The sequence below is a fragment of the Pseudarthrobacter defluvii genome (assembly GCF_030816725.1).
GTDB lineage: Bacteria > Actinomycetota > Actinomycetes > Actinomycetales > Micrococcaceae > Arthrobacter > Arthrobacter defluvii_A.
In genome coordinates this window covers 2,969,900-3,197,657 of sequence record NZ_JAUSYG010000001.1, presented here as the reverse complement: position 1 = coordinate 3,197,657, position 227,758 = coordinate 2,969,900, and the positions used below count along the sequence as shown (strand labels likewise).

The window sequence follows — 227,758 nt, the reverse complement described above, 5'->3', positions numbered from 1 at the left end:
GGGCATTGTTGACGGCTTTTTGAGCGAGGACGAGGTTCAGGGTGTTCTCGATGATCAGGTTCTCCAAAATCACCGTTCCGGAACTCCCGGACCAGCGACTGACGAATACTTGAATCATCTGCTGGAAGGGGGCCTTCTGCATCGCGTGCCAAGTGTGATGCAGGCGCGCTACCGAACTCGGCTTGCTGAAGGCCTCCGACTGTTTCGGCGGCTTCGTCAATTGTGGGTGCCGAACGCCAAGGATGCCGTCGGGTGGTGGCGTTCACGATCCCTGCTAGTTGCAGACTACCGCCTGCGTGTCGCGCCCCGACTCTATCCACGGCGAGACACCTCGGTGTCTCAGGCGATCGATCGACTCCAACACCTTCCGGGGTGGGACGCCGTTCAAGAGGCAGTTGCCGAGAACGTCATAGACGAGCGGAAGTTGGCCCGCTTTCAGGTTGATGCTTCGGTTAGTGTGATTGAGGCCCTCCACGTTGGACGTACTGTCGGTCGGATAATCACCGCAGGGACCGGTTCTGGAAAGACCCTGTCGTTCTATCTACCGGCCTTACTCCACCTTGCCTTGAATCGGTCATCATCCGGCCAAACTCCACAGGCGCTCGCCTTGTACCCCCGAAACGAACTGCTTCGGGATCAGGCGCGCGAAGCACTCATTCAGTGCCGAAGAGCCAACGATGCGCTTCCGAAGGGTGCGCGTCCTATTAAGATCGGCCTTCTGTACTCTGCCACTCCGTATGACGCTAATGCCTTCCGTGGAAGCTATCTTCCGCGTGGCTGGCGGCAGACGGCCTCGAAGGACGGCTGGATCGCTCCTTATTTCCCTTGCCCCACAGATGGGTGCATGGGTGATCTCGTGTGGACAGAGCAGGACCGCTCTCGTCAGGTGGAACGCCTCAATTGCAGTGCCTGCGGGTCAGCAATCGACCATGCCGAGATTGCACTCACTCGCAAGTCGATGGCTGCCTCGCCACCAGACATTTTGTTCAGCACGACCGAGATGCTTAGCCGAAACTCCACTAGCGCCGCACTTGGCCGGCTGCTTGGGTGGCGAGGAAACAGTTCCATAAGGCTGGTTCTGCTCGATGAGGCACACACCTATGCTGGTCTGCACGGCGCGCAGGTCGCGCTCATGTTGCGGCGGTGGCGCCACGCAAATGGGCAGTTCGGGTCGCCCGCCCCTACTTTTGTCGGTCTGTCAGCGACCCTCAAGGACGCGGGAGAGTATTTCGCCACCTTAATCGGCACGAACAGGTCTGACATTGAGGTCATTGGCCCCAGCGTGAGCGAGCTGGTTGCCACGGGCCGGGAATACGGTCTCGTCCTTCGTGGAGACCCGGCCTCAGGTACATCACTGCTATCAACTACGATCCAGTCGATTATGCTGGGGGCTCGACTGCTCGACCACGAGCCGGGGATTTTTGGTTCCTCTACCTTCGTATTTACTGATGACCTTGACGTTACGAACCGTCTATTTGACGACTTCCGGGATGCTGAGGGCTACTTCAACAATCGGTCTAACGCGAAACCACGCCTAGCCGATCTTCGCGTTTCTTCAGACCCGCAGGCGACGGCGCGCTACGAAGAGGGGCAGTCATGGGACGTTGCAGAGCAATTAGGCCGCCTTCCCGGAGGGCTGCGGATTGGCAGAACATCCTCGCAGGACAAGGGCGTTGATGCTGCTGCCGACGTTATCGTGGCGACGGCATCGCTCGAGGTCGGGTTCAACGACCCACGTGTCGGTCTTGTGGTGCAGCATAAGGCGCCTCGCGACATGGCATCGTTCGTGCAGCGGCGGGGCCGGGCTGGTCGATCTCTGGACATGCGGCCAATCACGGTAGTTGTGTTGTCGGATTATGGCCGTGATCGTGTCCTTTACCAGTCCTACGAGCGGTTGCTTGTTCCGGAAATTGACGCACGGTCCCTTCCGACGCGAAATCGCTTTGTGTCCAAGATCCAAGCCACACACGCGATGCTGGACTGGCTGCATCGCAAACTCGGTCTTGACGTTCGGTCGCTGCTCGTTGCCCCGACGGATAGGGCAAAAGTTGCAGAAACATCCGCGCTGCTCATTCGGGCACTGGATGCGCTGCTTAAGAATGATGCGGACCAGGCCTCCCTTCGGGAGTTCATCCAACGGGCTCTTCATGTTAGCTCTGAAGATTCGGCAGCGATCCTCTGGGATGAGCCGCGATCGTTGCTGCTCGCAGCGGTGCCCACGGCACTGAAGGGCCTGGAATCAGAGTGGACGAGTGCAGATGGGGAACGCATTCGGCCCGGAGGTTCGCCACTGCCGGACTTTATGACGGCCGCGCTCTTCGACGCGCTGAACAGCCCAGACGTTGGGTTCGATCTTCCACCCGAGATGGAGCCCGATGAAGACCCTTCCATGCCGATCCGTCAGGCACTGAGCGAGGCAGCGCCAGGAAGGGTCAGCCGTAGGTTCGGTTACAGACACGCTTCCCACAGGTCCTGGATGGCTATTCCGATAGAGGGGAATGACCTTCCCCTCTATGACGTCGTCTCAGCGGGCCACAACTTAGGCGAGTGGACAACTTCCGACGGATCCACTTACCTAGTCGTTCGTCCGATCCGACTCCGGCTGACAACGCCCCCGAAGGAGATTCGCGATTCTTCCAGCGCTACGCCGATATGGCGGAGTGCATTTGTTTTCCCAGAAAGTGCCACTTCCGAAGCCGATTTCCCCGCGAACTCGCCGTGGGCGCCGCTGGCTAATTCTGCCGAATTTACACTTCATTTAGCAGGGAACCCGTTGACGGTGCGGCGACTCTCAATCGGTTCAGAGGGGGAAATTCTCTACAACGACGGCACGCGGAAACCACATTCAATACGCTACAGCCATAATGAGACGCCTGCTGCGCTGGGGTTCGAACTCGAAGTTGACGCGTTCATTGTGCGGGGCGACCTCGGAGTGGCTCGCAGCCTCGACCTGGCAGAGTTTGCGGCCAGCCCCGAATGGCGCACCCTAGCCTTCAGGACCCGCATCGAGGAAGACAAACGTCTTGATGGCTGGACCAACTACTTTGTGAGGCAGTCGCTTGCTGAGTTGTACTTGATGGCCTACGCACGGAACGCTATCGACGAAGGTGAACGTCACATAGCGCTGCGGAAGACCGCGAACGGCGGTTGGTATAAGCCCGTTGACGACTTCTTCCAGGCGATCTACAGATCAGATGAGGGCGCTCCAGAAGCGGCGATGAAACGAGTTAAAGAACTCGAGCAGTTGGCCCACACAGCCGAAGTCAACGATGTTCTGGACGAACACGCTCGCCTCCTAGCCGATTCGGACGTTGCCCTCGTGACGGAGGACCTGCTTACGCGCTCTGTGCTGGACACGTTTGCATCCGCGCTTTTGGCTGCAGTACGTCAACGGGTCCCAGGCGCAGAGGATTCGGACCTCGTTGTTGATGTTGTATTGGACGAGGCTCAAGATGAATTCCGGATCATCGTCTCTGAGACAGAATTGGGTGGCCTCGGCCTACTCGAGGAGTTCCAACGCGACTATGCCTCTGACCCACGTCGCTTTTGGGAGGTCGTTGCGAATGTGTGTGGCCCGAGTGAATACGAGGCCGTCGATGCCTCTATGCGCTGGGCCGTGAATGAACTGGCTCGGCAAGACTCGAGGCTTGCGGGTGCCGTCTCTCGGTATCGGGCTGCTTCCTCCTCAGCAGAACTTGACGATGCGATTGATGAAATTAGAGCGGTCTTAGATGAGAACGACGGTCCGCCGTCCCATCTCCTTATGTCGACAATCGCCACCCGCATGTTACGCCCCGGCTCATCGCGGGCGGCCGACACGGCAACAGCCTTCCTGGCTAGTCGCTGGCGTGAGCTCGAGTCAGAACTTGGAGTCGAACTAGATGCGCGCCTCGTCGCGTTTCATGGTGCCAGCGGAAGCCTCGGCCAGAGCATCAAACCGCTCAATGCCGATTCGGCGTTCGCTACGCTTTGGCAGCGCGGATCTGTTGCGCGAAACGTGGCCCTGGACGACTGGCAGCCATTTGCTACAAACCGGTTGCGTGAGCGACTCGTTCTGAGCACCATAGTCGCCGACGAGTCGCTGATCGTGGATGTGTCATCGGACGATTGGGAGACGCTGTATCTCGCAGCCATTTCTCGTGATGGTGTCGTTCGCCTGTCAGTGACGGTCTCGCAACGGGAGAAACTCTCAGATGCACTAAGAACGGTGATGGCCATACCCGTCGATGTCGGCGCCCTTCGCGTTTACGGCCAACTCAGAAAAGTCGATCGCCAAGGCAGAAATCTAATTGCCTACATCGCACTTGTGGAGGGGAGTCAATGAGACGAAGCAGGGCAATCCGCACGCGTCCCCGCAACGGCATTGCCATCACCGAAGTTCTAAGCACGGTTTTGGCGTCCGAACTAATACAGCCAAGTAGGGAAATATGGCTCGTGTCGGGGTGGGTAAGCGACATAGTCGTCATCAGAAACGAAATGGGTGCATTCGATGACATCCTCGTTGATTCTGGAGGTGGCGCACTGACACTAAGTGATGTGTTGGCTCGGCTCAGTAGGCTCGGCGCCCGGATCAATGTGGCAGTGCGCGACGATAAGCATAATGAGCAGTTTCTCGAAGTCCTACGACGCCGATGCGCACCTGGGAACTTTCGCATCTATAAGAGCCCAGACCTTCACGAAAAGATCCTCACAGGCGACAACTGGCTGCTAAAGGGGTCTATGAACTTCACTTGGAACGGCCTCAATGTGCACGAGGAAAGCATGGAGTTTATTGCGGATGCTGCCGAAGCCGCAAAGCATCGACTCGAACTCAGCGTGCGGTGGGAAGGAACGACTCATGAAGTTTTCCGACACTGATTTTCTGGAAGCGGTCTTCGCTGAGCCGAACACCGTGTGGCCCAACCGGGATCCTCGGCATCCCTCCGCTGCCTATTTGGAGCGGTTTCTTCGCGCTCTCTCCCAGAAGAGCGAGGTGCCACTGGTGCTTCCTCGCAAGGACGCAGATTGCCCGGTGTCCAACACCTACGTGATTTGTTGGTCGCGCAGTCATGCAGGACGCATCAGAATGCTTCTCAACGCCGGGGTCGAATATAATTGGTGTCATTTTGACGGCCGCGTAGCTCAATTGCATGAAGACGACCCGTTCGAGGCGGCGATACTCAGCTTGGCGGGCCCTGGCACAACGTACCGGCTCCGACCACCGAACACGCGGGCCCATCGAGGGCTATTTCGATCACTGAGCCGAATGGTCGACACAATTGAGCAAAGGCCCTCTCGCGTTAGTCCGATGCCACGACCGGTCGGTCGGTTGCTCCGTGACTTTGAAACCTCCCTCGCGTCCGGTCAGGCTCTAACATCGCTTGAACTCCTTGAAAGCATTGAGCATAGCGGTGGACTGTCGCATGAGAATGTTGCATTTCTCCGACTTCGGCGGCTCGGTCAACTCGGCGCGGACCAAGAAGTGCTAAGCAGTCCTTCCTTGAGCAGTGTCGTGGCAGTTGAGCCGCCGCGCCTAGTCCGGGAAGCTATTCTCGGCGCCTGGTTCCGTAAGTCGGGCAAAGACTGGCGTGGCCTTGCACAGTCCCTGAGTGACGAGATGAATGAGCTTGGTGTTGACATTGCCCTGCTCGTCGATGAAACGCTTGCCCATACAACTGACGCGGACGCGTGGACAGCAAGCGCAGTTGTTGCCCTAGCCAGGGGCGACGTTGAACTCGCCCACAGACTAGTTGACTCAGAAGGGAATGGGGCCGCGGACCTTCGCCAAGAGTTGAAGACTGTCCTGCAAGCTCACTTTGAGCCAGTCACTGAAAGGCCTGGCCAAAAGTTCGAGATGGTGCCCGAGCCAGAAGTTGGACCGGAACACGGGCAAGACGACGAACGAAACTCAGACCTCGACCGGGAACCGGACGTTGAAGTTCCGCGGCCAAACGCTACACCCGGTTCATGGGGCGAATGGCTCGCTTCTATTGCTGCCGGCGATGAGGCGCCCCTAACCTCGGAGGTAACGGAAGGATGGGCCTCACCTGGTGCATCCGACGAGCAACTCGCCGCCGCCATCCAAGAACTCCATATGTCCCTAACCGACCGGTTGTTCACCGGACTCGGCGCCTTCATCGATGCCGATGATCCCGCGAGACCCGCACGAAGGGCGTCGGCAGAACTCATTTTGCGGCACCTACTCGGCGACCGTCTCACCCAGAGTGACTTGGGCGCCATAAGCGCCTTGCTTGGCATCTTTCTTCGTGGTGCACCGGATGTCCGCGCCTACGGGGAGTTGCTCCAGGATCTTGCTGGGTTCAAAGGCCGCTGGTCGTCAATTGACACCGCGGCTGCGGCCATCGACATCGCTGACCTAGTTGTCTGCGCACCCTCGGCGAGTAGCGATGCCCGTCAGGGGTTCGTCGCGAGTGCGTTGGAGCCTCTACACGCGTTGCGTCACCGGCTTTCCAAATCGCTCCGCACGGTGGCCGCTCTCGTGACTGACGACCTCGCCTTGGGCTGGAACTGGACTGTCCCGAACGTAGCGCCCATCGACGCCGAAGTCTCATCATCCGTCCTGCCGTCTTCGATTCTTCTTTACAGCCTTGACAAGGGTGTCCTTGCTCGAGTGAAGACCGCAGTCGCTGAACTTCACCCCTCGATCACGCTTCACGTGTCCGATGCGAAGGTCGGCAGCGATGCATTGCGAACCCACGCCCGCAACGCTGAATTGGTGGTTCTCGCTACCCGCAAGGCAACGCATGCGGCCACGCTTTTTATTCAGGGTCATGTCTCTCAAAGTGCTCGAGTCACATACGCCGATGGTTGTGGCTCGGGTTCCATGATGCGTGCCGTTGAGGAAGGCATCATTGCCTTCGGCGCATAGTGACCCTTAAACCAACCTAGCGGTGAAGCGTCAGTTGCTGGTTTGTTCTTGCATGATGGCGCGATCTAAGGTTGTTGGGGCCATTTCGGTCATGGGGGTACACCTTTTCGCTGCATCTGCGTGTCACGGCGCCCTCGCGAAATCTAGGAGACACCATGACATCCACGACTATCCGTTCAGCGGGAACTCTGGGCATCCGGGCGGTCGGTGCGGGGGTTGCTGCCGGCTTGGGCCTGCTGGCATGCATTCTCACCGCAAACTACGTGACTACTCATTTCGGGTTCATCCCTGTGGGGTTTGGCTTGATGGCCACCGCCGGAACGTATTTCGCCGGGCTGACTTTCGTTCTTCGTGACTCACTCCAGGACGCATTCGGGAAGAAGTGGGTCCTCGGTTTGATCGTCGGAGGCGCGGGCCTATCGTTTCTGGTGGCGGATCCGTTCATCGCCGTAGCGTCCGCTGTGGCGTTCTTGCTATCTGAGATAGCCGACTTCGCGGTCTACACACCTTTGAGGGCCCGTGGCTACATTCGTGCTGCGGTGGCTTCGAACGTCGTTGGCTCCGTAATTGACACGGTCGTCTTCCTGAACATCGCAGGTTTCCCACTGGAAGAGGCCTTCGCGGGTCAAATGCTTGGAAAACTTATGCTGACGGGAGTAGTTGTCGTTTTGGTGCTCAGTTTTCGCGCCTGGCGCGCAGGTCGTAAAAGGCTAGGGTAGTGCCCGCACTGCGCTACGCCGGTGGCGGCCTGTTTAGTAGGTGACGGCGCTGCAGGGCGCGCTTAAGGGGGACCCGTTCCAGACTCATTGGATGAAGCCAGTGTTCTCAAATAGCATCCAGGCATGAGCAAGCCAGAGAATCTTTTACCGATGGGGACGGCCGCCGGCGGTGTTTGCTGCCCGGATCCTCGGCTGTGGACTCTCCCTGAGATGGAGCTCCTGGTGGCCAGCGAGGCCAAACCATCACTCGCTTTTGATTTCGACGACGCCCTTAGGAGTCGTGACGAGCAGAGGTTCTTTGACTGGTGTATCGGCATCTTGGAAGACGCCGGCGTAGTTGGCATCGTAAGAAACGACTACATTTATCAAGCTTCCACTTTGCACGCAGAAATCCATCCACAGTCTGGTAGTCCATATTTCCTAATGCTGGCCCGAAAGTCAGTCGAATTTTATATCCAGGAGAGCAAGGATGGTTGGGTCCCCAGATAGAAGTCCAGTGTTTGTGTGAGTTTCGTGTCCGAGAATGGACGCAGGAGGAAATTCACGAATCATGGCACGCAGACACACCCCTGAGCAGGTCATCGCCAAGGTCCGGCAGGGCCAGAAGATGCTCAATGACGGGCGCCCGATGGTCGAGGTAATCAAGGAGCTCCAGGTTACCGAGGCGACCTGGTATCGGTGGTTGAACCAGTACGGGTCCGAGAAGAACGCCGAGGCGTCCAAACGGACCAAGGAGCTGGAGAAAGAGAACGCCCGGCTTAAGCGGCTGCTGGCGGAGAAGGAACTGGCCATCGACATCCTGAACGAGGTGGCCAAGGGAAAATTCTGAGCCCCGAACCCCGCCGTCGTGCCGTGCGCATGGCGGTGGAGAAGTTCGGGGCGTCCGAGCGTTTCGCGTGCGCGGTGCTGGGGCAGAACCGGTCCGCGTTCCGCAAGAAGAAGCCCGATATGGGCTTTGAGGAAGCCCGGCTCCGTGCAGCCTTGCGCGCCGTCGCCGGGCAGCACCCCGCGTGGGGCTGGCGGAAGGTGCGCTGGCACCTGCTGGCTCAGCCTGAGTGGGACGGCGTGGTGCTGAACAGGAAGCGGGTGCGACGGCTCTGGCGCGATGAAGGCCTGGTCTGTAAACCCCGGGCGAGGAAGAAGCGCCGGACCGGGCCCGGCGCCGGTGAACAGAAGCGCCTAACTGCCCAGTACCCGATGCATGTGGTCAGTTTCGACTTCCAGTCCGATGTGACCTCTTGCGGACGGCACATCCGGTTCTTTAACGTCATCGACGAATACACCCGCACGGCGCTGGCGGTCATTCCGCGCCGGTCGTTCAAGGCCGCCGACGTGGTCGCTGTGTTGGAGAACATCATCGCCGAGACCGGCACCGCCCCGACCTACGTGAGGTGTGACAACGGGCCCGAATTCACCGCCGCCGCACTGATTGAGTGGTGCAACACCGCCGGCGTGGATACCGCCTTCATTGACCCGGGATCACCCTGGCAGAACGGCTTCATCGAGTCCTTCAACGCCCAGTTCAGAAGGGAACAACTCTCCGGAGAAATCATGGACACCATGGCCGAAGCCAAGTATTTGGCCGACGAATGGAAAGCTATCTACAATCATGAACGGCCCCATGGATCCCTGAACGGCATGACGCCGAAGCGCTACTGGGAAAACTGGACGCAAGAAAACCAATTAGCTATCGCATAGGCGCTGGACTGCTAACGGGGGTCCAACCAAGGACGCTCCCCTTTTATTCGACCCGGCCGTAATCGAAACCGACGGAAATGTGATCGAGGCAAATGAGCTTCGCTCCGCCTTCGACATGATTCGCCGGCAAGCCGCGCTGGTACGGGCATGGATGGACTCGACCTCACTAGCCAGTAATGAAAACGTTGTTTTCAAAAATTTCCGGATCGCCGCCGGCGGTTCGGAACTAGCCATGGATGTCGAGGTGCCCCAAGCAGGCTTCTCCATTGTGGTCCGAAAATTGCCAACTCCGGGAAAATTTACGTACTCACTGTCAGGTTTGGACAACCCCTTCGTGCATAGCCCGCGGGTGGTCGACGCGCTCCTGAGCGACGCTGCAGAAGACGCTGGAGGTGTACCTGACCCGGCTACGCCAATTATGGCGATGATAGCTACTGCTTGGTTGGCTCAGAGGGACCCGGAATGGCAGGTGAGTATTTGAAGGCTTGGAGGCCAGTCGATCTTGCCTTTGGGGGCCAGTGATATTGCCGGTGGGGGCCAGCGGCCGCGGGGATGGGGGCCACCGGCTCCCACCGACGTTTTCTTATTGCGTCATGGTGGCGTGTTCACGCATGTTGTGGTTGCCAGTATCGACCCAGATGGTGTTGTGCACGATGCGGTCCATGATCGCATCGGCGTGGACCCCGGAGCCGAGCCGCTGGTGCCAGTCCTTCTTGGCGTATTGCGTGCAGAACACGGTCGAAGCTGTGTCGTACCTGCGCTCGAGCAGTTCCAGCAGCATGCTGCGCATGCCCTCGTCGGGGTGGTCGAGGAGCCACTCGTCGATCACCAGCAAAGTGAAGGCCGCGTACTTCTTCAGGAACTTCGTGGCACCCAAGGGCTTGTCCTTCGCCAGCGCCCAGGCTTCCTCGAGGTCGGGCATTCGAACGTAGTGGGCCCGGATCCGGTGCAGACAGGCCTGCTTGGCCAGAGCGCACCCGAGGTAGGACTTCCCGGACCCGGTGAATCCCTGAAACACGACGTTCTGCTGCCGTTCAATGAACGAGCACGTGCCGAGCTGGGCGATCAGGCTCCGGTCGAGGCCGCGTTCGTCCACGAGGTCGAGCCGGCGCAGGTCCGCGCCCGGGTAGCGTAGCCCGGCCCGTCGGATCAGCCCCTCGACCTTGGCGTGATTGAACCCGGAGTGGGCCTCGTCCACGACCAGGCGGAGCCGTTCCTCGAAGGCCATGCCGAGTACGAGTGCCTCGTCCTGGGCCTCGAGCGCTTCGAGCATCGGGACGGCACCCATCTCACGGAGCTTGCGCTTGGTTTCAGTATCGATCCCGCTCATTTGGCGCCACCTGCGTAGTACTCGGCGCCGCGCACGTAACCGCCGTGTTCGACTCCTTCATCCCGTGGAGGCCTGAGCCCGGCGGCTTTGTCCTGCTCCGTGGCAAGGATCGGCTGAAGATGGGCATACCGCGGGGACCGCACCCTGCCTGCCAACGCAAGCCGGCAGGCCGCCTCCACCCGTTCGGCCGAATAACGCCGGCAGAGCCGCAACACGGCCAATGCCGCGTCCAAGCCCTGCTCGTCGACCGGGACGGACTCGAAGATCCGGTTGACCACGGTCACCGCTGCCGGGCCGATCCGTCCGGCCCATTCCCGCGCCCGGGCCGGGTCCCACTGCCGGTATTTCTCGCCGGCGGGAAGGTCCGCGTCATTGGTGCGATACTCGTTGGTCGCGCCCTCGGGCAGCAACAGATGGCTGGTCAGCCGTTCGCTGCCCCGGTAGGCCTGAAGCACCCGATCGGTGATCCTCAGGTCCACCGACGTGCCAACATGGGCGAACGGCACGGAGTAGTAGTTCCTTTCCCAGACCACGTGCCCGTTCCGGCCCACCCGGCGCCCGTAGGCCCACCTGCTGATCTCGTAGGCGGCCGCCGGCAACCCCGTGAGCAGCGGCTGCTCTTCAGCTGCGAACACGCTGGTCCTGGACCCTGGCCGTTTCTGGAACGGCTCCGCGTTATAGGCCGCTACCCGGTCGGTGATGGCGGCGCGAAGCTCCAGCAACGAGGTGAATTGCTGCTGGCGCAGCCCGGCGATGACCCAGGTAGCCACGTGGGCGACCGTGTTCTCCACGCTCGCCTTGTCCTTCGGTGCCCGGATGCGCCCCGGCAGCACCGCCGCTGAATAGTGCGCCGCCATCTCCCGGTAAGCGTCGTTGAGCACGACTTCGCCTTCGCGGGGATGCTTGATCACGCCGGTCTTCAGATTGTCCGGCACGATCCGCGGCACCGAACCGCTAAAGGCCTCGAACATCGCCACATGGGCCCGCAACCAGGTGTCCTGTTTCATGTCCAGGGCGGGTTCAACGAACGCGTACCGGCTAAACGGCAGGCAAGCCACAAACAAATACACCGTCCTCGACTTGCCCGTCACCGGATCTGTCAGCTGCATCGTCGGGCCCGACCAGTCCACCTCCACCGTCTGCGCCGCCTTGTGCCCGACCCGGGACGCCACCCCAGTGACCAGCACATGCCGCTGATAGGTCCTGCAGAACCGGTCATAACCCATCACCGGCTCACCGGCAGCCGCGCGTGAATCCGCGTACTCGCCATGCAGCAGCTTTAGCGTCACCCCGACCCGGGCCATCTCCCTATGCACCTGATCCCAGTCCGGCTGCGCGAACACACTCTGATGCTCACCCCGCCCAGGAAACAGCCGGGCATAGACCTCGCCCTCTGAACTGTCGGCGATATCGTCCCACGCCACACCGGCCGCGTCAGCAGCCTCCAGCACCGCCGTGATGCTCTTACGGGACATGCCCTGCGACGCAGCGATCGCCCGGCCTGACAGGCCCTCGGCGCGCAGCTGCAACACGAGCTTCGCTCTGATCTTCCGTACCATTGATGATTACTCCTTCTGCCGTGCGCCCTATACACACGACGGAAGGAGCCTAAATCGGGGTGGCCCCCAAACACGCCACTACCGGCACCCAGGACCGCTACTGCGCGCTCTGGCCGTTGGCCCCCGAACACACGACGGATGGACCCCAAAAGCGCGGATATTCAGCAGGCTGCTAACACCGCGAGAAGCGTCCGGCGTGCCTAATCCTTGGCACTGTTCGTGCGGTGCCTGTCCGTAAGCCCGTCTCCCGGGGGATGCCCGTTCATCGGATGCGCTGACACTGACAAGATGTGGACGAAACGGTTACGGCGTTTTCCTAGTAGTCCTGCAGCGCCGCCAGCGCCGGCTGCGAGGAGGGGTCGCCGACGGCATCCGCACCCACGGCGTTGGCAACAGACAGCGCCGCGGCGTAATCGAGTCCTGACCCAAGCGCCAGGACCAGGGCGGCGCAGAACGCGTCGCCCGCGCCCACGGTGTTCGCCACCGTCACCGCCACGGAGGGAGCCTCGGCCACTTTCCGGCCGTGCTCGAACATTGCCGAGCCGTCCTTGCCGTACGTCACCGCCACCAGCTTCGCCTCCGCGAGGGCAGGGATCAGTGCGTACTCGCTCTCATTGACGATCACCAGGTCGCAGCGCTCCAGCAGCTCCGCCGGCAGATCCATCGCCGGCGCCGCATTCAGCGCAAAGAACCCCCGCGCCTTCCGGGCAGCCTCCAGCACCACCGGCAGGCCCACCTCCAGCTGGCACAGCACCGTCTCGCCGGGGCCGAACTTCACACCGTCCAGCGACAGGTGCGAGTTGGCGCCCGGGCACACCACAATCTGGTTTTCGCCGTCGCGGTCCACCACGATCAGCGCGGTACCGGTCGGCTCCGGCAGGACGGCCACGGCGGAAGTGTCCACGCCGGCAGCCGCCAGCGCGTCCAGCATCCGCTGCCCGGACGCATCCTTGCCCACGGCGCCGACCATCCGGGCGGAACCGCCCAGCCGGGCAGCGGCCGCGGCCTGATTGGCGCCCTTGCCCCCGGGCTGCTCGGACAGCACCGCGCCGCCGATGGTTTCGCCCGCCGTGGGAAGCCGCTCGGCGGTGGCGATCGGGTCCAGGTTGATGCTGCCGACCACGGTGACGGCAGGAAGTGCATTGCTCGTGGAAGTCTCTCTCGCGGGGTGCCGGCAAAGCGGCCTGTTGAGGAAAAAGTGTGACGGATGGTTGTACTCGCTCGTCGTACGAGGTTGTATAACAACGCGAGCCGCTACCCCGGAAAGCGGCCCACCCTCCCAAACCTGCTCGAACAAAGGAGTTTGATGTGAACACCCCAACCCCCGCGGAAGCCGCACCGCCCGCGGACTGCGCTGCCGCCGTCGTGCTTCCCGACGACGCAGCCAGGCTCTCCGGCCGCCGCGCCCCCCTGCTGATCTCCTCGCTGTTGCTGGGCGTGCTGTCCTTCCAGCTCAACGCCAGCATGGTCACCCCGGCGCTGCCGCAGATCGCCGCCGACTTCGGCAAGGGCGCCGACGCCGCCGCCCCCGTCCAGTCCATGTTCTTCCTGGCTGGTGCCATCGCCGGGCCCGTGATCGGCCGCTGGAGCGACTTCATCGGCCGCCGGGCCGCGCTGCTGCTGGTCCTGGGCATCATGGGCGCCGGCACCATCCTCTGCATCACCGCGCCCACGCTGGAACTGCTGGTCACCGGCCGGTTCCTGCAGGGCGTCTCCAGCGCCGTCTTCGCGCTCGCCTACATCGTCCTCAGCGAAAACCTGCAGGCCAAAGTCTTCGGCACGTCCGTGGGCATCAGCGGCGGCATCGGGGGAGTGGACGGCTGGGTGGGCAGGCTCATGGCCGAGACCCTGGGCTTCCGCTCCATCTTCGTGGTGGTGCTGGTCCTGACCGTGATGGCCGCCCTGTGCATCCTCCGCCTCGTTCCTGCCGGCCGGCCTTCCGGCATCCGCGGCGCGATGGACTGGTGGGGCGCCGGCTCGCTCTCGCTGTTCCTGGTGTTCCTGACCTACTTCGTGTCCGACGGCTCTTCCGCGGGCTGGGCGTCGCCGACCGCCCTGGCCCTGCTGGCCGGCACTCTTGCCTCCTTCGCCGCATTCTGGCTGATCGAGAAGCGCCGCAGCCACCCGCTCATCGCCGTGCACCACCTGCGCTCCCGCCAGGTGAGGCCGCTCATCGCCGTGCACCACCTGCGCTCCCGCCAGGTGAGGCCGGTCATCGCCACCACCGTCCTCACGCTGGCCGGCATCTTCGCCATCATCAACTTCACCGTGGTGCTGCTCAGCCAGGATCGCGACGCCGGGTTCGGGCTTTCCGCGTCCGTTTCGGCGCTGCTGTTCCTCACCCCCGCCGCACTGATCGGCGTGTTCGCCGCACCGTTGGCCGGGTGGCTCGCCGACCGGCCGGGGTGGATCCGGATCCTCCGTTTCGGGACCGGGCTGAGCCTGGTGTGCGCTGTGGTTGCCGCCCTGTTCTCCACGTCGCCGGTGGCCATCCTGGTTGCTGTTGCCTGCCTGGGCATCTTCTACAACTGCCTGTTCCTTACCGCCATCAACGGGCTTTCGGTGCTGCTCTCGCCCAAGGAGGCCCCGGCGGCGCTGCCCGGCATCAACGGCGCGTCCTTCGGTATCGGGGCGAGCCTCGGCGTCGTGCTCGTGGCGCCCTTCGCCGCCCAGGCCACGGCCGCCGGGTACGCCACCGCCCTCTGGATCTCCGTGGGCATCACCGCCGCCGCGTTCATCGTCAGCCTCTTCGTCGCCGCCCCCAGGGCGAGACCCTCTAACCCCTCATCCCCTTCAAGGAGACACCATGACCACCCGCCACCCGATCTACCTGGACTGCGACACCGGGATCGACGACGCCCTCGCCCTGGCCTACCTGCTCGCCCACCCCTTGCTTCCGTGGTCGGGATCGGGGCGGTGAGCGGGAACGTCAGTGCCGCCGTCGGCGCCCGGAACACCCTGGACCTGCTGGACCTCGCCGGTGCTGCAGATATTCCGGTGGCGCTGGGGGCGCACGATCCGCTGGCCGCTTCCTTCCACGGTGGGGCGCCGTGGGTGCACGGGTCGAACGGGGTGGGCGAGGTTGAGCTGCCGCCTTCCGAGGCTTCGCTGGCCGCCGAGTCCGCGGCCGAGATGCTGGTGCGGCTGGCGCGGGCCTATCCGGGGGAGTTGCGGGTGGTGGCGATCGGGCCGCTGACCAACCTGGCCGAGGCGTTGACGTTGGACCCCTCGCTGCCCTCGCTGGTGCAGTCTGTGACGGTGATGGGCGGGGCCGCGCTGGCGCCGGGGAACATCACGCCCGTGGCAGAGGCCAACATCTGGCACGACCCCGAGGCCGCCGCCCTGGTGCTCGCCGCCGACTGGGACGTGACCCTGGTGCCGCTGGACGTGACCATGGCCTCTGTGCTGGAGGAAACCCACCGGCAAGAGTTGCTTGCCTCTGCTGCGCCGGTGCCGCGGGCGCTGGGGGAGATGCTGGGCTACTACTTCCGGTTCTACGAAGGCATCTACGGCCGGCCCTGCCCCGCGATGCACGATCCCCTCGCCGCGGCGCTCGCCGTCGGTGCCGTGACGCCGGCGCTGGCACCCGTCGTGCGTGCCGCCGTCGACACCTCCGACGGACCCGGCCGCGGGCAGACCGTGTGCGACATGCGCGGCCTGTACGCCGGATACCCGGAGGTGAAGGGCGCGCGGTGCCGCGTGGTGCTCACCCTCGAGGAGGACTTTGCCCCGCACCTGGTGGAGACGCTGCTGGGGCACTTCTCGGTGGTTGAGCCTGTCGATACCACGACGGTGGCACTCGCCGAAGCAGGTTCACTCGCCTGATCCGGATGGCGGGACCATGGCCTCTACACCCACGGACCACCCTTCGCGAGACTGGCGGGAGGACCAAGGGAAGCAGGGAGGTGGCGGGCCGTGGATGGCTGGGACTTGGGAATCGCCGGACTGGGACTGCTCGCGGCCATGTCATTGGCCTTCGGCCTGGTGGCTCACTGGATCGTGGGCAGGCGTGTGTCGCGCTGGCTGTGGCTCTATGCGGCGGCCGGGTACTTCGTGGCGGGCATTCTGGTCAGTGAAGTCTGGTTCGGCTGGGCAACGGGGGAGGAGCTCCAGCCGAACATCGACGGCCTGTCCTTCGACGAAGTGCAGCTGGTGACCGTCGCCGGCCTCATCGCAGCCGTAACAGCCAGGATCGTGCTGCGGAAGAGGGCACACACCAAAGGCGTGCGGCAGGCCCCACCGCCGGGCACCGCACACTGACCCAGCTGCAGCAAATAAGGAGCTTGCGGCCTTTGCCACGGGCACTGGGTCTACAGGCTCTGGGACCGGACGCCAGCCGTTGCCCCTCGGGCCGTCCCTCGGCGGAGGCCCAGTGCCGGCGCAGCGCCTCCGCCAGCCGCCCGGGCTCCGTCCGGTGCGGCGGGTCGAAGTGGTGGCGCCCGGGGAAGACTTCCAGGTGGAAGTCGGGAAAGAAGACCCGCGCCAGCCGGGCCGCAACCTCGCCAAAATCATCCGGATGGCTGAGGCCGCCGAGGGCGAAGAACACCGGCTTGCTGAAGGCGGCAAGCCGGGACCTGTCCAGGTGGTAGTCCTTGAAGGTCTGCATGAAGGCCCTGATCCCGGCCGGCCGCTTCGCCATCCACGGCGGTGGGGGACCCGCCTCCGGCGGCGGGAGGACGACGTCGGGCCTTACCTGCAGCCGCATGAACGCCGGCATGTACTGCTCCGGCGGGAGGCCGTCCAGCTCCCCGAACTTCCTCCAATGCTCCGCGTAGACGGGGCTCCAATCCCAGTTCCCTGCCCACGCCGGCTCCAGCAAGGCCAGGCTCTGCAGCCGTTCCGGGTGCTTGGCAGCCAACGCCAGGGCCGCCGCGCCGCCGCCGGAATAGCCCACAAGGTGGAAAGTCTCCCAGCCCAGGGCGTCAGCTTTCCTCAGGACTCCGTCCACCTCGGTATCCAGGCTCCACCCTTGGGGCACGTCATCGCCCTTGTACAGCTCCAGCTCCTTGGCAACGGCATGCACGCCCGGGCCCAGCGCCTCAATCAGGCGCCCATAGGCAAGCCCCGCGGGGAGCACTGAACCAGGAAGCAGGATGACCCGAATCGGTTCCATGCAAAAACCATGCGCCGGTGCGGGCGGGCAAGCTGCTGGGCCACGTTGAAGGGACACTCGCTTGAACACGTTTACTTGCCCAACGCTCGCAAAGCAAAGTTCCTGACGTTCCCTATCCAGTTGTTACTGATGGGGCGCTGGCCAGGGCCCGCGAGGACTTCCTCGAAGGGGCGGATGCGTTCGATGCCGGTGCGGGGGAGGCTGTCCGAGACGAAGCGTCGGGTGCCGCGGCCTGCCCTGATCAGCCCGTCCTCCTCGAGGAGCATGAGGGCTTCGCGGACCACGGTGCGGCTGACTTTCATGTCGGCGCCGAGTTCGGTTTCGGTGGGGATCATGGAGCTGGGGGTGAGGAGGCCGTTGCGGATGACCTCGGCGATGCGCGAGTACACCGCTACGCTCATTCCGCCCTACCCACCCGCCGCCGCGTCCTCCCGCAGCCCCTTCTCCAAACGAAAAGCGACCAGCGAGGCCGCCGCCCCGGCTGCGGCGGCCGCCGCGGCGAGGGTCCAGCCAACGGCCGGCGGAAACTGGGAGAACACGACCCCGAACAGCAACGGCCCCAGCGTCCCGCCGATGTACGTTCCGCTCTGCGTGATCCCCGTGGCCTGGACCGTAAACGGATGCGACGTACGCGAAACCACGTAATGGGCCAGGCCATTCCATCCCCAGCCCAGCCCGAACGCCACCACGGCCCCAGCCGCGTACGCAACCGTGGATCCGGACGCCATGCCCAGCAGCCCCAGGCTCCCGGCCCCCATCATCATCGCCACCGTGGCCATCGAACCGCCGATCCCCCGGTCCGCCGCGATCCCCAGCAGCGGGCGGGCTAGGATCCCGGCCACACTCGCGGCGCCCAGCAGCAGGCCCGCGCCGGCGGCGTCGAACCCCGCCTGCACAGCCATGGACACAGTGAACGCCCCCACCACATTGGCCTGCCCGGCCCCCAGCGCGCTGGCCACCGCCGTCGCGAACAGGAACTGCTTAAGCCGCCGGGGGAGCGGCTCCCTGGCGGCTTTACCCGAGCGGTGGCGGACAGGGGCGCCGCGCGGGAGGGTGCGCAGGAGCACCGGGACCAGGAACGCCGCCAGCAACGCCGCCAGCGCAAACGTCCAGGCCCACCCCACGGTGAGCGCGAACACCGGAACCGACAGTCCGGCGGTGAGCGTCGCCGTCGGAATCGCCGCCTGCTTGAGGCCAAACGAAAAGGCGCGGTTACGCACCGCCACCTGGTCCACGATCAGGCCGTTGGACAGCGGATGGATCAGCGCGTTCGCCGCGCCGGCGACACCCAACCAGACGATCAGCCACGCCCAGTGCGGCGTGACAAACGCGATGCCCGCCAGCGCCACAAACCCCAGCCCAACGGCGAGCGGCACCCCGCGGCGGAGCCCCAGCCCGCCCGCCACAAACCCCGCCGGCGCGGACAGCAGTGCCGACACCGCCCAGAACGCGGCCACCGCGGCACCCAGCGCGGACGGCGTCATGCCCAGGTCCTGCTCGAGCTGGACCGCCAGCCCGCCCACCAGGAAGACCGGCAGCACCGCCACCACAGTGGTCAATGCAGCGATGGCCGTGGCCCGCTGCCCCGGCCGGCGCGCAGGGTTCCGGACAGGTTCGACGGCGGCCCGCCTCACCGGGCGGAGCGGCCCGGCGCCGCCACGCCCGCCGCGTCGTCCTGCACGACGGCGTCACCCGCCAGCATCGACCGGCCGCCTGTCCGCACCTGGGCCAGCAGCCCGCCGGCAGTGAGGACGGCACGCTCGGCAGGCGAGAAGTCGAGCCCCAGCACCAGCTCCTTGTCACCGTCCACCTGGGCGGCGACGGAAGTTGCGCCGGACGCCAAGGCGTCAGCAAGCCCTTCGATCACCCACCGCTGCCCCGTTGAACCCTGCGCATCGGCGGGGAGGACCAGCGGCACGATCCCGGCCGCGATCAGGTTGCGGCGGTGGATCCGGGCGTAGCTGCGGGCAGCGACCACCCGGACGCCCAGGTACAGCGGGATCAACGCGGCATGCTCCCGCGACGACCCCTGCCCGTAGTTTTCCCCGCCCACGATGATCCCGCCGCTCCATTCGATCGCGCGGTCGTGGAAGCCGGGGTCCAGGCGGCGGAACATGAACCGTGCGCAGACGGCGATGTTGGACCACACCGACATGGCGATCGCACCGTCCGGAGCCATGTCACCGGTGGAGATGTCATCCCCGACGGCGATCAGCACCCGGGCGTCCAGGTCAGCCGGCATCGGGGTGGGCTGCGGAGGCGGAACCAGGTTGCTGCCCCGCTCAATCCCGATAGCGCGGCGCGTCTCCAACGGCAGGACGCCGGCGATGTGCAGGTCGTGGACTTCCGGGTGCGGAGGGGTGGCAGGGCGGAGCTCGCCGCGGCTGACCGTGGAGGCGTCCACGATTGCGCCTTCCAGCGCGCTGGCGGCCGCGGTCGACGGCGAACACAGGTACACCGCGTCCTCTGCCGTGCCGCTGCGGCCGGGGAAGTTGCGGTTGAACGTGCGCAGCGACGGCGCACCCGCGGTGGGTGCCTGGCCGATGCCCACGCATGGGCCGCACACCGGCTCAAGCATCCGCGCCCCGGCCTGCATCAGGTCCTCATAGACCCCGGAGGCGATGATCGTCTGCAGGATCTGCCGCGATCCCGGCGTCACCGTGAGCTGGACGGACGGATGGACGGTGTGCCCCTTGAGGATGGCCGCCACGGTCGCCAGGTCCTCGTAGGAACTGTTCACGGAGGAACCGACGCAGACCTGCACCACCTCGGTGCGCGGCAGCTCGGAGACCGGACGGACGTTGCCCGGCGAATGCGGAAGCGCCACGAGCGGAACGAGGGCCGAGAGATCAAGCCGCTCGTCATCGTCGTACATTGCTCCGGCGTCCGCGGCCAGGGGGACGAACTGGTCCCCGCGACGCTGGGCCCTGAGCCAGGCGAGGGTCTGGTCATCGGAGGGGAAGATGGCCGTGGCGGCACCGGTTTCGATGATCATGTTGCAGATGGTGGCGCGCGCGGAGACGGACAGGGACGCCACGCCCTCGCCGTAAAACTCGAACACCTTCCCCCGGCCGCCGCGCACGCCGTGGCGGCGCAGCAGCTCCAGCACCACGTCCTTGGCCTCGGCATTGGGCCCCAGCGTGCCCGTCAGTTCAACGCCCACGACGGCGGGGCACACAAAGTCGAAGCCGTAGCCCGCCATCGCCACGGCCACCTCCAGCCCGCCGGCGCCGAGGGCAAACATGCCCAGGGCACCCGCCGTCGAGGTGTGGGAATCCGCGCCCACCAAAACCTGCCCCGGACGGGAGAAGTGCTCCAGATGGATGTAGTGGGAAATGCCGTGGCCGGCGGGGGAGTAGCGCAGCCCGTAGCGGGCGGAGAAGGTGCGCAGGTAGTGGTGGTCCTGCATGTTCTTGTCGTCGATCTGCAGGACGTTGTGGTCCACATACATGACCGCCAGCGGCACCGCGATGGAATCCGCGCCGAGCATCTCGAACTGCATGGCGGTCATGGTTCCGGTGGCGTCCTCAATGAGGATCTGGTCCACAGCGATGGTGATGTCGGCGCCGGGGGTCAACTCGCCGGCGGCAAGGTGGCTGGCCAGGATCTTGTGAGTCAGTGTCTCGGGCATCGCGCGTGGTCTCCTCAATGCGCTCTAACGGACGCAGGCACGCCATCCGGTGCGGATGGCGTGCCTGGCAGTTGGGGCTACTTTACGAAGTCGTTGGTGTAGGTGTCCCCAAGCTTGATGTCCTTGTCCCCGACCTCCGGGTTGGCCACCCGCTGGGTCTCCAGTACGGCCTTGACGCCGTCCTCGGTAAAGGATCCGTCCTTGCTGAGAGTCTTCTTCAGGTCCTCAATGACCTTGGCGTAGAGTTCCTTGTCCCCGCCGGCGAACTTCTCCGGCATTTCGGCGGCGATCTCCTGGCCGGAATGGCTGTTGATGAACTCCAGCGTGCGCTTGATCGCCTTGGCAAGCTTGCCCGCGGTGTCCTTGTTCTGGTCCAGCCAGTCGGTCTTGGCGTAGAGGGAGGCGGACGGCCATGCGTCGGTGTCGAAGACTTCCTTCAGGCCTTCCTCGGTCCGGACGTCTTCCAGGATGACCGGGGCGTGGCCGATCCGCTTGGCGAGCACCGAGATGTCCGGCTCAAGCATTACCGCGGCGTCCACCTGGTTCTGCTCCATGGCCGCCACTGCGGAGGATCCGGCGCCGATGGCCGATACTGCGGCATCGGTCTGCTGCATGCCGTTCTTCGCCAGCAGGAACTTGATGAACATGTCAGTGGACGACCCCGGTGAGGTCACGCCGACGTTCTTGCCCTTGAGGTCCGCGATGGACTTGATCTGGCCCTCGTTCTTGGGCGCCACCAGGAGGGCGAGTCCCGAGGACCGGCCCATGTCCACGAACGCCTTGATGGGCTGGTTCTTTGCCTGCATCTGGATGGTGTGTTCGTAGTAGCCGCTGGTGACCTGCGTGCTGCCGCCGATCATCGCGGTGAGCGCCTTCGAGCCGCCCTGCAGGTCCTGCAGTTCGACGTTCACGCCCTCATCTTTGTAGTAGCCCAGTTCCTGGGCCAGCGTGGTGGGAAGGTAGGTCAGGAGTGTCTGGCCCCCGACGCCGATGATCACCTTGGAGCCGTCCCCGCCGCCGGCGGCACCGGTGCCGCCCTGGCCGGGCGGTGCCGACGCGGGGGCGCCGCAGGCGGAGAGGGCGAGGGTGAGGGAGGCGAGGACGGTCAGCGGGCGGAAGAGGCCCCGGCGCCGGTGCCGGGTTTCGTTCGAAGTCATGGGGATTCCCTTTCAGGAGATGTGTTGGGTTACGAGGAGCGGACCGGGCGCCACCTGAGGAGGTGACGTTCGAGGCGGTTGACGAGGAGGTCGATGATGAGGACCACGAACATCAGGATGAACATGCCGGCAAAGACGCCCTTGGTATCGAAGACACCCTGGGCCTGGGCGATCGCGTAGCCCACGCCCGCGGAAGCTCCGAGGTATTCACCCACCACCGCGCCGGTGATGGCGAAACCCACACTGATGTGCAGGCTGGAGAAGATCCAGGTCAGGGCGCTGGGGATGAACACGTGGCGGAGGAGCTGCTTCTCGTTGGCTCCGAGCATTTTGGCGTTGTCCACGAGGACCCGGTCCACGCTCTTCACGCCCTCAAGGGTGTTGAAAAAGACGATAAAGAACACCAGGGTGAAGCCGAAGGCCACCTTGGACCAGATGCCCAGGCCGAACCACAGCAGGAAGATCGGTGCCAGCACCACGCGGGGAAGGGCGTTGAACATCTGCAGGAACGGGTCCAGGAGCCGCTCCAGGAAACGGACCCTCGCCAGGAGGAAGCCCAGCACCAGGCCGGCCGCGGCGCCCGTGAGGAAGGCGAGGACCGATTCCTGCAGGGTGATCCACAGGTGCGGGAAGACGAAGCCGCTGGAGATCCACAGCCATACCGTCATCAGGATGTCGGAGGGGAGGGGGAAGAAGAACGGGTCGATGACGCCGACGCGTCCCAGCAGCTCCCATGCGCCAAGGACGACGGCGGCGAGGGCCAGCTGCCCCATCCGGATGGAGAAGTTCGAGGCTTCGGGCCGCTTGCGCTTGGGCCGCTGGGCCACCGCCGGATCCCGGTCCTTCCGGAGGGGAAAGCGTTGTGTGTTCTTGGAAGCTGGTGCCACTGTCATGCTGCGTCGCTCTCTTCCTCTTCCCGAGCTGATTCATAGGTTTTGGATACCTCGACTTTGAGGCGTCCCCAGATTTCCCTGTGGAGCTCGACGAACTTGGGATCGTCCCGGATGTCCAGAAGGTCGCGGGGGCGGGGGATGTCGATCTCGTAGCTGCCGACGACGGTGCTGCCGGGTCCGGCACCGAGGATGACCACCTCGTCGGACAGGGCAATGGCCTCGTCCAGGTCGTGGGTAATGAAGACGACGGCCTTGTCCGACTCCTGCCAGAGCTGGAGGAGTTCGTTCTCCATGATCTGCCGGGTCTGGACGTCCAGCGCGGAGAACGGCTCGTCCATCAGCAGGATGTCCGGATTTACGATCCAGGCCTGGGCGACGGCCGTGCGCTTGCGCATGCCGCCGGAGAGTTGGTGCGGGTAGCGGTCAGCGAAGTTCTTCAACCCCACCTTTTCCAGCCAGCGGCGGGACTCGTCGTAGGCCTCGGCCTTGGAAACCCCGGCCATGGTGAGCCCGAGGCTGACGTTGTCGATCACCGACTTCCAGGGCAGCAGGGCGTCCTGCTGGAACATGTAGGAGGCGCGGCGGTTCACCCCCTGGACGGGATCGCCGAAGCTGTGGACGGTTCCTTCGGACGGATTCAGGAGTCCGGCTGCCATGTTGAGGATGGTGGACTTGCCTGATCCCGTCGGCCCGACGATGGAGACAAAGCGCCCGGGCTCCACTTTGAGGTCGATGTCCCGCACAGCGAAGTACGAGCCACCACCGGGCGTTGCAAACTCCTTGGTGCATCTGTTGAGCTCGACCGCGTAATCCGAAGACTTAGGCTGAAAGGGGTGCGTCATTGCTGTTCTCCCGCTAACCACATTGTGAGTCGTTGGTCATATAGTGGGCACAAGGCTAACAGTAACGTCTGTCACACTACAAGGGGTGGCCAATAGGGGCCCTCCCGTTTCGCGAGAAGAAGGAATCCGGAATCAATCCATGAGCGCAACCGAAAATGCGGCCCCGCTGCTGGTGCTGAAGAAGATCACGGCCATCCTGGACGCCTTCTCGCTGGCGCGGCCTGAGATGAGCCTCGCCGAAATGCGGGCCGAGACGGGGTTGCCGCACTCCACGGTGCAGCGGCTTGTCACCAACCTGGTGCATGAGGGAATGCTGGACCGGCGCGGTGACCACTTCCGGATCGGGTTGCGGATGACCCACTGGGCGGCCCCCGCCCGGCAGGGCCTCGACTTCCTCGAACTGCTCACGCCCGTCATTCGGCGGCTGCGCGATGAATTGGGCGAAACAGTCTGCATCTTTCGGGAGTCCCGGGGCAGCAGGGTCTGCATCGCGGTGGCCGAGACCCGGCGGGTCCTTCGCCGGGCGGTGGAGGTGGGCGACATCATGCCGCTCCACGCCGGCTCCGCGGGCCGGGTACTGCTCGCCTGGAATACGGACCTGGCGGAGAAAGTGTACGGCTCGGGCCTGCAGTCCATGACGGACCGCACCATCACCGACGCGGCAAACCTCGATGCCGCGGTGGCCAAGACCCGGGCGGACGGTTTTGCCATCACTACCGGGGAGCGGGTATCCGGGGCCAGTGGCCTGTCCGCTCCGATCTTCGGACCCCAGGCTGAGCTCTACGGTGCACTCACTGTCATGGGGCCCACCATGCGGATGCCCTACGACGTGTGCGCTTCCTGGATCGAGCCTGTCATCGCCGCAGCCGCCGAAGGCACCCGGCTGATCGGCGGAAGCCTTCCTTCCGAAGAAATGTCCGTATCGTGATTTTCTGTTCACAATATGACGAGGTGCAGGCATACTGGTTCCTGTAGGACGGTGCTCGACCGACCCTCCGGGCGTGTTCGGCGCCCACGGGTCCGCATCAGGAATCAGGAGTTGAGATTTGATGAAGGTTTTCGAAACCGGCACAGCTGAACGGGACAAGGGCGCCGCCAACGGGGACCGGCCCGGGACCGTCGCCGACACGTCGTCGGCCCCTGCAGGCGCGACCCAGGCTGCCGGCGATGCTGCCGGACCCCTGTCCGGGGTGCGCGTCCTCGAACTTGGATCCCTGATCGCCGGGCCGTTCGCAGGACGGCAGATGGCGGACTTCGGCGCCGAAGTCATCAAGGTCGAAAGCCCGAACCGGCCGGATCCCATGCGCGAGTGGGGCCGGGCACGGGTTAACGACCACACGCTGTGGTGGTCGGTCCAGTCCCGCGGCAAGAAGTGCGTCACCATGGACCTGAAGGCTCCCCGCGGCCGGGAGCTCTTCCTTGAGCTCTGCAAGGAAACCGACGTCATCCTTGAGAACTTCCGCCCGGGCACCATGGAAAAACTTGGCCTCGGCCCGGAAGAGCTGTGGAAGGTCAATCCCGGCCTCATCATTGCCCGGGTCTCCGGGTACGGACAAACCGGTCCGGAAGCGTCAAAGCCCGGCTATGCCTCCGTTGCGGAGGCGCGGAGCGGACTGCGGCACCTTAACGGCTACCCCGACCAGCCACCACCCCGCACCGGTATCTCCCTGGGGGACAGCCTCGGCTCGCTGTATGCCCTGCAGGGGATCCTGCTGGCACTGTACTGGCGGGACGCGCGCGGGGGGACCGGCCAAGTGGTCGACGTGTCACTTGTTGAGGCGTGCTTTTCACTGCTCGAGAGCGCCGTGCCGGACTATGCCGCTACTGGCATTGTCCCGGGACCCAGCGGTTCGGGACTGAAGGGGATCGCGCCGTCGAACATCTTCCGGTCCAGCGACGGCAAGTGGGTGGTCATCGCGGCCAACCAGGACTCGGTCTTCGTTCGCCTGGGCAACGCGATGGGCATGCCCGGTCTGGCGGCGGATCCGAAATACCGCGACCATGCGCAGCGGGGCCACAACCAGGAGGAACTCGAAGGCCTCATCGCCGACTGGGCGGGGCACTACACCGCCGGGGAGCTGGTCAGCCTGCTCGACGGACACGGTGTTCCAAACAGCACCGTGAGCACTGTGGAAGACATCTTCGAGGACCCGCAGCTCAAGGCCCGGGACATGCTCGTGGAAGTGCCGGACGACGAGTTGGGAGCCGTGGTCCAGCCGGGAATCGTCCCCAAGCTCACGCGCTCCGCCGGCCGGATCGGCTGGAACGGGCCGCTGGTGCACGGCTCCCACAACGCCGATGTGTACCAGGGCCTCCTGAACCTCACCGATGAAGACGTGCAGAAAGCGCACAGCGAAGGAGCAATCTGATGGCGTTTGCCCAGGAAACCAGGCCGGTCTCGATCGTGGACGTCAGCCCGCGGGACGGCCTGCAAAACGAGAAAACCCCCGTCAGCACCGAAGACAAGGTCCGGCTGATCGAAGAGCTGATCACGATGGGAGCCAAGCGGATCGAAGCCGTCAGCTTCGTGAATCCCAAGGCAGTTCCTCAGATGGCCGACGCCGACGCTGTGATGGCGGCCGTCCCGCGCACCGACGCGGTCAGCTACATCGGCCTGGTGCTGAACACCCGTGGCGCCCACCGGGCCGTCGACGCGGGGGTGGACGAGATGAACTATGTGCTCCCGGTGACCGACGCGTTCGCCACCGCCAACCAGAACACCACCGTAGCCGCGGCGCTCGCTGCCCTTGAGGAGGTGTCGGCGATCGCTGCTTCGGCATCCATCCCGCTCAGCGTCACCGCCGCCGTCGCTTTCGGCTGCCCCTACCAGGGCGACGTCCCGCTCGAACAGACCCTCGACGTCGTCCGCAGTGCAATCAGTCGCGCGAACCTTGCGGAGGTGGCGTTGGCGGATACGATCGGCTGCGCGGTGCCGTGGCAGGTGGGCGAGGCTTTCGCCAGGCTGCGCGGGGAGACCGGCCTCCAGTTGAGGGCACACCTTCACGAGACCCGGCACACCGCGCTGGCCAACACCTATGCGGCGATGGCGGCGGGCGTCGATGTGTTCGACAGCAGCGTCGGGGGCCTCGGCGGATGCCCATTTGCTCCGGGGGCAGCGGGAAACATCTCCACTGAGGACCTTGCGTGGATGCTGGGGCGTGCCGGATTCGACACCGGCATCGACCTGCAGAAGGCAACGGAACTGGGCCGCTGGATTTGCGGCAAGGTCGGGACGGCTCCGCGTTCGGGGCTGGCAGGGGCAGGTGCGTTTCCCGCGGCGGCGTAACGCCGCCCGGGCCCGCCGCCGTCGACCCTCTGACCCTTAGGCTGGCAGTATGCGTAGTGATTTCAGCCCCTCGACTGCGTCCGCCCGTGATTTCTACCGGCTGCTGACCGCGTTGGTGGTGCCCAGGCCCATCGCCTGGGTTTCCAGTGTTTCGCCGGACGGTGTGGACAACCTCGCGCCGCACTCGTTCTTCACGGTCGCGTCCACGAATCCGCCCATTGTGCAGTTCACGTCGGTGGGGGAGAAGGATTCGCTCCGCAACATCACGGCGACCGGGGAGTTCGTGGTCAACCTCGCCCCGGCCCGCCTTCTCGAAGAGATCAACGCGACCGGCACCAATTTCCCGCCCGACGTCAGCGAGTTCGACGCCGCCGGGCTGACCCGCGAGCCCAGCGCCACCGTGCGCGCGCCCAGGGTCAAGGAATCACCCGCGGTGCTCGAGTGCCGGCTTCATTCGGTGCTGCTGATCGGGGATTCCACCCTGGTGTTTGGCGAGGTGACCCATGCTGCCGTAAGCAGTGCGGTGCTGGACGGCAGCCACCCGCGCATTGACATGCTGGAGCCGCTTGCCCGGCTGGGCCTTGACGAGTGGGGCACCTTAGGCGACATCCAGGACCTTGACCGGATCCGGCTCAAGGACTGGCCCGGCCATTTCCGGCCGGGAAGCTAGGCGCGCCAGCCCCAGCGTCAAGATGGACCAACCGATCCGGGTCCCGTCCTAGGACTGGAACTGCTGCATCACCGAGAGGTGTCCGGCGCGCGCGGAGATGAGGCACTTGGCCAGGTAAAAGGGCCGGTTGGCGTGCCGGACGTACTGGGTGAGGACCAGCACCGGATCGGACGGGCGCAGGTCCAGCAACTTCGCGCGGCTGCTGCCCACCTGGCTGAAGCTGATTTGGCACTCGCCTGGGCCGGCCAACCTGCCCAGCTGGTTGTTGAGGGTGGCTAGCAAGGTAGCGCCGCCGTCGTCCTGTATCTCCAGGGGTGCTGCGGCGCCCTTGCCGAATCTGACCGGCTGGGCGGTGACGTTCTCCTGCAGGTGCGCGATAGCCTCACCGTCCCGAATGAGGACGGATTCCCAGAGCCAGCAGTCCGTGCCGGGCTCGACGCCGATGCCGGGGGCGACGAACTCGGACGCGGCCTGGCAGACCACCTGCGTGCGTTTGACCTCGAGCGTCTGGCCGGGGCCGGCGAGGACTTCCTCGAACGGGCGGATGCGCTCGATGCCGATGCGGGGGAGGGTGTCCGAGACGAAGCGTCCGACGCCGCGGCGCGCCCTGATGAGGCCGTCCTCCTCGAGCAGCATGAGCGCTTCGCGGACCACGGTGCGGCTGACTTTCATGTCCATGCCGAGTTCGGTTTCGGTGGGGATCATGGAGCTGGGGGTGAGCAGGCCGTTGCGGATGGCTTCGGCGATACGCGAGTACACGGCTACGCGGAGGGGCGCGCCGGGCTGGGCGGCCACCGGCTGGGACAGGAACCGGGCGGCGTCCTGGTGCACGTTTAGCCTCGCTCTTAGGTTGGTTTCTCCGGGGATTTCAGCCTAGAACACGTTGCACCTGTTTGTTGGACAAGTGGAATGGGTGGCGCCACCGTCCTTCCCCTTCCTTCGGGCCGGAGCGCGGTTGTAGTGTCATGGCGTGATCGTGCCCGATATTTCCCAGGACGCCGTGGCGGTGGCGGATCACTATGATGATCTCGATCCCATCTATCGCCGCGTCTGGGGCGATCATGTCCATCACGGGCTGTGGGTCACGGGTCGGGAGACTCCCAGCGAAGCCGTCGAGGCCTTGGTTGACACCGTCGGCGACCGGCTGGGTCTCATGCCCGGCCAGGAGTGCGCGGACATTGGCTGTGGCTACGGCTCCACGGCAAGGCGGCTCGCCAGGACTCACGGGGTCCACGTCGCTGGCTTCACGCTTTCCACTGAGCAGGCCCGCTATGCAGCCGAACGTCCGGTACCAGGCGTGGACATCCGGGTCCGCGACTGGCTGGTCAACGGCCTGGCCGATGCGTCGGTTGATGCGGCATGGGCCATTGAGTCGAGCGAGCACATGGTGGACAAGCCCAGGTTCTTTGCTGAGGCGCACCGCGTGCTCACGCCCGGCGGACGTTTGGTCGTGTGTGCTTGGCTTGCCGGGACCGGTGCCAGCGGCTGGAAGGTCCGTCACCTGCTCGAACCGATCTGCCGCGAAGGCCGCCTGCCCTCGATGGGCACGCGCGAGGAGTACGAGGCGATGGCCAAGGCGGCGGGCTTTGCGGTCGCCGGTTATGAGGATGTAAGCCGGCAAGTTCCCCGGACATGGATGATCTGCGCCGGCCGGCTGCTGAAGGCCGTGCTCGTCGATCCGGAGATCCGCCGCCTCGCCCTTGGCGCAGGCAATCGCGGCGCCATTTTCAGCATTCCCCGCCTGATCCTGGCCTACCGCACCGGTGCGATGCACTACGGGATCTTCACGCTGGCGAAGGCTGCAGAGACCGCCGGCGCTCACCCACGCTGATGGAGGACGACGGCGGCAGGCCGTCATGCCGTCGTCGTTCCTTCCGGGGCTCCTCCTTCGCCGCGCTGCTCCCGCGTGAAGCGGCGTACCGGTCCCCACCGGACATGGCAACTGGTGGTGTGAACGCCACCTTCCGGGCCCGGCCTGGCGAATAGACGTACGTCACCACCAGGTGCAAGGGTGGTCGGATGGATTCCGACATCAATTTCTACTTTGACCCCGTCTGCCCCTTCGCCTGGATGACCAGCAAATGGGTGCGGCAGGTGCAGGCGCAGCGCGACTACACGGTGGACTGGCGGTTCATCTCGCTGCGGCTGATCAACTCCAATGTGGACTACGACGCGCAGTTCCCGCCGGAGTACGAGGCCGGGCACACCGCCGGGCTCCGGCTTCTGCGGGTGGCGGCCCGGGCGCGCGCGGAGCACGGCCGCGAGTCGATAGCCAGGCTCTATGAGGCGTTCGGCAAACACATCTTCGAAACCGCACCGGACTCGGCCGAACAGCGCACCGAGGGCGAAGTCCGTGAGCGGCGGGGGACACGTGAGTTCGTGGAGCCCATCCTCGCCGACGCAGGCTTGCCCCTGGCGCTGGCGGACGCTCTCGACGACGAGTCCTGGGACCGCGAGATCCGCCAGGAGACGGATGAGGCACTGGCACTGACGGGCAAGGATGTCGGCACGCCCATCATCCACTTTGAGCCGCCCGCGGGTGTGGCCTTTTTCGGTCCGGTGATCAGCCGTCTCCCGGACGATGATTCGGCCGCCGAACTGTGGGACCACGTGGTGGGGTTGGCACGCTTCCCCGGTTTTGCCGAACTCAAGCGGAGCCTGCGCGAGCAGCCACAGCTTGCTGCCTTCGGAGTCGAGGCCGATATGGTCGGTCAGCAGGAGGACTGGCACGGCGGCAGCCGGCGGCAGAAGAAATGACGTCAGTAGAGGATGGATCGATGAAGACAAGCACCCGCAAACACCTGGAATCCGTCACAGTCCAGGCTTCAGTGGAGAAGCTCTACGACTTGGTCTCTGACATCACCCGCACCGGCGAATGGAGCCCGGTCTGCACGTCGTGTTGGTGGGATGACGAGGCCACCGTCGGCGGCCAGCCCGGCGCCTGGTTCACAGGCCGCAATGAGCTCCCGCACCGGACCTGGGAGACCCGGTCGCAGGTGGTGGCTGCCGAGCGCGGCCGCGAGTTCGCCTGGGTGGTGGGTGGCCGCTTTGTCCGGTGGGGCTTCATCCTGACCCCGGCAGATAACGGGACGACGCTGACCGAGACATGGGAATTCCTGCCGGAAGGGATCGCCATGTTCGGCGAGAAGTACGGCGATGAGGCAGACGCCCAGATCGCCGAGCGCACCCAGCAGGCCCTCGACGGCATCCCGAAGACGCTCGCAGCGATCAAGCGGATCGCCGAATCTGTCGATGCCAACGGGGACGTGGGAGCCTAGACGAGCAGCCGCCGTCGTCCCCGCAAGCCCCGGCCGCAGCCTTCTCCCCTGCGGGACCTTCTGCCCTGCCCGGAATATGGTGCACCTGCATAGACTGCCGGGTACCCAACACGGGAGGTGGCGATGATTGATGGTGCGGGTGCGCGGCTTCGGGGCTATCCCGTCGAGAGTGGCGTCGCATCGAACCAGCGCGACCGCCGACGAGGCGGCTGACCTCCCGGGGGACGAAATTATTCCGCAACCCACCACAATCTGGAATCGCGGGATCACCATCGAGGCGACTCCATCGGAGATCTGGCCATGGCTTGTACAGATGGGATACGGGCGGGCCGGGTTCTATGTGCCGGAGTGGGTCGACCGGCTGTTCTGGCGGGTCCCAGCGGCAAACAGCAGCATGGTTCTGCCTCAATTCCAGCACGTTGGCGTCGGCGATGTCATAGCCGACGGGCCTGGCTTCATGGCCTACTGGCGGGTGAAGATCGTTGATCCCGGGCAGGCGCTGGTCTACTGGACGCGGCGACACCCGTGGCGGGGCGTGCCGGTGGACCCGACTGACGCCGCTGCGCTGCAGAAAAGGGAGGACTCCCTCGAAGCTGGCGGGACTTATGCCGAGTGCTCGTGGGGTTTCTACCTGAGCCCGCAAGGACCTCATCGCACCCGCCTGCTTATCAGAACCAGGGCGGTCAGCTCGCCTGCCTGGTTGCGCCGGATGCCGTACGGGCTGGTCGACGCCTATCTGAGCCACGCCGAACTGAAGAACATCAAACGGCGTGTCGAACAGACTGGGGGACCCGCCAGCTTTACCCCTGCGCCTGGACAAGCCGGCACTTTGATGAACGCGGAACAACCATCTCCCGGCGGCCCCAGAACTCTCCGGGTTGCAGCCATCCAGACACCTGCCGCCGAGAGCGTCCGGGCCGGGCTGGAGCACGCTGCCCCCTGGGTGGAGCAGGCAGCGGCTCAAGGCGCCCAACTCGTCCTGCTGCCTGAATTGATGGCGACGCACTATCTCTTCACTTCCGAAATGTGGGATTCGGCCGAGCCGGCCCAGGGCCAGACCGTCCAATGGCTCCGCCACAATGCCCGCCGCTTCGGAATCTGGCTGGGGACAAGCTACCTGGAGGCCTCGGGCGAGGACTTCTTCAACACTTTCGTGCTCGCCAGTCCGGACGGAGGCGAGGCCGGCCGCGTCCGCAAACAGACCCCTGCAATGTACGAGCCCTGCTTCTTCCGTGGTGAACCGGGTCCCCATGTCATCAGCACTGACATGGGCAGGATCGGAGTGGGAGTCTGCAATGACAACCACCGCTCATACCTGCCGTCCTTGCTCCAGCGTGGCGGCGCGGACCTGGTGCTGATGCCGCACTGCTGGCCCTTGCCGGTCCGACCCAAGGGAGTGGTGAGCGATCGAAACCTTCGCCGCTGGCACCAGATCCAGACTGGTCTGGCGCCTCTTTACGCAAGGCTGCTGGGGGTTCCGGTGGTCTTCGTCAACAAAGTCGGTTTCTACGCCTCACCAGCACCTGTCCGCTGGCTGCCCGCCGCCACCGGCATGGCCTTCCCGGGCCATGGGACCATAGCGGACTCAGACGGCAGCATCGTGGCACAGGCCTCCAATGAGGAAGGGGTCATTTCTGCGACAGTTACGTTGGACCCCAGCCGCAAGCGGACTGCAAAGCCGGGCACCTTCGGCCGGTTTGTCTACCCGGCCGGTCCGGCCGGCGCCCTCACCCTCCTTCCCGCATGGCTGTTCGGGCGGGTGTACGCGCACAGTAAAGAGCGACGCCAGCGGGCGCACACGATATCAGCTGGGAGCCACTCATGACACCCGTGACCACCCGCACCCACATCGCAGCGGCGACCGCCGCCGTCGTGGGCTCCGCCGCATGGGCCGCCCGGGGATACCGGCGGGACGCCACGGTTGCCCAGAACCGCTTGTCGGCGGTTCCACGCCACTACGCCGGCACCCCCTTCGGGACCGTGGAGTACGCCGAGTCCGGTGCCGGCGACCCGATCCTCGTCAGCCACGGGATCTTCCACGGCTGCGACGGCGGCCTGCTCTCCGTCCGCTCGATCCTGCACGGCCGCCGGATCATCGCGCCGTCACGCTTCGGCTATCTCGGCTCCGAACTTCCGGCCGGCGCGACTCCACGGGACCAGGCCGACGCCTTCGCCGCACTGCTTGACCACCTCAGTCTCTCCCAGGTGGACATCATCGGTATCTCCGCCGGTACCACCGCTGCGCTTGAGTTCGCCCTGCGCTATCCGGACCGGACGAAGCACCTGATCGTTCTGTCCGGCAGTTTCCCCGGCGACCCGACGGCGGCCGCCCCACCGGCGTGGGCGAAGCTGTTCTACCGAGACCTGCCGCTGTGGGTGATGAAGAAGGCCGCGCCAGCACGGTTCGCCCACCTGATGGGGGTTCCCGCGGGATTCCCGAAGACGCCCGAGCAGGCGCAGGAGATGGACGAGATGATGGAGAGCATCTTCCCGGTGGGCCCGCGAACCCCAGGTGCCGTTTTCGACGCCTACGTTTCGAACCCCGCTGTCAACGGCCTGCCCATCGACAAGATCACCGTCCCGACGATCATCGTCCATGCCAAGGACGATCCGATGTGCGCGTTCGCCCCTGCCGAGGAGGCAGCCCACCGCATCCCCGGATGCGTCCTGGTGGCACAGGAGTCCGGCGGCCACCTGGGCCTCGGGCAGGCTGCTTTTACCCGCGCCGCGCTCGACGACTTCCTCCACGCGCCTGGTGGACCAAGGAACTGACCGGGCGACGAAGTCCACGTTCCCATGCGTCCGGGGACCGTAGTCAGCCAGCGGCCGCCGGATCGGCAGGTTTGGCGCGGCCCTGACTTTTGACCCTAGTTTCCGTCTGTCTGCAGGGCCATTACTGATCGGAGGAGCGGAATCTGCCGCCCCATTGATGCCCTGAGGGAGAAAGACCATGTTCGCCAGAATCAGCACCTACAAGACCGGCCCCGAGACCCGCAGGGACAACCCCAGCAACGACGTCGTGAACAGCGTGCTCCAGCTCCCGGGCTGCAGAGGCGTCTACTACCTGAACGGGAAGGAGACGGACCAAGCCCTGTCCATCACGCTCTGGGACACGGAGGACGCGATGGTGGCCAGCCGCCAAGCAGCCAGCAGGATCCGGGAGGAGAGCAGCCAGGCGGACAGGACCCAGATCGTCTCGGTCGAGGAATTCGAAGTCACCGCCAGCAGCCTTAAGGATTGAGCCGCCGTTTTCCGCGCTTGGGTCGACCCGCCGGGCAGGCGCGGGCCCAGGGAAACGGCATGCAACAATGGCGCCATGACTCACGAGCAGCTGCAATCCCTTGCGCCGGAACTGGACAGCGCCGACCTTCCCGCCTTCGAAGCCGCCTATCAGGCCGCGCAAAAGGGCCTGGCCGAAGGGGGCATCCCCATCGGCGCTGCTTTGGCGCGGGGCGGAGTGGTGATTGCGAGCGGACACAACGAACGTGTCCAGAACGCGGATCCCATTGCGCACGGGGAAATGTCCGCACTGCGCAGCGCCGGACGGCAGAGGAGCTACCGGAACACCACGCTCTACACCACCCTCGCCCCGTGTGCCATGTGCGCCGGAACCATCATCCAGTTCAAGATCCCCCGCGTGGTTGTGGGGGAGGCTAGGACCTTCGACGGCGAACTGGAGCTTCTGCGGTCACGCGGGGTTGAGGTGGTGGTGCTGGATGATCAGCGTTGCGTGGACATGATGCACACGTTTCAGACTGACAAGCCGGAGCTGTGGGCGGAGGACATCGCCGAGTAACCGCCGCGGCGAGCTCCGCGCCCGACTCTTCGTCCGCCGTCGGCATCCATCGCAGGGGACCGGCCAGATGACCTAAGCCGTTGGGTGACCTGCCGGTGCTGCTCAAACTGCCCCTGATACATTCGGGTCATGGAGACTGCGCTCAAGGACGCCACCGCGCTGGCCTCCGCAGTCCGCAGCGGTAAAGCCTCCGCCGAGGGCGTCATAGCGGAGTCCAGGTCACGGGCCGATGCAGCCCCCGCTCTGTGTGCTTTCATCCAGGAGGACTGGGACGGGGCTGCTGTTGCTGCGAAGGAGGTGGACCGCCGTCGCACCCGCGGGGAGGATCCCGGGCCGCTGGCCGGTGTTCCGCTCAGCGTCAAGGACGTCATCGCCGTGGCGGGTCTGCAGCTGACCGGCGGCAGCGCCGCGTACGCCGGAAACATCGCCTCCTTCACGGCACCGGCTGTGCACCGCCTGCAGGACGCCGGCGCCGTGGTAATCGGTAAAACAAACTGCCCGGAGTTCGCGTTCGGTGCTGTCACGGAGAGCGCCGTCGCGGGCCGGACGCTCAACCCACGCTTTCCCGGCGCGACGGCAGGAGGCTCCAGCGGGGGAGAAGCTGCCGCCCTCGCTGCCGGAATCTCGGCACTCGGGCTGGGCACCGACTACGGCGGGTCACTGCGGTGGCCGGCGCAGTGCGTGGGTATCACCGCCCTGCGGCCCACCCCGCACACAGTTCCGGACCTGGGCATCGTTCCGGGCGCGGGCGGCTGGTTCGGAGGCGGCAACCCGGCCCCGCCCGCTGCCCGCCTTCAGGCCGCCACTCAAGTCATTGGGCCGCTCGCACGTTCAGTGCGGGACCTGCGGATGGCGCTCGCAGTGCTTACGGTGACACCTCCCCGCGGTCTGGCCTCGCTCGACGGGGCGGTCCCGCACAACGTTGCCGTGGCCTGGAGTGACGGCTCGGCATTGGGGCCGGTGCGGCGTGAAGTGTCAGCGATGATGTCCCTGCTCGGGGAGCAGATCGCGCCGGAAGTCCGGACCTTGACGCACGTGCCCGATCTGTTTGCAGGATCTCTGGCCGCCTACAACCGGCTCCGGCCACTTGATCCGATGATTGACCATGCCGCAGCTGTCGCGGGTCGTGAGCACCTCGTCCTCCCTGCGAACCTCGACGCCATTCATCGCTCTATGCGAAGCGACACCCGGAACCTCGAAGCGGCTGCTGCCGAATCCGGACAGGCGCGAATACGGGACCTGGCGGTCTTCGATGCCGCCGACATCGTCCTGCTGCCCGTGGCCGGAGGTCCTGCTTGCGACGTATACGGAAAGCTGGACATAGACGGCCGGTCCATCTTCGGCTGGGACATCATGGGGCAATGCAGGGCCGTGACCATGGTGGGCGCACCGGTTGTTTCCCTGCCCGTCGCGTTGTCATCCGAGGGCCTGCCCCTGTCCGTCCAGGTTGTCGCACGCCCGGGGGCGGACGGGCTGGCGCTGGACTTTGCCGAATGGCTGGAGGGCTTCACCCTGTAAGGCAGGTACGACGACGGCGGCGGGCAAGTCCCGCCGTCGTCGTTCCAGCTGGGACTTACGGGTGCACGGGCGTTGCCGCTTCTTTTCCCAGCACCGTTGTCCATGGACGGGCGGTCCACGACGTCACGACGCCGGCCGCGACGTAGGGGTCTGCGGCTGCAAAGGCTTTGGCGGCCTCGAGTGGGTTCTCGCCCGTGAAGATCAGCAGCCCTTTGAAGGGCGGTTCGCCGACAGCACCGCCGAGCAGGAGCTCGCCGCGATCGACGGCTTCCCACCCCAGCCGGAGGTGGTCTGCGCGGTACTGCTCACGGCTTTCGAGGTAGTTGTCCGCGTAGGTGTATTCGAGCACGGCGTGCATGCGCGTCTCCATTCAAGTTGGTGGGTTTCATACGTTGTAGAAGCAGCATACCCACCGGGAGTCAGCCATCAACCGCCGCCACCTCAGCCTGTACCACGGCGTCTGGTCAGGTGCCCGGTGCGACTGTTTTGAGTCCGGCTTGAATTGCTGCCTTCATAAGCGCCTTGTCGAACGCGACCAAAGCATGCGTTTCGAGCCTGATGGCAGCGGCAAGGTGGATCGCATCGGCGCTGCGCAACTTGCCTGGGAGGGCGGCCGCGTACAAGAGGTCTGAACGCGTCAGATCCACAAGGTTGATTGCGCCCAGCACAGCGTTGACGAGCTCCGGTGGCAGGCACGGCGGTTGGCGGCACAGTGCAGTTCCGTATGAAGGAGCATCGAAGCCACAAGGGGGTCACCCCGCTGTTGGGCCGAAGAGAGAAACTCCGCGGTGGGTCCGGACTCCGGTTCCTCGACCACCAGCTTCAAGGCAGCCGATGTGTCCACATAAATGATCACCGGTCGCCGCGAAGGTCGTCGATCAGCTCCGCTGTGCCGGCATCGGAAGCCACGCGCTGGAGCAACCGGAAGTCGACCGGGCTTTCCGAGGCCGGCCGGACGCCGCCGGACAGGAGCAGGCGCTCGAAGGGGGAGGCTGCAGGCGGGATCAGCGTGGCGGCAACTTCACCGTTGTTCGTGACGTCGATCGTTTCGCCGTTCTTGACCCGCTCGAGTATTTTGCTGCTCTGGTTGCGCAGCTCCCGGTGGGGGATGGTTGTCATGAAGCACCTCCGTAGCAATCGTAGCAATCGGAGTCCGGCGGGCCTAGGAAGTTTTATCAATCCCAGGCGGGCAGCAGAGGAAAACCTCCTCAACCAGCGACAGCCGCCACCTCAACCTGTGCCCCCGCATCCCGGAACTTCTGCACCTGGGCGGGGTCGGCGCCGTCGTCCGTCACCAGAGTCCAGGGCAGCGCCAGGCGGGCCCACGGGTGGAACGGCCGCTCCAGCGCCGCCTCGGCCAGCGGCCCCACGAAACTCTGTGAGACGCCGCGGAGCCGGCCGCCCAGGCAGTCCACCTCGATGCCCTCCGAATCGGCCAGCTCCTGCAAAGTGTTGATGCCCGTCGTCGTCACGGACAACCGATCAAACCCGCGCAGTTCGTGCGCCAGGGCACCTGCGGTGGATCCCGCGTGGTTGATGGCGCACACCCCGATCTCCGGGTTGGGGATGCCCGGCGGACCAGCGACTCATGCCCGCACCGGATCCACCAGGTCCGGGTTGATCTTGCGGATCGCATCCATCAGCCCGATGTGCTGGTCACGTGGATCACCCGGATCTTGGGGCGTTGACAGCATCATGGACACTTCCTCCGTGCCCGTCAGCGAAGCCAGCAGCTCCGCGTGCCCCGTTGCATTCGCTGAACAAGGAGGCGCTGCACGCCGCCGGGCACATCTTCCCCGGTAGGGCGCTGGCATAGTCGAGCTTGGAGAGGTGTCGGAAGGACTTCCCCGGGACAGGATGAACCGGATCCTGATCGCGCCGCGGATGCTTCTCGTGCTGCGACCCTCCGCCCGGGGATTGGTGTGCTCGTAGCGTTCCCTTCCCGGTGGGCGACCACCCCACTATCGACAGGGGCTGTTGGAGTCGCTCTCTTTCATCCGCCTGCAGAGGCTGATGACGTCGGCGTTACAGGTGCATTGCGAAGGTCCACGAACAGCGATGAGAAGCGGTCACCTGCCCGGCTGGGAATAGGGGTGGGCGCTACCTGACTGCACTCGGCCGTTTGTGGCGGTGCACCATCTTTGCCGGGAGTACCGGATGCTGCGGGGGTTGGGCAAGGGGCTGCTCCAGAGGCGCTGGAGGCCGGCGAGGGCGTTGAAGTCGTCAATTGATTGGGATCGGTGAGGATTGCATGAGCGCAGAGAAACGGGAAGTTATCCTTCTCAACCTCCACATTAACTTCCGAAGTCACCGTTCCAGTCGCATCGGCTGATCCCGACTGTCCCCAGTAAAGGACGCGCGCGCCGGTTGAAACTTCCACCAGGGTATCCCCGCATGACTGACTTACTTGATCTGCGTGCTTCTCGTCAAAAGCAATGATGCGGAGGTACATGTGTTCGGTTGTTCGTAGAGCGTGGGCTGACGCGGTCACAGTGACCTTCTCCATCGCACCGTCGCCCGTAGACACAATCCTGATTGAAGGTTGCTCCTTATCGCCAAAGCTCGATACCCCGTTTGATGTTCCAACGATCGCGCCCCAGATCAGAACAACAACACCCAGAAATCCGAAGATGGCACCTATCGCATCACTCACCCTCATTCTTGGTTCCGATTCACCGGCCCATTTTCGCGTCGCGCCGACAATCAGAAGACCGGCGATTGGTAAGCCAATTCCCACCATCGCCATCGTCAAGGCTAGTGAGAGTTCCGACGCGTGGTTGCGAAGCAATCGTGCGAGCAGATCATCCTTGATTCCCAGTGCAGCCAGAATACTTAGGATGACGCCCACCCCAAGTGGCAATCCTATTTTTCCAAGCCATTCAGTAGGACTACTTGAATTCTGCTCATCGTCGCCTGGAGGTTTATAGCCGTCACTCATTGGTTGTCCTGTTCCTTTCTTGCCCGATCTCAGCAGCTCCGTCGTTACCGACGCGTTACTGCGGACAACTAAACGACCTCGGAACAACCCAGTGGCGCCGAATTTTTCACCACTGATCGGCTTCCTCGGCTGGACCTTCGTTCCTACCTCCCGCTTGAGCACGGAATCTGGCACGCTTTCCCCGCCACAGTTCGGCTACCCGCGGGCCATGTCCTTGTCAGGAACCCCGCCTGAGGGAAAACCAGGCCTACAGAGGGGCGTGGCAGGACGGGCAGCCATGGATCGGCCTGGTGCCAGGCATGAGTTCATCGTCGTCAGTGGGGAGGCAGCGGGGAACAGGCTTGTGATTCCGCGCGGCGAGGTCACCGTGGGCAGCCAGGACGGCTCCCTGCTCCGCCTGCCCGTCTACGCCAAAACTCGCCGAAATCCTGCTCGCAGACTGCTGTGGGACCAGGCCGGTGCAAGACGTTGACCGATTGCGTCCGTGAGCGCATGCTTTACGTTACGGACAATGATGTCCTACTCATCAGGGGGGGTGGGTGCTTGTGGATGAGACCGGACGTGCCCTTGTCACCGCGGTGCTTCCACCGCTCACTACAGCAATTCTCGCCGCACTCAGCCTGTGGTTTTCGGAGCTTCGCAAGGAACGCAATGCGGCCCAGCGCCGACGGCAAGTGATAGCGGAAGAAACCGGTCGCGTCAGGTATTTGAAAGCGTGGCTGGAGACCGAGGTCCTAGCGGGCGGTTCCAAGGGGGGAGAGGCCAGCAAACTGCGGGCGGAAGTGCGGAAGCAGCTTGTTGCTTCGCATGCCCGGCTTTGGAACGTTGAGATGCAGAAGCCGGAAGCCCGTCCTCCCGTCATGTTGAGGGCACTAAAGACGGCGGCTCTTATCCCGCTCTCGTTTCCTGCAGCCCGAGTTGTGCGTGCGGTCTATTGGTTTGTTCTCGTCCTCGGCATTTGCGTTTGGTCCTTCGTCATCACGAGGGACTTCACCCCTGTCCGCGCAATCAACGTTGGCCTTAGTGACGTTTTCTTTTTCTCATTGATGGTGCTGCTGCAGTTCCTGAGCGTCGCGGTACTTTTGGCGCACTGGGCGCGGGCTCTTGAAAGCGGGCGAAACCGGCAGGCTACAGATGCGTCAAACGGCGCTTTGCCCCCGAAAGCATCGCGTTCGGGTTCGGGAGCGCACGAAGCCCGACTTGCGCTAGGCATCGGCCTGACCGCCCCGCCAAGGCGCCGAGTACCTATCGATCCAGGCCGACTCGGCCGATAGAGGTGCGTACCAGGGATTTGGTTCAAAGTAGGTTGTTTATGACGGTTCCTGGTGCTGTGGCTACAGCATTGTTGCTACGGGATGCGCAGGGAGGACGAGGCAGTGGACCAGCACGGCCTTCGGTTACTGCATACCCACCGCCGCCACCTCAACCCGTACCCCCGCCTCCCGGAACTTCTGCACCTGGGCGGGGTCGGCGCCGTCGTCCGTCACCAGGGTCCACGGCAGGGCCAGGCGGGCCCACGCGTGGAACGGCCGCAGCCCGAGCTTCGACGAGTCCGCCAAAACGTAAACCAAACGCCCGCGCCGGGCCATGAGCTCCTTGAGCCGGGTCTGGGCGTGGTCGGCCTCGCAGATGCCGTCCTCGGCGGTGACGGCGTCGGCGCCCAGGAACACCCGGTCGAAGCTCATCCGCTCGAGCGCCGCCTCGGCCAGCGGCCCCACGAAACTCTGCGACACACCCCGCAGCCGGCCGCCCAGGCAGTCCACCTCGATGCCCTCCGAATCCGCCAGCTCCTGCAAGGTATTCAGACCAGGCGTCGTCACGGACAACCGATCGAACCCGCGCAGCTCATGCGCCAGGGCACCCGCCGTGGAGCCAGCGTCGAGCAGGATGTTCTCCCCGGGCTGGATCACCGACGCCGCCCACCGGGCGATCGCGTGCTTCTGCTCGAACGCCTCGCCCGTGCGCTGCCGCAGCGACGCCTCCGGGTGCGCTCCCATGGCCATCGCCCCGCCGTACGTGCGGGCCAGCCGGCCCTGCGAATTCAGCAGAGCCAGATCGCGGCGGATGGTGGACGCCGTCACCTCGAACCGGGCGGAGAGTTCTTCCACGGAGGCCAGACCCGTGGTCACGGCAAGGTGGTAGATCTCCTCGCGCCGCGCGTTTGCGCTGAGCATTCCCGGTCTCCTTCCCGTGGGCGTGGCGGTGGCAGTGCTACCCATGCTAGTTCTGGCCCCCTAAATAAACGGCAACGGCCGGCCAGCTGCGCTGACCGGCCGTACCAACAGGACTGTGAGTTACGCAGCTTCGTCGCGTGCCGGCGCCAGGTCAACCGCCTGCCGCAGCGCCTCGAGCAGCGACTCGTGGTCTGCAATGTTCTTGCCGGCGATGTCGAAGGCGGTGCCGTGGTCAACGGACGTCCGCACCACGGGCAGGCCTACGGTGATGTTGACGCCGTTCTCCAGGCCCAGGACCTTCACCGGGCCGTGGCCCTGGTCGTGGTACTGGGCCACCACCAGGTCGAAGTCGCCGCGGCCAGCCAGGAAGAACAGGGTGTCCGCCGGGAGCGGGCCGAAGGCGTTGATGCCCTCCGCCTGCGCCTTTTCGATGCCCGGCTGGATCTTCTCCGCCTCCTCGCCGTAGCCAAACAGGCCGTTCTCACCGGCGTGCGGGTTGATGGCGCACACCGCGATCCGCGGGTTCTCGATCCCCGAGGTGCGCAGCAACTCGTATCCGCGCTTGATGGTCCGGTAGACCAGGTCGCCGTTGATCTTCGCGATCGCGTCAATAAGGCCGATGTGGGTCGTTACATGGATGACCCGCATCTTCGGCGCGGTCAGCATCATGGACACTTCCTCGGTGCCGGTCAGCTCGGCGAGGAGCTCCGTGTGGCCGGGGAACTTGTGGCCGGCAGCGTGCAGGGCTGCCTTGTTCAGCGGCCCGGTGCAGATGGCATCCACCTGGCGGTCCATCGCCAGGGCGACGGCCTTCTCGATGAAGAGGTAGGAACCGTGGCCCGCAGCGGCGGACAGCTCACCCCAGGCGAGGTCCTCCGGGATGCAGTCGATATCGAGAACGTCGATGGTGCCCTCTTCGAACAGGGCCTCCGACGGCGCCGTCACCTTACGCAGTGCCAGCGGGCTGGACACGATGTCCGCGGCCAGCTGCAGCCGGCGAAGATCGCCGATGACCAGCATCCGGGCCTTTGACCGGAGCTCCCCGTCGGCCAGGGCCTTGACGATGATTTCCGGGCCGATGCCGGCGGCATCGCCCATGGTGATCGCAACAATCGGGCGTCCCATTATTTGCTACTCATTTCAGTCGTTGTGCCAGTAAGAAATTCTGTGGTCCGGGCCAGGGTGCCAGGGTCCCCGAACGCGCCGGCCTTGGTGACCAGCAGAGGGAGGGGTTCAGGCAGCAGGCTCATGACGACGCCGGGTTCAACCTCGCCGAGGACCGTGAAGCTGCCCACGCCGAGGGCTTTCAAAACCGCCGTTGCTGTCTCGCCGCCCGTCATGACCAGGGCGTCGCAGTGGCCGATGCCCGCAGCGGTGGCGCGGGCCAGGGCCTCGGCCACGACCAGCGCCTGCGACTTGTCCACGGCACCCATCGGGTCCGGCGTCAGCACCACGTTCGTCCGGGCCATCGCGTCGGCCACCTGGCGGGGGACCGCGGTGTCATCCAGCGAGTGGTCCAGCGTCACGTGCTCCACGCCGGCCTCCACAAGCGCCTCGGTCTGCTGCCGGGCAAGGCTGGAGTAGCTGCCGATCACGGTCAAGGTCCGGCTGATGTGCCGCGCCAGAACGTCCCGGGCCTGCTGCGCTTCAGGTTCCCCGGCGATGTGCCCGGCCAGTCCACCCGAGCCCACCAGGAGCGTGGGGAAGTCCAGCAGTTCTGCAGCGGCCGCGATGTCCTTCAGGTCCTGGTCCGACCCGGCGTCCAGTACGACGGCGGCAATCCCGCGTTCCTGGACGTCGCGCAGGTGCGCCGCCAGTTCCTCCGGCGTGCGTCCCGTGGGTCCGTTCACCGCCTCGGCGGCCAGGCCGCCGTCGGCAAGTGCGTTGGTGACGTCACCACCGAAAGGGCCATCAGTGTTTTGAACGCCGTTGACGTGGACCATGCCACCGCGGGTGGTCCTGCCGGTGGCGGGAAACGCCGGAGCCACGATGGCGAGTGCCCGGACGCTTCCCTGCGCGATCTGCGCAAGAGTTGCCGCTACTTCCACACCCAGGTTGCCCCGCAGCAGCGAGTCGATCTTCTTGAACACCCGGCGGTGCTGCCCGAGCGCCCGCTGCGCGGCGGAGCTGACAGCCGAGGCGGCATCGGCCGGAGCCAGGTAGCGGCTCTCGGTGTTGATCGACAGGATCTGGGCTTCCGGCCAGGCGCACCCGAGGTCCAGGATCACTGAACTGGCGTGGGTGGGGCCGTAGGCTGCGGCTGCGTCGGCGGCGCCGGTCAGGTCATCGGCGATGATCGCCCAGCGCGTGGTGGCGTTGGTGTTCATACTGCTGGGGACACCTCGGGTGTTTCCACGGTCTGCTTGGCTTTCAGGCGCTTAGCGTACCAAGCGACCATGAGCGGGCAGCCGATGGCAGTGACCACCACGGACGCGGCCACCAGGACGGTGGCGGGTCCGGCTGCGGGAGCGTAGGCGGGGTTGGCTGCGGCCACCAGCATGGGAACCGTGGCAGCGTTGCCCGCGGTGGTGGCAGCTGCAAGGCCCGCGATGCCTGAGCCTCCGGTCAGCTTGTCAGCGAAGAACAGGACGGCGCCGCCGGCGATCAGCACGAACAGGCCCAGTGCCACTCCGAGCAGCCCGGCGTTGAGCACCTGGCCCAGGTTCAGGCCGAAGCCGAGGGCCAAGGCTGAAGAAGGGGATCAGGACAGGGGCTGCGGAGGAGAGGAACTTCCGCATGGCCGGGTCAAGGGCACCCAGGATCGCGCCGAGGAGGAGGGGGATGATGGCGCCCACCAGGGCCTGCCACGGGAAGGCTGACAGACCGGCGACGCCGAGGGTCACCATGGTCAGGAAGGGGCCGGATTCCAGCGTCATGACGGAGTAGGCCGCCACATCCTTGGGCTTGCCGTACTGGCCCATGAGGGCCATGTACATGCCGCCGTTGGTGTCATTAAGGGCCGCCAGGATGGCCAGGACCGACAGTCCGGACAGGATGCCGCCGTCGATGGGAAGTTCACCCAGGAACCTGCCGGCCACGACGCCGATGATGATGGCAAACAAGACCTTGCTGCCGAACAGGACGCCGCCCTTTTTCAGGATGTACGGCGTGGCCTTAATGTCGATGCTGGCACCCATGCAGACGTAGAACACGGCCAGGATGGTGGTGCCGCCGGTGAAGAGCGCGCCGGTGAAAGACCCGAAGAACTTGGCGGAATCGGGAGCGAAGGTGCCAAGGATGGCGCCGATGAGCAGGGGAATCAACATCATGCCGCCAGGAACCTTTTCCATGGTGGCCTTGATTGGGACAGACATAAAGCAACCTCATTGTTGTCTGGGGGAGGGGGAGGCCGAGCAGTCAGCTCGAAGCATGAGGTAGATCATAGCCAGTGCTGCGCGTTTAGCGCAAGACAAATTGCGCGAAACGCGCAGTAGCGCCGTTCCGACGCAACCGGACCGGCCGCCCGCGTTATTGTCACGGGCGCTGCGTCGGCTATTACCCAGACCGCGGCAACGGCTTACGCCCGGCAGATCCTGACAAGCGCCAGCGTTACATGTAACGTTGGCATCATGAGCGTCAGGGATCGCGTCGCGAGGCACAGGGTGGCCATGCGCGAGCGGGGGTTTCGCCAAATTCAAATGTGGGTGCCTGATGCGCGAACCGATGAGTTCAAGCGTGAAGCAGAACGCCAGGCGCTCGCTGTGGCCGCCTCTGACCGCGCATCAGATGACCAGGACTTCGTGGAGGAAATCTCAGAAGATTGGCCGGAGTGAACCGTGGCGAGCTGTGGACGGTGTCCGGCGGTACCTATGCCCAAAAGCCGCGTCCGGCACTCATCGTTCAGGATGACCTGTTCTCTGCATCGGAATCAGTCACGTTACTTCCGCTGACCTCGCACCCCTCAGATGCTCCTTTGCTCAGGCTGACCGTTGAGCCGGCCCCGTTGAACGGCCTTGACCGCGTCAGCCAAATCATGGTCGATAAGCTCACCACCGTGCGTCGAACCAATCTTGGGCAAAGGGTGGGCCGCCTAGATTCCGAAACGATGGTGGCGGTGGAGCAGTCGCTCGCCGTCTTTCTAGGCCTTGCGCGCTGACGGTATCACTTGAAGGCGCGTCAGGGCCCAGTCCCAGGTGATCAGTTCCTGCTCCAGGCGGACATGCGGGCCAAACGTGTCATTGCCAAGTGCCTCATAGAGAGCGGCTTCGGCCGCGGTCAGCCGCGTCAGGGCTGACCGCGACGGCGATGACTCCTGCCCACAAAATTCGCGGTGTGCCTGCAGCGTCTCTTCGTCCATCAGGACGCTTTCCACGTGCGGGTGCACCGCGCGGAGCTGGTCCAGGATCCGGAATCCGTGTGTGTCGATGTCGCCCCAGTAGAGGACCCGGCAGTCCTGCAGCCACGCCGCGTCCCGCAAGGAAGAGAAGCCATAGCCCCCGCCGTACAGTGCCAGCGTCCCGGGTAGGTCGGGGAGTGCGAGGAAGTTCACCTGGTTCTCCGTGGCGATCACGGTGTGGACCGGCAGCTGCAGCTGCAGCCTACTGAATGCCTCGGCGGTCACGGTGATGTCCCGTGCGCCGCCGAGCATGTCAGCCTCCGGATCAAGCAACCGGAACCGGACCAGCTCCGGCGGGTGCAGGAATCCATGCCGTCGGGCGAAGCGTGCAGCGGCCGTTCGACCGGCACCGTCTTCCAGCGCCGCGTCCTGCCCGGCGGATTCCATGGCGTCCACGTCTTCAGTTTCCGCGGCTGGCCCGACGGCGGTCAGCAGCTGGTCGATGATCTGCCGGTTACGCTCGATGAACTTCGTATGCACGCCGGACAGGCCCAGTTGCCGGACGTAGATGCCAGGCACCGGATTATCGTTCAGCCACAGCGCCACCCGAGCGGCAGCGAGGGCGTCGGCACCCAGCTCCAGGAGCTTCAGCGGCCGCCGCGAGGCCCATTCCACAAACCGCGGATCCACCTCACCCAACCTGCCGGCAAGGGACTGAAAGAGCCCAGCCTCCCGCGCCTTGCCGACAAAAGCGATCTCGTCCTCCACGGTGGCAAACACCGCCGCGGCCGGAACCTGGTTGGTCCCGACAGTCCGGCGCCCCACCTCGGCAGTCTCCAACGAATACCCACCCGCCCCGGCAGAAAGCTCAGCCGCCCACGCACGGACCGCAGCGTAATCATTCAACAGCTCCGCCGCCGTCGGCCGCTTCAACGGGCGCCGCCGCGGATAGACCTCGGACGGGGATATAAGCTCGCGCAGCAGCGCACCGCTGTTCCACGCCTTCAACGACTGCGCCCGCAACCCAGCCAATGATGTCCAGGGCTTAGCGGGCATGCCGGTCCTTGTCCGCGCGGTATTCCTGGATGGTCATGTTCCGCAGCTGGGAATTATCCCCGGTGGTGTTGGCCACGAAACCCACATGCGAGACGAACGGCTCGATCACGTGGATCTTCTGCAGCGGCGTTACGATCAGCAGCTGCAGCTTCATCCGCTGGAACAGCTCCAGCCCGTACCGCGCCGACTCGTCAGAGCCACGGCCAAAGGCCTCGTCGATCACCACGAACCGGAAGCTCCGGCCGCTGCCCGCGGCACGACCAGCGCCTTTGCCGGAGCCCAGCCCGAACTGGAACGCCAGCGCCGCCGCGAGGATGGTGTACGCCAGCTTCTCCTTCTGCCCGCCGGATTTGCCACCCGAGTCCGTGAAGTGCTCGTACTCCTCGCCGGTCTCCGTCCACTTTTCCGACGCTGAAAACGTGAACCAGTTCCGCACGTCCGTGACCTTCGCCGTCCACCGCCGGTCCAGCTCAGTGAGCCCGTCCCGGCCACGGAACCGTTCGATCAGCCGCTCCACCTGCAGGTACTTCTGCTCCGAGTACTGGTCCTCGTCGCCGATGGTCCCCTCCGAGCACGCCCGCAGGTCGCTGCCGAACTCGCGCACATCCTGGTCCGACGTCGCCTGGTGCTCCAGCTGGATGTGCCGTCCCGTGTTGTAGGGGATACCGGCAAGCGACTGGTTGATCTCGCCGATCCGGTTCACGATGTCCTGACGCCTGCTGTCCAGGAACGCGTTGAAGGCCACCACCTCGTGGATGGTGTTCTGGTTCAGCGACTCCTTGAACTTTGCCTCGAACCGCGGCAGGTCGTTGTCCTCCAGTTGGGCCAGCAGTCGGTTGTAGTCCGCCGCGGCCTCCAGCGAGGCGTCAATGTCAGTGGTTTCGTTCGGGTATTTATTGCGGAAGTCCGCCATTTGCCGCACGGTGCCCTCCGCCGCCCGGGCAATCCGCTTGGCCAGCGCGTCGATGCTGTCCGTCAACCCTGCCCGCACTGTGCTTTCCACGGTGCCGGTGTTCCGGTAGGTGAGCGCCTTGTCGCCGAGCGCGCCCTGGGTGAGGCGTCCGACGGCGGCCAGCACCACGGCGTCGTCCGTCACCGGCGTCCCGGCCAGGACGGCGTGGCACTCCTCGATCGCCTCGGCGATGTCCTTTGCGTCCTTCTCGTTCGCGCCGAGCCGCTGCTGCAGCTTGCCGGCCTTGTCCTCGAGCCGTTCCAGCTGGGCAGCCACGTCGGCTTGCTTGGCCATCAGCTGCTGCAGGACGTCGCTGGTGGTCTCGAGCTCCCGCTTCTCCGCCTTGAGGTCCTCGATCCGGCGGGCGGTGAGCTGCCAGCTGATCTCGCCGAAGTCCTGCACTGACCCGAGAATGCCCAGCTGCCGGTTCTGCCGGCCCGCCGAACCGAGCTGGTCGTTGACCTTGCCAAGCTCGGTGGCCAGCACCTTCAGCCGGCCCTGGACCTCGTCCTGTTCGGCGCGGAAGCGGGCGATTTTGTCGTGGTTGTCCCAGCCCAGCACGTAGTTCCGCCGGTCCGCCAGGTCCTTGCGGTCGTCCTTCTCGTGCCGGCCCCGGCCGCCCTTGAGCTGGCCGTTGGCGGTCAGCGCCTTAGGGTAGCGGCGGAAATCCGCCAGGTTCTCGCAGCAGAAGTAGTCGAACCTGCTGCTGAGCTCGTCCTGGAGGAAGTCGCGGAACGGCGTGCCCTGCTTGATGGCGATCTTGGCGGCAAGCGTCCCGGCCTCGGCAGGCTTGGGGGCGTAAGAATCACCTACCCGCAGATACACCAGCCGGCCGCGCAAGTTGTTCGAATCCACCCAGGCGCTGACGGCGGCGTAGTGTTCGCCCGGCACCAGGAGCGAGAGTGCGAACCCGTGGAGGGTGCGTTCCGCGGCACCCTCCCAGGCGGCTTCGCCGTCCCGGACCCGCAGCAACTCACCCACGTACGGCAGTTCGGTGTCCTTGATGCCGGTCCCTTCACAGAGCCGGCGGCGGATGTCCAGTTGGGGGAGCGGGATCAGGTTGCGCCGTGCCTGGAGGCTGGTGAGCTCGGCTGCGATATCCCCGGCCTGGTTGGTCAGGACGGTCCGGGTCATGCTCAGCTCGGTGCGCCGATCCTGCAGCTGGTCCGATGCCCTGGCCAGCTCCGCCTCCACCTCCGTGAGCCGGGCCCGGTTGGCATCAAACAGCACCCGGTCCTCAGGCGCCTGCAGCCCCAGGTCCGCCGCGGCGCTGGAGTAGGTCTCAAACCGCTGCCGCTGCGCTGCGGACTCGGCCGCGAGCCGGGACAGGTCGGCGTCGATGGCCGCCAGCCGGCCACCGCCGTTGGTGCGGATGTCCTCCTCCACGCCGGCCAGATCCCGGCGCAGCTGCTTAGTCTCGCTGTTAAGCCGGGCAGCGTCCTCCTGCAGGCGAATGCCGGTCCGCTCCAGTTCGGCCTGGTGCTCCAGGCTCAGTTCCAGCTTCCGGTGGGTGAACCACGGGTGCAGCTGGTCGCGCTGTTTCCGGGCCAGCTCGTCCTCGGCACTCAGCCTGGCATGCTGCGCTGCGCCGTCCTTGATGGGCGTCAGCAGGGCGATCTGGTCCTTGGCGCGCAGGACGGCGTCGTGGGCCTTCTTGAGATCGTCGAAGTGGTGGATCAGGTTGGTGATCCGGGTGGCGACGTCGTCCTCCTCCAGCATGTTGCTACGCACGAACGAGGTGATGTTTTCCACCTGCTTCATGGACACCGTCCGGTGGAACAGCTCCATGGCCTGGTTCCCGCTGATGCCGAACTGCCGCTTGAACGCAGCCGAGTACGGGTCGAACGAGTCGTGCACCGACGCCCCTGCGGTGCGAAGCTTCTTTTTGAGCTTCAGCGGATCCTGGCCGAAGTTGCTGAAGTCCGCCGCGATGGACTGTTCGGCCTCGGCCAGGGAGTAGAACCGGTTGGGCTGGCCCGCCTCCTGGGTGGCCCACAACGTGATGCCGAGCGTAACCCACTTGCCGAGCACTGCGTTGTGGAAGACGCCCAGCACCACCGTCAGCTGGCCCGTGCCGCGCAGAGCGACCGGTTTGGAGTACTCCCCGCCGGTGCTGCGGGCGCTCTTGTGGAAGCCCCGGACGTAGGACATCAGGGAGCGTTCCTTCTTCTGCGCCCCCGCGGCCTTGTTGTACTCGATCTTGTTGGCGGGCAGCAGCAGCGTGGTGACCGCATCCACCACCGTGGACTTGCCGGAGCCGATATCGCCCGTCAGCAGGCTGTTCGCCCCGTCCAGCCGGAACGTTCGCACGCCCTGGTGGAACGTGCCCCAGTTGAGCAGCTCCAGGCGGTGCAGCCGGAAGCCCGGGGGAGTGCCGCCGTCGGCCGCCGTGCCCTCCAGGCTGAACAGGCTCTCCTGCAGGTCGCTGCCGAGCTGCGCCGTCACTTGCCCTCCTCCGTTGCCGATGCTCCGGCCAAGGGCTCGCCGGCCAGTGTGGCGCGGTAGTCAGCCAGCCGCGCGTCGAACTCCTCCAGCCACTGCGCGTCCACGTACGCCTTCAGGACCCGGGCCACCTCATACGTGTCGGCCTGCCCCTTGAGCTTGCGCAGGAAGCCGAGTTCCACCACCTTCTTGATGTCCGCGCCGAGCCGGTCCAGGATCTTCGCCTCGTTGCTGGACTCGGGCAGGAAGACCGAGACCATGTCCGCGATCTCCTGTTCAGTCATGATGAGCCGCAGCTCGCTGCTGTTCGTGTCGAACTCCAGCATCCGGCCCCGCAGCAGCGCCAGCAGCAGGCTGACGTTGAAGGTAAGGGTGCGGCGCGCGATGAGCCGGGGGAGGGTGTTGTCCGGGTCCTCGCGCGAGCGCAGGAACGCGTAACCTTCCGATTCGTCCAGGATCAGGTCCAGGCCAAGCACGGAGACGTAGTCACGCACCTGCGAGGTCAGCCCCAGGAGGGACTGCCAGATCTTCTCGTCGTTCTCCACGTAGAGCACGCCTTTGAAGAGTCTGGTGACGACGGCGGGCAGCTCCTCCGGCGTCCGGGTCTCGGTTTCGCTGGGGGTCATGCCGGCCTTCCGAAGATGATATGTTCAATGGTGGCTTCGCGGGTGCTGCCGTCCGGCAGCCGCCAGGAGAGCCGCTGTTCCTGTTCCGGGTTGATGGTGGCCCAGTCCGATTCCGTGGCCAGCTGGTAGTACGCCACCAGCTCAGCAAGACCCTGCGACAACGGATACGCGGCCGTCACGTCGCCGAGCGTTGCCTGCTCGGCGTCGGCCAGGACTGCGTCGATGTTGCCCCGCAGCCGTTCCTTGTCCACGAAGAACTGGCTGAACAGGGCGTCCGCGTCCACGTCCAGGTCGTCGGCGGTGAGGACGGCGTCGTCCACCATCACCTTGCGGCTGGGCTCATACAGCGGCCGTTCGAATGGCAGCACCACGTCCACGGACGGCGCGTCGATCTCCATGAAAAGGCCCGACGGCGGCGCCTCCCGGGTGCCGAGCGCGCCGGATTCGACGCTGCGGATCAGCTGCATGATGCGCTTGTTCTCGAGGAAGACCTTGTCGTCGAGGAGGCGGCGCATCTGCTGGGAGAGCTGGCGGACGGTGGCCTGGGTCTGTTCGACGGCGGGCAGCCAGTCCTGGTGGAGGTTGGCGACGGCGTGCAGGCTGTCCGTGTGCGCGAGCGCCTCGATCCGGGTGGCCCTGTGCAGCAGGTCCTGCAGTTCGGTGCGCAGCTGCGGGGACATAAGGTAGTCCCAAAAGCCCTGGAAGGTGCGGCCCTGGAGCGAGCTGCTGATGTCCTGCTGGTTGCCGAAGATGGATTCGAGCAGCTCGCCCTGCGTTCCGTCCCAGGTGGCGATCTGCTCCCGCACCTGCCGGTCCAGCTTGCGGAAGTTCTGCTCGACCTCGCGGAAATCGGACAGCAGGTCCTTGGCCAGTGTGGTGAGCTGCTGGAGGTGGTCCAGGGCCTCGGGGCCGGTCATGACGCGGATGTTGCCGTCGCGGATCCGCTGCATCTCGTCGTCGATTCCGTCCCGCTGGCGCCGCAGCTCGGCAAGCCGGACCTCCGGGTCGGTCTCCGACTGCTGGACCAACTGCTTGAGGACGGCGAAGATGCTGGTGAGGCGCGACTGGGTGGCGACGAACTCGCGGCCGCGCAGGCTCTCCACCCACCTGATGACGTCCTCCGCTGCCGCGCTGAGGTCATAATGCGGCTCGTCTTCCCCCGGTACGTAGTACTTGCGGAGCCATTTCCGCTCGTCCGAGGCCCAGTCATCCAGGTATTCGACTGCCCGTCGCGGGAAGCGTTCTTCCCCTTCCGCATCCCGGAGGCCGAACAAGACGTCGTCCAGGACATCGATCAGCTGCTGCCGCCCCAGGTTGCGCTGGTTGGGCCCAGTGAACGCGGCCATGAAGAACGCCAGGGCAAGGGGTGCATTCTGGGCGCGGAGGAGTGACCAGCCTGCGTGGTTTTCGCGCAGCGAATTGATGGCGTAGAAGTCCATGCGGGTTCCGTGTCTTCAGGGCTCTTTGGTGTGAACCTACATTAGGTGACGGCTGTGACATTCTCCCATCAGGCAAGGCGGCGTGCGCAGGTGCGGGTCAGTCCCGCGCCAGCGAGGGGCTCTCCGAGGACGTTGCCGCTTCCGCCAGTGAACGGCGGTGGGCGGCGTGGCCTGCCACGGTGACTGCGGTGGCGATGACGGCAGCCACTGACAGTGCAAGTGCCAGGTGCACATGCAGCGCTGCCGCCCCGGCCAGGGCCCCAAGCATGATCAGGCCGATGGCCAGTGCCCGCCGCTGCCAGAATGTTCCCTTGCCGCCTGCCAGCCGGGAGTCGGAGGCAAGTCCGGTGATGGTCGAGGTGACCACCACGGTGGTGATCTCCGCGACCTTCAGGCGTTTCGCCGTGGCGGCCTGGGTCCCCATGAGCAGGGCGAGCGCGCTGGTGACGATGCTCCCGAGGGTGGGGTCAGACTGCACCGGAGCCAGGAGCACGAAGACCGTGAGGAGCCACAGACCCAGCGATACGGCGGACAGGGCGCCGGAGGTCTGCGCCGACCAGCCTTCGCCGCTGCGCCGAAGGGCCCGCCCTGCCAGGGCCGCCCCCAGCATGAAGAAGGCCAGCGCCAGCGCCGGCCGCAGCACAGGAAGGCTTGTTCCGCCGGCCATTGCCATGCCCAGCAGCACCACGTTGCCGGTCATGTTTCCGGTGAAGACGCGGTCCAGGCCGAGGTAGCCCATCGCATCCACCACGCCCGTGGAGAACGTCAGGGCCAACATGAGCACCAGGTGCAGGCGGTCAGCCGACCCGAAAAAGTGTGTCTTCACGGTTTATTCTCCGATTTTTCCTTGAAACAAACGTATACCAAGGTTATCTTCAATAAGCGATTGTATTCAATCCACCCGATGTGACCGATCCAAGGACTTGTATGAGACTCCCGTTCCGCCACCGGACGCTTCCGGGCGGCACTCCAGCAAGGCGAAAAACGCCGCCATCGCCGGCGGCGCTGCGGCCTTCGCGCTGGCGATGACTGCCTGCGCCCCCATCCAGCCCATCCCGGAAGCGGTGGCGCACAACGACGTGACCTCGGTGCCCATCGGCAACCAGAAAGTGGTGGAGGGCGGGGATCTGGTGATGGCCCTCTCCGCCGAACCGGACCGCCTGGACCCCACCACGTCGTCGTCCCTCTACACCCGCTACGTCATGCAGACGATGTGCCAGAAGCTCTACGACATTGATGCCAAGGGGCAGATCGTGCCGCAGCTCGCCACCAAGCTGCCCGAGGTGAGCAACAACGGCCAGACGGTGACCATCCAGGTCCGGGACGATGCCGTCTTTGCGGACGGCACCAAGTTCGACGCAGAGGCTGTCCGCGCCACCCTGGACAGGGACCTCACCATGAGAGGGTCCGCCCGCAAGAGCGAGCTGGGGCCCATCAGCGGCATCGCGGCCCTGAACCCCACCACGGTCCAGATCACCTACAAGAAGCCCTTTGCCCCCCTCACCGCAGCGCTCGCTGACCGGGCCGGGATGATCCTCTCGCCCACAGCCGTTGCCGCGGCAGGGGACTCCTTCGGGGACCACCCGGTGTGTGTGGGTCCGTTCAAGTTCAAGCAGCGCGTCCCGCAGACTTCCATCCAGGTGGAACGGGATCCGCTGTACTACGACGCCAAGAACGTCCACTTGGACACGGTCACCTACCGGATCATGACTGACTCCAACATCCGGACCGCGAACCTGCGCTCCGGCGACGTCCAGGTGGCGGACTCCATCGCACCCCAGGACGTGGACGCGCTGGCCAAGGAACGCGGAGTGGGCGTGCTCCAGGTGGGATCGCTGGGCTACCAGGGCCTGACCGTAAACCTCGGCAACACCAACGGCGTGGGCAAGCCGGTGGGGGACATCAACACCCCGCTGGCTAAGAACGCCGCCGTCCGGACCGCCCTGTCGATGTCCATCGACCGCGCCGCCCTGGTGAGCACGCTTTTCAACAACTGGTACGAGCCCGCGTGCTCGCCGGTCGCGCCGTCCAGCCCCTTCTCCTCGGACGCCAGCCAAGGCTGCCCCGCCTATGATCCGGCCAAGGCCAAGCAGATGCTGAAGGATGCCGGGGTCCCGGTGCCCTTCCCCATCAAAGTCCAGGTCACCAACTCACCGGACTCGCTGCGGTACGCCCAGGCCCTGCAGGCGGCAGTGGCCGACGGCGGATTCGCACTGACCATCGCACCCGTTGAGTACTCAACGCTGCTGGACGTCCAGAGCCACGGCAGCTTCGAGGCGCTGCTGCTGGGCTGGTCCGGCCGCGTGGACCCGCACGGCAACATGTACAACTTCCTGGCAACCGGCGGCGGCAACAACTACTCCGGCTACAACAACCCCGCCGTGGACAAGCTCCTCACCGACGCCTCCACCACCACCGACCAGGCAGCCCGGGCGGCCCTGTACGGGAAGGCCGTCCAGCAGGTGCAGGCGGACAACCCGATCATCTACCTCTACCGGATCCACAGCCTCACGGCCTACTCCAACAAAGTGGCCGGAATCGAAACGTTCGCCGACGGTGTGGTCCACCTCAGCAACGCGGCCTTCGTGAAGAAATAAGGGACTCCCACCATGATCCGATACCTGTCCACCCGCCTCTGGCACTCGGCCATCACCCTGGTCCTTGCCTCCGTGGTCATCTTCATTGGCATCCGCCAGCTCCCGGGCGACCCCGCCATCGCCATGGCAGGGGAGGAAGCCAGCCCTGAACAGCTGGAGGCCATCCGGGCCAAGCTTGGCCTGGACCAGCCCCTTCCCGTCCAATACTTCTCCTTCATCACCCGGCTGCTGCAGGGGGACCTTGGAAAATCCACCCGCACCGGAACCCCCGTCACCGACCTGCTCGGAAGCACCCTGCCCGTGACGCTGTGGCTGGCCGCCTACGCCATCGTGGTGGCCGTCGTCGCGGGCGTCCTGCTCGGCGTGGTGGCGGAGCGGTTCCGCGGCCGCTGGCCGGAGTGGCTATCCAACGGCTTCGCCCTGATCGGGCTCTCCGTCCCCAGCTTCTGGCTCGGCCTGCTCGCCATCCTGTACCTGGCCGTCAACCTTGGCTGGTTCCCGGCGTCCGGCTATGTCGACGTCGGAACGAACCCCGTGCGCGGCCTGTACTACCTGACGCTCCCGGCGCTGATCCTGGGCACCGGACTGGCCGCTGTCATCCTCCGGCAGACCCGGGCCTCCATGATCGAAACCATGAGCACGGACTACGTCCGCACCGCCCGCGCCAAGGGCCTGGGCGGCGGCCGGATCCTGTTCCGCTACGGGCTCCGCAACTCGCTGATCGTGGTGGTGACCATCGTGGGCCTGCAGCTCGGCGGACTGATCTCCGGTGCCGTGGTCACGGAGCGCATCTTCGCGCTTCCCGGCTTCGGCAAGCTCACCCTCGACTCCGTCTTCACCCGGGACTACCCCGTGATCCAGGCCGTGGTGCTGGTCATCACCGTTGGGTACATCCTTATCAACCTTGCGGTGGACATCCTGTACTCCGTGATCAACCCGCGAATCCGAGTAGGAAGCAACTGATGGCCGTCACCGACATCCGCCCCGCGGCGCCAAGCTCAGCGGGCCTGGGCTCCGGCCGCGGGCGCATCTGGAAATCACTGCGGAGCAACCCCCTGGGCCTGGCCGGCGGCATCCTGCTGGCCCTCGTGGTCCTGGTCGCCCTGCTGGCACCCCTCCTCGCCCCCTACGATCCGGCGCAGGTCCACTTCGCCACCCCGTTCCAGAAACCCGGCACCGTCGGCTTCCTGCTGGGCACCGACGACCTGGGCCGCGACATCTTCTCCCGGCTGGTCTTCGGAATCCGCTCCTCCCTTGAGGTGGGGGTCCTGGCGGTCCTGCTCTCCGTGATCATCGGAACCCCGCTGGGCCTGCTGGCCGGCTACTGGAAGTGGCTGGACGCCATCATCTCCAGGCTCAACGACGTCACCCTTGCCTTCCCCTTCCTGATCATCGCGGTAGGGCTCGTGGCCATCACCGGTCCCAGCCTCGGCAACGCCGCACTCGCCATCGGCATCGCCCATATCCCCGCGATGATCCGCATCATCCGCGGTGAAACCCTGCGGATCAAGGAAAGCGACTTCGTGGTGGGAGCCAAGACCATGGACGCCTCCGGCGGGCGGATCATCTTCCAGCACATCCTGCCCAACACCGCCTCCTCACTAATTGTGCAGGCCACCGTGATCATGCCCGCAGCGGTGATCGGTGAGGCCGTGCTGTCCTTCCTGGGCCTGGGCATCCAGCCGCCCGCACCCAGCCTGGGCATCATGCTCTCCGACGCCCAGCAGTACCTCTTCCGCTCACCCACAGCGGCCATCGTCCCCGGCCTTGGCATCGCCGCCATCTGCCTGGCCTTCAACCTGTTCGGTGACGCCCTGCGCGACGCCCTGGACCCTGCCGCCACCAGCCGAAAGAAATAACCATGACTTACACCCCTGCTGACAGCTTCACCACCCGCCCCACCCTCCAGGGCACGTTCGGCATGACTGCCTCCACCCACTGGCTCGCGACGGCGTCCGCGCAAGCGGTGCTGGAACGCGGCGGCAACGCCTTCGACGCCGCCGTCGCCGGCGCCTTTGTCCTGCACGTCGTCGAACCCCACCTGAACGGCCCCGGCGGGGACATGACCGGCGTGTTTGCGACGGCGGAAAACCCCGCCGAACCCGTCGTGCTCATGGGCCAGGGCCCTGCCCCCGCCGCCGCAACACGGGAACACTACCTGGCCGAAGGATTGGAACTGGTGCCCGGGGCAGGCGCGCTGGCCGCCGCCGTGCCGGCCGCCGTCGACGCCTGGCTGCTGCTCCTCAAGGACCACGGCACCTGGGAGCTGGCGGACGTGCTGGCCTTCGCCATCGGCTATGCCCGCAACGGGCACCCGATCGTGGGCCGCGTGGGGACCACCATCGAAACCGTGGCCGAGCTCTTCACCGAGCACTGGCCGACGTCGGCCGCCCTTTGGATGCCGGACGGGAAAATCCCCGCGGCCGGAGACATCGTCAAGAACCCGGCCTACGCGGACGTCCTGGACCGGCTCATCGCCGCCGCGGAAGCGGAAGAAGCAGCCCCGCGCGAAGCACGGATCGACGCCGCCCGCCGGGAATGGCGCGAAGGCTTCGTGGCCAAAGCCGCCGTCAAGTTCCTCGCCACGCCCCACCGCCACTCTTCCGGCATGGACCATGCAGGCGTCATGACGGAAGCCGACTTCGCCGGGTTCTCCGCCGGCTACGAACCCGCCACCACCCTCGAGTTCCGCGGCCACACCATCGCCAAGACCGGGCCCTGGGGGCAGGGCCCGGCGCTGCTGCAGACCCTCGCCATCCTGGAAGGGTTCGACGACGACCGGCTGGACCCGTCCACGGCCATCGGCGCGCACACCATCCTCGAGGCACAGAAGCTGGCCATCGCCGACCGCGAGGCGTACTACGGCGACGCCGCTGTGCCGATGGACTATCTCCTCAGCCCCGAGTACGCGGCGGAGCGCCGCCAGCTGATCGGCGAAAAGGCTTCGCACGAGTTCCGGCCCGGCAACGTCCCGGGCCACGAACCCTTCGTCCCGCCGCTGCGCACGGAGTACCTCCCGCCGTCGCTCGCGGAAAACGGCGAACTTGCCTTCGCCGGCGTGGGCGAACCCACCGTCATGCCCACCGGGGAAACCCGCGGCGATACCTGCCACATCGACGTCGTGGACCAATGGGGAAACATGGTCTCAGCAACGCCCTCCGGCGGCTGGCTCCAGTCGTCCCCGGCCATCCCGGAACTCGGGTTCTGCCTAGGTTCGCGGCTCCAGATGACCTGGCTGGAGGACGGCGCTCCATCCACCCTTGCCCCCGGCAAGCGTCCCCGCACCACCCTGACACCCACGCTGGTTCTGAAGGACGGCAAGGCGGTGTCGGCCCTGGGTTCCCCCGGCGGGGACCAGCAGGACCAGTGGCAGCTGCTCTACCTGCTCCGCACCATCGTGGGCGGCTACGAACCCCAGCAGGCGGTTGACGCACCCTCCCTCCACACCACCTCCATTCCGGGATCCTTCTGGCCCCGTACCTGGACGCCGGGCGGCGCCGTCGTTGAAGACCGCCTTGGCGACGACGTGATCAATGAACTCGAAGAACGCGGCCACGTGGTCACCCGCGCCGGCGACTGGGCCCTCGGCCGCCTGTCGTCGGTGGTGAGCGACCCGGAAACGGGCGTCCTCAAGGCCGCCGCCAACCCGAGGGGAGCCCAGGGCTATGCAGCAGGACGTTAAGCAACACGAAGACACGCTGCTGTCCGTCCGGGACCTGGAGGTCAGCTACGGCGGCACCCCGGTCCTGCACAAGGTCTCCTTCGACCTGAAAAAGGGCGAGCGGGTGGCGATCGTCGGCCAGTCAGGGTCCGGCAAATCCACCGTGGTGGCCGCCATCCTGGGGCTGCTGTCCGGCGCCGGCCGGGTTTCCGGGGGCTCCATTCTGCTCAACGGGGAAGACCTCGCGGACGCCTCCGAGAAGGACCTGCGCGGCATCCGGGGAAAGAAGATCGGGCTTGTCCCGCAGGACCCGATGTCCAACCTGAACCCCTCCATGAAGGTGGGCGCCCAGATCGCCGATGCGCTGGCAAGCAACGGCATGCGCGGCCGGGACGCCATCAAGCAGCGCGCCGTGGAACTCATGACCGAAGCCGGGATCCGGGACGCTGAACGCCGCTACAGCCAGTACCCGCACGAGTTCTCCGGCGGCATGCGCCAACGCGTGCTCATCGCCATTTCCCTGGCGGGCGAGCCGGACCTGCTGATCGCCGACGAGCCGACGTCCGCCCTGGACGTCACCGTCCAGCGGCAGATCCTCGACCACCTCCAGACGCTGGTGGACGCCCGCGGCACCTCCCTGCTGTTCGTCACCCACGACCTGGGGCTGGCGGGGGACCGGACGGACCGGATCATCGTCATGGCCGAAGGGCGGATCGTGGAAACGGGCACCCCCTGGGAGGTGCTGCTGAATCCGCAGGAGGAGTACACGCGGCGCCTCGTCGCCGCGGCGCCGTCGGCCAGCCTTGCCGCCGACCCGACGTCGGCTCCTGTGACGGAGCGCCAGGGCCCGGAACCGGTGCTGTCGGTCAGGAACCTCGCCAAGGAGTTCAAGCTGCGCGGCCAGCGCGGCCGCCGCATCCAGGCCGTGGACGACGTCTCCTTCGACGTTCAGCGCGCTACCACCACGGCAATCGTAGGCGAATCCGGATCGGGCAAGTCCACTGTTGCGCGCATCATCCTGGGCCTGGAGACACCCACCGCAGGCGTGGCCCTCATCAAGGGGGAGAGCATCTCCACCAGCAATCCACGCACCCGCAGTGCCCTGCGCCGCATCGCGCAGCCTGTCTTCCAGGACCCGTACGGATCCCTGGACCCCACCTTCAGCATTGAGCGGCTGATCGATGAGCCGCTGCGGATCTTCAAGGTGGGGACGCGGGAAAGCAGGCGGGAACGGGTTGCCGAACTGCTGGACCAGGTGGCGCTGCCGCGGACAGTGGCCCAGCGGCGGCCGCACGAACTCTCGGGCGGCCAGCGCCAGCGGGTGGCGATCGCCCGGGCGCTGGCACTGGAGCCGGAACTGCTGATCCTGGACGAGGCCGTCTCGGCCCTGGATGTCCTGGTCCAGGAGCAGATCCTCGACCTGCTGGGGGACCTGCAGGATAGGCTGGGCCTGACCTACCTCTTCATCACGCACGACCTGGCCGTTGTCCGCCAGATCGCGCACAACGTGGTGGTCATGAAAACAGGAAAAGTGGTTGAGGCAGGCAGTGTGGACCAGGTCTTCCTGGCGCCCTCGGCCGACTACACCAGAGAACTACTTGGAGCGATACCCGGTGCAGCCTTCGCTAGTTAACGGTGATTCGACCCCCCGGGCCCGCGTGCAGGACGAGATCCGGCGCGACATCATCTTCGGGACGCTGCCCGCCGGGACCAGGATCACGGAGGCCGCACTGGCCGCGAAATACGGGATATCCCGGGTTCCGGTCCGGGAAGCACTGCGTGCCCTTGAGGTGGAGGGCTTCGTTGAGTCGAAGCCCTTCGCCGGGTCCACGGTGTCAGAAATCCCGGTTGACGACGCCGATGACCTGTTCGCGGTGCGCGAGGCCCTGGAAGCAGCAACAGCGCGCCGGGCCGCCCGGCGGGCCGCAGCCCATTTCTCCACGGGAGGTCCGGATTCACACTGGTGGGAGACGCGGCGGGAACTGGCGGCAATCCTGGACGAGGGCGATGAAGCGGTGGCCAGCGGCAAGGTGGAGTTGCTGCCTGAACTCAACATCCGCTTCCACCTGGGGATCGCCGAACTCAGCCGCAGCTCCTCCCTGACGGCGCTGCTCCGCCAGATCGCGGGCAAGATCGAGTGGCTTTACGCCGCAGACGTGGGCTCCCGTGGCATCCGGTCCTGGGCCGAACACCGGGGCATCATGGCCGCGATCGACGCCGGGAACGCGCAGGCTGCCGAGCAGGAGATGGGCGCGCACGTCCACGGATCCCGGCTGGGGTACCTGAGCCGCTTCACAGAAAAGGACGGCTGAGCGTCCGCCGGTTGCCTCGGCTCTCCCACCAGCGCGGGTTCCGTGCTGCATTTGCACGTTCGTGCACGTACCAGTGAGCGGGCGGATCCCGGCGTGTGCAGCAGGAAACCCTACTCACCAGTAACAACGCCTTCCTCCACCGCTTTGCGGTGAAGGAGAACGCCCCGCTTAAGGGCCCGTTTCGCCGCACGTTCGTGCAGTTCCGCTGCGGAGGACCAGCAGCACTGTAAGCATGGAAACCCCGGCCGGAACCGATGGGCACCCCCAAGACCATCAGGTTTGGCCGCCCCGAAGACAGACGAACAAAGAGGTTTCCATGTCATTCCTTACCCGTGCCCTGTCCGTTGCCGCCGCCGCAGTCCTGGCCTCATCCCTGGTGGCCGCGCCCGCCCAGGCCGTCGACGTTTCCCCGCCCGGCGCCAACGACTGGTCCTGCAAACCGTCCGCCGCGCACCCCTATCCGGTGGTCCTGGTCCCGGGCACGTTCGAGAGCATGGCGAAGAACTGGTCCACCCTGTCGCCATACCTCAAGGCGCAGGGGTACTGCGTCTTCGCCCTCAACTACGGCGAAACCAACGGTGTCTATGCCACGGCGCCGGTCAAGGATTCCGCCAAGGAACTCGCTCCGTTCGTGGACGCCGTCCGCTCCGCCACCGGCGCCAGGCAGGTGGACCTGGTGGGCCACAGCCAGGGCGGCATGATGCCCCGGTACTACATGGGCTTCCTGGGCGGCGCCAAGTACGTCCACCAGCTCGTCGGCATCGTACCGTCCAACCACGGCACCAAAGGCGTGATCCTGCCGCCGCCGGATCTGGTGCCCACGCCCGACTACACCGCAGCCGGCTGCGCTGCCTGCGCGGACCAGCAGGCTGGATCCCCCTTCATGCAGGAACTCAACTCGGTCGGCGACACCGTCGCCGGCCCTGCCTACACCGTCATCTCCACCATCCACGACGAGGTGGTCATCCCGTACAACAGCCAGTTCCTCAACGGCTCCGCGCGCCAGGTCACCAACATCACCATCCAGGACAAGTGCCCGGCTGACATCTTCGAGCACGACCAGGCGCCGAACGATCCTGTGGTGCACCAACTGGTGGGCAACGCTTTGGCCCAGCCGTCCGGTCCGGCGGACCCGGCGTACCAGCCCGTCTGCCTCTAACCCGACGGAGAACAACAGGCAGTCCGACGGCGGGAGGCCGGCCCACAAAGCCGGCCTCCCGCCGTCGTACTTCTACAGCGTCTCGGGCACCGGCCGCCCGGGAAACAGCGTGGCGTACTGCTTCCGGTACATCCGCCGGCCCACCAGCCGGTAAGCCAGCCGGACCGGGGGAGGGATCTCCCTGAACAGTTCCTTCCGGTCCGCAGGGGGATTCGTGGCCAGCACCATCCCGAGGTAGCCCACCAGGAATTTCCTGTCGAGTTCCTTGATCCCGTGCTGCCCGGTCGCGTTCATCTCCTTCTCCGTCATCACCCGGTCCGCCACGGGCATCATCTCGGTGACCTCGCGGCGCAGGTGCACGTTGAGGACACGCGAGAGGTCCTCGTATCGCGCGGCCAGTTCCGACGCCGACTCCTCGTCCGCGGTCCCCATCCAGCGCAGGCGCACCGGCTCAGTCGCCTTAAGCCGTTCCGTCACCTGCCGGTGCTGCTCGAGCATCTGCCCGATATGCAGCGCGCACGCCGGTGCCCGCTCCTTCAGTTGCGGATACATCAGCAGGTCCTCGCCGTCGTGGTGGATGTGCAGCACCTTGTCGAAATTGCCCAGCACTTCCCCCACATACGCGGCACGGGCCACATCGGCCGCCGCGACTGAACGCACCAGCCCGGGGGCCTCGCCATAGGCCCAGAGGAAAAAGCGGTGGATGCGCCGCATGCCGGCTGTCCCCGCGCACAGGACCGGTCCCGCCGGGAGGGGAGGCGCTGTCTCGCCGGGCTGCATGGTGAAAAAGTCGGTCATGTGCGTGGCCCTTTCCAGTCTCGCGAGACAAAGGACCTCTCCCCGGGAGCATCGTAGCCCCGGCCCCCACACCGCACAACGGCTTTTTAGGACGTACGACGGCGGCACCGGGCGAGGTGCGCGACGTCGTCCTGGCCAGGGGAGCCGGGAGCCGGACGGCATCAGGGCGGTCTTCGCGCACCCGCTCAATCCATTCGGCGAGGAAGGCCTCGACGAGCGCGGGCTGCTCGTGCAGCAGGGCGTGGCCGGCGCGGTCCAGCACGGCAAAGGTGCCGCGCGGGTAGTCCCGCGCCAGTGCCCACCCATCCACGTACCCGGCGGTGGCGTCCTGCCGCCCCGCCAGAACCAGCACCGGATGGAGATATTGCGCTGCCGATCCCGGACGGTCCCGCAGCTCCCAGCGCGAAAAAATCCGGGCCAACCCCGGCTCGTCAACCAGGGATGCTGCAGGAGCCACGAACTGCTGGAACCGGTTCAGCGTGTCGTCCGTCTGGACCACGAAATAGCTGCGGAAAGAGGCCTGGGTTTCCGCGTCGAGGCCGGCAACATGGACCGACGACATGAGGACCTCATGCTTGGGAAGGTTCCCTGCGTGTGCGCCGATAGGGCAGATCAAGGCCAGCCCGGCGGACCGGGGCCTGAGGTGGGCAACCGCGCGGGCCAGGTATCCGCCATACGACTGGCCGATGAGAAGGAACGGTTCATCACCGATGGCGCTGTCGATGAAGCGGAGCAGCAGATCCAGCACGTCGTCATTGCTGTTGAGCGACCCATGAGCCGGGGTGCGGCCCATCCCGGGCAGGTCCGGATACAGGCGGCGGAATCCGGGGAGGCTGCGGAACATCGGCTCCAGGCCGCCGGCGATCTCCCGGTGGTCCACTCCGGCGCCGTGCAGCGCAAGGACGGGTGTTCCACTGCCATGCTCAACGAAATGGACGGGCACACCGCCGACCACGGCTTCCATCCCGCAAGTGTAGATTCGGCCGGGGCTGCGGGACCAGGGCTCCCGCTGGCGGGAATCGCTGTGCCCAGGAGCGTTGAGTACGGTGCATCGGGGCACTTTGGGGCCTCCTGCCCCTACCGGGTCCGGGCATCCGGGGCAAAGATGGCCCGCATGAGAAAACTCTTCACCGCCGGGCTCGCGGCAGCCCTCATGATGCTCGGCCCTGTCCCGCTTGCCCTTCCCGCCAACGCGGCGGCCGTTGCCCCAGCGTCATCAGCACACATCCTCGTCAAGTTATACGACGACGGTGCTGCCGCCGGCACCCTGCGCCGGCATGGCCTGGAGAACGGCGCCGACGTCGGAAGCACCGGCGCCAGGCTGGTCAGCGTGCCCGCCGGCAGCCAAGGCCGGCTCATCGACGCGCTCAGCCGGGATCCCGCCGTCGACTACGCCGAAGCGGACCAGCCCGTGGGGGCCACGTCCTCCGACCAGTACTTCCCGCGCCAGTACGCCCTCCAAAACAACGGCCAGCCCTTCACCAACACCGCCGGTGACCTCACGATCCCTGCCGGTACGCCGGACGCGGATGTGGACGCGGTCGAAGCCTGGAACACCACCACCGGCAACGGGATCAAAGTCGCAGTGCTTGATTCCGGCGTCGCCAGCGACAACCCGGACATCGCGCCAAAGGTGGTGGCCCGCGCCAACTTCAGCGGCTCGGCCACCAAAGCCGGCGACCCCGTGGCCGAGGACTACTACGGCCACGGCACCCACGTTGCCGGCAATGTCGCTGCCACGGTGAACAACACCGTCGGGGTGGCCGGGGTCTGCCCGGGCTGCACGATTTTGGCGGGCAAGGTCCTGGACGACAACGGCGTCGGCTCCAGCTCCGCCCTTGCCAACGGCATCAACTGGGCGGTCAGCAACGGCGCCAAGGTGATCAACATGAGCCTGGGCGTGCGGGCGTCGCGGACTCTGGAAACCGCCGTCAACAACGCCTGGAACAAGGGCGTGGTGCTGGTGGCCGCTGCGGGCAACGGCGGCAACCAGACCAAGATCTACCCCGGCGCCTACACCCACGTCATCGCCGTCGGGGCCACCGACAACAACGACGCCAAGGCCCCGTTCTCCACCTACGGCGCCAGCTGGGTGGACATCGCGGCGCCCGGCGTCAATGTCTACTCCACCTTCCCCAACCATTCGTTCGTCCTGGCCACCCAGAACAAGCGCTCGCAGGGGTATGACGTGGGCAATGGGAGCTCCATGTCCTCAGCTATCGTCGCCGCTGCCGCCGCGCTCGCCTGGAGCTCGCATCCCGGCGCCACGAACAGCGACATCAGGTCAGACGTGGAAACCACGGCGGACGAGGTTGCCGGCACCGGGACGTACTGGGCGTACGGGCGGGTGAACGCCGACAGGGCTGTCCGGTAGGCGCTTCTGCAGGTACTACTTAAGTAGTAGAGTTGATCCATGGAAGGCGAAGATGCCAAGATGCCGGAGCTCGAGGGCGTCACCCACCGGTGGCTCGACGTCCGCGGGATCAGAATGCACATAGCCGAGGCGGGCAGCGGGGAACCCCTGATTCTCCTCCACGGCTTCCCGCAGAACTGGTGGGAGTGGCACGGAGTTATTCCCCGCCTGGCGGAGCATTACTGGGTGATCGCCCCGGACCACCGCGGCTTCGGTTGGAGCGATGCCCCGGCCAGGGGGTATACGGCAGGCTCCCTGGTGGCGGACATTCTTGAACTCATGGCGAAGCTCGGCATCACCCGGGCGCGCTTCCTCACCCACGACTGGGGCGCCATCGTGGGCCAGCTTCTCGCCATCCAGCGGCCTGGCTCAGTGGAGGCGCTGGTCATCACGGGCGCCCCGGATGTGCACATCAGGCCCAATGCCAAGTTGGTCCCCGTCTTCCCAAAACTCTGGCATGCCTTCGCTCTCGCCGCCCCGGTCATCGGCCCACGGATCCAGCACAACAGGAAGGTGGTGCGGCACCTGTTCACCGCCTTCGAGCCCGACGGGGGAGTGTCCGAGGAGGATATGAAGCTCTACAACTCCCTTGCGGCACAGCCCCGAAGGTCTCACGCCGGGTCCGCCCTTTACCGCGGAACCATCCTCCCGGCCTTCATGGGGATCATCTTCGGAAGGTACGCCAGGCGAGACTTCCCGGTGCCCACCCTTGCACTGATTGGGGCCAAAGAACCCTCGGCCACCTTGCAGCAGATGGGCCACCGCCGGGGCCGTGGCGGCAACATCACCACGGAGATCGTCCAGGGCGAAGGGCACTTCATTGCCGACCATCAGCCCGAACTCGTAGCAGGCAAAACCCTGGAGTTCTTCAGGACTCCGCGCGCCGCTTGATCCCGCGAAGTACGCCCACCTCCATGTAGTGGTGCAGCGGGTCGCCGATGAAAAGGTCGACGCCGCGTGCCAGCGTCACCGCGCCCGGCACCTTTTGAAGGGTGAAGGCCAGGGCCCGGGTTACTGCCGGAGCGTCCGGACCGGCGCCGCGGACGGCGGCACTGAGGTAGCCCGGGCCACGGTACCCTGCCCGGTAGATCCCCATCTGCGCAGCATGGCGGGGCGCCACAGGAGATAGGCCATTATCTGCGCGCAGAGCGACACCGCCAGGAGCTGCCACCGCCTCCGGCGCACCGCTTGCCTGAAAAGTAGCCGTCCGGACATGCCGCCAAAGTGCCACGGGACCGCCGGCACCAAAAGTGCCGAAGGTCCCGCCGGGCCAGCATCGACGCGTCTGCGTAACTTTCGGCTTCAGGGGGAATGCAGAACCCCGCAAACTCAGGGGGGACTGCATCGGCCACCGCCGATAAATGACGCAAACGCGTTAGGCACCAAGGTCAGGCGCGCACCTGAAGCCCCGGGACGCCGTCGTGGATTTCGAAGGAGGCCTTGGTGGAAACGGGCGCGCCCGGCGTCGTGACATGGTCCAGCACCCGGAAGTCGGCCGTCATGGCGTCCCTGGTGATGCGCGTGTTCACGTACCCGCGGTTGTCGTTGTAGAACTTCAGGTGCGGGTTCCAGGCCATGGTGGCGTCCGTGGTGGAGCCCGTGCCGTCGCCGGTGGACGTGATCGAGGTGCACACCAGCTCGGAGCCCACCACGGGGGAGGCCGCGTCCTTGTAGTCCACCTTCACGTCGTTGGCCCAGTGCCGGTGCACATCACCGGTGAGCACGACGGCGTTCCGCACGTTCGCGTCCACCCAGCCTTGGGTGATGCGGCGGCGGGAGGCCGCGTAGCCGTCCCAGCCGTCCATGGAAACATCGTCGATGTCCGGCGCCTTATTGCGGTCGCGCTCGGCGAAGAAGACCTGCTGGCCCAGGATGTCCCACCGCTGGCTGGAGTTGCGGAAGCCGTCCAGCAGCCACTTTTCCTGCTCGGCGCCGGTGATGGTGCGGTCCTCCGCCAGGCGCCCGGCCACGTTCTTCTTCCAGCCGTCGCCGGCGAGCTGGTCGTCGCGGTACTGCCGCGTATCCATCATGTGGAAGTTGGCCAGTTGGCCCCACTGGATCTTCCGGTAGATCTTCATGTCAGGCCCGGCCGGCAAGGAGGACGGGCGCAGCGGCATGTTCTCGTAGTACGCCTGGAACGCGGCGGCGCGGCGCTGCCGGAAGTGCTCAACACTGTCGTTCAGCTGGCTGGCGTCGCTGTTCTCCGGAACCTCGTCCGCCCAGTTGTTGTCCACCTCGTGGTCATCCCACACCACGGCCCAGGGTGCCATCGCGTGCGCGGCCTGGAGGTCGGCGTCGGCCTTGTACTGGGCGTGCCGCTGCCGGTAGGTCTGCAGCGTGACGGTCTCCAGGCCCTCGTGGTCGCGCGGGTTCCCGCCGCCGATCACATAGCTGTCCTTCTTGTATTCGTACAGGTAGTCGCCCAGGTGCAGCACCAGATCCGGGTGGTCCTCCGCCAGGCGCCGGTACGCGGTGAAGTAGCCGTGCTCATACTGGGCGCAGCTGGCGAACGCCATCGCCAGCGCGGCGGGCGTCTCGTGCAGGGCCGGACTGGTGAGCGTGCGCCCCACCGGGCTCAGGTGCCTGCCGGCGCGGAACCGGTAGAAGTACTCCCGGCCCGCCCTCAGGCCGCGCAGCTCCACGTGCACCGAGTGCGCGGTCTCGGCCCGGGCCTGTTCCACGCCGCGGGCCACCACCTTCCGCATGCCTTCGTCCTCGGCCACCTCCCACTGCACGGCCACGGGGCGGGACGGCATCCCGCCCAGCCCGTCCTCCGCCACCGGGTCCAGGGCCAGGCGGGTCCAGAGGACGAAGCCGTCCGGCCAGGGCTCGCCCGATGCGATGCCGAGCATAAAGGGATCGGTGCCGAGGCCGGCGTCGTCCGCTGTTGAAACGGCGACGGCGGCACTGGGCAGTGCGGCGACCAGGCCGGCCCCGATGCCGGCGGAGATGAGGGTTCTGCGGGAGATGTTGTCCATGGCTTTCACGCTATTTCCAGCCGTTGTACAGGTTCCGAGGGAGACATGAATGGTTGGTTAACGGCGTGACAAGGTTCGTCGAATAGAGGGCCTGCCCCGGGTCTTTGGACTCTGGCCACGTACCGTGCGGAGGGGAAGAGTTGGCGCCGGACCTGTTCAACAACCAGAAGAAGGCATCATGCCCCGCACCTCCGTCATCACCGGCGCCGCCTCCGGCATCGGCAAGGCAACCAAGGAGCTCCTCGAACAGCGGGGTGAGCGCGTGGTCGGCGTGGACCTCCGCGATGCCGAGGTGATTGCCGACCTCTCCAGCGCGGACGGACGCGAGGCCTTGGTTGACGCTGTTCGGAAGGTCAGCGGCGGCCGGATCGATGCCATATATGCCGTGGCGGGGCTCGCCCTCCCGGCTCCTGCCACGGTGGCCGTCAACTTCTTCGGCGCCGTTGCTTCCGTGGAGGGGCTGCGGCCGCTGCTGAAGGAATCGGACGCCCCGCGCGCAGTCGTGGTCTCGTCCATGGCGGCCCTGATGGCCACCGACGGTGAACTTGTAGCGTTGCTGGCGGCAGGCGACGAACCGGGAGCCTTGGACCGGGCAAAGGTCCTGGCCAAGGAACCCGCCACCACCGGCGGCCTCATCTATGCCTCCACGAAGCTGGCACTCTCGCGATGGGTGCGCCGCCAGGCAGCCACCGCGGAGTGGGCCGGGGCCGGAATCCCGCTGAACGCAGTGGCACCCGGCGTCATCGCCACCCCGATGACGGCCGACCTGATCGACACGGAACAGGAGCGGGAGTCGCTGCTCAAAGTTGTCCCCATGCCCCTGAACGGCATCGCGGAGCCGATTGTGGTGGCCCGCCTGCTGGCCTGGCTCAACAGCGTGGAGAACACCCACCTGTGCGGGCAAATTGTCTATGTTGACGGTGGCAGCGACGCGGTGCTGCGCGGCGACACTGTCTGGTGACCACCCGGGTTCAGGCCCTGATGGACGCCCGGAACGCCACGTACCGCGGATCGCCGCGGCCCACCAGCCGTCCCAGCGCGTCGACCGCCCGCGAGTCGCCGGACCCCATATCCGTGGAAAGCCACCGCACCAGCAGTGGGGCGTCCCCACAGACCCGCACCGCCGATGCAACGGCCGTGTCCAGCTGGTCCCGGAGCAACTGGACGGCCAGCGTGCCGGACCGGCTGAGCAGGGGAGCCCGGTATGCCTCCAGCGCTTCAGCAACCCGGCCCTCACGCAGCAGCCGCAGCACCTGTCCCGCATCGGAGCGTGCGGCCAGCCCTGGAGCAAACCGGTACGGATTGGACTCCACGGCAGCGCCCAGCATGGACCGCACCCGGAACATCTCGGTCCGGATGGCCTGCGGCGTTCCCGCATCGCCATGAAGTTCGTACGCCAACTCCTCGGCTGACCAGCCCTGGGACCGGGAGTCCAGCAGCGCCAGAATCTCCGCCCGGCGCAGCGTCAGGGGAGTGCGGCCTCCGTTGGCAAACACGGCCGCCGGTTTCTCGCCGAGCAGTTCCAGTCGCTCCACGGCGGCAGCCGGACGCCCAGCAGGAGGTGCCGCCTGCCGGGACCCGCGGACGGAAGGCGAAGCACCTACAGAACTGCCGCCGTCGGACGTTCCCAGCAAAGCCTCCGCCACCCGCACGGCGCAGCGGACCATGCGCAAAGTGTCCGCGCTGAGGGTGTCGAGCGGCCCGGACACGTCAAGCACCCCGAGCACGCGGCCGGTGGCCGGGTCCGTGATGGGCGCTGCCGTGCAGGCCCACTCGTGGTGCGTGCGGACCAGGTGCTCGGCGGAGAACAGCTGCACGGGAGCGCCGGTGACCAAAACCTCGCTGATGGCGTTGGTGCCGATCCCGGCCTCGGACCAGTCGGCACCCTCCAGGAACTCCAACTGGTCGGCCCGGCGGAGGACGGCGCGGCTGCCCACCCGCCAGAGGATCTCGCCGCTGGCATCGGTGAGTACCAGCAGGTGGCGGCCTGTCCGGGAATCGTCCGCCAAAAGATCGTTGAGCGCGGGCATCACCTGCTGCAGCCGGTGCTCTTGCCGCAGTTCCAGTACCTCGGACACCTCGTGCAGGTGCCGGGGGCTGTGCTGGTCCGGGCTGATGCCCAAAGCCATGGAACGGTGCCACGAATCCACCAGGCGGGTGGGAATTTCTGGCCTCGGAATTCCGGAAATCACCAGCTCATGCGCGCGGCGCAGAGTCCGCGCATACGTTGCCGGGTCCGAAAACCTCAGGCCGTGGTCCACTGTTCCTCCTCGCAGCCGGCGCCGTTGCCGGATCCGTGTAACGCCCCTGTTACCCCCGCCGGGTTCAACTGGTGATGCAGCTCACGCCCGCCCCAGCATATCGGGCAGGCGGAGCCCAAGGAACAGCACAAAGGAGTGGAGATGACCCAAACACCCACCGCTGCCGCCCAGGCCTGGCTTTCCGGCTTGGATCAGGCGCTGCAGCGGCGCGACGTGGATGCCGCGCTGGAACTCTTCGAGGACGGCGCCTTCTGGCGGGACTTCGTGGCGTTCACCTGGAACCTCAAAACCCTCGAAGGCGCGGCGGACATCCGCCGCATGCTTGAGGCCACCCTGTACCGGATCCAGCCCGCCAACTGGGCACTCTCGGAGGACGCCACCGGGGACGCGGAGAACGTGGAAGCCTGGATCACGTTCGAGACCGGCGCCGCCCGTGGCTACGGCCACCTCCGGCTCCGCAACGGCAAGTGCTGGACGCTGCTGACCACCATGCAGGAACTCAAAGGCTTCGAGGAGAAGAAAGGCCCGCGCCGGGAGCAGGGCGTGGCGCATGAGATCGTCCGCGGCCGCCGGTCCTGGAAGGAGCTCAAGGAGGAGCAGGAAGCCCGTCTTGGCTACGAGGAGCAGCCCTACTGCGTGATCATCGGCGGCGGGCAGGGCGGGATTGGCCTGGCTGCGCGGCTGAAGCGGCTGGGCGTGCCCACCATCATCGTCGAAAAGAACCAGAACCCCGGCGACTCCTGGCGCAACCGCTACAAGTCCCTGCACCTGCATGACCCCGTCTGGTACGACCACCTGCCCTACCTCAAGTTCCCGGACGACTGGCCGGTCTTCGCCGCCAAGGACAAGATCGGCGACTGGCTGGAGCACTACACCCGCATCATGGAGCTGAACTACTGGTCCGGCACCGAGTGCGTCAAGGCAGCGTACGACGACGGCACGCAGGAATGGGAGGTCAGCGTCCTTCGCAACGGCGAACCGGTGACGCTCCGGCCCAAGCAGCTCATCTTCGCCCTGGGCGTCTCCGGCTACCCGAACATCCCCACGTTCGACGGCGCCGAGAGCTTCCTGGGCGAGCAGCGGCACTCCTCCCAGCACCCGGGCGACGGGGACTGGACGGGCAAGAAGGCGGTGGTAATCGGTTCCAACAACTCGGCGCACGACATCTGCGCGGACCTTTGGGAGCACGGCGCCGACGTCACCATGGTCCAGCGCTCCTCCACCCACATTGCCCGCAGCGAATCCCTGATGGACCTGGCGCTGGGCGACCTGTACTCGGAGCGGGCACTCGCAGCGGGCGTCACCACGGAGAAGGCGGACCTGCTGTTCGCCTCGCTGCCCATGCGCATCCTGCCGGAAGCCCAGGTGCCGGTGTACCAGGAGATGGCCAAGCGGGATGCGGAGTTCTATTCCCAGCTGGAGGCCGCGGGGTTCGACCTGGACTTCGGCGTGGACGGGTCCGGCCTGTTCGTGAAGTATTTGCGGCGCGGCTCCGGCTACTACATCGACGTAGGTGCCTCCCAGCTGATCATCGACGGCCGCGTGAAGCTGAAGTCGGGGCAGGTTGCCAAGATCACCGGCAACGCCGTGGTGATGGACGACGGCACCGAACTGGAGGCAGACCTCATTGTCTATGCCACCGGCTACGGTTCCATGAACGGCTGGCTGGCGGACCTGGTCTCGCCCGAAATCGCGGACCGGGTGGGCAAATGCTGGGGATACGGCTCAGACACGCCAAAAGACCCTGGTCCGTGGGAGGGGGAGCTGCGCAATATGTGGAAGCCCACCAACGTGCCCAACCTCTGGATCCATGGCGGAAACCTGCACCAGAGCCGGCACTACTCCGCCTACCTGGCACTGCAGCTGAAGGCCCGGATGGAAGGACTCGAGACCCCGGTCTACGAACTGCAGCCCAGCCACCACACCCGCTAGCCGCGTTTACAGCATGGAGGAATCATGAAGGCAGCACGTTTCCACGCCCGCAAGGACATCAGGATCGAGGACATCCCGGAGCCGGAGCTGCGGGCGGGGGCGGTGAAGATCGACGTCGCGTGGTGCGGCATCTGCGGCACGGACCTGCACGAGTTCCTGGAGGGGCCGATCTTCTGTCCCGCGCCCGGGCATCCGCACCCGCTGTCCCACGAGGAATCCCCGGTGACCCTGGGGCACGAATTCTCCGGGACTGTCTCTGAAATCGGCGAAGGGGTCGAGGGGCTGGCAGTGGGTGACAACGTCGTCGTCGAGCCGTATTTCGTGGACGGTGACTGCGACATGTGCCAAGCGGGCAGCTACCACCTGTGCCGGCAGATGGGGTTCATCGGGCTCGCCGGCGGCGGGGGAGGGCTGAGCGAGAAGATCGTGGTGGACCGGCGGTGGGTGCACCCCATCGGCAACATTCCCTTGGATGAGGCCGCCCTGATCGAGCCGCTCTCCGTGGCCCACCACGCGGTGGCCCGCAGCGGCGCCAAGGAGGGCGACGTTGCCCTGGTGGGCGGGTCCGGGCCCATCGGCCTGCTTACCGCCGCCGTTCTCAAGGGCATGGGCGTCACCACGATCATCAGCGAGCTCACCCAGGCCCGCAAGGAAAAAGCCACCTCCAGCGGCGTGGCCGACCACGTCCTGGATCCCAGCAAGGAGGACGTCCCCGCCCGGGTCCGGGAACTGACCGGCGGCACGGGTGCGGACGTCGCCTTCGAATGCGCGGGCGTGAACGCGGTGCTGGACACCATGCTCGACGCCGTCAGGCCCGGGGCGGTGGTGGTCAACGTGTCCATCTGGGGCGCGCCGGCCACCGTGGACATGCAGAAGCTGGTGCTCAAGGAGATCGACCTGCGCGGCACCATCGCCTACGTCCGGGACCACCCGGCCGTGATCAAGATGGTGCAGGAGGGCAAGGTGGACCTCAAGCCGTTCATTACGGGCCGGATCGCGCTGGAGGACCTGGTGGAGCACGGCTTTGACACCCTCATCAACCACAAGGACACGGCGGTAAAGGTGCTGGTGCATCCGTAAATCGATTGCGTGGACTTAAGTCCCTGTCCCCGCAGCAACCCTCAGGCGTAGCTTGAATGTGGGTCCCGCAACCGCGGGGCCCGCATTCAAGGGGGGGCATCATGACCAGGCCCAGGCTTACGGCACTCAGCGTTCTCGGGCTCAGCGGCCTGATGCTCATTACGGGCTGCTTCGGCCCGCCCAGTCCGTCCCCGACCAGCAGTTCAGCTGCACCGTCCGCGAGCGCCACCAGCAGCGCCAGCGCCACCAGCAGCGCCAGTCCAAGCACGACGGCGGGCGGCACCACAACGGCGACGCCGACTTCGCCGCCCAGTACGTCAGCCGTGCCCACCAGCCCGGCTGCCCCGCCGCCGTCGTCCGCTCCCGCCAGCCCGGTAACGCAGGAACCGCAGCCCACGCAGGAACCCCAGCCCACCGGACTCCCGGAGCAGGTGGCCCCGCTGACCATCTACTACGTGGCGGTGGATGACAACGGAGTGTCCGGCCCCCGGATCGGCTGCGGCGACAGCCTGGTGGCCACCACCACGGCGCCGGTCAAGTTCACCGACCAGGTGCGGCCGAGCGTGGAGACCCTGCTCGCCAACAAGAAGCGCGACGTGGGCCTGTCCGGACTGATCAACGTGCTGTACCAGTCCAACCTGACGTACCTGGGCGGGGAGCTGAACGGAAGCACCATCAGCATCTGGCTTTCCGGGCAGTTCATGCTCGGCGGTGTCTGCGATATACCCAGGGCGAAGGCGCAGCTGGAGTACACCGCCATGGCCGCTTCCGGTGCCACCAGCGCGCAGGTGTTCGTGAACGGCCGGCCAATTGACGAGGTGCTGAGCCTTAAGTAGTAGTGGAGCATGGAGTCCGGACAGCAGCGCCAGGGAGGTAACCGGATGGACCGGCTGCAGCACCCGTTGTTCGCCCGCGCCTTCGCCAAGGGAGTGGCCGGCATGGACCGCCGCGGGGCAGCTGACCACCGGCGCAGGATCCTCGCCGGACTGCACGGATCCGTCATTGAAATAGGAGCGGGCGCGGGATCGTCCTTCGCGCTCTACCCGCCGGCCGTCAGCCACGTGCTGGCCCTGGAACCCGATGACTATCTGCGCGGCGTGGCGCAGATGGCGGCTGCTTCCGCCAGCGTACCGGTGACTGTTGTTGATGCGGCCGCGGAGCAGATCCCCGCGGAAAACGGCAGCGCCGACGCCGTGGTGGCCAGCCTTGTCCTTTGCAGCGTCAAGGACCAGGCTGCCGTGCTCGCGGAGATCCGCCGCGTCCTGCGCCCCGGCGGGACCTTGGCCTTTTACGAGCACGTCCGCTCCGCCCACCCGTTCCTGGGCAGAACGGAGGACGTGCTGACCCCGGTGTGGGGCCGGTTCATGGGCGGATGCCACCTCAACCGGGACACCCTGGCCGCGATCACCGCGGCAGGTTTCACGGTCCAGGACCACGAGCGGTTCGGCTTCGCCGTCCAGCGGTTCAACCCTCCCATCGCCCACATCCTGGGCCACGCCACCAGCCCCGGGCCGGCCAACTCGACGCCAAAACCGGTCGGCTCAGGCTCCGCGACATGAAAACCCTGGCCCTGACCGGAGCAGACGGCGTGCACATCAGCCTCCAGGAGTCCGGCGATCCCGGCGCACCTCCCGTGGTGCTGCTTCATGCCCTGGGCGACACCGCGGGGGACTGGAGAACAATTGCCGGTGCCCTCGCAGCCGACTACCGGGTGCTCGCCGTCGACCTTCGGGGCCACGGGGGCAGCGGCCGGCCTGGGAAGTATTCCTTTGAACTCATGCGTGACGACGTTGCGATTGTCCTCGAGGCCCTGGACCTCCGTAACGTGATCCTGGTTGGGCATTCCATGGGCGGAGTGGTGGCCTATCTCGTCGCACTTGCGCAACCCGGCCGACTGGCCCGCCTGGTCATTGAGGATGCACCGCCGCCTTATCCGCGGACGCGGGCGCTGCCCGAGCAGCCCCCGGGCGAGCTGCCCTTCGACTGGGCCGTTGTCCCCGCAATCGCCGGGCAGGTCAACGACCCTTCGCGCCGCTGGTGGCCCAGGCTGCCCGAAATTACGGTGCCCACGCTGCTGGTCGGCGGCGGGAACGGCAGCCACATTCCTCAGGAGCTGCTGGCCGAGGCCGCGGAACTGATCCCGGACTGCGCCCTGGTCACCCTGGAGGCAGGGCACAATGTGCATGCCGCCGCACCGCACCAGTTCCTCAACGCTGTCACGGGGTGGCTGGGGGAGCGGGCACCGTGAGGCTGGGTGTCGCGAAGGGCGGGATTTGTACGGGCGACTGTCAGAGACGAGTCGTACCCTAGTGCGGTAAAGGCAAATTCCCCGTCCAACGTGTCCGAACGGATCCGGCATGACAGACCTGAACGTCCGGGAGCGCGGCTCGCTCCAGCTGCCGATCACCGACGCCGCGAGCCTCAAGGCGGAACAGACGCTGGCGCGCCTGGGCTCCGGTCCGGGCGGCCTCAGCGAGGAGGAAGCGGGCCGCCGCCTGGAGCAGCTGGGGCCCAATGCCGTCCGGACGCACCGCGCCAACGCCTGGGCCGTGCTGGGCCGGCAGTTAGCCAGCCCCATCCTCATTCTCCTGATCGTCACGGCCGGCCTGTCACTGTTCCTCGGCGACGCCACCAACTCGATCGTGATCGGCGTGATCCTGCTGGTCAGCGTGGGCCTCGGCTTCGCCAATGAATACCGCGCTGAACTCGCCTCCGAGGCCCTGCACTCCCGTGTCACCCACAAGGCTGCCGTCCAGCGCGGCGGGACCACCCGGGAAGTGGACGTCACCGCCCTGGTGCCCGGCGACGTCGTCCATCTTTCCCTGGGTGCAATTGTCCCGGCGGATATCCGGCTCCTCACCACGAACAACCTGCTCTGCGACGAAAGCATCCTTACGGGCGAGTCCCAGGCGGCCGCCAAGGATCCTGCCCCCGTTCCCGGCGGCGCCTCCCTTGCCGACCTCGCCTCCTGCGTGTTCATGGGCACCGTGATCCAGTCCGGCGGCTGCAGCGGCGTGGTGGTGGCCACCGGCGGCCGCGCCGAGTTCGGCCGGATCGCGCTGGGCCTGGGCGAACGGCAGCCGCAGACCGAGTTCCAGCTGGGCCTCAAACGGTTCTCGTTCCTGCTGCTGCAGGTGGCCGTGGTGCTCACGTCGCTGATCTTCGTCGCCAACCTGCTGCTGCAGCGGCCCCTGCTGGAATCGCTGCTCTTCTCACTGGCCATCGCGGTGGGCATCACACCGCAGCTGCTGCCCGCCGTCGTCAGCACCAGCCTGGCCACCGGCACCCGCCAGCTGGCCAAGCGGAAGGTCCTGGTCAAGCGGCTGGTGTGCATCGAGGACCTGGGGGACATGGACATCCTGGTCACGGACAAAACCGGGACCCTCACCGAGGGGAAGATCAGCTTCACCCGTGCCCTCCCGGCCAGTGACACAATGTCCGACGCCGGCCTGCTCACCCTGGGCCTGCTGGCTACCGAGGCGAACTACGCCGGCGCGAAGGTCTCCTCCGCCGGCCAGAACCCGCTGGATGCCGCGCTGTGGGAGAGCCCCGGCGCGGCGGCCTTCGACCCCGCACGGTTCGAGCGGCTGGACCTGATTGGCTTCGACCACCAGCGCCGCCGGACCACGGCGCTGGTCAGTGAAGCCGGCGGCCCCGCCCTGCTGGTCACCAAGGGTGCCCCCGAAGATGTCCTGGCCCTGTGCGCGCCCATCACCCTGGCAGCGCAGGCGCTGCTGGATGAACAGTTCGACGCCGGCTCCCGGGTGGTTGCCGTCGCCACCCGCCCTGCGGCGGGGCTCAGCCGGCTGACTCGTGCCGATGAGCAGGACCTCACCCTTGCCGGCTTCCTGGTGTTCCTGGACCGGCCCAAGGCCAACGCCCGGCAGTCGCTGGACCGGCTTGAGGCGCTGGGCATCTCGGTGAAACTCGCCACCGGGGACAACGCCAAAGTGGCGGAGCGGGCGTGCGCGGACCTGGACGTGATCTCCGGCGGCACGCTGACAGGCGCCGAGGTTGAGGGAATGTCCGACGCCGACCTTGCCGCCGCCGCGCGCACGGCCACCATCTTCGCCCGCGTCTCCCCCGAACAAAAGGCACGCATCATCACTTTGCTTCGGGAAAGCGGCGGGGCGGTGGGCTTCATGGGCGACGGCGTCAACGATGCGCTGGCACTGCACAAGGCGGACATCGGCATTTCCGTCGATACCGCAACGGACGTGGCCAAGGACGCGGCCGACGTCGTCCTCTTGGACAAGGACCTCGGCGTCCTGGCGGACGGCGTGATGGAGGGCCGGCGGATCTTCGCCAACACCATCAAGTACGTGCTGATGGGAACGTCCAGTAACTTCGGCAACATGTTCAGCGCGGCCACGGCCTCCGTGGTGCTCAGCTTCCTGCCCATGCTGCCCGGCCAGATCCTGCTCAATAATCTGCTCTACGACTCCGGGCAGCTGGCCATCCCGGGCGACCGCGTGGACAAGGAACAACTCCGTGCCCCCTCGCACTGGAACATCGCCTTCATCCGCCGGTTCATGCTGCTCTTCGGGCCCATCAGTTCACTGTTCGACTTCGCCACCTTCGCCCTGATGCTGTTCGTCTTCACCGCGGCGCCGGGGGAGTTCAGGGCCGGCTGGTTCATCGAATCCATCGCCACCCAGACGCTGATCATCTTCGCCATCCGCACCCGGCGCGTGCCGTTCCTGCGCAGCCGGCCATCCGCTGGCCTGCTCGCAGCGTCCCTGGGCGTGGTGGCGCTGGGGGTATTCCTGCCGCTTTCACCCCTGGCAAGCGTGCTGGGCTTCGACCCGTTGCCGGTGCCGTTCTTCCTGGCTTTGCTGGGCATGGTGGTGGTGTACCTGGTGCTGGTGGAGCTGGCCAAGCAGTGGTTCTTTGCCCGTGATGCACAGCAGTTGGCGGCTCCGCCGCCGCCCGTGCAGCGCCGGCACGCCACGCACCACATCTCCCGGCGGGCGTTCCGGTTCAGCATTCCCGTCCGGGTGCCTCCGCTGCCAGCGCCTGCCGTGAGGGCACGCAGGGCACGGCGGAATAGGCCCGTTCGTAATCTCTAGCGCCAGCAGGGCTGTGGGTTGTTAGCATGGTTTATAGAGGCGCTGGGGCTCGTCTTTATGTGTTCGAAGGTGATGCAGACCGCCGTGAATGCGTTCGATTTGGAGCAATATTCATGTGGCGTGAACCCATCAGACGACGAACCCGGGAACTCCTGCGGGAGTTCGTGGAGCGGGCCGACGATTTAGTCAGGGCACAGGAACATGTTGAGGGCCTGCTCGGTGCCGTGGTCTCCATGACCGAGGACCTCACCCTGGAAGCAGTACTGGACAGGCTGGTGCAGTCAGCGTGCGAACTCGTGGGGGCACGCTACGGAGCGTTGGGCGTCATCGGGGATGACCAGCAGCTCAGCCACTTCATTACGGTCGGCATTGACGACGAAGGTGCCCGGGTCATCGGCGACCTGCCCACCGACCACGGCGTGCTTGGCCAGTTGATCCGCGAACCCAAGCCTTTGCACCTCCACGACCTGGGCGAGCACCCCATAGCGGTGGGTTTCCCGGCCAACGATCCGCCCATGAACTCCTTCCTGGGCGTCCCGGTGCGGGTCCGTAACGAGGTTTTCGGGAACCTGTACCTGACGGAGAAAAACGGCGGCCAGGAGTTTACGGGTGAGGATGAGGATCTTGCCGTTGCCCTCGCGGCAGCCGCCGGTGTGGCCATCCAGAACGCCAAATTGTTCGATGACAGTACGCGGCGCCAGCGGTGGCTGGAAGCAGGAATGGAAGTCAGCGACCGGTTGAAGGACCAGCCGCGGTCCGACACGGAAAACCTGGACATGATCGCGGAGCGGGCCCTGAACGCCTCCGGCTCGGTACTGTCCCTGATCGCGTCGGCATGTCCGGACGGAACCATCAGGTGCAGAACGTCCCTGGGTGCCCAGTCCGTTCTCCGTGGTCAGGACCTGCCCGATTCGTCCGTCGTGTCCACGGTGCTGGAGACCGGGGAGTCCAAGGCCCTGGGCGACCCCCTCCAGGTCTTCGACCCGGCGTCGGCCGAAAAACTTGGGCCGGTGCTCGTAGCGGCGCTGGGGAGCAACAGCGACGGCCACCGGGACAGTGTCCTGATTCTGGCCCGAGGCTCCGGGGGAAACCGCTACACGGACGTGGACGTTGAGCAGAGCGCGGTGTTTGCGTCACGGATAGGCCTCACGCTTGACCTGCTCAAGGCCAACCAGCTGCGGGAAGAGCACGCGCTGTTCATAGACCGGGAACGGATCGCGGCAGATTTGCACGACCTGGTGATCCAACGGCTCTTCGCGGCTGGGCTGAGCATCCAGGGCCTTCGCCGCTACACCTCGGATCCCGCTGCACACGAGCGCCGCATCGCGGCCGTCACCGGGGAGCTGGACGACTGCATCCATCAGCTTCGCGACACCATCTACTCACTGCAGGCGAGGGAACCCGACAAGGAGCTTCTCAGTGGGCGCGTGCTCCGTGCAGTCCAGGAAGCCGCCAACGCCGCAGGGTTCCTCCCCAGGATCCAGCTGTCCGGGCCGGTGGACGATGCCGTGGGCGGCGAGGTTGCCGAACAACTCCTCCGGGTCCTCCAGGAGAGCGTCAGCAACGCCGTCAGGCATTCGGGGTCGGAGGACATCTCCATCCTTCTGGCCACGCAGGAAGATGAAGTGGTCCTGACAGTGAGCGACAACGGCCGCGGGTTCAAGGATCCGCAACGGGTCAGCGGGTTGAACAACATGAGGAACCGGGCGGAGCGCCTTGGCGGCAGCTGCGTGATCGACAGCACCCCCGGCAAAGGCACCAGCGTGACGTGGACGGCGCCCGCCGCCGGCTGAAGGGGTTTTGCGCGACGGTCGAGGGCCTTGTTGTCAGTGCAGCAGGTCCCACGCGCCGGGGATCAACTGGCCCCGCCGCCGGAACCCCAGCTTTTGAAGTACGGCGGATACGTAGCTGGCAACGGTGGCGTCGGGCAGCATCATGTCCTGCGCGATCTGCCGGTTGGTGTATCCGCGTGCCATGTGGGCAAGCACCTTCCGCTCCGTTTGCGTCATGCCTCTCAGCCACGGCGCGGAAGCCGTTGCGTAAAGGCTTTCGGCTACCCTCTCCCTGACGCCGGGCCAAATCGCCGGAACACCGGCGGCGGTGCTGCGGATGCACTTGACCAGGGCCTCGCTATCTCCAATGCGTTTGATGACGTATCCCGACGCCCCAGCCAGAACCGCAGCCCGGACCGCATGCTGTTCGTCCAGGCTGGTCAGGATCAGGCATCGAACCCCGGGGGCGGTTGAGCGTATTTCCCGGCACACCTCAATGCCGGTGCCGTCCGGCAGTCTGTCGTCCAGCACCGCTATGTCCGGTTCCAGGACATGGATCAGGCGGACGGATTCCGCTGCCGAGCCGCTGTCGCCAACCACCTCGAAGCCCTCGTGCTCCAGCAGGTCACTAAGTCCTTGCCGGACCATCTTGTGGTCATTCAGGATGAAGACCCGGATGGGCAGGGAAGGAGGCGGGGCCTCATATGGTGTTGCTGCTGCTGTATCCATGAAGACGCTCTCGTAGGACCTTTGTCCTTCCCGGCCGCCCTTTCCGTGCAGCCGCCCCTCCGAAAGGAACGTCAGTACATCGTCCGGCACTAGGGCCACTCAATTCCCAGCGCCGTACCGGCCGAAGCCGGAATGTCACGGGTGGTGCCGCAGACCGAACACGTGGTGCTGTGGTCCGGTCCGTTCACCCACCGGTGGGATTCCTCCAAACGGTACTCATACCGGCCGCCAAGCTCCTGGAGCCGGTTCAACGCGACGCTGGCAGTTTCCCATGAACTCCAGCGGCCCACCACCCCGCCGTTGTCCTTGGAGATGACATTACATCCGCCATCGCCGAGCTCACGGTCGCTGTCCTGGCCGCCTGGCGGTTCCCCGCCGCCGTGGACTGCCCTGTACTCCTCTGCCGTTGCCATGGTCCCCATCTCCGGCTCAAGCAGCCTTCTGCTGCGGGCAGGTGAGGAAGGCTTCCAGGGCTTCGAGGGTGGTGACGGCGTCATGGAAGGCCGGGTTGCGGTGTGGGTGCAGGCGGTGCAGCAGCCCGCCGTTGTACTGGAGCCGGCGCCGGGCAGCACTGACCGTGCGGCTGGCGAAGCCCAGGTCGCCGGGATGGCGCGGCAGGGCCCGGGTCATGCACTGGATCGAGGCCAGCGCGACGGCGAGGACGTTGGCGTCCATCTGCTGCCCCGCCGCCCGGTACGCGCGCAGCTGCGAAGCGAACCCGTCCCAGATTTCCCGGGCCACCGTCTGCGCCACCTCTGTCCGTGCCTCGCCGGCAGCCAGCCCACACTCCATGAGCTTCTCGTGGAGGCAGCTGAACCTGTTGGCAAGCTTCTCCACTACCTTCGCAGTTTCCCCCGTTTCCAGGGCAGGTGAAGGTGCCGGGGTGAAGTTCGATGGATGCAGGAGCATCGCCCTTCTGCGCGCCGCTTCCGCCTGCGATATTGGGGCGGGGCGAAGCGTGAGGATGTCAGCGGACATGCCGGTCCTTTCAAAATCCAGTTAGTCTGCAGGGGGCGCCTGCAGGCCGGCGTCGTCCTTGGCCGTGCCGGCTGAAACACTGGGGGTCATGGGGAATGCCGCTCCAGCCTCGCAACGTGAGGACCTGGACGGCGCCTTTATCAGAATGCCAAGCGCCCCGGGTCCGGCTATAGGGCTGAAGGTCCCGTCCTGCGCCAGAGCTTCGACGGCCGAAATGCTGCCCGTGCCGGATGACGCCGTGGCCCGGTTGGCGCCGGTGACCCGGGGAACCGGCCGCCCGGATAATGCCGATGCCCGGCGGAAGGCGGGGGCTTTGGGCCCTGTTTCCGGTTTCGGCCCCGTCCTAGCCTGAAGTAAGGAGCGCGGCGTACGGCCGCGTGCCGGATCCGGGAGGCACACGGTGAAATCGGCAAACGCAAGCGTCGTCGCGGGCATCGTCCTCATTGCGCTGGGTGTGCTGCTGCTGCTGGACAGGCTCGGCGTCATGGACACCGCAGCCTTCGTGGCACCGCTGATCTTCGCCGCCGTCGGGGTCTTGTTCCTGTCCCTGTTCGTCAGGCGCAGGGAGAACTGGTGGGCAGCGATCCCCGGGTCCGTGTTCCTGGGCCTGGCCGCGGTCATTACCACCACCCAACTTACCGGCGGCGCCTGGGGAGCAGCCTTCCTGTTCCTCTTCATGGGCGCCGGGTTCGCCGCCGTCTTCCTGCGGGAACCGGGCAACTGGTGGGCCCTGATTCCGTCCGGTGTCATGCTGACGCTGGCGGTCATCGTGGCCCTCCCGCAGGAACTGCAGGGCACGCCCACCGCAGCCGTCCTTTTCCTGGGCCTGGCCGCCACCTTCGGGGTGCTGTCCCTGATCCCGGTCCGCGTTGATGACACCAGCAGCCACACCGAGCGCATGAAGTGGCCGTTGATTCCGGCCGGGATCCTCACGGTGATGGGGCTGATCTTCGTCCTCCAGGCCACGGCCCTGCTGATCCCCACGGACTTCGCCTTCCCCGCGGTCATGATCGTGGCCGGCGCCGCACTGGTGGTGTACGCCTACCTCGCCCACCGCGACGGCCGGCAAAAGGCCCAGGGCCCCGGTCCCCGCGCAGGCTGAGCCCTCCCGCGAGATGGCATTACGCGGCAGTCCCGGGCACGGGCATTGCCCTTAAGTGCCATCTCGGGTGAGGGGCCGCGCGAGCAGCGTGGTCCACAGGTGCCAGAGCATGGCCGCGAGCGTGGCCAGGAATGCGGCAACCGCCAGCCACAGTTCCGCCCTGCCGATGGCGGCCACCAGGGGCAGCCCGTCGGCGCGGCCAAGGTAGATCCCGGCCACGGCATACATGCCCAGCGGAAAGATGACGCTCCACAGCCCCGGCTCGTAGGACAACGGCACCCTGTGGACCACGTGCCGCCACCAGCCCGCTGCCAGCAGTACAGGAAAGAGCCACGACGCGAAGGACCAGAACACCACGGAGGCGCCTCCCACCAGCCCGCGCGTTGCATCGACCATCGGTGCCCCGGCCATTTCCACGATCCGGGCCCCTGCCAGGACGCTGATGGCCATGGCGCCCATGGCCACAAAGTAGTGCGGGCGCAGGTCCTGCGGCCGGATGGGATAGGTCATCAGTCGAAGCGAGACGAAGATCCCCACCGCGGCGTACAGGATGAGCCCCACAGACCAGGCCACGACGGCGACGAGCGCCAGGGCCGCGCGCCAGTCCGGTGCGGCGAGGGGTTCGATGGACGCTGCCGCCACTGCCACGGATTGGCTGGCGACGCACCAGATGAACCACGAGCCGTTGGCATCCTTGACCACCGGCCGCTCGGACCTGCCCAGGACCGCCGTCCATGGCACGACATAGCCGAGCACCACCCAGGCGAGCGCCGCAACCGCCAGCAGTGCCGCCGTCGTACCCTGCCACCCCGCCATGCCAAGCCGCGTCCCCAGGACGTTTGTTCCGGCAATGAAGGTGAAGAAGCCGAACGCCCGGCCCGGGTCCAGAAAATCGCCGCGCATATCCGCCGCGAACCAGGCCAGGCGGAACAGGCTGAGCGCCAGGATCACGAGGTAGGAGAGCCCGCACACCACCAGCAGGATCAGCGAGAGGGCGTGGAATCCTTCGAGCTCAAGCCCTACGGAGATGATCCCGCTGGCCATGGTGAGGGCGAAGTAGCCGGGAGTGAGGGTCCGCACCGCCTGCCGGGCGCGGGAGCCGAAGGAGTGCCGGGCGTCGGTGGCGGTGTCCATGCCCCAAGCTTAGGGCCGGGGTTCCGCCGCGAGATGGCACTTCACGGCAGTCGAGGGCAGGAGGACTGACGGGAAGTGCCAACTCGCGGAGTGCCTCACCGGGCTTGTAGCCCACGGGAAGCCGCTAGGAAAGCGGCTCCGCCCGGGCCCAATGCGCACGCAGCAGCGCGGCCACCCGCTCCGGTTCCGCCCGGTGCGGCGGGTCGAAATGGTGGCGTTCGGGAAACACCTCCAGCCGGAAATCAGGGAAGACGCGGGACAGCCGGTCCGCGTTGTCCCCCTGTTCGTCCGGGCTGCTCATGCCGCCCAGCACAAACAGCACCGGGTTGGTGAAGGCGGCCAGCTTTTCCCGGTCCAGGTCGTACGTGGTGAACGCCTGGAGGAAGGCGCTGATCCCGGCCGGACGCTTGGCCATCCACGACGGCGGCGGGCCGGGCGGCGGAGGCGGCAGGACGGCGTCGGGCTTCACCTGCAGCCTCGTGAAGGCGGACATGAACTCCTCCGGCGGCAGGTCATGCAGTTCCCCGTAGTGCTGCCACAGTGCCGTGTGCGCCGGGCTCCAGTCCCAGTTCCCCGCCCACGCCGGCTCAAGCAAAGCCAGGCTGCGAAGCCGTTGCGGATGCTTGGCTGCCAGTGCCAGGGCGCATGCGCCCCCGCCGGAGTAGCCCAGCAGGTGGAAGGTGTCCCAGCCGCGGGAGCCGGCCTCGCGGAGCACCCCGTCCGCCTCCGTGTCCAAGCTCCAGTCAGGCGGTGGAGCGTCCCCGTTGTAGAGCTCCAGCTCCTTGGCGACGGCCTCCACGGAGGGTCCCAAAATCTCCAGCAGCCTGCCGTACGCCGGGCCAGCGCGAAGGACACTGCCGGGAAGCAGGATCACACGGAACGGTTCCATGGCACCACCTTCCGCAGACGCCGGCCGGCTACCCCGCCGCCCGCGGGGACGTGCGCTGCTTGGGCTCCTTCGGCGGCAGGGTGGCAACGTAATCCAGCGCCTTCACGGCCCACGCCCGCGCCCGGGTCTCATCGCCGTCGCCCTCTTCATTCCACACTTCCGGCAGCCCGGTGTACCCGCCCATCGGCCGGTCCGCCGGTCCGAACGGCACGGTCCGCTCGGAGGACTCCAGGAGTTCCTTGTCCTCCCGGGAGAGCTTCACCCCGATCGTGGAGCCGAACAGCCCGGCGAACATGTTCCCGTTGACGAACGCGCCAAGGTTGCCGAACATCGGCTTCACCACCACCCCGGGATGGGCGGGGACGACGCGCCGAAACCGTTCTTTGTCTTCCTCGGTTGCTTTGGGCATCTCCATGGCTTCATCTCCCGGTGGCAGGGTCTCGGCAGGATCTGGATGCAGGATATGCCTGTTCGCCAGTGTGGTCGAGAGGCCGGCGACGCCACAGGGCAGCCCGGAAATAATGCCCTTCTGAGCAGGTCAAACTTCCCGGGGGAGTGCTATATATAGCTCAAGGCAACTAATTTTGGCTGCCTTTCCACGTGGCACGATCCGGGATGTTACCGGGGGGCTGGAGGCGACGGTGCTGTACACGCCAGCCTGGGCCCCGGCTGCACAGCCCCGGACCCCGGCCGCCGGCAGGCCCATGTTTTTGGCCCTCGCCGTCCTCAGCCTCGCGTTCCTCACCGCCTGCAGCGGCGGCATCAGCCAGTCCGTGTCCACGGCCGTGAAGGACAGCTCCTCTGCGGTCGCCACCGCCAGGATCGCCCTGCGCCAGGACATGGACGGCAAGCTGACCCGGGCCGCGGCCTCCACCACCCTTGACGATGAGCTCAAGGAAATCCAGACCAGCCGCGGCAGCATCCTGAAACTCTCGCCCGCCACCGGGCAGGACCGCGAAACGCAGAAACAGGCACTGGACGTGCTGGACCAGTGCGCGGCCGGCTTCGCCACGGCGCGCGCCGCGCTGGCAGCGGACAACGGCGGCACCCCCTCGCTCGCCGACGGTGACAAGGCGCTCGCGGCCGTTCAGAACGCCCTCAAGCAGCTCGATGGCAAGGTGGGGGACAAGTGAAGCGGCTCCTCGGCGTCGCACTTGGGATCCTCACCGCCATCGGCGGTTTCGTGGACATCGGGGACCTGGTGACCAACGCCGTCGTCGGCTCCCGCTTTGGCCTGTCCCTCGTGTGGGTGGTGGTGATCGGCGTGGTGGGGATCGTCCTGTTCGCCAACATGTCCGGCCGGGTGGCTGCGGTCTCCGGAAGGGCCACGTTTGAGGTGATCCGCGAACGGCTGGGGCCGCGGGCCGGGCTGGCCAACCTCTCGGCGTCGTTCCTGATCAACCTGATGACCGTCACCGCGGAGATCGGCGGCGTTGCCCTGGCCCTGCAACTGGCCAGCAGCGTCTACTACCTGCTGTGGATTCCCGTGGCTGCGCTGGCGGTGTGGCTGGTGATCTGGCGGGTCCGGTTCTCCATCATGGAAAACGTCACCGGCCTGCTGGGGCTGACCCTGGTCATCTTCGCGGTGGCGCTGTTCCTGTTGAAGCCGGACTGGGGCTCGCTGGCCGGGCAGCTGGCACCCGTCGTGCCCCAGCAGGAAACCGTCTGGAGCTACAGCTACTACGCCATCGCCCTGTTCGGCGCGGCCATGACCCCCTACGAGGTGTTCTTCTTCTCCTCCGGCGCTGTGGAGGAAGGGTGGACCGTGAAGGACCTGGCCCAGTCGCGGATCAACGTCCTGGTCGGGTTCCCGCTGGGCGGCCTGCTGTCCGTCTCGATCGCCGCATGCGCCGCAGTCGTCCTCCTGCCGGCGGGCATCTCGGTGACCTCGCTGTCCCAGGTGATCCTGCCCGTGGCCGAGGGCGCCGGGAAGCTCGGGCTGGCCTTCGTCCTGGTGGGCATCGTGGCCGCAACCTTCGGTGCCGCCCTGGAAACCACACTCTCCAGCGGATACACCCTGGCGCAGTTCTTCGGCTGGTCCTGGGGCAAATTCCGCCGCCCCGCCCAGGCCGCCCGCTTCCACCTCTCCATGATCGTCTGCCTGCTGGTGGGCATCGCGGTGCTGGCCACCGGCGTCGACCCGGTCCTGGTGACCGAATATTCAGTGGTGTTCTCCGCCATCGCCCTGCCGCTGACCTACCTGCCCATCCTCATCGTCGCCAACGATCCCCAATACATGCGCGAGCACGTGAATGGCCGGGCGGTGAACGTGCTGGGCATGATCTACCTGGTGATCATCCTGGTCGCCTCCATCACCGCCATCCCGCTCATGATCGTCACAGGAGCAGGCTCATGAGCTCACCGTCCGCCCCGCTGCCCAAAGTCCCGCACGTGGCCGGGCGTATCCTGGATGCCCAGCTGCACCTGATGGACCGGCAGGTTTTGGATCACGACGGCGTCCCGGTCACCACCGTGGACGACCTTGAGGTGAGCGGGCCTGCCTTGGACGAGCAGATCGCCCCGGGCACCCCCGCGCCGGTGATCACCGCGCTGTTGACCGGGTCGGTCCTGGGGACGCGCATCTTTGGCGGCAGGCCGCCGTCGTCCCGGCTGATCCGCATCCCCTGGAAGGACGTGGCGGAGGTGGGCGTGGTGGTGCGGCTCGGAGTCAAGGGTGGGCCACTGGACGCCAGCTGGGTGGAGCGGTGGGTCCGGGACAAGATCATCGCGCGCATCCCGGGAGGCCGCCATGATCCTCGGTGACCTGCTGGGCACCCCGGTGCTGGATGCCGACGGCGGGCGGCTGGGCCGCGTGGCCGACGTCCGGTTCGTGCTGGACGGGGCGCCCCGCCAGCTGATGGCCGAACCGCGGCTGTTGGGGATGATCGTCGGGCCCCACAGCGCCTCCTCGTTCCTGGGGTACGAGAGAAACGGCCTCACCCGGCCCCGCATGATTGCCCGGATCCTGCAGTGGCGGCACCGCGGGTCGTTCCTGGTTCTGTGGGAGGACATCGCAATGGTGGCCACCCACTCTGTCAGGCTCCGCCCCGGGTACACCCGCTACAGCGCGGCCTTGGAGGACCACGGGCAGGCGTAAAACCCGGGGGCGGGAAGGAATCAATCTAGTGGGTCTGCAGCATGTTCCACAGGATCAGGTCGTGGGCATGCTTGGCTTTGTCGTCGCCACGGAAGTCGGCCTCTTTGATGCTTCCCCCTGTATCGATACCGATACTTGAGGTTGAGGCGAAACGCCCCATCATCGATTTATTCGACAGCATTGAGACTGACCGGATGTTCTTGTACGGAACGGACACGATGGCGAGCTTGTTGCCCACGAAGCTCTTGTCCTGCAAGATAACCCGCATGTTCGTGATGCCGACGAAACCGGTCCCGACGCCTATGCAGTCGTAGACGGCGTAAACCTGTTCGCCTTGCAAAAGACCCGCCTGGATTTGTGCGAGCTGTTCTGGTTTGTCGTGAATAATCGCGTTCATGGTGGTCCTTAGCCGGTCTGTTCAGTTAGTCGCGCAGGGGAAGGTTCTTGGCATCGTGTCGGAAAGAGGCGGCGCCGGCCAGGATCATGATCCCCTCGACCAAGCCCCAAAGCGCAAGGAAACCAAGTCCCAGGCTGCTTAGAACGATGGTCACGACGATCTGGATAATCCCGATAAGCGTGTAACCCAAGTAGAAGCGGTGGATGCCGAGGCCTCCCAAGAAGATTCCGAGCAGCCCGGCAACCAACTTTGATTTCTGCTGCGGATAGTTCTGCCCCTGGTTAGGCGCTGGTGGTTGCTGGGACATCTGCGGGTACGACGCCTGGTACTGACCTTGACCGGGATAAGGCGTCTGGTACTGCGGGGGCTGTGGTTGGCCGGGCTGGGGTGCTTGGTACTGCGGGGGCTGGGGTTGTCCCGGATGCGGCGCGGGCGGTGTCACGTTCTCAGGCTGCTGGGGTTGCTGGTCAGTCATGTGGTTCCTCCACTACGAAAAGGTCCGCTTGTGTGCGAAGTCCCTCCTCGAAGGGCAGCTTCCCCACAAGCCGCGTATAGCCCTATTGTGACTGCACGTTGTCGTGTTTGGGTGGATTGGGTCGTGTCCCGGATGGCTTCCCAAGGAAAGCTACAAGAGCGCCGCCACATGCTCCCTCGGTGAGGACAGCGCGGCGCTGGAGGACCACGGGCAGGCGTAATACGGGCGTGAACAGGCGCGCAATTAGGTATGGGCGCAATCTCCTGTAGTGTTGAACCTGTTGTTGTGTTTATGCAGTTGGTAGTTCAGGCAGTACGCACGGTCGAAAGTCCGTGTTCTTCTGAAGTAGCGGTTTTTGAACACCCCACGCCGGAGGGCCCGAAAGTCGGGACTTTCCCTCCACCTTCACGAAGGACAAAAATAATGGCTACTGGTACCGTCAAATGGTTTAACGCTGAAAAGGGCTTCGGCTTCATCTCCCCGGACGACTCCTCGCAGGACGTTTTCGCGCACTACTCCGCGATCAACTCCTCCGGCTTCCGCTCCCTCGAAGAGAACCAGAAGGTTTCCTTCGACACCGAGCAGGGCCCCAAGGGTCCCCAGGCCACCAACATCCAGGCTCTCTAATTTCCTAGGGACTGGAACCGTTAGGTTTCTCTAAAGCAGGGCTTGCCGTTCATCGGTAGGCCCTGCTTTTTGTTAACCCGCTTGCGCCAGTTCCATAACCGGCCCTCGACCTCACAACCGGTGTTGGGCACCAACGCTTATGCGGGGCAGCACCGGTCAAGCGGGGCAGGGCCGGTTATGGGGCGCAGCGGGGGCTGCCCAAACGGCTAGCGCAGCCCCATCGCCTCACGGACCTCATCGAGGATGTGGTGCATGGCCTGTTCCGCCGCCGCAGTGTCCCCGCCAGCCACAGCGGTGGCCACGTCCTCGTGCGCCTCAAGCGCTTCGCCCCTCGGCTTGAACGGCATAAGGCCCTGTTTGGTGCGGCTGGTCAGCACCTCCGCGATCATTCCCTCGAGTGCACGGAACATCTCGTTGCCGCAGCTCCGCAGAAGCAGCTGATGGAACGCGATGTCGGCGGCCAGGAAGGCCTGCAGGTCGCCGGCTTCGCCCAGCCTGCGGAGGTCGGCCGCCAGGGATACCAGCTGGGCACGCTCGGCCGCGCTGGCCCGGCGGGCCGCGCCGGCAGCGGCAATGGGTTCGACGGCGATGCGCAGCTCGGTCAGGCTGCCGTACTGCAGGTCCCGGCGGTCCGAGGCCAGGCGCCACCGCACCAGCTTCGGATCAAATACGTTCCACAGTGACGGCTCCTGCACCACGATGCCCACGCGCCGCCGCGAATAGACCAGGTTCATGGATTCCAGGACCTTCATGGTGTCGCGGGCAACGGTCCTGGAAATTCCGTACTCCCGCTGCAGGCCCTCGAGGGTGAGCCGGCTGCCCGGGGCGAGGTTTCCGGAGGCGATCGCCACCCCTACTGCCTCAATGACCCGGCCCTGCGCGGCAGGGGAGGCCCCGCCGTCGTGCATTTCATCGCCGTCCTGGATTGTCGCCGTCGACATTCTTTCCCCGTTCGCTTCCGCGCCATTGCGCCCTCCAAGGATACCCATGCGGAGACCAAAGGTATGACTTGTGACACGCAAAGATAGTATCTATACCGCCAAAAGGTGATACCTTATCGCATAGCCCGTTTTGCAGCGGCCTGACAGCGAGCTTCTTCCAAAGCCAAAGACGTCTTCTCCGGAGGTATGACATGCAGTATCCAGCCACGCATCTTGTGGTCATGGGCGTTGCCGGATCCGGCAAATCCACCCTGGCAGCAGCGCTCTCCCGGCAACTCGGCTGGGCCTGCGCCGAGGCGGACGAATTCCACCCCGAAGCAAACATCGCCAAGATGACGCAGGGCATTCCCCTCCAGGATGAGGACCGCTGGCCCTGGCTGCAGGAAATCCGCGACTGGATATCCGCCCAGGCCGCCGCCGGCAAGAGCACGGTCCTGACCTGCTCGGCGCTCAAACACAGCTACCGCGCCCTGCTGTCCCAGGCCGGAGGCCGGGTTGTCTTCCTCCACCTCGACGGCGGCGCGGACCTGATCAGCCAGCGGATGCAGGGCCGGGAAGGGCATTTCATGCCACCCACCCTCCTGCCCAGCCAGCTGGCCACTCTTGAGCCACTCACCCAGGAAGAGCGCGACGCCGGCAGTCTCCGCCTCGACATCGCCCGCTCACCCGAGGAGCTGGTCGCCGCCGTCGTCAACGCCCTCAAGCTCCCCACCGGCCAGGCGCCCCAGGCGTCCTGACCCCATAGTCCCCAACCCTGTTTCAAAGGAGAACCATGACCATCGAAGGATGGACCCAGACGATGGGCGCAGGTCCGCTGCTGCTCGTCGCCGCGGCAGCGATTCTTGTGCTGCTGTTCCTGATCATCCGGCTGCGGATGCACGCCCTGATCGCCCTGATCCTCATCAGCCTGGCCACGGCCTTCGCCACCGGGATCCCCGCCAACAAGGTGGTTCCGGTCCTGGTGGACGGCTTCGGCACCACCCTGGGGACGGTGGCGCTGCTGGTGGGCCTGGGCGCGATGCTGGGCAGGATCGTGGAAACCAGCGGCGGGGCAAAGGTCCTGGCGGACTACCTGATCGGCGTGTTCGGTGAAAAGCGCGCCCCGTTCGCACTGGGCCTGGCCTCGCTGATCTTCGGCTTCCCCATCTTCTTCGACGCCGGCCTGGTGGTCATGCTTCCGGTGGTCTTCGCTGTTGCCCACCGCCTGGGCGGGGGAGTGCTCCGCTACGGCCTTCCCGCCGCCGGCGCCTTCTCGGTGATGCACATTTTCCTGCCGCCGCACCCGGGCCCGGTGTCCGCCGCGGCCTTCTTCGACGCCAACATCGGCCTGGTGCTGATCGCCGGCCTCATCACCGCCATCCCCACCTGGTACGTCACCGCCTACCTCTACGGCCTGTACACGGGCAGGAAACTGGTTCTTCCCGTCCCCGAGATCCTGGGCCACGCGAGTGCAGAAGCCGAGGCCCACCCGCCGAGGTTCCGCACCATCATCGGCCTGCTGCTCCTGCCGCTGGTGCTGATCTTCCTCAACACCGGCCTGAACACCCTCGCTTCTTCCGGCGTGCTGGACGAGTCCGTCAAGAAGGAACAGTGGTTCCAGGTCCTGCGGACCATTGGTGAGACGCCCGTGGCGCTGCTGATCGCTGTGCTGGTGGCACTGTTCGTGCTGGGCACCCGCCGCGGCCGCGACGGTGCAGCCATGGAGCGTCTGCTCGAGTCCTCCCTTGGCCCGGTCTGCTCCGTCATCCTGATCACCGGCGCCGGCGGCATGTTCGGCGGCGTCCTGCGGACCTCCGGCATCGGCAAGGCACTGGCCGACGTCCTGGGCAACGTTGGCATTCCGCTGATCCTGGCAGGCTTCCTGATCTCCGCCATCCTCCGCATCGCGCAGGGCTCGGCGACGGTTGCCCTGACCACCACCGCCGGCCTGATCGCCCCCGCCGTGGCGGCGGGCGGGCTCAACGGCATGCAGATTGCCGCCATGGTCATCGCCGTGGCTGCCGGCTCCGTGGTGGTGTCGCACGTCAACGACTCCGGCTTCTGGCTGGTGGGCCGCTTCTTCGGCATGGACGTCAAGACCACCCTGAAAACCTGGACCGTGATGGAAACCCTGATCGGCGTGATGGGCTTCGCCATCGCCGCAGTCATCTTCCTGGTGGCCGGCGCGGTGGGCTGACCCCTCCAAAGCAGTGCGGCGGCGGGGCGGCTGGTGGGAACACCGGCCGCCCCGCCGTCGTTATGCCACTTGGTGCGCCACGCCGGTGCGCCGCCCGCCGAACCAAAGGACACCCCTTGACTCCTCGCACCATCGTGATCACCGGCGCCAGCGACGGCATCGGAGCGGCAGCCGCACGGACGCTGGCCAAGGCAGGGGAGCAGGTGGTGGTCGTCGGCCGTTCCGCCGAAAAGACCAGCGCCCTGGCCGGGGACATCGGCGCGGACCACTATCTGGCCGACTTCGCCGACCTGGCACAGGTCCGCGACCTCGCCGCGAAACTGAAGGCCAACTACCCGCGCATCGATGTCCTGGCCAACAACGCCGGCGGCATCATGGGCAAGCGGACGCTCACCGTTGACGGCAACGAATCCACCTTCCAGGTCAACCACCTGGCGCCGTTCCTGCTCACCACCCTCCTCATGGACACTCTCACCGCCGGCAACGCCAAGGTCATCAACACCTCCAGCGCGGCGAACAACTTCGGCAAGCTGGACCTCTTCGACCTCACCGCCGAACACGGGTACAGCACCAACCGCGCCTACGGCACAGGCAAGCTGGCCAACATCCTGTTCACCTCCGAGCTGCACCGCCGGTTCCACGACCAGGGGATCACGACGGCGGCATTCCACCCGGGGGTGGTCCGCACCAACTTCGCGGCGGAGTCTTCAAGCCCGTTCCGGCACGCCTACACCACCCTGCTGAACCGCTTTATGCTCAGCCCGGACCAAGGTGCCGACACCATGCTCTGGCTCATCGACGGCACCGCCGGCACGGACTGGATCTCCGGGGCCTACTACGCCAAGCGCGCCCTGGCCAAGGCCAACCCGCAGGCGTACGACGCCGTACTGGCGCGCGGGCTGTGGGAGAAGAGCGAAGAACTGGTCAAGGCGTTCGTGTAGTCCTACCGTTCGCAGCGGACCTATTCGCAGCCCACGCCGTCGTGGTCCCTGTCCAGCCCGTAGATATCCCGGCCCATGACCTGGACCGGGCCGCGGACGTAGGCCGGCCCGTTGCCGCTTCCGCCCGCGCAGTCCACGTCGGAGGCGACCGGGACGCAGCCTGAATAGTTCGGGTCGCAGCCCGGGTTGGTCCCCGGAACGGCAGGTGCCACGGGAGCCGGAGGGGCCGCGGCCTTCGCCGCCGCCTCCGCTGCTGCCTTTGCCGCCGCGTCCTGGGCCGCCCTGGCCTCGGCGGCCTGGTGTGCGGCTGCGGCGTCGGCTGCGGCTTTGTCTGCCGCGGCCTTGTCGGCGGCCGCTTTGTCCGCCGCGGCCTTATCCGCTGCTGCCTTGTCTGCCGCCGCCTTTGCTGCCTCCGCGGCTGCGATCTTGTCGCTGACGCGCTTGGACTGGGCGGCTTCAAGCCACACCAGCCTGCCGGACTCGTCTTTGGTGCACACGTAGCTGACTCCCGCGGACACCTGCTGCGCGTTGACGGTCGTGCACGGTGTATCGGCAACAGGGGTGCTGGTGGTCCTCGGTGCAGCGGGAGCTGCAGAGGCAGCGTCGCTGGCGGGTCCCGCGGCGGCAGTCAGCGATGCTTGGGGTGCGCCGCAGCCAGCCAGGAGAAGCACGACGGCGGCCGCGGCCCCAGTGACGAGCGCTTTGGTTGAGCGTTCATGGCGGTTCGCTGCTGCCGTGTGTGGGTTTTGCTGACGACGGAGATGCGGCAGCGGAAAGTTGTGGAAGCCGGGCATGGTTGTCCCCCAAGGGCGTGTGCTGGATGCGGATGCACGGTCAGCGTAGCGCCGCCCGCAGGGGCAGAACGGTTTAAGCGCAAATCTTGATTTACTCCTCGGACAACCCTGGTAACCGCTGCGTCACTTGCCGTCCGGGGGCCTCTTCCCGTCATTTGCCGCGTCCCGGGATTTCCTGCCGTTCTGGGATATCTTCCCGTCGTGCGTCCCGTCCTGGGTGGGATCAAGGCTGTGCCCGTGTTTCTTCCCGTTCTGGCTGTAGGGAGCCATCCGCGGCGGCGGAAGCTCCTTGATGAGTTCGTTGACTGCATGCGCCAGGAGGTCCCGTTCATGGACCGGCAGTTCCAGGGAACCGTTCAAGTAGGCATCCACTTCGTACTCTCCGGCGGCACCGGTGAAGCTGAAGTAGCGCATCCAGACGGCGCTGAGGGTTATTCCGGCCTCCTCCATGGCCTGTCGGGTCGCTTGCGCCTGGTCCAGGGGTTTCGCGAATTCGTCCACAGGGGGCTCCTATTCGCCGACCGGGCCATCAACAATTTCACTTGCTACCTCCTGCAGTGGTTTTCCCTCTTTGCGGGAGGCGGCAAGCATCACATCCAGCGCCTCGCGCGGCTTGATGTGCAATCTTTCGGCCAAGACTCCCTCGGCACGGGAAATCATGTCCCTGCTGGTCAATGCCTCCACCAGCTGGGAGTTGAGCCGCTTGGTTGCCTCACGGTCGCGGGCGTTGCCCAGCAAGGCTGCGGCCGGGCTGGCCAGCCGTTCGATCAGGAAGACTGAATGGTCGTCGAACACCAGGGGTTCGGGTGAATACACCTTGATTGCCCCGATTCGCCTTCCCTCGGTGGTCAGCGGAGCGCTGAGGACCGACCGCAGCGGCAGGTCGGCGATAGCTTCCGTCCACCGGGGCCAGCGGGTTTCCTGCGTTGTGTCCTGGATGATGATGGCCCGCTGTTCGGCCCAGGCACTGAGGCACGGTCCCTGGCCCAGCTCGTACTGCAGCTTGTCCGCCCGGAGCACCACGGGATCCGTGGCGCCGGCGCTCTCCCGGCGGCCGCGCGCGTTGATGATGGAGGCGCCCGCTCCTGCCGAGTGCGGGATGGAGTCGCGCAGGACGTAGGCCAGGGACTGCACGGCTTTGGACGCATTCTCCTCTGTGAGGAAGCCGCTGGACGCCTGTCCCATCAGCCTGGCCAGCTCATTCGCGAGCGGTTGGGAATTGTCCATGATCGTCACCTTTTCATGCCCGGTAGCGGGGCTGCTGGATTCTGTTGCCGCTCGTTCCCCAAAGGGCTAGAGCGAGTCGAAATGGGTGGTGGGGGTGCTGCCGTCAAACCGGGCGAGCACGGAGAGCGCCACGTCCCTGAGCTTTTCGTTGCGATTGCTCGACGCCGTGATCATGATGTCCACCGCCTCCTGCTGGCTGCAGTTGGTCTGCGCCATGATCACGCCGGCTGCGAGGTCGATGGCCGTTCGGGACTGCATCGCGGCTGCCAGGTCGGCCGCGAGGTCAATCTGCGTCTGGTGTTTCACGCTTAGGCTAAGGGCACGCGCCGCCATCTCCGTGAAATCCAGCAACATGTCCCTGATCTGGACGGGAACATGGCGGGGGTGTGGGCTGTAGCAGTTGAGCGCTGCAGATGCGTCCGGCGTATGGAGCGCGATGGGGACAGCCAGAACGGAACGCATGGGACTTTCAGCCATTGCGGCGACATACCTGGGCCACCTGGTTTCAGTCCGGAAGTCCAGCACCTCGACAGGACGGCCGGTCTTGGCCACTTCCATGCACGGGCCCTGGTTGGAGGCGTACTGTAACTCGTCCATGGCCGCTGCCTCGGGTCCGCTGCTGGCAATGGTGAAGGGCCGGCGCTTCCTCCACACGGTCACGCTGCAGTGGCCCTCGCCCGCTTCCCGGCTGAGTTCGGCATCCGAGATCTGCGCCAGGCGCTGCAGGAAGACAGTCAGGTCAGGGCTGTCCAGGAGCATATCCATCAGGACGTCGGTTCCTGGCTTTGTCAGTTCGTCGTTCACCGTTTCCTCCTGATCAGCTGCCGGCCACCCTTCATCCCCCGTACCCCAGAAAGTCCGGGGCTTGCCATAGGGCAGGAAGAGTGTGGCGTGGATTTCCCCGGATCCCTTTACTAAAACAGTAGTCCCTTCCCCCAAAGGTGCACCTTCCGCGGAGGCGGCCGGCTAAATGTTTTGTGCCAATGCCTCGCCGATGATCCTGGCCCCTTCGGGGTAGGCGCCCGGGTTCGGGCCCGAATAGTTGAGCCGGATGAAGGCGCCTGCGGGTTCGGCCGGGAACCACTCCGTGCCAGCGGCAATGATCACGCCGGCATCCTCACAGTCCCGCACCAGCCGCGGAAGGTCTGTGCTGTCCGGGAGGCGCAGCCACAGGTTCAGCCCGCCCTTGGGCAGGTTGTCGATGTGCGCCTGCGGCACGTGCTCGCGAACGCTGGTGGCCAGCAGGTCCCGTCGTGATTGGAGTTGCCGGCGGAGGTTGCGGAGGTGTGTTTGCCAGCCGGGTTGGGTCACCACATCCAAAGCCGCGGCCTGCAGAAGTCCGCTCACGTACATCGACTCGGCGGCCCGGTGGCCCAGAATGCGTTCCCGCGCCGGTCCGCGCGCGATCACGGCGGCAACGCGGATGGCGGTGGACACACTCTTGGTCAGGGACCTGATGTAGACCACGTGGCCGGAGTCATCCCTGGCGGACAGCGGCATGGGGTCAGAGGTGATGCCGAAGTCGTGCGCCCAGTCGTCCTCCACAAGGAACGCGCCATGCCGGCGGGCCACGTCCAGGATTTCGTCGCCCCGGCCGGGCCCCCACTGCGTCCCGGCCGGATTCGAATAGTTGGGCTGCACGTAAAACGCGCGCGCCCCGGTCTCGGCGAAGGCGCGGTCCACGTCCGCCGGGTCCGGCCCCTCCGGTCCGGCGGGCACCGGGACCAGGCGCACCCCGGTTTGGGCGGCGGCCAGGAGGGCTCCCCAGTAGGACGGTGATTCGATCAGCAGCGGCTGCCCGGCACCCACCAGCGCACGGAAGATGGAACTGAGGCCGCTTTGGCTTCCCGGCAGCACGATGACGTCGTTCGGGGTTGGAGGAGTGATGCCCACCGGGGTTGCCCCGCCGAGTTCCTGGGCGAACCATTGCTGCAGCTCGGGCAGGCCCGCGGCAGGAGGCCGGGCCAGTGCGGCGTCACCCCTGGCGGCCCGGGCCAGGGCCGCCCGGACCAGCCGTTCCGGCAGCAGTTCCCGGTCCGGGTAGCCGGAGTGGAACCAGATGGCGTCGCCCGGAACACTGCGCATGGTGCTCGACGACGACGGCAGCGGGGAGGAGGGCGGCCGCAGCGCAGCGCTCTGCCAGCCATAGTCCGACGGACGTGCTGTGCGGACAGCCCGCACGAACGTCCCCACGCCCGGCCGGCTTTCGATCAATCCCTGCCCCGCCAGTGCCTGCAGCGCCTTCTGCACGGTCACCGGGCTTGCCTGGTACTCGGCTACCAGCTGCCGCGTGGACGGCAGCTGCGCACCAGGAGCCGCGCGCGAGATCCATGCGTGGAGTGCCCCGACAATACGCGAACTGCTATCGTTGGTCATGAGAGAACATAGTAGCGCTACTGTCCTTGCGGGCCCAGTGATACTGCCCCGCAAGCCCGCCGGAACCTGGTGGGCCCTGCTCGGGGTCGCGGCTTTCTCCTTCACCGTTCCCTTCACCCGGGTGGCCGTGGCGGGGATTCCGCCGCTGTTGATTGGTTCCGGCCGTGCCGTGGTGGCAGCAGTCCTCGCGGCTGCGGCCCTCGCCATCACCCGCCAGCGGCTGCCGCAACCCCGCACCTGGCCGCGGCTCGCACTCGTGGCCGCGGGCGTCGTCGTCGGCTTTCCGCTGCTGACCTCCTACGCACTCACTGCCGTGCCGGCCGGGCACGGCTCGGTGGTCATCGCCCTCCTGCCCGCCGCCACTGCAACCGCCGCCATCCTGCGGACCCGTGAACGGGCTCGTCCCGCCTTCTGGGCGGTGATGCTCCTCGGCTCGCTGGCGGCGATCGGCTTTGCGTTCCTGCAGTCCGGCGGTGTGGGGCACCTGCAATGGGCGGACCTCCTGCTGCTCGGTGCCGTGGCCTGCGCAGCGCTGGGTTACGCGGAAGGAGGCTTGCTGGCACGCGAGCTGGGCCCGTGGCAGACCATCGCCTGGGCGCTGGTCCTCGCCTCGCCGGCCATGCTGGTCCTGGCGGTGGCCTCAGTCCTGGACCAGCCCCCGTCCGCCACCCCCACCCAGTGGGCCGCCTTCGGCTACCTCGCAGTAGTGAGCATGTTCCTCGGCTTCTTCGCCTGGTACCGCGGCTTGTCTATCGGCCCCATGGCGCAGGTGAGCCAGATCCAGCTCCTCCAGCCCGTAATGAGTATCGGCTGGGCGGCTCTCCTGCTCGGCGAGACGCTCACCTGGACCACCGTGATCGGCGGCGTTGCCGTCATCCTTTGCGCCGCCGCGGCCGTCCGGGTCCGGCTCAAACCAACCTCCTGACCCCTCGAAAGGACCCCACATGTACACTCCCGCACACTTCGCTGCCCGCCCCGACGCCATCCAGAACCTCCTGGCCGGCTCCGGCGCTGCCAACCTGGTGACCATGACGCACCAGGGCCTGCTGGCCACGCTGCTGCCCTTCACCTTCAATCCCGCAGTGGGGGCCCACGGGGCGCTGCAGGCCCACATGGCGCGGAACAACCCCCAATGGCAAAACACCCCAGCCGGCGAGGCGCTCGCCATCATCCAGGGGCCGGACGACTACATCTCCCCGTCCTGGTACGCCTCCAAGGCCGAGCACGGCCGCGTGGTTCCGACCTGGAACTACAGCACCGTCCACGTGTACGGCGAGCTGGTGGTCCATGACGACGCCGGCTGGCTGGCTCGGCACGTCCGGCAGCTGACCGGGCTGCATGAGAGCGGGCGGGAGCAGCCCTGGGCCGTGGATGACGCGCCGGAGAAGTTCATTGCCGGGCAGCTCCGGGCCATCGTGGGGGTGGAGCTGGTGGTCACCCGGATCGACGCGAAGGAGAAACTGAGCCAGAACCGCTCGGCCGCCGACGCTGAAGGCGTGGCCGACGGGCTCCGGACGCTCGGACGGGAAGCCAGCGCGGCCGCCGTCGAACGCGTCCGTTCCTGAACCCTTGGCTCCTGCTCAGGCTGAACGCTCCAGCAGCACCATCACCTCGTAATGCGTGGTCTGCGGAAACATGTCCAGGACCCGGGCCCGCCGTGCCGTGAAGGAGGGGAGGGCTGCCAGGTCGCGTGCCAGCGACTGGGCGTTGCAGCTGGAGTAGACCACATGCTGCACGTCCGATGATTCCAGCCAGCCGCAGAGCTCCTGGCCGATGCCGCGCCGGGGCGGGTTTACGATCACCAGCTCCGGCGACTGCTCCGCGGCGAGGGCAAACGCGGTGGCATCGCCGGCCCGGAACTCCATCCCCTCCAGCCCTGCCTCATCGCTGCTGAGCTGTGCGGAGACAATCGCTTCGCTGCTGGCTTCGATGCCCGTGACCGTGCGGGACGGGGCGGCGCTGTGCAGGGCGAACCCGCCGACGCCGCAGTACAGGTCCCAGACCGAGACCGGTGCCAGTTCGTTGACCCATTCGCGCCCCTGCCGGTAGAGCGCCCCGGCCATCTCCGTGTTGGTCTGGAAGAAGCTTTGCGGGCGCAGGTGCAGGTTGATGCCGTTGACCCGCATGTTCAGGGTGGACTGCTCCGTCAGCAGGATCTCCCGCTCGCCCTCCAGCACTGCCTTGTGTTCGGGGAGCAGGTTGACCGAGACCACCTTCACCTGCGGCAAGGATGCCAGGAGGTCCGGGAGGTGCTTCCGGATACGCGGCAGCACCTGCTCGGAGCGCAGGACGAGGCGGAGCATGACCTCGCCGTCCGGGGATTCGGTGAGGATGACGTGCTTGAGCTCGCCGGTGCGCTTCGGGACGTCGTAGGGCGTGAGGCGCAGGCGGCGGATGAAGTCGGCCAGGACCGGGAAGACGGCCCGCAGGCCGGGGGAGCAGACGCCGCATTGGCGCAGGTCCACGCCGTGGCCGTCGGCGTCCAGGATCCCGATGGTGGGGTTCTGCGCCGTCCCGCCGATCACCATTTTGGCTTTGTTGCGGAAGCCGGACTCCTGGCTGGCCACGGGCGGGAGCCACTCGAGGTCCGCATGGTCGGAGAGGAGGGTCTGGCAGTGCAGCTGCTTGCCGGCCAGCTGTTCGCCGTAGGGCCTGCCCATCTGGGTGCAGGAGCGGCAGGTGCCGGCATCAAAGTAGGAACAGTGCATGACTGGTCCATTTTACGCGCCCCGCGCTGAAGGCATGGCCGCGGCACCCGGGTGAGTGCCGCCGTCGCGCCTTCCTTCCGGGAACACCACCGTCTCCCCGGGTGTTAAATCCATTGGAGACAGAACGATGGACAACAGAACTTACACAGCACTCATAGTCCCGGCCGGCAATTCCGAGCCCATCCGCAGGGAGCAGGTGCCAGCCAACCTGCAGGCACTGGAAGGCCTGGTGGGCGGGCCGCTGGAGTCGGTGATCCGCGGCGACTGGCATGTCTACCTGAACGCCGAAAGCGTCACCATGCTCCTCCCAATCAACTTCCGCGCCGGCCAGCTGATGCACGAATGCGGCCTGGACCTTGACGGGATCCGCGGCACCGCCGTCTTCCTGGGCCGGGGCGAGCACGGGGCGGAGGCCGACCTCCCGGAACACCTGGCACGGCTCGCCGAGGAGCTGTTCGGGGCGCCGCTGGCCGCCTGAACCTACCCGCGCACCCCGTAGGTGCTGAGCACGTTGCCCTTGCTGGTGGTCTTCTGGTCCTGCAGCACCAGGCGGGTGAGCGCGTCGCCGTCCTCGAACAGCCTTCGGCCGGTCCCGGCGATGACCGGGTGCGTCATCAGCTGCAGCGAATCCAGCAGCCCGGCGAACAGCAGTTGGCGCACCACGGAGATGCTTCCGCACACCGCGATCTCGCCGCCGTCGCGCTCCTTCAAGCCGGCCACGAACTCCTCCAGCGGCGCATCCATCAGCTGGGAGTTTTGCCACTCCAGCGGCCCCGTCAGCGTGCGCGAGGCGACAAACTTTTCCACCGGATTGATGAACGCCGCAAAATCCTGGTCCATTGAGGCATTCGGCCAGTAGTCCGCCCATTCCTGGTAGCTGACCCGGCCCAGGACCACAGTGTCCACGGTGTTCATCATCCGGGTCAGGCCCTCGCCCAACTCGTCGTCGAAGCTGTCGAACTGGAACTTGAAAGGTTCGGACACCACCCCGTCTACGGAGTGGAACAGACCGGCAGTGACGTTGCGCATGGGAGCCTCCAAATATCGAATCGACAGGCCTTACGGTATTAGCCCGTTTCCTTTCCGGGAAGGGCTTTTGTCCCGCGTCTTGGGACCGTGCCTTGGGGCCGGGCACACGCACGACGGCGGATGGCCGCGTTACGTTCATCACTCGCCGTGTCGTCTTGCGCAGTTTCCCGGCGGCAGGGACCCATACTTGAGTTTGAGCGGCTGTTGCCGTCCCCCGGCCAGGCAGGAGGAAGTGCATGGACACCCTGAAAAAAGTCGTGACCAACCAGTATTTTCCCGCCGGCGCCGTATTGGCAGCCGTGCTGCTGTTCTGGATCGTCGCCATGTTAGGCGGACTGTCCCTGCTCAACAACAATCAGCCGCCGCTCACCACCCTGACCTGGATGCTCTTTGTGTACGCGGCCGCCGTGCTGACGCCGCTCGCCGGGTTGCTGGCCGCCGTCGACCTGGTGCGCCGCTGGCGCCGCAACCGCGCCGCCGCACCGGCAGGGTCTTCGGGCGCTGCCACCGACCCTGCCGAGCCTGCACCTGCCGGGCCTTCCCCTGACGGCCCGGCCCAGCCGAAGACTTCCGCACCTGCCCCCAACAAGCCGCAGCGCCCGGGCCGGCAGGAAGCAGCCTAGCTTTTCAGGTCCGCTTACCGTCCCTTTAAGGCGTGGAGGGCTTCCTCGGCGTGATGCAGCGCCTGGTCCAGGCGCTCGCCCGGTTCCGGCAGCGAGAACAGATAGCCCTGCAGCGAGTCGCAGTCCAGCTCCGTGAGGTAGTCCGCCTGGGCTGCCGTCTCGATTCCTTCCGCGGTGACGGTCAAACCCAGGCTGTGTGCCATGTTGATCATGGAGCTGAGGATGGGCAGCCGCTCGTTGCCGGTCCGCACCATGGACACGAACGTCTTGTCGATCTTGACCGTGTCCACGGGCAGGTCCTGCAGTCGGCCCAGGGAGGAATAGCCGGTGCCGAAATCATCCAGCGCCACCCGGGCTCCGGCGTCCCGCACCTTGCTGAGCTGCTGGATCAAGCTGCAGTCGGCGTCGAAAAAGACGGTCTCGGTGACTTCCAGGACCAGCTGGTAGGGCGCCACGCCGCTGGCCTCCGCCAGCTGGAGCACCGTCTCGGCGAAATCCGGTTCCTGCAACTGGACTCCCGAGACGTTCACTGCCAAGGAGCGCGCCGGGTCCTCACTGAGCCACGGGGCCAGCTGCACCATTCCGGTGGCCATCACTTCCGCGCCGATCTCGCTGATGAGGCCCGTGCGCTCGGCGAGGGGAATGAAGATCGACGGCGGCACCCGCTCGCCGCCGCGGTCCCACCTGGCGAGCGCCTCCAGCTGGACCACCTGGCCCATGCGGTGCGACACGATCGGCTGGAAGTCCACGGTGATCTCGCCGCGCTGCACGGCCAGCTGCAGCCCGCTCTCCATGTGCGTGCGCTGCACCAGCGCCTGCATCATGTCCGGGTGGAAGCGCAGGAACCGGTTTTTGCCTGCAGCTTTGGCCGCGTACATGGCAATGTCGGCGTGCCGCAGCAGCTCGGAGGGCCCCACGCTGTCCTGGCCGAGCGAGGCGACACCCAGGCTGAGGCTCGGCCGGAGAACAGTGCCGCTGATAGTCACGGGGACGTGCAGGCAGCGCACGATGCACGCTGCAATTGCGTCCGCGTCCGGGCAGGCGGTCAGGAGCACCACGAACTCGTCGCCGCCCAGCCTTGCCACCACGTCAGCCGTGGGCACGCAGCCGCGCAGCCGGCGGGCCACTTCAATGAGCATGTCGTCGCCTGCCTGGTGGCCAAGGATGTCGTTGACTTCCTTGAAGTCGTCCAGGTCAAGGAGCAGCACATCCACCGTTTTCAGCCGCGGTTCCTGCAGCGACCCGGCCAGGGCATCGTTGAACACGCCCCTGTTGGCGAGCCCGGTCAGCGGGTCCTGGAACGCCATGGCCCGCAGCTTTTCAGTCTGGACGGCTAGGTCCATCATGGCCCGGTGCGCCTGCTCCTGCGCTTTACGCCGCGGCGTCACATCGCGGAAGCTCCATACCCGGCCCACGATCCTGTCGCCCACCCGCTGCGGCCGGGAATACCGCTCAAAGGTCCGCCCGTCGCGCAGCTCCACAACGTCGTGGCTTTCAGCCGCAGGGTCTTCCTGGAGTTCGCCCAGCCGGGCCGTGAAAGCCACCGGTTCAGCCACCTGGGCAATGACCAGCCGCAGGGCAGGCTCGTCGCTGTCCGCGTCAAGAACCCCGGGCGGAAGGCCCCACATGGACAGGAATTGTTCGTTGAATCCGGCCACGCGCCCGTCAATGCCCATCACCAGGATGCCGTCGGCAGTCGACTCGAGAGTGGCTGTCAGCAGCGACATCGCCTCGCGCAGGTTGGCGTCCGCAGCTTTGCGGTGCGCTGTTCCGCGGGCTGAGAGCAGCAGTCTGGGGGCCTCCGTCCCGCCGGGCCCGGAAGCGCCCGCAGCCGTGGTCTCCGCCGCGGGGAGGAGCGCCGCCGCCAGTTCGAGGGGGAACTCTGTCCCGTCTCCGCGCAGACCGGCCACCTCCTTGGGCAGCGGATGCTCCGCGGGCTGGGTGAGGATCTGGTGCAGAAGGTGGGCCACCTGGTCCCGGAAGCCCTCCGCGAACAGTACCCGGTGGTCCAGGCCGGTGAAGGAGTCCGGCGGCAGGCCGAACAGCCGTGCCGCCGCGGCGTTGGCCGCAAGGATGGTGCCGTCCGCATTCAGGGCCAGCAACGCATCCGGACTCGCGTCCATGACCACGCCGAAAGTTTGTAATGCCACGTTGTTGCCACGGTCCAGAAAACCCGTCATTCCACCACCCCCTCGCCATCATAAAGGCCCCGGTGGACATTGGCCGGAAAAGGGCCCGGAAAGGCACTGGCAATTTCATTCTGCGCAGCCCAGGGTGTGACAAGTAAAAAGCGCCGGACTCCCTTTCGGGAGTCCGGCGCTTCCTGCTAATGGATGCGGTGGATAGTGGCTATACCCGACGGCCGCTGCGGTTGGTGACAGCGCCGTAGATCAGCAGCACAATGATCGAGCCGAGAATGGCCAGCAGCCAGGTCCTGAGGTCGAAGAATTCCGCCAGTCCGCCGCCAAAGATCAGCGAACCGATCCAGCCGCCCAGGATGGCCCCGACTACACCCAGGACCAGGGTCACCACCCAGCCGCCCCCTTGGCGGCCCGGCAGGATGGCCTTTGCAATGGCTCCAGCAATCAGGCCCAAAATGAGAAAACCGATAATGCCCATGTTGCCACTCCTTGTCAGTAAGTTGTGCCGGGCCCCCATTTCCGGTGTGATTCATTCAATCAGCAGGCTTACTACTCTGCAAGGCTTTCAGTATTACAGGATGGTTGTCAGTTTTTCCGGTGGAAATGCGTAACCATTCGGCGGACACGACGGCAAAGGCCCTGGTCCTGCGCCGATAGGATGGCAAGTCCCGCAACAGACTCCTCGCAAGAGACGCCGCTCAACGCACCAAGGAGGGCACGCATGACCAGCCGAACCGCCAGGCCCCGTGCCATCTTCCTCGATATCGACGGCACATATGCAGACCACGGCCTCGCTCCGGACGCGCACGTGGATGCCGTACGGACGGCCCGCGAGCTGGGCCATCTGGTCTTTGTCTGCACCGGCCGCCCGTTGTCCATGGTCCCTGGCCACATCCTCAATGCCGGATTCGACGGCACCATCACCGGCGCCGGAGCCAGGGTGGCGGTCGGCGGCGAGATCCTCAGGGACGCACGGTTCGACCCACACCTGGCGGCACGCCTTGTGGAAGCCCTGGACGCCAACAACGCGGCCTACATCCTGGAAGCGCCCGAGGCGCTGTACGGCCGCAGGGGAGTGGACCGGCGGCTGCGGGAGGTGCTTGGGCCCATCTTCGCCGGACGTCCGCAGCACGACGGCGTCCTCAGCACCGACGTTGATCCACTTGAGGACATCCTGGGCCCGATGCAGTACAGCGACGATCTCCGGACAACGTCGTACGCCAAAATTTCGTGCTTCGATTCACCCGTGCCGCTGGCCCGCCTGCTGGAGGCCTTTGGCCCGGAGGTGGGGCTGATCCCCAGTTCCCTGTCGGCGCTGGGTGAGCGCGCGGGGGAGATCTTCATGGCCGGCACCCACAAGGCCGTCGGCATCCAGGCGGTGGAGGCACGGCTCGGGCTGGACCGGGCGGATATCGTTGCCATCGGCGACAGTGCGAACGACATCGAGATGCTTGAATACGCAGGCGTGGGTATTGCGGTGGAGGGCGGCCACCCCGCCGTCCTTGCCGTCGCGGACAGGGTCACCGCGGCACCTGCCGGCAACGGTGTGGCGTTGGCGTTCGCCGAGTTGGGGCTCCTGGGCTAGCCTCAGCGTCCCGCAGCCACCCCCTCCAGGGCTACGGTGGAGGTGCCCAGGCCGCGCACCACCCAGTCCTCTTCCTGCCAGGCCGCTTCATCCAGCACGTTCCGCGCGTCCAGCGGGGGAGTCGCGGATGTCGTCAGTGTCGGGTTTGAAGGAAGCGCCCAGAACGGTGACGAATGCCCGGCCAGCGCCCCGCCGCACAGCTCCGCTGCGAGCCTGACGGTGCGGTCACGTTGGCCGAGGTTCACCGAATCGACCAAACGCATTCAGTCCTCGACGGCCGGCACGCCGAGTGCGGCGGGCTGGGTGCCGAAACTGCGGATGTCCTTGGGCAGGCAGCCGCCACCAAAACCCAGCCCTGCCTGCAGGTACCGGCCCCCGATCCTGGGGTACAGTCCCATCGCTTCACTGAGTTCCCCCCACGTCCGCGCCGGCGGCGTCACACAGTTCAGCGACCGCATTGATGAAACTGACCTCGGTTGCCAGGTACGCGTTGGCGGCGGACTTGATGAGCTCCGCCGTAGCGAAGTTGCAGACCATGCGCGGGATCCCGGCTGCCAGCAGCGGCTCATACACAGCATCCAGCGCTGCCGTCACTTCCAGCGGTGCCCCGGTGGCGGAGCAGGTCCACCGTGCCGACGGGGACGGTGGATTTGCCCACGACGGCGGCGCCCGCAGCCAGGTGCGGCAGCAGGGCTTCCGTGGCGGAGACGAGGAAGGTGAGGTCGGCGGCGTCGGACGTCTTTTCCTGCGGTGTCCCCACGCAGAGGAAATGCACCTGGGCGCCATTGGCCTCTGCCGGGTCCGTCGAGAACCGCAGCCTCCCGTTGGCGCGGCCGTCCTGAAGGAGTCCGCTCAGCCCGGGCTCGTGGAACGGCGCCATGCCCTGGGCCAGCTGCTGCACCTTGCCGGGATCGACGTCGATGCCCACCACCGTGTGGCCGATGGATGCCAACGTTGCAGCGTGGACAGCGCCCAGGTAGCCGAGCCGATCACGGATATCTTCATACTTTGTCTCCCTTGGCGTTGATCGCGCTGACCGGAACGGCCGCGATGGCCTCCTCGTAGTGCTGCACCAGTTCCATGCACAGCGCCGGCCAGGTTCTGTCCTGGACCGAGGCGTGTGCTGCGGCGGCAAATGCACGGCGCTTGGCGTCATCGCCTGTCAAATCCTGTACGCGGGCGCGCATGGCTGAAAGGTCACCGGGCTCGTAGAGCCACCCGGTCCGTGAATTCTCCACCAGGTCCAGTGGGCCGCCCCTGCCCGTGGCCACCACGGGCACGCCCGATGCCATGGCCTCCTGGATGGTTTGGCAGAAGGTTTCAAACTCGCCGGGATGGACGAACAGGTCGAAGGATGCCACGGTGCGGGCCAGGTCCTCGCCGCCCAGGAAGCCGGTAAACACCGCGCCGGGAAGGGCCGATTCCAGGACTGCGCGCTGCGGCCCGTCACCCACGATCACCAACTTCGTGTTGGGGATACCGCGGAGGGCTGCGAGGTCTTCCACCTGCTTTTCCACGGCAAGCCTGCCCACGTATCCGATGATCCGCTCACCGTTGGGGGCAACCGAACCCCGCCAGCCGCCGTCGCGCTTCCCCGGCGAGAACCGCGCCGTGTCCACACCCCGGCGCCACATCCGCACGCGCGGTATGCCCCGGCCGCGCAGCTGGTCCAGCGCGAACGTGGAGGGCGCCAGGGTGCGCGTGGCCAGCAGGTGGATGTTCTCCACCCGGGTCCAGGCCCAGTTTTCCAGGAAGGGCACGCCGTACCGGGCGGCGTAGCCGGGGACCTCGGTCTGGTAGACAGCCACGGTCGGGATCCTGAGCTGGCTGGCCGCCTGGGCCGCACGCCATCCCAGCACGAAGGGCGAGGCAAGGTGCACCACGTCGGGCGCGTACTCGGCAAGGATTCGCTTGACCCGGTACACACCTCCCATGGCCACCCGGACATTTGCGTAACCGGCCAGCGGGACCGCCGGAAGCCTGTGCACCCCGGCCCCTTTGACCTGGCCGGCCGGCTCCCCATCAGGTGCGGAAGGGGCAATGACCAGGACGTCGTCACCCCGCTCCCTGAGATGGTCCAGGACCCGCAGGATTGAGTGCGTGACACCGTTCATCAACGGCAAAAAAGATTCGGCAACGATTGCGATCTTCACCCCTCAACCGTGGGCTTCTTCCTTGAAATGACGGGGGAGAACGCATGACCCTGAGGAGAAGCCCGGATGAACAGCGGGCCCCGGTCTAAAAAAAATTTACTAAGTAGGCTTTGCATTCGATGCTAAGCATGCTTACGGTAGTGGGGCAGTCAGCGCAGCCTCAAGCAACGGGGCAGGAAGCCGGATGACGGGAAACTGCCCCGGTCCGGAAAATCCAACGCTGGCAGACCCAGTGCAAAGACAATCCAAGGAGACGTCATGCTCAACAGGGAAAACCTTGAAAACCTGCTCACCAAGGGCGGAAACGTCGTCGGATCCGACGGCTCCAAGATCGGTTCAATCGGCCAGCTGTACGCAGACGACGACACGGGCGAACCCACATGGGTCACCGTCAAGACGGGCCTTTTCGGCACTTCCGAATCTTTCGTGCCGGTTGAGGGCGCACACGACCAGGGCGGAGACCTGGTGGTTCCCTTCAGCAAGGAGCACGTCAAGGACGCCCCCCGCGTGGACGCCGACGGCCACCTCAGCCCCGAGGAAGAGGACCGGCTGTACACCTACTACGACCGTGGAGCACGGACCTACACGGAGGCGACCTCCGGGTACGACACATCCGACATTGCAAGCTCCGGCACCAGGAACGACGTCGATTTCCAGGGCGACGCGGACCTGAACGCAGGCACCCCCACGGCCGGCATCGCCGCCGAACGGGACACCCACAACCGCGGAACTGTTGGCTACGACACCTCCGGCCCCACCACCGACGACGCCATGACGCGGTCCGAGGAACAGCTGCACGTGGGCACGGAGCGTGAGGCCGCCGGCCGGGCACGGCTGCGGAAGTACGTCACCACCGAGAACGTCACCAAGACCATCCCGGTGGAGCGTGAGGAAGTCCGGATCGAGCGTGAGCCGATCACGGATGCCAACCGCGGCGCAGCCCTCGACGGCCCTGCCATCAGCGAAGAAGAGCACGAGGTGATCCTGCACGAGGAGCGCCCGGTGGTGGAAAAGGAAGCTGTTCCGGTGGAGCGGGTCCGTCTGGACAAGGAAACCATCCGCGACGACGTCACCGTCAACGAGGAAGTCCGCAAGGAAAACATCGAAACAGACGGCGACCACCGTCGCTGATCGGGGCGGGGGCTTGTCCCCCTTGTCCCTGCGGGCGTGCTGGTTGGACCAGCAGCCCTGACACGGTGAACGGCGCCGGGAGCCAAACTTGGGGGCTCCCGGCGCCGCACCCTTTTAAACGGCAGCCGTTTAAAAGGGTGCGGCCGTTTAAAACGCTGGTGCAGCCGCGCTGGAAGCGGTGGCTGCACCAGCCAGTAGGACGAATATCTTCAGAACTTACGGTTCATCTCTCATTCGCGGCTCCTGTTTTCCCGGTTTACGACAATCCGGGCCCTTTGCTGGCGGTGATCACACGCTTCGGCCAGCAGAAATCGCAGTACCCCTTCGACGGGGCGGCGGGTGTTGGTTTCTACCAATTTTACGGCTGGCCCCCGGAAAAAGCGCCGGGCGCAAGCGCATTTGGTTGATGATCACAGCTGCCGCGGAGCCTGTCGCTCCCGGGCGGAGCGCACGCTCCGTGACACCATGGAACACGATGAAACTGCGCGCTGATCAGACCGGAGACCGTGGCCTTCCCATGCCGTTATGGCTGCAGGGCGCCCTTGAAACAGCGCAGGCGGCGATCATTTCCGCACTGGTGGTGGTGGCACCCATCCTTGCCGTGTGGGCCACGGCCGGTTTCCAGAACGGACAGTTCGACGTCCTTGCAAGGCTGGCCGGCCAGTCCTGGCTCCTGGTCCACGGTGTGCCGCTGGAACTTACGGGCGCCGGACCCGGGCCCGCCACCCATGGCGGGTCGGGCATGCTGAGCCTGATTCCCCTGGGCCTCACCTTGATCCCGTTCCTCCTTGCCTGGCGTGCCGGCCGCAGGCTGGCCCGCGCCTCCTACACGGACCAGCTCTGGCAGGCACTGCTGGGTTCGTGGGCGGTCTACGCCGCATTCGGCGCGGCCACCGCCTTCGTGTGCCGCACCAGCGACGTCGTCATCAATCTCTGGTACGCGATGCTGGTTCCGCTGATCCCGTACGGCCTGGGAATGGTGATCGGGGCCCGACGGGAAGCAGGTTCCTGGAGCCGGCTGATCGGCGTCGACGCGGTGGACTGGATCTCGCGCACCAGCCAGCATTCCCGTTGGGCGGGGTCATACTTCGCATCTGTGGCGAAAGCAGGATTCGTTGCCGTGGCATCCGCCCTCGCCATGGCGGCTGCGCTCCTGGCACTTGACCTGTTCATCCACTGGAACCTGGTGGTCTCCGTCTACGAAGCGCTCGACGCCGGCCCGGTGGGAGGCGCGGCCCTCACCATCGCGCAGCTCGGCTTCCTGCCCAACCTTGTAGTCTTCGCCCTTGCCTGGACGTCCGGCGCCGGCTTCGCGATGGGAGTCGGCTCCCAGGTGGGTCCGCTGGCCACGGCGGTGGGGCCGCTTCCGTCCATACCCGTTCTGGCGGCCATCCCGTCCGGGCCCCTGGATTACGCCCTTGTGGCGCTGCTGGTCCCGGTGCTGGCAGGTGTCATGGCCGGGTGGTGGTTCCTCAGGGAAGGCGAAAACCACTTCGACGAATGGCTCGCCATCAAGATCCGCACCCGCTGGTTCACGGCAAGTGTCTCCACCCTGGTGCTCGGAGCTTTGGCCGGGCTGGCTGCCGGACTGCTGACCATGTGCCTGGCCTGGATTGCCAGGGGCTCAGCCGGCCTTGGCCGCCTGACAGCCATCGGGCCCGATCCGCTGTGGACGGGACTGTGGGTGGCTGCGGAGGTGGGCATCGGCGTCGTGATCGGCTACGCAGCCGGACCATGGCTGGAACGGGAGAAAACCCGCACTGTGGACCGCGACGCGGAACTGGTCCACTAGGAACCGGTCCCCGCTAGCGCACCTTGGTGGGCAACACGTCCTGGAACTGCACCATGCAGGCGTGGGTGGCGCGGTCCGTCAGCGCCCGGCCCAGGCAGGCCTGGTACTCGCGCACCTGGTCGAACAGGACGAAGGTGGTGACTATCAGCAGCACCATGACGGCGGCAACCACCAGGCCGGAAATGGTGCCGAAGAGAACCAGCTTTGACTCCCTCAGCCGGACGGCCCGCACCAGCAGGACAATCCCCAGGACCAGGCCGGCGGCGGTCAGCACGGTTGCCAGCCAGAGGTACCCGACGTCCAGCTGGTAGACGAAGAACGCACCGAGCACCGACACAACGAACATCCGGAACAGGGTGTGGGTCTTGGCGAGGGAGGCCTTAGCCGCCTCGGCGCGCGGGGGGTTGACCTGCTGCTGCCCGCTCCGGCCCGGTTCGCTGTTCATGTTTTCCAGCGTACGCGAGCCTGCACCTAAGCTGGACCAATGCGTATCGTCGTCCTCGTTTCCGGAACCGGGTCCAATCTCCAGGCCGTTATTGACGCCGTGAAGGCGGGGGAGCTCGATGTGGAAATCGCTGCGGTGGGCGCTGACCGTGAAGGGACGTACGGCGTCGAACGCTCTGCGGCGGCGGGCATCCCCACTTTCGTGGTGGACTTCAAGGCCTACCCGGACCGCGCCGACTGGAACGCCGCGCTTACCGACGCCGTGGCCGCCTACAAGCCGGACGTGGTGGTCTCCTCCGGGTTTATGCGGATCGTCAGCCCGAGCTTCATTGACGCGTTCAACGGAAGGTACCTCAACACGCACCCCGCGCTGCTCCCTGCCTTCCCGGGGGCCCACGGCGTGCGCGACGCAATGGCCTACGGCGTCAAAGTCACGGGCTGCACTGTGCACTGGGCCGACGCCGGCGTGGACACAGGTCCCATCATCGCCCAGGAAGCCGTGGCCATCGAGGGTTCCGACACCGAGGAAACCCTGCACGAGCGCATCAAGGTGGTGGAGCGCCGGCTCCTGGTCTCCACGCTGGCCACCCTCGCCGCAGACCCGGGATATTCCGCCGCCTAGCGCGGGTTACTGCAGGCGGCGCTGGCGCGTTTCCGGGGAGAAGAACGCCATCCACACTACGGAAACCAGGACCAGGGCACCGGCCAGGGCGAAGGACGTGGCCAGGCCCAACTCCGGCCAGAAGTAGTTGGCGAAGATCAGCGGCCCGAAGCCTGCGCCGAGCCGCGAGAACGTGGACGCCCAGCCAAATCCGGTGCCCCGCAGCTCGGTGGGGTAGAGCTCGGACACGTAGGCGTACAGGACCGGAATGGCCACCTGCACCACGAACCCGAACACGAGCAGCCAGAACACCGCGGCCGTTGGGATGTCCACCACGAACGCCACGATCACCAGGGTCAGCGCGGACATCGGCCCCGTGATGGCAAGGATCCACTTTCGACCCACTCGTTCCACCAGGAGGGCAGCCACCACCACGCCCAGGAACCCGACGGCGGCCATGGACGCAGTGGTGACGAACGCCTTGTACTCGGCGAACCCTGCGCCGATCAGGATCCTGGGCATCCAGGTCAGGGACAGGTAGTAGACCAGCAGGATGCTGAAGAACAGGGACCAGGCCGCTGCGGTGATCTTCCAGTTGAACTGCCACACGGAGCGCAGCTGGGTCCATGCGCTGCCGGCGGAGAGGCGCGGGACATCCCTGGCGTCGGGGAGGCTGTAGGCGCGCGGTTCCGCCCCGGTGGCCTCCACCAGCCCGTCAATGATCCGGGCCGCTTCCTCGCGCCGGCCTTTCCGGATGAGGAACAGGGGGGACTCCGGCACGCTGCGCCGGACCCAGAAGACCAGGAGTGCGGGCAGGACCATCACCAGCATGGTGAGGCGCCAGTCGCCGGACAGGGCCACCAGCCCGGCGGAGACGAAGCCGGCCAGCGCCGCGCCGATCGGCCACCAGCCGTCCATGGCGGTGAGTACCTTCCCGCGCTGTTTCCGCGGTGTGAACTCGCCAACCAGCGCGTAGTCCACGGGGATGCAGCCGCCCAGGCCAAAGCCGGCCAGGAACCGGAAGGCGCAGAACCAGATGAAGTCGGGGGCGAACGCGCCCAGGACGGTGAACACCGAGAACAGCAGCAAGGTGGCCGTGAACGCCTTCTTGCGCCCCACCGTGTCCGCGACCGTTCCCCAGACGAAGGCACCCAGGGCCATCCCGATCAGGTTGGAGGTACCAACCCAAGCGGCCTCGCCAGCGGAGAGGGCCCAGTGCTTGGACAGCAACGGAATCAGGATGCCGTTAAGCGTCACATCCCAGGCGTCGAACATGAAGCCGAGGCCCCCCACCAGGAAGATCCTGCCCTGGACTTTCCATCGCCAGGGCAGTTCCTGGACCACCTGTTCGCCGCTGGGCACAGTGGTGTAAGTATTCATCGCCGCCTCCTGTGAAAACTTTAGCCCGCCTCACCGCGTTCACACTCCGGCGGACACACGGGGCAACCGCGTCCTTCGCGATAAACTGGCCCTATCCCCACCAACCGCGGCCCTGGTCCGCGAGATAAGACGGAGACATTTGTGAGCTTCACGCAGCATGAGCGCGTATCCATTGACCGTGTACCCATTCGCCGGGCCCTGATCTCGGTCTACGACAAGACCGGTCTGGAGGAGCTCGCGCAGGGCCTGCATGCAGCGGGCGTCAAGCTGGTCTCCACCGGGTCCACGGCCAAGAAGATCGCCGCCGCGGGCATCCCCGTGCAGGAGGTGGAGGAAGTCACCGGTTCGCCCGAGATGCTGGACGGCCGCGTCAAGACCCTGCACCCGCGCGTCCACGGCGGCATCCTGGCGGACCGCCGCGTCCCCGCGCACATGGAAACGCTTGCCAGCATGGACATCGAGGCCTTCGACCTGGTGGTGGTGAACCTCTACCCGTTCGTGGAGACCGTCAAGTCCGGTGCCGCGCAGGACGACGTCGTGGAGCAGATCGACATCGGGGGCCCCGCCATGGTGCGCTCGGCAGCCAAGAACCACGCCGCCGTCGCCATCGTTGTGGATCCCGGCTTCTATGGCCAGGTTGTGGAGGCCGCCGCCGCCGGTGGTTTCGACCTGAAGACCCGCCGCCGCCTCGCCGCCAAGGCCTTCGCCCACACCGCGTCCTACGACAACGCCGTGGCCACCTGGACCGCCAGCCAGTTCCTGGATGAGGACGGCGACGGCGTCATCGACTGGCCAGCCTACGCGGGCCTGTCCCTGGAACGCTCCGAGGTACTTCGCTACGGCGAGAACCCACACCAGCAGGCTGCCCTCTACGTGGACAAGGCAGCGCCGATGGGCATCGCCCAGGCTGACCAGCTGCACGGCAAGGCCATGAGCTACAACAACTTCGTTGACGCCGACGCCGCCCTGCGGGCCGCCTACGACTTCGCCGAGCCCGCCGTCGCCATCATCAAGCACGCCAACCCGTGCGGCGTGGCCGTGGGTTCGGCTGACGCCGCCGATCCCATCGCCGACGCCCACGCCAAGGCCCACGCCTGCGACCCCGTCTCTGCATTCGGTGGCGTCATTGCCGCCAACCGCACCGTCACCGCAGGCATGGCCAACACGGTCAAGGACATCTTCACCGAGGTGGTCATCGCCCCCGGCTTCGAACCCGAGGCTGTCGAAATCCTCTCCAAGAAGAAGAACATCCGCTTGCTGGCCCTGCCCGAGGGTTACGGCCGTTACCCCACGGAGTTCCGCCAGGTCTCGGGCGGGATGCTGGTCCAGGTCACGGACAAGGTGGACGCCGACGGCGACAACCCCGCCAACTGGACCCTCGCCGCGGGTGAAACCGCTGACGAGAAGACCCTCGCGGACCTCGCCTTTGCCTGGACCGCGTGCCGGGCCGCCAAGTCCAACGCCATCCTCCTCGCCGAGAACGGCGCCGCGGTGGGCATCGGCATGGGCCAGGTCAACCGCCTGGACTCCTGCCGCCTGGCCGTGGAGCGGGCCAACACCCTGGGCGTCACGGTGGAGTCCGACGTCGAAGGTGCCGGCGGCGCTTCCAATGCCAGCGGCGCCGGCGCACCCCAGCGCGCCCAGGGAGCCGTGGCAGCCTCCGACGCGTTCTTCCCGTTCGCCGACGGCCTGCAGATCCTGATCGACGCCGGCGTCCGCGCCGTGGTGCAGCCCGGCGGCTCCGTCCGCGACGACGAGGTAATTGCGGCAGCGAACGCGGCCGGCATCACGATGTACTTCACGGGCGCCCGCCACTTCTTCCACTAGTCCCCGCCGGCCCCCTAACCTCGCAAGCTCGGCCAGGGGACCCTGCCGGCGTGGGCCCACCCGCCGGCCCCCTAACCTCGCAAGCTCGGCCAGGGGACCCTGCCGGCGTGGGCCCACCCGCCGGCCCCCTAACCTCGCAAGCTCGGCCAGGGAACCCTGCCGGCGTGGGCCCACCCGCCCGCCCCCTAACCTCGCAAGCTCGGCCAGGGGACCCTGCCGGCGTGGGCCCACCAGCCGCATCGATTGCTCCGTAACTGCCGTTTTCACGCCTGATAACGGCAGTTACGGAGCAATGGATGGCCACCCAACGACGACGGCGCCCGCCCCCTGAAAGGGGACGGGCGCCGTCGTCGTTGTGCTGGCTTAGTCCTGCTCATCCGTGCGCTGGCCCGGCTCCGGAAGCTTGATCTCCCGGGGCTTCGCTTCCGCCATCCGCTCCTTGGTCCAGTACTCGAGCACCTCCTCGGGCGACTGGGTCAGGTCAACATGGCTGACGGGATCTTCGTCCGGATCAGGCGCCTCAGGATTTCGCTGCACGCTTGAACGTGTCCTGGATGACGGTGCCCCAGTACGGGCCGTACATGACGGATGAGCCGTTATAGCCGTAGCTGTTGATGGAGTTCTGCAGGCCGTCGGAGCCTTCGCCGATGAACCACGGGCCGCCCGAGGAGCCGCCCGTCATGTCGCAGGGGATGCCCTGGGTGCCGAACTGCGGGTTGTTGGCGTCATCGGAGGCGGTGCCGGTGCAACTCTTGAGGGTCTCCCCGTTGAACGGTGAAGCCGCGGGGTAGCCGTACGACGTGTAGGCGAGCCCCCGTGCCTGGTTGAAGGCGGTGCCCGAGCCGCCGACGACGTCGGTCAGCCGGTCGCCGTTGCTGTCCCTGTTCATGACGGCGAAGCCGGTGTCAAAGGTCATGTCGCCGTTGGCGACCCACTGGGTGGGGGCGTACAGGGCCTTGGCGGTCCACTTGCCATAGGGGGCGGCGCCGTTTTCGTAGGCGGGAACGAAGATGAAGTTGGTGGCGTACGCGCCCGGTCCTTCGTTCACGCAGTGCCCGGCCGTGGCCACGGTGCTGCTGTTTGTGGACGTGACGGCGTTGCCCGAGCACACATAGTTGGCCCCGCCCAGGGTGAAGAAGACCTTGCCGATGTGTGAGACCGGGTCTTCACTCTGCGCGATGGTGGGCTTGCCCTTGGTGCCCTTGGTGCCCTTGATGCCCTTGGTGGTGGCGGGCTTGCCTTTCTCCACGAGAGCGGCGCTGGAGCGGTTGCCGCGTTCCAGGGCTTTGCCGGCGAGGGTGTCGCCGGGGACGGCACTCTGCATCCGCTCGGGGCTCCAGTAGTCTGCTGCCCCGCGGGCGTCGACGGTGACGCTGGCGACGGACGGGTTTGCCGTCCCGTCGGAGGGGGCCGGGGCGGCAGAAGCCCCGCCCGCGGATGCGAGAACCAGCACGGCGGCCGCCGAGAGGGTGAGGAGGCCTGAGGCCAGAGACCTTGTGCGTGTCATTGTTGTCCTGTCTGAACGGGGTTGGGCCCGGAATCGGTGGTGACTTCAGCGAATTTATCGTTATCAGACAAGTTTGTACACAGTAGTGAGATATCAGAAAGCGACTTAGGACCCTTCCGGTGTTCCCCGGTGGGGGACGTGACGACGGCGGCGCGGGCGCCCGGTGCCCGCGCCGCCGTCGTACGTTTCTCTATCGCTGTAATCCTGCTCTCACCGCGGTAATGCGGGAGCTCCGTTGAGGTTTGAACGGGCGTCCTCGGGTAAGTTGTACATGGTGAAATAGACCGAATTTTCACAACCAAGCCGACCCACAGGGAGACGCCCGCGCATGTCCAAGATTATCTACACCCACACCGACGAAGCGCCGATGCTGGCTACCTATTCGTTCCTGCCCATCATCGAGGCTTTCGCTTCGACAGCAGGTGTGGAGGTGGAGACCCGCGACATTTCGCTCGCCGGCCGCATCATCGCCGTCTTTGGTGACTACCTGACCCCCGAGCAGCAGATCGGTGACGCCCTTGCTGAACTCGGTGAGCTGGCGAAGACGCCGGAAGCCAACATCATCAAGCTGCCCAACATCAGCGCCTCAATCCCGCAGCTGAAGGCCGCCATCGCCGAGCTGCAGGGCCAGGGCTACGCGCTGCCGGATTACCCGGACAACCCCGCCTCGGACGAGGAAACGGCCATCCGCTCGCGCTACGACAAGATCAAGGGCTCCGCCGTGAACCCGGTCCTGCGTGAAGGCAACTCGGACCGCCGCGCACCGCTGTCCGTAAAGAACTACGCCCGCCAGAACCCGCACTCCATGGGTGCATGGACCCCGGACTCCAAGACGAACGTGGCCACGATGGGCCAGGACGACTTCCGCTCCAACGAGAAGTCCGTGGTCATCGAAAACGAGGGCACCATCGCCCTCCAGCTGGTCCGTGAAGACGGGTCCGTGAAGGTCCTGAAGAAGGCCTTCCCCGTCCTGGCCGGCGAGGTCATCGACGGCACCGTGCTGCGCGCCGCCGCCCTGGATGAGTTCCTGAAGGCCCAGGTTGCCCGCGCCAAGGAAGAAGGCGTGCTGTTCTCCGCACACCTCAAGGCCACCATGATGAAGGTCTCGGACCCCATCATCTTCGGCCACGTGGTGAAGGCCTACTTCTCTGAACTGTTCGAGACCTACGGCAAGCAGCTCTCCGCCGCCGGCATCAGCCCCAACAACGGCCTTGCCGCCATCCTCAGCAGCCTCGAGGACCTGCCCGCGGATGTCCGCGAGGGCGTCCAGAACCTGATCAAGAAGGGCCTCGAAGACGGTCCCGCGCTGGCCATGGTGGACTCCGACAAGGGCATCACCACCCTGAACGTCCCCAGCGACGTCATCGTTGACGCCTCCATGCCGGCCATGATCCGCAGCTCCGGCCACATGTGGGGCCCGGACGGCAAGGAAGCCGACACCCTGGCCGTCCTGCCGGACAGCTCCTACGCCGGCATCTACCAGGTGGTCATCGATGACTGCCGCGCCAACGGCGCCTACGACCCCACCACCATGGGCACCGTCCCGAACGTGGGCCTCATGGCACAGGCCGCCGAGGAATACGGCAGCCACGACAAGACGTTCGAGATCCAGGAAGCCGGCACGGTGCAGATCGTGGACGGCTCCGGCAACGTCCTGATCGAGCACGAGGTTTCCGAGGGTGACATCTGGCGCGCCTGCCAGACCAAGGACGCCCCCATCCGCGACTGGGTCAAGCTGGCCGTCACCCGCGCCCGCGCCTCCCAGACCCCGGCCGTGTTCTGGCTGGACGAGGAGCGCGCGCACGACGCCAACCTGATCGCCAAGGTCAACGAGTACCTGAAGGAGCACGACACCGAAGGTCTGGACATCCAGATCATGGCCCCGGTCAAGGCCACCGCCTTCACCCTGGAGCGCATCCGCAAGGGCGAAGACACCATCTCCGTCACCGGCAACGTGCTCCGCGACTACCTGACGGACCTGTTCCCCATTCTGGAACTGGGCACCAGCGCCAAGATGCTCTCGGTTGTTCCCCTGATGAACGGTGGCGGGCTCTTCGAGACAGGTGCCGGTGGCTCCGCTCCGAAGCACGTCCAGCAGCTGCTGAAGGAAAACCACCTCCGCTGGGACAGCTTGGGCGAGTTCCTGGCCCTGGCCGTCAGCTTCGAGCACCTGGCCACCACCACGGGCAACGCCCGCGCGCAGGTACTGGCTGACACGCTGGACCGCGCCACCGGCACGTTCCTGCTGGAGAACAAGTCCCCGAGCCGCCGCGCCGGCGAGCTGGACAACCGTGGCAGCCACTACTTCCTGGCCCGCTACTGGGCTGAAGAGCTGGCCAAGCAGACGGACGACGCCGACCTGGCCGCCGCCTTCAGCTCGGTCGCCAACGAGCTGTCCTCCGAGGAGGAGACGATCGTGGGTGAGCTGGCCGAGGTCCAGGGCTCGCCGGCAGACATCGGGGGCTACTACCGCCCGGACGACGCCAAGGCTTCCGCAGTGATGCGTCCGTCCGCCACCCTGAACAAGGTCATCGCCAGCCTGAGCTAGCGGCGGTCCGCTGCTGCGGCAGCTCTGGTCGAAAAGGAAGCGGTGCTCCGGAGAGAAATTCCGGAGCACCGCTTCCTTCGGTTAAGCCCAGGGCGGGCGCAGGACATGCCATGTCCAGCGCGGACTCAGTTTTTGCCTTTGCCCTTGTCGCCGTTGTTCTTGCCCGCATTTCCGCCGTTGCCGGATGCCGCGTTGCCCTGGTCCGCTGCCGGGGCCGGGGCCGGAGCAGGTGCCGGCTGTGACGCGGGTGCTTCCGGCGCGGGGGAGGGGGTTTCCGTTCCTTGGGCAGCGGCTGCTGGTGCGTCTGCGGGAGCCTTCGGCGCGGCAGCTTTCTGGGCGGCGACGGCCTCGTTCAGGTCGGCCCGGACAGCGGTGGCCACCGTGGTGATGCTGCGGCGCCGTTCGTCCGAAACCTGGCCTTTTGCCTGTGCCGCTGACAGGTCTGCCTCCAGACCTTCCAGTGCTTTGAGCGCGGACGCGGGATCGTTCTGCGACGACGCCTGCGTTACTTCGAGTACCCGCGCCTGGAGCTGTGTTGCGGCTTCACGCTGCAGCCCGTTCCCCGGTGCCGCACACGCGTTGAGGAAGCTTGCCGCTATCAGCGCCGCGGAGCACGCCAGCAACATCCGGTTGGGAGATGCCTGCAGCAGGGTCACGGTTCGACGCTCTTTTGGAGTTCCTGCAGATGGTCGCCCAGGGTGCCGGTCACCGTGGGGTAGGGCACGACGTCGGCCGGGCGGGCAGAGATGCTCATGATCACTGCGGCTGCGGCTGCAGCGAACACCAGGACGCCGAGTACCACGGCCAGCCAGATCCGCTGGGTCCGCGACAGTCGTAGCTTCCTGGCGGTTTTGGCCGCGGCCGGGCTGGCTGCCGCCGTGCCGGAACCGCCCGCAGTGGTCCGGCCAGGCGGCTGCAGCGGCGAGGAGGCGGGAGCAATGGCGCCGGTGGCTTCGGCTGCCTCCCGCACTTCGTCCACGGATTCCTCGGCGGTGATGGTGGGCGGGTGGAAGGGCATGGCGGGAAGCACCCGTGTTGTTTCGGGGGCCAGTTCTCCCGGCGTTGACGCCGGCGAAACCAGGGCCTGGCGCAGCGCGGTCTCAATGTCCGCGGCTGCCGGCCGCTCCAGCGGCTCGATGGCGGTCATGGAACGGATCAGGTCGGCCCATTCGGCGGGGACGTCGTCGGGAATTTCCGGCGCGCGGTGGAGCCGTGCAACCGCCGATTCCACGGCACTGCCGGGGTATTCCACGGTGCCCTTGATGCATTCCAGCAGCACCAGGCCCAGCGAGTAGATGTCCGTGGCGGAGGACAGGGGTTTGCCCAGGGCCTGCTCCGGGCTGAGGTAGGCAGCGGTGCCCACCATGGTGCCGGTCGCAGTGAGCCGGGTGGAATCGACAATCCTTGCGATCCCGAAGTCCGTGAGTTTGGGGCGCAGCGGCTCGCCCGGACGGATCTGCACCAGGAGGATGTTGCCCGGTTTGATATCCCGGTGGATGATGCCGAGGCCGTGCACGTAGGCCAGGGCATCGGCAATCCCGGCGCCGATGACTGATAACTCTTCAAGCGGTACGCGGCTGTGCCGGATACGGCTGCGAAGGTCCTGGCCCTCCACGAGTTCCATGGTGAGGAATGGCCGGGGCTCGTCCGGGATGCGGTCGTCGATGCCAGCGTCGAAGAGAGTAACCAGGCCGGGGTGGTTCAGGGTGGCCAGGAGTTGGATCTCGGCTTCCTGCCGCTTCAGTTCCTCAGCATCCGGAGCCTGCGGCGCAAAGAGCTTCAGCGCCACGTCCCGGCCCAGGTTTTCGTCACGCGCACAGTAGACCGAAGACATTCCGCCACGGCCTACGATTTCCCCCAAACGGTAGCGACCGCCGACAACTTCATTCTTGATGGAGCTAGGCGATTCCGCCACCATGACCGTTCCTCCCGGTGCGCTGCGGCACTGTCGTACCTCAAATTATACGGGCGGTGCGGCGGAACTCATGATTGACCTAGGCGTTCACCTCGCGACACGCCGACGGCCCGGCGGCGATTTCAAACGCTTCCGCCGCCGGACCATTGGCTACAAGGACATGTGTGCTGAAGACATGTTTTGTACTGTTCTTTCGTTTCGGTGCTGTTGCCCTCCTTCCGTCAGCCCGCTGGGTGCTGCCGCTTCAGGCGCTTGGTGCGGGCGGTTTCCTGCTGTCTGTGAAAGGCTCTACGACACCTTGCGCTTGCGGAGCATCAGGAGTCCGCCGGCCAGGAGCAACAGCGCCAGGGGAAACAGGGTTCCGTCCCAGCCCGTGTTGGCAAGGCCGGTGCGGGCACCACCCGTGTTGGCAAGGCCAGAATTGCCGTTGGCCGGGGTGCTGCGCGGAACAGTAACAGTGGCGATGGCTCCGCTGACTGCGGTGGAGCCGGCCGGTGCTGCCGAGACGCTGCCGGTGCCGCCGTTCATGCCCGTGGAGTCACCGACGGTGGTGCTGCCGCCGTTGCCGGCCGGGTTGTCCGAGCCCGGGACGCTGGTGCCGGGGCCAGGGTTGCCCGGATCGAGGGTGCCGGTGTCTCCGGTGGTTCCGTCGCCCGGGTTGCTGGTACCCGGGTCAGACGTGCCGGGGGTATCCGTTCCCGGGGTACCCGTGCTGCTGTCAGCGCCGAGCCCGATGCCCAGGTCCACGACGGCGTCAATCGCGAGGTCCGTGGTGGTGCCGTCCGTGGTGCCGGTGACGGGATCGGTGATGCCGCCGAGGCCCAGGCTGACGTCCAGTGCTGCCGCAACGTCGGCGGTTGTGGAATCTGTAACCGTGCCCAATCCAAGGGCTACTGCTGCATCGACGGCGATATCTGCTGTGGTGCCGTCCGTAGTTCCGGTGACGGGATCGGTGATGCCGCCGAGACCCAGGTTGACGTCCGCCGCCGCTGCGACGTCGGCGGTTGTTGGATCAGTGACGGTGCCCAATCCAAGGGCTACTGCTGCATCGACGGCGATGTCGGCCGTGGTGCCGTCTGTAGTTCCGGTGGCGGGATCGTTGATGCCTCCGAGTCCGAGGTTGACGTCCGCTGCCGCTGCGACGTCGGCGGTTGTTGGATCAGTGACGGTGCCCAATCCAAGGGCTACTGCTGCATCGACGGCGATGTCGGCCGTGGTGCCGTCTGTAGTTCCGGTGGCGGGATCATTGGTGATGCCTCCGAATCCGAGGTCGACGTTGGCGTCGACGGCGAGGAGGTTTGCCGTGGTGCCGTCTGTGGTGCCGGTGGTGGCGGGATCGTTGGTGATGCCTCCGAGTCCGAGGTCGACGTTGGCGTCGACGGCGAGGAGGTTTGCCGTGGTGCCGTCTGTGGTGCCGGTGACGGGATCGGTGATCCCGCCGAGGGTGGCATTAACGTCCACTGCGGCGGCGGCACCAGTTGAACCGGCCGGCGTTGGGTCCCCCAGCGGGCCCAACGACGTCGAGCCAGCTGGTGCCGCCGCCGAGATGAGGGCGGAAGCGGAAAGGTCCGTCCCGCTGGTGGTGGTGTCCGCTGCGTTTGCAGCAGCGCAGCCGAAGGCAAGAAGGCCGCCGGCAAAGAGGGTGCTAAGCAGCCCCCTGCGAAGGGTGCAGTTCATGGTGGTTACTCCTGAAAGGTTGAGATTGTCCGGGCGCTGGACAGCTGCCCGCAAAGCCGCGTGCTGCCCGTGATCGGGCAGAGGGCCTCAACTAGTCAGGAGAAGAACCGGGGTCGAATGACACCGGCGCAGGGGCATGCTCGGAGACGTCCCCGGGAAGATCAGCGCAGGGACGATCGAAATCAAAGTCAAAGGGGCTAAGCCAGGCAGCGGCGCCGGACGGGCCGCCAGATGATCCACTGCTTCCCGTGCCGGACCCCGGAACCGCAGGAACCTGGGCAGGCAGCGACTCCGGATCAGCGGGAAGAGGCAGATCTGCAGCAGGGTCAATAAGCGCGGACACGTCTGACTGCAGGACCCAGGTGCCAGCGTGACCAGCAGCACTTCGGCTGTCCAGATGTGCGCTGCTGGCGGCTGGCGGCGTGCTGGCCAATTCCGCAGCAGCCTGTGCCGTTTCGGTTGGCGACTGCTGGTCCTCGGCCGTTGCTGCCGCCGCGGAAGCCCGGGCGTCTGCAGGAGCAGGAGTTTCGGCCGCCGGAACTTCAACCTGCACCGCCTCGACTGACTGCCCGGGAAGCGGAAGGGGCAGCGGAGCGGCGCCGGTTAGAAGATCGGAAACGGGTTGAAGTACCGGTTCGAGTACGGGAACAGCCTCGGCTGCAGGGTCTACGACAACCTGCACGACGCCGGCCGCCACACCGTCGGCAACCTCAGTAAGGGGAGTGGAAACCGAGGACACAGTTCCTGCCGGAACCACCTGGTCCACCAATGGAACAGATGCGATGAGGTTGTCCGCCGGCCCGGAAACCGGGGACACCACGGGCTGCAACAGCCCTGACTGTACCGCGGGTCCGGAGGGGGAACCCGCAGGAGCCGGCGAAACTGCGTCCGCAAGTTCATGGGTCAAGGACGAGACCGAACTGGTAACGCCGCCAAGGAGGGAAGATGCGTCAGGTCCTGTGTCCGCAGATGCAGCGGTGGACGAAAGCGACAGCCAGGTCACTGCGGCGGCCCCGGCAATCAGCGCCGGGCGCAGGGCACGCCATGGCGAGCTCAGACGAGCCATGCGAACCACCCCCCCCAGTGACCGGTGCAATCGATGCCGCCTAAATAGTAAGACTGCTTATCACCGAAAGTCCAGTATCTTCGCAAGGGATTTTACAAATACCGGGAGGGCTTGCGAAAAGCGTCAACTGCTAAGACAACCCGCCACGTCACTGAACCTGGCACCGCAAGGTGCCAAACCGACGTCGTGAGCCCGAAAGCCGCTAATGCCTGTCATTGGGGTACGTCACGCCAAGCTGGGCCCGGACACCATCGAAAAGCCGCATGGTATTCAACGTGTCTTCCAGAGGCATCACCGGGCTTTCGGTCAATCCCTGCTGGATGCAGCGCATCACCTCGCGCAGTTCGTAGGCGTAACCCTTGCCCACAACGTCGAAGGTTTCTGTCCGCCGGTCCTCCCACCCCTTGGAAATGACTAGTTCAAGCGGGTTGTTGATGGAACCCACGCTCTGCAGGAAGCCGAGACTTCCCGCCACCGTGGCCGTGCGCGGACCGTGGGCCAGCAGCGATGACGTGAGCTGGACCTGGGCAGCATTGTCGTAGCCGAGCGTCATGGCATTCTGTGCATCGACACCGTCGTCATTGACCACACCCGTGGCGCTCACAGTCTGCGGAAAGCCGAGGGTGCCGAGCGCCCACAGGAGCGGGTAGACGGACAAGTCCAGCAGGGCACCGCCGCCGTCTTTCCGGGCCCACAGCCTAGCGGTGGGGGAGTATGGCGCCGGGAAGCCGAGGTCTGCCGTGATCCAGTGGATATCGCCCAGTTCCCCGGAAGTGGCGATCTCGAAAGCGCGTTGCATGGAGGGCAGGAACCGGCTCCAGACTGCCTCCATCAGGAAGAGCTTCCGGCTGCGCGCCACGTCGATAAGCTCAGCCGCCTCCCGAGCGTTGATCGTGAAGGCCTTCTCGCAGAGCACATGCTTGCCGGCGTTAAGGGCGGCGAGGACCATTTCGTGGTGCTGTGCGTGCGGGGTGGCAACGTAGACAACGTCCACGGCGTCATCAGCGAGCAGCCGCTGGTGGCCGGGCACACCGCCGTCGTCCCCGTACGCCTTTGCGAAGTCATAAGCCACGGCGAACGCATCAGCGGTGTCCTGGGCCCTGGAACTGACCGCATACAGTTCGGCGTCTTCGAGCAGCGCGAGATCCTGCGAGACGGAGCGGGCGATGCTCCCGGTTGCAATGATTCCCCAGCGCAGGGGAGCCCCGGTTGCCGGGCGCGGATCCTGGTTGGGCTGGCTGGAAAGCCACGGCGTTGCGATGGGAGCAGTCATAGCTGCAATCCTGTCACAGCGAAACGGGCGGCCCGGGGAACTGCTTGTGCGGGTGGCGGAAGCACAAAAAGCGCCAAGGTGGACAACCTGCCACCCTGGCGCCCTTTCCTGTCCCCATTTGGGTATTAGCCCCCGTCAGCCGGTGGCCGCCACTGCCCGCTCCCGGACCGGCTCTTCCGTCAGCTTGCCCTGCTGCAGCCGGAAGCGGCGGTCCGTCTTGTTGGCGAGGACCCTGTCGTGGGTGACCACCAGGATGGTGGTGTTATGGTCGCGGCTCAGCGAGCTGAGGAGCTCGATGATGTGGTCGCCGGTCTGCTCGTCCAGGTTGCCCGTGGGTTCATCGGCAAGGATGAGCTTGGGTTCGTTGGCCAGGGCCCGGGCGATGGCCACGCGTTGCTGCTCGCCGCCCGAAAGCCTGTTGATGCGCCGTTCCTGCTTGGACGGATCCAGCTGGACCTGTTCCAGCAGTTCCTTGGCGCGCTGCAGCCTGGCGGCCTTCCGGACCCCCGCAAACTCCGTGGGGAGCATCACGTTGTCCACGGCGGACAGGTTGGGAATCAGGTTGAACTGCTGGAACACGAAGCCGATGTCCCGGCGCCGGTACTCGGTCAGCTTGCTGTCCGGCAGGCTTGCCAGGCTCACGCCGTTGACGACGACGTCTCCGCTGGTGGGCTTATCCAGCGCACCCAGGAGGGACAACAGGGTGCTCTTTCCGCTGCCGCTCTTGCCCACGATCGAGGCCAGGGTGCCTTGCTCCAGGACGAAGCTGACATCATTTACTGGTTTGATGGTGCGGTCACCGGAGTTGAAGGTGCGGACCAGGTTGTTGACTTCAATCATGGCTATTCTCCTCGCAGGACTTCGATGGGACGGATGCGTGCGGTCAGCAGCGCGGGAACCAGGGCGCCGATGATGGCCACGCCGAACACGGCGGCAATGCCTCCGGCAATAACGCCGGGGGAGGCGCTCGCCGTGACGGAGTTCAGCAGCTGGGACGCGCCGCCGAACGGTCCGCCCTGGCCGCCCGGGAAGCCGCCCCCAGCCGGGCCGCGGCCAGTGGCGGCAGCGGTGGTGGTGGTGTTGCTGCTGATCAGGGCCGAGGCGATCCCGCCGCTGGCGAAGGACGCGATGGCTGCGCCCACTGCACTGCCCAGGGCGGCCAGGACCAGGGCTTCGAGGACGAACTGCAGCCCGATGGTGCGGTTGGGTGCCCCGATGGCTTTCAGCACGCCGATTTCGCGGCGGCGCTCGCGGACCAGCATGACCATGATGAGCAGGATGATCAGGCCAGCGGTGCCCAGCGCGGCGATGAAGGCGATAAACGAGATGTTCTTGACGCTGTCCAGGGAGCTGACGGCGGTCTGCAGGTTCTGGCCCTGGGTGACGTCGGCTTTGTCGGTGCCCAGGGCGGACTGGAGTGCGGTCTTGGTTGAGCCGACGTTGTCCATGGAGTTGACCGTGACGATCATGCTGGAGAGTTCACCCGGCGTATCCGCCAGGGTCTGGGCGGTGGGGAGGGTCAGATACACGGCGTTGTTGCCGAAGGCGGTGCCGGCGTCGAACAAACCGGACACTGTGTAGGTCTGGTCATTGATGGTGAAGGTTGACCCGACCGTGAGGTTGTTCTTTTCTGCCAGGCTGGTCCCCAGCAGGGCGCCGGTGGATGCTGCCGAGTAGTCGCCGAGCCCGGAACCCTGGGTGATGTTCAGTGCTTTGCCTGCGGTGTCCACTTCGGCGCCGATGCCGGTGGCGGTGATAGGCAGCGACCGGACTGGCTGCTGGGTGGTTCCGGCGGACCCCGTCGCTCCGTTGGCCTGCTGGTTGCGGTTGCCCAGCGTACCTGCGTCGACAGCCGCCGTCAGGCTGGTGGTCAGCGTGGCTGCTGCCTGGCCACCGGGACCGCCCTGCCCGCCCGGACCGGCCTGGGCAGTTTGTCCCGCCTGCGCTGCGGCCGCGGTGGCGTTCCGCAGCCGCAGGGAGGACGTCCCGACGACGGTGCTGACGTTGGGAACGCCGGCAGCCGTGGCTGCCTGGTGGGCCGTAAGGGGCTCGCCGCCGCCTTCAAAGCCCTGGCCTCCGGCCGGGTTCACGGTCAGGACGGTTCCGACGGACGCGTTAAGTTCCTGGACTTTCGCTCCGACGGCCTGGTTGGCCACCAGCATGGCAAGCGCCAGTCCGATCGCAACGGCCAGCACTACAACGACGGCTGCGGTCCTGACTTTGTTTCTGAAGGCGTTGCCTACACTCCGGGCAAGGACGCTCACGTTACTCCTATGACTCAGGTGCCGGCGCGGAAGGCCGGCTTCGCATCAACCCTCGCCGGGCATCCTGTGCAGGTATCCGGCCGAAGCTGTGTCTGGGCTGTGAGGTCGGTGCCGCCGAAGCGGGGAGAGTGCAGGAGAGCCCGGTCCCAACAGGGACCGGGCTCTCTTGGCGCCGGAAGGTTCCGGCGGAGTGATCGAGGTGTTACTTGGTGATCGGGCCGAGGACGGGATCGTCCTTGTAAGCCGTCTTCACGTTGGCGGCGGTCACGATGACCGGTTCCAGCAGGTATGCCGGGACGGTCTTGACCTTGTTGTTGTAGGACTTGTCATCGTTGATCTCCGGCTTCTTGCCTGCCTGGAGGTCCTTGACCATCGTGATCGCGTGCTCAACGAGCTTGCGGGTGTCCTTGTTGATGGTGGAGTACTGCTCGCCGGCGAGGATGGACTTGACGGACTCAACCTCGGAGTCCTGGCCGGTGATGACCGGAATCGGCTTGCCGGCTGCCTTGACCGAGGTCAGGACGGCGCGGGCCAGGGTGTCGTTGGGGGAGAGCACGCCGTCCAGGCTTGCGCTGCCGTAGCTGCCCGTGAGCAGGGTGTCAGCACGGCGCTGGGCGTTCTCTGCCTTCCAACCCTGGGTCACAGCCTGCTCGAAGCCGGTCTGGCCGGAGAGGACCTTGAGGGTGCCGTCGTCGATCTTGGGCTTCAGGACGCTCATGGCGCCGTCGAAGAACACCTTGGCGTTGGCGTCGTCAGGGGAGCCGGCAAACAGTTCGATGTTGTAGGGGCCGGTCGGCTTCTTGGCCTTCATGCCGTCCAGCAGGGCCTGGCCCTGGAGGACACCGACCTTGAAGTTGTCGTAGGCCACGTAGTAGTCCACGTTCTCGGTGTTCAGCAGCAGGCGGTCATAGGCGATGATGGTGGCGCCGCTGTCCTTGGCCTGCTTGAGCTGGGTGCCCAACTGGGAACCGTCGATGGCGCCGACGATAATGACCTTGGCACCCTTGGTGACCATGGCGCTGATCTGGTTCTGCTGTTCGGAGACGCCGCCGTTGGCGAACTGGACGTCAGCCTTGAACCCGGCACCGTTGAGGCCGTCGTTGAAGAGCTTCTCGGCCAGGACCCAGTTCTCACTGGTCTTCTGGGGAAGTGCGACGCCGATGGAGGAGTTCTGCTCGAATCCTCCAGCTCCTCCGCTGGCTCCGCCCGAGGGGGTTTCCGAGCGGCCGCAGCCCGTCAGCGCCAGTGCTGCGATGGCAGCAACCGCTGCGGCCTTTCCTGCTTTACCAATAATTCGCATTGTTGGTTCTCTCTCTTTGTGTGATGGAACAGTATTCAGGCTGCAAACCTCAGGCTTCCCTGGCGATCGCTTCCTTGGTTGAGGTGGTTTCGTCGGGCTGGAGCGGGTTGCTCGGGCCACCGCCGGAGGGGCGGTTGAAGTTCCGGGTCAACATGCCGATGATCGACGTCTTGCCCTGGGATTTGTTGTAGACGTCGAAGGCGACGGCGATCAGGAGCACCAGGCCCTTGATGATCTGCGTCAAGTCCGCACCAACGCCGAGGAGTTGGAGGCCATTGTTCAGGACTGCCATGACCAGGCCGCCGATGATGGACCCAATCACCGTGCCCACGCCGCCGGTGACTGCGGCGCCGCCGATGAAGACTGCGGCGATGGCGTCCAGTTCCCAGCCGACGCCGTCGAACGGACCCGATGCGGTGGACCGGCCCACGAAGATCATGCCGGCCAGGCCGGCCAGGATGGACATGTTCATCATCACCAGGAAGTTGACCTTCTTGGACTGGACGCCGGACAGCTCTGCTGCATGGCGGTTGCCACCCACTGCGTAGACGTGGCGGCCGATGATGGTGCGGGAGGAGATGAAGCCGTAGATCAGGACAAGGACGGCCAGGATGAGTCCGGGGATGGGGAAGGAGGTGCCCGGACGGCCCGTGGCGAACAGATACGTGGCGTAGAGAATGGCTGCGCAGACGAGGACCAGCTTCAGGACGGTGACCCACATTTCAGGAACTTCGGCACCGAGTGCTTTGGCCCGGGCGCGGGACCGCAGTTCATTGACCACCACGTACACAGCAGCGGCAAGGCCCAGCAGCAGGGTCAGGTTGTTGTAACCCAGGTCCGGACCTACCTCGGGCAGGTAACCGGAGCCCAGGTACTGGAAGTCGGAGGGAACCGGGATGGTGTTGGACTTGCCAACGAACTGGTTGAAGCCGCGGAAGAGGAGCATGCCGGCCAGCGTCACGATGAACGCAGGGATTCCGACGTACGCTGTCCACCAGCCTTGCCAGGCGCCGATCAGGGCGCCCAGGAGCAGGCCAAGGAGGACCCCGGCGTACCAGGGGATGCCCCAGTCGCGGATGGCCAGGGCCACTGTGACGCCGACGAAGGCGGCGACGGAGCCGACGGAAAGGTCGATGTGTCCTGCAATGATCACCAGCACCATGCCGATGGCCAGAATGAGGATGTAGGAGTTGCCGTTGAAGAGGTTAATGACGTTGCCGGAGGTAAGCGTCCGGCCTTCGGTGGTGATCTGGAAGAAGATGATCAGTGCCACCAGGGCAAAGATCATGCCGAATTGGCGTGTATTGCCGCCAAAAAGCTTCTTGAGGGCGTTCATGGTTTCAGTCCTTGTGTCAGGAAGGTTCTGGAATGGGCCAGAGGGTCAGGCGGCTTTGCGGGCGGAGGTCATCAGCTTCATCAGGCTTTCCTGAGTGGCCTCGTCTTTGTTCAGGACGCCGGTGATGGCACCTTCGAAAATGGTGTAAATACGGTCGGACAGGCCCAGGAGTTCGGGGAGCTCCGAGGAGATGACGATCACTCCCTTGCCTTGGTTGGCCAGCTGCTGGATGATGCCGTAGATCTCGTACTTGGCCCCGACGTCGATGCCCCGCGTGGGCTCGTCCAGGATCAACAAATCGGGGTCGGTGAACATCCACTTGGCCAACACAACCTTTTGCTGGTTGCCGCCGGACAGCTTGGCCACGCCTTCCTCCACCGAGGGCGTCTTGGTGCGCAGGGATTTGCGGTACTCCTCCGCCACCGTGAATTCCTGGTTGGCGTCCACCACGTAGTTGTGGCTGACTTTTCTCAGATTCGCCGCCACGGTGGTGGTCTTGATGTCATCGAGCAGGTTCAGGCCCAGGGATTTGCGGTCCTCGGTGACGTAGCCCAGCCCGGCGTCGATGGCCTGGCGGACGTTCTTGAGGACCAATTCCTTGCCGTCCTTGTAGATGTGGCCGTTAATGAAACGGCCGTAGGAGCGGCCGAAGACCGAGCGGGCCAGTTCGGTTCGCCCTGCCGCCCATGAGGCCGGCAAACCCCACGATCTCGCCGCGGCGGACAAAGAAGTTGGAACCCTTGCATACAAGGCGGTCCTGGACGGCCGGGTGGCCCACCGTCCAGTCCTTGACCTCGAAGAAGACCTCGCCGATTTTGGGCGTGTGGTCCGGGAAGCGGGACTCCAGGGTGCGGCCCACCATGCCCTTGATGATCCGGTCCTCGTCCACGCCGTCCTTTTTGACGTCCAGCGTCTCGATGGATTTGCCGTCCCGGATGATGGTGATGGAATCTGCGATCTGCTCAATCTCGTTGAGCTTGTGGGAGATGATGATCGACGTGATGCCCTTGGCCTTCAGGCCCAGCATCAGGTCCAGCAGGTGCTGTGAGTCTGATTCGTTCAGCGCGGCCGTGGGCTCGTCGAGGATGAGGATCTTCACGGACTTGTTCAGCGCCTTGGCGATCTCCACCAGTTGCTGCTTTCCGACGCCGATCTCCTTGACGGGGGTGTCGGGGTCCTCCCGCAGACCCACGCGCGCCAGGAGGTCCAGGGACCGCAGGCGGGCTTCGGCCCAGTTGATGACGCCCCGCTTTGTGGGCTCGTTGCCCAGGAAGATGTTTTCCATGATGGACAACTCGGGGATCAGCGCCAGTTCCTGGTGGATGATCACGATGCCGGCGTGTTCGCTGGCCCTGATGTCCCGGAACTGCTGCACCTGCCCCTGGTAGACGATGTCGCCGTCGTAGCTTCCGTACGGGTACACACCCGACAGGACCTTCATGAGTGTGGACTTGCCGGCTCCGTTTTCGCCGCAGATGGCGTGGATCTCGCCGGCCTTCACCCGGAGGCTCACGTTCGACAAGGCTTTAACGCCGGGAAATTCCTTGGTGATGGACCGCATCTCGAGGATGACCGGATCCGTATGCGTGGTCTGGGACGTCATGAACCCTAACCCTCCAATGCAATGACTTCTTTGTCCGGCCGGCAAAGCGCAGGGCCGTCTGAACCAAAAGTAAACTGGATCACAGCTATTGTCGTCAAGTCTTTAACGCAATTGCCGGATAACGAAATGGCTATGACTTCCGGATTCCGGCCTGCTGGAAGACCAGGGCAGCCGCCCCGAGAGCTTCCGCGCGGTCCCCGAGGGAGGACATTGTGAGGGTGGTGGTCTCGCCGATCACCGGCACGGCGTGCCGGACAAGGCCCCTCCGGATGGGGTCGAGCAGGATGTCCCCAAGGCCCGCCAGCGGACCGCCCACCACGATGACTTCAGGGTTGATCAGGTTGGCGACATTCCCCAGCGCCCTGCCCACCGCAAGGCCCGCATCGTCCACCACGCGCAGGGTGGCGGAGTCCCGGTTCAGGGCCTTGCGGACAATGTCAGCGGGCGTCGACGGGGGGTCCTCGCCGCGGCTGAGGAGTTCGATCATGGTGGTGGTGGAGGCAATGGTTTCCAGACAGCCGCGGTTGCCGCAGCGGCATACCAGGCCCTGCTCATGGATGGTGGCATGGCCGATCTCGCCGGTGATCCCGACGTTGCCGTAGTACGGGGCACCGTTGAGGATCAGGCCCGCTCCGATGCCCGATCCGATCTTCATGAACATCAAATTGCTGACCCCCGAATGCTGCCCCCAGGTCACCTCGGACCAGGCGCCCAAGTTGGCGTCGTTGTCAACAAACACGGGGATTCTCAAGGTTTCCTCAAGATGCTGCAGGATGTTGATGCCCACCCATTCGGGAAGGATGGCGCCTTGGGCCACGGTCCCGGTCCGCCGGTCGATGGGGCCCGGGATACCAACGCCGGCCCCCACTACAGAGGAGCGTTCCACGCCGCTGTCATGCAGCAGTTTCTCCAGCAGGGCCACCGCCGCCTGGATGCCGTCGTCCGCCTGGTGGCCCAGCGGGAGCATGACCGATTCCTCGGCTATGACGTGGTAGCTGAGCGAGGCCAGGACCACCCTCAGGTGGCGCCGGCCGAAGTCGATTCCGACAGCGACGGCGCCGTTGCTGTTCAGCCGTACGTTCAGGGCCCGCCGGCCGGAACTGGTGATCGGTTCGGTGGACGCCAGGCCGGAGTCGAGCATGATTTTGACGATGTTGGAGACGGTGGCCGTGGACAGCCCGGTATGCCGGGCGAGCTCCGCCTGCGTGGAGGGGCCGCCCATGAGGGTCTCGATAATCCGCTGCTGGTTCAGCTGCCGCAGCGCGGACTGGGACCCTGGATTCTTGGGCTTGCTCTTCGTTGAGCGCGGGGTTGCGGACATGCTAAGAACATTGCCCTATCGCCGCTCTTGTAGTCAAGAAGTTAACGCATGACGCCGAGTCGGAGTCTGAATGAGCCACCACGGAAGGCTTCGGCTGCGGTCCCGTGCATTCCGTCCCGCAGGCACACCCTGCGGGTCCAAACGACCCGCCGTCCCAACGCAGGAGCTGTCTAGGCTGGAAGGCGAGAACATTCAGGCACCGCCGTTCCGTGTGGAGGGGCAGAAAAAGGTGGTAACGATGCTGCTTTCAGTCCTGCAGGCCAATGCCGCAGTCCTGGACGTCGAGGCCAATCTGCTGACCGTGGACCGTGCCGCACGCCGGGCTGCGCAGGCCGGTGCGGACCTGCTGCTCACCCCTGAGCTTTTCCCGGTGGGCTACGCCCCGCTGAGGTTGCGCGGCGAACTGGATCCGGCAAACCTTCCCGTCATCCGCGGGCAGTTGGCGGACATTGCCCGCCGGAACGGGATTGCCCTGGTCTACAGCCTGCCCTCCGTCGCAGACAGCGGGACGGGGGTCTTCACGCAGGGCGCCGGCTGGCACATTGCGGCGACGCTGGTCGACGCCACCGGCGCCGAACTCCTGACCTACGCCAAGGTGCACCTCTTTGGCGGGGAGGAACGCAAGGCTTTCGTGGCAGCCGCTGAACCTCCCGCCGTCGTCCCCTTCAAAGGCGTGAGGACCTCGCTGCTGATCTGCTACGACATTGAATTTCCCGAGGCCGCCCGGGCAGCCGCCGCCCGGGGCGCCGAACTGCTCCTGGTGCCCACAGCGTTGTCCGCCGGTTTTGATGCGGTGCCGCAGGTGCTGATCCGCGCCCGGGCGCTGGAAAGCCAGTTGAACGTGGCCTATGCGAACCATTGCGGACAAGAAGACGCGTACATCTTCGGTGGCGGGAGCGTGGTGGCGGGACCCGACGGCGCGCTGCTCGCCGCGGCAGGTGACGGCCCCGAACTGTTGTTCGCCCAGGTTGGCACGGAAGCAGTCATCGAGGCCCGGGAGGCGGTGCCGTACCTGCGGGAGCGCCGGCCGGAGCTGTACAGGGAATGGGAGTCACAGCTGCCCGGGGACGGGGCGTAGCCGGTCACCCGGGTCCGGTCGTCAACCCGTCCACATACTGCAGCGCAATCCACAGTTCGGCCCGCACCTGGGCCTGGTTGAGGTCCACCTGCAGCAGCTCACCCAGGACGCCGATCTGGCGCCGCACGCTGTTCCGGTGCAGCCCCAGCAGTTTGGCGGAACCATCCCAGCTGCCGTTTTCGCTGAGCCAGCCGCGGAGGACGGCCAGCAGAGGATCCCGGCGGTCCGGGTCAAGGGCCAGGACCGGCCCCAACAGCCGTTCGGCCAGCAGCGTCCCTGCCTCGCGGCCCAGCAGCCCGGTAACGGACCAGGACACTTCGTCCGCCCGGACGCTGTTTCCACTTCTCCGGACCTGGCTGCGCAGGGAGGTGGCGCGCTGGTAGGCGGCCGGAAGGCCGGTCAACTCGCTGGGTTCGCCGATCACCAGGCGCCACCCGAGCTTCTCCACGTCGGCAAGCAGTGCATCGTCCACCTTGAGCCTGGTCACGGCAGCGAATCCGTAGTCGGTGATTTCCACCAGTTTGGTGTCGAACATGCGCCGCCACTGCAGGAGTTCCCGCACGGGACTGTCGCCGGCCGGCCACTCGGGTGTTTCCGCCTTGATGCCCTGTACCACCCGCACGGGTGCTGACCGCGTGGAGGACACGCTTTGCGCCAGCAGGTCCTTTAGCCCGTTGAGATGCCTGGTGCTGCCCGTGGTGAGGCTTTCCGGGTGCAGCAGGACGGCGGTGGCCAGCTGGCTGGGAGCCAGCGATCCGCTGGTGCGCTGCCGCACCAGCAGTTCGAGCAGTCCGACGGCGGACTGGACCACGTTGTTCTGCGCTGGCGTCAGGGGCACGTCGGAACCGAGGATCAACGCGCCCAGGTTGGCGTCCTTGGTGCTGCGCAGCGGGTGGCCCACCACCAGCGCTGAGCCCGGCTGGTCGAAGCCGTCCATTTCCACCCGGGGGCCGCGGCCGGACAGCAGCCGTTCCAGCATCGGTTCCAACAGGGAAAGGTCGACGGCGGTGCTGCCGCCGGCACTGGTGCCGCGGGCCCGGACCCTGCCGTCGGCACCCACCATGACCGCCCACACGGGGACACGCTGGACCAACGCCGCCAGGAGTTCGTGCTCCGGTTTGGGGGAGAGGACGGCACGCATGAGCTGCCGGTTGGCCTCTGCCAGCTGCCGGAAAACCCGGGCGTTGTCGGTCTCCAGGAGCTGCGAGAACTCGAGGCCAATCGCAGCAAACGGAAGTGACTCGGGCACTTCGAACAAGGTGAGGTTGTGCCGCCGGCACGCGTCCACCACCACGTCCGGAACAGCGTCGAAGTAGGGCCTGATCCCGAAGCCAAGGGCCGCGACTTTTGCCTTGACCAGCCGCCGGACATAGGCGTCCACGTTGGCGGGCGAACCGCCGTCTCCGAGGAAGGGCAGGCCGGCGGTGAGCAGGAATTCGCCCTCGGGAAGGTAGGGCGTGGGGTCCTCCAGTTCGCTGGGCTCCACCCACCGCAGCAGCTGGCCGCCGCTGCCGCCGTCGTGAAGTACCTTCAGCAACGGCGGCAGCTGGTCAAGGAACTGCTGGAGGGTGACAAAGCTGAGCCTGCCGGCGGCGGACTCAGCCGGCATGGCCGGCACCGGCGGGAATCCGCTCCTGGTAGTCGGGGCACCTGTGGCCGGCGCCCGCGGCGGCATAGGAGCGCGGCAGGCGCGGAGCGATCCTGTTGATGATCTCGTCCCCGTGGCTGCCAATGGCGGCACCCCAGTCATCGGCGCTGGCGGCACCGGCCGCGGGGTCGCCAAACAGCACCGCGGCATCACCCACCTCGATGCCGGCAGGATCCGGCCCCAGGTCCACCATGAACTGGTCCATGCACACCTTGCCGATGACAGGCACGCGGCGGCCTCCCACGCTCACCACCGGACGGCCGCTGATGCCTTTGGGAATGCCATCCGCATACCCAAGCGGGATCAGGCCGAGGTAGCGCGGCTCGTGGGTGATGGCCTGGTGTTCGTAACTGATTCCGGTGCCGGCGGGCACCTTCTTGATCATGACCAGGGGAGCCGTGACGCTGAGTACGGGGCGCAGTCCGAACTCGGCGGGAACAAGGTAATCGGCTGGGGCGAGGCCATAGATGGCGAGCCCGGCACGGACCATGTCGAAATGGAATCCGGGCCGGTCAAGGATGTTGGCGGAACTGGAGACGTGCCGGAGTTGCGGTTCGAGTCCGGCGTCTGTCGCCACGCGGACCGCGTCCTCGAATTCGGCTACAGCGGAAGCGTTTCCGGGATGAACGGGCACATCTGCCCACGCCAGGTGGGTCCAGACACCGCGGACGCGGAGGGTGCCGGCGAGTTCGGCCTGCCGTGCCCGGGCAACCAGCCCGGCCCAGTCCTCCATGCGGGCGCCACCCCGGCTAAGGCCGCTGTCCAGTTCAAGATGTACGACGCCGGGACGTCCCAAACGCTCTGCGGCACCTTCCAGCACCTCCAGTTGGGAGACGCTGCCAAGGGACAGGTCCACGTCATTCTCCAGCGCCTCAACGATGGCTGCACTGGTCTGGGATGCCAGGTAGAGCCAGGAGAGGATGGGTACGGTGATGCCCGCCCTGCGGAGCGTGATGGCTTCGGCGAGCTGTGCCGTCCCGAGCCAGTCTGCACCTGCCGCGACGGCGGTCCGGGCCACTTCGACCAGCCCGTGCGCCCGTAGGCATTCCCCTTCACCACGGCCATGAAGACGGGCGCCGTACTGCGTTTTTTCAGGGCTTGGATGTTGTCTGATATGGCGGACAGGTCGACGGTGACCTGCCCGGACAGCACGGCCGGAGCGGGGTGCTGTGTGGGTGCATTAAGTCTCATGGTGGATCACTATAAGTCATTTTGCACCGGCTTGAGAGTTGGCTCACATGCAAACCTTGGGAAGGGGAAACCGAAAACTACTCTGAAGGGACGTCAACGGTGACTGTGCCTGTGACCACCGAAAAAACCATTGCGCCAAGCGGCGGACGGCCCGGCCTCCGGGCCCAGCTGCTCCGCCGCAAACCGATCGGCCAGATGATCAGCGAAGCCGGAAGCGGCGGGGGCGGCACCGGGCTGGTGCGCAGCTTCGGCGTCCTCCACCTCACCATGATCAGCGTTGGTGCCACCCTGGGAACGGGCATCCTGGTGATCCTTGGTGAATCCGTGCCGCTGGCCGGCCCGGCCATCTGGATCTCGTTCGTCATCGCCGGCCTGGCAGCCCTGCTCTCCGCCGTCTCCTACGCCGAAATGGCGGGGCTGGTTCCGGTGGCCGGCTCGAGCTACTCCTACTCCTACGCCACCATGGGCGAGGGCATGGCATGGATCTGCGGTTGGTGCCTCGTTCTCGAATACGCGGTCTCCGTCGCGGCAGTGGCCGTGGGCGCCGGGCAGTACGTCAATGAGGCACTGGCGGCGTTCGGGCAGGTCCTGCCCGATGCCATGTCCCAGCCCCCGGGCGACGGCGGATTGGTGAACATTCCGGCGGTGGCCATCGTGGTGCTGGCCATGGTCCTGCTGGTCCGCGGCGCCCGGGAAAGCGCCTGGATCAACACCGCCATCGTCATCATCAAAGTAGGCATCCTGCTGTTCTTCTGCGCCGTTGCCTTTACCGCCTTCAACGCCGGCAACTTCGAGCCGCTTCTGCCGATGGGTGCCGCCGGCGTCTCCGCCGCAGCCTCACGGGTTTTCTTCTCCTACATTGGGTTTGATGCCGCCTCCACCGCCGGTGAGGAAGCCAGGAACCCCAAGCGCGATCTTCCCCGCGCCATCCTGCTGTCCATGGTGATCGTCACCGGCATCTACGTGCTGGTGGCAGTCGCAGCCATCGGCGCCCGGCCCTGGGGCTGGTTCGACGGCACCGAGGCAGCCCTGGTCCAGATCCTTGAGGAAACCACCGGCCAGCCCTGGATCGCGTTGGTCTTTTCAGTTGGCGCTGTGCTTGCCATCGCCAGCATCGTGCTCACCGTCCTGTACGGACAGACCCGCATCCTGTTGTCGATGTCCCGGGACGGGCTGGTGCCCCCGGTCTTCGCGCGCGTCTCTCCCCGCACCGGCACCCCGGCCGCCGGAACCCTTATCGTGGGCACCGCCGTCGCCCTCACCGCAGGGCTGGTGCCGCTGGGCGCCCTGGCCGACGCCACCAGCATCGGCACCCTGTTCGCATTCGCGCTGGTCAACGTCGCCGTCATCTACCTGCGCCGCCACCGCCCCGACCTGAAGCGAAGCTTCCGGGTGCCGCTCTATCCCATGACCCCCGTGCTGGGCACGCTGATGTGCGCCTACTTCATGGCCAACCTCGGTGCCGATACCTGGCTGGTCTTCGGCGCCTGGATGCTCGTGGGAATCGCCATCTACTTCGGCTATGGACGCCGGAACTCCAAGGTAGCGGCTCTAAGTGAGCTCGACTACCGTGAACTGACCGCCAAGGCCCCGCGCCAGGAACCTGTGAAAGCAGAACACTCATGACCATCGCCACCGAACTGCCCGCTTTCGACCCCTCCAGCACGTCCACGCCGCCGGCGGCCGCAGCCGGACGCGGTGCTGACGGGCAGGCAGCACCCATCACCATGCTCAACCCTGACTTTCCGTTCAGCTACGACCACTACCTGGCCCACCCGGACGGCCTGGGCTCGGTTCCCCCGGAGCTGTACGGCACGGAGGTGGCCGTCATTGGCGCCGGTCTCTCCGGTCTGGTCACCGCCTACGAACTGATGAAACTCGGGCTCCGGCCCGTGGTCTATGAAGCGGACCAGATCGGCGGGCGGCTCCGGACCGCAGCCTTCCCCGCGGCGCCCGGGGTGGTGGCGGACCTGGGCGGCATGCGGTTCCCGGTCTCGGGCAAGGCCTTCTACCACTACGTGGACCTGCTGGGCCTGCAGACCCAGGATTTCCCCAACCCCCTCGCCGAGGCCACCTCCAGCACCGTGATCGAACTAGCCGGAAAAAAGCACTACGCGGAAAAGTCCAGCGACCTGCCGCCGTTCTTCCGCGAGGTGGCCGACGCCTGGAAGGCCGCGGTCAACGACGGCGCCAAGTTCGTGGAAATGCAGGATGCCATCAAGGCGCGCGACATGGCCCGCATCAAGGAACTGTGGAACGAGCTGCTGCCGCTCATGGACGAGCAGACGTTCTACGGCTTCATCGCGGCCAGCGACTCCTTTAAGAAGGCAGGGTTCGCGCACCGGGAGGCCTTTGGCCAGGTGGGGTTCGGAACAGGCGGCTGGGACACGGACTTCCCCAACTCCATCCTGGAAATCCTGCGCGTGGTCTACACCGACGCGGACGACCAACACCGGTTCATCTGCGGGGGAGCGCAGCGGCTGCCCGAGGCACTGTGGCAGCACGAGCCGTCGGACCTGGTGCACTGGCCCGCCGGCACCTCCCTGGCCTCGCTGCACTCCGGCTCGCCCCGCGGCGCCGTGGGCAGGATCAGCCGGGACCCGGACGGCAACCTGCGGGTCCGGGAACGCTGGGGCCGCGAGGCCAGCTACCCCGCCGTGGTCACCACCTGCCAGTCGTGGCTGCTGTCCACCCGCATCCACACCGAGGAGGCACTGTTTCCAGCCGAGCTGTGGACCGCCATGGAGAAATCGCACTACATGCAGTCCTCCAAGACGTTCGTCATGGTGGACCGGCCGTTCTGGAAGGACATCGATCCCGAAACCGGCAATGAGATCCTGTCCATGACGCTGACGGACCGGCTGAACCGGGCCACATACCTGCTGGACAACGGCCCGGACAAGCCCGCCGTGATCCTGCTGTCCTACACCTGGAACGACGACGCGCTGAAGTGGCTGGCCCTGGATGCGGACGAACGCGTGGAGCTGATGCTGCACTCGCTCGAGCAGATCTATCCAGGGGTGGACATAGCCGGGCATATCGTTGGCCAGCCCATCACGGTGTCCTGGGAGGCGGACCCCAACTTCATGGGCGCGTTCAAGGCCAACCTGCCCGGGCACTACCGCTACCAGCAGCGGCTGTTCACGCACTTCAAGCAGGACAAACTGCCCGAATCCCAGCGCGGCATCTTCCTGGCCGGCGACGACGTCTCCTTCACCGCCGGCTGGGCCGAAGGCGCCGTGACCACCGGGTTGAACGCGGTGTGGGGCGTGGTGAAGCACCTGGGCGGGTCATCCGCGCCGGGCAACCCGGGCCCAGGCGACCTGCTGGACGAGTTCGGCCCGATCAGCCTGGACTAGCTATGGAGCTCGCGGTGTTTCGCCGCGAGCTCCACGTAGCGCGTCGCATTGGCGCGGACGCCGTCGAACTCTTCATCCGTGAGTTCGCGGCGCACCTTGGCGGGCACGCCCGCCACCAGTGAGCGTGGCGGAACCACGGTTCCTTCGAGAACCACGGCGCCGGCCGCCACCAGTGAGCCGGCGCCGATCACCGCACCGTTGAGGACGGTGGCGCCCATGCCGATCAGGCAGTCGTCTTCCACAGTGCAGCCATGCACGACGGCGGCGTGCCCCACGCTGACACGTGCGCCCACCGTGCAGGGGAAGCCGGGGTCGGCGTGCAGCACCACATTGTCCTGCAGGTTGCTGCCGGCACCGACGGTGATGGCCGCGGTGTCGGCGCGCACGGACACACCGTAGAAGGCGCTTGCGTCCGGGCCGAGGGTGGCGTTGCCGATGATCGAGGCCGACGGCGCTACGAACGCTGATTCATGGACGGCCGGGGAGTTGCCGGCGAAAGGGTAAAGAGGAGCCATGGGTTCACCCTAAGCCACCCCCTCACCCAACTAGTTGAAGACCACCGTCCGGTTGCCGTCCAGCAGCACCCGGTGCTCGGCATGCCACTGCACGGCCTGGACCAGGGTGCGGCCCTCCACGTCGCGGCCCATCTGCACAAATTGCTCGGGGGTCCGGGCGTGGTCCACGCGGATGACTTCCTGCTCGATGATCGGCCCCTCGTCCAGGGCGGCCGTCACGTAGTGCGCGGTGGCGCCGATCAATTTCACGCCGCGGGCATGCGCCTGGTGGTACGGCTTGGCGCCCTTGAAGGACGGCAGGAACGAGTGGTGGATGTTGATCGCCTTGCCGGTGAGCTCAGTGCACAGTTCGTCCGAAAGGATCTGCATGTAGCGGGCCAGGACGGTCAGTTCGATGTCATGCCCGGCAATGAGGGCGCGCAGCTTGTCCTCCGCCTGCTCCTTAGTGTCCTTGGTCACCGGGATGTAGTGGAAGGGGATGCCGTAGAACTCGGCCAGCCCGGCCAGGTCCTGGTGGTTGGACACGATGGCGGCGATCTCAATGGGGAGGGTGCCGGAGCGCTGCTGGAAGAGCAGGTCGTTGAGGCAGTGGGCCGAGGTGCTGGCCATCACCAGGGTGCGGACCTTCTCACCGACAGTGTTGAGGTTCCACTGCATCGAGAAAGCCTCCGCCACGGGGTCCAGCGCGGCACGCAAATCCGACTTCGCGGCGGCCGTGGTGACCTCCACGCGCATGAAGAAGTTCCCGGTCGAAGGGCTGCCGTACTGCTGCGAATCCGTAATGTTGCACCCCGTTGCCAGCAGCGCTCCGGTCACCGCGTGGACGATGCCGGGTCGGTCCGGGCAGGAAAGGGTTACGACGTACGCTTGGTTCAGCTGCTCTTCATTCACGCGTAACAGCCTACCCGCGCCCGGGGCGCCTGTTTTGGTAGGCTGGGATGGTCGCAACTGGCGTTGGGTGGCTAACCACCAGGGAGCGGCAATCACGAAGACCACGGATCGTACGCCTGGGCCGAGGGTCATGTTCTGCCGGAAATTGGTGCTGTCCGCGTCAGCAGCAGCACCATGCCGGGCTTTCACGCCCTGTCATCAACGCGGTGCCAAAGTTCGCCAGCCGGTAGCCTGACCTAAGCAGTGCCCGTATCCCTAGCCAGGAGTTCTTCGTGACTACTACAGCCACCTCAACTACAGCCGTCAGCAACCAGCCGCTGGCTGAGCTCGACCCCGAAATCGCCAAAGTCCTCGAGCAGGAGCTTGGCCGCCAACGCGGCACCCTGGAAATGATCGCGTCCGAGAACTTCGCGCCCCGTGCGGTGATGGAGGCCCAGGGCTCCGTCCTCACCAACAAGTACGCCGAGGGCTACCCGGGCCGCCGCTACTACGGCGGCTGCGAATACGTCGACGTCGCAGAGCAGCTGGCCATCGACCGGGTCAAGGCACTGTTCGGCGCCGAGTTTGCCAACGTGCAGCCGCACTCCGGTGCGCAGGCCAACGCCGCGGCACTCTCCGCCATGATCACCCCCGGCGACAAGATCCTGGGCCTGTCCCTGGCCCACGGCGGCCACCTGACCCACGGTATGAAGCTGAACTTCTCCGGCAAGCTGTACAACGTGGCTGCCTACCAGGTGGAGGAGGACAACTTCCGCATCGACATGGACAAGCTCCGTGAACAGGCCATCGCCGAGAAGCCGCAGGTCATTATCGCCGGCTGGTCCGCGTACCCGCGCCACCTGGACTTCGCCGCCTTCCGCTCCATCGCCGATGAGGTGGGCGCGCTGCTCTGGACCGACATGGCACACTTCGCCGGCCTCGTGGCTGCAGGCCTGCACCCGAGCCCGGTGCCGCACTCCGACGTCGTCACCTCCACGGTGCACAAGACCCTAGCCGGTCCCCGCTCCGGTGTGATCCTGGCCAAGGAACAGTACGGCAAGAAGCTGAACTCCAACGTCTTCCCGGGCCAGCAGGGCGGGCCCCTGATGCACGTCATCGCCGCCAAGGCCGTGGCCTTCAAGATCGCCGGCACCCAGGAATTCAAGGAGCGCCAGGAGCGTGTCCTGGAAGGCGCCAGGATCATCGCCGACCGCCTGAACCAGGCCGATGTCGCTGAGGCCGGCGTCTCCGTCCTCACCGGCGGCACGGACGTCCACCTGGTGCTCGTTGACCTGCGCAACTCGCAGCTGGACGGCCAGCAGGCCGAGGACCTCCTGCACTCCGTGGGCATCACCGTCAACCGCAACGCCGTTCCGTTCGACCCCCGCCCCCCGATGGTCACCTCCGGTCTGCGCATCGGTACCCCCGCCCTGGCAACCCGCGGCTTCGGCGCCACCGAGTTCACTGAGGTCGCCGAAATCATCGCCACCGCCCTCAAGGCAGGCAACAGCGCCGACGTCGAGGCCCTGCAGGCACGGGTGGACAAGCTGGCCGCCGACTTCCCGCTCTACCCGCAGCATGAGCAGTGGTAACCGATGACTGAAACCACAACCGCACAGATCCTTGACGGCAAGGCCACCGCTGCCGCCATCAAGGCCGAGCTGACCGAACGCGTGGCCGCACTCAAGGCCAAGGGCGTCACTCCCGGCATCGCCACTGTGCTGGTGGGCGCCGACCCCGCCTCGCAGCTGTACGTCTCCATGAAGCACAAGCAGTCCGTGCAGATCGGGATGAACTCCATCCAGCGCGAGCTTCCGGCCGACGCCACCCAGGAACAGGTGGAGGGCCTCATTGACGAACTCAATGCGGACCCCGCCTGCCACGGCTACATTGTCCAGCTGCCGCTGCCCAAGCACTTGGACACGGACGCCATCCTGGAGCGGATCGACCCGGCCAAGGACGCGGACGGGCTGCACCCCACCAACCTTGGCCGGCTGGTGCTGAACGTCAACAACAAGATCACCACGCCGCTGCCGTGCACCCCGCGGGGTGTCATCGAGCTGCTGGAGCGCAACGGGTACAGCCTGGCCGGCAAGCACGTTGTGGTGGTGGGCCGCGGCGTCACGATCGGCCGCTCGATCGGCCTGCTGCTCACGCGACGGGACGTCAACGCCACCGTGACCCTGACCCACACCGGCACCACCAACCTGTCGGACCTGCTGCGGCAGGCGGACGTCATTGTGGGTGCAGCGGGCGTGAAGCACATCGTCAAGGCCACGGACGTGAAGCCCGGTGCCGCTTTGCTGGACGTCGGCGTCACCCGCGAGACCGATCCGGAGACCGGCAAGAGCCGCGTCTATGGCGACATCGATCCCGCCGCCGCCGAGGTGGCGGGCTGGATTTCGCCGAACCCGGGCGGGGTGGGCCCCATGACGGTGGCGCTGCTGATGACCAATGTGGTGGAGGCTGCGGAACGCGCGGCGGGCATCGCGCAGTAACGCTCCCAACAGAAGTACGACGGCGGCATGGCGCCTTTCGCACGAAAGGCGCGGTGCCGCCGTCGGCCGTTTAATGACGGAAGTGCAAGCGCCCTTCCACATGTGCTCCGCCTCCACTAGTCTGCACAGGTGCACAACCATGCCCTGACGCCCTCCGGCACCCTGACCCAGGGCCCGCCGTCCGGCACCGTCATCTCCGCCGAAAACCTCACCAAGACCTACGGCGACGTCGCCGCCGTGGACGGCATCTCCTTCGCCGTGCCCGCGGGGGAGTCCTTCGGGCTGCTGGGGCCCAACGGTGCGGGCAAATCCACCACCATGAAAATGATCGGCGGTGTCACGCGGCGATCGTCCGGCCGGCTGAGCATCATGGGCCTGGACCCGGACACGCACGGGCCTGAGGTGCGTGCGCACCTGGGCGTGGTGCCGCAGCAGGACAACCTGGACGAGGAACTGCGCGTCCGCGACAACCTCCTGGTCTACGGCCGCTACTTCGGCCTGCCCATGAGTTACCTCAAGCCCAAGGCGGACGAGCTGCTGGAGTTCGCGCAGTTGACGGACAAGGCCAAATCCAAAGTGGACGCGCTCTCCGGCGGCATGAAGCGCCGCCTCACCATTGCCCGGTCCCTGATCAACGAACCACGGATCCTGCTGCTGGACGAACCCACCACGGGCCTTGACCCGCAGGCGCGGCACATTCTCTGGGACCGGCTGTTCCGACTCAAGGAGCAGGGCGTCACGCTGATCCTCACCACCCACTACATGGACGAGGCCGAGCAGCTCTGCGACCGGCTGATCGTGGTGGACAAGGGCCGGATCATGGCCGAGGGCTCGCCCGCGCAGCTGATCCGCGAACATTCCACGCGTGAGGTGGTGGAGCTGCGTTTTGGGTCGGAACGGAACGCCACCATCGGAGCCCAGCTGGAGGGCATCGGGGAACGCCTTGAGGTGCTGCCGGACCGGGTGCTGATGTACGCGCACGACGGCGAGTCAGCCCTTGAGCAGGTATCGGCCCGCGGCCTGAGGCCGCTGACATCACTGGTCCGCAGGTCGTCGCTGGAGGACGTGTTCCTCCGGCTCACCGGGCGGAGCCTCGTTGACTGAACCGGGGGGATTGACGGAACCACGCGGTTTAACCGAAGGATCCGCGGGGACCCGTTCGAGCTCCGGCCTGCGTGCGCATGCGCCGGAAGTTTCGGCTGCAAGGGCGCGCCGGTGGGGTGCTTTCTACTACGCGGAGCAGGTACTCCGGGTGATGAAGGGCTACAGCTGGTCCATCCTGATGTACAGCGTGGGCCAGCCGGTGGCGTACCTCTTTGCCATGGGCGTGGGGCTTGCCACCCTCGTGGACACGGGCAGCGAAGCTTTCGGCGGAGTTTCCTACCTGGCCTTCATTGCCCCGGCGCTGCTGGTGTCCGCCGCCGTGATGACGGCGGCGAACGAGTTCACGTTTCCCGTCATGGACGGCTTCAAGTGGCGGCGGATCTACTACGGCCCGCACGCATCCCCGCTGTCGCCGCAGCAGATCGCCGCAGGGCAGATCATCGCCGTGACGCTGCGCCTGCTGCTGCAGTCAGCCATCTACTTCGCCGCAGTGGCACTGTTCGGCGCCTCCCCGTCGGGCTGGGGCTGGGCGGGCATCCTGGTGGCCACCCTGACGGGGCTGGCCTTTGGGCTGCCACTGATGGCGTACTCCGCCTCCATCACCGAGGACAAAGGACAGTTCGCGCTGGTGATGCGGTTCATCGTCATGCCGTTGTTCCTGTTCTCCGGCACGTTCTTCCCCCTGGACAACCTGCCCTTGGCCGTCCGCTGGGTGGGCTGGATTTCGCCCATCTGGCACGGGACGGAGCTGGGCCGGGTGTTCAGCTTTGGATACCGGGAGCCGCTGCTCCTCACGGTTCTCCACGTCGCCGTCCTGGTTGGTCTGGCTGTCCTGGGCTGGATCCTGACACGGCGCCGCTTTGCCCTGAGGCTGGGCAAGTGAGGGCCCCGGAACAGGCCCGCGGCCGGACTTTTGGGCCGCTGTACTCCCGCAACGCCAAGGCGGTCATTTCCCGCGGACTCATGGCCACCCGCAGCAGCAACTGGCTGGTGATGGTGTCCGGGTTCTTCGAGCCCGTCCTGTTCCTCATCTCGATGGGAGTAGGCCTCGGGGCGATCGTGGGCGACGTGGCGGGACCGGACGGGCAGACCATCAGCTACGCGGCCTACATTGCGCCGGCCCTGCTCGCCGTCTCGGCCATGAACGGTGCGGTGTACGACTCCACATGGAACGTCTTCTTCAAGATGAACTTCGCCAAGCTTTACCAGGGCATGCTCTACACCTCGCTGGGCCCGCTGGACGTTGCGCTGGGGGAGATCTTCCTGGCCCTGCTGCGCGGGATGTTGTACGCCACCGGGTTCACGGCGGTCATGGGCGTCATGGGCCTGATCACCACGCCCTGGGCACTGCTGATGATCCCGGCGTCTGTGCTCATTGCCTTCGGGTTCGCCAGCCTGGGCATGGGCATCACCAGCTTCCTCAAGACCTTCCAGCAAATGGACTGGATCAACTTCATCCTGCTGCCGATGTTCCTGTTCAGCGCCACCTTCTACCCCCTGAGCGTGTACCCGGAGCCCATTCAGTGGTTTATCCAGGCCATGCCGCTGTGGCACGGGGTGGAGCTGCTGCGGCAGATCAGCGTCGGGAGCTTCACCGTGGCCACGCCGCTGCACGTCGGCTACTACCTGCTGATGACCGCCGTCGGCATGCTGCTGACCACTTTGCGGCTGCGGAGCCTGTTCCTGAAGTAGCGGGTGTTCGCCGGGGGTGGAAGGCGGCAGGAGCACAGTCCGCCGTTTGAGACAATGGCTGCATGCGAACTTTGGGCAGCTCCTCGTCATCCTCCAAACCCGCCAGGGGCGGTTTTTCGATGTTCCGGATCAGCGGGCCGGGCCTGATGGTCCTGGTGACGGCCTTCGTCGTCGCGGTCATCTTCGCTGCAAACCAGAACGACGTCGTGGGCTGGGTCGTGGCCATCATCGCCGCCTTCTGGCTGGCGCTGGCTGCCTTCGTCGTCTTCAGCATCCAGCGGGCGGCAAAGAAGGCCGGGGCGAAGCTGTCCGAGGCCCAGAGCGCCTTCAATACGGCAACCGGCCGCGTGCCGGCTCATGCCTCCACTGACCAGGGCGGGACGCGCGTCGTCTACGAACGCTCCGACGCCGACGAGGTCCGCGACCTGAAGCTGGACCACTCCTTCAAGATCGTCCAGGTACAGATCCGCGTGGTGGAGGAGGAGCGCGCCAAGGGCGCCGCCGCCAACCAGGACACCATCAACCGCGCCCTCGAGACCATCGAGATCACAGCCACCAACGCCCGGGACATGATCAAGTCCTCCGGCGGCAGCGGGGAGCCGGTGACCGGAACCATCATCGACTAGAGTGGAGCGGGTGAGCTCGGCATTGAACAAGGACCACCTCCGCATCGCATCCGTCAACGTCAATGGCCTCCGGGCTGCCTACAAAAACGGTATGGCGGCGTGGCTGGAACCTCGCGGAGTGGACATCCTTTGCCTGCAGGAAGTGCGCGCCCCTGACGCCATCGTCCGGGAGCTGCTGGGAGATGGCTGGCATATCCTGCACGCCGAGGCCGAAGCAAAAGGCCGTGCCGGCGTCGCCATCGCTTCCCGCCAGGAACCACTGGAAACCAGGAACGGCATCGGGGACGACTACTTCGCCACCGCCGGGCGCTGGGTGGAAGCCGATTTCCGTGTCCCTGACGCTGCGGGCAACCCCGTCCAGCTCACCGTCGCCAGCGCCTACGTGCATTCGGGTGAAGTAGGGACCCCCAAGCAGGACGACAAGTACCGCTTCCTGGACGCCATGCACACCCGGCTTCCCGAGCTGACCAAGCACAGCGACCACGCCCTGGTAGTAGGGGACCTGAACGTTGCCCACACGCCCCGGGACATCCGGAACTCCAAGGGCAACCTCAAGAAAGCCGGGCACCTGCCGGAGGAACGCGCCTACTTCGACCGCTTCTTCGGCGAGGAAATCGGCTGGCATGACGTCCACCGGAAGCTCGCCGGCGACGTCGACGGACCGTACACGTGGTGGTCCTGGCGTGGCAAAGCGTTCGACAACGACACCGGCTGGCGCATCGACTACCACATGGCCACCCCTGAACTGGCGGCGTCCGCCATTTCGGCCGTTGTGGACCGCGCAGCCACCTGGGACACCCGTTTCTCCGACCACTCCCCGCTGGTAGTGGACTACCAGCTCTAAGCCCCGAAAGTTTTCCATGACCACCCAGATTGCCCCCACCGCCAAGAAGCGCATTCTTTCCGGCGCCAAGCCCACCGCCGATTCCCTGCACCTGGGCAATTACATCGGTGCCGTGCGCAATTGGGTGGACATGCAGGCTGAATACGACGCCGTCTTCTTCATCCCGGACCTGCACGCCATCACGGTGGACTTCGACCCCGCGGAACTGGCAAAGCGCACGCGCATCGTGGCGGCCCAGTACATCGCTGCCGGGATCGACCCCGACAAGAGCATCTTTTTTGTCCAGTCCCACGTTCCCGAGCACGCACAGCTCGCCTGGGCGCTGAACTGCATCACCGGCTTCGGCGAGGCCTCGCGGATGACGCAGTTCAAGGACAAGACCCAGAAGTCCGGGGCAGACGCCGCCACCTTGGGCCTGTTCGCGTACCCCACGCTGATGGCCGCGGATATCCTGCTGTACCAGAGCGACCTGGTGCCCGTGGGCGAGGACCAGCGCCAGCACCTGGAACTGACCCGGAACCTGGCCCAGCGGTTCAACACCCGGTTTGGCCACACGTTCACGGTTCCCGAGGCCACGATCGTCAAGGAAAGCGCCAAGATCTACGACCTTCAGAATCCCAGCGCCAAGATGTCCAAGACGGGGGAGTCCCCCAACGGTGCCATCCAGCTCCTGGAGGATCCCAAGATCGCGGCCAAGCGCATCAAGTCTGCCGTGACCGACGCCGGCACGGACATCCGCTTCGATCCCGAGGAGAAGCCCGGGGTGTCCAACCTGCTGACCATCTACTCATCCCTTACCGGCAAGACAGTGGCGGAGCTCGAAGCCGAGTACCAGGGCAAGATGTACGGCCACCTCAAAGTGGACCTCGCCGAAGTGGTGGTGGACTTCATCACCCCGCTCCGGAACCGGACCAACGAGCTGATGGCCGATCCCGCCGAACTCGACCGGCTGCTGGCCCTTGGTGCGGAGCGGGCCAGGGAGATCGCCTCTGCCACGCTTGGCCAGGTGTACCAGCGCATGGGCTTCCTGCCGTCGCTGAGCCTCGCAGGAGTCCGCTAGCGCCATGTCTTCGAGAAACGTCACCGCCAGGGGAGGTGCCTGCTCCACCGGCCAGGTGGAGCGGACCCTGGCCGACCGGTTCGGAGACCAATCCGGCAAGGATGCCGCGGCACGACATAGTGATGCCGGGAGCGAAGAAATCAGCGTCGGCGTAATCCTGGGTTTCCCGGCTGAGATAGCCGGGGAACTGCAGCGCTGGCGGGCTTCCTTTGGTGACCCCATGGCCGATGTGGTGCCGGCGCACATCACCCTTGTCACCACCACCCCCACCCAGGACTGGGAAGCCACGCGACGGCATGTCCGCGAGGTGGCCCGGTGCCAGAGCCCTTTCATGGTCACCATCGCCGGAACCGGGACCTTCCGGCCCGTTTCACCCGTGGTCTTCATCAACGTTGAGGCCGGCTTCGATCAGTGCGTGGACCTGCACCGCAAGCTTCAGCAGGGCCCGCTCCACCGGGATCTGCCATTTGCCTACCATCCGCATGTCACCATCGCCCACGACGTCGCTCCGGAAAGCCTGGATGAGGCCGAAACGGTTCTGAAGAACTACAGGGCCACCTTCCCCGTGGTTAGCATGGGACTCTATGAGCATGATGCCGACGGCATCTGGCAGCTACGGGAAGAGCTGGACTTTGGGACCGAAACTGACAACCACGGCCGCACCCGGTTCACGGACGCTGACGCGGACGCCCCAACCGAAGCAGGGTAACCAGCAGCCGCTGCCCACCGAGCACGCCCAGCTGAAGCTGGCGGCCATCGAAAAGCGGATGGAGTGGAACCGCGCCCGCAGGTCCGGAGCGAAACCGGCGGCCCTGATGGCCCTGGCGCAGTGGCTTACCGCGCGGCTGAACGTCCTGCGGCCCATGCGGGCCTTCCGCCACTACACCCTGCATTACGGGCCGCTGATGAGCGCCGGCATCGGCTTCAACATGTTCTTCTCCATCACGGGCCTGCTGGCCACCGGATTTTCCATCGCCGGGCTGGTACTGAGCGGCCAGCCCGCCCTGCTCGACACCATCGTCCGCAGTGTGGCCACCAGCGCCCCGGGCCTGCTGAAAATTAACGGCGGCCAGGGCCTCGTCGACCCCAAGGACCTGCTGGACCCCAGCGGACTGGGCTGGACCGCCGTCATCAGTGCCGCGGTCACTGTGGTCACCTCGCTGGGCTGGATTAACGGCCTGCGCGACGGACTTCGCGGTGTACTGCAGCTGCCGCCGCTGATGGTCAACCCCATCCTGATGAAGCTGCGGGACGCCGGAACCCTCCTGCTGCTGGGCGTGGCCCTGGTGCTCAGCGCGGGCGCGTCACTGGTGTTCGGCACCGCGGCCGGCTGGGTTGCCGATTTCCTGCACCTCACTGACGCCCTGGCCGGGCCACTCACCACGTCCATCAAGATCGTTGTGCCGCTGGTGCTGAACTGGGTCACGGCGCTGATCATGTACCTGCTGGCCGCAGGGCTGAAGCTGTCGCGCCGGGCCTTGCTGGAGGGCACCATCCTGGCTGCGGTGGGCACCACAGTCCTGCAGATCTTCAGCACGGAGCTGCTGGGCGGGGCCACCCGCAACCCCCTGCTGGCCTCGTTCGCCGTCATCATCGGGCTTCTGATCTGGTTCAACCTGGTCAGCCAGGTCTACCTGGTTTCGGCAGGGTGGGCCGCCGTCCGTGAGGCGGACCTGGAATCCGGCGGTGCTCCCCGCAAGACCATCCTCGGTTCACGGCGCGCCACTCCGCAGACCTGACGTGCTGCCGCCGGCCGGGCGGAACGCGTTTATCCAGAGGGCGCCGTTAAGGCGCGGGCAGCAGTCCTTCCCACGCTACCGTCCAGCTTGGTGGAAAACCCGGGGCATGCCGGTCCGGGCCGCCGTCCCAGCCGGCAGCCATCAAAGCAGTCGCTGCCAGCAGGCCGCCATTGCCAGGGAGGTACAACGGCAAGGAGTCCGTTTGGCGGTTGTGCCCGTTCGGCAGGACAGTGTTCTTGCCGGCCTCCTGCAGCAGCACATTCACCGCGGCTTCGGGGTCGCCCACCCGCGCGGCCGTCATGGCCATCACCGGGTAGTCCCAGCCCCAAGTGGTGCCCCAGTCCCAGTCGGCCAGGACATTGTCCAGGGTGGCCCGCATGACGGCCTCGTCAATCAGGTCCGTCAGCGGCAGGACGCCGAGTGCACAGAGCATGGAGGGATGGTCCGTCCTGATGGTGTACGGTTCCACGTCCATGGCTGCGTAGACGCCATTGACTGTTGGCGGGGGTACCAGCCGGTCGGCCACCTCCTGCCAGGACCGGACCGGTTCAAGGCCGAGCCGTTCGCGCCAGGCGGAGGCAGTCCGAAGGGCCCATTGCCAGTAGGCAAGTTCGAACGTGGGATTGGTGACCTTGGCGCGCATCGACCCGTAGCTTTCCTGCGCGGGTATAAGGGGAGGGCCGAGTTCGAAGCCGCGGGGTGTGGGGTGGGCGAAGCTGGCCATGAATGCCGCGGATTCGAAGACGACATCCGCGAACTCCTCCAAAACCTCCGGCCCTGGTTTGGCCCGGTATGCCAGTTCCGCCAGGTGGATGGGATGCGGCTGCTGCCAAATCAGGAACGTCCCGATCGGGCTGGGGCTCTCCCTTCCATCCGGACCTACCTGCTTTGGCCAGCGGGCGCCGTCGAAACCCTGCGCCCGGGCCGTCCGGCGCGACGACTCCAGCACCGTCGAGTACCAGCGCAACGAGGGGAGAAGCAACTCCGTGCGGTTCCAGTGCGCAAAATGGGCGGCATGCCACCAGTGCATCTCCAGGTGGAAGCGTCCCCGCCACGAGTTGCACACCAGCCCCGTTTCCTGCGGCGGCAGCGATCCCGAACAGTTGACCGCCGTCAGGTACTGGGAGAGGACAATGCGGCGTTCCAACTCCCTGGCCCGCGGATCGGCGGTCGCGGTAAGTTCGATGGCACCTCCGAATGCCCAGAACGCGGGCCAGCGCGCCCTGGACGCGGCCGCAACACTGCTCCCGGGCAGCTTCCCGCCGGGACGTGGAGCTTCTTCAGGTGAAGGCACGACGCCGGGAGTCGCCTGGGTCCCGGCGCCCGCCTTTCCTGCCACCCCTGAAAGCCCCGCACCACCCCGGGGGATACAATCGCCGTCCCCGGCGGAAATGAACGCAATGGACAAGTCCAGGACCTCCGGGCCGGAACTGGCATCGGGCCGTATCAGCACGTGGTGGGCTCCCGGCTGCTCCACCATCACGCCCTGCCCGGTCACCACCACCTGGTACCGTGCGTTGTCCAGTTCACGGTCCACGGTCCAACTGGTCGCCCCGGAGTGGAACTCTGCCGGCTTGGGCTCCCCGAGCCGGGTGGTGTGCGCGTGCGGGAGGTCCCATTCAGCGGCGTTGTGCCATGCCTCGGAGCCGTACGGGAAGCCGATGCCGATCACCAGGCCGTCGCCGAGCGCAGGCGACTCCACCCGGATGCCGAGTTCGTCCCGGTCCGGATGGCAGGCTGTGGTGACCGTGGCCGGATGGCCGGAAATGGTAAAACTGCTGGTGACAATGCCCGTCCACAGATCCAGGGTCTGGCTGGCACCAGTAATCTCCCTGCTGCTGATGGGGCGGCTGGTGCCCTCCTGCAGCAGCTGGAAGCCGATGCGCGCCAGGTCGAGTCGATGCGGGTTGGCGCGCAGCCATGTTTCCGCTGCCGAGGTCCCTGTTTCACGGTCGTTGACGATGTCTCCCACCATGTCCACGTACGGCACGGGTCCGCGTGGCGAATCGTAAAGGACTGTGGAGCCCGCCAGGGTTGTAATGCTCGCCGGCCGGCGTGGAATGCCAGCCCCAGGTGGACTGGGTACCCAAAAGGGTCCCCGGGGGGAGTGCGTCCTCGCGCGGCCCCACAGGGTAATCGCCTGGCAAGGTTTGCAGGCCGGTGAGGTCCATGGTGAACGCGAACTCCCCGTTGCCCACCGACACCGGGCTCCGTGGGTCGAGCGTTTGCTGCCGGACGTTGTGGCGCTGGACAAGGGCTTTCCTGTCAATGCGTCCTGACGGCCGGCTTGCCTCTGTGGTGGCTTGCGGCCGGACCGGGTTGCTGTAGCTATGCACGGTGCACGTCCTCCTGGCATGTAATTTAGTGACTCCGGCCGCGACTTCTCCCGGCCGACGCACAGCGGCCGCCTGCGGGAAAGCATTGCGAGAAAGCGGTTTCACGCCGTTCCATCTTTTGTCTGTTTCGGACAGGTGTCAAGGACGTCCCGGCCGGGGACAGAGCCGAAAACTATCGACTCGTCGGCAAGGTCAGGGGGCATTGTTCTGGCCCTATTGACGGCGCACCGCACCCATTGATACGTTTCACGAAACCGCTTTCTGAAGTCCCTTTCACCAAGGAAGAAGCCTGCCCAATGACGCGTCATGCCGTCCGAAGAGTTCGCAAATCCCTGGCTGTCCTGTCAGCCGCAGCCATTCTTGCCACGGCTTCGGGCTGTTCCAGCCCGTCCACCAAAGCCGAGGAAGGCCCGGTGGAAATCCGCTTCTCCTGGTGGGGCAATGCCGGCCGGGCAGAGCTGACCAACAAAGCCATCGCGGAGTTTGAGGCCGCCAATCCCAACATCAAGGTCAAGCCGGAATACGGCGACATCAGCGGCTACTTCGACAAGCTCGCCACCCAGATGGCGGCCAACGACGCACCGGATGTCATCACCATGGGCGGTGCCTACCCTGCAGAGTACGCGAACCGCGGGGCATTGCTGGACCTGTCGAAGGTGGAGGGGACACTCGACTTGTCCAAGCTGGACCAGGGTGCGCGGGAAAACGGGCAGGTCAAAGGAAAGCAGTACGGCGTCTCCACGGGCGCCAACGCGCTCGCAATCGTGGCGAACCCGGCCGTCTTCTCGGCGGCGGGCGTGCCCATGCCGGATGACAGCAGCTGGAGCTGGGACGACTTCGCCAGGATCTCCCGCGACATCACGTCCAAAAGCCCGCAGGGGACCTACGGAACGGCGACCGTCCTCACCCATGACTCCCTGGACGCGTTCGCCCGGCAGCGCGGCGAATCCCTTTACACGCAGGACGGACAGCTGGGGCTGGGGAAGCAAACAGTCCAGGATTACTTTGATTACTCGCTGAAGCTCAGCGAATCCGGTGCTGCTCCGAGCGCGTCGGAAACGGTGGAAAAGCTCAATGTCAGCACCGAGCAGACCCTGATGGGCATGGGCAAGGCTGGAATGATGCTCACATGGAGCAATTCATTGACGGCTCTCAGCAAGGCCTCCGGCGCCGACCTGAAACTGCTCAAGCTCCCAGGCGAAAAGCCCACCCCGGGAATCTGGCTGCAATCCTCGCAGTTCTACACTATTTCCGCACGCAGCAAGCACACCGACGCCGCCGCAAAGCTCGTGAACTTCCTGGTCAACAACCCGGCCTCGGCCAAGATCATCAAGAGCGACCGGGGCATCCCCGGCAATTCCGAGATGCGCTCCGCCATCCAGGACCTGCTCACCCCGCAGGGCAAGGTGGAAGCCGAGTACATCAACCAGATCGGCAAGATGGACTTCGCCCCCACCTATATTGGCCCCACCGGTTCAACTGCCGTCTCTGAGATCACGGCCCGTATCAACACCGACGTCCTGTTCAAGCGGCTCACGCCCGAGAAGGCAGCCGAACAGTGGCTCAGCGAGAGCAAGGCAGCCATCGGCAAATAGGCCCGGGGCCGGCGGGCGGGGGAGGTTCAGGCTGAGGCGGCGTCGAGGTACTGGTCCGCCCATGCCGCGATGATGCGCGCGGCACGGGCAGCCTGGCCCTTTCCCGTCAGCAGGTGGTCGCTGCCCTCGAGTGACACGAAGTTCCGCGGGTGCCTGGCGGTCTGGAAGATGGTGCTGGCGTTCTCGATCCCCACCGTGTTGTCCGTGGGGGAGTGCAGCACCATTAGGGGCTTATGCAGTTGCCTGATGCAGTCTGTCAGGTCCGCATTCTCCAGGTCCTCCACGAAGTGCCGGCGGATCTCCACGCGCTTGCCGCCCAGGTCCACCTCGGCACTGCCCTCGCTGAGGATCCTGTCCAGTGCAGTGTCGAAGACGTGGGCCACATGCTTGGGGGAGAACGGGGCACCCACGGTGGCAACGGCATCGAGCTCCGGGATCTCCCGGGCTGCCGCGAGGACCGCCGCGCCGCCGAAGGAGTGTCCCACCAGCAGGGAAATCTGCTTCCCCTGACTGCGCATGAACCCGGCGGCCTTAACGGTGTCGGCAACCTTGTGGCTGAACGAGCCCTCCGACCATTCGCCGGCGGAACCGCCAAGGCCCAGGTTGTCGAAGCGCAGCATGCCGATACCGCTGTCCGCCAGCGCCTTGCACATGCGGGCGGCGGAGGGGCTGTCTTTACCCAGGGTGAACCCGTGCGAGAAGACGCCCCAGCCCTTGACCGGACCCTCAGGGACGTCGATGATGCCGGACAGCATCTCGCCGGTGGAACCGGCAAAGGACACTTTTTCGGAACGGGACACAGCGGGACCCCTTTCTGTGCGGATACGACGACGGCGCCCCCACCACACGTGGTGAGCGACGCCGTCGGCCGTTATAGCTGTTGGTGAACGAACCTAGACCCTGCGGGCCAGGATGGCCTGCTTTACTTCCGCAATGGCCTGGGTGACCTGGATGCCGCGGGGGCATGCTTCGGTGCAGTTGAAGGTGGTGCGGCAGCGCCACACGCCTTCCTTGTCGTTGAGGATCTCCAAGCGCATGTCGCCGGCATCATCGCGGGAATCGAAGATGAAGCGGTGTGCGTTCACGATCGCTGCCGGGCCGAAGTACTGCCCGTCGGTCCAGAACACAGGGCAGGAGGACGTGCATGCGGCACACAGGATGCACTTGGTTGTGTCGTCAAAACGCTCACGGTCCTCGGCGGACTGCAGGCGTTCCCGGGTGGGCTCGTGGCCCTTGTTGATCAGGAAGGGCATGACTTCGCGGTACGACTGGAAGAACGGTTCCATGTCCACGATGAGGTCCTTTTCCACCGGCAGGCCCTTGATGGGCTCCACCGTGATGGGCTTGGACGTGTCCAGGTCCTTCAGCAGCGTCTTGCAGGCTAGACGGTTGCGGCCGTTGATGCGCATGGCATCGGAGCCACACACGCCGTGGGCACAGGAACGGCGGAAGGACAGGGTTCCGTCCATTTCCCACTTGACCTTGTGCAGGGCGTCCAGCACACGGTCCGTGCCGTACATGGTCAGGTGGAAATCATCCCACGTGGCTTCCCCGGAAACTTCCGGGTTGTACCGGCGCACGCGCATGTGGACGTCGAACGTGGGGATTTCCCCGCCTCCGCCAACGCCGGCAGGAAGTTCAACCTTTGAGGCTGGCTCAGCGATTTCAGCGGTCATCTTAGTACTTCCTCACCATCGGCTCGTAGCGGGTAAAGACAACCGGCTTAGTGGCGAGGCGGATACCGGCGATTGATTCCGCCGATCCGTCGGCCGGCGCATGGTCATCCTTGTACGCCATGGAGTGCTTCATGAATTTCGCATCGTCACGCTCGGGGAAGTCCTCGCGGAAGTGTCCGCCGCGGGATTCCTCGCGGTGCAGTGCGGCCACGGTCATGACCTTGGCCAGTTCCAGCAGGAAGCCGAGCTCAACGGCTTCGAGCAGGTCCAGGTTGAAACGCTTGCCCTTGTCCTGGACGTTGATGCGCTTGTACCGCTCCTCGAAGGAGGCAATGTCGCGCAGCACCTGGTTCAGGGTGTCCGCCGTACGGAACACCTGCATGTTGGCGTCCATGGTGTCCTGCAGTTCCTTGCGGATCTGGGCCACCTTCTCTTCGCCGACACCGTTGCGGGCAATGTCCAGCAGTTCGGTGGTGTAGGCCAGCGGGTTCTCCGGCAACTCCACGAACTGCGCGGTCTTGGCGTACTCGGCAGCGGCGATGCCCGCGCGCTTGCCGAACACGTTGATGTCCAGCAGGGAGTTGGTGCCCAGGCGGTTGGAGCCGTGGACGGACACGCAGGCCACCTCACCGGCGGCGTAGAGGCCCGGGATCACGGTGTCGTTGTCCTGCAGGACCTCGGTCTGGATGTTCGTGGGGATGCCGCCCATGGCGTAGTGCGCGGTGGGGAAGACCGGCACCGGTTCGGTGTACGGTTCCACGCCCAGGTAGGTACGGGCGAATTCGGTGATGTCCGGAAGCTTGGCGTCGATGTGCGCCGGCTCCAGGTGCGTCAGGTCCAGGAGGACGTAGTCCTTGTTCGGGCCGCAGCCGCGGCCTTCGCGCACCTCGTTGGCCATGGAGCGGGCCACGATGTCACGCGGCGCCAGGTCCTTGATGGTGGGGGCGTAGCGCTCCATGAAGCGCTCACCCTCGGAGTTGCGGAGGATGGCACCTTCTCCGCGGGCCGCCTCGGAGAGGAGGATGCCCAAGCCGGCGAGGCCTGTCGGGTGGAACTGGAAGAACTCCATGTCCTCCAGGGGAATGCCGCGGCGGAAGGCGATGCCCATGCCGTCACCGGTCAGGGTGTGGGCATTGGAGGTGGTCTTGAAGACCTTGCCGGCGCCGCCGGAGGCGAACACCACGGACTTGGCCTGGAAGACATGCAGTTCACCGGAGGCGAGGTCGTAGGAAACGACACCGGCCACGCGCTTCTGCTTGTAGGGCGTGCCGTCCTCGCGGACAGCATCCTCTTCAACCGTCAGCAGGTCCAGGACGTAGTACTCGTTGTAGAACTCGACGTTGTGCTTGACGCAGTTTTGGTACAGGGTCTGCAGGATCATGTGCCCGGTGCGGTCCGCGGCGTAGCAGGCGCGGCGGACCGGTGCCTTGCCGTGGTCGCGGGTGTGGCCGCCGAAGCGGCGCTGGTCGATCCGGCCTTCGGGCGTGCGGTTGAAGGGCAGGCCCATCTTTTCCAGGTCCAGCACAGCGTCGATGGCTTCCTTGGCCATGACCTCGGCGGCATCCTGGTCAACCAGGTAGTCGCCGCCCTTGACGGTGTCGAAGGTGTGCCATTCCCAGTTGTCTTCCTCGACGTTGGCAAGGGCTGCACACATGCCACCCTGTGCCGCACCCGTGTGCGAGCGGGTGGGGTAGAGCTTGGTCAGTACTGCTGTGCGCGCGCGCTGACCGGACTCGATCGCGGCGCGCATGCCAGCGCCACCGGCACCGACGATGACGACGTCGTACTTATGGACCTGCATACCAGATGCTCTTTCTCTCAAAATTCGCTATGAAACAACGGGGCGGCTTTGCCTGCTCCGCAAAACAGGGCCCGCGGGAAAGCCCGCGGGCCCGGGGTTGTGCCAGTGCTAGGCAGGGCAGAAGCCGCCCGGAAGGGCAACGCCGTTCACCACGGGGCACGGGTTGAAGGTGAAGATCACCAGGGTGCCCAGGAGGATGATGACCACGGCTGCGGCGTAGAGGACGGTCTTCAGCCAGCGGCGTGTGGAGGTCTTCTCGGCGTAGTCGTTGATGATGGTCCGCACACCGTTGGTGCCGTGCAGCATGGCCAGCCACAGCATGGCCAGGTCCCAGAACTGCCAGAACGGGTCCGCCCACTTGCCGGCCACGAAACCAAAGTCAATGGCGTGGATGCCTTCGCCGACCATGAGGTTCACGAACAGGTGGCCGAAGATGAGGACCACCAGCACTACGCCGGAAAGGCGCATGAACAGCCAGGCGATCATCTCGAAGTTGCCCTTGGAGCCGCCGCTGCGGCGGTACTGGGGGGCGATCCGCCCGCTGCGGGGGCTCTCGATGGTTGCAGTCATGGCTCAGTGACCTCCCAGGGCGAGGGACAGGTGGCGGATGGAGAAGGCGACCATGGTCACAACCCAGAGGGCCAGGACTGCCCACAGCATCTGCCGCTGGTACTTGGCGCCCTTCTTCCAGAAGTCGACCGCGATGATCCGCAGGCCGTTGAAGGCGTGGAAGACGATGGCGGCAACGAGGCCGGTCTCGCCCAGCGCCATCAGGGGGTTCTTGTAGGCGCCGATCACGGCGGTGTAGGCCTCCGGTGACACACGCACCAAGGAGGTGTCCAGGACGTGGACCAACAAGAAGAAAAAGATCACTACACCGGTAATGCGGTGTCCTACCCAGGACCACATGCCTTCACGGCCGCGGTACAAGGTGCCAGCTGGTTTTGTCGGCACTGATAAACCTCCCTGCAACACAGCGGCGCTGGCATGAGATCCATGCGGGGGGAACGCCTGCTGCGAGAGCACTCGTAGCTCAGGCCTAAATCTAGGCTCCGCTAACAGCTTATTCAATTTAGGCGTTTAGTGGTGACCAGTGCTGGTGCGGATTTTCGGGGGAAATGAGACCAACACCACATGGTGCTGCTCTTTTGGGGGAGCAGTTGGCCGGGGAGTGCCGCAAAATGCGGGACCATCGCGTAGCCAAAGGAGCCGGACGCGGCCCTTCGGCTAAAGTAGCGGTGATGAGTACAGACAAAGTGACAAGCCCGGCTTCACCCCTTGACCGCTTTATTGCGGTGATTCCGGCAGGCGGAGTGGGGACCCGCCTCTGGCCTCTGTCACGCGCAGCAGCTCCCAAGTTCCTTCACGATCTCACCGGATCGGGCAGCACCTTGCTGCGCGCCACTTACGACCGGCTGCAGCCCCTGGCGGGCAGCCGGATGCTGGTGGTCACCGGGCAGGCGCACCGTGCAGCCGTGTGCCGGCAGCTTCCGGAAGTGCAGGACGGCGACCTTGTCCTTGAGTCGGAGCCCAAGGACTCCGGCGCCGCCATCGGCCTTGCGGCGGCAATCCTGCACGAGCGCGATCCCGACACCATCATGGGTTCCTTCGCCGCCGACCAGGTGATCAGCCCGGACCACCTGTTCCAGCAGGCCGTCCGGGAAGCGATCCACACGGCCGCTGCCGGCAAGATCGTGACCATCGGCATCAAGCCCACCCACCCGTCCACCGGCTTCGGCTACATCCGTTCCGGCAAGGCGCTGCACATTGAAGGTGCTCCCAGCGCCCACGACGTGGTGGAGTTCGTCGAGAAGCCGGACGAAGTGGTGGCCCAGCAGTATGTGGACAGCGGTGATTACGTCTGGAACGCCGGCATGTTCGTGGCTCCGGTGTCGCTGATGCTCAAGCACCTCGAGGCAAACCAGCCGGAGCTGTTCCAGGGCCTGCAGGAAATTGCCCGGGCGTGGGACACCCCGCAGCGGGATGAGGTCACGGCGCGGATCTGGCCCACCTTGCCGAAAATCGCCATCGACTATGCAGTGGCGGAGCCCGCCGCCGAAGCCGGGGACGTCGCCGTCGTACCCGGCACCTTCCGCTGGGACGACGTTGGCGACTTCGCCTCCGTGGGCCGGCTGAACAGCGCCAAGGAAGTGGACGACGTCACCGTCCTGGGTGAGGGCGCCCGGGTCTTCACGGAGAACTCAAGCGGCGTCGTGGTCACCGACACCAAGCGCGTCATCGCCCTGATCGGCATCCAGGACGTTGTTATCGTGGACACGCCGGACGCCCTGCTGGTGACCACCATGGCCAACTCGCAGCGCGTGAAGGCGGCCGTGGATGCCCTCAAGGCAAGCGGGGACACCGACGTCCTCTGACCTGGAAACCTGCCGGCGCGTTCACGTGCCGGCAGGTCCCGGATGTAATGCGGCGTCAGCGAATGGGCGCCAAAGCCACCACCCTCGCTAGAGTGAAGCAGTGCGCAATTACACTACCGAAGCCGAGCCCACCGCCCTGGTGGCTCCGTGGCTCGAGCCGCTCCTGCCGGAACTGATCGAATTCCGCCGGGACCTCCATGCGCACCCCGAACTGTCCTTCAAGGAATTCCGCACCACCGACAAGCTGGCCGAGCGCCTTGAGGCCGCCGGCCTGAGCCCGCGCCGCCTCGAAGGCACCGGATTGACGGTGGATGTGGGCGAAGGCCCCATCGCCACAGCCCTGCGCGGCGACATCGATGCCCTGCCCATCATCGAGGAGACGGGCCTGCCGTTCGCTTCGAAGAACCACGGCGTTACCCACGCCTGCGGCCATGATGTGCACACCACCACCATGCTGGGCATTGCCTTGGTCCTGCACCGCATGCACCAGGAGACACCGCTCGGCGCCACCGTCCGGATCATCTTCCAACCCGCCGAGGAGACCATGCCCGGTGGGGCGCATTCCTGCATCGAGCAGGGCGTCCTGGAGGGTGTCCCGCGGATCCTGGCACTGCACTGCGATCCCCGGATCGAAGTGGGCAGGGTGGGAACCCGGATCGGCGCCATCACGTCGGCCTCCGACACCATCCGGATTGAACTGTCAGGCCGGGGCGGCCACACGTCGCGGCCGCACCTCACCGAGGACCTGGTGTTCGCCCTGGCCCAGATCGCCGTCAACGTTCCGGCTGTCCTGTCCCGCCGCGTGGACGTCCGCAGCGGCGTGTCGGTGGTGTGGGGGCAGATCACCGCGGGTTCGGCGCCAAACGCCATTCCCGGCAGCGGCTACATGGCAGGGACCATGCGCTGCCTGGACCGGGAAGCGTGGCACGCTGCCGGCGAACTCCTTGACGAGGTGGTCCACCAGGTGGCGGCGCCTTACGGGGTGGACGTCCACCTGGAGCACACCAGGGGAGTGCCGCCGGTGGTGAACTCCGAACATGAGACGGCCCTCATAGAAGCCGCCGCCCGCGCCGAAATCGGCGAAAGCGCAGTGGTGCTCACCCCGCAGTCCATGGGCGGCGAGGACTTCGCCTGGTTCCTCGCCGAACTTCCCGGCGCGATGATGCGCCTCGGCACCAAAACGCCGGGCGGCGAGGACTACGACCTCCACCGCGGCGACTACATCCTTGACGAGCGCGCGCTGGGCCTGGGCATCCGGGTACTGACCGCGGCGGCCCTGCGTACCATTCGGGACCTCTAGTACCCCGCAGCAAAGTACGACGCCGGCACGTGCCCGAGTGCCGGCGTCGTACGTGTCTGCGCAGTGAAGCCCTTGCTCATTGTGCAGGGGCAGTCCCTGCGCCGTGACGGCCTCGTACAGCGCGCCGCGGGGCACGAACAAGCCAGTTGAGTTGTGCACAATTTAGTTGTGCCCTACTGTATAGGTATGACGAACGCGCCCCGCCTGGACCGGCAAGTATGTTTTGCGCTGTACTCAGCGTCCCGGGCCGCCACGGCGGTGTACCGGCCGGTTCTTGACGAGCTGGGACTTACCTACCCGCAGTACCTGGTGATGCTGGTGCTGTGGGAAAGCGAACCCCGGGGCGTGAAGGAACTCGGCGGGGAACTCGGGCTGGACTCAGGCACCCTGTCCCCGCTCCTCAAGCGACTGGAAGCACTCGGGCTCGTGGAGCGCCGGCGGTCCGGCGAGGATGAGCGGCGCGTCGCGATCCACCTGACTCCCGCCGGGCGAAGCCTGAGCGGACCGGCATCCGCCATCCCGCAGCGGCTGGCAGACGCCGCCGGGCTTTCCCTGGATGAACTCGAACAACTGCGGGCCACCCTGGGCAAGCTCACGGCCGCGCTGCATGAATCCCTCTGAGCGCTGAACCAGGCACCATTCCATCTACAGGACGGACACTTTTCGTGAAAACTCTCTACACCGCCGAGGCGCTTGCCTCCGGCGAAGGGCGTGACGGTACCGCCCGCAGCAACGACGGCAGGCTGGCTGTGGACCTGGCCAGCCCCACTGAACTGGGCGGCAACGGCCAGGGCACCAACCCGGAACAGCTCTTCGCCGCCGGGTACGCCGCCTGCTTCCACTCCGCACTGCGCCTGGTGGGACGCAAGGCGGGCGCCGACCTGACGGACTCGGCAGTGGCAGCGAAGATCCACCTGGGACAGCTCGACGGCGGTGCCGGCTTCGGGCTGGCCGCTGAACTGGAAATCGCCCTGCCGGCCCTGGACCTCGCCACCGCGGAGGACCTGGTGGCCAAGGCGCACCAGGTCTGCCCCTATTCAAATGCCACCCGCGGCAACATCACCGTCGACCTCAAGATCCTGGAGTACGCAGCATGAACACAGCCCTCGCAACCACCACCCGGGAAATCCGGCTTGCCTCCCGCCCCGTCGGACGCCCCGCCAGCAGCAACTTCGAACTGGCCGAGTCACCACTTCCCGCCCTCGAAGACGGCCAGATCCTGGTGCGCAACCTCTTCATGTCCGTGGACCCCTACATGCGGGGCCGCATGAACGACGTCAAGTCCTACTCCGCCCCCTTCACCGTCGGCAAAGCGCTCGACGGCGGCGCGGTGGGCGAGGTGGTCGCGTCCCGTTCGTCGGCACACAAGGAGGGCGACGTCGTCGTCCACTCCCTTGGCTGGCGCGAGTACGCGGTGGTCGACGGCAGCGCTGCCTCCCCGGCCCGCACGGACCTGGCACCCGCCTCCGCCTTCCTTGGCGCCCTGGGCATGACGGGGCTGACGGCGTACACCGGCCTGCTGAAGGTTGCGGAGTTCAAGCCGGGCGACGCCGTCTTCGTCTCCGGCGCGGCCGGCGCCGTGGGCTCGTTGGTGGGCCAGATCGCCAAGGCCATGGGCGCCTCCCGGGTCATCGGCTCGGCCGGCTCGCCCGCCAAGGTGGCACGCCTCCTGGAGCTCGGCTTCGACGCCGCTTTTGATTACCATGACGGTCCCGTGGTGGAGCAGTTGGAGAAGGCCGCAGGCCCCGCCGGAATCGACGTCTACTTCGACAACGTGGGCGGTGAGCACCTGGAGGCCGCCCTGGCGGTCCTCAACGTGGGCGGCCGCGTGGCGATGTGCGGCGCCATCGCACAATACAACTCCACCGAACCAACCCCGGCGCCCCACAACCTGATGCAGGCAATCGGCAAGCAGCTCACCCTGCGCGGTTTCCTGGTGGGCGGCCAGCGGCAGCACGCTGCCGAGTTCGCGGAAAAGATGGCCGGCTGGCTGGCGGACGGGACCGTACGCTACGACGAGACAATCGTCGACGGGCTGGAAAATGCACCGCAGGCCTTCATGGACCTCCTGGACGGCGCCAACACGGGGAAGATGCTGGTCCGGCTGTAGTCGCCGCCCGCACCCAGGCAGTAGGGGCACCGCACTTCTGCGGTGCCCCTACTGCTTGGTAACAACTTGTAAACAATCCTCCGGATGGGCTCCCGGCGTGCTATGGGCACGTGGCGCAGGCCACTAAAGTAAGTGCCATCAGTGCGCTTCGGCGCAGTGCTGCGTGCCTTCAGTGAAAACAGAATTTCAGCGCCGAAACGGACACTCATTGAATTCCAGCCCGTAGCGCCACTCGCATCATCCCTGGAGGAAAATTGAAGAAATCACTGCGTGCCAGCTTCAAGCGCGGTTCAATGGCCGGCGTGGCCACCCTCGGTGCGTCCGCGCTTGTGCTCACCGCCTGCGGTGCAGCCCCCGAAGCCGGAAGCTCCGCATCAGCAGGTGCCAGCGACTACACCGGCTGCATTGTCTCGGACTCCGGCGGGTTCGATGACCAGTCCTTCAACCAGTCCTCCTACGAGGGCCTGAAGAAGACCGAAAAGGACCTTGGCATCAAGGTCAACCAGATCGAGTCAAAGACCAACAACGACTTCGAACCCAACCTGCGGGCCATGGTCACGGCGGGCTGCAACCTGACCATCACGGTCGGCTTCCTGCTGGGCGATGCCACCAAGGCCCAGGCCACCGCTAACCCGGACAAGCACTTCGCCATCATCGACTTCGGCTACGACCAGCCCATCAGCAACGTCAAGCCCATCATTTACGACACGGCGCAGGCGGCCTTCCTGGCCGGCTACCTGGCCGCCGGGACCACCAAGACCGGCACCGTGGCCACCTTCGGCGGGATCAAGATTCCCACCGTCACCATCTTCATGGACGGCTACGCCGACGGCGTGAAGTACTACAACCAGCAGAAGGGCAAGAACGTCAAGCTGCTGGGCTGGAACAAGGACGCCCAGGACGGCAGCTTCACCGGCGACTTCGAAAAGCAGGACGTCGGCAAGCAGCTGACTAAGAACTTCCTGGACCAGGGCGCTGACATCGTCATGCCCGTGGCCGGTCCCGTGGGCAAGGGCGCCGGAGCCGCGCTCAACGAGGCCAAGGCCGCCGGCAAGGACGTCAAGCTCATCTGGGTCGACTCCGACGGCTACCTCACCGCCCCGGACTATAAGAACATCATGCTCTCCTCCGTCATGAAGCAGATGGGCGAGGCCGTGGAGACCGTGGTCACCGAGGACAAGGACGGCAAGTTCAACAACACCCCGTACGTGGGCACCCTTGCCAACGACGGCGTGCAGCTGGCACCCTTCCACGACCTCGATTCCCAGGTCCCCGCGGAACTGAAGTCCGACCTCGAGAAGATCAAGAAGGACATCATCGACGGCAAGCTGAAGGTCGAGTCCACAGCAAGCCCCAAGGCCTGATCCCTCACAGGAAGCGCCACCGCCGGTCCGTCACCCACTGGCCGGTCGGTGGCGCTTTTTGCTGGCCTGACGTTTACCCCGCGCGGCCGGCTCCTCCCGGTACTGCAGCCACTAGGCTGGTGCTGCAGCCATATATCCCGTCCGGTCTGATCACCGGACGCTTCGAGATTGGTCAAAGTTTTGAAACTTGAGCTTCGAGGGATCACCAAACGCTTTGGCACGCTGGTAGCCAACGACCACATCGACGTGGTGGTTGAGCCGGGCCAGATCCATTGCCTCCTTGGAGAAAACGGGGCGGGCAAGTCCACCCTGATGAATGTGCTTTACGGGCTGTACGAGCCCTCCGAGGGCGAAATCCTCATCGATGACAAGCCCGTCACCTTCCGGGGCCCGGGCGATGCCATGGCTGCGGGAATCGGCATGGTGCACCAGCACTTCATGCTGGTCCCGGTCTTCACCGTGGCCGAGAACGTTGCACTGGGTGCCGAACCCACCAAAGCCGCCGGTTTCCTCAACCTGGACCAGACCCGGCAGCGCATCAAGGAGATTTCAGACCAGTACGGCTTCGACGTGGACCCGGACGCCCTGGTGGAGGACCTGCCCGTCGGTGTGCAGCAGAGGGTCGAAATCATCAAGGCACTGGTGCGCAACGCCAAGGTCCTGATCCTCGATGAACCCACGGCCGTCCTCACGCCGCAGGAGACCGACGAACTCCTGGACATCATGCGCCAGCTCAAGTCCCGCGGCACCTCCATCGTCTTCATCTCGCACAAGCTGCGCGAGGTCAAGGAAGTCTCGGACACCATCACCGTGATCCGGCGGGGCAAGGTGGTGGGCACCGCCGATCCTGCCGCCTCCACCACCGAACTTGCGTCCATGATGGTGGGCCGGGCCGTAAGCCTGAACCTGGACAAAGCCCCTGCCCTGCCCAGGGAAACCACCTTCGAAGTCCGCGACCTCACCGTCGTCGCAGCCAACGGCCAGCACGTGGTGGACCACCTCAGCTTCCACATCAAGCGCGGCGAAATCCTGGCCATTGCCGGCGTGCAGGGCAACGGGCAGACCGAACTCACCGAAGCGATCCTCGGCCTGCAGGAGCGGGTCAGCGGTTCCATCGTCCTGGACGGCAAGGAACTGGTGGGCCGGTCCGTCAAGGAAGTGCTGCAGGCCGGCGTCGGCTTCGTCCCCGAGGACCGCAAGGTGGACGGGCTGGTGGGCACCTTCTCCGTGGCCGAAAACCTGGTCCTGGACCTTTATGACAAGCCCCCCTTCGCCAAGGGGATCAGCATGAGCCCGGCGAAGATCATGGAGAACGCCAAGGCACGCATCGACGAATTCGACGTCCGTACGCCCTCTGCTGCAGCCGCCGCCGGAACCCTCTCCGGCGGCAACCAGCAAAAGCTCGTGATGGCCCGCGAACTGTCCCGCCCCCTGCGCTTGTTCATCGCCTCACAGCCCACCCGCGGCGTGGACGTTGGCTCCATCGAGTTCCTGCACCGGCGGATCGTCGCCGAGCGCGACCAGGGAACCCCGGTGATGATCATTTCCACCGAGCTGGATGAAGTCATGGAGCTGGCCGACCGCATCGCGGTGCTCTACAAGGGCAAGCTGGTGGGCACCGTCCCAGCCGGGACCAGCCGAGACGTCCTGGGCCTCATGATGGCCGGCATCCCGCCCGAAGAACACGCGCCGGAACAACACGCACAGACCCTGCAGGCCGGTACCCCGGCCCCTGCCTCCACCACCGAGGGAGCCGACCATGCCTGACCAGCCTTCCCCCAAGCACGCGGCTGACGAACAGTCCGCCTCTTCGCCCCCTAACGGCCAGGGCACCACAGCCGGGGAACAAACCGCCTCAGTGGTTTCCGTCGACACCGCAGGCGGAGCCATGCAGCCCTCGGCTGTTCCTGCCACCGCCCAGAGCGGACAGCTGCCAGGCGGGACGGACACCGTGCTGCGCAGGATCTTCACCGGGAGCGGCATGGTGTCGGTCCTGGCGGTGCTGCTGGCACTGATCATCGGCGGCCTGCTCATCGCAAGCACTGATAAGCAGGTGGCCACCACCTCCGGCTACTTCTTCGCCCGGCCCACCGACATGCTGACGGCGGTCTGGAATGCCGCCACCCGCTCCTACATCGCCCTCTTCCAGGGCTCGGTGTTCAACCCCCGCGGCAACGGGGTGGCAGCGCAGTTTGCCCCCTTCATGGAAACCCTCACCATCGCCACGCCGCTCATCACTGCCGGCCTGGGCGTGGCGCTGGCATTCCGGGCGGGCCTGTTCAATATCGGTGCCCAGGGCCAGATCATCGTGGCAGGCATCCTGGCCGCCTGGGTGGGTTTCGCCCTGCACCTGCCGTTCGGCCTGCACCTGCTGCTGGTGTTGGTGGCCGGCATCGTCGGAGGCGCACTGTGGGGCGGACTCGCAGGCCTGCTCAAGGCGCGCACCGGAGCCCACGAAGTCATCCTGACCATCATGTTCAATTACATCGCGCTGTACTTCCTGCGCTACCTGCTGAACACACCGGCATTCCAGCGGCCGGGGGAGTCCAACCCCATTTCGCCCATCCTGGACCCCAGCGCCGTTTACCCGCAGATCCTGGGCAGCCAGTACCGGCTGCACCTCGGCTTCATCCTGGCCATCGCCGCCACGGTCCTGGTCTGGTGGCTCCTGAACCGGTCCACCGTGGGCTTCGAGTTCCGGGCCGTGGGCGCCAACCCCAAGGCTGCCCAGACAGCCGGCATCAACGTCTCCCGCTCCACCATCCTGGTCATGGCCATTGCCGGCGGCCTCGCCGGCATGTCCGGCGTGGCACAGGTTGCCGGGACCGAGAAGGTACTCACCGACGGCGTGGCCGCCACATACGGCTTTGACGCCATCACAGTTGCCCTGCTGGGACGTTCGACGCCGTGGGGTACCTTCGCTGCCGGCCTGCTGTTCGGCGCCTTCCGCGCCGGGGCGGTCCAGATGCAGATCCAGACCGGCACCCCCATCGACATCGTCCTGGTGGTCCAGTCCCTGATTGTCCTTTTCATCGCAGCGCCGCCGCTGGTCCGGGCCATCTTCGGCCTGAACCCACGGCGCAGGAAGCCCGCGCGCGGAGCCAAGTCCGGGCAGGCAGCCACAACCGGAGGTGCCGCATGAGCACAACAGTTTCCTCGTCCAGGCCCGGCAGCCCTCAGTCCGGGGGCGCCCAGGCCGACACCCCCTCCGCAGCGAGGGCAGGCAAACCGGTCAGCTGGAAGACCCCCGTCCTGCTCACGGTTTTCGCGTTGGTCTCCCTGGTGTTCTTCGGATTCCTTGCACCCAGCCAAACGGCCAGCTTCGGTATCTCCACCGAAGGCGATTTCTTCCAGCTCCCGGCACTGGAAATCAACGCCGCGGCCGGCGGCATCGTGCTGTCCGTGCTCCTCGTGGCGCTCGCCGGTTACGCGGTCTACCTGAAGACAAGGAATCAGCCGGCTCCCGGCTGGGTGCCCGTCACGTTCATCGTGATCTTTGTGGCCGCCTTCCTCATCTGGGTGGTGGGTGGCGCACGCACTCCCGCCATCTCGCTGGCCGGCCTTATCGCCGGATCCGTCACGCTTGCCGTTCCCCTCGTGTTCGGTTCTCTCTCGGGTGTCCTGTGCGAGCGCGTGGGCGTGGTCAATATCGCCATTGAAGGCCAGCTCCTGGGTGGAGCCTTCACCGCGGCCATCGTTGCCAGCATGACAAAGAACGCCTTCGTCGGGCTGCTGGCCGCGGCCATCGCCGGGGCGGTGGTGTCCATGGTCCTGGCGCTGTTCAGCATCAAGTACCTGGTCAACCAGATCATCGTCGGCGTCGTCCTGAACGTGCTGGTGTCCGGGGTGACGGGCTTCCTGTTCAGCACCGTAATGCAGGCCAACAAAGCCCAGTTCAACTCGCCGCCGGGACTGGACGTCATCGACATCCCGGTCCTTTCCAGCATCCCGATCATCGGGCCCATCCTGTTCCGGCAGTCGCTGGTGGGATACCTCATGTACCTGGCTGTCGCCGTCGTCTGGGTGGGCCTTTTCAAGACCAGGTGGGGCCTGCGCGTGCGCGCCGTGGGCGAGCACCCCCAGGCGGCGGACACCCTTGGCATCAACGTCAACGCCACCCGGTTCTGGAACGTCACCCTGGGCGGGGCCGTGGCAGGCATCGGCGGCTCATTCTTCACCCTTGTGGCCATCGACAGCTTCACCAAGGAGATCTCCGGGGGCCGCGGGTTCATCGCCCTGGCCGCCCTCATCTTCGGGCGCTGGAACCCGGTGGGTGCCTTCTTCGCCGCCCTCCTGTTTGGATTCGCCGACAACCTGCAGAGCATCGTCACCATTATCGGCACGCCGGTGCCCAGCCAGTTCATGGCCATGCTGCCCTACCTGGTGACCGTGCTGGCCGTCGCCGGCCTGGTAGGCAAATCCAGGGGGCCGGCCGCCAGCGGCATCCCCTACGTCAAGGGATGACGGCCATGGACAACCGACAAGACGTGGACTGGGCAGCCCTGGAGGCAGCCGCCGTCGCCGCCATGAAGAATGCGTACGCCCCGTACTCAAAGTTTCCGGTGGGGGCTGCGGCCCTCACCGGAAACGGCCGGATCGTCACGGGCTGCAACGTGGAGAACGCCAGCTACGGGCTGACCCTCTGCGCGGAGTGCGTCCTGGTGGGGGAACTGCAAATGACCGGCGGGGGCCAGTTGCAGGCCTTCTACTGCGTGGACGGGGAGGGGAATGTGCTCATGCCCTGCGGCCGGTGCCGGCAGCTGCTGTACGAATTCCGTGCCCCCGGCATGCAGCTCATGACCAGCCAGGGCATCAAAACCATGGACCAGGTGTTGCCCGATGCCTTCGGTCCCGAACATCTTGAGGAGACCCGGTGACCGAGAGCCGAGCAGCGGTGAACACGGCCGAAGCGTTCGACGCCGTCGACATCATCCGCACCAAGCGGGACAAGGGGACCCTGAGCCCCGAACAGATCGACTGGACCATCGACGCGTACACCCGCGGGGCCATCGCGGACGAGCAGATGGCGGCGCTTAATATGGCCATCCTGCTCAACGGCATGGACCGGACCGAAATTGCCCGCTGGACGGCGGCCATGATCGCGTCCGGCGAACGGATGGACTTCTCCAGCCTCCGGCGTCCAGACGGCGGCCTCAAGTACACCACGGACAAGCACTCCACCGGCGGGGTGGGGGACAAGATCACCCTGCCGCTGGCCCCGCTGGTGGCGGTGTTCGGCGTCGCCGTTCCGCAGCTGTCCGGCCGCGGGCTGGGGCACACCGGCGGCACCCTGGACAAACTCGAATCCATTCCCGGCTGGCGGGCCAACCTCAGCAATGATGAGATCCTGGCCCAGCTCCAGGACGTGGGCGCGGTGATTTGCGCCGCCGGTGCGGGCCTGGCCCCTGCAGACAAGAAGCTTTATGCGCTCCGCGACGTCACCGGCACCGTGGAAGCCATCCCGCTGATCGCCTCATCCATCATGAGCAAGAAGATCGCGGAGGGCACCGGCTCGCTGGTCCTGGACGTCAAGGTGGGCAGCGGCGCGTTCATGAAGGACGAGGCCAAAGCCCGGGAACTCGCCGAAACCATGGTGGCGCTCGGCAAGGACGCGGGAGTCAACACCGTTGCGCTGCTGACCAACATGGACACACCGTTGGGCCTCACCGCCGGCAACGCCATCGAAGTGGAGGAATCGCTGGAGGTACTGGCAGGCGGGGGTCCCGACGACGTGGTGGAGCTGACCGTGCGGCTCGCCGAGGAAATGCTCGCCTGCGCGGGAGTGCGGGACGCCGACCCCGCCGCCGCCCTCAAGGACGGCCGGGCCATGGACGTGTGGAACCGGATGATCTCTGCCCAGGGCGGCGACCCCCAGGCGGCCCTGCCGGTGGCCAGGGAATCCGACGTCGTCTACGCCCCTGCGGACGGCGTGCTGGTGGAACTCGACGCGCTCGCCGTTGGCGTGGCCGCCTGGCGCCTGGGTGCGGGGCGTGCCCGCAAGGAGGACGCAGTCCAGGCCGGGGCGGGAGTCCGCATGCATGCCAAGCCGGGCGCCACAGTGCGTGCAGGGGAGCCGCTGATGACGCTGCTCACCGACACCCCGGACCGGTTTGCGCGTGCCCGCGAAGTCCTGGAACACGCCGCGGTCATCGCTCCGGAAGGTTCGCGGCCCGCCCAGCAGCTCATTATCGACCGCATAGCATAGGGACCAATGCAGGCCATCAATGACTTCATCCTCGCCGCAGCCGGACAGCCGTGGGTGCTGGTCCTGGTGCTGGCGTGCTGCGTCATTGACGGCTTCTTCCCGCCGGTTCCCAGTGAATCGGTGGTGGTGGGTCTCGCGGCCGTGGCTGCCACCGCCGATGTTCCCAACCCGCTGCTCCTGGCGCTGGTGGCTGCAGCAGGGGCCTTCTCCGGGGACAACATCGCGTACCTGATCGGCCGCCGCGTGGGCACCAGGCGGTGGGCGTGGATGCGCGGGCCCCGCATGCAGGCGGCGTTCCGCTGGGCGGGCCGTGAGCTGCGGAAGCGGCCTGCGTCGCTGATCCTGGTGGCCCGTTTCGTTCCGATCGGCAGGGTGGCCGTCAACCTGACGGCCGGCGTCACCCATTATCCCCACCTGCGGTTCGTGGGGCTGACCGTCCTTTCAGCCAGCCTTTGGGCCGCGTACTCGGTGGCGATCGGGCTGTTCTTCGGCCAGTGGTTTGAGGACAACCATCTCCTGGGCGCCGCAATCGCCATCGTCTGCGCCGTAGCGCTCGGCATCGTGGTGGACCTGGTGATCAACAAATTCCGGGGCAAAACCAACGTGGTGGAACGGATCCGGGAACCCGGGGCGTGATAGGGGCGTTTAACGGGTAATTCCGGGCATACGGGCGTAGCGGACAGGCCCCGGTGCATGGGAGACTTAGGAGCGATTTCCGCTTTGGCTGCGGCACATTGGCTGTGTCATTTTTCATACAGGAGCAACACCGCGTGGAGTTTATTAATGAGGCCGTGCTCCATGCAGCGGGCCAGTGGTGGATTTACCCGGCGTTGCTGGTGTTCTTCTTCGTGGACGGTTTCGCCATGGTGGTCCCCAGTGAGACCCTCATTGTGGCGCTTGCAGCGTTCTCCCGGCACAGCGGTGAACCCAATCTCTGGATCCTCGGCCTCACCGCCCTGGTCGGCGCCATCGCCGGTGACAACATGGCCTACATGCTCGGCCGCAAGATCGGCTTGGAGCGCTGGCGGTGGATGCGCCGGCCGAAAGTCCGGAAAGTCTTCGCCTGGGCCCGCTACGAGCTGGAAAAGCGCGGGGCTGTGCTGATCTTCACCGCCCGCTACATCCCCTGGGGCAGGGTGGCCGTCAATTACGTGGCCGGCAGCACCGGATTCTCACACCGCAGGTTCTTCGTCTTCGACGCCTTTGCCTGCGTGACCTGGGTGGGCTACTCCCTTGGCATCGGCGTGCTGGCCAGTTCCTTCCCCTGGCTGCACCACAATCCGCTGCTAAGCGCCGGCATCGCCGTCGTCTTCGCTATTGTCCTCGGCGTGGTCATCGACCACCTGCTGCGCTGGTGGCACAAGCGGCTGGGCCGGCATGACGCACCCGGGGCGGACGAATGGGCCGAAGGGTCCTCCGGCCCCGGCAAGGAGGAACGGCCTGGCACCCACGCCCTCGTCGTGCCGTCGGCAGAGGCAGGGCCCGCCGCCAAGTAGCGCCCGGCCCTGAACGCCTGGCCCTGAACGGCTGGCTTTGAACGGCTGGCTTTGAACACCGCCCCACCCTAAGGTGGGAACGTGACTGAGCCCATTGTTGACGCTGCCCCTGCCATCGATTTTGACCTGAAGAGCCTGCCCAAGGTTTCCCTTCATGACCACTTGGACGGAGGACTCCGTCCGGCCACTGTCATCGAGCTGGCGGAGGCCGTTGGCCACACGCTTCCCTCAACGGACCCGGTGGCCCTGGGGCAGTGGTTCCGCGAATCAGCCGATTCCGGATCCCTGGTCCGCTACCTGGAGACCTTCGACCACACGGTCGCCGTCATGCAGACCTACGACGGCCTGTTCCGCGTGGCCAAGGAGTTCGTCGAGGACCTCGCGGACGACGGCGTGGTGTACGGCGAAGTGCGCTGGGCGCCGGAACAGCACCTCCAGAAGGGACTCAGCCTTGATGAAGCCGTGGAGGCAGTCCAGGAAGGCCTGGAAGCCGGGGTGGAGGCCGTGTCCGAGAGCGGGCGTGAGATCCAGGTGGGCCAGCTGATCACGGCCATGCGCCACGCCGACCGCGGCCAGGAGATTGCCGAGCTCGCCATCCGCCACCGCAACAAGGGTGCGGTTGGCTTTGACATTGCCGGCGCCGAGGACGGCTTCCTGCCCAGCCGTTTCAAGGACGCCTTCACCTTCCTTGCCCAGCACAACTTCCCGGCAACCGTGCACGCCGGCGAAGCAGCCGGGCTGGAGAGCATCCAGTCGGCGCTGGTGGACGGCCGCGCCCTGCGGCTGGGACATGGGGTCCGCATCGCCGAGGACATCATGGTGGAGTTCGACGACGACGAGGAAGCCGGCGACACCGTAGGCCTGGTCACCCTTGGCGACCTCTCCAGCTGGGTCCGGGACCGCGGCATCGCCCTGGAAATCTGCCCCTCTTCCAACCTGCAGACCGGTGCCATCTCTGAATTCGGCGAAGGCATCGAAAGCCACCCCCTGGACATGCTTTACCAGCTGGGCTTCAACGTCACCATCAACACGGACAACCGGTTGATGAGCGGCGTGACCCTGACCGACGAGTTCAACCTGCTGGTGGAGACATTCGACTACGACCTCGACGATCTGCTGGAGCTGACCCTGAACGCTGCAGAGGCCTCCTTCCTGCCCCTGGAGGAAAAGGAAGCGCTGGTGGAGTACATCAACGACGCCTACGCCAACCTTGGCTGAAACCCCCGTCGAACGCCTGATCGAGGTCATCGCCCAGCTGCGCGAACACTGCCCCTGGATGGGCGCCCTGACCCACGCATCGCTGCTGGAGTACCTCCTCGAGGAGGCGTATGAGGTGGCCGAGACCATCGAGGACGGCCACCCGGATGCCGAGCTCCAGGGCGAGCTCGGCGACGTCCTGCTCCAGGTGGTGCTGCACGCCCGGCTCGCACAGGAGCGCGGCGCCTTCACGTTCGACGACGTGGCCCGCGGCCTGGGTGCCAAGATGGTCCGCCGGAACCCGCACGTGTTCCGGCCGGACGGCACCCTGCAGGACAGCTTCCCCGCCACTGTCGAGGAGATCGAGCAGAAGTGGGACGCCGTTAAGCGGGCCGAAAAGCCGGAACGGCGGGACGCCTTCGAAGGTATCCCGCAGGCCCTCCCGGCGCTGGCCAGGGCGCAGAAGTCGCTGGACCGCGCAGCCCGTGCGGGCCTGGAGCTTCCGGCGGGCGTCCCGATCCCCGAAAGCGAGGACGAACTGGGAAGCCTGCTGCTCGCCGTCGTGCGTTCCGCCCGGGACAGCGGCATGGACGCTGAGCGCGCGCTGCGGTCCGCAGTCCGCCGCTACCAACGTAACCAAAGTGGGCAAAGTGACCACGCGCCATCATGACGTCCGGCCCCTGGCCGGTTTGAGTAACCCGGAGCACTCTCGACTACGCTGGTCCCTGACGAGTACGTCGAGTTTTCTGCCTGATTCCCCCGTTAATCGCCCATAAGGAGCAAATTCATGGCGCTTATCGATGCCATCCATGCCCGCGAGATCCTCGATTCCCGCGGCAACCCCACCGTAGAAGTTGAAGTCCTGCTTTCCGACGGTCAAATCGGCCGCGCGGCTGTTCCCTCCGGCGCTTCCACCGGCGAGCACGAGGCCGTTGAACTGCGCGACGGCGACAAGGGCCGCTACCTGGGCAAAGGCGTGCAGAAGGCCGTCGACGCCGTGATCGACCAGATCGCCCCGGCCCTGACCGGCTTCGATGCCACCGACCAGCGCAGCATCGACCAGGCCATGCTGGACCTGGACGGCACCCCCAACAAGGGCAAGCTCGGCGCCAACGCCATCCTGGGCGTCTCCCTGGCTGTGGCCAACGCAGCCGCAGCCTCCGCGGACCTGCCGCTGTACAAGTACCTGGGCGGCCCCAACGCACACGTCCTGCCCGTGCCGCTGATGAACATCCTCAACGGTGGATCGCACGCCGACTCCGACGTCGACATCCAGGAATTCATGATCGCCCCCATCGGCGCCGAGACCTTCTCCGAGGGCCTGCGCTGGGGCGTTGAGGTCTACCACAACCTCAAGTCGGTTCTGCAGCAGAAGGGCCTGTCCACCGGCCTCGGCGACGAAGGCGGCTTCGCCCCCAACCTGCCGTCCAACCGCGCAGCCCTGGACCTCATCACCGAGGCCATCAAGAACGCCGGCTACACCCCGGGCAAGGACATTGCCCTGGCCCTGGACGTCGCATCCTCCGAGTTCTACAAGGACGGCGCCTACCAGTTCGAAGGCAAGTCCCTGTCCGCCAGCGACATGAGTGCCTACTACGGCGAACTCGTTGCCGACTACCCGCTGGTCTCCATCGAAGACCCGCTGGACGAGAACGACTGGGACGGCTGGAAGACCCTCACCGACGCCATCGGTGACAAGGTACAGCTGGTGGGCGACGACCTCTTCGTCACCAACCCCGCCATCCTGCAGCGCGGCATCGACACCCGGACGGCCAACTCCCTGCTGGTCAAGGTCAACCAGATCGGCTCACTCACCGAGACCCTGGACGCCGTCAGCCTGGCCCAGCGGGCCGGCTACACCACCATCACCTCGCACCGCTCCGGCGAGACCGAGGACACCACCATCGCCGACATCGCGGTGGCCACCAACGCCGGCCAGATCAAGACCGGCGCCCCGGCCCGCTCCGAACGCGTAGCCAAGTACAACCAGCTGCTGCGCATCGAAGAGGAACTGGACGACGCCGCACGCTACGCCGGCCGCAGCGCGTTCCCGCGTTTCAAGGGCTAATAGCCGGGTAATCCGGCAGGCGGTGGCTATGGTTGAAAGACCATAGCCACCGCTGTTGTTTCCGGCAGCACCATTTCCAGCCCAGATTTTGGCGGCCCAGGCAGGCTGCGTTTCAGGAGTGTCATGGCTACCCGCCGCCCCAAAGTCCCCAAGGTCGCCCCCACACGTCCAGCCAGGGAAACGGCCGACGCCGGTCCCTCCGGCGGTGCCGAGGTCATCCGGGCGGATTTCCGCCCGGCCAAGGGAACGGCCGGCAGCGGGGCGGGAGCCAGGAACACGGCAGCGAAGGACACGGCAAAGCCGAAGGACAACCACGGGCCTGCAGCTTCGGGCCGGCCCGCCGCCGGAAGGGCGGGAGAGGGTTCCAAACCGAAGGCGCCCACCGGCCGCAAGGGCAGCAGCTCCACGGACCGCAAGGACACCCGGGGCGGCGAAGATGAGCAGCACCCCGTTCCCGCCAAGGCGTTCTCCGGGCGCATGCTCGCGCTGGCCGTCGTGATGATTGCCATCACCATCATGCTGGCACCCACCGTGAAGATCTTCTTCGACAAAAAGGCCGAAATCGACGCGTTGCACGCCGATATCGCAGCACGCCAGGCCGAAGGCGACGCCCTCCGCCAGCAGGTTTCACGCTGGCAGGACCCCAACTACGTCAAGCAGCAGGCCCGCGACCGCATTAACATGGTTATGCCGGGTGAAACCGGCTACTGGGTTTTTGGCAGCGATGAGCCGGCCGGAGAAAGCAGTAGCCCCGCCGGCGCAGCAGCACAAGACCCCGCCGATCTGCCGTGGGTGGATTCCCTGTGGGAGTCCATCCGGCGCGCGGCCACAGACTGAACCGCACAGGAAGGACGGCCCGCGACAGTGGAACACAACACGGCAGCCGCCCGGGAGGAATCCCGCCAACCGACAGCACACGACCTTGAAGTACTGAGCAGGCAGCTGGGACGTCCCGTCCGCGACGTCGTGGAGATTCCGGCCCGCTGCGTCTGCGGAAATCCACTGGTTGCGGCCACCGCGCCCCGCCTCAGCAACGGCACCCCGTTTCCCACCACCTTTTACCTGACGCACCCGGTGATCACCTCTGCGGTTTCCAAGCTCGAGGCGGCAGGGGTCATGAACAGCATGAACGAACAGCTGGCCGGAGACGCCGGGCTTGCCGCTGCCTACCGGGCGGCGCACCAGGAGTACCTGGCCGCCCGCGACGCCATCGGGCAGCGTTCGGGCATCGGGCCGGTGCCGGAGATCGACGGCGTCTCCGCCGGAGGTATGCCCACCCGCGTTAAGTGTCTGCATGTCCTGGTGGGCCACTCGCTCGCAGCGGGCAGCGGCGTGAACCCCCTGGGCGACCAGGCGATCGGAATGATCAGCGAGTGGTGGACGGCGGACAAGTGCTACTGCGACGGCGCCTGGGACACCACCGGCGAGGCACCGTCCAGGGACCTCAGCCGGCACGGGCCACAGGGCCTGCCCGACATCGTGGGCCGCCCAGCCCCCGTACGGAAGTCTGCCGGATCAGCAGGGGCCGCCGAATGACCCGCGTGGCCGCCATCGATTGCGGCACCAACTCCATCCGGCTCCTGATCGCAGACATCGACCGCAGCAACGGCACTGCGGCGCTGACGGACGTCGTCCGGGAGATGCGCGTGGTCCGGCTGGGCCAGGGTGTGGACGCCACCGGCGAACTTGCACCGGCAGCACTGGAACGGACCTTCGCCGCGACCGCTGACTACGCCCGCCTGATCAAGGAGCACGGTGCGGAGCGGATCCGCTTCGTGGCAACCTCCGCCAGCCGCGACGCACGCAACCGGGACGTCTTCGTGGATGGAATCCGGGACCTGCTGGGCGTGGAACCGGAAGTCATCTCCGGGGACGAGGAAGCCGCGCTGTCCTTTGCCGGGGCCAGCAGCGTCCTGCCCATCCTCGATGGCCACCAGGTGCTGGTTGTGGATCTCGGCGGGGGAAGCACCGAGTTCGTCCTGGGCACTGCTGCGGGCGTGACCGCCGCCAAGTCCGTCGACATCGGCTGCGTGCGCCTGACCGAACGGCACCTGCGTGACGATCCCCCCACCCCCGAACAGGTCGCGGCCGCCGAAGCCGACGTTGACGCCGCCATAGCCCGCGCCGGAGGCGACGTGCCGCTGGAACATGCCACTGCCGTCGTCGGTGTTGCCGGGTCTGTCACCACCATCACGGCCCATGCCCTGCGCCTGCCGGAATATTCGCCCGACGCCATCCACGGCACGGTGCTGCCCATCGCGGAGGTCCGCGCCGCCGCCACGGACCTGCTCACCATGACCCGTGCCCGCCGCGCGGCGCTGCCCTACATGCACCCCGGACGCGTGGACGTGATCGGCGCCGGGGGACTGGTGTGGCGCCGGATCCTGGAACGGATGGGGGAGTTGACCGGCGGGAGGATTACCGCCGCCACCGCCAGCGAGCACGACATCCTCGACGGCATCGCCCTGAGTATCGGGTAGTCCCATGCGTTCCACTACGAATTCCGCTCCCTTGATGCCCCGGGTGGCGGCGGCCCTGGTTGCCGTCCTCCTGGCAGCGTGCTGCCTTTGCGCGGGCCTCTTCACAGCACCCTCCGCCAAGGCTGATGAATGGCGCGACAAGGAATACTGGCTGGCTGATTCCGGCATCACCAAGGCCTGGGAAGTCTCCAAGGGCGCCGGCGTGAAGGTAGCCGTCATCGACAGCGGCATCGACGTCCAGCACCCGGACCTCAAAGGAGCCGTCGTCGGCGGCTACGACGCCTCCGGTTCCGGCCGGCCCGACGGCCAGAAAAGCGTTGGCTCCAAGCCCGAACACGGCACCCTGGTAGCCACCATGCTGGCCGGCCGCGGCCACCAGCCCGCCAGCCCCAGCCCCAGTGCCAGCCCCAGTCCAAGTCCCGGCCCGGCGGGCATACCGCCGGACGGCATCATGGGGGTGGCGCCGGAAGCCCAGCTCCTTTCGGTCTCCACCTGGCTTGGCTCGCCCAACCCGTCGGGAAAAAGCGATCAGGACCAGATCCCGGAGGCGGTCCGCTGGGCGGTGGACAACGGCGCCAAGGTAATCAACATTTCGCTGGGCAGCACAACGCCGCAGTGGCCGCAAAGCTGGGACGCCGCTTTTCTCTACGCAGAGCAAAAAGACGTGGTCATTGTTGCGGCGGCCGGCAACCGGGTGGGCGGCAACACCCAGGTGGGAGCTCCCGCCACCATCCCGGGCGTCCTCACCGTCGCCGGGCTGGACCGCAGGAACGTGGCCAGCGTTGACGCTTCTTCACAGGGGATCAGCATCGGTGTTGCCGCGCCTGCCGAGAACCTCCTGGGCGGCCTCCCGGGCGGGGGATACGCTGAGTGGGCCGGAACCTCCGGCTCCACCCCCATCGTTGCCGGCGTGGCCGCCCTGATCCGGTCCAAGTGGCCGGGCATGACTGCTGAGCAAGTGATCAACAGGATCATCACCACGGCGAAGGACGCCGGGGCCCCGGGCAAGGACCCGCTGTACGGCTACGGCATTTTGGACGCCGAGGCCGCACTCAAGGCGGAGGTTCCGGAAGCCACAGCCAATCCGCTGGGCACCATCGCCGAATGGATCCGCGTGCACAGGCGGGGAAACGCAGCTCCCGCAACGCCGCTGCCAACCGCCACCTCAGTGCCCAGCGCGGCACCCACGCTGCCCGAAGCAACCGTTCCCGCGGCCAAGGCGCCGTCCCAGCGGGACAGTGCCATCGGCGCCGCCGTCGTGATCGGTTTTGCTGCCCTGTTCGTGGCAATCATCGCGGCAGCTGCCATCCAACTCCGCAGGGCTGCGCGCAACCCTGCGCCTGCCCTTGAAGAACCAGACACAGGAGGGCTCGAAAAGCTGCATCCGCACCGGAATTCCCACGTTACGGACCACCCTTCAAGTTAGTGAAGATTTTCACAAACTGCGCTATCCTTGAAACCATGGCAACCACCCCACAGCTCCAGGACCGTCCCAGGGTACTCGTCGTCGGCGGCGGGTACGTCGGCCTGTACGTAGCACTGAAACTGCAGAAGAAGATCGCGAATGCCGGTGGCATCGTCACGGTCGTTGATCCCCTGCCCTACATGACCTACCAGCCCTTCCTCCCCGAGGTGGCCGGCGGCAACATCGAAGCCCGCCACGCGGTGGTATCACACCGCCAGCACCTCAAGCAGACTGAACTGATCCAGGGCCGCGTTACCTCGATCGACCACGTCAACCGCACCGCTGTAGTGGCTCCCGCCGATGGCGGCGACAACTTTGAGGTGCCCTACTTCGACGTGGTGCTCGCTGCAGGCGCCATCACCCGCACGTTCCCCATCAAGGGCTTGGCGGACAACGGCATCGGCCTGAAGACCATCGAGGAAGCCGTTGCGCTGCGCAACAAGCTGCTCGAACGCATCGAGGTTGCCTCCACCATGACGGACCCCACGGCACGCGCCCGGGCCCTCACCTTCGTGGTGGTCGGCGGCGGCTTCGCCGGCATCGAGTGCATCACCGAGATGGAAGACCTCGCCCGCGCCGCAGTCCGCAACAACCCCCGCATCAAGCAGGAGGAAGTCCGCTTCGTCCTGGTCGAGGCCATGGGCCGCATCATGCCCGAGGTCACGGCCCAGCAGGCCGACTGGGTGGTTGAGCACCTCCGCAGCCGCGGCATCGAGGTTCTCCTGAACACCTCGCTGGACAGCGCCGAAGGCACCCTGAAGCTGATCAACCTTCCGGACAAGACTCCCGCCCAGGAATTCGAGGCGGACACCCTGGTGTGGACTGCCGGCGTGCAGGCCAACCCCATGGTCCGCTCCACCGACTTCCCGCTCGAGCCCCGCGGCCGCGTGCGCGTCCTTCCGGACCTGCGCATCTCCGGCGACGAAGGCATCGTGGAGAACGCCTGGGCAGCCGGTGACATCGCCGCTGTTCCGGACCTCACCGGCAAGGGCCTGCCTGACGGCACCTGCGTGCCCAACGCCCAGCACGCCCTGCGCCAGGCCAAGCGCCTCGCCAAGAACCTGTGGGCTTCGCGCTGGGACAAGCCGCTGACCGACTACAAGCACAAGAACCTCGGTGCCGTGGCCGGCTTCGGCCAGTGGAAGGGCGTTGCCAATATCAACCTCCTGGGCCGCATCGGCCTCAAGGGAGCGCCGGCCTGGCTGGCCCACCGCGGCTACCACGGCATGGCCATGCCCACGGTGGAGCGCAAGTTCCGCGTCATCCTGAACTGGATCATCGGCTTCTTCGCAGGCCGCGACACCACCCAGCTGATGGACCTGGACAACCCCCGCGGCGCTTTTGTCTCGGCAGCCACCCCGGCGCCGAAGCCTGCAGCTGCACCCGCGGCCGTCCCCGCCGGCTCCGGTTCCACCGCTGCCGCCGCTCCCAAGGAAACCGTGTCGGCCAACGCCAAGTAGCGCGTTTTTCCACCACGCTTCACAGCGTCCGACGGCGGCCGTCCCCTTCCCGGGGCCGGCCGCCGTCGGCGTTCCAGCCAAGGCGCCCCTGGCAGGTACCATTGACCCGGCGCCCCAGTAGCCCAATTGGCAGAGGCAGCGGACTTAAAATCCGCGTGTTGTGGGTTCGAGTCCCACCTGGGGTACAACTGTCCCCGACCGGTGCCATCAGCACCTGTCATGAGGAAGCCGCCTGCGATGCAGGCGGCTTTCCACATTTAATTCCACATAGGCAACGACTGTTATAAGGCTGTGACCTCTGTCACTTAGCTTCGCTGCCGTCTATGCACTAGCTTGAAGCTAAATCAGGAATACCTGGTCCAATTCCGGGTGCCGCGGCGCCCCATTGATCCGTTTGCGCATCGCATGGCCCTGTTTCGGAAGGCAGACACATGTACCGAAAGAAAGTCCTCACCTCGTTGGCAGCAGCAGCCACATTCAGCATGCTGCTGTCGGCCTGTGCCAACCAGGCGGGCCCCGGCACCACCGAAAGCTCGGGCTCGTCCAGCAAGGTGAACATCCCCGCCATTTCGAAAGTGGATGTCCCGTCCGGAGCCGTGAAGCCTGCCGGCGACGGCAAGGCCACCTGCCCCTCGACCACCACGCTGGCCTACGCCGGCGCCCAGACCGGCCCCAACGCCCAGCTCGGCGTCAACATCTTCAACGGCATCCAGCTGGCCATCGACCAGCACAACAAGGCCAACCCCGGCTGCCAGGTCCAGTTCAAGAAGTTCGATACCGAAGGTGATCCCAACAAGGCCACCGGCCCTGTCACCCAGCTGGTAAGCGAGCCGGATATCGTGGGTGTTGTCGGGCTCCCGTTCTCCGGTGAATCCAAGGCGACCGGCAACATCTTCGAGCAAAAGGGCCTGGTCCACATCACCCCGTCGGCCACCAACCCCACCCTCACCGAGAACGGCTGGACTACCTTCTTCCGGGGCCTCGGCAATGACGCCGTCCAGGGTCCGGCAGCCGCCAAGTTCCTCACCGGAAAGCTCGGCGCCAAGAAGGTGTACCTGGTCCAGGACGACTCCGACTACGGCATTGGCCTGGGAACCTCCACCTCCGCCGGACTGGGCAGCGCCCTGGCCGGGACGGAAAAGGTGACCACGGGGCAGAAGGATTTCTCGGCAGTCATCTCCAAGATCATGAACGCCAAGGCTGACGCCGTGTTCTACGCCGGCTACTACGCCGAGGGCGCCCCGTTTGACCAGCAGCTGGTTGGAAAGGGCTTCACCGGAACGTTCGTGGCCCCGGATGGCGTGAAGGACGACCAGTTCATCAAGCAGGCAGGCGACGCCTCGAACAACGCCTACTTCACCTGCCCCTGCATCCCCGGTGAACTGATTCCCGACTTCGCCACGGCCTACAAGGACATCTCCAAGGGCGCAGAACCCGGAACGTACTCCATCGAAGGCTACGACGCAGCCACCGTCCTCCTCTCCGGCATCGACGCAGGCAAGCAAAGCCGTGCGGACCTGCTGGCCTGGGTCAAGGCGTATGACAAGGACGGCCTGAGCAAGCACTACAAGTGGGACGCCAAGGGCGAACTCCAGGCCCCGACCGTTTACGGCTACAAGGTGGAAAACGGGAAGATCGTCCCCGTCGGCCCCATCGGGGAGTAGCAACCGGCAGGAAATCGGCTGTGGGGGCCAGCAGTTGCGGCCCCCACAGCCTTTTCTTCGCTCGGCAGCAACCCATGACCACCCAGGTCACTAGACACAAGTCCCACGGCCGGGCCCACAAGGCCGCGTGCAACTGGATCAGGACGTTCCCATGCTTCCCTCTCTTGTCCCACTACTCCCGACGGAAAACGACTGGATTTCCTTTGATGTTCCGTCCCTGGCGCAGAACTTCTGGAGCGCCACCTTTGACGGCCTCACGTTCGGAGCCATCTACGCGCTCGTAGCGCTGGGCTACACGCTGGTCTACGGCGTACTGAACCTCATCAACTTCGCCCACTCGGAAGTCTTCATCGTCGGCTGCTACGCCGTCTTCTTCACCCTCAGCACCCTTGGCTTCGGACCATCCGTTCCGCGCCTCGATATCTGGGCCATTATTCTGAACCTGCTGCTGGCGCTGGTCCTGGCCATGGTTGCCTCGGCTGTGACGGCCTTCCTGCTGGAACGGATCGCCTATAAGCCCCTCCGGAAGCGGAACGCCCCGCGCCTGGTCTTCCTGATCACCGCCATCGGTGCTTCCTTCACCATCCAGTACCTGATCTACCTGTGGCGCGGCCCAAGCCCCGAACTTGCACTGACCATGTTCCGGCCCACACCTATCTTCGATGTCTTCGGCACCATCGTCGACTCCCAGCAGCTGGTGATCATCATCGCGGCCGTGATCATGATGGTGGGCATTGACAGGTTCATCAGCAAGTCGCGGACCGGCCGCGGAATCCGCGCCGTGGCGCAGGATCCTGACACGGCCACATTGATGGGCGTCAACAAAGAGCGCATCATTATTACCACCTTCGTCATCGGAGGCCTGCTCGCAGGAGCCGCCGCCTTGTTCTACGTCATGAAGATCCCGTCCGGTGTCCAGTACAGCGGTGGGTTCGTCCTTGGCATCAAGGCGTTCGCAGCCGCCGTGCTCGGCGGCATCGGCAACGTCCGCGGCGCCCTGCTGGGCGGCCTGCTGCTCGGCCTGATCGGCAACTACGGCCAGATCCTGCTGGGCAACTCACAGTGGACCGACGTCGTGGCGTTCGTGGTGCTCGTGCTCGTGCTGCTGCTGCGGCCCGAAGGCATCCTGGGCACCTCCCTTGGAAGGAGCAAAGCATGAGTATGACGGACGGCCCCACGCCGCTACCGACAGTCGCCGCGGAACAGGCAGCAGAGGACCGCGAAGCCTCGGCCAAAGCTCCGGGCAGGAGCGCGCTCCGGCAGCAGGGTAAACGCAAGCCCGGCTACTTCTCCGACCGCTGGCACGCCCTGTCCCGCCAACAGCAGTGGGCATTCCTGGTCATCGTGGTGGTCCTGGCCTACCTGCTGCCGTTGATCAACCCACCCATCATCACAACCGAACCCGGCAACAACTTCGCCCTGGCGTGTTTCGACATGGCGCGGTTTGCTCTGATCGCCGTCGGCCTCAACATCGTGGTGGGGTACGCCGGCCTGCTGGACCTGGGCTACGTCGCCTTCTTCGCGGTGGGTTCGTACGTTGCCGCCATGCTGACCAGCCCGGATTCGCCGTACCTGCACATCCCTTATCTGTGGACGCTTCCTGTGGCCATGGCCGTCACCATGTTCTTTGGCGTCATGCTGGGCGTGCCCACACTCCGGCTCAGGGGCGACTACCTCGCCATCGTGACGCTCGGCTTCGGCGAGATCATCCGCATCCTGGCCACGATCATCCCGGCCATGAAGGGCCAGGTGGGCTTCCAGAACGTCGGCCATCCGCCGGGTGACGGGGCTGACGGCCAGCCCATTTTCTCCAACTCAAACGGTGTGCCCTGGTACTGGCTGACCTTGACCATCATCATCATCGTCACCCTGCTGGTAGGCAACCTGGAACGGAGCCGGGTGGGCCGCGCCTGGATCGCCATCCGTGAAGATGAGGACGCCGCGGAAATCATGGGTGTTCCCACCTTCAAGTACAAGGTGTGGGCCTTCGCCATCGGTGCTGCCGTCGGCGGCCTTTCCGGCGCCCTGTTCGCCGGCCAGGTGGGCTTCGTCAACAACCAGAAATTCGACGTCACCACATCCATCCTGTTCCTCGCCGCCGTCGTGCTCGGCGGTGCAGGCAACAAGGTGGGCGCCATCCTGGGCGGGGCCCTGGTGAGCTACATCCCGCTCCGGTTCACGGCCATCGCCGAGTACAAATACCTGATCTTCGGGATCGCGCTGGTGCTGATCATGATCTTCCGTTCCCAAGGCCTGCTCCCGGCACGTCAGCGGCTGCTCGCCTACGGCCGGACGGCACTGAACAAGGTCACCAGCCGTGACGCCATCAAACCCAACGACACGGACAACCCGGCGGGCCCCGATGCCCGCGCCGTTGGCCAGAGAGGAGCGGAGGCATGAGCTCCGAGGAAAGGCACGCCGGCTCCAGCAGCGTTGACGAGCAGCCGGAACACGACGGCGCGGCCCAGGAAAGCGCCACGGCCCCCGTCGCGCCGGACATCGACATGGATGCCCTGGCCGAGGCAGGGGTTGACCAGGAACTGGCGGAGAAAGTGGCGCCCGACCGCGACATCGCGGTCAAGGTGGGCGACAACATCGTCGAGGTGCAGAACCTGACCATCAAATTCGGTGGCCTGTTGGCGCTGGACAACATCAGCTTCAACATCAGGCGGGGCGAGATCCTGGGACTTATTGGACCCAACGGCGCCGGCAAGACCACCTGCTTCAACGCGATGACCGGCGTCTACAAGCCCACCAGCGGCAAAGTGGTCCTGGAAGGCCAGGTCCTGAACGGCATCAAGCAGCACAAGATCACCCGCCTGGGCCTGTCGCGCACGTTCCAGAACATCCGCCTGTTCGGTGAAATGACAGCTCTGGAGAACGTGGTGGTGGGCCTGGACGCGCGGCACCGCACCAGCGTTGGTGGGGCATTGCTGCGCCTTCCTACCCACATCAAGGAGGAAAAATCGGCCATCGAGCGCGGTATGGCCCTCCTGGACTTCGTGGGCATCGGCAGCCATGCCCATGTCCTGTCCCGGCAGCTGCCGTACGGTTACCAGCGCAGGCTCGAAATCGCACGTGCACTTGCCACCGACCCCAAGGTGCTGTGCCTTGACGAGCCGGCTGCCGGGTTCAACCCGGCAGAGAAGGAAGAACTGATGGCCCTGATCCGCACCATCAGGGACGAGGGTTACACCGTGCTGCTGATTGAGCACGACATGAAGCTCGTGATGGGTGTGACAGACCGGATTGTCGTGCTGGAGTTTGGGAAAAAGATCGCGGACGGACTGCCGCGCGAGATCCGCGAGGACCCCCGCGTCATTGCCGCCTACCTAGGAGAGCCTGAAGATGACGTTGCTTGAGCTTGAGGGCGTATCCGTCCACTATGGCCGCATCCAGGCCCTGCGGGACATTTCCTTCACGGTAGAGGAAGGCGAAGTGGTGGCGCTGATCGGTGCCAACGGTGCCGGCAAGACCACCACCATGCGCACCATTTCCGGGCTGCTGAACTGCACCGAGGGCAGGATCACCTTTGCCGGCCAGGACATCACGAAAATGAAGGCCCATATCCGGGTGGTCCACGGGATTTCGCAGGCACCGGAAGGGCGCGGCATCTTCCCTGGCATGACTGTCATGGAAAACCTGGACATGGGAACCTTTGGACGCAAGGACAGAAGCGGCGTAGCGAAGGACCTGGACCGCGTCTTCGACCTGTTTCCGCGGCTGAAGGAGCGGGAGAAACAGTTTGGCGGCACGATGTCCGGCGGTGAGCAGCAGATGCTGGCCATCGGCCGGGCTCTCATGTCCAACCCCAAGCTCCTGCTGCTGGACGAGCCGTCCATGGGCCTGGCGCCACAGTTCATTCGCCAGATCTTCAAGATCATCAAGGAAATCAACAACCAGGGCACCACGGTGCTGGTGGTGGAGCAGAACGCCAACCAGGCGCTGGCCGGGGCGCACCGCGCCTTTGTGCTGGAGACGGGGGAGATCACCCACAGCGGCACAGGCAAGGAACTGTTGGAAGATCCCACCGTCAAGGAGGCCTACCTGGGCGTGGGGTAGTTCCCGGTGGGGCCCGGTGCGTCCAGGGACGCAACGGTCACGGTTCGGTTGCAACTGGGCCCCTTGGGAACTTTCCCGGCGGCCCCCGCGTGGGAATTGGTAGCGTAACAACAAGCTCATCACCCACCCACACATGGAGGAACACTGCAATGGCACTTGGCGGCAACCCGATCTTCAACGGAAAGAGTTTCCGTGGAGCCACCCAGGCACCGCCTGTCCCGCAGGCTCCCTACGGCCAGCAGCCCTACGGCGGCCAGGCACCCTACGGCCAGCAGCAGCCCTACGGCGGCCAGGCACCCTACGGCCAGCAGGGCTGGGGCACGCAGCCCCAGGGCATGACTGACGAACAGCTCCGCCAGATGTACAGCCAGCCGTCGGCTGGCCCCGCCGACACGGGCCGGATGACGTTCGACGACGTCATCATGAAGACCGCGGCGTGCCTCGGTGCGGTGATTGCCGGCGCCGCGGTCACCCTGGTGGTGGCGCAGGGCCTGGCCTCCATGCTGATGATCGTAGGAGCCCTGGGCGGCTTCGTGCTGGCCCTCGTGAACACGTTCAAGAAGCAGCCCTCGCCGGCACTGATCCTGGCCTACGCAGCTTTGGAAGGTCTCTTCCTCGGCGGCCTGACCCGGATCCTGGACGGCATGTTCCCCGGCGTCGGGCTGCAGGCCGTGATCGGCACGCTCTCGGTGTTTGCCGTGACCCTGGTCCTCTTCAAGAGCGGCAAGGTCCGGGCCACCCCGAAGGCAATGCGGTTCTTTATGATCGCCCTTATCGGCTACGCCGTGTTCGCGCTCATCAACATGGTCATGATGTGGACCGGCGCCGTGCAGAGCCCGTTCGGCCTGCGCACCTCTTTCGAGATCTTTGGCATCCCGCTGGGCGTCTTCATCGGCCTGCTGGCCATCGGCCTGGCCGCCTTCTCGCTGATCATGGACTTCACCAGCATTGAGGAGGGCGTCCGCAGCGGAGCCCCGCAGCGCTTCTCGTGGACGGCGGCATTCGGTCTGACCGTCACCCTCGTGTGGCTCTACGTGGAGATCATCCGCCTGCTGGCCATCCTGCGCGGCGACGACTAGGCACCCAGCCGGCTTCCGCCGTCGTAAACCAAACAACCGTGGGCCCCACCAAACTGGTGGGGCCCACGGCCGTTAAGTACGCGCGTCGCCGCTGCTGCCTAGGCGATCCGCATGGCTCCGGCCGCGGGGGAGACCGTGAAGATGTCCGGCGCCGCAAAGCCGGCGTCGGCAAAAGCCTTCACGACGGCGGCCCGCACCTTTTGTTCCGCGTCCACTGGGGTCAGAGCGATGGCTGCTCCGCCGAACCCGCCGCCGGTCATGCGGGCACCGATGGCCCCGTTGGCGCGGGAGGTATCCACGGCCAGGTCCAGCTCGGGGCACGAGATCTCGAAGTCGTCGCGCATGGAGGCATGGCTGGCGTCCAGCAGGGGACCGATGGCGCCGGGACCGGGGCCGGCCAGCAGCTCCACGGCCTGGAGCACGCGGTCGTTCTCGGTGACCACGTGCCGTACCCGCCGGAAGGTGACCTCGTCCAGCAGGCCGCTGGCTTCCTCAAGGTCCGCCACCTCGACGTCCCGCAGCGCCTTGACCCCCAGCACCTCGGCCCCCAGCTCGCAGGACGCCCGGCGGGAGGCGTAGCCGCCGTCCGAATGGGAGTGCGAGACCTTGGTGTCGATCACCAGGAGCACCAGGCCCGCGGGCTCGGTTTCGAAGGGAACGAGGCGCGCCGCCTGGTCCCGGCAGTCCAGGAAGACCGCGTGGCCTTTCGAGCCGCGCAGCGACGCGGACTGGTCCATGATTCCGGTGGGCGCGCCGACAAAGTCGTTTTCCGCCCGCTGGGTTGCCAGCACCATGTCCTGGGCCTCCAGCCCGGCCCCCGTGAGGTCGTTCAGGGCAGTGATGACGGCGCATTCGATCGCGTGCGACGACGACAGGCCGGCACCCAGCGGCACGTCCGAGTCCAGGAGCAGATCAAGTCCGGGGACGTTGACGCCGCGTTCCCGGAGGGCCCACATGACGCCGAGGGGGTACTTCGTCCAGCCTTTGGCAGCTCCGGGCTGCAGAGACTCGAGCGCGGTGGTGACCACGCCCTGGTCGCCGTAGGTTGACAGCAGCCGTACAGTGGCGTCCCGGCGGGCGGCGACGGCAACGCGGGCCGTGCGGTCAATGGCGAAAGGCAGGACGAAGCCTTCGTTGTAGTCCGTGTGTTCGCCGATCAGGTTCACCCGCCCCGGTGCCTGCCATACGCCGTCGGGGGCGATGCCGAACTCCTGCTCAAAGCGTGCGCTGAGGTCCGCAGGGGCGGCAGGGGCTGCGCTGGCCTGGTCCTGGTTCTGCATGCTCATGCGGAGGCTCCTTCCGGGGTGGCCGCCATGGCGGCAACAGGCGTGGACGACGGCGGGACGGCAACATTGCGCAGCCGCTCCGCCACAACTTCTGGCGTGGTGTCATTGATGAAGGCGCCCATGGCTGCCTCCGACCCGGCCAGGTACTTCAGCTTATCGGCGGCCCGGCGGGGGGAGGTCAGCTGGAGGTGAAGGTAGCCGGCCGGCCGGAGCAGGTTGTCCAGCGGTGCCTGGTGCCAGGCGGAGATGTAGGGCGTCGGCGTGGGATACAGCGCGTCGACGCGCTTGAGCAGGTCAAGGTAGACCTGTGCCAGCTCATCTTTTTCCTCCCCGCCCAGCGCGGCCAGGTCGGCAACGTGGCGGTGCGGCACCAGGTGGATTTCCAGGGGCCAGCGGGCAGCGAACGGCACGTAGGCGCTGAAGTGCTTGCCCTCCAGGACCATCCTGCTGCCGTCTTCCCGTTCCGCGCGCAGCAGCGAACCGGTGAGGGTGTCCCTGCCGTCCTGTGCGTCGTAGTACTTCCGGGCGGCTGCGCCCAAGACGCCTGCGCGCGGGGTGACGTAGGGGTAGGCATAGATCTGCCCGTGCGGATGGTGCAGTGTCACACCGATGTCCGCGCCCCGGTTTTCGAACGGGAAGACCTGCTTGATGCCGGACATGGCACTCAGGGCGGCAGTGCGCTGCGACCACGCTTCGACCACGGTCCGGGAGCGCTCCTGCGTCAGGCCGCTGAAGGATCCGGTGTGCTCGGGGGTGAAGGAAACCACTTCGCAGCGGCCGTAGGCCGGGCCTTTCGTTCCCCAGGCGGCGCCCTCCGGCACCGGTCCCAGGGCCGGGCCCAGGGAGGGGAACCGGTTTTCGAACACCACGACGTCGTAATCGGCGGCGGGAATTTCGGTGGCGTTGCCGGGGGTGGTGGGACAAATGGGGCACTGGTCTGCCGGCGGCAGGTGGGTGCGGGCCTGGCGGTGGGCGGCGATCGCCACCCATTCGTCAGTCAACGCGTCGAAACGGACCTCGCCCGGTTCACCCCGCGGGGGCAGCCCGCGGTGGTCGACGGTGAGATGTCCTGCGCGCGAGGTGTTGGTGCCGGCATCGTCGAAGTAGACCAGCTCCCGGCCGTCGGAGAGCGTGGTGCTTGTAATCCCTGTCATGCAAAAAGTCTGGCACAAACGATCAAGAATGAATAGTTAAGAACAAAAAGTAACAGCGCGGCCTGTGCGAAGACCCGCTGAGGCCGTTGTACGGTAGGCCCATGACAGCCTCTTCCGAACAGGGAATTAACGCACCTGCCGCCAGCCGTACCTGCGCCACCGGCCGCCAATACGAGCTGCGGCGCGGCGACGCCGTGGCCGTGGTTACCGAGCTCGCCGCCGGGCTCCGCTCGTTCACCCGGGGCGGGGTCCTGCTGACCGAGACCTACGGCGATGATGAGATTGCCCCCGGCGGTGCCGGCATCACCCTGGCGCCCTGGGCCAACAGGGTGGAGGACGGCCAGTGGTTCCTGGACGGCAGGAAGCAGCAACTGGATATCACCGAGGTGTCCCGCAACAATGCAAGCCACGGCCTGCTGCGTAACACCGGCTACGCCCTGGTAGGGGAGTCCCGGCACGCTGTAGCACTGGAGGGCGTTGTCTTTCCGCAGCACGGCTACCCGTTCCTGGTGCGGCACCGCGTGGAGTATCAGCTTTCGGAAGACCTGGGACTGCACGTCCGGCAAACCCTCACCAATGATTCTGCTGCCGCTGCCCCCTTTGTCCTGGGCGCCCATCCCTACCTGCGCGTTGGTGACACCCCCGTGGAAGAACTGCAGCTGACCGTTGCCGCCGACACCCGGCTGGTGGCCGACGAGCGTTTGATTCCACGCAGTTCCGCCCCTGTCGACGGGGACGTTGACTTCCGTTCCGGCCGGCACATTGCGGACATGGCAGTGGACGTCGCCCTGACGGATCTGCGTTACGAGGCCGGGAGGGCCCGGCACACCCTGGCCACGGCCGACGGCAGCCAGGTTTCGCTCTGGCAGGACGAAGCCTGCCGCTACGTCCACGTCTATGTGAGCACGCTGTACCCGGGACGGACCCGCGCGGTGGCCGTGGAGCCGATGACAGGGCCGGCCAATGCGTTCAACTCCGGTGACGGCCTCCGCTGGCTGCCCCCGGGGGAGTCATTCAGCATGGAATGGGGTATCGATTACACGCCGGGCGGAACCGGCCGGTAGTTTGCCAGGCCGGTGGTTTGCATTGGGCCGCGGCTGGGGAAGTATGGGGATATGACGCCAAAAGAGGACGACGTTACCGTTGCCCATCCCGTGCCCGCCCATCCGGCTCCAGCCCCGGCCGCCGTCCCGGCTGCGCCCCTGCGAGTCCTGGCGGACCGCGAACTGGACAGGGACATTCCCTACGGAATCCGGATCGCGGCTTCCTGGTCGTGGCGCCTGGGCCTGATCCTCCTGATGGCCGGGACGCTGGTGTGGCTGCTCAGCCACATCACCTTGCTGATCATCCCCATCATGGTGGCGGCCCTCCTCGCCGGACTCCTCAGCCCGGTGACGGCATGGCTGAAGCGGCACGGCCTGCCCGCGGGCCTTGCCGTCGCCGTCACGGTCCTTGGTTTCATCGGCCTCATTGCGGGTGCGCTGGCCCTGGTGGGCAGGCAGCTCGTGGCCGGTTTCAGCGAGCTCTATTCCCAGGCGCTCGAGGGCGTTCGGCAGGTCCAGGACTGGCTGTCCGCGGGCCCGCTGCACCTTACCGCCACCCAAATCGACCAGTACGTGAAGGAAGCCACTGACGCGCTGCAGAACAACAGCAGCAGCATCGTCAGTGGTGCACTGTCCTTCGGCAGTACCGCCGGACATTTCGCGGCGGGCATGCTCCTCGCGCTGTTCATCCTGATCTTCTTCCTCCTGGAGGGAGACCGGATCTGGGCGTTCCTCGTCAGGATGCTTCCCCGGAAAGCCCGGCACGCCACCTTCGGTGCCGGCCGCAAGGGCTGGGCGTCCATGGTCAGTTACGCGCGCATCCAGATGTTTGTCGCGGCCGTCGACGCCCTCGGCATCGGCGTGGGCGCCGCCATCCTCGGCGTCCCGCTGGCGCTTCCCCTGGCCGTCCTGGTCTTCCTCGGCTCGTTCATCCCGGTGGTAGGCGCCCTGGTGACCGGCGTGGTTGCCGTCCTCCTGGCACTGGTGGCCAACGGCCCCGTCAACGCCCTCATCATGCTGGCGGTCGTCCTGCTGGTCCAGCAGCTAGAAGGCCACATCCTGCAGCCCCTGGTCATGGGCAAGGCAGTGTCACTCCATCCCGTAGCCGTGATCCTCAGTGTTGCGGCCGGCTCCTACCTCGCGGGCATCCCCGGAGCCCTGTTCTCCGTGCCCATCCTGGCCGTAGCAAACTCGGCCGTTCGCTACATCGCCGCCAGAACGTGGGAACATGAACAGGTGCCGGTTATCGCCGGGAAGCCCATCACGGCCGGAGCGGGCGGGGACAACACCATCGAGGACGTTGAACCGCCGGCTGCATCTGACGCAGGGAGGGGCACGGCGACCCGCACCCCAGCCGAACACCGTGATGCCCGTACCTCCTCCCGGGAGGGCTCCGGGGCAGAACCCAGAGGAGAGTAGTCCGTGAAGATCCTTGAAACCCTTCCCGTCACACTGGACGATGTCCTTGAGGCGCAGAAGCTGCTTGATGGGATTATCGCGCGCACACCCGTGGAATCTTCCCGTGCGCTCGGCAGCATGGTGGGCGGGGACGTCTACTTCAAATGCGAGAACCTGCAGCGTGCCGGATCGTTCAAGGTCCGCGGGGCCTACGTCCGGATGGCGCGGCTCTCACCTGACGAGAAGAAGCGCGGTGTGGTGGCAGCCTCCGCCGGCAACCATGCCCAGGGCGTTGCAGTCGCTGCCAAAAGCCTTGGCATCAAGGCCCGCATCTACATGCCCCTGGGCGTAGCCCTGCCCAAGCTCGCCGCCACCCGCAGCCACGGTGCTGAGGTGATCCTGCACGGCCACAACGTGGACGAGGCGCTCGCCGAAGCCCAGCGGTACAGCAACGAGACCGGCATGGTGTTCGTGCATCCGTTCGACAACGTGGACGTGGTGGCAGGACAGGGGACCGTGGGCCTGGAAATCCTGGAGCAGGTCCCCAACGTGGACACCGTGCTCATGGGCGTGGGCGGCGGCGGCCTCCTCGCTGGAGTCGCCGTCGCCATCAAGGCCCGCGCCCGCGAACTTGGCAGGGAGATCCGGATCATCGGTGTCCAGGCGGAGAACGCCGCAGCCTACCCGCCCTCGCTCGCCGCAGATGCGCTGGTGCCGCTCAAAAAGGTGTCCACCATGGCGGACGGCATTGCCGTGGGACGGCCCGGGCAGCTGCCCTTCAGCATCATCCGGGAACTGGTGGACGACGTGGTCACTGTCAGCGAAGACTCCCTGGCCCGGGCCCTGATCTTCCTGCTGGAACGGGCCAAGATGGTGGTGGAGCCCGCCGGTGCGGTGGGCGTCGCAGCCCTCATGGACGGCAAGATCGAGAACCCCGGGACCACAGTGGCCGTGCTCTCCGGCGGAAACATCGACCCCATGCTGATGCTCAAGGTCATCCAGCGCGGCCTCTCCGCCGCCGGCCGCTACATGACGGTCCGAATGATGCTCGACGACCGCCCGGGCTCGCTGGCAACCATCGCCCGCATCATCGCCGAAAACGATGCCAACGTCACCGGCCTTGACCACACCAGAGTGGGAGGGTCCATCAGCATGGGTGACGTCTCCATCACCGTGAACCTGGAAACCAAGGGCCACCAGCATGGGGAGCAGGTCCTCAGCGCACTGCGGGCCGAGGGCTTCCAACCAATCGTTGTGCATTAGGAGCGGCCATGGCGGGACTGGGTAACGGACTCACGGGCAGCGGACGCAGCCCCGAACGGCAGACCATCGCGTCCCGCGCCAAGGGCGGGCTGGTGGTGCTGGGCGGTTTCGTGGCCTTGCTGTTCGCGATCGAATTGGTGAACACGCTGATGATGGGCGCCCTTACCCGCACCTTCGGCCTGCGGCCGAGGAGTGCCGACGGGCTGCTGGACATCTTCACCTTCCCGCTCCTGCACGCGAACCTGAACCATCTGTTGTCCAACAGCCTGCCCCTGGTGATCTTCGGCTTCCTGGTGTTCCTCTCCGGGCTGCGTGTCTTCCTCACGGCCCTGGCCTTCAGCTGGCTGGGCAGCGGACTGACAGTCTGGCTCATCGGGAACGGTGTCACGGTGGGCGCCTCCGGCCTGGTTTTCGGGCTGTTCGCGTTCCTCCTGGTCCGCGGGTTCTTCAACCGCAGCTGGCGGCAGATCCTGCTCGCGGTGATTCTCTTCATGGGCTACGGGAGCATCCTGCTGGGCGCCCTGCCCTTCGTGGCCGGGTATGTCAGCTGGCAGGCGCACCTTGGCGGTGCGGCCGGAGGAGTGGTGGCGGCAGTGCTGCTGCGTCCGCGCACTCCGGCCGTTTTACGCGGGCTCTGATCACAGGTCCTGAAAGCGGCGTCACCAGCAGTAAAAAGAGCGGCGGCCGTCCCCATTGGGGACGGCCGCCGCTCTGCAGCCCGAATGGCTTTCTGCTCCATACCGCTGCCCTTCCGCCCTGCTTCCGCGCGGGGCAGAGCTGCGAATTAGCCGGTGTAGGGCTTGGCGGAGAGGATCTCCACCTTGATGTCCTTGCCGTTGGGCGCGACGTAGCTGAGGGCCTCGCCCTCCTTATGGCCGAGGATGGCTGCACCCAGGGGTGACTTCTCGCTGAAGACATCCAGGTCCGAGCCGCCTGCGATTTCACGGGACCCCAGCAGGAAGGTTTCCTCATCACCGGCGATCCTGGCGACCACGATCATGCCCGGCTCCACGATGCCGTCATCGGCAGGCGCCTCACCTACATGGGCGTCGCGGAGCAGCACCGTCAGCTGGCGGATGCGGGCCTCGATCTTGCCCTGTTCCTCCTTGGCCGCGTGGTAGCCCCCGTTTTCCTTGAGGTCCCCCTCTTGCCGCGCTGCTTCAATCTTCTGGACGATCTCCGCCCGGCCTGCGCCGGAAAGGTGGTCCAGCTCTGCCTTCAGGCGGTCAAAAGCTTCCTGGGTCAGCCAGGCTGCAGATGCGCTGTTGGTGGTAGACACGGACTTCTCCTCTAGTGGTCCTACAATGCAAAAGACCCCGCCACGGTGGCCACTTGTGGAACAGTAACCAGCTCAGCGGGGTAAAGGTATCTCTCCATTGTAGTCAATCCTCTGGAGATAACCCAAAAGGGAAGCGTTCCAGATCACACCGCTTACGGCTCTCCGCCCGGAATCCAGCAGCTGTCCACCACGCCGGAAACGGATGCCGACTCGGTGCGCAAGGTGACGCGCTGGGCGACTGTCCTGCCGCCGTCGGGCGTTCCATCCGCCGCTGTAGGCGGGATGTCCACCACCTTCCAACCCACCACCGCGAATTTGGAGTCCAGCGCCTTGACGGCACACTTGACAGGCTTGGCCGGTTCGCGGGTGACCTGGAAGTCCACCTCCGCGAGGGTGGCATCAGTGGTGCTGTAGCCAACGTCCTTGAACGTCACACCGGAAAGCGAGTTGGACGTGGTGACCCAGGCAAGGAACCCGATCCCCACAGCCAGTGCGGCTCCGATTGCCGTCCGGGCGGCCCTGGGGGAAAGCCGGCGCTTTTTAGCGCCATACCGATTGGCTAGGCTAGAGTCTGCGGGCGCGGGTTGGGCCGGCTGGTCCGGGGAAGTCACCAGCCCAGTTTAGTGCCCTTTCCGCCGCCGCCCCGCGGGGGCTGCAACTGCCAACGAGGCAATGTACCCGCCAACACCATCCGTAAGCTGCCACAAGCCGCGAAAGAAGAATAAGGAGCCGTCCCTTCCATGACAGCCCCCAGCAACTCCCAGGTGCCGCTCCGGCTGCTCGCGGTCCACGCCCACCCGGATGACGAATCCAGCAAAGGCGCCGCGACCATGGCCATGTATGCGGCCGCCGGCGTGGACGTCCTGGTGGCAACGTGCACGGACGGGTCCCGGGGAGACATCCAGAACCCTGCTGTCGAAGGCGAACCGCACCCCAAGCGGGACATGGCGGGCGCGCGCAGGCTCGAGATGCAGCAGGCTGCCGCCATCCTGGGCATCCGCCAGAGGTGGCTCGGCTTCGTTGACTCCGGCCTGCCCGAAGGTGACCCGCTCCCGCCTCTACCTGCCGGATCCTTCGCCACCCTGCCGCTGCACCAGGCTGCGGCGCCGCTGGTACGGCTGGTGCGTTCCTTCAAGCCGCACGTCATCCTCAGCTATGACGAGAACGGCGGCTACCCGCACCCTGACCACATCATGGCGCACAGGGTGGCCGTTGAAGCCTTTGAAGCAGCGGGTGATCCCGACCGCTATCCGGAGGCGGGGGAGGCCTGGGAGCCCAGCAAGCTTTACTACGACCGTGCCTTCAGTCCCGAGCGGTTCCGGGCGCTGCACTTTGCGCTCGAGGAGGCTGGGCTGCAGTCCCCCTACGCTGAGCGGCTGGCTGCCTGGCTTGAGTCCGACGCCGAAGGACACACCCCGCCGCCCGCCGCGCACCCCACCACCACGCAGATCGATTGCGGCGACTTTTTCGAGATGCGCGACGACGCGCTGCGCGCCCACCGCACCCAGGTAGACCCCCTCGGCTTCTTCTTCGCTGTTTCCCCTGACATGCAGCGCCGTGTCTGGCCGTGGGAGGACTATTCGCTGATCCACTCGCGGGTGCACTCGGAACTCCCCGAGAAGGACCTGTTCGCAGGGCTAAGATAGGCAGGGCAGGCAACTTCTATCCCGCGTAGAAAATAGGCCCGTGACGGCACGGTCCGTCCGCTTCCTGCCGCATCCGTTCCACTAGAAGGTATCCACCGTGCATTCTCTGCTCCTAGCCCTCGCCACCACGCCAACCCCAATGCCCAGCCCGACGCTCCGGGACGGGATCTCCGAGGACCAGGTAACGCCGGGCCTGCTGGGCTTCATCATGACGGCCTTTTTTGTGGTGGCGACAGCCCTGCTCATTGTGGACATGGTGCGGCGGATCCGCAGGGTGCGCTACCGCGCCCAGGTGGAGGAAGAGCGCATGGCGGCGGCTGCTGCTGCGGACGTTGACGCTGAGGACGCCCGGGAGGGGCTCGACGGCGGCGCGCGGCCGGCAGCGCCCGACTCGAACGGAAACGGCCCGGTCGACGGGCTTTCGCGGCCGCGCGAGTAGGTACGTTCCGGGCCACGTGCAGTTCCTGGGACAGGGCAGTTCCTCGGACAGGACAGTCACTGGGAAAGGACAGGCCCTACGGAAGCACCGCCAGTGCGATCGCTGCGAAGTGGGCGGCGAAGGCGAACACGGTGAATGCGTGAAACAGTTCGTGGAAGCCGAAGTGGTGGTAGCTGAAATTGGGCTTTTTCAAGGCGTAGAAAACTGCGCCCGTGATGTAGAGGACACCGCCCACGCAGATCAGCACAGCCGCCGGGATGCTGGCCTGGAAGAACTGCGGCAGGTAGAAGAGGGCGCCGCAGCCCAGCGCGATGTAGATCGGCACGTAGAGCCAGCGGGGCGCGTCCGTCCACAGCAGCCGGAACAGCACGCCAAGGATGGCTCCGGCCCAGATCACCCATAGGAGCACCACCGCCTGCTGGCGTTCCAGGAGCGTCCACGCGAGCGGCGTGTAGGTGCCGGCGATCACCAGCATGATGTTGGTGTGGTCCAGGCGTTTGAGGACGAGCTTGACCTTGGGGGACCAGTTGCCGCGGTGGTAAACGGCGCTGACGCCGAACAGCAGCACGCCGGTGGCGGCATAAACAGCAGAGGTGATTTTGCGGTCCGTGGTGGGGGCAAGGGCCACCAGGATGATGCCGGCGGCCAGGGCCAGCGGCGCCGTAACCGTGTGGATCCAGCCCCTCCACTTCGGTTTGATCATCAGGAGTTCCGCGAGGCGGACGGCGGCGTCATCCACAGCGCTGGGTTCCGGTTCTGCGCCGGCGTTCCGGTCCTCCGGCTGGGGCGCAGGGGCCTTGGGAGAGTCGCTGTTCATGGGACCAGAATAACTTACGGACGGGTAAGTTACTCATCGGTAACATTTGCTGGACAGCCCTCCTCCGGTGCTGCGGGTCCCGGGGTTCCACGGGCGGTAGCCTAGGATGTGGATGTAGGTACGGCAGGAAAGTCAGGTGAGTGGACGCGTGGAGTTGCCCGGGTTCCTCTATGGCTATTACGAACGCCGGCTCCTCAAGGACCTCCCGCGGGACCGCATTCCCCGGCACATCGGCGTCATGGTGGACGGCAACCGCCGCTGGGCCAAGCAGTTCAATGCCCCCACCAGCCAGGGCCACCAGGCCGGCGCTGACAAGATCCACGAATTCCTCGGCTGGTGCCAGGAGCTTGGCGTCAAAGTAGTGACGCTGTACATGCTGTCCACGGACAACATGAACCGCTCCAGCGAGGAACTTGACCTCCTGATGGGCATCATCGCCAACACCCTGGACCGGCTGGACGAGGACGCAAACATTTCCGTCCATGCCATGGGTGCCCCTGAGCTGCTTCCGGACTACCTTGCGGAGCGGCTCAACAAGCTCACGGCCCGGACTCCCGTCCGGGAGAAGATCCACGTCAACGTGGCGGTTGGCTACGGCGGCCGCCGGGAGATCGTCGACGCCGTCCGCGAACTCCTGCACGACGCAGTCGCCAAGGGCAGGGACATCTCCAAGCTTGCCGATGACCTGTGCGTCGATGACATCTCACGCTTCCTGTACACCCGGGGCCAGCCGGACCCGGATCTTGTGATCAGGACGTCGGGGGAGCAGCGGCTGTCCGGGTTCCTGATGTGGCAGAGCGCCTACAGCGAGTTCTACTTCTGCGAGGCCCTCTGGCCTGCCTTCCGCAAGGTCGATTTCCTCCGCGCGCTGCGGGATTACGCCGGGCGGCAGCGGCGCTTCGGCGCCTGAAACCCCCGGTTCATCACGAGTTCATACATCCGCCGGAGAAATCGCCGTCAAATAGTTGCGGAAATGGGCTGCCGTGGATTTACGTTATATCCATCAGCAGGCAAAACCGCCGGCTGATCGGGGAGGCCAGTACATGGAGCGAAACATCGCGCCGGTTGTATGGGAGGCCGGACCCGGCCTCGTGGCCGAGCCGCCTCACCAATAACAATTCCGGGCTGGCGCCCGGGGCTGGAGTCGATGTGGCTACTTCTGAACAACTGCCCGAGGTCCTTGTTGGACGGGGCGGGAAAGCTACCTCTCGCGTTGAGCGAACCACCTTTGAAACCGGTGCGGCAACTGATGCTGCGGCCGGTTTTGCTGTTTCCGGAAGGGAAGCCGACATCCACACGTTCGTCATCGACACCTCCGTCCTGCTCTCCGACCCCCGCGCACTCCTGCGGTTCGCCGAACACGAGGTGGTTGTTCCCGTCGTCGTGATCACCGAACTCGAAGCCAAGCGGCACGACCCCGAACTCGGCTACTTCGCCCGGAAGGCGCTGCGGCTCCTGGACGACCTTAGGGTCAAACACGGCGGCCTGAACCAGCCCCTGCCCATCGGCGACGAGGGCGGCACCCTCATGGTGGAGCTCAACCACATCTCCGCCGAGGTGCTGCCGCTGGGCTTCCGCAGCGGTGACAACGACAGCCGCATCCTCGCCGTGGCCAAGAACCTGGCCAACGAGGGACGCACCGTCACCGTTGTCTCGAAGGACCTCCCCATGCGGGTCAAAGCCTCCGCCATGGGACTGACCGCTGATGAGTACCGCAACGAACTGGTCAAAGACTCCGGCTGGACGGGCGTCGCCGAAATCGAAGCAAACGAGCAGGAGATCTCCACCCTCTACGGACACGAACCCGTCTTCATCCCCGCCGCAGCCGAACTGCCCGTCAACACCGGGCTCGTGCTGCTCTCCAACCGGGGTTCAGCCCTCGGCCGGGTGGGCTCCGACAAGCAGGTGCGCCTGGTCAAGGGCGATCGTGACGTGTTCGGACTCCACGGCCGGTCCGCCGAGCAGCGGCTGGCCATCGACCTGCTGATGGATCCGTCGGTGGGCATCGTTTCCATGGGAGGCCGCGCCGGCACCGGCAAATCGGCGCTGGCCCTCTGCGCAGGCCTCGAAGCGGTGCTGGAACGCCGCGAACACCGCAAAGTGATTGTCTTCCGGCCCCTCTACGCCGTGGGCGGCCAGGAACTCGGCTACCTGCCGGGCTCCGAGTCCGAGAAAATGAACCCCTGGGCGCAGGCAGTCTTTGACACCCTCGGCGCGCTGGTCAGCCAGGAAGTGGTGGAAGAGGTCATGGACCGCGGCATGCTCGAGGTCATGCCGCTGACCCACATCCGCGGACGCTCCCTCCACGACGCTTTCGTGATCGTCGACGAGGCCCAGTCCCTCGAAAAGAACGTCCTGCTCACCGTCATGAGCCGCATCGGCCAGAATTCCAAGATCGTCCTGACCCACGACGTCGCCCAACGCGACAACCTCCGCGTCGGACGGCACGACGGAATCGCCGCCGTCGTCGAAACCCTGAAAGGACACCCCCTCTTCGGCCACGTCACCCTGACCCGCTCCGAACGCTCGCCCATCGCAGCCCTCGTCACGGAGCTCCTGGAGGGCTAACGGGGGTGCATGGGGCACCCTTCCTCTGCGTGCTGGCTCGTTCCTCGCCTTTGACGCACGCTGCCGGAAGGCTGCCACACGCCCGAGCCGGGTTGCGGCCCTTCTCGTAGGAGCGCATCGCCGTAAGCGTCGTTCCGAGGGCCCCGAGGCGAGCTTGCGAGCCTTGGGAAGGAACCTACGCGCTAAGCGACGGAGAAGGACCGTGGCCCGGCGAACCCAGCCACGGACAGGCACTCAGGTGACGTGAAGGAACCTCGCCGCCGCTTCGTGGCCCTGGACTTGCAACTCCCAGTCAGGGCGCTTGAATGTTTCCGGGGTGACCCGGACGTGCTGGACTGTTTCGACTTTGGTGCCCCAGGCTTTGCGGGTGGTGCCGTTGGGTTCGTAGCCGAGGGTGCGGGAGACGCCGAGGGAGGCGCTGTTCCAGGCGGCGGCTTCTGATTCGGCTACTTCAGCGCCCAGCCAGTCGAAGGCCCAGAGGACGACGGCGGCGCGCATCTCCTTGCCCAGGCCCCGCCCGTGTACGGACTGCTTGAGCCAGGAACCGGTGGTGACCGTCTTCAGCACCGCGAAGTCCTTCGCGCCCACGTCCTGGCAGCCGATGAACTGGCCGTCGTGCCAGATTCCCAGGAGCAGCGTCCAGTTCTCCGGCGTGAACCCGCCGCGGCAACGCCAGTACCAGCGGGCCATGTTGGAGCCGAGCTCGTCGCCGGGCAGCTCCGTCCAGGGAGCGCTGAAGGGGTTCCTGTCCGGTTGGTGGATGCCGCTGCGGGCGGCGTCGACGGCTGCAGGGATGTCCTCGTCGGTGATGGGGCGGAGTTCCAGCCGTGGCGTGGTCAGTGCCAGATCGAAAAGGGGCCAGATGGAACTCATCGTCGTCATCCGCGAAGCCTAACGGATGGGCCTCCAGCAGGACCTGTCACGCTCAGGCGGGGATGTCCCAGCTGATGTGCCTGCGGACGTCGGTGAGGTTCATGGACTGGGCCAGGAACAGGTCGTCGAGCATGTACTCGTCAACTGCAATGATCCGGATCCAGTGGCCGTACTCTTGAGTTTCCGGCTCCAGGGACTGGCTGGACACACAGACTCCGGTGCCCAGGTCGACCCGGAGCCGGGAAATTCCGGGAAGGCACAGCGGAGCGGCGGGATCAACGGGAAGGTAGGACGGGTTGGGGGACACCACGGCTTCCAGGACGGGCCGGCCTTCGTGGTCGGCGTAGCGCACGTCGCGGACATCCAGCGCGTTGCTGCCGGGAAACTCGATGGGCACCGGGGCGTTGCCCGCGAGCTCCACCGGGTCCAGCGCGGCGGAAAAGCGGCCGTTGCCGAATCCGGGCTCGCCGTAGGCGGCTTCGGGCCGGCGGCGCACCAGCCCGCCGTCGTCGTACACGGGGGTGACCAGGTGTGGCGGCAGGAGCCAGGACTTGCGGGTGGCGCTCACGTAGAAAACGTCCCTGGAATCGTTGATTCCCGTGGTGCTGTGCAGGACCAGGCCTTCCGGGCTTTCCAGGCGAAGCGCCCCGGGCCGGCGCAACCAGGCACGGACAAAAGGAGTGCCGGGAGCGGGCGCTGATGCAAATGCCTGGTCCCAGTACTCAAACCTCAGCGACTGCCACTTCCAGGGGGATGACCGGCACAGATTCCGGAACACAGCGGCCAGGTCCGCGGGGGCGGCAGGAGAACCCTGAACGGGGCGACGGCGGGAGTCCCAGGTGGACATACCCACATTTTACGCGGGGGTGCTTCGGCTGGAATGGGTGGATCCAGTAGCATCCGAGGGGTGATCGGACGACTCGGCGACCTCTGGCAGCACACCCCGCTTGCCTTCTGGCTGGTCCTGGCGGCCTGCCTGTACTTTGCGGTGATGGCCGTCCGGCTCACCATCATCGACGTCCGGCACCACCTCCTGCCCAACAGGATCGTCTTCCCGTCCTACGCCGTGGCGGGCGCACTCCTGCTCGCGGCAGCCGCCGTTGCGTGGGCCAGCCCGCTCCCGGCCGCAGGGACCGGCGGCGGAATCCTGGCCATTCCTGCCCTCCGCGTGGTGGCGGGGGCCGGAATCCTGTGGCTGTTCTACTTCGTTTTGCGGTTTGTCTATCCGCCGGGCATGGGGTTTGGTGACGTCAAGCTTGCAGGTGTCCTGGGCATGTACCTTGGCTACCTCAGCTGGGGGCACCTGTTCGCGGGAACCTTCCTCGCGTTCCTGCTGGGTGGCCTGTGGTCCTTGGCTCTCCTCGCGGCCCGGCGGGGAACCCTCAAGTCGTCCATTCCGTTCGGCCCGTTCATGCTCGCCGGGACCGCGGCCGCCATGCTGCTGCCCGCCTGAGGGACCTGCGAAGTCCGGCATACCCCGGTTGGATAGGCTGTGGTTATGCCTGCACCTGAATACGTCCTGAAGCTGCGCAAGAAGATCGGCAACGATCCCCTCTGGGTTCCCGGTGTCCGCGGCGTGGTGGTCGATGACAGCGGCCGCATCCTGCTGGCCCAGCGGGCGGACAACCGGCAGTGGGCACTGATTAGCGGCATGCTGGACCCGGGGGAGCAGCCCGCGCGGGGCCTGATCCGGGAGATCTTCGAGGAAACTGCCGTGGTGGCGGAGGCCGAACGTGTGGTGTCAGTGGGTGCCGTGGGCCCGGTCACTTATCCCAACGGTGATGTCTGCGAGTTCCTGGACGTGGTGTTCCTGTGCCGGTACGTCTCCGGGGAGGCCAGGGTCAATGACGATGAATCCCTGGCTGTTGGCTGGTTCGGCTTGGAAGAACTTCCCGAACTCATGCCCGGGCACCTGACCAGCATCCGCCAGGCGCTGGCACCCTCAGGGGCCGTCCACTTCGAGCCGTAGCGCCTCCTGCGGGGGCGGCGCAGGCGGAAATGAAACAGGGGCGCCGCAACCCCCAAGATTGCGGCGACCCTGTTGGTCTCTTGCCTGCCGCCCGAAGGCGCCGCCATGGCAGCCACGCCGGCTGCGGGCTGGGCGAGGCGTCCGACGCCGTCAGCGGCCCTGGGAAACCAGCTCGCCGTCGTCGTCCTTCACAACGTCCCCGTCACGTCCCGCTTCCACGGCGCCGGCGCTGGTGCCCGGGAGGCCCGCGGCGAGCCGCTCGGCTTCCTCCCCGCCCACTGCCTCTCCGCGTGCCACCATACCGGCGGTGTCCGACAGCGGAATCTGCTTCAGCGTGATGGCCAGGAGCAGCGCCACGGCGATGAAGGGGAGCAGGTACCAGAACACCGGGGCCAGGGAGTCCGCGTAGGCGTTCACGATGGCGTCCCGGAGCTGTTCGGGCAGCTGGTTCAGCGCCTGCGGATCCAGGGTGCGGGTGGACTGCCCGGCCTGCTCGACCGATGCACCCGCCCCGGTGAAGGCGTTGGTGAGGGCTTCGGAGAGCCGGGTGGTGAAGATCGAGCCGAAGACCGCCACGCCCATCGCGGCACCCACCTCGCGGAAGTAGTTGTTGGTGCTGGTGGCGGTGCCGATCTGGTCTGCCGGGACGGAGTTCTGCACCACCAGGACCACCACCTGCATGATCAGGCCCAGGCCCGCTCCGAAGACGAACAGCTGGAGGCAGATGACCCAAATGGGGGTGCTGGCGGCCAGGGTGGTCATCCACAGCATCGCCGCCAGGGTGAGGACCGCACCCAGGATGGGGAACATCTTGTACTTGCCGGTCTTGGAGATCCGGATGCCCGAGTAGATGGAGGTGCCCATGAGGCCGGCCATCATCGGGAGCATCAGCAGTCCCGATTCTGCGGCGGACGTGCCGGAGGACATCTGGAGGAAGGTGGGGACAAAGGCAATGGCCGAGAACATGCCCAGGCCCAGCGTGAAGCCGATGGCAGTGGCGTTGATGAAGATTCGGTTGCGGAACAGACTGAGCGGGATGATGGGATCCTCCGCCCGGCGCTCCACCAGCACGAATGCGGCGGCGGACAGCAGCAGGCCGGCACCAAAGGCCCAGGTGAGCGGGGAATCCCAGCCCTCGTCCTTCTTGCCGCCAAAATCAGTAAAGAAGATCAGGCAGGTGGTGGCGGCGGACAGCAGCACAACGCCAAGGACGTCGATCCGCTTTTCGGCCTTCTTGTTGGGCAGCGTCAGGGCAAACCAGGCAATCGCGAACGCTGCCAGGCCCACGGGGATGTTGATGTAGAAGGCCCATTCCCAGGTGAGGTGGTCCACGAAGAAGCCGCCCAGGAGGGGACCGGCCACGGCTGACAGGCCGAAGATGGCGCCCAGCGGACCCATGTACTTGCCGCGGTCCTTTGCCGGCACGATGTCGGCGATGATCGCCTGGGAGAGGATCATCAGGCCGCCGCCGCCCAGGCCCTGGATGGCGCGGAAGATGACGAAGCCCCAGAAGTCGGTGGCCAGGGCGCAGCCCACGGATGCCAGGGTGAAGAGCGCGATGGCCACAAGGAAGAGGTTGCGCCGGCCCAGGATGTCACCGAACTTGCCGTAGATGGGCATCACGATGGTGGTGGCCAGCAGGTAGGCGGTGGTGATCCAGGCCTGGTGCTCCACGCCGCCGAGCTTGCCCACGATGGTGGGCATGGCCGTGGAGACGATGGTCTGGTCCAGGCTGGAGAGCAGCATTCCGGCGATCAGCGCGGAGAAAATGATCCAGATGCGTTTCTGCGTCAACAGCAGGGGCCCTGCCGGCGCCTTGGCGGTGGCGGTACTCATGATTGTCCTTTTGCGGTGATGGGATCCGACATGTCGAAGGGCTGGGAGAAGAGCAGGCTGGCGGCAGAAATGTTCTCCAGCAGCAGGTCCGGGTAGCTCCGGGTGTTGCCGTCCGAGAAGTAGGCCATGCTGCTCTTGCGGGCGATGGTGCTGAGCAGCACCACGGCCATCTGTACTACGGGGTGGTCAGGGGCCACGCCTTCACGCCGGGCAACGTCCCTGGCGAACTGCGCTTCCCGCTGTTCCGTGGCCCCGATGATTTTCAGGATGAGCTGCGGTTCCTTCTTCACCACGCCGATCAGCTGCCGGGTCTCCTCCTCGGAAGCCGACATAGCCTCTGCCAGGCGGAGCGAGAGCCGGACCAGGTCGCGGAACAGGGTGGGGGAGATTTCACCGGCGGGCGAGTCCGCGCCACCGGCCACGAATTCCTCAACGACATCTGACGGGACGTCGTCGTCGGCGTGGCCGATGATGGCGTCTTCCTTCGTGGGGAAGTAGTTGAAGAAGGTCCGGCGGGAAATGCCGGCGGCCTCGCACACTTCCTCCACCGTGTAGCCGGTCAGACCGCGTTCGCTGGTAAGGGCGCGGGCGGTCGAGGTGATGGCGGCGCGGGTTGCGGCACGTTTGCGCTCACGGAGGCCGGAATCAGGTGTTGCACTATCAGTCACAAAGTAAAGTTTTGCACTTATCTGAATTGAGTGCAAACTTGTCCTTCGCGCGGTTAAAGTACGACGGCGGCCGCCCACCTTCGCTGGGAAGGTGGGCGGCCGCCGTCGTGCTTATCGCGGTGCTGCTTGAGGCGTTACTGGGCCTTGTGCGCCGGGGCCGTCATGGTGGTGACGTCCAGTGCCTTGTCGAGGTCTGCCTCGGAGACCTTGCCCTCGCCTTCGCCGACGAAACCGAGCTTCTCGGTGGCCTGGCGGATGGTCAGGCCCTCCTTGACGGCGGTCTTGGCGATCTTGGCGGCGTTCTCGTAGCCGATGTACTTGTTCAGCGGCGTGACGATCGAGGGGGAGGCCTCGGCCAGGAAGCGGGCGCGCTCCACGTTGGCGGTGATGCCGTCGATCATCTTGTCCGCCATGACGCGGCTGGTGTTGGCCAGCAGGCGGATGGACTCGAGCAGGTTGGCGGCCATCACGGGGATGCCGACGTTGAGCTCGAAGGCGCCGTTGGTGCCGGACCAGGCGATGGCGGTGTCGTTGCCGATGACCTGGGCAGCCACCATGATGGAGGCCTCGCAGATCACCGGGTTGACCTTGCCGGGCATGATGGAGGAGCCGGGCTGCAGATCGGGAAGCGCGATTTCGCCCAGGCCCGTGTTGGGGCCCGAACCCATCCAGCGGAGGTCGTTGTTGATCTTCATGAACGAGATGGCGATGTTGCGCAGCTGGCTGGACGCCTCGATCAGGCCGTCGCGGTTGGCCTGGGCCTCGAAGTGGTCGCGGGCCTCGGTCAGCGGCAGGCCGGTGTCCGTGGCGAGCAGCTCGATGACGCGCTCGGGGAAACCGGCGGGGGTGTTGATGCCGGTGCCCACGGCGGTGCCGCCCAGGGGAACCTCTGCCACGCGGGGGAGCGAGGCGTTGATGCGCTCGATGCCGTAGCGGACCTGTGCGGCGTAGCCGCCGAATTCCTGGCCCAGGGTCACCGGGGTGGCGTCCATGAGGTGGGTTCGGCCGGACTTGACGACGTCCTTGAACTCAACGGCCTTGCGTTCCAGCGACTCTGCCAGGTAGCCCAGGGCGGGGATGAGGTCGTTGATCAGCGCGGAGGTGGCGGCCACGTGCACAGACGTGGGGAACACGTCGTTGGAGGACTGCGAAGCGTTGACGTGGTCGTTGGGGTGGACCACCTTGTCGCTGCCCGCGGCCTTCAGCGCACGCGTGGCCAGCTCTGCCAGGACCTCGTTTGTGTTCATGTTCGAGGACGTGCCGGAACCGGTCTGGAAGACGTCGATGGGGAAGTCGCCGTCGTACTTACCGGCGGCCACCTCATCGGCAGCGTCAGCAATCGCCTTGGCCAGCTCGCCATCGAGCACGCCCAGTTCTGCGTTGGCCTGGGCTGCAGCCTTCTTGACCCGGGCCAGCGCCTCGATGTGGGTGCGCTCCAGGGTCTTGCCGGAAATGGGAAAGTTCTCCACTGCCCGCTGCGTCTGCGCGCGGTACAGTGCGTTCACGGGGACGCGGACTTCGCCCATCGTGTCATGTTCAATGCGGAACTCTTCAGTGGAAGTCATGGGGCTAGCTTATGGCTCCCGGGCGCCCCATCGAAAACCGTTAAGGGAGCATCGCCGGCGGCCCGCTGGGCCGCCGGCGCAGGGGTCCTAGAGCTCGCCGATTCCGGAAACAAGGTCGGCGCGGCCCTCTGCCAGCCGGTAGGAGAGACCGATGACTGCGGTCCGGCCTTCCTCGATTGCGGTGGAAATCACACGCGAGCTGTCCGCGAGGCGCTGCGACATCTGCTTGACGTTTTCCACCACCATGTCGTTGACCTCGGTCTGGTTGTTCCGCAGCGAGGTGAGGACGGAGGGGGTGATGCGTTCCACGAGGTCGCGGATGAATCCCGCCGGCATCTCGCCGGTCTCCACGGCGTCCCGGGTGGCCGTGACGGCACCACAGCTGTCGTGCCCAAGCACCACGATCAGCGGCACCCCCAGCACGGCGACGCTGTACTCCAGGGACCCTAGGACGGCGTCGTCAATTACCTGCCCGGCGGTGCGGACCACGAAGACGTCGCCCAGGCCGACGTCGAAAATAATCTCGGCCGCAAGCCGGGAGTCGGAGCAGCCGAAGATCACCGCGAACGGATTCTGGGTCTCCACCAGCGACGAACGCCGGGAAGCGTTCTGGTTCGGATGGGAGGACTCGCCGTTTATGAAACGTTCGTTGCCTTCGCGCAGGCGGCGCCATGCCAGTGCAGGGGTCAGGTTAGTAGCCATGCTTACTACATTAAGGCGCGGCAGGGGCGGAGGGGGAAACTGTGACGGCCGGGTTGGCGTCGAGGGAGGTGACGACGGCGGCAGCAAGGGCTGCGAATTCGTCCAGTTGGGCAGCGCCGGAGAGGATGACGGTGCTGCCGCGGTAGTTTAGGACCAACGACTTTTCGCCCTTGCCGGTGTCCCGCAGTTCCCATTCCTGGCCGCCGGCATTCCGGGAACCTGTGACGGGGGCATTCCTGGTTTGCTGGAGGAGCCAGGTGGGGTTCGATTTCGTGGTCTGCACCAAAGAGATGAAGGACGTCTTTGGGGTCAGGTAGCCGACCTCCCACGTGGGCACGCCGCTGCCTGTCCCCGCCTCCCACCTGGCATAGTTCGCGCGGAACGCGTTGCCGGTGTCCGGCGCAACCGGTGTGAATCCAGCCACATCCGCCGCGTTCCGTGCCACGGACGCAACATCGATGTCCGGCCGGTAGCCGTCCCCCTTGGGCTGGGGATTCATGAGGACAACGGGCAGGAACGCCGCAATGCTGAGCGCGAGGGCGATGATCATGCCGATCACCGAGGCGTTGGCCCGCTTGGCGGCGGCTGCCGGAATGACGGGCTTAACCGGCGTGTCCGCACTGCCCCCGGCAGCAGCGGGGCGGCCTTCGGGCTGCGGCTGGCCGGAGCTGGGACTGGTGGCTTCCTGCATGTCATTCACCCCTCTATAGTCGCCCATCCCGGAGCCGGACTTCCATTCGGGCCCGGTCCGCGCCCACCGCCGGCCGCAATGCACATTTCGTGGTTGCGTCACGGGCCGCCCGTGGCGCGGTGCCGCGACTATGATCGATAGCAGAGGAATCACCGTCTGCTGCACCGGCGGGCGGGTTCAATGATCGCCACTCGAAGAAGAGGTTCACGTGTCACCAACGTCCATGACCCAGAAGTACTCCACGATTTCACCGTCCCTTGCGGTGGGCCACGACGAGCCGGACCGCAACCTTGCCCTTGAACTTGTCCGCGTCACCGAGGCCGCGGCCATTGCCGGCGGCCACTGGGTTGGTTTCGGCGACAAGAACACCGCCGACGGCGCCGCTGTCGACGCCATGCGTTCCTTCCTGCAGACCGTCCACTTCAACGGCGTCGTGGTGATCGGCGAGGGCGAAAAGGACGAAGCCCCCATGCTGTTCAACGGTGAGCGCGTCGGCGACGGCACCGGCCCCGAGGTGGACGTCGCCGTTGATCCGATCGACGGAACACGGCTGACCGCCCTGGGCATCAACAACGCCCTGGCGGTCCTGGCTGTGGCTGAGCGCGGCTCCATGTTCGACCCCTCCGCCGTGTTCTACATGGAAAAGCTCGTCACCGGCCCCGAAGCCGCGGACATGGTGGACCTTCGCCTGCCGGTCAAGCAGAACCTGCACCTGATCGCCAAGGCCAAGGGCGTGAAGGTCAACCAGCTCAACGTCATGATCCTTGACCGCGACCGCCACCGCCCGTTGGTGGAGGAGATCCGGGAAGCCGGGGCACGCACCAAGTTCATCATGGACGGCGACGTTGCCGGCGCCATCGCGGCCGCCCGCTCCGGTACCGGCGTGGACGCGCTCATGGGCATCGGCGGCACCCCCGAGGGCATCGTGGCGGCCTGCGCCATCAAGTCCCTGGGCGGCGTCATCCAGGGCCGCCTCTGGCCCACCAGTGACGAAGAGAAGCAGAAGGCGCTCGACGCCGGGCACGACCTCGAGCGGGTGCTTTCCACCAACGACCTCGTCTCCAGCGACAACTGCTACTTCGCCGCCACCGGCATCACCGACGGCGACCTGCTCAAGGGCGTGCGCTACTCCAAGGACAAGGTCCTCACCCAGTCCATCGTGATGCGCTCCAAGTCGGGCACCATCCGGTTTGTTGAGGGCGAGCACCAGGCCAGCAAGTGGGAGAACTACGCCCGCAAGAGCTGATTCGCAGCGAAAGCCGATGTCAGAGCCCCGGGGCGCCGCGTGCGCACCCGGGGCTTTGCCGTTTACGCGTTGGTATAGGGTTTAAGCCATGATTCCTGCTGTTGTGCCCTGTACTGACCGCGCCCTTTGGGACGAGCATGTTGACCGGTTCCAGGGGCATCCGCAACAGCTGTGGGGCTGGGGTGCGACCAAGGCAGCCCACGGCTGGTCCGTGGACCGGGTCCTGGTCAAGGCCGGAGACGAAACCATCGGGGCAGCCCAGTTGCTGGTCCGCAGGCTTCCCGTCCCGTTCCGGGCGCTGGTCTACATCCCGCGCGGCCCCATGTGTTCCGCCGAGAACACCCAGGTGGTCCTCAACCGGCTGGCCGAACACGCCGCCCTTCGGCACCGGGGCGTGGCCCTCAGCATCGAACCTGACTGGGACCGCGACTCCGCTTTCGCCGGCGCCGTTGCTGCCGCCGGGTTCCGGGAGTCCACCAACACCGTGCTCATCCCGCGCACGCTCATCCTGGACCTCACCCGGTCCGACGACGAGCTGATGGCCGAGATGTCCAAGTCCACGCGGGCCAACATCCGCAAGGCGATGCGCAGCGACGTGGAGTTCCGCAAGGTCAAGAACGAGTCCGAGCTGGAACAGGTCCTGGCCATCTACCATCAGACCGCCGAGCGGGCGGGCTTCGGCATCCATGAGGACCAGTACTACCGCGACATCTTCCGCAACCTCGGTGACGCTTCGCCGATCATCGGCGCGTTCGACGGCGAGCAGCTGCTGGCGTTCACGTGGCTGTCGCGCAGCGGCGCAACCGCCTTCGAACTGTACGGGGGCGTCTCAGCTGAAGGGCAGAAGCAGCGCGTGAACTACGGCGTAAAGTGGGCGGCCCTGCAGTCCATGCGCGAGGACGGCTGCAGCCGGTACGACTTCAACGGCCTGCTCAACGACGGCATCTCCGACTTCAAGAAGCAGTTCGCCCGGCACGAAAACATGCTGCTGGGCACGTGGGAAAAGCCCCTGTCGCCCTTCTACCCCGCGTATGCCAAGGCCATGCCCCTGGCGCGCAAGGGCCTCCAGCAGGGGCGCCAGCTGGTGAAAAGCGCAGCCGGGCGGGTCCTACCGATGGTCCGGAAGCTGCGTCCAGGCAGCTGACTGGGCCAGGACGACCGGACCAATGCAGAAGGGCGCCGGTGCACCCGGTGGGTGCCGCCGTCGCCCTTCTGTGTTGCTGTGGTGGCGCCGGTTAGAGCCCGGTAGTGACGGCGAACGCCAGGGCAGGCTCCGTGCTTCCGGCCACCCCGTGGACATTGATCGGGGCGTCCGCGGCCGGGATGAACGCAGCGCCGCCCCGGGACAGCTGCAGGTCGCCCTTGGGGGAATCGAGGTACACCTCGCCGGCCACCACAATCACTACAGCCGGACCCGCCTGGGCCAGCGGAACCGGTCCAGCGTCCGGCCCCAGCTCGATGCGCTGCAGCTGGAACTCCTTGAACGGCGGACGGAACAGCTCCTGGTCCATCACCGTCTTCTCAGCGTCCAGCATGGGCACGGCCACCGGACGGAAGTCGACGGTGCGCAGCAGCTCCGGGACGTCCACGTGCTTGGGCGTCAGGCCGCCGCGCAGGACGTTGTCAGAGGAGGCCATGACCTCCACACCCAGCCCATGCAGGTACGCGTGCACGTTCCCCGCGGGAAGGTAGACAGCTTCTCCGGGTTTCAGCGAAATCCTGTTCAGCAGCAGCGAGATCAGGACACCGGGGTCACCCGGGTACTTTTCGTTGAGGCTGATGACGGTGCGCAGCTCGGCCTGGTACGGCTCAAGCGCCGCACCGGACAGCAGGGCTTCCACCACCAGGGCCGTGTCCTCTGCCACGCCCTGGCCGCCGGTGATCAGCCGCTCAAAGGCGCGGCGCAGTCCTGCGCTTTCGTCCGTGGCGGCGAGGTCGTCAATCAGGGCCTGGAGCAGCGCGGGGGAGGAGGCTCCCTCGGGGAAGGCGCCGGCAACGCGCTGCAGGATCTCCCGGGTCTCAGCGGCGGGACGGAACCCGCACAGCGCCTCGAACGGAGTAAGCGCGAAGATCATCTCCGGCTTGTGGTTGTCATCCCTGTAGTTCCGGTTCGGGGCATGGGGATCAATCCCGGCACCGTTTTCCCGGGCGAATCCCTCCCGCGCCTGTTCCAGGCTCGGGTGGACCTGGAGCGAGAGCGGCTGCGCGGCCGCGAGGATCTTGGCGAGGAACGGCAGGCGCGGGCCGAAAGCGGAAATGGATTCCGCGCCGAGGAAATGCTCCGGATCCGACGAAATCAGGGCATCGACCGGACGCCGGCTCCCGTCCTCCGGCAGGCGGGCCACCGACGGCGAGTCCGGGTGGGCGCCGATCCACAGCTCGGCTTCCGGGCCCCCCGACTCGGGACGGCCCAGCAGCGAGGCGATGGCCGTCGTCGAACCCCAGGCGTAGTCCCGCAGGACGTTCTCAATCTCGTACAAAACCGTTCCGTTCCTTGGTGGATGGGCACTGATGATTGGCTGGCCGCTGCTGGTTCCCGCTAGAGCGGCGCGCACTGTCCGTTGGTTGCCACGAGCTGGCGGATGGCCTCTTCGTTGCCTTCGAGTTTGAGCTGGGTGAGCATCTCTTCGGTGATCGGCTCGCCGTCGGGCGTGGTGGTCACCGGGGTAAAGTCCGACGGCGAGGGCTGCTGCACAGCGTTGCCGCCAGAGGGCAGGGTGGCGGGGACAGCCCCGGCCGCCTGGACATGCCCGGCGCCTGCCTGTGGAACTGACGATTCGTCGTCGGGAATTCCCAGAGACTGGGCACCCTTGGCGGACGCCGACGTGAGCAGCTGGTCCACCCGCCCATGGATCTGGTCGAAGTCGGGGTTCGTGGAGAACGACGGGTCAAAGTCCGGCGGTCCGATGGTCAGCCGCTTGACGTCCTTGCCCCGTGCCTTGATGGCGAGGTCCAGGAAGCTGCCCAGCTGGGCGGAGGAGATGTTGGACTCCACCACCTTGGTGCCGGCGCTGGCGATGTCCTCGAACTTGGACAGCAGGGTGGCCGGATCAAGCTGTTTCAGCATTGCCTGCTGCACGCACTGCTGGCGCTGGATCCGGGAGTAATCATCAACGTATTCGCGCGACCGCCCGTACCAGAGCGCCTGCGCGCCGTTGAGCGTCTGGTCACCGGCAGGAATCCACCCGAGCGGCATCCCGTGTGTCTTGGTGGCCTCGTCGAAGTAGCCGCTCATGGGTACCCAGCCGCCGGCCTTGATCCGGATGCCGCCCATCGCGTCGATCAGCGTGGAGAAGCCCTGCATGTCAACCAGGACGTAGGCCTGGATCTGCATGCCCAGTGTTCCGGAGACGGCTTCCATGGTTGCCTGCGCGCCGGGGTCTGCCACGCCAGGGTAGAGGTCGGCATGCTCGTTGGTGACCTCGGTGTTGATGGCATTGATGAGGCATTCGTCGCCGCAGTCGTAGCCGTCCGGGTAAAGCGAACGCATGGGCGAGCCCTCGCTGAACTGCGCGTTCTGGAAGTTCCGGGGGACGGAAATGATGGCCGTCTGGCCGGTCTGGGCGTCCACGCTCAGGACGGAGAGGCTGTCCGGGCGGCGGCCCGTGCGGTCATCGCCGGCGTCGCCGCCCATCATGAGGAAGTTGTAGCGCCCGTCCACGGGTTTGATCGCGGGGCCGGACGAGAAGATGTTGCCGATTGCGTTGCGGCCCACGTTCAACAGGTACGCGGCGTAGCCCATGGAGCCGCTGCCCAGGACCAGCGCCACCACAAGGGCTATGCCGACGGCGGGGCGCGCCTTCGGTGCGAGGAGGACAGGGCGGATGAGCCTCAGGGTGTTGAGGAACAGGAACGCCCAGCCGAGGGCCAGTGCCGCCAGCAGGACCACCAGCACCAGCGAAGTAAACGGGTTGGTGACGGTGTTGATGACCAGGGTCCGGTCCAGCAGGAGCAGGATCGCCCCCAGTAGCAGGACGGCCCATACGCAGAGCGTGATGCGCAGCGCCGTTCGCCCCAGCTTCCGGTCGCCCGCCACCAACTGTGCGCTGCCCGGTACCAGGAGCGTCAGCAGGACCAGCACGAAGGCGCGCTTGGTGCGGACTGCGGGGGAGGCGCTGACCGGGTGGCGGACCGGGTCTGTCAGGGACGCGCCGGAGCCGGGGGTGAGGACGCTGCTGCTGCTGGCCATGCCCGCCGCCCTAACGGCTGCCCCGAAGAGCGCTGGAGGCGTCCGGGAAGACCTCACTTACTTTCTGCCTCAGGTTCGCGCCCTTGCGGGAGGCGACGGCGTTGAGGTCGGCGGCGAAGTCGAGGAGGTCCGCCCGCAGTGAGGCAGCGAGTTCGTCGGTGCCGGACGCGAGCATCCGCACGGCCAGCAGCCCGGCGTTGCGCGCTCCGGCGATGGACACCGTGGCTACCGGGACGCCCGCCGGCATCTGGACGATGGACAGGAGTGAGTCCATCCCGTCAAGGGTCTTCAGGGGAACCGGGACCCCGATCACTGGCAGCGGCGTGACGCTGGCGAGCATGCCGGGCAGGTGGGCGGCTCCGCCGGCGCCGGCGATGATGACCCGCAGGCCGCGTTCGTGCGCCGTCTGGCCGTACCGGATCATCTCCGTGGGCATCCGGTGGGCTGAGACGACATCCGCTTCAAACGGGATGCCGAATTCAGCCAGGGCGTCTGCCGCGGCCTCCATGACCGGCCAGTCCGAGTCGGAACCCATGACCAGGCCCACCAGCGGGCCGGTGCCTGACGCGGCGGCGGGGGTGGCTTCGGCGCTCATGCCTTCTCCTCGAAAATTGCGGCGGGTTCTTCGGTGGGGGCCCGTCCGTCACGGATGATGCCGGCCACGGCTGTGGCCCGGCGGCGGACCGAATCCACCTCCGCAGTGGAACTTCCCACCAGGTTGACGTGGCCGATCTTACGTCCCGGCCGGACGGATTTGCCGTAACAGTGCACTTTTGCTGCCGGTTCGGCGGCCAGCGCCATGGGGTAGGCGGAGTACAGGTCCTGGTTTTCCCCGCCCAGGAAGTTCTTCATCACCGTCACGGGCGCCAGGGCATCGGTGGCCCCCAGGGGCAGGTTCAGGACGGCCCGGAGGTGCTGTTCGAACTGGCTGGTAATGGCCCCGTCCTGGGTCCAATGGCCCGTGTTGTGCGGCCGCATGGCCAGTTCGTTGATCAGGAACCCGGCACCGCTGCCGGGGGTTTCGAAGAGTTCCACGGCAAGGACGCCGGTCACGTCCAGTTCGGCGGCAATGCGCAGGGCTGCATCCTCGGCGGCAGCGGCAACTTCCAGCGGGATGTCCATCGCGGGTGCAATCACCTCGTCGCAGACGCCGTCCACCTGGATGGTGTGGACCACCGGCCAGGCGCGCGCTTCGCCGTCGGGAGTGCGGGCCACGAGTGCCGAGAGTTCGCGCGTGAATTCAACTTTTGCCTCGGCCAGCAGGGGACTCATGGCGGCGAACCAGTCAGCTGCCTCTGCAGCCTCCTCCGCTGAGGCAACGATCCTCACGCCCTTGCCGTCATAGCCGCCGCGGGGCGTTTTCAGGACAATGGGCCAGCCGGTTTCGTCACCGAAGCGCACCAGCGCCTCAACGTCCGCCACGGAGGCCCAAGCGGGGTTGGGCAGTTCCAGCCGGTCGATGGCCGCACGCATGACCAGTTTGTCCTGGGCATGGACCAGGGCATCCGGTCCGGGCTGGACGTTGACCCCGGCCTCCTGCAGGGCGCGCAGGTGGTCCGTGGGCACGTGCTCATGGTCGAAGGTCATCACATCCAGGCCCTTGGAAAACTCAAGCAGGGTCTGCAGGTCCTTGTAATCGCCCACTGGCGTGGCAGGTACTGCGGACACTGCGGAGACGTCCTCGCCCTCGGCGAGGACCCGGAGTTCAAAGCCGAGTGCTGTAGCTGCAGGGGCCATCATTCGCGCAAGCTGGCCGCCGCCAACCACGCCTATCACTGGAAAAGTCACATGTGCCAGCCTACCGAAGACAGGGGGAATGACGCTTTTACGTCCCGGCGGGGGAGCGACATTTTCGGCTGCCCGGGCATCCGCTCCTGCTTCCGCGGGGCCGGTTTAAGCTTTGGGGGCTAAAATGGACCCTTGGCCGAGCGGCCCACATTTCGTCACGGCCATGGAGGGTCATGTTTACCGCACTTTCAGATCGTATCCGGGGGCTCGCCTCACTCTTCTGGCGTGAGGTGGCGAAGTTCGGTGCGGTGGGCGGTGTGGCATTCGTCATCGACAACGGCCTGACCTACTACCTGATGCACGGCCCGATGTCCGACAGCGAGGCAAAGGCCCGCTTTGTGGGCGCCACCGTGGCCACCGTTTTCTCGTGGGTTGCAAACCGCTTCTGGACCTTCCGCCACCGCCGCCAGGCCAACGTCCTCCGCGAGTTCGCCATGTTCGTCCTCATCAACGGGATCGGCATCGGCATCTCCACCGGATTCACGGCCCTGGCCAAATACGGCATGGGCATCGACAACAAGAACCTGCTGTTCCTTGCCGGCGTGGTGGGCATCCTGGTTGCCACAGTGGTGCGCTTCTTCGCCTACCGCTTCCTGGTGTTCAACCAGGAACTGGACCAGGAGCCGGAGTTCTCCCACGACCACGAAATCATCGAGGGCCACCCGCACAGGCAGCCCGCACGTGCCGCCGAGCGCCCGGCGCCAACTTCGGCCGACGGCGGCCCGCAGGCCTAGGGCCTGCGGCTGCTACTTCCCGTGGATGCGTTCGTCCGCCATCAGTTTGGCGGTCAGCGCCACATCCGGATGCGTCAGCACCACGGAGCCGTTCTGGTGCCAGGCTCCCAGCGCATTCGCCAGGACAGCTTCAAGCCCTGCGTCGGCAGGAACGTGCAGCCGGACGCCCTCGGTGTGCGCCACGGCAAAACCGGTGATCAGGTCACGGTGCAGGACGCTTAGTTCCTGGCTGGTCAGCACGGCACGGCTGGACGGATCCGGATCGGCGTGCGGCATGAACACATCCCCGTGGGACCGCACCTCGGCGGCATAATCCAGGCAGCCGGCAGGAAGATCGCCGCCCCAGCGCATGGCGAGAGCCGGAAGTGCGACGGCGATGACGGCGTCGTACTGTCCTTCCGACCCGGCGGGGTCGTCGGTGGCAAGGAAGTCGGCCGGTCCGCCGTCGAGCACTGTTTCCAGCCCCAGCTGCCAGGCCGCCAGCGCCCAGACCAGTGCCTTCCAATGGGCTGGAAGTGCAAGCCGGAGCCGCATGCCTGGTTCCGCATCCAGCTCGTCCTGCAGCAGGTTGCTGGTCTTGGCAACCCAGTTGTCCAGGACCCGGCCCGACAGCTCCACCCGTTCGGAATCGGGCCCGTACCAGGTCAGGCGTGGTGCCGTGGAGTTGCCCGAGCGGAGGCCGGCCGTGAGTTCGAGTGCGGGAATTGTTGTCATGCGTTCATCCTGCCACTGTCCGGTTTGCCCGTGATCGCCCCGCTCGTCCCGGTTGCCGCTGAAACGCGGGCTGTGAGCTTAATCACTCCGACTGCTAAGCCTGCTTGCTATTTCCGCGGAGAGAGGGTATTTTCCCCGCCGTTACACGGGATCGGCGGCCCATCTGCCGCAAAAGAGGAGGCTTGGCCCTCCGCCGCGCCGGTGCGCGGGGAAATCCCGGGCGTGGCGTACGCAAATTTCCAAGCTGCCACTGTCTATTATCCCGGCAACGGCTTGACTCACCCTAGTTACACACGTGTAATTAGGTATCTAGAGCAATTGCGTAAATACCGGCACACAACCGAGTGTCCACGTATCCAGGCAATGGCTGAAACATCAGGAGGGGCGCCGTGGGGCAAGCAGAGCGTATCCAGGAAGACGCCGTCGTGGCCGGCCAGGCAACGGCACGTTACCGTGCGCGGGGGGTGCCGAGCGATTGGTACGTGGATCCCGCTGATCCTGATGCTGCGGAGCGGTACAACAGGAATTCCACCAGCATCCTCGAGGACCAGGCCACCGCGTTCCTCGCGGCCCACGAGGCCTTCCTCGACGGCGGCGCCGAGCCGGAGGACGAGCTGGATCCGCCCATGGAACTGGCCGCCGGCACCACCCAGCCGGTGTGGATCGGACTGCCGCTGCAACAGGATTTCGACGACGAAGGCGAGCTGGGCTGGCAGACTGACGCTTTGTGCGCCCAGACAGATCCGGAAGCCTTCTTCCCCGAAAAGGGCGGCTCCACCCGCGATGCCAAGAAGGTCTGTGGGGCCTGCAATGTCCGGTCGCAGTGCCTGGAGTACGCGCTGGCCAATGACGAACGGTTCGGCATCTGGGGAGGCCTTTCCGAGCGTGAGCGCCGGCGGCTAAGGAAGCGAGCAATCTAATTCTTCAGGATGTCCATGTCACTGCCGTTGTGGTTGCCCACAACGGCAGTGCTTATCTGCACAGAACCCTTTCAGCCCTGGCGTCCCAAACCCGGCCCGTTGACCAGGCCGTGGGTATGGACGCCGGTTCCAGCGACGACTCCGGCCGCCTCCTCCGGGAGGCCCTGGGTGACGCCCGCGTTCTCAGCCACACCCGGAACAAGGGCGGCATGGGCGCCGCAGTCTCCGCGGCACTCGCCGAACTGGTGCCCGTCCGCGGTGACGGCGGCGGTGGAAGGACGGAGTGGATCTGGCTGCTGCACGACGACGCAGCGCCGGCGCCGGAGGCCCTTGCCGAACTTTTGGGCGCCGTGGAGCGCGCACCGTCGGTAACCGTTGCCGGCTGCAAGCAACTGGACTGGCATTCGCCGCGGCGGCTCATCGACGTAGGGCTTTCCACGAGCCGGTGGGCCGAGCGTCTTACCCTGATCGATGCCGATGAAATGGACCAGGGCCAGTACGACGGCCGCACCGATACCTTTGCCGTCAACTCCGCCGGCATGCTGGTGCGCCGTGACGTCTGGGAGCAACTCGGCGGTTTCGACCCCGCCCTGCCGGGCAGCGGCGACGACGTCGACTTCTGCTGGCGGAACCGTCTGGCAGGCCACCGCGTGGTGGTGGTTCCCGCAGCACGGATGTTCCATGTGGCGCACCGGCCGCATGCGCTTGGAAACCCATCGGCGGCACGTAAGGCGCAGGTCCATCTGCGGCTGAAGCACAGCCCCCTGTGGATGGTGCCTGTCCATGGCATCGGCGCCCTGCTGGGCAGCCTCTTCAAGTTGGTCCTGAGCATCGTGGTGAAGGACCCGGGCCACGGAATTTCCCAGCTTCTTGCCACCTGCGCTGCGCTGGGCAGGCCAGGCGCCGTGGCAAAGGCGCGCCGGGCAGCCAAACGGACGCGGCGAATCCGCCGGTCCGTCATCCGCAAGCTCCAGACCCCCCGCCGGGAGGTGTGGAGCCACCGCCGGTCACTGATGGAGGCGCTGGGATCCGACGGGTCCGGCGCCGACCACCTTGTGCAGGACCCCCTCGCGCACCAGCCCACCGGGGACGCCGCAGATGATTTCGCCGCCCTGGCCACCAGCAAACGCGGATGGGTGGGCAACGGTGCGCTGGCCGCCGTCATCATTGCCTCCGTGGCCTCGCTCCTGGCACTCGCGGGACTGTTCCGCGCCGGCGCCGTAACCGGCGGCGCCCTGATTCCTGTCTCCGCCCGCCTGGGCGACATCTGGCACAACGCCTCCACGTGGTGGATCAGCCTCGGAGCGGGCGTTCCCGGCCACGGGGACCCCTTTGACTACGTCCTGTGGATCATCGGAGTCCTGGGCGGAGGCGACGCCAACCCGGCGATGGCCTGGCTGCTCCTGCTGGGCGCCCCGCTGTCCGGCCTCACCGCATGGTTCGCGGCCGGCGGGGTGACTGTACGCCGCCGGCTGCGCCTGGTGGCGGCGCTCTTCTGGGCAGCGGCCCCGGCACTCCAGGCCGCACTTAACCAGGGGCGGGCAGGGGCACTCTTTGCGCACATCATGCTGCCGCTGGTGGTCCTGGGCCTGCTTCGGGCCACGGGATCCGCGGTGGGCCACGGCCCCTATGACGCCGCTGCTTCATCTGCCGACAGCTCCACCGACCAGCCGCCGGCCAAGCCGGGGATCAATGGCATGCCGTCGTGGACCGCAGCTGCGGCTGCGGGCCTTGCGCTGGCCGTCACTACTGCTGCTGCCCCCTCCCTGCTGGTCCCGGCCACCGTGGTCGTCGTGCTCGCCGGACTGCTGCTGGGGCGGCGCGGGCGGACCGTGTGGTGGGCGCTGTTGCCCCCCGCGGCCCTGTTTATCCCGTTTGCGCTGTCTACGCTCGACCGGCCGCGCGCCATCCTGGCAGACCCAGGGCTGCCGCTGGGGTTCGACGCTGCCCCGCTGTGGCAGCAGATCCTGGGCCAGCCCCTATCCTTCGATCCTGCCGCCGGCCTGCAAGGACTGGCAGCTTTCACCGGAGGCACCGTGCCGTGGGCCCTGCTGCTCGCGCTGCTCATCGCCGGGCCGGTGCTGCTCCTTGCGATGGTGGGACTCTTCAGCGCGGGGCGCCGGGCGCGGACCGCCAGGTGCTTCTGGATTGCGGCGGTCATCGCGCTGGCCAGCGGATGGGTCACCAGCCATGTCGCCACCGGGTTCAACACAGGCGTCCTGGTGACGCCTTTCACCGGACCGGCAGTGTCCGCCGTGTCCTTTGCCCTGCTGGCTGCTGCACTCCTCGGATCCGAACAACTCCTGTCCACGACCGACCGGCTATCCGGCACTGCGGCGAAGACCGGAAGGGCAAGGCGTGCCGGACTGGCGCTGGGCCTGGTGGTGTTGCTGGCAGGACCCCTGGCCGGGATGGCTGCCTGGTCCGCGCAGAACCTGCTGCGACCCGCCGGAAGCGCCGCCATCCAGCCTTCTTCACCCCAGGGGGCCAACCCCGTCTCAGCACCAGAAACTGCGGGGAATGAAGGTGCGCTGGGCACCCCGCGGCTGGTGGAGGCCTCCACCGGCCGGTCCCTTCCTGCCACCGCCGTGGATCGGGGGACCGGGCCGGAACAGACACGGACACTACTGCTCAGTACGGGAGAAGGCGGCACCTTCAGCGCGTCATTGATGCGCGGGTCCGGCACCACGCTGGACAGCCTCTCGGCCATCGCTTCAGCACGCAGCATCATCGGCCCGCCCGGTGCGGAGGAGGTGCGCGGCGACGACGACGTCACCGCAGCTCTCCGCCGCGTGGTGGCCACCCTGGTGGCGGGGCAGGGCGTGGATCCCCGCGGCGACCTGGAACAGCTCGGCGTTGGATTCGTCGTGCTGCGCGCCGCGGACACCGCAGCCCAGCTCACCGCCAGCCGGATGGATGCAGTCCCCGGCCTGGTGGCCGTCGGGCAGACCGACGTTGGCTGGCTGTGGCGCATCAGTCCGCTGAACCAGCCAGCTCTCCAGGCTGCCGACGTGGCCCACCGCGTCCGGATTGTGGATTCCCGCGGCGCGGCCACGGCTTTGGTCGCCTCCGGGACGGATGGGGTTGACGCCGCCGTTCCGGCGGGGCCGGAAGGCCGCCTGGTGGTACTTGCCGAGCGGGCTGATCCCGGCTGGAGCGCCTGGCTCGATGGCCGGAAGCTGACCTCCACCGCCGCCGGGTGGTCCCAGGCCTTCACCCTTCCGGCGTCGCCCGGCCAGCTGACGGTCCGCTACGAAAGCCCGTGGTCGTTCTGGGCAGCAGCCGCCCAAATCACCGTGATAGGGCTGACTGCCATCCTGGCAATTCCCATGCCGGCCCGACGTCCGCGGACCGGTCTCTCGCGTGACGAGGGCTCCCTGCGTAAGGAACACCAACATGCATGAGCACACCCCACCGGCTGCCGACGAGGCTCCGACAAAGGGAGGGAAGCTGCCGCAGGCGGGAAAGGCGGCCGGAACGGGAGCCGGCGAAGGCAGGGAAAAGTCGGGCCGTGGTGCCACCCGGGTGCCGGTCGGAAAGGTGCGGGCAGCATCCGTGGCCGGAGTTGCGGCAGGCGTCCTCATCCTTGCCGGCGGCGGAGCGCTGGTGGCTGGAGGGTCGCTGATGGCGGCGCCGGAATCCAGCCGGACAGTGCCGGCGGCGGAAGCCGCCGTCCCGGCAGGAGCCAGCCTTGGCGTCTGCCCCGGCCCTGCGCGGCTGCTGGAGGGCACCGACGCCGGTACCGACGCGCAGTTCCGGCCCGAGTCCGCCACCGCGGCAACCAGGGTCAGTGCCGCCGTTCTCAGCGCCGGAGGCGTGCTCCCGGGGAGCCGGCTCGCGCGACTGGACGGAACGGCCGGCGTCGACATCTCCAAGGACCCTGGTCCGGCCCCCACGGCCGCAGCGCCCCAGGAGCTTCTTGCCGGAGTAGCCGCGGATCGGGCGGTGGACCAGGTAAGCGTGCTGACCGCCAACGCCGTGGCAAACCAGAATGCATCCGCCGCAGGCGCCATGAAGTACACCGCCAGGGACGGCGACCTGCAGGGAAGCGCCGCTGCCACCTGCGGTCAACCTTCGAACGACCAATGGCTGGCCGGTGCCGGCACCACGGTTGGACGCACTTCCGTGCTCGCCCTGACCAATGCCTCCAGCACCCCGGCCACGGTGAGCCTGGAATTGTTTGGTGCCGGCGGGCAGGTCCAGGCGCCGGGCAGCCGCGGCCTGCTGGTTGCCCCCGGCACCACCCGCAGCGTGGTCCTCGCCGGCCTGGCACCCAACGAGGCCAGCCTCACGGTGCACGTCCGCAGCGCCGGCGGTCCGGTTGCCGCCTCCATCCAGCAGAGCGTCCTGCGCGGCCTCACTCCGGGCGGTGTGGACTTCATCACCCCGGGCACTGCTCCGTCCGTCCGCCAGGTGATGACGGGCGTGGACATCCAGGACCCCGCGGGGACCGCTGCCCTGACAGCACAGCCCGGCTATAAGGATGCCGGGCCCGCCCTCGAGCTCACCGTTCCCGGCGCGTCAGATGCAGTGGTGGAGATCAAGCTGTATGGGCGGGATGGCCAGCACGCGCTTCCCTCCGGCGGCGTCATCACCGCGAAGGCCGGGTCCACCACTGAGGTGTCCCTGGCCGGTGTGCCCGCCGGGCAGTACACCGTGGCGGCCTCGTCCGATGTCTCCTTTGTCGCCGCAGCGCGCATGGGCCGCGGGCTGCAGCCGGGGCAGCCCTTGGACGTTGCCTGGGCACCGTCGGCCGTGCGGCTTGGGAGCCAGCACGTGGTTCCCGTCCCGAAGGGCGGCCTTCGCCAGTTGGTGTTTGGGGCCCTGGACGCCCGGGCCACCATCACGTACGCGCCCATCACGGCTGATGGAAAGGTGCGGGCAGGCGCCACCGCCGACATCGCGGGCGGAACAACCGCGTCCATCACCATTCCTGAGCAGGCCGATGGTGCCGACGTTGTGGGCTATGTGGTCTCCGCGTCCGGTGACGCCGCCTATGGCGCGGTACTGGTGGGGCAGGACGGGCGCAACGACATCTCAACCCTGGCGTTCCTTGCTGCCGCTGCCGGCCAGGAAACGGTGCCCGTCACGCTGGGCTACTAGGTCCCGCTTTCAGTAGCGGCGGCGGTACACGGGGTCCAGCGTCTCCGGCGCAACGCCCAGCATTTCCGCCGTGTGCTCAACCACCACGTCATGGACCAGGTCCTGAAGCTCTTCCACGCTGGAGCATGCCTGTTCCACCACCCGCCGGTACACGGTGATGGTGGGCCCGTCATCGCCCGCGGCGGGGTTGTAGGCGCCCATCGGTGCGGGGGCCGCGTTGGCAGCCAGTTGCTCAAGGTCCGGCGGGATCTCGTCCACGCCGAACCTGACGCCGTCGAGCGTTTTGCCCCAGATGTCGTGCAGCCGCTGCGCGGAATCCAGCACCATGTCGTCGAAACGGTCGCCGCGGGTCCGGTAGCCCGGGTGCGCGGGCAACATCACCTCGCCGCGAAGGCCGCGCCCGTGGCGGTTCCGGCGCCGCCTGAAAAAGCTCCTGCCGGCGGTCTCCATGCCCGTTGCCGCTGGGGCATCCGGGTCAGCCAACCGGACCGAAAAACCTGATTCATGGTTCGATGACTGCATACATCGACTGTAAACCCGGGGGAGGATTTACGCGATACATCCTCCCGGCTGCACCGGACGCGTCTCCTCGGACGGACAATGCGCGGGATCCGGGCGGGGAAGGGGTAGTCTGTGATGTCGTGGGAGCTATCCGTCAGTGTTCAAGGTCTGCCTGCCGCCAGTCGGCGGTAGCCACCCTGACGTACGTATATGCAGACTCCACCGCTGTCCTGGGGCCGTTGGCCACGTACGCGGAGCCGCACTGCTACGACCTCTGCGAGCAGCACGCTGATTCGTTGACAGTTCCCCGCGGTTGGGAAGTGCTGCGCCTGGCAATGCCGTCCAGTCCGCAGCAGCCCGGCCCCGATGACCTGCTGGCCCTCGCAAATGCCGTGCGTGACGCCGCGGCGCTCCCTCCGGAAGAGCAAGCGCCCGCCCAGCGGGGCCACCATTCCGCCCTGGAAGCTCCGGCCGGCGCTGAAGGGGCACGCCGCGGCCACCTGCGGGTCCTCCGGGAACCTTCCTGACCCATCTGGCGGTACGCTGGAGGCTGCACATCTTTTCCGCTACCGGCGCGAGCGCGCCCGCCAGGGAGCATGAACCAAATGCCAAAGATCAGCCCCGAGCTGTTGTCCGTCCTGCGTTGCCCCGTGACCGGGTCGCCCCTGGTCCAGGAGGGGGAAGAGCTGGTGGCCACCGCCGCCGGGGAGACGGGCGCCAGGAACCGGTACGCCATCGAGGACGGGATCCCTCTGCTGCTGCCTCCGGAACTGCTGGCCGCAGCAGCCTCCGCAGGTTCTGACCAGCACGATCCCGCTGCAGCAGGGCAATAATCTACCTGCATTCGCCCGCACGGAAACAGCAGAACGGGGACTGGACCAGGACCCGGACCAAGCAAAGGACCACCCATGACTTTTGAGTACAAGGTTGCCGACATCTCCCTGGCGGAAGCCGGCCGCCACCAGATCCGCCTTGCGGAGCACGAAATGCCCGGCCTGATGTCCCTCCGCGAGGAATTCGGTCCCTCCCAGCCGCTTAAGGGTGCCCGGATCGCCGGTTCCCTGCACATGACCGTCCAGACAGCGGTGCTGATCGAGACCCTCACAGCGCTGGGTGCCGAGGTCCGCTGGGCTTCCTGCAACATCTTCTCCACCCAGGACGAGGCCGCGGCGGCCGTGGTGGTGGGCAAGGGCACCGTCGAAGACCCGCAGGGCGTGCCCGTGTTCGCCTGGAAGGGCGAGACCCTCGAGGAATACTGGTGGACGGCCGAGCAGATCCTCACCTGGCCCGGCGCCGAGTCCAACCCGGAACTGGGCCCCAACATGATTCTTGACGACGGCGGCGACGCCACCATGCTGGTTCACAAGGGTGTGGAGTTCGAGGCAGTGGGCAACGTTCCCTCCGCTGGCCCCGAGGATTCCGAAGAGTACGGCATCTTCCTTGACGTCCTCCGCCGGTCCCTTGCCGCTGATGCGAAGAAGTGGACCCGGACGGCAGCGACGATCAGGGGCGTCAGCGAGGAAACCACCACCGGCGTCCACCGCCTCTACCAGCTGGCCGACCAGGGCAGGCTGCTGTTCCCCGCCATCAACGTCAACGACTCCGTGACCAAGAGCAAGTTCGACAACAAGTACGGCATCCGCCACTCCCTGCCGGACGGCATCAACCGTGCCACCGATGTGCTCATGGGCGGCAAGGTGGCAGTCGTCTGCGGCTACGGCGACGTTGGCAAGGGCGCGGCGGAAGCACTCCGCGGCCAGGGCTCACGCGTCATTGTCACCGAAATCGATCCCATCTGTGCGCTTCAGGCGGCCATGGACGGCTACCAGGTGGCCAAGCTGGAATCGGTCCTGGCCCAGGGCGACATCTTCATCACCACCACCGGCAACAAGGACGTCATCCTTGCCGAACACATGGCATGCATGAAGAACAAGGCCATCGTGGGCAACATCGGCCATTTCGACAATGAAATCGACATCGCAGGCCTGGCCCGGATTCCCGGCGTGAAG

General features: G+C 66.1%; 211 protein-coding genes, 1 tRNA gene, 6 pseudogenes and 1 riboswitch (2 of these 219 cut by a window edge). Of the genes and pseudogenes, 121 read left to right on the top strand and 97 right to left on the bottom strand.

All coding sequences use genetic code 11. The features are described 5' to 3' along the window. The 7 genes from dpdJ to QF031_RS14900 all read left to right on the top strand — a co-directional run. Positions 1-4,324: the 3' portion of a protein DpdJ gene (gene dpdJ / locus QF031_RS14930; protein ID WP_307429694.1), read on the top strand. It extends 77 nt beyond the left edge of the window; the window shows 4,324 of its 4,401 coding nt (coding positions 78-4,401); the start codon falls outside the window, past its left edge; the stop codon is at positions 4,322-4,324. Next, positions 4,321-4,857: a phospholipase D-like domain-containing protein DpdK gene (dpdK, locus tag QF031_RS14925; RefSeq protein ID WP_307429691.1), complete on the top strand. Its 537-nt coding sequence runs from the start codon at positions 4,321-4,323 to the stop codon at positions 4,855-4,857. The genes dpdJ and dpdK overlap by 4 nt, the downstream gene beginning before the upstream one ends. Further along, positions 4,838-6,868: a protein DpdD gene (gene dpdD / locus QF031_RS14920; RefSeq protein WP_307429688.1), complete on the top strand. Its 2,031-nt coding sequence runs from the start codon at positions 4,838-4,840 to the stop codon at positions 6,866-6,868. Before dpdK ends, dpdD begins: the two co-directional genes overlap by 20 nt. 155 nt (positions 6,869-7,023) lie before the next feature. Next, positions 7,024-7,587 (top strand): VUT family protein, encoded by a 564-nt coding sequence (locus QF031_RS14915; protein WP_307429685.1) that lies wholly within the window; start codon positions 7,024-7,026, stop codon positions 7,585-7,587. Between the two features lie 123 nt (positions 7,588-7,710). After that, entirely contained in the window at positions 7,711-8,076 is a 366-nt protein-coding gene (locus QF031_RS14910; RefSeq protein WP_307429681.1) for a hypothetical protein, read from the top strand. Between the two features lie 61 nt (positions 8,077-8,137). Further along, positions 8,138-9,285, top strand: a protein-coding gene (locus tag QF031_RS14905; RefSeq protein WP_307422438.1) for an IS3 family transposase whose coding sequence is annotated in 2 segments (ribosomal slippage) — positions 8,138-8,411 and positions 8,411-9,285 — 1,149 coding nt in all. Because the reading frame shifts where the segments join, the coding sequence is not laid out codon by codon here. A gap of 79 nt (positions 9,286-9,364) precedes the next feature. After that, positions 9,365-9,766, top strand: a complete 402-nt coding sequence (locus QF031_RS14900) for a hypothetical protein (RefSeq protein WP_307429678.1) — start codon at positions 9,365-9,367, stop codon at positions 9,764-9,766. A 102-nt stretch (positions 9,767-9,868) separates the two neighbouring features. On the opposite strand, the gene QF031_RS14895 is transcribed toward QF031_RS14900, so the two are convergent. The 3 genes from QF031_RS14895 to QF031_RS14885 form a co-directional block, all read right to left on the bottom strand. After that, complete coding sequence (locus tag QF031_RS14895) at positions 9,869-10,615, bottom strand: ATP-binding protein (RefSeq protein ID WP_141002472.1); 747 nt, start codon at positions 10,613-10,615, stop codon at positions 9,869-9,871. Then, complete coding sequence (gene istA, locus QF031_RS14890) at positions 10,612-12,174, bottom strand: IS21 family transposase (protein ID WP_307422523.1); 1,563 nt, start codon at positions 12,172-12,174, stop codon at positions 10,612-10,614. The genes QF031_RS14895 and istA overlap by 4 nt, the downstream gene beginning before the upstream one ends. Positions 12,175-12,490: 316 nt before the next feature. Then, the gene (locus tag QF031_RS14885; RefSeq protein ID WP_307429675.1) at positions 12,491-13,297 is read right to left on the bottom strand and encodes a ribokinase; all 807 of its coding nucleotides are present in this window, start codon (positions 13,295-13,297) and stop codon (positions 12,491-12,493) included. 185 nt (positions 13,298-13,482) lie between these two features. Between QF031_RS14885 and QF031_RS14880 the strand changes: the two are divergent. The 3 genes and pseudogenes from QF031_RS14880 to QF031_RS14870 form a co-directional block, all read left to right on the top strand. Beyond that, positions 13,483-14,940: pseudogene (locus QF031_RS14880) on the top strand (MFS transporter); the annotation flags it as partial. A 40-nt stretch (positions 14,941-14,980) separates the two neighbouring features. After that, a pseudogene (locus QF031_RS14875) lies at positions 14,981-15,999 on the top strand (nucleoside hydrolase). Between the two features lie 90 nt (positions 16,000-16,089). Then, complete coding sequence (locus QF031_RS14870; protein WP_307429672.1) at positions 16,090-16,434, top strand: hypothetical protein; 345 nt, start codon at positions 16,090-16,092, stop codon at positions 16,432-16,434. Here QF031_RS14870 and QF031_RS14865 read toward each other — a convergent pair. The 7 genes from QF031_RS14865 to QF031_RS14835 all read right to left on the bottom strand — a co-directional run bounded on the left by QF031_RS14865 (position 16,343) and on the right by QF031_RS14835 (position 23,810). Next, positions 16,343-17,287, bottom strand: coding sequence for an alpha/beta fold hydrolase (locus QF031_RS14865; protein WP_307429669.1), 945 nt, complete (start codon positions 17,285-17,287; stop codon positions 16,343-16,345). The two genes, QF031_RS14870 and QF031_RS14865, sit on opposite strands and share 92 nt — an antisense overlap. A gap of 71 nt (positions 17,288-17,358) precedes the next feature. After that, positions 17,359-17,688 (bottom strand): GntR family transcriptional regulator, encoded by a 330-nt coding sequence (locus tag QF031_RS14860; protein ID WP_307429664.1) that lies wholly within the window; start codon positions 17,686-17,688, stop codon positions 17,359-17,361. A 6-nt stretch (positions 17,689-17,694) separates the two neighbouring features. Continuing rightward, positions 17,695-18,837 (bottom strand): MFS transporter, encoded by a 1,143-nt coding sequence (locus QF031_RS14855; protein ID WP_307433393.1) that lies wholly within the window; start codon positions 18,835-18,837, stop codon positions 17,695-17,697. Between the two features lie 80 nt (positions 18,838-18,917). Continuing rightward, positions 18,918-20,918 (bottom strand): aconitate hydratase, encoded by a 2,001-nt coding sequence (locus QF031_RS14850; protein WP_307429661.1) that lies wholly within the window; start codon positions 20,916-20,918, stop codon positions 18,918-18,920. Between the two features lie 77 nt (positions 20,919-20,995). Continuing rightward, a complete protein-coding gene (locus tag QF031_RS14845; RefSeq protein WP_307429658.1) occupies positions 20,996-22,075 on the bottom strand; it encodes an ABC transporter substrate-binding protein in 1,080 nt (359 codons plus the stop codon). Between the two features lie 29 nt (positions 22,076-22,104). Beyond that, positions 22,105-22,968, bottom strand: coding sequence for an ABC transporter permease (locus QF031_RS14840; protein ID WP_307429654.1), 864 nt, complete (start codon positions 22,966-22,968; stop codon positions 22,105-22,107). Further along, positions 22,965-23,810 (bottom strand): ABC transporter ATP-binding protein, encoded by an 846-nt coding sequence (locus QF031_RS14835; RefSeq protein WP_307429652.1) that lies wholly within the window; start codon positions 23,808-23,810, stop codon positions 22,965-22,967. Before QF031_RS14835 ends, QF031_RS14840 begins: the two co-directional genes overlap by 4 nt. A 139-nt stretch (positions 23,811-23,949) precedes the next feature. On the opposite strand from QF031_RS14835, the gene QF031_RS14830 reads away from it, so the two are divergent. The 4 genes from QF031_RS14830 to QF031_RS14815 all read left to right on the top strand — a co-directional run bounded on the left by QF031_RS14830 (position 23,950) and on the right by QF031_RS14815 (position 27,766). Beyond that, positions 23,950-24,738, top strand: coding sequence for an IclR family transcriptional regulator (locus QF031_RS14830; protein ID WP_307429649.1), 789 nt, complete (start codon positions 23,950-23,952; stop codon positions 24,736-24,738). 121 nt (positions 24,739-24,859) lie between these two features. Beyond that, the gene (locus tag QF031_RS14825) at positions 24,860-26,179 is read left to right on the top strand and encodes a CaiB/BaiF CoA transferase family protein (protein WP_307429645.1); all 1,320 of its coding nucleotides are present in this window, start codon (positions 24,860-24,862) and stop codon (positions 26,177-26,179) included. Beyond that, the gene (locus tag QF031_RS14820) at positions 26,179-27,096 is read left to right on the top strand and encodes a hydroxymethylglutaryl-CoA lyase (RefSeq protein WP_307429642.1); all 918 of its coding nucleotides are present in this window, start codon (positions 26,179-26,181) and stop codon (positions 27,094-27,096) included. Before QF031_RS14825 ends, QF031_RS14820 begins: the two co-directional genes overlap by 1 nt. 49 nt (positions 27,097-27,145) lie before the next feature. After that, positions 27,146-27,766: a flavin reductase family protein gene (locus tag QF031_RS14815; RefSeq protein WP_307429639.1), complete on the top strand. Its 621-nt coding sequence runs from the start codon at positions 27,146-27,148 to the stop codon at positions 27,764-27,766. 48 nt (positions 27,767-27,814) lie between these two features. Here QF031_RS14815 and QF031_RS14810 read toward each other — a convergent pair whose 3' ends face one another. Next, positions 27,815-28,597 carry a GntR family transcriptional regulator gene (locus QF031_RS14810; RefSeq protein ID WP_307429636.1) on the bottom strand — a complete coding sequence of 261 codons (783 nt, stop codon included), beginning with the start codon at positions 28,595-28,597 and terminating at the stop codon, positions 27,815-27,817. A 139-nt stretch (positions 28,598-28,736) separates the two neighbouring features. On the opposite strand from QF031_RS14810, the gene QF031_RS14805 reads away from it, so the two are divergent. The 8 genes from QF031_RS14805 to QF031_RS14770 all read left to right on the top strand — a co-directional run bounded on the left by QF031_RS14805 (position 28,737) and on the right by QF031_RS14770 (position 36,358). Beyond that, positions 28,737-29,597, top strand: coding sequence for a class I SAM-dependent methyltransferase (locus QF031_RS14805; RefSeq protein WP_307429634.1), 861 nt, complete (start codon positions 28,737-28,739; stop codon positions 29,595-29,597). 188 nt (positions 29,598-29,785) lie between these two features. Further along, a complete protein-coding gene (locus QF031_RS14800) occupies positions 29,786-30,523 on the top strand; it encodes a mycothiol-dependent nitroreductase Rv2466c family protein (protein WP_307429630.1) in 738 nt (245 codons plus the stop codon). A gap of 20 nt (positions 30,524-30,543) precedes the next feature. Continuing rightward, the gene (locus QF031_RS14795) at positions 30,544-31,044 is read left to right on the top strand and encodes an SRPBCC family protein (protein WP_307429627.1); all 501 of its coding nucleotides are present in this window, start codon (positions 30,544-30,546) and stop codon (positions 31,042-31,044) included. A gap of 394 nt (positions 31,045-31,438) precedes the next feature. Beyond that, complete coding sequence (locus QF031_RS14790) at positions 31,439-32,869, top strand: carbon-nitrogen hydrolase family protein (protein WP_307429624.1); 1,431 nt, start codon at positions 31,439-31,441, stop codon at positions 32,867-32,869. Beyond that, entirely contained in the window at positions 32,866-33,816 is a 951-nt protein-coding gene (locus QF031_RS14785; RefSeq protein WP_307429621.1) for an alpha/beta fold hydrolase, read from the top strand. Before QF031_RS14790 ends, QF031_RS14785 begins: the two co-directional genes overlap by 4 nt. A gap of 178 nt (positions 33,817-33,994) precedes the next feature. Next, the gene (locus QF031_RS14780) at positions 33,995-34,285 is read left to right on the top strand and encodes a hypothetical protein (protein ID WP_307429618.1); all 291 of its coding nucleotides are present in this window, start codon (positions 33,995-33,997) and stop codon (positions 34,283-34,285) included. A 75-nt stretch (positions 34,286-34,360) separates the two neighbouring features. Then, on the top strand, positions 34,361-34,840 hold the full coding sequence (locus QF031_RS14775) for a nucleoside deaminase (RefSeq protein WP_307429615.1): 480 nt from the start codon (positions 34,361-34,363) through the stop codon (positions 34,838-34,840). Between the two features lie 129 nt (positions 34,841-34,969). Further along, entirely contained in the window at positions 34,970-36,358 is a 1,389-nt protein-coding gene (locus tag QF031_RS14770) for an amidase (protein WP_307429611.1), read from the top strand. Between the two features lie 55 nt (positions 36,359-36,413). Here QF031_RS14770 and QF031_RS14765 read toward each other — a convergent pair whose 3' ends face one another. The 10 genes and pseudogenes from QF031_RS14765 to QF031_RS14720 all read right to left on the bottom strand — a co-directional run bounded on the left by QF031_RS14765 (position 36,414) and on the right by QF031_RS14720 (position 44,784). Then, positions 36,414-36,716: a YciI-like protein gene (locus QF031_RS14765; RefSeq protein WP_307429608.1), complete on the bottom strand. Its 303-nt coding sequence runs from the start codon at positions 36,714-36,716 to the stop codon at positions 36,414-36,416. 106 nt (positions 36,717-36,822) lie between these two features. After that, positions 36,823-37,005 carry a hypothetical protein gene (locus QF031_RS14760; RefSeq protein WP_307429605.1) on the bottom strand — a complete coding sequence of 61 codons (183 nt, stop codon included), beginning with the start codon at positions 37,003-37,005 and terminating at the stop codon, positions 36,823-36,825. Positions 37,006-37,210: 205 nt separating this feature from the next. Beyond that, on the bottom strand, positions 37,211-37,477 hold the full coding sequence (locus tag QF031_RS14755; protein ID WP_307429602.1) for a type II toxin-antitoxin system Phd/YefM family antitoxin: 267 nt from the start codon (positions 37,475-37,477) through the stop codon (positions 37,211-37,213). An 89-nt stretch (positions 37,478-37,566) separates the two neighbouring features. After that, positions 37,567-37,887: pseudogene (locus QF031_RS14750) on the bottom strand (DeoR/GlpR family DNA-binding transcription regulator); the annotation flags it as partial. Positions 37,888-38,351: 464 nt separating this feature from the next. After that, positions 38,352-39,296, bottom strand: coding sequence for a hypothetical protein (locus QF031_RS14745; protein ID WP_307429600.1), 945 nt, complete (start codon positions 39,294-39,296; stop codon positions 38,352-38,354). 1,397 nt (positions 39,297-40,693) lie between these two features. Then, complete coding sequence (locus QF031_RS14740; RefSeq protein WP_307429598.1) at positions 40,694-41,470, bottom strand: DeoR/GlpR family DNA-binding transcription regulator; 777 nt, start codon at positions 41,468-41,470, stop codon at positions 40,694-40,696. 120 nt (positions 41,471-41,590) lie between these two features. Beyond that, positions 41,591-42,595, bottom strand: coding sequence for a 4-hydroxythreonine-4-phosphate dehydrogenase PdxA (pdxA, locus tag QF031_RS14735; RefSeq protein WP_307429595.1), 1,005 nt, complete (start codon positions 42,593-42,595; stop codon positions 41,591-41,593). Beyond that, on the bottom strand, positions 42,595-43,797 hold the full coding sequence (locus QF031_RS14730; protein ID WP_307429593.1) for a four-carbon acid sugar kinase family protein: 1,203 nt from the start codon (positions 43,795-43,797) through the stop codon (positions 42,595-42,597). The genes pdxA and QF031_RS14730 overlap by 1 nt, the downstream gene beginning before the upstream one ends. Continuing rightward, a complete protein-coding gene (locus tag QF031_RS14725) occupies positions 43,794-44,123 on the bottom strand; it encodes a 2-keto-3-deoxygluconate permease (protein WP_307429590.1) in 330 nt (109 codons plus the stop codon). The genes QF031_RS14730 and QF031_RS14725 overlap by 4 nt, the downstream gene beginning before the upstream one ends. After that, positions 44,044-44,784 (bottom strand): 2-keto-3-deoxygluconate permease, encoded by a 741-nt coding sequence (locus tag QF031_RS14720; protein ID WP_307429587.1) that lies wholly within the window; start codon positions 44,782-44,784, stop codon positions 44,044-44,046. Before QF031_RS14720 ends, QF031_RS14725 begins: the two co-directional genes overlap by 80 nt. A 255-nt stretch (positions 44,785-45,039) precedes the next feature. Here QF031_RS14720 and QF031_RS14715 point away from each other — a divergent pair, with 255 nt between their 5' ends. Then, positions 45,040-45,243 (top strand): antitoxin MazE family protein, encoded by a 204-nt coding sequence (locus QF031_RS14715; protein WP_307429584.1) that lies wholly within the window; start codon positions 45,040-45,042, stop codon positions 45,241-45,243. Beyond that, on the top strand, positions 45,240-45,566 hold the full coding sequence (locus tag QF031_RS14710; RefSeq protein WP_307429581.1) for a type II toxin-antitoxin system PemK/MazF family toxin: 327 nt from the start codon (positions 45,240-45,242) through the stop codon (positions 45,564-45,566). The genes QF031_RS14715 and QF031_RS14710 overlap by 4 nt, the downstream gene beginning before the upstream one ends. On the opposite strand, the gene QF031_RS14705 is transcribed toward QF031_RS14710, so the two are convergent. The 5 genes from QF031_RS14705 to QF031_RS14685 form a co-directional block, all read right to left on the bottom strand. Next, positions 45,549-46,802, bottom strand: coding sequence for a Wadjet anti-phage system protein JetD domain-containing protein (locus QF031_RS14705; protein WP_307429577.1), 1,254 nt, complete (start codon positions 46,800-46,802; stop codon positions 45,549-45,551). The genes QF031_RS14710 and QF031_RS14705 overlap by 18 nt on opposite strands. Further along, positions 46,792-50,199, bottom strand: coding sequence for an ATP-binding protein (locus QF031_RS14700; protein ID WP_307429575.1), 3,408 nt, complete (start codon positions 50,197-50,199; stop codon positions 46,792-46,794). Before QF031_RS14700 ends, QF031_RS14705 begins: the two co-directional genes overlap by 11 nt. Next, positions 50,196-50,822 (bottom strand): DUF4194 domain-containing protein, encoded by a 627-nt coding sequence (locus QF031_RS14695; RefSeq protein ID WP_307429573.1) that lies wholly within the window; start codon positions 50,820-50,822, stop codon positions 50,196-50,198. Before QF031_RS14695 ends, QF031_RS14700 begins: the two co-directional genes overlap by 4 nt. Next, a complete protein-coding gene (locus QF031_RS14690; RefSeq protein WP_307429571.1) occupies positions 50,819-52,261 on the bottom strand; it encodes a DUF3375 domain-containing protein in 1,443 nt (480 codons plus the stop codon). Before QF031_RS14690 ends, QF031_RS14695 begins: the two co-directional genes overlap by 4 nt. A 97-nt stretch (positions 52,262-52,358) precedes the next feature. Further along, positions 52,359-53,087 (bottom strand): YoaK family protein, encoded by a 729-nt coding sequence (locus tag QF031_RS14685; protein WP_307429568.1) that lies wholly within the window; start codon positions 53,085-53,087, stop codon positions 52,359-52,361. A 97-nt stretch (positions 53,088-53,184) separates the two neighbouring features. On the opposite strand from QF031_RS14685, the gene QF031_RS14680 reads away from it, so the two are divergent. The 7 genes from QF031_RS14680 (at position 53,185) to QF031_RS14650 (ending at position 61,990) form a co-directional block, all read left to right on the top strand. Then, positions 53,185-54,858: an ABC transporter substrate-binding protein gene (locus QF031_RS14680; RefSeq protein ID WP_307429566.1), complete on the top strand. Its 1,674-nt coding sequence runs from the start codon at positions 53,185-53,187 to the stop codon at positions 54,856-54,858. 12 nt (positions 54,859-54,870) lie between these two features. Then, positions 54,871-55,821 carry an ABC transporter permease gene (locus tag QF031_RS14675; protein ID WP_307429563.1) on the top strand — a complete coding sequence of 317 codons (951 nt, stop codon included), beginning with the start codon at positions 54,871-54,873 and terminating at the stop codon, positions 55,819-55,821. Beyond that, positions 55,821-56,717 (top strand): ABC transporter permease, encoded by an 897-nt coding sequence (locus QF031_RS14670; protein ID WP_307429560.1) that lies wholly within the window; start codon positions 55,821-55,823, stop codon positions 56,715-56,717. Before QF031_RS14675 ends, QF031_RS14670 begins: the two co-directional genes overlap by 1 nt. Before the next feature lie 2 nt (positions 56,718-56,719). Further along, on the top strand, positions 56,720-58,540 hold the full coding sequence (locus QF031_RS14665) for a gamma-glutamyltransferase family protein (protein ID WP_307429558.1): 1,821 nt from the start codon (positions 56,720-56,722) through the stop codon (positions 58,538-58,540). After that, on the top strand, positions 58,524-60,152 hold the full coding sequence (locus QF031_RS14660; protein WP_307429555.1) for a dipeptide ABC transporter ATP-binding protein: 1,629 nt from the start codon (positions 58,524-58,526) through the stop codon (positions 60,150-60,152). The genes QF031_RS14665 and QF031_RS14660 overlap by 17 nt, the downstream gene beginning before the upstream one ends. Continuing rightward, positions 60,133-60,831: a GntR family transcriptional regulator gene (locus tag QF031_RS14655; RefSeq protein ID WP_307429552.1), complete on the top strand. Its 699-nt coding sequence runs from the start codon at positions 60,133-60,135 to the stop codon at positions 60,829-60,831. Before QF031_RS14660 ends, QF031_RS14655 begins: the two co-directional genes overlap by 20 nt. A gap of 316 nt (positions 60,832-61,147) precedes the next feature. Beyond that, positions 61,148-61,990 (top strand): esterase/lipase family protein, encoded by an 843-nt coding sequence (locus QF031_RS14650; RefSeq protein WP_307429550.1) that lies wholly within the window; start codon positions 61,148-61,150, stop codon positions 61,988-61,990. A gap of 72 nt (positions 61,991-62,062) precedes the next feature. On the opposite strand, the gene QF031_RS14645 is transcribed toward QF031_RS14650, so the two are convergent. Both QF031_RS14645 and QF031_RS21490 read right to left on the bottom strand, forming a co-directional pair. Further along, positions 62,063-62,788: a hemerythrin domain-containing protein gene (locus QF031_RS14645; RefSeq protein ID WP_307429546.1), complete on the bottom strand. Its 726-nt coding sequence runs from the start codon at positions 62,786-62,788 to the stop codon at positions 62,063-62,065. A gap of 664 nt (positions 62,789-63,452) precedes the next feature. Continuing rightward, a pseudogene (locus QF031_RS21490) lies at positions 63,453-63,752 on the bottom strand (alpha/beta fold hydrolase); the annotation flags it as partial. Here QF031_RS21490 and QF031_RS14635 point away from each other — a divergent pair. Next, the gene (locus QF031_RS14635) at positions 63,708-65,162 is read left to right on the top strand and encodes a S8 family serine peptidase (protein ID WP_370874567.1); all 1,455 of its coding nucleotides are present in this window, start codon (positions 63,708-63,710) and stop codon (positions 65,160-65,162) included. The pseudogene QF031_RS21490 and the gene QF031_RS14635 overlap by 45 nt on opposite strands. Positions 65,163-65,201: 39 nt before the next feature. Continuing rightward, complete coding sequence (locus QF031_RS14630; protein ID WP_307429543.1) at positions 65,202-66,092, top strand: alpha/beta fold hydrolase; 891 nt, start codon at positions 65,202-65,204, stop codon at positions 66,090-66,092. Here the strand turns inward: QF031_RS14630 and QF031_RS14625 are convergent. After that, positions 66,070-66,297 carry a hypothetical protein gene (locus tag QF031_RS14625; protein WP_307429540.1) on the bottom strand — a complete coding sequence of 76 codons (228 nt, stop codon included), beginning with the start codon at positions 66,295-66,297 and terminating at the stop codon, positions 66,070-66,072. The genes QF031_RS14630 and QF031_RS14625 overlap by 23 nt on opposite strands. A gap of 292 nt (positions 66,298-66,589) precedes the next feature. Continuing rightward, positions 66,590-68,179 carry an alkaline phosphatase D family protein gene (locus QF031_RS14620; RefSeq protein ID WP_307429536.1) on the bottom strand — a complete coding sequence of 530 codons (1,590 nt, stop codon included), beginning with the start codon at positions 68,177-68,179 and terminating at the stop codon, positions 66,590-66,592. A 178-nt stretch (positions 68,180-68,357) separates the two neighbouring features. Between QF031_RS14620 and QF031_RS14615 the strand changes: the two genes are divergently transcribed. Then, on the top strand, positions 68,358-69,140 hold the full coding sequence (locus tag QF031_RS14615) for an SDR family oxidoreductase (RefSeq protein ID WP_307429533.1): 783 nt from the start codon (positions 68,358-68,360) through the stop codon (positions 69,138-69,140). A gap of 10 nt (positions 69,141-69,150) precedes the next feature. Here QF031_RS14615 and QF031_RS14610 read toward each other — a convergent pair whose 3' ends face one another. Then, positions 69,151-70,440, bottom strand: a complete 1,290-nt coding sequence (locus QF031_RS14610; protein ID WP_307429530.1) for a GAF domain-containing protein — start codon at positions 70,438-70,440, stop codon at positions 69,151-69,153. A 141-nt stretch (positions 70,441-70,581) separates the two neighbouring features. On the opposite strand from QF031_RS14610, the gene QF031_RS14605 reads away from it, so the two are divergent. The 7 genes from QF031_RS14605 (at position 70,582) to QF031_RS14575 (ending at position 80,314) form a co-directional block, all read left to right on the top strand. After that, entirely contained in the window at positions 70,582-72,372 is a 1,791-nt protein-coding gene (locus tag QF031_RS14605) for an NAD(P)/FAD-dependent oxidoreductase (RefSeq protein ID WP_307429525.1), read from the top strand. 24 nt (positions 72,373-72,396) lie between these two features. Next, positions 72,397-73,452: a 2,3-butanediol dehydrogenase gene (locus QF031_RS14600; RefSeq protein WP_307429522.1), complete on the top strand. Its 1,056-nt coding sequence runs from the start codon at positions 72,397-72,399 to the stop codon at positions 73,450-73,452. Positions 73,453-73,553: 101 nt separating this feature from the next. Continuing rightward, on the top strand, positions 73,554-74,288 hold the full coding sequence (locus QF031_RS14595; RefSeq protein WP_307429520.1) for a hypothetical protein: 735 nt from the start codon (positions 73,554-73,556) through the stop codon (positions 74,286-74,288). 9 nt (positions 74,289-74,297) lie between these two features. Beyond that, positions 74,298-75,011: a class I SAM-dependent methyltransferase gene (locus QF031_RS14590; RefSeq protein ID WP_307429517.1), complete on the top strand. Its 714-nt coding sequence runs from the start codon at positions 74,298-74,300 to the stop codon at positions 75,009-75,011. Then, complete coding sequence (locus tag QF031_RS14585) at positions 75,008-75,700, top strand: alpha/beta fold hydrolase (RefSeq protein WP_307429514.1); 693 nt, start codon at positions 75,008-75,010, stop codon at positions 75,698-75,700. The genes QF031_RS14590 and QF031_RS14585 overlap by 4 nt, the downstream gene beginning before the upstream one ends. Before the next feature lie 109 nt (positions 75,701-75,809). Then, positions 75,810-78,521 carry a magnesium-translocating P-type ATPase gene (mgtA, locus tag QF031_RS14580; protein ID WP_307429510.1) on the top strand — a complete coding sequence of 904 codons (2,712 nt, stop codon included), beginning with the start codon at positions 75,810-75,812 and terminating at the stop codon, positions 78,519-78,521. 113 nt (positions 78,522-78,634) lie between these two features. Then, complete coding sequence (locus QF031_RS14575) at positions 78,635-80,314, top strand: GAF domain-containing sensor histidine kinase (RefSeq protein ID WP_307429507.1); 1,680 nt, start codon at positions 78,635-78,637, stop codon at positions 80,312-80,314. 33 nt (positions 80,315-80,347) lie between these two features. Here QF031_RS14575 and QF031_RS14570 read toward each other — a convergent pair whose 3' ends face one another. The 3 genes from QF031_RS14570 to QF031_RS14560 are packed head-to-tail and all read right to left on the bottom strand — an operon-like array spanning position 80,348 to position 82,000. After that, positions 80,348-81,112: a response regulator gene (locus QF031_RS14570; protein ID WP_307429504.1), complete on the bottom strand. Its 765-nt coding sequence runs from the start codon at positions 81,110-81,112 to the stop codon at positions 80,348-80,350. Beyond that, the gene (locus QF031_RS14565) at positions 81,112-81,435 is read right to left on the bottom strand and encodes a hypothetical protein (protein ID WP_307429501.1); all 324 of its coding nucleotides are present in this window, start codon (positions 81,433-81,435) and stop codon (positions 81,112-81,114) included. The genes QF031_RS14570 and QF031_RS14565 overlap by 1 nt, the downstream gene beginning before the upstream one ends. Positions 81,436-81,451: 16 nt before the next feature. Next, entirely contained in the window at positions 81,452-82,000 is a 549-nt protein-coding gene (locus tag QF031_RS14560; protein WP_307429498.1) for a hypothetical protein, read from the bottom strand. Positions 82,001-82,400: 400 nt separating this feature from the next. Here QF031_RS14560 and QF031_RS14555 point away from each other — a divergent pair, with 400 nt between their 5' ends. Continuing rightward, on the top strand, positions 82,401-83,102 hold the full coding sequence (locus tag QF031_RS14555) for a hypothetical protein (RefSeq protein ID WP_307429495.1): 702 nt from the start codon (positions 82,401-82,403) through the stop codon (positions 83,100-83,102). 51 nt (positions 83,103-83,153) lie between these two features. On the opposite strand, the gene QF031_RS14550 is transcribed toward QF031_RS14555, so the two are convergent. The 3 genes from QF031_RS14550 to QF031_RS14540 form a co-directional block, all read right to left on the bottom strand. Next, complete coding sequence (locus QF031_RS14550; protein ID WP_307429492.1) at positions 83,154-84,236, bottom strand: tellurite resistance/C4-dicarboxylate transporter family protein; 1,083 nt, start codon at positions 84,234-84,236, stop codon at positions 83,154-83,156. 124 nt (positions 84,237-84,360) lie between these two features. Continuing rightward, complete coding sequence (locus tag QF031_RS14545) at positions 84,361-85,125, bottom strand: alpha/beta fold hydrolase (protein ID WP_307429490.1); 765 nt, start codon at positions 85,123-85,125, stop codon at positions 84,361-84,363. Between the two features lie 28 nt (positions 85,126-85,153). After that, positions 85,154-85,540, bottom strand: coding sequence for a TfoX/Sxy family protein (locus QF031_RS14540; protein ID WP_307429487.1), 387 nt, complete (start codon positions 85,538-85,540; stop codon positions 85,154-85,156). Between the two features lie 226 nt (positions 85,541-85,766). Between QF031_RS14540 and QF031_RS14535 the strand changes: the two genes are divergently transcribed. From QF031_RS14535 to QF031_RS14520, 4 genes are read left to right on the top strand one after another with little or no spacing between them, the layout of a single operon-like run. Beyond that, positions 85,767-86,258, top strand: a complete 492-nt coding sequence (locus tag QF031_RS14535) for a hypothetical protein (RefSeq protein WP_307429483.1) — start codon at positions 85,767-85,769, stop codon at positions 86,256-86,258. Continuing rightward, on the top strand, positions 86,255-87,481 hold the full coding sequence (locus QF031_RS14530; protein WP_307429480.1) for an Nramp family divalent metal transporter: 1,227 nt from the start codon (positions 86,255-86,257) through the stop codon (positions 87,479-87,481). The genes QF031_RS14535 and QF031_RS14530 overlap by 4 nt, the downstream gene beginning before the upstream one ends. Continuing rightward, positions 87,478-87,888, top strand: coding sequence for a hypothetical protein (locus QF031_RS14525; protein ID WP_307429477.1), 411 nt, complete (start codon positions 87,478-87,480; stop codon positions 87,886-87,888). The genes QF031_RS14530 and QF031_RS14525 overlap by 4 nt, the downstream gene beginning before the upstream one ends. Next, positions 87,875-88,222, top strand: coding sequence for a PRC-barrel domain-containing protein (locus tag QF031_RS14520; protein ID WP_307429473.1), 348 nt, complete (start codon positions 87,875-87,877; stop codon positions 88,220-88,222). Before QF031_RS14525 ends, QF031_RS14520 begins: the two co-directional genes overlap by 14 nt. Before the next feature lie 25 nt (positions 88,223-88,247). On the opposite strand, the gene QF031_RS14515 is transcribed toward QF031_RS14520, so the two are convergent. Then, entirely contained in the window at positions 88,248-88,619 is a 372-nt protein-coding gene (locus tag QF031_RS14515; RefSeq protein ID WP_307429470.1) for a PH domain-containing protein, read from the bottom strand. Between the two features lie 25 nt (positions 88,620-88,644). Then, positions 88,645-89,094, bottom strand: a complete 450-nt coding sequence (locus QF031_RS14510; protein ID WP_307429467.1) for a TM2 domain-containing protein — start codon at positions 89,092-89,094, stop codon at positions 88,645-88,647. A gap of 423 nt (positions 89,095-89,517) precedes the next feature. Here QF031_RS14510 and QF031_RS14505 point away from each other — a divergent pair, with 423 nt between their 5' ends. Continuing rightward, positions 89,518-89,721 carry a cold-shock protein gene (locus QF031_RS14505; protein ID WP_015936345.1) on the top strand — a complete coding sequence of 68 codons (204 nt, stop codon included), beginning with the start codon at positions 89,518-89,520 and terminating at the stop codon, positions 89,719-89,721. 206 nt (positions 89,722-89,927) lie between these two features. On the opposite strand, the gene QF031_RS14500 is transcribed toward QF031_RS14505, so the two are convergent. Next, positions 89,928-90,662: a FadR/GntR family transcriptional regulator gene (locus QF031_RS14500; RefSeq protein ID WP_307429464.1), complete on the bottom strand. Its 735-nt coding sequence runs from the start codon at positions 90,660-90,662 to the stop codon at positions 89,928-89,930. 191 nt (positions 90,663-90,853) lie between these two features. On the opposite strand from QF031_RS14500, the gene QF031_RS14495 reads away from it, so the two are divergent. The 3 genes from QF031_RS14495 (at position 90,854) to QF031_RS14485 (ending at position 93,779) form a co-directional block, all read left to right on the top strand. Beyond that, positions 90,854-91,399 carry a gluconokinase gene (locus QF031_RS14495; RefSeq protein ID WP_307429461.1) on the top strand — a complete coding sequence of 182 codons (546 nt, stop codon included), beginning with the start codon at positions 90,854-90,856 and terminating at the stop codon, positions 91,397-91,399. 35 nt (positions 91,400-91,434) lie between these two features. Next, entirely contained in the window at positions 91,435-92,838 is a 1,404-nt protein-coding gene (locus tag QF031_RS14490; RefSeq protein ID WP_307429458.1) for a GntP family permease, read from the top strand. Between the two features lie 116 nt (positions 92,839-92,954). Then, complete coding sequence (locus tag QF031_RS14485; RefSeq protein ID WP_307429455.1) at positions 92,955-93,779, top strand: SDR family NAD(P)-dependent oxidoreductase; 825 nt, start codon at positions 92,955-92,957, stop codon at positions 93,777-93,779. A gap of 20 nt (positions 93,780-93,799) precedes the next feature. Here the strand turns inward: QF031_RS14485 and QF031_RS14480 are convergent, their stop codons facing one another. From QF031_RS14480 to QF031_RS14460, 5 genes are all read right to left on the bottom strand, one after another. After that, the gene (locus QF031_RS14480; RefSeq protein WP_307429453.1) at positions 93,800-94,573 is read right to left on the bottom strand and encodes a hypothetical protein; all 774 of its coding nucleotides are present in this window, start codon (positions 94,571-94,573) and stop codon (positions 93,800-93,802) included. 123 nt (positions 94,574-94,696) lie between these two features. Beyond that, positions 94,697-95,074 carry a hypothetical protein gene (locus QF031_RS14475; protein WP_307429449.1) on the bottom strand — a complete coding sequence of 126 codons (378 nt, stop codon included), beginning with the start codon at positions 95,072-95,074 and terminating at the stop codon, positions 94,697-94,699. A gap of 9 nt (positions 95,075-95,083) precedes the next feature. Beyond that, the gene (locus tag QF031_RS14470) at positions 95,084-95,800 is read right to left on the bottom strand and encodes a GAF and ANTAR domain-containing protein (protein ID WP_307429447.1); all 717 of its coding nucleotides are present in this window, start codon (positions 95,798-95,800) and stop codon (positions 95,084-95,086) included. Positions 95,801-95,866: 66 nt separating this feature from the next. Continuing rightward, positions 95,867-96,604, bottom strand: a complete 738-nt coding sequence (locus QF031_RS14465; protein WP_307429444.1) for a GAF and ANTAR domain-containing protein — start codon at positions 96,602-96,604, stop codon at positions 95,867-95,869. 162 nt (positions 96,605-96,766) lie between these two features. Continuing rightward, positions 96,767-98,176, bottom strand: coding sequence for an aminotransferase-like domain-containing protein (locus QF031_RS14460; RefSeq protein WP_307429441.1), 1,410 nt, complete (start codon positions 98,174-98,176; stop codon positions 96,767-96,769). Here QF031_RS14460 and QF031_RS14455 point away from each other — a divergent pair. Together QF031_RS14455 and QF031_RS14450 are read left to right on the top strand one after the other, a co-directional pair. After that, a complete protein-coding gene (locus tag QF031_RS14455) occupies positions 98,175-99,101 on the top strand; it encodes a DMT family transporter (RefSeq protein WP_307429438.1) in 927 nt (308 codons plus the stop codon). The two genes, QF031_RS14460 and QF031_RS14455, sit on opposite strands and share 2 nt — an antisense overlap. A gap of 19 nt (positions 99,102-99,120) precedes the next feature. After that, on the top strand, positions 99,121-99,741 hold the full coding sequence (locus QF031_RS14450) for an FMN-binding negative transcriptional regulator (RefSeq protein WP_307429436.1): 621 nt from the start codon (positions 99,121-99,123) through the stop codon (positions 99,739-99,741). Between the two features lie 15 nt (positions 99,742-99,756). On the opposite strand, the gene rlmC is transcribed toward QF031_RS14450, so the two are convergent. Next, entirely contained in the window at positions 99,757-100,884 is a 1,128-nt protein-coding gene (gene rlmC / locus QF031_RS14445) for a 23S rRNA (uracil(747)-C(5))-methyltransferase RlmC (RefSeq protein WP_307429433.1), read from the bottom strand. Positions 100,885-101,011: 127 nt separating this feature from the next. Here rlmC and QF031_RS14440 point away from each other — a divergent pair, with 127 nt between their 5' ends. Next, positions 101,012-101,362, top strand: a complete 351-nt coding sequence (locus QF031_RS14440; RefSeq protein ID WP_307429431.1) for a DUF3846 domain-containing protein — start codon at positions 101,012-101,014, stop codon at positions 101,360-101,362. A 2-nt stretch (positions 101,363-101,364) separates the two neighbouring features. Here the strand turns inward: QF031_RS14440 and QF031_RS14435 are convergent, their stop codons facing one another. Next, positions 101,365-101,913: a dihydrofolate reductase family protein gene (locus tag QF031_RS14435; RefSeq protein ID WP_307429428.1), complete on the bottom strand. Its 549-nt coding sequence runs from the start codon at positions 101,911-101,913 to the stop codon at positions 101,365-101,367. Positions 101,914-102,149: 236 nt separating this feature from the next. On the opposite strand from QF031_RS14435, the gene QF031_RS14430 reads away from it, so the two are divergent. Continuing rightward, positions 102,150-102,536 (top strand): hypothetical protein, encoded by a 387-nt coding sequence (locus QF031_RS14430; protein WP_307429425.1) that lies wholly within the window; start codon positions 102,150-102,152, stop codon positions 102,534-102,536. 14 nt (positions 102,537-102,550) lie between these two features. Here the strand turns inward: QF031_RS14430 and QF031_RS14425 are convergent, their stop codons facing one another. After that, positions 102,551-104,659, bottom strand: a complete 2,109-nt coding sequence (locus tag QF031_RS14425) for a putative bifunctional diguanylate cyclase/phosphodiesterase (RefSeq protein WP_307433387.1) — start codon at positions 104,657-104,659, stop codon at positions 102,551-102,553. 226 nt (positions 104,660-104,885) lie between these two features. Further along, positions 104,886-105,155, bottom strand: a complete 270-nt coding sequence (locus tag QF031_RS14420) for a GlsB/YeaQ/YmgE family stress response membrane protein (protein WP_056332502.1) — start codon at positions 105,153-105,155, stop codon at positions 104,886-104,888. Positions 105,156-105,398: 243 nt separating this feature from the next. Here QF031_RS14420 and QF031_RS14415 point away from each other — a divergent pair, with 243 nt between their 5' ends. Continuing rightward, positions 105,399-106,262, top strand: a complete 864-nt coding sequence (locus QF031_RS14415; protein WP_307429422.1) for an HAD family hydrolase — start codon at positions 105,399-105,401, stop codon at positions 106,260-106,262. 2 nt (positions 106,263-106,264) lie between these two features. Here QF031_RS14415 and QF031_RS14410 read toward each other — a convergent pair whose 3' ends face one another. The 5 genes from QF031_RS14410 to QF031_RS14390 are packed head-to-tail and all read right to left on the bottom strand — an operon-like array spanning position 106,265 to position 108,415. Continuing rightward, a complete protein-coding gene (locus tag QF031_RS14410; RefSeq protein WP_307429420.1) occupies positions 106,265-106,525 on the bottom strand; it encodes a hypothetical protein in 261 nt (86 codons plus the stop codon). Further along, positions 106,526-106,660 carry a hypothetical protein gene (locus tag QF031_RS14405; RefSeq protein ID WP_307429417.1) on the bottom strand — a complete coding sequence of 45 codons (135 nt, stop codon included), beginning with the start codon at positions 106,658-106,660 and terminating at the stop codon, positions 106,526-106,528. Positions 106,661-106,664: 4 nt separating this feature from the next. Next, positions 106,665-106,856 (bottom strand): hypothetical protein, encoded by a 192-nt coding sequence (locus QF031_RS14400; protein ID WP_307429411.1) that lies wholly within the window; start codon positions 106,854-106,856, stop codon positions 106,665-106,667. Continuing rightward, positions 106,828-107,214 (bottom strand): hypothetical protein, encoded by a 387-nt coding sequence (locus QF031_RS14395; RefSeq protein ID WP_307429408.1) that lies wholly within the window; start codon positions 107,212-107,214, stop codon positions 106,828-106,830. The genes QF031_RS14400 and QF031_RS14395 overlap by 29 nt, the downstream gene beginning before the upstream one ends. Before the next feature lie 49 nt (positions 107,215-107,263). Next, positions 107,264-108,415 (bottom strand): glycosyltransferase family 4 protein, encoded by a 1,152-nt coding sequence (locus QF031_RS14390; protein ID WP_307429405.1) that lies wholly within the window; start codon positions 108,413-108,415, stop codon positions 107,264-107,266. A 258-nt stretch (positions 108,416-108,673) separates the two neighbouring features. Here QF031_RS14390 and QF031_RS14385 point away from each other — a divergent pair, with 258 nt between their 5' ends. Beyond that, positions 108,674-109,546 carry a PRC and DUF2382 domain-containing protein gene (locus QF031_RS14385; RefSeq protein ID WP_307429402.1) on the top strand — a complete coding sequence of 291 codons (873 nt, stop codon included), beginning with the start codon at positions 108,674-108,676 and terminating at the stop codon, positions 109,544-109,546. Positions 109,547-110,021: 475 nt separating this feature from the next. After that, positions 110,022-111,338: a cell division protein PerM gene (locus tag QF031_RS14380; RefSeq protein ID WP_307429400.1), complete on the top strand. Its 1,317-nt coding sequence runs from the start codon at positions 110,022-110,024 to the stop codon at positions 111,336-111,338. Between the two features lie 13 nt (positions 111,339-111,351). Here the strand turns inward: QF031_RS14380 and QF031_RS14375 are convergent, their stop codons facing one another. Beyond that, a complete protein-coding gene (locus tag QF031_RS14375) occupies positions 111,352-111,783 on the bottom strand; it encodes a hypothetical protein (protein ID WP_307429397.1) in 432 nt (143 codons plus the stop codon). A 39-nt stretch (positions 111,784-111,822) separates the two neighbouring features. Between QF031_RS14375 and purN the strand changes: the two genes are divergently transcribed. After that, positions 111,823-112,404 (top strand): phosphoribosylglycinamide formyltransferase, encoded by a 582-nt coding sequence (gene purN / locus QF031_RS14370; RefSeq protein WP_307429395.1) that lies wholly within the window; start codon positions 111,823-111,825, stop codon positions 112,402-112,404. 6 nt (positions 112,405-112,410) lie between these two features. On the opposite strand, the gene QF031_RS14365 is transcribed toward purN, so the two are convergent. Then, complete coding sequence (locus tag QF031_RS14365; RefSeq protein ID WP_307429391.1) at positions 112,411-113,763, bottom strand: MFS transporter; 1,353 nt, start codon at positions 113,761-113,763, stop codon at positions 112,411-112,413. 141 nt (positions 113,764-113,904) lie between these two features. On the opposite strand from QF031_RS14365, the gene purH reads away from it, so the two are divergent. Continuing rightward, on the top strand, positions 113,905-115,590 hold the full coding sequence (gene purH / locus QF031_RS14360; RefSeq protein WP_307429389.1) for a bifunctional phosphoribosylaminoimidazolecarboxamide formyltransferase/IMP cyclohydrolase: 1,686 nt from the start codon (positions 113,905-113,907) through the stop codon (positions 115,588-115,590). A 363-nt stretch (positions 115,591-115,953) separates the two neighbouring features. Here purH and QF031_RS14355 read toward each other — a convergent pair whose 3' ends face one another. Then, entirely contained in the window at positions 115,954-116,127 is a 174-nt protein-coding gene (locus tag QF031_RS14355) for a hypothetical protein (RefSeq protein WP_307429385.1), read from the bottom strand. Beyond that, positions 116,111-117,097, bottom strand: coding sequence for a trypsin-like serine peptidase (locus QF031_RS14350; protein ID WP_307429382.1), 987 nt, complete (start codon positions 117,095-117,097; stop codon positions 116,111-116,113). Before QF031_RS14350 ends, QF031_RS14355 begins: the two co-directional genes overlap by 17 nt. 328 nt (positions 117,098-117,425) lie before the next feature. Here QF031_RS14350 and QF031_RS14345 point away from each other — a divergent pair, with 328 nt between their 5' ends. Further along, positions 117,426-119,645, top strand: coding sequence for an NADP-dependent isocitrate dehydrogenase (locus QF031_RS14345; RefSeq protein WP_307429379.1), 2,220 nt, complete (start codon positions 117,426-117,428; stop codon positions 119,643-119,645). A 125-nt stretch (positions 119,646-119,770) separates the two neighbouring features. Here QF031_RS14345 and QF031_RS14340 read toward each other — a convergent pair whose 3' ends face one another. The 11 genes and pseudogenes from QF031_RS14340 to QF031_RS14290 all read right to left on the bottom strand — a co-directional run bounded on the left by QF031_RS14340 (position 119,771) and on the right by QF031_RS14290 (position 133,400). Beyond that, on the bottom strand, positions 119,771-120,301 hold the full coding sequence (locus QF031_RS14340) for a hypothetical protein (RefSeq protein WP_307429376.1): 531 nt from the start codon (positions 120,299-120,301) through the stop codon (positions 119,771-119,773). Continuing rightward, positions 120,298-121,563: a serine/threonine-protein kinase gene (locus QF031_RS14335; RefSeq protein WP_307429373.1), complete on the bottom strand. Its 1,266-nt coding sequence runs from the start codon at positions 121,561-121,563 to the stop codon at positions 120,298-120,300. Before QF031_RS14335 ends, QF031_RS14340 begins: the two co-directional genes overlap by 4 nt. 285 nt (positions 121,564-121,848) lie before the next feature. Beyond that, entirely contained in the window at positions 121,849-123,237 is a 1,389-nt protein-coding gene (locus QF031_RS14330; protein WP_307429370.1) for a hypothetical protein, read from the bottom strand. Between the two features lie 91 nt (positions 123,238-123,328). Continuing rightward, positions 123,329-124,303 (bottom strand): hypothetical protein, encoded by a 975-nt coding sequence (locus QF031_RS14325; protein ID WP_307429367.1) that lies wholly within the window; start codon positions 124,301-124,303, stop codon positions 123,329-123,331. A gap of 202 nt (positions 124,304-124,505) precedes the next feature. Beyond that, positions 124,506-125,576 carry a Gfo/Idh/MocA family protein gene (locus tag QF031_RS14320; RefSeq protein ID WP_307429363.1) on the bottom strand — a complete coding sequence of 357 codons (1,071 nt, stop codon included), beginning with the start codon at positions 125,574-125,576 and terminating at the stop codon, positions 124,506-124,508. Between the two features lie 135 nt (positions 125,577-125,711). After that, a complete protein-coding gene (locus QF031_RS14315; protein WP_307429359.1) occupies positions 125,712-126,416 on the bottom strand; it encodes an ABC transporter ATP-binding protein in 705 nt (234 codons plus the stop codon). Between the two features lie 2 nt (positions 126,417-126,418). Next, positions 126,419-127,840, bottom strand: a complete 1,422-nt coding sequence (locus QF031_RS14310) for an ABC transporter permease (protein WP_307429355.1) — start codon at positions 127,838-127,840, stop codon at positions 126,419-126,421. 202 nt (positions 127,841-128,042) lie between these two features. After that, entirely contained in the window at positions 128,043-129,140 is a 1,098-nt protein-coding gene (locus QF031_RS14305) for a substrate-binding domain-containing protein (RefSeq protein ID WP_307429351.1), read from the bottom strand. 49 nt (positions 129,141-129,189) lie between these two features. Then, a complete protein-coding gene (mmsB, locus tag QF031_RS14300; RefSeq protein WP_307429348.1) occupies positions 129,190-130,476 on the bottom strand; it encodes a multiple monosaccharide ABC transporter permease in 1,287 nt (428 codons plus the stop codon). A 45-nt stretch (positions 130,477-130,521) separates the two neighbouring features. Further along, positions 130,522-132,079: pseudogene (gene mmsA / locus QF031_RS14295) on the bottom strand (multiple monosaccharide ABC transporter ATP-binding protein). Between the two features lie 130 nt (positions 132,080-132,209). After that, positions 132,210-133,400: an ROK family transcriptional regulator gene (locus tag QF031_RS14290; protein ID WP_307429346.1), complete on the bottom strand. Its 1,191-nt coding sequence runs from the start codon at positions 133,398-133,400 to the stop codon at positions 132,210-132,212. A 238-nt stretch (positions 133,401-133,638) separates the two neighbouring features. Between QF031_RS14290 and QF031_RS14285 the strand changes: the two genes are divergently transcribed. Next, entirely contained in the window at positions 133,639-134,478 is an 840-nt protein-coding gene (locus QF031_RS14285; RefSeq protein ID WP_307429343.1) for a nitrilase-related carbon-nitrogen hydrolase, read from the top strand. 4 nt (positions 134,479-134,482) lie between these two features. Here the strand turns inward: QF031_RS14285 and QF031_RS14280 are convergent, their stop codons facing one another. Beyond that, positions 134,483-136,087: a PucR family transcriptional regulator gene (locus QF031_RS14280; protein ID WP_307429340.1), complete on the bottom strand. Its 1,605-nt coding sequence runs from the start codon at positions 136,085-136,087 to the stop codon at positions 134,483-134,485. Then, positions 136,077-137,144, bottom strand: a complete 1,068-nt coding sequence (gene alr, locus QF031_RS14275; protein ID WP_307429337.1) for an alanine racemase — start codon at positions 137,142-137,144, stop codon at positions 136,077-136,079. The genes QF031_RS14280 and alr overlap by 11 nt, the downstream gene beginning before the upstream one ends. A gap of 272 nt (positions 137,145-137,416) precedes the next feature. On the opposite strand from alr, the gene QF031_RS14270 reads away from it, so the two are divergent. Then, a complete protein-coding gene (locus QF031_RS14270) occupies positions 137,417-138,943 on the top strand; it encodes an amino acid permease (protein WP_370874518.1) in 1,527 nt (508 codons plus the stop codon). Further along, the gene (locus QF031_RS14265) at positions 138,940-140,676 is read left to right on the top strand and encodes a flavin monoamine oxidase family protein (protein ID WP_307429335.1); all 1,737 of its coding nucleotides are present in this window, start codon (positions 138,940-138,942) and stop codon (positions 140,674-140,676) included. Before QF031_RS14270 ends, QF031_RS14265 begins: the two co-directional genes overlap by 4 nt. Here QF031_RS14265 and QF031_RS14260 read toward each other — a convergent pair. Then, on the bottom strand, positions 140,673-141,191 hold the full coding sequence (locus QF031_RS14260; protein ID WP_307429332.1) for a gamma carbonic anhydrase family protein: 519 nt from the start codon (positions 141,189-141,191) through the stop codon (positions 140,673-140,675). The genes QF031_RS14265 and QF031_RS14260 overlap by 4 nt on opposite strands. Positions 141,192-141,221: 30 nt before the next feature. Next, a complete protein-coding gene (gene purU / locus QF031_RS14255) occupies positions 141,222-142,082 on the bottom strand; it encodes a formyltetrahydrofolate deformylase (RefSeq protein WP_307429329.1) in 861 nt (286 codons plus the stop codon). A 43-nt stretch (positions 142,083-142,125) separates the two neighbouring features. After that, positions 142,126-142,211: riboswitch (ZMP/ZTP riboswitch) on the top strand. A gap of 143 nt (positions 142,212-142,354) precedes the next feature. Between purU and glyA the strand changes: the two genes are divergently transcribed. The 10 genes from glyA to QF031_RS14205 all read left to right on the top strand — a co-directional run bounded on the left by glyA (position 142,355) and on the right by QF031_RS14205 (position 151,624). Continuing rightward, positions 142,355-143,653, top strand: a complete 1,299-nt coding sequence (gene glyA, locus QF031_RS14250) for a serine hydroxymethyltransferase (protein WP_307429326.1) — start codon at positions 142,355-142,357, stop codon at positions 143,651-143,653. A 3-nt stretch (positions 143,654-143,656) separates the two neighbouring features. Further along, positions 143,657-144,559, top strand: coding sequence for a bifunctional methylenetetrahydrofolate dehydrogenase/methenyltetrahydrofolate cyclohydrolase (locus QF031_RS14245; RefSeq protein WP_307429321.1), 903 nt, complete (start codon positions 143,657-143,659; stop codon positions 144,557-144,559). A 129-nt stretch (positions 144,560-144,688) separates the two neighbouring features. Further along, on the top strand, positions 144,689-145,663 hold the full coding sequence (locus tag QF031_RS14240; protein WP_307429319.1) for an ABC transporter ATP-binding protein: 975 nt from the start codon (positions 144,689-144,691) through the stop codon (positions 145,661-145,663). Between the two features lie 151 nt (positions 145,664-145,814). Continuing rightward, the gene (locus tag QF031_RS14235; RefSeq protein WP_370874517.1) at positions 145,815-146,546 is read left to right on the top strand and encodes an ABC transporter permease; all 732 of its coding nucleotides are present in this window, start codon (positions 145,815-145,817) and stop codon (positions 146,544-146,546) included. Then, a complete protein-coding gene (locus QF031_RS14230; protein ID WP_307429313.1) occupies positions 146,543-147,355 on the top strand; it encodes an ABC transporter permease in 813 nt (270 codons plus the stop codon). Before QF031_RS14235 ends, QF031_RS14230 begins: the two co-directional genes overlap by 4 nt. A gap of 62 nt (positions 147,356-147,417) precedes the next feature. Beyond that, on the top strand, positions 147,418-147,981 hold the full coding sequence (locus QF031_RS14225; RefSeq protein ID WP_307429311.1) for a hypothetical protein: 564 nt from the start codon (positions 147,418-147,420) through the stop codon (positions 147,979-147,981). A gap of 10 nt (positions 147,982-147,991) precedes the next feature. Beyond that, positions 147,992-148,825 (top strand): exodeoxyribonuclease III, encoded by an 834-nt coding sequence (locus QF031_RS14220; RefSeq protein WP_307429308.1) that lies wholly within the window; start codon positions 147,992-147,994, stop codon positions 148,823-148,825. Between the two features lie 16 nt (positions 148,826-148,841). Beyond that, positions 148,842-149,885: a tryptophan--tRNA ligase gene (gene trpS, locus QF031_RS14215; protein ID WP_307429305.1), complete on the top strand. Its 1,044-nt coding sequence runs from the start codon at positions 148,842-148,844 to the stop codon at positions 149,883-149,885. A 4-nt stretch (positions 149,886-149,889) separates the two neighbouring features. Beyond that, complete coding sequence (locus QF031_RS14210; RefSeq protein WP_307429302.1) at positions 149,890-150,594, top strand: 2'-5' RNA ligase family protein; 705 nt, start codon at positions 149,890-149,892, stop codon at positions 150,592-150,594. A 58-nt stretch (positions 150,595-150,652) separates the two neighbouring features. Then, positions 150,653-151,624 (top strand): YihY/virulence factor BrkB family protein, encoded by a 972-nt coding sequence (locus QF031_RS14205; protein WP_307433382.1) that lies wholly within the window; start codon positions 150,653-150,655, stop codon positions 151,622-151,624. Positions 151,625-151,670: 46 nt separating this feature from the next. Here the strand turns inward: QF031_RS14205 and QF031_RS14200 are convergent. Next, positions 151,671-153,960: pseudogene (locus tag QF031_RS14200) on the bottom strand (hypothetical protein). A 296-nt stretch (positions 153,961-154,256) separates the two neighbouring features. Here QF031_RS14200 and QF031_RS14195 point away from each other — a divergent pair. Next, the gene (locus tag QF031_RS14195) at positions 154,257-155,555 is read left to right on the top strand and encodes an ABC transporter substrate-binding protein (protein WP_307429299.1); all 1,299 of its coding nucleotides are present in this window, start codon (positions 154,257-154,259) and stop codon (positions 155,553-155,555) included. Between the two features lie 26 nt (positions 155,556-155,581). Here the strand turns inward: QF031_RS14195 and QF031_RS14190 are convergent, their stop codons facing one another. The 5 genes from QF031_RS14190 to sdhC all read right to left on the bottom strand — a co-directional run bounded on the left by QF031_RS14190 (position 155,582) and on the right by sdhC (position 159,986). Then, positions 155,582-156,355, bottom strand: coding sequence for an alpha/beta hydrolase family protein (locus tag QF031_RS14190; protein ID WP_307429293.1), 774 nt, complete (start codon positions 156,353-156,355; stop codon positions 155,582-155,584). 93 nt (positions 156,356-156,448) lie between these two features. Continuing rightward, positions 156,449-157,231 carry a succinate dehydrogenase iron-sulfur subunit gene (locus QF031_RS14185; protein WP_307429289.1) on the bottom strand — a complete coding sequence of 261 codons (783 nt, stop codon included), beginning with the start codon at positions 157,229-157,231 and terminating at the stop codon, positions 156,449-156,451. Between the two features lies 1 nt (position 157,232). Further along, complete coding sequence (gene sdhA / locus QF031_RS14180) at positions 157,233-159,032, bottom strand: succinate dehydrogenase flavoprotein subunit (protein ID WP_307429287.1); 1,800 nt, start codon at positions 159,030-159,032, stop codon at positions 157,233-157,235. Between the two features lie 108 nt (positions 159,033-159,140). Further along, positions 159,141-159,602 carry a succinate dehydrogenase hydrophobic membrane anchor subunit gene (locus QF031_RS14175; RefSeq protein WP_142130710.1) on the bottom strand — a complete coding sequence of 154 codons (462 nt, stop codon included), beginning with the start codon at positions 159,600-159,602 and terminating at the stop codon, positions 159,141-159,143. 3 nt (positions 159,603-159,605) lie between these two features. Next, a complete protein-coding gene (sdhC, locus tag QF031_RS14170; protein WP_081620212.1) occupies positions 159,606-159,986 on the bottom strand; it encodes a succinate dehydrogenase, cytochrome b556 subunit in 381 nt (126 codons plus the stop codon). Between the two features lie 287 nt (positions 159,987-160,273). Here sdhC and QF031_RS14165 point away from each other — a divergent pair, with 287 nt between their 5' ends. The 28 genes from QF031_RS14165 (at position 160,274) to QF031_RS14030 (ending at position 189,357) form a co-directional block, all read left to right on the top strand. Then, positions 160,274-161,407 (top strand): mannose-1-phosphate guanylyltransferase, encoded by a 1,134-nt coding sequence (locus QF031_RS14165; protein ID WP_307429284.1) that lies wholly within the window; start codon positions 160,274-160,276, stop codon positions 161,405-161,407. A 100-nt stretch (positions 161,408-161,507) separates the two neighbouring features. Next, positions 161,508-162,707, top strand: coding sequence for an amidohydrolase (locus QF031_RS14160; protein WP_307429281.1), 1,200 nt, complete (start codon positions 161,508-161,510; stop codon positions 162,705-162,707). A 186-nt stretch (positions 162,708-162,893) separates the two neighbouring features. After that, positions 162,894-163,328: a MarR family winged helix-turn-helix transcriptional regulator gene (locus tag QF031_RS14155; protein WP_307429278.1), complete on the top strand. Its 435-nt coding sequence runs from the start codon at positions 162,894-162,896 to the stop codon at positions 163,326-163,328. A gap of 44 nt (positions 163,329-163,372) precedes the next feature. Then, positions 163,373-163,804, top strand: a complete 432-nt coding sequence (locus tag QF031_RS14150) for an organic hydroperoxide resistance protein (RefSeq protein ID WP_307429274.1) — start codon at positions 163,373-163,375, stop codon at positions 163,802-163,804. Further along, complete coding sequence (locus QF031_RS14145; RefSeq protein WP_307429271.1) at positions 163,801-164,817, top strand: NADP-dependent oxidoreductase; 1,017 nt, start codon at positions 163,801-163,803, stop codon at positions 164,815-164,817. The genes QF031_RS14150 and QF031_RS14145 overlap by 4 nt, the downstream gene beginning before the upstream one ends. 254 nt (positions 164,818-165,071) lie before the next feature. Further along, on the top strand, positions 165,072-166,181 hold the full coding sequence (locus tag QF031_RS14140) for a BMP family lipoprotein (RefSeq protein WP_442439601.1): 1,110 nt from the start codon (positions 165,072-165,074) through the stop codon (positions 166,179-166,181). 180 nt (positions 166,182-166,361) lie between these two features. Next, positions 166,362-167,948, top strand: a complete 1,587-nt coding sequence (locus QF031_RS14135) for an ABC transporter ATP-binding protein (RefSeq protein WP_307429268.1) — start codon at positions 166,362-166,364, stop codon at positions 167,946-167,948. Further along, complete coding sequence (locus tag QF031_RS14130) at positions 167,941-169,323, top strand: ABC transporter permease (RefSeq protein ID WP_307429265.1); 1,383 nt, start codon at positions 167,941-167,943, stop codon at positions 169,321-169,323. Before QF031_RS14135 ends, QF031_RS14130 begins: the two co-directional genes overlap by 8 nt. After that, a complete protein-coding gene (locus tag QF031_RS14125) occupies positions 169,320-170,645 on the top strand; it encodes an ABC transporter permease (RefSeq protein WP_307429261.1) in 1,326 nt (441 codons plus the stop codon). Before QF031_RS14130 ends, QF031_RS14125 begins: the two co-directional genes overlap by 4 nt. Before the next feature lie 5 nt (positions 170,646-170,650). Continuing rightward, positions 170,651-171,058: a cytidine deaminase gene (locus tag QF031_RS14120; RefSeq protein ID WP_307429257.1), complete on the top strand. Its 408-nt coding sequence runs from the start codon at positions 170,651-170,653 to the stop codon at positions 171,056-171,058. Positions 171,059-171,075: 17 nt separating this feature from the next. After that, positions 171,076-172,386, top strand: coding sequence for a thymidine phosphorylase (locus QF031_RS14115; RefSeq protein ID WP_307433376.1), 1,311 nt, complete (start codon positions 171,076-171,078; stop codon positions 172,384-172,386). 6 nt (positions 172,387-172,392) lie between these two features. After that, a complete protein-coding gene (locus tag QF031_RS14110) occupies positions 172,393-173,022 on the top strand; it encodes a DedA family protein (protein ID WP_307429255.1) in 630 nt (209 codons plus the stop codon). Between the two features lie 134 nt (positions 173,023-173,156). Continuing rightward, positions 173,157-173,882: a DedA family protein gene (locus QF031_RS14105; protein WP_307429252.1), complete on the top strand. Its 726-nt coding sequence runs from the start codon at positions 173,157-173,159 to the stop codon at positions 173,880-173,882. A gap of 81 nt (positions 173,883-173,963) precedes the next feature. After that, positions 173,964-175,100, top strand: a complete 1,137-nt coding sequence (locus QF031_RS14100) for an adenosine deaminase (protein WP_307429249.1) — start codon at positions 173,964-173,966, stop codon at positions 175,098-175,100. Positions 175,101-175,158: 58 nt separating this feature from the next. After that, positions 175,159-175,749 (top strand): MazG nucleotide pyrophosphohydrolase domain-containing protein, encoded by a 591-nt coding sequence (locus QF031_RS14095; protein WP_307433372.1) that lies wholly within the window; start codon positions 175,159-175,161, stop codon positions 175,747-175,749. 117 nt (positions 175,750-175,866) lie between these two features. Further along, positions 175,867-177,147 (top strand): phosphopyruvate hydratase, encoded by a 1,281-nt coding sequence (eno, locus tag QF031_RS14090; protein ID WP_307429247.1) that lies wholly within the window; start codon positions 175,867-175,869, stop codon positions 177,145-177,147. Between the two features lie 123 nt (positions 177,148-177,270). Next, positions 177,271-177,984, top strand: coding sequence for an FtsB family cell division protein (locus tag QF031_RS14085; RefSeq protein WP_307429243.1), 714 nt, complete (start codon positions 177,271-177,273; stop codon positions 177,982-177,984). Between the two features lie 27 nt (positions 177,985-178,011). Beyond that, positions 178,012-178,683 (top strand): DUF501 domain-containing protein, encoded by a 672-nt coding sequence (locus tag QF031_RS14080; RefSeq protein WP_307429240.1) that lies wholly within the window; start codon positions 178,012-178,014, stop codon positions 178,681-178,683. Then, a complete protein-coding gene (locus QF031_RS14075; RefSeq protein ID WP_307429238.1) occupies positions 178,680-179,627 on the top strand; it encodes a Ppx/GppA phosphatase family protein in 948 nt (315 codons plus the stop codon). Before QF031_RS14080 ends, QF031_RS14075 begins: the two co-directional genes overlap by 4 nt. 4 nt (positions 179,628-179,631) lie before the next feature. Next, entirely contained in the window at positions 179,632-181,053 is a 1,422-nt protein-coding gene (locus QF031_RS14070) for a S8 family serine peptidase (RefSeq protein WP_307429235.1), read from the top strand. A 35-nt stretch (positions 181,054-181,088) separates the two neighbouring features. After that, positions 181,089-182,552 (top strand): NAD(P)/FAD-dependent oxidoreductase, encoded by a 1,464-nt coding sequence (locus tag QF031_RS14065; protein WP_307429232.1) that lies wholly within the window; start codon positions 181,089-181,091, stop codon positions 182,550-182,552. Positions 182,553-182,663: 111 nt separating this feature from the next. After that, positions 182,664-182,737, top strand: a tRNA-Leu gene (locus QF031_RS14060). A gap of 246 nt (positions 182,738-182,983) precedes the next feature. Further along, complete coding sequence (locus QF031_RS14055; RefSeq protein ID WP_307429228.1) at positions 182,984-184,216, top strand: branched-chain amino acid ABC transporter substrate-binding protein; 1,233 nt, start codon at positions 182,984-182,986, stop codon at positions 184,214-184,216. A 151-nt stretch (positions 184,217-184,367) separates the two neighbouring features. Further along, positions 184,368-185,375, top strand: a complete 1,008-nt coding sequence (locus tag QF031_RS14050; RefSeq protein ID WP_307429226.1) for a branched-chain amino acid ABC transporter permease — start codon at positions 184,368-184,370, stop codon at positions 185,373-185,375. Further along, positions 185,372-186,616, top strand: a complete 1,245-nt coding sequence (locus QF031_RS14045) for a branched-chain amino acid ABC transporter permease (RefSeq protein WP_307429224.1) — start codon at positions 185,372-185,374, stop codon at positions 186,614-186,616. The genes QF031_RS14050 and QF031_RS14045 overlap by 4 nt, the downstream gene beginning before the upstream one ends. Then, positions 186,613-187,578: an ABC transporter ATP-binding protein gene (locus QF031_RS14040; RefSeq protein ID WP_307429221.1), complete on the top strand. Its 966-nt coding sequence runs from the start codon at positions 186,613-186,615 to the stop codon at positions 187,576-187,578. Before QF031_RS14045 ends, QF031_RS14040 begins: the two co-directional genes overlap by 4 nt. Continuing rightward, complete coding sequence (locus QF031_RS14035) at positions 187,565-188,278, top strand: ABC transporter ATP-binding protein (protein WP_307429218.1); 714 nt, start codon at positions 187,565-187,567, stop codon at positions 188,276-188,278. Before QF031_RS14040 ends, QF031_RS14035 begins: the two co-directional genes overlap by 14 nt. 149 nt (positions 188,279-188,427) lie before the next feature. Continuing rightward, positions 188,428-189,357 (top strand): Bax inhibitor-1/YccA family protein, encoded by a 930-nt coding sequence (locus tag QF031_RS14030; RefSeq protein ID WP_307429215.1) that lies wholly within the window; start codon positions 188,428-188,430, stop codon positions 189,355-189,357. A gap of 98 nt (positions 189,358-189,455) precedes the next feature. On the opposite strand, the gene galK is transcribed toward QF031_RS14030, so the two are convergent. Next, complete coding sequence (gene galK, locus QF031_RS14025; RefSeq protein WP_307433370.1) at positions 189,456-190,637, bottom strand: galactokinase; 1,182 nt, start codon at positions 190,635-190,637, stop codon at positions 189,456-189,458. Between the two features lie 2 nt (positions 190,638-190,639). Continuing rightward, the gene (gene galT, locus QF031_RS14020; protein WP_307429212.1) at positions 190,640-191,797 is read right to left on the bottom strand and encodes a galactose-1-phosphate uridylyltransferase; all 1,158 of its coding nucleotides are present in this window, start codon (positions 191,795-191,797) and stop codon (positions 190,640-190,642) included. A gap of 101 nt (positions 191,798-191,898) precedes the next feature. On the opposite strand from galT, the gene QF031_RS14015 reads away from it, so the two are divergent. From QF031_RS14015 to QF031_RS14000, 4 genes are read left to right on the top strand one after another with little or no spacing between them, the layout of a single operon-like run. Beyond that, positions 191,899-192,861 carry an aldose 1-epimerase family protein gene (locus QF031_RS14015; RefSeq protein WP_307429209.1) on the top strand — a complete coding sequence of 321 codons (963 nt, stop codon included), beginning with the start codon at positions 191,899-191,901 and terminating at the stop codon, positions 192,859-192,861. A gap of 51 nt (positions 192,862-192,912) precedes the next feature. Beyond that, positions 192,913-194,259 (top strand): AI-2E family transporter, encoded by a 1,347-nt coding sequence (locus tag QF031_RS14010; protein WP_307429205.1) that lies wholly within the window; start codon positions 192,913-192,915, stop codon positions 194,257-194,259. A 3-nt stretch (positions 194,260-194,262) separates the two neighbouring features. Further along, positions 194,263-195,501 carry a threonine ammonia-lyase gene (gene ilvA / locus QF031_RS14005; RefSeq protein ID WP_307429202.1) on the top strand — a complete coding sequence of 413 codons (1,239 nt, stop codon included), beginning with the start codon at positions 194,263-194,265 and terminating at the stop codon, positions 195,499-195,501. 8 nt (positions 195,502-195,509) lie between these two features. Next, a complete protein-coding gene (locus QF031_RS14000; protein ID WP_307429199.1) occupies positions 195,510-196,139 on the top strand; it encodes a rhomboid family intramembrane serine protease in 630 nt (209 codons plus the stop codon). A gap of 146 nt (positions 196,140-196,285) precedes the next feature. On the opposite strand, the gene greA is transcribed toward QF031_RS14000, so the two are convergent. Then, positions 196,286-196,780 (bottom strand): transcription elongation factor GreA, encoded by a 495-nt coding sequence (gene greA / locus QF031_RS13995; protein WP_307429196.1) that lies wholly within the window; start codon positions 196,778-196,780, stop codon positions 196,286-196,288. 152 nt (positions 196,781-196,932) lie between these two features. Next, positions 196,933-197,391: a DUF4307 domain-containing protein gene (locus QF031_RS13990; RefSeq protein ID WP_307429194.1), complete on the bottom strand. Its 459-nt coding sequence runs from the start codon at positions 197,389-197,391 to the stop codon at positions 196,933-196,935. A gap of 129 nt (positions 197,392-197,520) precedes the next feature. Between QF031_RS13990 and mca the strand changes: the two genes are divergently transcribed. Continuing rightward, the gene (gene mca / locus QF031_RS13985) at positions 197,521-198,426 is read left to right on the top strand and encodes a mycothiol conjugate amidase Mca (protein WP_307429190.1); all 906 of its coding nucleotides are present in this window, start codon (positions 197,521-197,523) and stop codon (positions 198,424-198,426) included. Between the two features lie 97 nt (positions 198,427-198,523). After that, positions 198,524-198,865, top strand: coding sequence for a hypothetical protein (locus tag QF031_RS13980; protein ID WP_307429186.1), 342 nt, complete (start codon positions 198,524-198,526; stop codon positions 198,863-198,865). 76 nt (positions 198,866-198,941) lie between these two features. On the opposite strand, the gene trhA is transcribed toward QF031_RS13980, so the two are convergent. Next, a complete protein-coding gene (gene trhA, locus QF031_RS13975) occupies positions 198,942-199,682 on the bottom strand; it encodes a PAQR family membrane homeostasis protein TrhA (protein ID WP_307429183.1) in 741 nt (246 codons plus the stop codon). Between the two features lie 148 nt (positions 199,683-199,830). Between trhA and QF031_RS13970 the strand changes: the two genes are divergently transcribed. Together QF031_RS13970 and QF031_RS13965 are read left to right on the top strand one after the other, a co-directional pair. Continuing rightward, positions 199,831-200,592, top strand: a complete 762-nt coding sequence (locus tag QF031_RS13970; protein ID WP_307433367.1) for an isoprenyl transferase — start codon at positions 199,831-199,833, stop codon at positions 200,590-200,592. A gap of 239 nt (positions 200,593-200,831) precedes the next feature. Further along, complete coding sequence (locus tag QF031_RS13965) at positions 200,832-202,250, top strand: PhoH family protein (protein ID WP_307429180.1); 1,419 nt, start codon at positions 200,832-200,834, stop codon at positions 202,248-202,250. A 234-nt stretch (positions 202,251-202,484) separates the two neighbouring features. On the opposite strand, the gene QF031_RS13960 is transcribed toward QF031_RS13965, so the two are convergent. Both QF031_RS13960 and QF031_RS13955 read right to left on the bottom strand, forming a co-directional pair. Next, positions 202,485-203,132, bottom strand: coding sequence for a GNAT family N-acetyltransferase (locus QF031_RS13960; protein WP_307429177.1), 648 nt, complete (start codon positions 203,130-203,132; stop codon positions 202,485-202,487). A 43-nt stretch (positions 203,133-203,175) separates the two neighbouring features. Then, positions 203,176-203,970 (bottom strand): hypothetical protein, encoded by a 795-nt coding sequence (locus tag QF031_RS13955; RefSeq protein ID WP_307429174.1) that lies wholly within the window; start codon positions 203,968-203,970, stop codon positions 203,176-203,178. 60 nt (positions 203,971-204,030) lie between these two features. Between QF031_RS13955 and QF031_RS13950 the strand changes: the two genes are divergently transcribed. Together QF031_RS13950 and QF031_RS13945 are read left to right on the top strand one after the other, a co-directional pair. Then, the gene (locus QF031_RS13950) at positions 204,031-204,576 is read left to right on the top strand and encodes a prepilin peptidase (protein WP_307429171.1); all 546 of its coding nucleotides are present in this window, start codon (positions 204,031-204,033) and stop codon (positions 204,574-204,576) included. A 45-nt stretch (positions 204,577-204,621) separates the two neighbouring features. Next, complete coding sequence (locus QF031_RS13945; protein ID WP_307429167.1) at positions 204,622-205,092, top strand: NUDIX hydrolase; 471 nt, start codon at positions 204,622-204,624, stop codon at positions 205,090-205,092. Positions 205,093-205,242: 150 nt separating this feature from the next. On the opposite strand, the gene QF031_RS13940 is transcribed toward QF031_RS13945, so the two are convergent. The 5 genes from QF031_RS13940 to QF031_RS13920 form a co-directional block, all read right to left on the bottom strand. Next, complete coding sequence (locus QF031_RS13940; protein ID WP_307429164.1) at positions 205,243-206,928, bottom strand: MDR family MFS transporter; 1,686 nt, start codon at positions 206,926-206,928, stop codon at positions 205,243-205,245. Then, positions 206,925-207,596 (bottom strand): TetR/AcrR family transcriptional regulator, encoded by a 672-nt coding sequence (locus QF031_RS13935; protein ID WP_307429161.1) that lies wholly within the window; start codon positions 207,594-207,596, stop codon positions 206,925-206,927. Before QF031_RS13935 ends, QF031_RS13940 begins: the two co-directional genes overlap by 4 nt. Positions 207,597-207,730: 134 nt before the next feature. After that, on the bottom strand, positions 207,731-209,161 hold the full coding sequence (locus QF031_RS13930) for a class II fumarate hydratase (protein ID WP_307429158.1): 1,431 nt from the start codon (positions 209,159-209,161) through the stop codon (positions 207,731-207,733). Positions 209,162-209,248: 87 nt separating this feature from the next. Continuing rightward, the gene (locus QF031_RS13925) at positions 209,249-209,863 is read right to left on the bottom strand and encodes a carbonic anhydrase (RefSeq protein WP_307429155.1); all 615 of its coding nucleotides are present in this window, start codon (positions 209,861-209,863) and stop codon (positions 209,249-209,251) included. A gap of 10 nt (positions 209,864-209,873) precedes the next feature. Further along, positions 209,874-210,554, bottom strand: a complete 681-nt coding sequence (locus tag QF031_RS13920) for a DUF4245 domain-containing protein (protein WP_307433364.1) — start codon at positions 210,552-210,554, stop codon at positions 209,874-209,876. A gap of 223 nt (positions 210,555-210,777) precedes the next feature. Between QF031_RS13920 and glpX the strand changes: the two genes are divergently transcribed. Together glpX and QF031_RS13910 are read left to right on the top strand one after the other, a co-directional pair. Next, positions 210,778-211,800, top strand: coding sequence for a class II fructose-bisphosphatase (gene glpX, locus QF031_RS13915; protein WP_307433361.1), 1,023 nt, complete (start codon positions 210,778-210,780; stop codon positions 211,798-211,800). An 88-nt stretch (positions 211,801-211,888) separates the two neighbouring features. Continuing rightward, positions 211,889-212,944 carry a lipid II:glycine glycyltransferase FemX gene (locus tag QF031_RS13910; protein ID WP_307429153.1) on the top strand — a complete coding sequence of 352 codons (1,056 nt, stop codon included), beginning with the start codon at positions 211,889-211,891 and terminating at the stop codon, positions 212,942-212,944. A gap of 91 nt (positions 212,945-213,035) precedes the next feature. Here QF031_RS13910 and manA read toward each other — a convergent pair whose 3' ends face one another. From manA to QF031_RS13890, 4 genes are read right to left on the bottom strand one after another with little or no spacing between them, the layout of a single operon-like run. Next, positions 213,036-214,280, bottom strand: coding sequence for a mannose-6-phosphate isomerase, class I (gene manA, locus QF031_RS13905; RefSeq protein ID WP_307429152.1), 1,245 nt, complete (start codon positions 214,278-214,280; stop codon positions 213,036-213,038). 59 nt (positions 214,281-214,339) lie between these two features. Continuing rightward, entirely contained in the window at positions 214,340-215,989 is a 1,650-nt protein-coding gene (locus QF031_RS13900) for an LCP family protein (protein WP_307429149.1), read from the bottom strand. 10 nt (positions 215,990-215,999) lie between these two features. Further along, positions 216,000-216,584 (bottom strand): 5-(carboxyamino)imidazole ribonucleotide mutase, encoded by a 585-nt coding sequence (purE, locus tag QF031_RS13895; protein ID WP_307429146.1) that lies wholly within the window; start codon positions 216,582-216,584, stop codon positions 216,000-216,002. Then, a complete protein-coding gene (locus QF031_RS13890) occupies positions 216,581-217,777 on the bottom strand; it encodes a 5-(carboxyamino)imidazole ribonucleotide synthase (RefSeq protein ID WP_307429143.1) in 1,197 nt (398 codons plus the stop codon). Before QF031_RS13890 ends, purE begins: the two co-directional genes overlap by 4 nt. Positions 217,778-217,950: 173 nt before the next feature. Between QF031_RS13890 and QF031_RS13885 the strand changes: the two genes are divergently transcribed. Continuing rightward, on the top strand, positions 217,951-218,511 hold the full coding sequence (locus QF031_RS13885) for a GtrA family protein (protein ID WP_307429139.1): 561 nt from the start codon (positions 217,951-217,953) through the stop codon (positions 218,509-218,511). A 12-nt stretch (positions 218,512-218,523) separates the two neighbouring features. On the opposite strand, the gene QF031_RS13880 is transcribed toward QF031_RS13885, so the two are convergent. After that, the gene (locus tag QF031_RS13880) at positions 218,524-219,225 is read right to left on the bottom strand and encodes a TIGR03089 family protein (protein ID WP_307429136.1); all 702 of its coding nucleotides are present in this window, start codon (positions 219,223-219,225) and stop codon (positions 218,524-218,526) included. Between the two features lie 389 nt (positions 219,226-219,614). Between QF031_RS13880 and QF031_RS13875 the strand changes: the two genes are divergently transcribed. Genes QF031_RS13875 through QF031_RS13865 form a run of 3 tightly spaced genes read left to right on the top strand, consistent with a single transcriptional unit; the run spans position 219,615 to position 225,248 of the window. Next, the gene (locus QF031_RS13875) at positions 219,615-220,145 is read left to right on the top strand and encodes a WhiB family transcriptional regulator (RefSeq protein WP_307429133.1); all 531 of its coding nucleotides are present in this window, start codon (positions 219,615-219,617) and stop codon (positions 220,143-220,145) included. Between the two features lie 29 nt (positions 220,146-220,174). Beyond that, positions 220,175-223,549, top strand: a complete 3,375-nt coding sequence (locus QF031_RS13870) for a glycosyltransferase family 2 protein (protein WP_370874516.1) — start codon at positions 220,175-220,177, stop codon at positions 223,547-223,549. Beyond that, positions 223,542-225,248, top strand: coding sequence for a DUF5719 family protein (locus QF031_RS13865; protein ID WP_307429130.1), 1,707 nt, complete (start codon positions 223,542-223,544; stop codon positions 225,246-225,248). Before QF031_RS13870 ends, QF031_RS13865 begins: the two co-directional genes overlap by 8 nt. A gap of 9 nt (positions 225,249-225,257) precedes the next feature. Here the strand turns inward: QF031_RS13865 and QF031_RS13860 are convergent, their stop codons facing one another. Beyond that, positions 225,258-225,770, bottom strand: a complete 513-nt coding sequence (locus tag QF031_RS13860) for a metallopeptidase family protein (protein ID WP_307429127.1) — start codon at positions 225,768-225,770, stop codon at positions 225,258-225,260. A gap of 119 nt (positions 225,771-225,889) precedes the next feature. Between QF031_RS13860 and QF031_RS13855 the strand changes: the two genes are divergently transcribed. The 3 genes from QF031_RS13855 to ahcY form a co-directional block, all read left to right on the top strand. Next, entirely contained in the window at positions 225,890-226,276 is a 387-nt protein-coding gene (locus QF031_RS13855) for a DUF3499 domain-containing protein (RefSeq protein WP_307429124.1), read from the top strand. Positions 226,277-226,354: 78 nt separating this feature from the next. After that, positions 226,355-226,582 carry a Trm112 family protein gene (locus QF031_RS13850; RefSeq protein WP_307433356.1) on the top strand — a complete coding sequence of 76 codons (228 nt, stop codon included), beginning with the start codon at positions 226,355-226,357 and terminating at the stop codon, positions 226,580-226,582. Positions 226,583-226,657: 75 nt separating this feature from the next. Beyond that, positions 226,658-227,758, top strand: the 5' portion of a protein-coding gene (ahcY, locus tag QF031_RS13845; RefSeq protein WP_307429122.1) for an adenosylhomocysteinase. Its footprint extends 366 nt past the window's final position; the window shows 1,101 of its 1,467 coding nt (coding positions 1-1,101); its start codon is at positions 226,658-226,660; the stop codon falls past the right edge of the window.

What these genes read in the sequence shown, in the direction of transcription:
- dpdK (WP_307429691.1), top strand. Translation starts at nt 4,321, where the DNA reads ATGAGACGAAGCAGGGCAATCCGCACGCGTCCCCGCAACGGCATTGCC.
- dpdD (WP_307429688.1), top strand. Translation starts at nt 4,838, where the DNA reads ATGAAGTTTTCCGACACTGATTTTCTGGAAGCGGTCTTCGCTGAGCCG.
- QF031_RS14915 (WP_307429685.1), top strand. Translation starts at nt 7,024, where the DNA reads ATGACATCCACGACTATCCGTTCAGCGGGAACTCTGGGCATCCGGGCG.
- QF031_RS14910 (WP_307429681.1), top strand. Translation starts at nt 7,711, where the DNA reads ATGAGCAAGCCAGAGAATCTTTTACCGATGGGGACGGCCGCCGGCGGT.
- QF031_RS14895 (WP_141002472.1), bottom strand. Translation starts at nt 10,615, where the DNA reads ATGAGCGGGATCGATACTGAAACCAAGCGCAAGCTCCGTGAGATGGGT.
- istA (WP_307422523.1), bottom strand. Translation starts at nt 12,174, where the DNA reads ATGGTACGGAAGATCAGAGCGAAGCTCGTGTTGCAGCTGCGCGCCGAG.
- QF031_RS14865 (WP_307429669.1), bottom strand. Translation starts at nt 17,287, where the DNA reads ATGGAACCGATTCGGGTCATCCTGCTTCCTGGTTCAGTGCTCCCCGCG.
- QF031_RS14860 (WP_307429664.1), bottom strand. Translation starts at nt 17,688, where the DNA reads ATGAGCGTAGCGGTGTACTCGCGCATCGCCGAGGTCATCCGCAACGGC.
- QF031_RS14850 (WP_307429661.1), bottom strand. Translation starts at nt 20,918, where the DNA reads ATGCCCGAGACACTGACTCACAAGATCCTGGCCAGCCACCTTGCCGCC.
- QF031_RS14845 (WP_307429658.1), bottom strand. Translation starts at nt 22,075, where the DNA reads ATGACTTCGAACGAAACCCGGCACCGGCGCCGGGGCCTCTTCCGCCCG.
- QF031_RS14840 (WP_307429654.1), bottom strand. Translation starts at nt 22,968, where the DNA reads ATGACAGTGGCACCAGCTTCCAAGAACACACAACGCTTTCCCCTCCGG.
- QF031_RS14835 (WP_307429652.1), bottom strand. Translation starts at nt 23,810, where the DNA reads ATGACGCACCCCTTTCAGCCTAAGTCTTCGGATTACGCGGTCGAGCTC.
- QF031_RS14830 (WP_307429649.1), top strand. Translation starts at nt 23,950, where the DNA reads ATGAGCGCAACCGAAAATGCGGCCCCGCTGCTGGTGCTGAAGAAGATC.
- QF031_RS14825 (WP_307429645.1), top strand. Translation starts at nt 24,860, where the DNA reads ATGAAGGTTTTCGAAACCGGCACAGCTGAACGGGACAAGGGCGCCGCC.
- QF031_RS14820 (WP_307429642.1), top strand. Translation starts at nt 26,179, where the DNA reads ATGGCGTTTGCCCAGGAAACCAGGCCGGTCTCGATCGTGGACGTCAGC.
- QF031_RS14815 (WP_307429639.1), top strand. Translation starts at nt 27,146, where the DNA reads ATGCGTAGTGATTTCAGCCCCTCGACTGCGTCCGCCCGTGATTTCTAC.
- QF031_RS14800 (WP_307429630.1), top strand. Translation starts at nt 29,786, where the DNA reads ATGGATTCCGACATCAATTTCTACTTTGACCCCGTCTGCCCCTTCGCC.
- QF031_RS14795 (WP_307429627.1), top strand. Translation starts at nt 30,544, where the DNA reads ATGAAGACAAGCACCCGCAAACACCTGGAATCCGTCACAGTCCAGGCT.
- QF031_RS14790 (WP_307429624.1), top strand. Translation starts at nt 31,439, where the DNA reads ATGGTTCTGCCTCAATTCCAGCACGTTGGCGTCGGCGATGTCATAGCC.
- QF031_RS14785 (WP_307429621.1), top strand. Translation starts at nt 32,866, where the DNA reads ATGACACCCGTGACCACCCGCACCCACATCGCAGCGGCGACCGCCGCC.
- QF031_RS14780 (WP_307429618.1), top strand. Translation starts at nt 33,995, where the DNA reads ATGTTCGCCAGAATCAGCACCTACAAGACCGGCCCCGAGACCCGCAGG.
- QF031_RS14775 (WP_307429615.1), top strand. Translation starts at nt 34,361, where the DNA reads ATGACTCACGAGCAGCTGCAATCCCTTGCGCCGGAACTGGACAGCGCC.
- QF031_RS14770 (WP_307429611.1), top strand. Translation starts at nt 34,970, where the DNA reads ATGGAGACTGCGCTCAAGGACGCCACCGCGCTGGCCTCCGCAGTCCGC.
- QF031_RS14765 (WP_307429608.1), bottom strand. Translation starts at nt 36,716, where the DNA reads ATGCACGCCGTGCTCGAATACACCTACGCGGACAACTACCTCGAAAGC.
- QF031_RS14755 (WP_307429602.1), bottom strand. Translation starts at nt 37,477, where the DNA reads ATGACAACCATCCCCCACCGGGAGCTGCGCAACCAGAGCAGCAAAATA.
- QF031_RS14745 (WP_307429600.1), bottom strand. Translation starts at nt 39,296, where the DNA reads ATGAGTGACGGCTATAAACCTCCAGGCGACGATGAGCAGAATTCAAGT.
- QF031_RS14740 (WP_307429598.1), bottom strand. Translation starts at nt 41,470, where the DNA reads ATGCTCAGCGCAAACGCGCGGCGCGAGGAGATCTACCACCTTGCCGTG.
- pdxA (WP_307429595.1), bottom strand. Translation starts at nt 42,595, where the DNA reads ATGGGACGCCCGATTGTTGCGATCACCATGGGCGATGCCGCCGGCATC.
- QF031_RS14730 (WP_307429593.1), bottom strand. Translation starts at nt 43,797, where the DNA reads ATGAACACCAACGCCACCACGCGCTGGGCGATCATCGCCGATGACCTG.
- QF031_RS14720 (WP_307429587.1), bottom strand. Translation starts at nt 44,784, where the DNA reads ATGTCTGTCCCAATCAAGGCCACCATGGAAAAGGTTCCTGGCGGCATG.
- QF031_RS14715 (WP_307429584.1), top strand. Translation starts at nt 45,040, where the DNA reads ATGAGCGTCAGGGATCGCGTCGCGAGGCACAGGGTGGCCATGCGCGAG.
- QF031_RS14705 (WP_307429577.1), bottom strand. Translation starts at nt 46,802, where the DNA reads ATGCCCGCTAAGCCCTGGACATCATTGGCTGGGTTGCGGGCGCAGTCG.
- QF031_RS14695 (WP_307429573.1), bottom strand. Translation starts at nt 50,822, where the DNA reads ATGACCCCCAGCGAAACCGAGACCCGGACGCCGGAGGAGCTGCCCGCC.
- QF031_RS14690 (WP_307429571.1), bottom strand. Translation starts at nt 52,261, where the DNA reads ATGGACTTCTACGCCATCAATTCGCTGCGCGAAAACCACGCAGGCTGG.
- QF031_RS14675 (WP_307429563.1), top strand. Translation starts at nt 54,871, where the DNA reads ATGATCCGATACCTGTCCACCCGCCTCTGGCACTCGGCCATCACCCTG.
- QF031_RS14670 (WP_307429560.1), top strand. Translation starts at nt 55,821, where the DNA reads ATGGCCGTCACCGACATCCGCCCCGCGGCGCCAAGCTCAGCGGGCCTG.
- QF031_RS14665 (WP_307429558.1), top strand. Translation starts at nt 56,720, where the DNA reads ATGACTTACACCCCTGCTGACAGCTTCACCACCCGCCCCACCCTCCAG.
- QF031_RS14660 (WP_307429555.1), top strand. Translation starts at nt 58,524, where the DNA reads ATGCAGCAGGACGTTAAGCAACACGAAGACACGCTGCTGTCCGTCCGG.
- QF031_RS14650 (WP_307429550.1), top strand. Translation starts at nt 61,148, where the DNA reads ATGTCATTCCTTACCCGTGCCCTGTCCGTTGCCGCCGCCGCAGTCCTG.
- QF031_RS14645 (WP_307429546.1), bottom strand. Translation starts at nt 62,788, where the DNA reads ATGACCGACTTTTTCACCATGCAGCCCGGCGAGACAGCGCCTCCCCTC.
- QF031_RS14635 (WP_370874567.1), top strand. Translation starts at nt 63,708, where the DNA reads ATGCTCAACGAAATGGACGGGCACACCGCCGACCACGGCTTCCATCCC.
- QF031_RS14630 (WP_307429543.1), top strand. Translation starts at nt 65,202, where the DNA reads ATGGAAGGCGAAGATGCCAAGATGCCGGAGCTCGAGGGCGTCACCCAC.
- QF031_RS14625 (WP_307429540.1), bottom strand. Translation starts at nt 66,297, where the DNA reads ATGGGGATCTACCGGGCAGGGTACCGTGGCCCGGGCTACCTCAGTGCC.
- QF031_RS14620 (WP_307429536.1), bottom strand. Translation starts at nt 68,179, where the DNA reads ATGGACAACATCTCCCGCAGAACCCTCATCTCCGCCGGCATCGGGGCC.
- QF031_RS14615 (WP_307429533.1), top strand. Translation starts at nt 68,358, where the DNA reads ATGCCCCGCACCTCCGTCATCACCGGCGCCGCCTCCGGCATCGGCAAG.
- QF031_RS14605 (WP_307429525.1), top strand. Translation starts at nt 70,582, where the DNA reads ATGACCCAAACACCCACCGCTGCCGCCCAGGCCTGGCTTTCCGGCTTG.
- QF031_RS14600 (WP_307429522.1), top strand. Translation starts at nt 72,397, where the DNA reads ATGAAGGCAGCACGTTTCCACGCCCGCAAGGACATCAGGATCGAGGAC.
- QF031_RS14595 (WP_307429520.1), top strand. Translation starts at nt 73,554, where the DNA reads ATGACCAGGCCCAGGCTTACGGCACTCAGCGTTCTCGGGCTCAGCGGC.
- QF031_RS14590 (WP_307429517.1), top strand. Translation starts at nt 74,298, where the DNA reads ATGGAGTCCGGACAGCAGCGCCAGGGAGGTAACCGGATGGACCGGCTG.
- QF031_RS14585 (WP_307429514.1), top strand. Translation starts at nt 75,008, where the DNA reads ATGAAAACCCTGGCCCTGACCGGAGCAGACGGCGTGCACATCAGCCTC.
- mgtA (WP_307429510.1), top strand. Translation starts at nt 75,810, where the DNA reads ATGACAGACCTGAACGTCCGGGAGCGCGGCTCGCTCCAGCTGCCGATC.
- QF031_RS14575 (WP_307429507.1), top strand. Translation starts at nt 78,635, where the DNA reads ATGTGGCGTGAACCCATCAGACGACGAACCCGGGAACTCCTGCGGGAG.
- QF031_RS14565 (WP_307429501.1), bottom strand. Translation starts at nt 81,435, where the DNA reads ATGGCAACGGCAGAGGAGTACAGGGCAGTCCACGGCGGCGGGGAACCG.
- QF031_RS14560 (WP_307429498.1), bottom strand. Translation starts at nt 82,000, where the DNA reads ATGTCCGCTGACATCCTCACGCTTCGCCCCGCCCCAATATCGCAGGCG.
- QF031_RS14550 (WP_307429492.1), bottom strand. Translation starts at nt 84,236, where the DNA reads ATGGACACCGCCACCGACGCCCGGCACTCCTTCGGCTCCCGCGCCCGG.
- QF031_RS14545 (WP_307429490.1), bottom strand. Translation starts at nt 85,125, where the DNA reads ATGGAACCGTTCCGTGTGATCCTGCTTCCCGGCAGTGTCCTTCGCGCT.
- QF031_RS14540 (WP_307429487.1), bottom strand. Translation starts at nt 85,540, where the DNA reads ATGGAGATGCCCAAAGCAACCGAGGAAGACAAAGAACGGTTTCGGCGC.
- QF031_RS14525 (WP_307429477.1), top strand. Translation starts at nt 87,478, where the DNA reads ATGAGCTCACCGTCCGCCCCGCTGCCCAAAGTCCCGCACGTGGCCGGG.
- QF031_RS14520 (WP_307429473.1), top strand. Translation starts at nt 87,875, where the DNA reads ATGATCCTCGGTGACCTGCTGGGCACCCCGGTGCTGGATGCCGACGGC.
- QF031_RS14515 (WP_307429470.1), bottom strand. Translation starts at nt 88,619, where the DNA reads ATGAACGCGATTATTCACGACAAACCAGAACAGCTCGCACAAATCCAG.
- QF031_RS14510 (WP_307429467.1), bottom strand. Translation starts at nt 89,094, where the DNA reads ATGACTGACCAGCAACCCCAGCAGCCTGAGAACGTGACACCGCCCGCG.
- QF031_RS14505 (WP_015936345.1), top strand. Translation starts at nt 89,518, where the DNA reads ATGGCTACTGGTACCGTCAAATGGTTTAACGCTGAAAAGGGCTTCGGC.
- QF031_RS14500 (WP_307429464.1), bottom strand. Translation starts at nt 90,662, where the DNA reads ATGTCGACGGCGACAATCCAGGACGGCGATGAAATGCACGACGGCGGG.
- QF031_RS14495 (WP_307429461.1), top strand. Translation starts at nt 90,854, where the DNA reads ATGCAGTATCCAGCCACGCATCTTGTGGTCATGGGCGTTGCCGGATCC.
- QF031_RS14490 (WP_307429458.1), top strand. Translation starts at nt 91,435, where the DNA reads ATGACCATCGAAGGATGGACCCAGACGATGGGCGCAGGTCCGCTGCTG.
- QF031_RS14480 (WP_307429453.1), bottom strand. Translation starts at nt 94,573, where the DNA reads ATGCCCGGCTTCCACAACTTTCCGCTGCCGCATCTCCGTCGTCAGCAA.
- QF031_RS14470 (WP_307429447.1), bottom strand. Translation starts at nt 95,800, where the DNA reads ATGGACAATTCCCAACCGCTCGCGAATGAGCTGGCCAGGCTGATGGGA.
- QF031_RS14455 (WP_307429438.1), top strand. Translation starts at nt 98,175, where the DNA reads ATGAGAGAACATAGTAGCGCTACTGTCCTTGCGGGCCCAGTGATACTG.
- QF031_RS14460 (WP_307429441.1), bottom strand. Translation starts at nt 98,176, where the DNA reads ATGACCAACGATAGCAGTTCGCGTATTGTCGGGGCACTCCACGCATGG.
- QF031_RS14450 (WP_307429436.1), top strand. Translation starts at nt 99,121, where the DNA reads ATGTACACTCCCGCACACTTCGCTGCCCGCCCCGACGCCATCCAGAAC.
- rlmC (WP_307429433.1), bottom strand. Translation starts at nt 100,884, where the DNA reads ATGCACTGTTCCTACTTTGATGCCGGCACCTGCCGCTCCTGCACCCAG.
- QF031_RS14440 (WP_307429431.1), top strand. Translation starts at nt 101,012, where the DNA reads ATGGACAACAGAACTTACACAGCACTCATAGTCCCGGCCGGCAATTCC.
- QF031_RS14435 (WP_307429428.1), bottom strand. Translation starts at nt 101,913, where the DNA reads ATGCGCAACGTCACTGCCGGTCTGTTCCACTCCGTAGACGGGGTGGTG.
- QF031_RS14430 (WP_307429425.1), top strand. Translation starts at nt 102,150, where the DNA reads ATGGACACCCTGAAAAAAGTCGTGACCAACCAGTATTTTCCCGCCGGC.
- QF031_RS14425 (WP_307433387.1), bottom strand. Translation starts at nt 104,659, where the DNA reads ATGGACGCGAGTCCGGATGCGTTGCTGGCCCTGAATGCGGACGGCACC.
- QF031_RS14420 (WP_056332502.1), bottom strand. Translation starts at nt 105,155, where the DNA reads ATGGGCATTATCGGTTTTCTCATTTTGGGCCTGATTGCTGGAGCCATT.
- QF031_RS14415 (WP_307429422.1), top strand. Translation starts at nt 105,399, where the DNA reads ATGACCAGCCGAACCGCCAGGCCCCGTGCCATCTTCCTCGATATCGAC.
- QF031_RS14410 (WP_307429420.1), bottom strand. Translation starts at nt 106,525, where the DNA reads ATGCGTTTGGTCGATTCGGTGAACCTCGGCCAACGTGACCGCACCGTC.
- QF031_RS14405 (WP_307429417.1), bottom strand. Translation starts at nt 106,660, where the DNA reads ATGGGACTGTACCCCAGGATCGGGGGCCGGTACCTGCAGGCAGGGCTG.
- QF031_RS14385 (WP_307429402.1), top strand. Translation starts at nt 108,674, where the DNA reads ATGCTCAACAGGGAAAACCTTGAAAACCTGCTCACCAAGGGCGGAAAC.
- QF031_RS14380 (WP_307429400.1), top strand. Translation starts at nt 110,022, where the DNA reads ATGAAACTGCGCGCTGATCAGACCGGAGACCGTGGCCTTCCCATGCCG.
- QF031_RS14375 (WP_307429397.1), bottom strand. Translation starts at nt 111,783, where the DNA reads ATGAACAGCGAACCGGGCCGGAGCGGGCAGCAGCAGGTCAACCCCCCG.
- purN (WP_307429395.1), top strand. Translation starts at nt 111,823, where the DNA reads ATGCGTATCGTCGTCCTCGTTTCCGGAACCGGGTCCAATCTCCAGGCC.
- QF031_RS14365 (WP_307429391.1), bottom strand. Translation starts at nt 113,763, where the DNA reads ATGAATACTTACACCACTGTGCCCAGCGGCGAACAGGTGGTCCAGGAA.
- QF031_RS14350 (WP_307429382.1), bottom strand. Translation starts at nt 117,097, where the DNA reads ATGACACGCACAAGGTCTCTGGCCTCAGGCCTCCTCACCCTCTCGGCG.
- QF031_RS14345 (WP_307429379.1), top strand. Translation starts at nt 117,426, where the DNA reads ATGTCCAAGATTATCTACACCCACACCGACGAAGCGCCGATGCTGGCT.
- QF031_RS14335 (WP_307429373.1), bottom strand. Translation starts at nt 121,563, where the DNA reads ATGGTGGCGGAATCGCCTAGCTCCATCAAGAATGAAGTTGTCGGCGGT.
- QF031_RS14330 (WP_307429370.1), bottom strand. Translation starts at nt 123,237, where the DNA reads ATGAACTGCACCCTTCGCAGGGGGCTGCTTAGCACCCTCTTTGCCGGC.
- QF031_RS14325 (WP_307429367.1), bottom strand. Translation starts at nt 124,303, where the DNA reads ATGGCTCGTCTGAGCTCGCCATGGCGTGCCCTGCGCCCGGCGCTGATT.
- QF031_RS14320 (WP_307429363.1), bottom strand. Translation starts at nt 125,576, where the DNA reads ATGACTGCTCCCATCGCAACGCCGTGGCTTTCCAGCCAGCCCAACCAG.
- QF031_RS14315 (WP_307429359.1), bottom strand. Translation starts at nt 126,416, where the DNA reads ATGATTGAAGTCAACAACCTGGTCCGCACCTTCAACTCCGGTGACCGC.
- QF031_RS14305 (WP_307429351.1), bottom strand. Translation starts at nt 129,140, where the DNA reads ATGCGAATTATTGGTAAAGCAGGAAAGGCCGCAGCGGTTGCTGCCATC.
- mmsB (WP_307429348.1), bottom strand. Translation starts at nt 130,476, where the DNA reads ATGAACGCCCTCAAGAAGCTTTTTGGCGGCAATACACGCCAATTCGGC.
- QF031_RS14290 (WP_307429346.1), bottom strand. Translation starts at nt 133,400, where the DNA reads ATGTCCGCAACCCCGCGCTCAACGAAGAGCAAGCCCAAGAATCCAGGG.
- QF031_RS14285 (WP_307429343.1), top strand. Translation starts at nt 133,639, where the DNA reads ATGCTGCTTTCAGTCCTGCAGGCCAATGCCGCAGTCCTGGACGTCGAG.
- QF031_RS14280 (WP_307429340.1), bottom strand. Translation starts at nt 136,087, where the DNA reads ATGCCGGCTGAGTCCGCCGCCGGCAGGCTCAGCTTTGTCACCCTCCAG.
- QF031_RS14265 (WP_307429335.1), top strand. Translation starts at nt 138,940, where the DNA reads ATGACCATCGCCACCGAACTGCCCGCTTTCGACCCCTCCAGCACGTCC.
- QF031_RS14260 (WP_307429332.1), bottom strand. Translation starts at nt 141,191, where the DNA reads ATGGCTCCTCTTTACCCTTTCGCCGGCAACTCCCCGGCCGTCCATGAA.
- QF031_RS14245 (WP_307429321.1), top strand. Translation starts at nt 143,657, where the DNA reads ATGACTGAAACCACAACCGCACAGATCCTTGACGGCAAGGCCACCGCT.
- QF031_RS14235 (WP_370874517.1), top strand. Translation starts at nt 145,815, where the DNA reads ATGAAGGGCTACAGCTGGTCCATCCTGATGTACAGCGTGGGCCAGCCG.
- QF031_RS14225 (WP_307429311.1), top strand. Translation starts at nt 147,418, where the DNA reads ATGCGAACTTTGGGCAGCTCCTCGTCATCCTCCAAACCCGCCAGGGGC.
- trpS (WP_307429305.1), top strand. Translation starts at nt 148,842, where the DNA reads ATGACCACCCAGATTGCCCCCACCGCCAAGAAGCGCATTCTTTCCGGC.
- QF031_RS14210 (WP_307429302.1), top strand. Translation starts at nt 149,890, where the DNA reads ATGTCTTCGAGAAACGTCACCGCCAGGGGAGGTGCCTGCTCCACCGGC.
- QF031_RS14205 (WP_307433382.1), top strand. Translation starts at nt 150,653, where the DNA reads ATGGAGTGGAACCGCGCCCGCAGGTCCGGAGCGAAACCGGCGGCCCTG.
- QF031_RS14195 (WP_307429299.1), top strand. Translation starts at nt 154,257, where the DNA reads ATGACGCGTCATGCCGTCCGAAGAGTTCGCAAATCCCTGGCTGTCCTG.
- QF031_RS14185 (WP_307429289.1), bottom strand. Translation starts at nt 157,231, where the DNA reads ATGACCGCTGAAATCGCTGAGCCAGCCTCAAAGGTTGAACTTCCTGCC.
- sdhA (WP_307429287.1), bottom strand. Translation starts at nt 159,032, where the DNA reads ATGCAGGTCCATAAGTACGACGTCGTCATCGTCGGTGCCGGTGGCGCT.
- QF031_RS14175 (WP_142130710.1), bottom strand. Translation starts at nt 159,602, where the DNA reads ATGACTGCAACCATCGAGAGCCCCCGCAGCGGGCGGATCGCCCCCCAG.
- QF031_RS14165 (WP_307429284.1), top strand. Translation starts at nt 160,274, where the DNA reads ATGAGTACAGACAAAGTGACAAGCCCGGCTTCACCCCTTGACCGCTTT.
- QF031_RS14155 (WP_307429278.1), top strand. Translation starts at nt 162,894, where the DNA reads ATGACGAACGCGCCCCGCCTGGACCGGCAAGTATGTTTTGCGCTGTAC.
- QF031_RS14145 (WP_307429271.1), top strand. Translation starts at nt 163,801, where the DNA reads ATGAACACAGCCCTCGCAACCACCACCCGGGAAATCCGGCTTGCCTCC.
- QF031_RS14130 (WP_307429265.1), top strand. Translation starts at nt 167,941, where the DNA reads ATGCCTGACCAGCCTTCCCCCAAGCACGCGGCTGACGAACAGTCCGCC.
- QF031_RS14125 (WP_307429261.1), top strand. Translation starts at nt 169,320, where the DNA reads ATGAGCACAACAGTTTCCTCGTCCAGGCCCGGCAGCCCTCAGTCCGGG.
- QF031_RS14120 (WP_307429257.1), top strand. Translation starts at nt 170,651, where the DNA reads ATGGACAACCGACAAGACGTGGACTGGGCAGCCCTGGAGGCAGCCGCC.
- QF031_RS14110 (WP_307429255.1), top strand. Translation starts at nt 172,393, where the DNA reads ATGCAGGCCATCAATGACTTCATCCTCGCCGCAGCCGGACAGCCGTGG.
- QF031_RS14095 (WP_307433372.1), top strand. Translation starts at nt 175,159, where the DNA reads ATGGGCGCCCTGACCCACGCATCGCTGCTGGAGTACCTCCTCGAGGAG.
- eno (WP_307429247.1), top strand. Translation starts at nt 175,867, where the DNA reads ATGGCGCTTATCGATGCCATCCATGCCCGCGAGATCCTCGATTCCCGC.
- QF031_RS14085 (WP_307429243.1), top strand. Translation starts at nt 177,271, where the DNA reads ATGGCTACCCGCCGCCCCAAAGTCCCCAAGGTCGCCCCCACACGTCCA.
- QF031_RS14075 (WP_307429238.1), top strand. Translation starts at nt 178,680, where the DNA reads ATGACCCGCGTGGCCGCCATCGATTGCGGCACCAACTCCATCCGGCTC.
- QF031_RS14070 (WP_307429235.1), top strand. Translation starts at nt 179,632, where the DNA reads ATGCGTTCCACTACGAATTCCGCTCCCTTGATGCCCCGGGTGGCGGCG.
- QF031_RS14065 (WP_307429232.1), top strand. Translation starts at nt 181,089, where the DNA reads ATGGCAACCACCCCACAGCTCCAGGACCGTCCCAGGGTACTCGTCGTC.
- QF031_RS14055 (WP_307429228.1), top strand. Translation starts at nt 182,984, where the DNA reads ATGTACCGAAAGAAAGTCCTCACCTCGTTGGCAGCAGCAGCCACATTC.
- QF031_RS14050 (WP_307429226.1), top strand. Translation starts at nt 184,368, where the DNA reads ATGCTTCCCTCTCTTGTCCCACTACTCCCGACGGAAAACGACTGGATT.
- QF031_RS14045 (WP_307429224.1), top strand. Translation starts at nt 185,372, where the DNA reads ATGAGTATGACGGACGGCCCCACGCCGCTACCGACAGTCGCCGCGGAA.
- QF031_RS14040 (WP_307429221.1), top strand. Translation starts at nt 186,613, where the DNA reads ATGAGCTCCGAGGAAAGGCACGCCGGCTCCAGCAGCGTTGACGAGCAG.
- QF031_RS14035 (WP_307429218.1), top strand. Translation starts at nt 187,565, where the DNA reads ATGACGTTGCTTGAGCTTGAGGGCGTATCCGTCCACTATGGCCGCATC.
- QF031_RS14030 (WP_307429215.1), top strand. Translation starts at nt 188,428, where the DNA reads ATGGCACTTGGCGGCAACCCGATCTTCAACGGAAAGAGTTTCCGTGGA.
- galK (WP_307433370.1), bottom strand. Translation starts at nt 190,637, where the DNA reads ATGCAGAACCAGGACCAGGCCAGCGCAGCCCCTGCCGCCCCTGCGGAC.
- galT (WP_307429212.1), bottom strand. Translation starts at nt 191,797, where the DNA reads ATGACAGGGATTACAAGCACCACGCTCTCCGACGGCCGGGAGCTGGTC.
- QF031_RS14015 (WP_307429209.1), top strand. Translation starts at nt 191,899, where the DNA reads ATGACAGCCTCTTCCGAACAGGGAATTAACGCACCTGCCGCCAGCCGT.
- QF031_RS14010 (WP_307429205.1), top strand. Translation starts at nt 192,913, where the DNA reads ATGACGCCAAAAGAGGACGACGTTACCGTTGCCCATCCCGTGCCCGCC.
- QF031_RS14000 (WP_307429199.1), top strand. Translation starts at nt 195,510, where the DNA reads ATGGCGGGACTGGGTAACGGACTCACGGGCAGCGGACGCAGCCCCGAA.
- mca (WP_307429190.1), top strand. Translation starts at nt 197,521, where the DNA reads ATGACAGCCCCCAGCAACTCCCAGGTGCCGCTCCGGCTGCTCGCGGTC.
- trhA (WP_307429183.1), bottom strand. Translation starts at nt 199,682, where the DNA reads ATGAACAGCGACTCTCCCAAGGCCCCTGCGCCCCAGCCGGAGGACCGG.
- QF031_RS13960 (WP_307429177.1), bottom strand. Translation starts at nt 203,132, where the DNA reads ATGACGACGATGAGTTCCATCTGGCCCCTTTTCGATCTGGCACTGACC.
- QF031_RS13955 (WP_307429174.1), bottom strand. Translation starts at nt 203,970, where the DNA reads ATGTCCACCTGGGACTCCCGCCGTCGCCCCGTTCAGGGTTCTCCTGCC.
- QF031_RS13945 (WP_307429167.1), top strand. Translation starts at nt 204,622, where the DNA reads ATGCCTGCACCTGAATACGTCCTGAAGCTGCGCAAGAAGATCGGCAAC.
- QF031_RS13940 (WP_307429164.1), bottom strand. Translation starts at nt 206,928, where the DNA reads ATGAGTACCGCCACCGCCAAGGCGCCGGCAGGGCCCCTGCTGTTGACG.
- QF031_RS13930 (WP_307429158.1), bottom strand. Translation starts at nt 209,161, where the DNA reads ATGACTTCCACTGAAGAGTTCCGCATTGAACATGACACGATGGGCGAA.
- QF031_RS13925 (WP_307429155.1), bottom strand. Translation starts at nt 209,863, where the DNA reads ATGGCTACTAACCTGACCCCTGCACTGGCATGGCGCCGCCTGCGCGAA.
- QF031_RS13920 (WP_307433364.1), bottom strand. Translation starts at nt 210,554, where the DNA reads ATGCAGGAAGCCACCAGTCCCAGCTCCGGCCAGCCGCAGCCCGAAGGC.
- glpX (WP_307433361.1), top strand. Translation starts at nt 210,778, where the DNA reads ATGACCCAGAAGTACTCCACGATTTCACCGTCCCTTGCGGTGGGCCAC.
- QF031_RS13910 (WP_307429153.1), top strand. Translation starts at nt 211,889, where the DNA reads ATGATTCCTGCTGTTGTGCCCTGTACTGACCGCGCCCTTTGGGACGAG.
- QF031_RS13900 (WP_307429149.1), bottom strand. Translation starts at nt 215,989, where the DNA reads ATGGCCAGCAGCAGCAGCGTCCTCACCCCCGGCTCCGGCGCGTCCCTG.
- purE (WP_307429146.1), bottom strand. Translation starts at nt 216,584, where the DNA reads ATGAGCGCCGAAGCCACCCCCGCCGCCGCGTCAGGCACCGGCCCGCTG.
- QF031_RS13885 (WP_307429139.1), top strand. Translation starts at nt 217,951, where the DNA reads ATGTTTACCGCACTTTCAGATCGTATCCGGGGGCTCGCCTCACTCTTC.
- QF031_RS13880 (WP_307429136.1), bottom strand. Translation starts at nt 219,225, where the DNA reads ATGACAACAATTCCCGCACTCGAACTCACGGCCGGCCTCCGCTCGGGC.
- QF031_RS13865 (WP_307429130.1), top strand. Translation starts at nt 223,542, where the DNA reads ATGCATGAGCACACCCCACCGGCTGCCGACGAGGCTCCGACAAAGGGA.
- QF031_RS13860 (WP_307429127.1), bottom strand. Translation starts at nt 225,770, where the DNA reads ATGCAGTCATCGAACCATGAATCAGGTTTTTCGGTCCGGTTGGCTGAC.
- QF031_RS13850 (WP_307433356.1), top strand. Translation starts at nt 226,355, where the DNA reads ATGCCAAAGATCAGCCCCGAGCTGTTGTCCGTCCTGCGTTGCCCCGTG.